This window comes from Cohnella sp. AR92 (assembly GCF_003990975.1).
GTDB lineage: Bacteria > Bacillota > Bacilli > Paenibacillales > Paenibacillaceae > Cohnella.
In genome coordinates, this window is record NZ_RZJR01000013.1 from 1 (window position 1) to 187,486 (window position 187,486).

General features: G+C 57.0%; 161 protein-coding genes, 10 tRNA genes, 2 rRNA genes and 1 pseudogene. 54 read left to right on the plus strand and 120 right to left on the minus strand.

From position 1 onward, the window contains the following. Together ELR57_RS20925 and ELR57_RS20930 are read right to left on the minus strand one after the other, a co-directional pair. On the minus strand, positions 1–416 hold a 416-nt coding region (locus tag ELR57_RS20925), incomplete at its 3' end, for a transposase (protein WP_148125557.1). 752 nt (positions 417–1,168) lie between these two features. Continuing rightward, a complete protein-coding gene (locus tag ELR57_RS20930; RefSeq protein ID WP_126961048.1) occupies positions 1,169–1,351 on the minus strand; it encodes a hypothetical protein in 183 nt (60 codons plus the stop codon). Positions 1,352–1,570: 219 nt separating this feature from the next. Here ELR57_RS20930 and ELR57_RS20935 point away from each other — a divergent pair, with 219 nt between their 5' ends. Further along, a complete protein-coding gene (locus tag ELR57_RS20935; protein ID WP_305038239.1) occupies positions 1,571–5,953 on the plus strand; it encodes an AAA family ATPase in 4,383 nt (1,460 codons plus the stop codon). 30 nt (positions 5,954–5,983) lie between these two features. On the opposite strand, the gene ELR57_RS20940 is transcribed toward ELR57_RS20935, so the two are convergent. The 5 genes from ELR57_RS20940 to rocF form a co-directional block, all read right to left on the minus strand. After that, positions 5,984–6,907: a S66 peptidase family protein gene (locus tag ELR57_RS20940; protein ID WP_126961050.1), complete on the minus strand. Its 924-nt coding sequence runs from the start codon at positions 6,905–6,907 to the stop codon at positions 5,984–5,986. Between the two features lie 71 nt (positions 6,908–6,978). Next, positions 6,979–7,338, minus strand: a complete 360-nt coding sequence (locus tag ELR57_RS20945) for a lipid-A-disaccharide synthase N-terminal domain-containing protein (protein WP_202866422.1) — start codon at positions 7,336–7,338, stop codon at positions 6,979–6,981. A 1-nt stretch (position 7,339) separates the two neighbouring features. After that, entirely contained in the window at positions 7,340–8,047 is a 708-nt protein-coding gene (locus ELR57_RS20950; RefSeq protein WP_126961051.1) for a glycosyltransferase family 2 protein, read from the minus strand. Positions 8,048–8,165: 118 nt separating this feature from the next. Then, positions 8,166–8,948, minus strand: coding sequence for a hypothetical protein (locus ELR57_RS20955; RefSeq protein ID WP_126961052.1), 783 nt, complete (start codon positions 8,946–8,948; stop codon positions 8,166–8,168). 87 nt (positions 8,949–9,035) lie between these two features. Beyond that, complete coding sequence (gene rocF / locus ELR57_RS20960; protein ID WP_126961053.1) at positions 9,036–9,935, minus strand: arginase; 900 nt, start codon at positions 9,933–9,935, stop codon at positions 9,036–9,038. A gap of 141 nt (positions 9,936–10,076) precedes the next feature. On the opposite strand from rocF, the gene ELR57_RS20965 reads away from it, so the two are divergent. Next, positions 10,077–10,250, plus strand: coding sequence for a DUF4023 family protein (locus ELR57_RS20965; protein WP_126961191.1), 174 nt, complete (start codon positions 10,077–10,079; stop codon positions 10,248–10,250). A gap of 126 nt (positions 10,251–10,376) precedes the next feature. Then, positions 10,377–10,592, plus strand: coding sequence for a hypothetical protein (locus ELR57_RS20970; protein WP_126961054.1), 216 nt, complete (start codon positions 10,377–10,379; stop codon positions 10,590–10,592). On the opposite strand, the gene ELR57_RS20975 is transcribed toward ELR57_RS20970, so the two are convergent. From ELR57_RS20975 to ELR57_RS21000, 6 genes are all read right to left on the minus strand, one after another. Then, positions 10,589–11,404 carry a phosphodiester glycosidase family protein gene (locus tag ELR57_RS20975; RefSeq protein WP_238162633.1) on the minus strand — a complete coding sequence of 272 codons (816 nt, stop codon included), beginning with the start codon at positions 11,402–11,404 and terminating at the stop codon, positions 10,589–10,591. The genes ELR57_RS20970 and ELR57_RS20975 overlap by 4 nt on opposite strands. A gap of 756 nt (positions 11,405–12,160) precedes the next feature. After that, positions 12,161–13,036: a carbohydrate ABC transporter permease gene (locus ELR57_RS20980; protein WP_126961056.1), complete on the minus strand. Its 876-nt coding sequence runs from the start codon at positions 13,034–13,036 to the stop codon at positions 12,161–12,163. Positions 13,037–13,061: 25 nt separating this feature from the next. Continuing rightward, positions 13,062–14,009 carry an ABC transporter permease gene (locus tag ELR57_RS20985; RefSeq protein ID WP_126961057.1) on the minus strand — a complete coding sequence of 316 codons (948 nt, stop codon included), beginning with the start codon at positions 14,007–14,009 and terminating at the stop codon, positions 13,062–13,064. Positions 14,010–14,101: 92 nt separating this feature from the next. Further along, on the minus strand, positions 14,102–15,667 hold the full coding sequence (locus ELR57_RS20990; RefSeq protein WP_126961058.1) for an extracellular solute-binding protein: 1,566 nt from the start codon (positions 15,665–15,667) through the stop codon (positions 14,102–14,104). 257 nt (positions 15,668–15,924) lie between these two features. Continuing rightward, a complete protein-coding gene (locus tag ELR57_RS20995; RefSeq protein ID WP_126961059.1) occupies positions 15,925–17,004 on the minus strand; it encodes a VanZ family protein in 1,080 nt (359 codons plus the stop codon). A 173-nt stretch (positions 17,005–17,177) separates the two neighbouring features. Next, entirely contained in the window at positions 17,178–18,680 is a 1,503-nt protein-coding gene (locus ELR57_RS21000; protein ID WP_126961060.1) for an extracellular solute-binding protein, read from the minus strand. Positions 18,681–18,797: 117 nt separating this feature from the next. On the opposite strand from ELR57_RS21000, the gene ELR57_RS21005 reads away from it, so the two are divergent. From ELR57_RS21005 to ELR57_RS21015, 4 genes are all read left to right on the plus strand, one after another. Beyond that, entirely contained in the window at positions 18,798–21,098 is a 2,301-nt protein-coding gene (locus ELR57_RS21005; protein WP_126961061.1) for a helix-turn-helix domain-containing protein, read from the plus strand. A 130-nt stretch (positions 21,099–21,228) separates the two neighbouring features. Beyond that, a complete protein-coding gene (gene pepT, locus ELR57_RS21010) occupies positions 21,229–22,458 on the plus strand; it encodes a peptidase T (RefSeq protein ID WP_126961062.1) in 1,230 nt (409 codons plus the stop codon). Positions 22,459–22,607: 149 nt separating this feature from the next. After that, on the plus strand, positions 22,608–22,781 hold the full coding sequence (locus ELR57_RS27935; protein ID WP_158630115.1) for a hypothetical protein: 174 nt from the start codon (positions 22,608–22,610) through the stop codon (positions 22,779–22,781). Between the two features lie 159 nt (positions 22,782–22,940). Continuing rightward, the gene (locus ELR57_RS21015) at positions 22,941–23,876 is read left to right on the plus strand and encodes a LysM peptidoglycan-binding domain-containing protein (protein ID WP_126961063.1); all 936 of its coding nucleotides are present in this window, start codon (positions 22,941–22,943) and stop codon (positions 23,874–23,876) included. 699 nt (positions 23,877–24,575) lie between these two features. On the opposite strand, the gene ELR57_RS21020 is transcribed toward ELR57_RS21015, so the two are convergent. Beyond that, positions 24,576–25,106, minus strand: a complete 531-nt coding sequence (locus ELR57_RS21020) for a DUF5412 family protein (RefSeq protein WP_126961064.1) — start codon at positions 25,104–25,106, stop codon at positions 24,576–24,578. Positions 25,107–25,411: 305 nt separating this feature from the next. Continuing rightward, complete coding sequence (locus ELR57_RS21025; RefSeq protein WP_370452324.1) at positions 25,412–26,638, minus strand: Zn-dependent hydrolase; 1,227 nt, start codon at positions 26,636–26,638, stop codon at positions 25,412–25,414. A gap of 194 nt (positions 26,639–26,832) precedes the next feature. Between ELR57_RS21025 and ELR57_RS21030 the strand changes: the two genes are divergently transcribed. Next, on the plus strand, positions 26,833–27,735 hold the full coding sequence (locus tag ELR57_RS21030) for a helix-turn-helix domain-containing protein (protein WP_238162634.1): 903 nt from the start codon (positions 26,833–26,835) through the stop codon (positions 27,733–27,735). Here the strand turns inward: ELR57_RS21030 and ELR57_RS21035 are convergent. Beyond that, the gene (locus ELR57_RS21035; protein ID WP_126961065.1) at positions 27,711–28,064 is read right to left on the minus strand and encodes a winged helix-turn-helix transcriptional regulator; all 354 of its coding nucleotides are present in this window, start codon (positions 28,062–28,064) and stop codon (positions 27,711–27,713) included. The genes ELR57_RS21030 and ELR57_RS21035 overlap by 25 nt on opposite strands. A 155-nt stretch (positions 28,065–28,219) precedes the next feature. Here ELR57_RS21035 and ELR57_RS21040 point away from each other — a divergent pair, with 155 nt between their 5' ends. From ELR57_RS21040 to udk, 3 genes are all read left to right on the plus strand, one after another. Then, on the plus strand, positions 28,220–28,570 hold the full coding sequence (locus ELR57_RS21040) for a DoxX family protein (RefSeq protein ID WP_126961066.1): 351 nt from the start codon (positions 28,220–28,222) through the stop codon (positions 28,568–28,570). Positions 28,571–28,706: 136 nt separating this feature from the next. Continuing rightward, positions 28,707–29,993 carry a glycoside hydrolase family 27 protein gene (locus ELR57_RS21045; RefSeq protein ID WP_126961067.1) on the plus strand — a complete coding sequence of 429 codons (1,287 nt, stop codon included), beginning with the start codon at positions 28,707–28,709 and terminating at the stop codon, positions 29,991–29,993. 500 nt (positions 29,994–30,493) lie between these two features. Continuing rightward, complete coding sequence (gene udk, locus ELR57_RS21050; RefSeq protein ID WP_126961068.1) at positions 30,494–31,117, plus strand: uridine kinase; 624 nt, start codon at positions 30,494–30,496, stop codon at positions 31,115–31,117. A gap of 114 nt (positions 31,118–31,231) precedes the next feature. Here udk and ELR57_RS21055 read toward each other — a convergent pair whose 3' ends face one another. From ELR57_RS21055 to ELR57_RS21065, 3 genes are all read right to left on the minus strand, one after another. After that, on the minus strand, positions 31,232–33,616 hold the full coding sequence (locus ELR57_RS21055) for an ATP-dependent helicase (RefSeq protein ID WP_126961069.1): 2,385 nt from the start codon (positions 33,614–33,616) through the stop codon (positions 31,232–31,234). Between the two features lie 131 nt (positions 33,617–33,747). Further along, complete coding sequence (locus ELR57_RS21060) at positions 33,748–33,981, minus strand: hypothetical protein (RefSeq protein ID WP_126961070.1); 234 nt, start codon at positions 33,979–33,981, stop codon at positions 33,748–33,750. An 86-nt stretch (positions 33,982–34,067) separates the two neighbouring features. Continuing rightward, positions 34,068–34,652, minus strand: coding sequence for a hypothetical protein (locus ELR57_RS21065; RefSeq protein WP_126961071.1), 585 nt, complete (start codon positions 34,650–34,652; stop codon positions 34,068–34,070). Positions 34,653–35,143: 491 nt separating this feature from the next. On the opposite strand from ELR57_RS21065, the gene ELR57_RS21070 reads away from it, so the two are divergent. Next, positions 35,144–36,241: a bifunctional 3-deoxy-7-phosphoheptulonate synthase/chorismate mutase gene (locus tag ELR57_RS21070; protein ID WP_126961072.1), complete on the plus strand. Its 1,098-nt coding sequence runs from the start codon at positions 35,144–35,146 to the stop codon at positions 36,239–36,241. Between the two features lie 169 nt (positions 36,242–36,410). On the opposite strand, the gene ELR57_RS21075 is transcribed toward ELR57_RS21070, so the two are convergent. The 10 genes from ELR57_RS21075 to ELR57_RS21120 all read right to left on the minus strand — a co-directional run bounded on the left by ELR57_RS21075 (position 36,411) and on the right by ELR57_RS21120 (position 48,498). After that, entirely contained in the window at positions 36,411–37,217 is an 807-nt protein-coding gene (locus tag ELR57_RS21075; protein ID WP_126961073.1) for a Nif3-like dinuclear metal center hexameric protein, read from the minus strand. A gap of 31 nt (positions 37,218–37,248) precedes the next feature. Then, entirely contained in the window at positions 37,249–38,142 is an 894-nt protein-coding gene (locus ELR57_RS21080; protein ID WP_126961074.1) for a carbohydrate ABC transporter permease, read from the minus strand. 11 nt (positions 38,143–38,153) lie between these two features. Continuing rightward, positions 38,154–39,080, minus strand: a complete 927-nt coding sequence (locus ELR57_RS21085) for an ABC transporter permease (protein ID WP_126961075.1) — start codon at positions 39,078–39,080, stop codon at positions 38,154–38,156. Positions 39,081–39,149: 69 nt separating this feature from the next. After that, entirely contained in the window at positions 39,150–40,682 is a 1,533-nt protein-coding gene (locus tag ELR57_RS21090; RefSeq protein ID WP_126961076.1) for an ABC transporter substrate-binding protein, read from the minus strand. A 158-nt stretch (positions 40,683–40,840) separates the two neighbouring features. After that, positions 40,841–42,436, minus strand: coding sequence for a helix-turn-helix domain-containing protein (locus tag ELR57_RS21095; protein ID WP_126961077.1), 1,596 nt, complete (start codon positions 42,434–42,436; stop codon positions 40,841–40,843). Positions 42,437–42,447: 11 nt separating this feature from the next. Next, positions 42,448–44,145, minus strand: a complete 1,698-nt coding sequence (locus tag ELR57_RS21100) for a sensor histidine kinase (protein WP_126961078.1) — start codon at positions 44,143–44,145, stop codon at positions 42,448–42,450. Positions 44,146–44,224: 79 nt separating this feature from the next. Further along, entirely contained in the window at positions 44,225–45,043 is an 819-nt protein-coding gene (locus ELR57_RS21105) for an alpha/beta hydrolase (protein ID WP_126961079.1), read from the minus strand. Between the two features lie 19 nt (positions 45,044–45,062). Beyond that, positions 45,063–46,532: a sucrose phosphorylase gene (gtfA, locus tag ELR57_RS21110; protein ID WP_126961080.1), complete on the minus strand. Its 1,470-nt coding sequence runs from the start codon at positions 46,530–46,532 to the stop codon at positions 45,063–45,065. A 12-nt stretch (positions 46,533–46,544) separates the two neighbouring features. Continuing rightward, entirely contained in the window at positions 46,545–47,498 is a 954-nt protein-coding gene (locus tag ELR57_RS21115; RefSeq protein WP_126961081.1) for a carbohydrate kinase family protein, read from the minus strand. Between the two features lie 226 nt (positions 47,499–47,724). Further along, positions 47,725–48,498 (minus strand): Cof-type HAD-IIB family hydrolase, encoded by a 774-nt coding sequence (locus ELR57_RS21120; RefSeq protein ID WP_126961082.1) that lies wholly within the window; start codon positions 48,496–48,498, stop codon positions 47,725–47,727. Between the two features lie 159 nt (positions 48,499–48,657). On the opposite strand from ELR57_RS21120, the gene ELR57_RS21125 reads away from it, so the two are divergent. Genes ELR57_RS21125 through ELR57_RS21135 form a run of 3 tightly spaced genes read left to right on the plus strand, consistent with a single transcriptional unit; the run spans position 48,658 to position 51,785 of the window. After that, positions 48,658–49,182 carry a DUF4358 domain-containing protein gene (locus tag ELR57_RS21125; RefSeq protein WP_126961083.1) on the plus strand — a complete coding sequence of 175 codons (525 nt, stop codon included), beginning with the start codon at positions 48,658–48,660 and terminating at the stop codon, positions 49,180–49,182. Positions 49,183–49,188: 6 nt separating this feature from the next. Then, positions 49,189–50,595, plus strand: coding sequence for an MBOAT family O-acyltransferase (locus ELR57_RS21130; RefSeq protein ID WP_126961084.1), 1,407 nt, complete (start codon positions 49,189–49,191; stop codon positions 50,593–50,595). A gap of 17 nt (positions 50,596–50,612) precedes the next feature. Beyond that, positions 50,613–51,785 (plus strand): DHHW family protein, encoded by a 1,173-nt coding sequence (locus ELR57_RS21135; RefSeq protein WP_126961085.1) that lies wholly within the window; start codon positions 50,613–50,615, stop codon positions 51,783–51,785. 68 nt (positions 51,786–51,853) lie between these two features. Here the strand turns inward: ELR57_RS21135 and ELR57_RS21140 are convergent, their stop codons facing one another. Further along, positions 51,854–52,411, minus strand: a complete 558-nt coding sequence (locus ELR57_RS21140; protein WP_126961086.1) for an NUDIX hydrolase — start codon at positions 52,409–52,411, stop codon at positions 51,854–51,856. 370 nt (positions 52,412–52,781) lie between these two features. Between ELR57_RS21140 and pyrH the strand changes: the two genes are divergently transcribed. Beyond that, complete coding sequence (pyrH, locus tag ELR57_RS21145; protein WP_126961087.1) at positions 52,782–53,519, plus strand: UMP kinase; 738 nt, start codon at positions 52,782–52,784, stop codon at positions 53,517–53,519. 901 nt (positions 53,520–54,420) lie between these two features. After that, positions 54,421–57,933 carry an S-layer homology domain-containing protein gene (locus ELR57_RS21150; RefSeq protein WP_158630116.1) on the plus strand — a complete coding sequence of 1,171 codons (3,513 nt, stop codon included), beginning with the start codon at positions 54,421–54,423 and terminating at the stop codon, positions 57,931–57,933. A gap of 131 nt (positions 57,934–58,064) precedes the next feature. Here the strand turns inward: ELR57_RS21150 and ELR57_RS21155 are convergent, their stop codons facing one another. Both ELR57_RS21155 and ELR57_RS21160 read right to left on the minus strand, forming a co-directional pair. Further along, entirely contained in the window at positions 58,065–58,649 is a 585-nt protein-coding gene (locus ELR57_RS21155; RefSeq protein ID WP_126961089.1) for a 5' nucleotidase, NT5C type, read from the minus strand. A gap of 90 nt (positions 58,650–58,739) precedes the next feature. Then, the gene (locus ELR57_RS21160) at positions 58,740–59,906 is read right to left on the minus strand and encodes an MFS transporter (RefSeq protein ID WP_126961090.1); all 1,167 of its coding nucleotides are present in this window, start codon (positions 59,904–59,906) and stop codon (positions 58,740–58,742) included. Positions 59,907–60,051: 145 nt separating this feature from the next. Between ELR57_RS21160 and ELR57_RS28365 the strand changes: the two genes are divergently transcribed. The 4 genes from ELR57_RS28365 to ELR57_RS21175 all read left to right on the plus strand — a co-directional run bounded on the left by ELR57_RS28365 (position 60,052) and on the right by ELR57_RS21175 (position 62,101). Continuing rightward, on the plus strand, positions 60,052–60,450 hold the full coding sequence (locus ELR57_RS28365; protein ID WP_126961091.1) for a winged helix-turn-helix transcriptional regulator: 399 nt from the start codon (positions 60,052–60,054) through the stop codon (positions 60,448–60,450). Between the two features lie 134 nt (positions 60,451–60,584). After that, positions 60,585–61,169: a superoxide dismutase family protein gene (locus ELR57_RS21170; protein ID WP_126961092.1), complete on the plus strand. Its 585-nt coding sequence runs from the start codon at positions 60,585–60,587 to the stop codon at positions 61,167–61,169. Positions 61,170–61,576: 407 nt separating this feature from the next. Continuing rightward, on the plus strand, positions 61,577–61,726 hold the full coding sequence (locus ELR57_RS27940; RefSeq protein WP_158630117.1) for a hypothetical protein: 150 nt from the start codon (positions 61,577–61,579) through the stop codon (positions 61,724–61,726). A 36-nt stretch (positions 61,727–61,762) separates the two neighbouring features. Beyond that, positions 61,763–62,101 carry an ArsR/SmtB family transcription factor gene (locus ELR57_RS21175; protein ID WP_126961093.1) on the plus strand — a complete coding sequence of 113 codons (339 nt, stop codon included), beginning with the start codon at positions 61,763–61,765 and terminating at the stop codon, positions 62,099–62,101. A 95-nt stretch (positions 62,102–62,196) separates the two neighbouring features. Here ELR57_RS21175 and ELR57_RS21180 read toward each other — a convergent pair whose 3' ends face one another. The 4 genes from ELR57_RS21180 to ELR57_RS21195 all read right to left on the minus strand — a co-directional run bounded on the left by ELR57_RS21180 (position 62,197) and on the right by ELR57_RS21195 (position 66,436). Then, positions 62,197–63,861: a class I adenylate-forming enzyme family protein gene (locus ELR57_RS21180; protein WP_126961094.1), complete on the minus strand. Its 1,665-nt coding sequence runs from the start codon at positions 63,859–63,861 to the stop codon at positions 62,197–62,199. Between the two features lie 115 nt (positions 63,862–63,976). Continuing rightward, positions 63,977–65,218: a beta-ketoacyl-ACP synthase II gene (gene fabF / locus ELR57_RS21185; protein WP_126961095.1), complete on the minus strand. Its 1,242-nt coding sequence runs from the start codon at positions 65,216–65,218 to the stop codon at positions 63,977–63,979. 33 nt (positions 65,219–65,251) lie between these two features. Continuing rightward, the gene (locus ELR57_RS21190) at positions 65,252–65,713 is read right to left on the minus strand and encodes an acyl-CoA thioesterase (protein WP_126961096.1); all 462 of its coding nucleotides are present in this window, start codon (positions 65,711–65,713) and stop codon (positions 65,252–65,254) included. A 186-nt stretch (positions 65,714–65,899) separates the two neighbouring features. Continuing rightward, positions 65,900–66,436: an NADPH-dependent FMN reductase gene (locus ELR57_RS21195; RefSeq protein WP_126961097.1), complete on the minus strand. Its 537-nt coding sequence runs from the start codon at positions 66,434–66,436 to the stop codon at positions 65,900–65,902. Between the two features lie 238 nt (positions 66,437–66,674). On the opposite strand from ELR57_RS21195, the gene ELR57_RS21200 reads away from it, so the two are divergent. The 3 genes from ELR57_RS21200 (at position 66,675) to gdhA (ending at position 70,923) form a co-directional block, all read left to right on the plus strand. Then, a complete protein-coding gene (locus ELR57_RS21200; RefSeq protein WP_126961098.1) occupies positions 66,675–68,042 on the plus strand; it encodes an MATE family efflux transporter in 1,368 nt (455 codons plus the stop codon). 288 nt (positions 68,043–68,330) lie between these two features. Beyond that, positions 68,331–69,314 (plus strand): diaminopimelate dehydrogenase, encoded by a 984-nt coding sequence (locus tag ELR57_RS21205; RefSeq protein ID WP_126961099.1) that lies wholly within the window; start codon positions 68,331–68,333, stop codon positions 69,312–69,314. A gap of 250 nt (positions 69,315–69,564) precedes the next feature. Beyond that, a complete protein-coding gene (gene gdhA / locus ELR57_RS21210; RefSeq protein ID WP_126961100.1) occupies positions 69,565–70,923 on the plus strand; it encodes an NADP-specific glutamate dehydrogenase in 1,359 nt (452 codons plus the stop codon). Positions 70,924–71,276: 353 nt separating this feature from the next. Here the strand turns inward: gdhA and ELR57_RS21215 are convergent, their stop codons facing one another. After that, entirely contained in the window at positions 71,277–72,110 is an 834-nt protein-coding gene (locus ELR57_RS21215) for a sugar phosphate isomerase/epimerase family protein (RefSeq protein ID WP_126961101.1), read from the minus strand. Positions 72,111–72,305: 195 nt separating this feature from the next. Between ELR57_RS21215 and ELR57_RS21220 the strand changes: the two genes are divergently transcribed. Next, positions 72,306–73,829, plus strand: coding sequence for a DHA2 family efflux MFS transporter permease subunit (locus ELR57_RS21220; RefSeq protein WP_126961102.1), 1,524 nt, complete (start codon positions 72,306–72,308; stop codon positions 73,827–73,829). Next, the gene (locus ELR57_RS21225; RefSeq protein ID WP_370452325.1) at positions 73,826–74,434 is read left to right on the plus strand and encodes an acyl-CoA-like ligand-binding transcription factor; all 609 of its coding nucleotides are present in this window, start codon (positions 73,826–73,828) and stop codon (positions 74,432–74,434) included. The genes ELR57_RS21220 and ELR57_RS21225 overlap by 4 nt, the downstream gene beginning before the upstream one ends. 597 nt (positions 74,435–75,031) lie before the next feature. Here ELR57_RS21225 and ELR57_RS21230 read toward each other — a convergent pair. From ELR57_RS21230 to ELR57_RS21240, 3 genes are read right to left on the minus strand one after another with little or no spacing between them, the layout of a single operon-like run. Continuing rightward, positions 75,032–76,171, minus strand: coding sequence for a toxic anion resistance protein (locus ELR57_RS21230; RefSeq protein WP_126961103.1), 1,140 nt, complete (start codon positions 76,169–76,171; stop codon positions 75,032–75,034). 32 nt (positions 76,172–76,203) lie between these two features. After that, complete coding sequence (locus ELR57_RS21235) at positions 76,204–77,889, minus strand: vWA domain-containing protein (RefSeq protein WP_126961104.1); 1,686 nt, start codon at positions 77,887–77,889, stop codon at positions 76,204–76,206. Positions 77,890–77,901: 12 nt separating this feature from the next. Continuing rightward, on the minus strand, positions 77,902–78,630 hold the full coding sequence (locus ELR57_RS21240; RefSeq protein WP_126961105.1) for a hypothetical protein: 729 nt from the start codon (positions 78,628–78,630) through the stop codon (positions 77,902–77,904). 365 nt (positions 78,631–78,995) lie between these two features. Here ELR57_RS21240 and chrB point away from each other — a divergent pair, with 365 nt between their 5' ends. Further along, positions 78,996–79,595, plus strand: a complete 600-nt coding sequence (gene chrB / locus ELR57_RS21245) for a chromate efflux transporter ChrB (protein WP_305038240.1) — start codon at positions 78,996–78,998, stop codon at positions 79,593–79,595. 5 nt (positions 79,596–79,600) lie between these two features. After that, entirely contained in the window at positions 79,601–80,140 is a 540-nt protein-coding gene (gene chrA / locus ELR57_RS21250) for a chromate efflux transporter ChrA (protein ID WP_126961106.1), read from the plus strand. Positions 80,141–80,160: 20 nt separating this feature from the next. Here the strand turns inward: chrA and ELR57_RS21255 are convergent, their stop codons facing one another. From ELR57_RS21255 to ELR57_RS21265, 3 genes are all read right to left on the minus strand, one after another. Beyond that, positions 80,161–80,718 carry a GNAT family N-acetyltransferase gene (locus ELR57_RS21255; protein WP_126961107.1) on the minus strand — a complete coding sequence of 186 codons (558 nt, stop codon included), beginning with the start codon at positions 80,716–80,718 and terminating at the stop codon, positions 80,161–80,163. Between the two features lie 293 nt (positions 80,719–81,011). Beyond that, positions 81,012–82,769 (minus strand): AAA family ATPase, encoded by a 1,758-nt coding sequence (locus ELR57_RS21260; protein ID WP_126961108.1) that lies wholly within the window; start codon positions 82,767–82,769, stop codon positions 81,012–81,014. Between the two features lie 253 nt (positions 82,770–83,022). Then, positions 83,023–84,036, minus strand: a complete 1,014-nt coding sequence (locus ELR57_RS21265; RefSeq protein ID WP_202866424.1) for a pectinesterase family protein — start codon at positions 84,034–84,036, stop codon at positions 83,023–83,025. A gap of 145 nt (positions 84,037–84,181) precedes the next feature. Between ELR57_RS21265 and guaD the strand changes: the two genes are divergently transcribed. Then, positions 84,182–85,549: a guanine deaminase gene (gene guaD, locus ELR57_RS21270; protein ID WP_126961109.1), complete on the plus strand. Its 1,368-nt coding sequence runs from the start codon at positions 84,182–84,184 to the stop codon at positions 85,547–85,549. Between the two features lie 82 nt (positions 85,550–85,631). Here the strand turns inward: guaD and ELR57_RS21275 are convergent, their stop codons facing one another. From ELR57_RS21275 to ELR57_RS21295, 5 genes are all read right to left on the minus strand, one after another. Beyond that, positions 85,632–86,015: a rhodanese-like domain-containing protein gene (locus ELR57_RS21275; RefSeq protein WP_126961110.1), complete on the minus strand. Its 384-nt coding sequence runs from the start codon at positions 86,013–86,015 to the stop codon at positions 85,632–85,634. A gap of 26 nt (positions 86,016–86,041) precedes the next feature. Continuing rightward, entirely contained in the window at positions 86,042–86,836 is a 795-nt protein-coding gene (locus ELR57_RS21280; RefSeq protein WP_126961111.1) for a sulfite exporter TauE/SafE family protein, read from the minus strand. 90 nt (positions 86,837–86,926) lie between these two features. Next, entirely contained in the window at positions 86,927–88,048 is a 1,122-nt protein-coding gene (locus ELR57_RS21285; RefSeq protein WP_126961197.1) for an MBL fold metallo-hydrolase, read from the minus strand. Between the two features lie 53 nt (positions 88,049–88,101). Further along, the gene (locus tag ELR57_RS21290; RefSeq protein WP_126961112.1) at positions 88,102–88,497 is read right to left on the minus strand and encodes a DsrE/DsrF/DrsH-like family protein; all 396 of its coding nucleotides are present in this window, start codon (positions 88,495–88,497) and stop codon (positions 88,102–88,104) included. A gap of 65 nt (positions 88,498–88,562) precedes the next feature. Next, a complete protein-coding gene (locus tag ELR57_RS21295; RefSeq protein ID WP_370452326.1) occupies positions 88,563–89,138 on the minus strand; it encodes a sulfurtransferase TusA family protein in 576 nt (191 codons plus the stop codon). Positions 89,139–89,415: 277 nt separating this feature from the next. Between ELR57_RS21295 and ELR57_RS21300 the strand changes: the two genes are divergently transcribed. Further along, the gene (locus tag ELR57_RS21300) at positions 89,416–90,300 is read left to right on the plus strand and encodes a hypothetical protein (protein WP_126961113.1); all 885 of its coding nucleotides are present in this window, start codon (positions 89,416–89,418) and stop codon (positions 90,298–90,300) included. A 472-nt stretch (positions 90,301–90,772) separates the two neighbouring features. Here the strand turns inward: ELR57_RS21300 and ELR57_RS21305 are convergent, their stop codons facing one another. Together ELR57_RS21305 and ELR57_RS21310 are read right to left on the minus strand one after the other, a co-directional pair. Then, entirely contained in the window at positions 90,773–91,114 is a 342-nt protein-coding gene (locus ELR57_RS21305; protein ID WP_126961114.1) for a cupin domain-containing protein, read from the minus strand. A gap of 99 nt (positions 91,115–91,213) precedes the next feature. After that, entirely contained in the window at positions 91,214–92,404 is a 1,191-nt protein-coding gene (locus ELR57_RS21310) for a MalY/PatB family protein (RefSeq protein WP_126961115.1), read from the minus strand. A gap of 177 nt (positions 92,405–92,581) precedes the next feature. On the opposite strand from ELR57_RS21310, the gene ELR57_RS21315 reads away from it, so the two are divergent. Next, entirely contained in the window at positions 92,582–93,892 is a 1,311-nt protein-coding gene (locus ELR57_RS21315) for a GHKL domain-containing protein (RefSeq protein WP_126961116.1), read from the plus strand. Positions 93,893–93,957: 65 nt separating this feature from the next. Here the strand turns inward: ELR57_RS21315 and ELR57_RS21320 are convergent, their stop codons facing one another. Beyond that, positions 93,958–94,572 carry a TetR/AcrR family transcriptional regulator gene (locus tag ELR57_RS21320; RefSeq protein ID WP_126961117.1) on the minus strand — a complete coding sequence of 205 codons (615 nt, stop codon included), beginning with the start codon at positions 94,570–94,572 and terminating at the stop codon, positions 93,958–93,960. Positions 94,573–94,726: 154 nt separating this feature from the next. Between ELR57_RS21320 and ELR57_RS21325 the strand changes: the two genes are divergently transcribed. Then, positions 94,727–95,992 (plus strand): MFS transporter, encoded by a 1,266-nt coding sequence (locus tag ELR57_RS21325; RefSeq protein ID WP_126961118.1) that lies wholly within the window; start codon positions 94,727–94,729, stop codon positions 95,990–95,992. Between the two features lie 93 nt (positions 95,993–96,085). On the opposite strand, the gene ELR57_RS21330 is transcribed toward ELR57_RS21325, so the two are convergent. From ELR57_RS21330 to ELR57_RS21360, 7 genes are all read right to left on the minus strand, one after another. Further along, positions 96,086–96,802, minus strand: a complete 717-nt coding sequence (locus tag ELR57_RS21330) for an ABC transporter ATP-binding protein (protein WP_126961119.1) — start codon at positions 96,800–96,802, stop codon at positions 96,086–96,088. Continuing rightward, positions 96,803–97,924: an ABC transporter permease gene (locus tag ELR57_RS21335; protein WP_126961120.1), complete on the minus strand. Its 1,122-nt coding sequence runs from the start codon at positions 97,922–97,924 to the stop codon at positions 96,803–96,805. It lies immediately after the preceding gene. A 125-nt stretch (positions 97,925–98,049) separates the two neighbouring features. Further along, on the minus strand, positions 98,050–98,619 hold the full coding sequence (locus ELR57_RS21340) for a TetR/AcrR family transcriptional regulator (RefSeq protein ID WP_126961121.1): 570 nt from the start codon (positions 98,617–98,619) through the stop codon (positions 98,050–98,052). A 97-nt stretch (positions 98,620–98,716) separates the two neighbouring features. After that, positions 98,717–99,100 (minus strand): DUF302 domain-containing protein, encoded by a 384-nt coding sequence (locus ELR57_RS21345; RefSeq protein WP_126961122.1) that lies wholly within the window; start codon positions 99,098–99,100, stop codon positions 98,717–98,719. A 99-nt stretch (positions 99,101–99,199) separates the two neighbouring features. Continuing rightward, entirely contained in the window at positions 99,200–99,961 is a 762-nt protein-coding gene (locus tag ELR57_RS21350) for an SDR family NAD(P)-dependent oxidoreductase (RefSeq protein WP_126961123.1), read from the minus strand. 36 nt (positions 99,962–99,997) lie between these two features. Continuing rightward, positions 99,998–100,453: an SRPBCC family protein gene (locus ELR57_RS21355; RefSeq protein ID WP_126961124.1), complete on the minus strand. Its 456-nt coding sequence runs from the start codon at positions 100,451–100,453 to the stop codon at positions 99,998–100,000. A gap of 37 nt (positions 100,454–100,490) precedes the next feature. Next, entirely contained in the window at positions 100,491–102,128 is a 1,638-nt protein-coding gene (locus tag ELR57_RS21360) for an FAD-binding protein (protein ID WP_158630118.1), read from the minus strand. Between the two features lie 243 nt (positions 102,129–102,371). Between ELR57_RS21360 and ELR57_RS21365 the strand changes: the two genes are divergently transcribed. Next, positions 102,372–103,019 (plus strand): TetR/AcrR family transcriptional regulator, encoded by a 648-nt coding sequence (locus ELR57_RS21365; RefSeq protein WP_126961126.1) that lies wholly within the window; start codon positions 102,372–102,374, stop codon positions 103,017–103,019. A gap of 51 nt (positions 103,020–103,070) precedes the next feature. On the opposite strand, the gene ELR57_RS21370 is transcribed toward ELR57_RS21365, so the two are convergent. Beyond that, positions 103,071–103,664, minus strand: a complete 594-nt coding sequence (locus tag ELR57_RS21370) for a TetR/AcrR family transcriptional regulator (RefSeq protein WP_126961127.1) — start codon at positions 103,662–103,664, stop codon at positions 103,071–103,073. A gap of 155 nt (positions 103,665–103,819) precedes the next feature. Between ELR57_RS21370 and ELR57_RS21375 the strand changes: the two genes are divergently transcribed. Further along, the gene (locus ELR57_RS21375; protein WP_126961128.1) at positions 103,820–104,584 is read left to right on the plus strand and encodes an SDR family NAD(P)-dependent oxidoreductase; all 765 of its coding nucleotides are present in this window, start codon (positions 103,820–103,822) and stop codon (positions 104,582–104,584) included. A gap of 50 nt (positions 104,585–104,634) precedes the next feature. On the opposite strand, the gene ELR57_RS21380 is transcribed toward ELR57_RS21375, so the two are convergent. The 4 genes from ELR57_RS21380 to ELR57_RS21395 all read right to left on the minus strand — a co-directional run bounded on the left by ELR57_RS21380 (position 104,635) and on the right by ELR57_RS21395 (position 108,607). Further along, positions 104,635–106,344 (minus strand): SulP family inorganic anion transporter, encoded by a 1,710-nt coding sequence (locus ELR57_RS21380; protein WP_126961129.1) that lies wholly within the window; start codon positions 106,342–106,344, stop codon positions 104,635–104,637. Between the two features lie 102 nt (positions 106,345–106,446). Then, the gene (locus ELR57_RS21385; protein WP_126961130.1) at positions 106,447–106,773 is read right to left on the minus strand and encodes an ArsR/SmtB family transcription factor; all 327 of its coding nucleotides are present in this window, start codon (positions 106,771–106,773) and stop codon (positions 106,447–106,449) included. Between the two features lie 102 nt (positions 106,774–106,875). Continuing rightward, positions 106,876–107,790 (minus strand): L-lactate dehydrogenase, encoded by a 915-nt coding sequence (locus tag ELR57_RS21390; protein ID WP_370452328.1) that lies wholly within the window; start codon positions 107,788–107,790, stop codon positions 106,876–106,878. Next, the gene (locus ELR57_RS21395) at positions 107,783–108,607 is read right to left on the minus strand and encodes a formate/nitrite transporter family protein (RefSeq protein WP_126961132.1); all 825 of its coding nucleotides are present in this window, start codon (positions 108,605–108,607) and stop codon (positions 107,783–107,785) included. Before ELR57_RS21395 ends, ELR57_RS21390 begins: the two co-directional genes overlap by 8 nt. Before the next feature lie 234 nt (positions 108,608–108,841). Here ELR57_RS21395 and ELR57_RS21400 point away from each other — a divergent pair, with 234 nt between their 5' ends. From ELR57_RS21400 to ELR57_RS21425, 6 genes are all read left to right on the plus strand, one after another. Continuing rightward, positions 108,842–109,297 (plus strand): MerR family transcriptional regulator, encoded by a 456-nt coding sequence (locus ELR57_RS21400; protein ID WP_192896607.1) that lies wholly within the window; start codon positions 108,842–108,844, stop codon positions 109,295–109,297. 9 nt (positions 109,298–109,306) lie between these two features. Then, positions 109,307–110,548 carry an MFS transporter gene (locus ELR57_RS21405; RefSeq protein ID WP_126961133.1) on the plus strand — a complete coding sequence of 414 codons (1,242 nt, stop codon included), beginning with the start codon at positions 109,307–109,309 and terminating at the stop codon, positions 110,546–110,548. Positions 110,549–110,730: 182 nt separating this feature from the next. Next, positions 110,731–111,219, plus strand: a complete 489-nt coding sequence (locus tag ELR57_RS21410) for a DedA family protein (RefSeq protein ID WP_126961134.1) — start codon at positions 110,731–110,733, stop codon at positions 111,217–111,219. Between the two features lie 10 nt (positions 111,220–111,229). Next, positions 111,230–111,796 carry a class I SAM-dependent methyltransferase gene (locus ELR57_RS21415; RefSeq protein WP_126961135.1) on the plus strand — a complete coding sequence of 189 codons (567 nt, stop codon included), beginning with the start codon at positions 111,230–111,232 and terminating at the stop codon, positions 111,794–111,796. A gap of 26 nt (positions 111,797–111,822) precedes the next feature. Continuing rightward, on the plus strand, positions 111,823–112,509 hold the full coding sequence (locus tag ELR57_RS21420) for a response regulator transcription factor (RefSeq protein WP_126961136.1): 687 nt from the start codon (positions 111,823–111,825) through the stop codon (positions 112,507–112,509). Positions 112,510–112,618: 109 nt separating this feature from the next. Then, a complete protein-coding gene (locus ELR57_RS21425) occupies positions 112,619–113,620 on the plus strand; it encodes a HAMP domain-containing sensor histidine kinase (RefSeq protein ID WP_126961200.1) in 1,002 nt (333 codons plus the stop codon). Positions 113,621–113,679: 59 nt separating this feature from the next. On the opposite strand, the gene ELR57_RS21430 is transcribed toward ELR57_RS21425, so the two are convergent. The 3 genes from ELR57_RS21430 to ELR57_RS21440 form a co-directional block, all read right to left on the minus strand. After that, complete coding sequence (locus ELR57_RS21430) at positions 113,680–114,471, minus strand: PadR family transcriptional regulator (protein WP_238162638.1); 792 nt, start codon at positions 114,469–114,471, stop codon at positions 113,680–113,682. 155 nt (positions 114,472–114,626) lie between these two features. Next, positions 114,627–115,151, minus strand: a complete 525-nt coding sequence (locus ELR57_RS21435) for a DUF3231 family protein (protein ID WP_126961137.1) — start codon at positions 115,149–115,151, stop codon at positions 114,627–114,629. Between the two features lie 16 nt (positions 115,152–115,167). Then, entirely contained in the window at positions 115,168–116,010 is an 843-nt protein-coding gene (locus tag ELR57_RS21440) for an MBL fold metallo-hydrolase (protein WP_126961138.1), read from the minus strand. Between the two features lie 144 nt (positions 116,011–116,154). Between ELR57_RS21440 and ELR57_RS21445 the strand changes: the two genes are divergently transcribed. Next, positions 116,155–116,526 carry a hypothetical protein gene (locus ELR57_RS21445; protein ID WP_126961139.1) on the plus strand — a complete coding sequence of 124 codons (372 nt, stop codon included), beginning with the start codon at positions 116,155–116,157 and terminating at the stop codon, positions 116,524–116,526. A 49-nt stretch (positions 116,527–116,575) separates the two neighbouring features. Here the strand turns inward: ELR57_RS21445 and ELR57_RS28675 are convergent. The 3 genes and pseudogenes from ELR57_RS28675 to ELR57_RS21460 form a co-directional block, all read right to left on the minus strand. Then, positions 116,576–116,767 (minus strand): annotated as a pseudogene (locus tag ELR57_RS28675) (MazG nucleotide pyrophosphohydrolase domain-containing protein); the annotation flags it as partial. Positions 116,768–116,780: 13 nt separating this feature from the next. Then, a complete protein-coding gene (locus tag ELR57_RS21455; RefSeq protein WP_126961140.1) occupies positions 116,781–117,296 on the minus strand; it encodes an SRPBCC domain-containing protein in 516 nt (171 codons plus the stop codon). Between the two features lie 103 nt (positions 117,297–117,399). Beyond that, a complete protein-coding gene (locus tag ELR57_RS21460; RefSeq protein WP_126961141.1) occupies positions 117,400–117,903 on the minus strand; it encodes a P-loop nucleotide/nucleoside kinase family protein in 504 nt (167 codons plus the stop codon). 153 nt (positions 117,904–118,056) lie between these two features. Between ELR57_RS21460 and ELR57_RS21465 the strand changes: the two genes are divergently transcribed. Beyond that, positions 118,057–118,272: a hypothetical protein gene (locus ELR57_RS21465; RefSeq protein WP_126961142.1), complete on the plus strand. Its 216-nt coding sequence runs from the start codon at positions 118,057–118,059 to the stop codon at positions 118,270–118,272. Here the strand turns inward: ELR57_RS21465 and ELR57_RS21470 are convergent. Together ELR57_RS21470 and ELR57_RS21475 are read right to left on the minus strand one after the other, a co-directional pair. After that, on the minus strand, positions 118,258–119,397 hold the full coding sequence (locus tag ELR57_RS21470) for an NAD(P)/FAD-dependent oxidoreductase (RefSeq protein ID WP_126961143.1): 1,140 nt from the start codon (positions 119,395–119,397) through the stop codon (positions 118,258–118,260). The two genes, ELR57_RS21465 and ELR57_RS21470, sit on opposite strands and share 15 nt — an antisense overlap. A 57-nt stretch (positions 119,398–119,454) precedes the next feature. After that, complete coding sequence (locus ELR57_RS21475) at positions 119,455–120,369, minus strand: WD40/YVTN/BNR-like repeat-containing protein (RefSeq protein WP_126961144.1); 915 nt, start codon at positions 120,367–120,369, stop codon at positions 119,455–119,457. 218 nt (positions 120,370–120,587) lie between these two features. Here ELR57_RS21475 and ELR57_RS21480 point away from each other — a divergent pair, with 218 nt between their 5' ends. Next, positions 120,588–120,806: a hypothetical protein gene (locus ELR57_RS21480; RefSeq protein ID WP_126961145.1), complete on the plus strand. Its 219-nt coding sequence runs from the start codon at positions 120,588–120,590 to the stop codon at positions 120,804–120,806. A 643-nt stretch (positions 120,807–121,449) separates the two neighbouring features. On the opposite strand, the gene ELR57_RS21485 is transcribed toward ELR57_RS21480, so the two are convergent. The 4 genes from ELR57_RS21485 to ELR57_RS21500 form a co-directional block, all read right to left on the minus strand. After that, complete coding sequence (locus tag ELR57_RS21485; protein WP_126961146.1) at positions 121,450–123,582, minus strand: GMC family oxidoreductase; 2,133 nt, start codon at positions 123,580–123,582, stop codon at positions 121,450–121,452. Positions 123,583–123,727: 145 nt separating this feature from the next. Continuing rightward, on the minus strand, positions 123,728–124,438 hold the full coding sequence (locus ELR57_RS21490; RefSeq protein ID WP_126961147.1) for a metal-dependent hydrolase: 711 nt from the start codon (positions 124,436–124,438) through the stop codon (positions 123,728–123,730). Between the two features lie 68 nt (positions 124,439–124,506). Next, a complete protein-coding gene (gene panB / locus ELR57_RS21495; RefSeq protein ID WP_126961148.1) occupies positions 124,507–125,379 on the minus strand; it encodes a 3-methyl-2-oxobutanoate hydroxymethyltransferase in 873 nt (290 codons plus the stop codon). 263 nt (positions 125,380–125,642) lie between these two features. After that, positions 125,643–126,809, minus strand: a complete 1,167-nt coding sequence (locus tag ELR57_RS21500; protein ID WP_126961149.1) for a DUF6688 domain-containing protein — start codon at positions 126,807–126,809, stop codon at positions 125,643–125,645. Positions 126,810–126,999: 190 nt separating this feature from the next. On the opposite strand from ELR57_RS21500, the gene ELR57_RS21505 reads away from it, so the two are divergent. Together ELR57_RS21505 and ELR57_RS21510 are read left to right on the plus strand one after the other, a co-directional pair. Then, on the plus strand, positions 127,000–128,463 hold the full coding sequence (locus ELR57_RS21505; RefSeq protein WP_238162640.1) for an FAD-dependent oxidoreductase: 1,464 nt from the start codon (positions 127,000–127,002) through the stop codon (positions 128,461–128,463). 171 nt (positions 128,464–128,634) lie between these two features. Then, positions 128,635–129,102, plus strand: a complete 468-nt coding sequence (locus ELR57_RS21510; RefSeq protein WP_126961150.1) for a CcdC family protein — start codon at positions 128,635–128,637, stop codon at positions 129,100–129,102. Positions 129,103–129,135: 33 nt separating this feature from the next. Here ELR57_RS21510 and ELR57_RS21515 read toward each other — a convergent pair whose 3' ends face one another. After that, on the minus strand, positions 129,136–129,696 hold the full coding sequence (locus ELR57_RS21515; RefSeq protein ID WP_126961151.1) for a flavodoxin family protein: 561 nt from the start codon (positions 129,694–129,696) through the stop codon (positions 129,136–129,138). A 174-nt stretch (positions 129,697–129,870) separates the two neighbouring features. On the opposite strand from ELR57_RS21515, the gene ELR57_RS21520 reads away from it, so the two are divergent. Both ELR57_RS21520 and ELR57_RS21525 read left to right on the plus strand, forming a co-directional pair. Further along, positions 129,871–130,590 (plus strand): SDR family oxidoreductase, encoded by a 720-nt coding sequence (locus ELR57_RS21520; protein ID WP_126961152.1) that lies wholly within the window; start codon positions 129,871–129,873, stop codon positions 130,588–130,590. Between the two features lie 41 nt (positions 130,591–130,631). Then, the gene (locus tag ELR57_RS21525; RefSeq protein WP_126961153.1) at positions 130,632–131,141 is read left to right on the plus strand and encodes a tetratricopeptide repeat protein; all 510 of its coding nucleotides are present in this window, start codon (positions 130,632–130,634) and stop codon (positions 131,139–131,141) included. A 42-nt stretch (positions 131,142–131,183) separates the two neighbouring features. On the opposite strand, the gene ELR57_RS21530 is transcribed toward ELR57_RS21525, so the two are convergent. The 8 genes from ELR57_RS21530 to ELR57_RS21565 all read right to left on the minus strand — a co-directional run bounded on the left by ELR57_RS21530 (position 131,184) and on the right by ELR57_RS21565 (position 143,391). Then, complete coding sequence (locus tag ELR57_RS21530) at positions 131,184–132,383, minus strand: MFS transporter (protein WP_126961154.1); 1,200 nt, start codon at positions 132,381–132,383, stop codon at positions 131,184–131,186. 62 nt (positions 132,384–132,445) lie between these two features. After that, complete coding sequence (locus ELR57_RS21535; protein WP_126961155.1) at positions 132,446–133,045, minus strand: TetR/AcrR family transcriptional regulator; 600 nt, start codon at positions 133,043–133,045, stop codon at positions 132,446–132,448. 150 nt (positions 133,046–133,195) lie between these two features. Beyond that, positions 133,196–134,395, minus strand: a complete 1,200-nt coding sequence (locus ELR57_RS21540) for an MFS transporter (protein ID WP_126961156.1) — start codon at positions 134,393–134,395, stop codon at positions 133,196–133,198. Positions 134,396–134,512: 117 nt separating this feature from the next. Next, the gene (locus tag ELR57_RS21545) at positions 134,513–135,055 is read right to left on the minus strand and encodes a TetR/AcrR family transcriptional regulator (RefSeq protein ID WP_238162641.1); all 543 of its coding nucleotides are present in this window, start codon (positions 135,053–135,055) and stop codon (positions 134,513–134,515) included. A 188-nt stretch (positions 135,056–135,243) separates the two neighbouring features. Next, a complete protein-coding gene (locus ELR57_RS21550) occupies positions 135,244–139,998 on the minus strand; it encodes a glycosyl hydrolase (protein ID WP_126961158.1) in 4,755 nt (1,584 codons plus the stop codon). An 859-nt stretch (positions 139,999–140,857) separates the two neighbouring features. Then, positions 140,858–141,511 (minus strand): carbohydrate-binding family 9-like protein, encoded by a 654-nt coding sequence (locus tag ELR57_RS21555; RefSeq protein WP_126961159.1) that lies wholly within the window; start codon positions 141,509–141,511, stop codon positions 140,858–140,860. A 9-nt stretch (positions 141,512–141,520) separates the two neighbouring features. Next, complete coding sequence (locus ELR57_RS21560) at positions 141,521–142,543, minus strand: Gfo/Idh/MocA family protein (protein WP_126961160.1); 1,023 nt, start codon at positions 142,541–142,543, stop codon at positions 141,521–141,523. Next, positions 142,543–143,391 (minus strand): sugar phosphate isomerase/epimerase family protein, encoded by an 849-nt coding sequence (locus tag ELR57_RS21565; protein ID WP_126961161.1) that lies wholly within the window; start codon positions 143,389–143,391, stop codon positions 142,543–142,545. The genes ELR57_RS21560 and ELR57_RS21565 overlap by 1 nt, the downstream gene beginning before the upstream one ends. Positions 143,392–143,557: 166 nt before the next feature. Between ELR57_RS21565 and ELR57_RS21570 the strand changes: the two genes are divergently transcribed. After that, entirely contained in the window at positions 143,558–144,466 is a 909-nt protein-coding gene (locus ELR57_RS21570; RefSeq protein ID WP_126961162.1) for an AraC family transcriptional regulator, read from the plus strand. A 99-nt stretch (positions 144,467–144,565) separates the two neighbouring features. Here ELR57_RS21570 and ELR57_RS21575 read toward each other — a convergent pair whose 3' ends face one another. From ELR57_RS21575 to ELR57_RS21630, 12 genes are all read right to left on the minus strand, one after another. After that, positions 144,566–145,183, minus strand: coding sequence for a diadenylate cyclase (locus ELR57_RS21575; RefSeq protein WP_126961163.1), 618 nt, complete (start codon positions 145,181–145,183; stop codon positions 144,566–144,568). A gap of 27 nt (positions 145,184–145,210) precedes the next feature. Next, entirely contained in the window at positions 145,211–145,831 is a 621-nt protein-coding gene (gene cdaS, locus ELR57_RS21580) for a sporulation-specific diadenylate cyclase CdaS (RefSeq protein ID WP_238162642.1), read from the minus strand. A 264-nt stretch (positions 145,832–146,095) separates the two neighbouring features. Beyond that, complete coding sequence (locus ELR57_RS21585) at positions 146,096–147,013, minus strand: carbohydrate ABC transporter permease (RefSeq protein ID WP_126961164.1); 918 nt, start codon at positions 147,011–147,013, stop codon at positions 146,096–146,098. 11 nt (positions 147,014–147,024) lie between these two features. After that, a complete protein-coding gene (locus ELR57_RS21590; RefSeq protein ID WP_126961204.1) occupies positions 147,025–147,969 on the minus strand; it encodes an ABC transporter permease in 945 nt (314 codons plus the stop codon). Between the two features lie 152 nt (positions 147,970–148,121). Then, positions 148,122–149,861: an ABC transporter substrate-binding protein gene (locus tag ELR57_RS21595; protein ID WP_126961165.1), complete on the minus strand. Its 1,740-nt coding sequence runs from the start codon at positions 149,859–149,861 to the stop codon at positions 148,122–148,124. 122 nt (positions 149,862–149,983) lie between these two features. Next, entirely contained in the window at positions 149,984–151,033 is a 1,050-nt protein-coding gene (locus tag ELR57_RS21600; RefSeq protein ID WP_126961166.1) for a response regulator, read from the minus strand. Continuing rightward, a complete protein-coding gene (locus ELR57_RS21605; protein ID WP_126961167.1) occupies positions 151,008–152,822 on the minus strand; it encodes a sensor histidine kinase in 1,815 nt (604 codons plus the stop codon). The genes ELR57_RS21600 and ELR57_RS21605 overlap by 26 nt, the downstream gene beginning before the upstream one ends. Continuing rightward, positions 152,809–154,245: a response regulator gene (locus ELR57_RS21610; protein WP_158630119.1), complete on the minus strand. Its 1,437-nt coding sequence runs from the start codon at positions 154,243–154,245 to the stop codon at positions 152,809–152,811. The genes ELR57_RS21605 and ELR57_RS21610 overlap by 14 nt, the downstream gene beginning before the upstream one ends. A 45-nt stretch (positions 154,246–154,290) precedes the next feature. After that, positions 154,291–155,031: an alpha/beta hydrolase gene (locus tag ELR57_RS21615; RefSeq protein WP_126961169.1), complete on the minus strand. Its 741-nt coding sequence runs from the start codon at positions 155,029–155,031 to the stop codon at positions 154,291–154,293. Between the two features lie 96 nt (positions 155,032–155,127). Next, positions 155,128–156,096, minus strand: coding sequence for a quinone oxidoreductase family protein (locus ELR57_RS21620; protein WP_126961170.1), 969 nt, complete (start codon positions 156,094–156,096; stop codon positions 155,128–155,130). A gap of 32 nt (positions 156,097–156,128) precedes the next feature. Further along, positions 156,129–156,785: a polysaccharide deacetylase family protein gene (locus ELR57_RS21625; RefSeq protein ID WP_126961171.1), complete on the minus strand. Its 657-nt coding sequence runs from the start codon at positions 156,783–156,785 to the stop codon at positions 156,129–156,131. 52 nt (positions 156,786–156,837) lie between these two features. Then, positions 156,838–157,497 (minus strand): phosphatase PAP2 family protein, encoded by a 660-nt coding sequence (locus ELR57_RS21630; RefSeq protein ID WP_158630120.1) that lies wholly within the window; start codon positions 157,495–157,497, stop codon positions 156,838–156,840. Positions 157,498–157,762: 265 nt separating this feature from the next. Here ELR57_RS21630 and ELR57_RS21635 point away from each other — a divergent pair, with 265 nt between their 5' ends. Then, positions 157,763–160,036: an S-layer homology domain-containing protein gene (locus ELR57_RS21635; protein WP_126961173.1), complete on the plus strand. Its 2,274-nt coding sequence runs from the start codon at positions 157,763–157,765 to the stop codon at positions 160,034–160,036. A gap of 500 nt (positions 160,037–160,536) precedes the next feature. On the opposite strand, the gene ELR57_RS21640 is transcribed toward ELR57_RS21635, so the two are convergent. From ELR57_RS21640 to ELR57_RS21650, 3 genes are all read right to left on the minus strand, one after another. Beyond that, positions 160,537–161,655: a GNAT family N-acetyltransferase gene (locus ELR57_RS21640; RefSeq protein WP_126961174.1), complete on the minus strand. Its 1,119-nt coding sequence runs from the start codon at positions 161,653–161,655 to the stop codon at positions 160,537–160,539. A 104-nt stretch (positions 161,656–161,759) separates the two neighbouring features. Continuing rightward, on the minus strand, positions 161,760–164,096 hold the full coding sequence (locus ELR57_RS21645; protein ID WP_126961175.1) for a glycoside hydrolase family 95 protein: 2,337 nt from the start codon (positions 164,094–164,096) through the stop codon (positions 161,760–161,762). Positions 164,097–164,220: 124 nt separating this feature from the next. Next, a complete protein-coding gene (locus ELR57_RS21650) occupies positions 164,221–165,387 on the minus strand; it encodes a serine hydrolase domain-containing protein (RefSeq protein ID WP_126961176.1) in 1,167 nt (388 codons plus the stop codon). 230 nt (positions 165,388–165,617) lie between these two features. Between ELR57_RS21650 and ELR57_RS21655 the strand changes: the two genes are divergently transcribed. From ELR57_RS21655 to ELR57_RS21665, 3 genes are all read left to right on the plus strand, one after another. After that, positions 165,618–167,762 carry an ABC transporter transmembrane domain-containing protein gene (locus tag ELR57_RS21655; protein WP_126961177.1) on the plus strand — a complete coding sequence of 715 codons (2,145 nt, stop codon included), beginning with the start codon at positions 165,618–165,620 and terminating at the stop codon, positions 167,760–167,762. A gap of 50 nt (positions 167,763–167,812) precedes the next feature. Further along, positions 167,813–168,328 carry a hypothetical protein gene (locus ELR57_RS21660; protein WP_126961178.1) on the plus strand — a complete coding sequence of 172 codons (516 nt, stop codon included), beginning with the start codon at positions 167,813–167,815 and terminating at the stop codon, positions 168,326–168,328. Positions 168,329–168,467: 139 nt separating this feature from the next. Next, the gene (locus ELR57_RS21665) at positions 168,468–168,992 is read left to right on the plus strand and encodes a hypothetical protein (RefSeq protein ID WP_126961179.1); all 525 of its coding nucleotides are present in this window, start codon (positions 168,468–168,470) and stop codon (positions 168,990–168,992) included. Positions 168,993–169,055: 63 nt separating this feature from the next. On the opposite strand, the gene ELR57_RS21670 is transcribed toward ELR57_RS21665, so the two are convergent. Next, a complete protein-coding gene (locus ELR57_RS21670; protein ID WP_126961180.1) occupies positions 169,056–169,649 on the minus strand; it encodes a TetR/AcrR family transcriptional regulator in 594 nt (197 codons plus the stop codon). A gap of 135 nt (positions 169,650–169,784) precedes the next feature. Here ELR57_RS21670 and ELR57_RS21675 point away from each other — a divergent pair, with 135 nt between their 5' ends. Next, positions 169,785–170,594, plus strand: a complete 810-nt coding sequence (locus ELR57_RS21675) for an SDR family NAD(P)-dependent oxidoreductase (RefSeq protein ID WP_126961181.1) — start codon at positions 169,785–169,787, stop codon at positions 170,592–170,594. A 658-nt stretch (positions 170,595–171,252) separates the two neighbouring features. On the opposite strand, the gene glmS is transcribed toward ELR57_RS21675, so the two are convergent. From glmS to ELR57_RS21715, 8 genes are all read right to left on the minus strand, one after another. After that, positions 171,253–173,085, minus strand: a complete 1,833-nt coding sequence (gene glmS, locus ELR57_RS21680; protein WP_126961182.1) for a glutamine--fructose-6-phosphate transaminase (isomerizing) — start codon at positions 173,083–173,085, stop codon at positions 171,253–171,255. 555 nt (positions 173,086–173,640) lie between these two features. After that, positions 173,641–174,981 carry a phosphoglucosamine mutase gene (gene glmM / locus ELR57_RS21685; RefSeq protein WP_126961183.1) on the minus strand — a complete coding sequence of 447 codons (1,341 nt, stop codon included), beginning with the start codon at positions 174,979–174,981 and terminating at the stop codon, positions 173,641–173,643. A gap of 43 nt (positions 174,982–175,024) precedes the next feature. Then, positions 175,025–176,482: a CdaR family protein gene (locus ELR57_RS21690; protein WP_126961184.1), complete on the minus strand. Its 1,458-nt coding sequence runs from the start codon at positions 176,480–176,482 to the stop codon at positions 175,025–175,027. Next, entirely contained in the window at positions 176,475–177,314 is an 840-nt protein-coding gene (cdaA, locus tag ELR57_RS21695) for a diadenylate cyclase CdaA (RefSeq protein ID WP_126961185.1), read from the minus strand. The genes ELR57_RS21690 and cdaA overlap by 8 nt, the downstream gene beginning before the upstream one ends. Positions 177,315–177,500: 186 nt before the next feature. Then, positions 177,501–178,112 (minus strand): zf-HC2 domain-containing protein, encoded by a 612-nt coding sequence (locus ELR57_RS21700; protein ID WP_126961186.1) that lies wholly within the window; start codon positions 178,110–178,112, stop codon positions 177,501–177,503. Positions 178,113–178,217: 105 nt separating this feature from the next. Further along, on the minus strand, positions 178,218–178,775 hold the full coding sequence (gene sigW / locus ELR57_RS21705) for an RNA polymerase sigma factor SigW (protein ID WP_370452330.1): 558 nt from the start codon (positions 178,773–178,775) through the stop codon (positions 178,218–178,220). 331 nt (positions 178,776–179,106) lie between these two features. Further along, on the minus strand, positions 179,107–181,905 hold the full coding sequence (gene ppc / locus ELR57_RS21710; protein ID WP_126961188.1) for a phosphoenolpyruvate carboxylase: 2,799 nt from the start codon (positions 181,903–181,905) through the stop codon (positions 179,107–179,109). A 52-nt stretch (positions 181,906–181,957) separates the two neighbouring features. Then, positions 181,958–183,316 (minus strand): glycosyltransferase family protein, encoded by a 1,359-nt coding sequence (locus ELR57_RS21715; RefSeq protein WP_202866425.1) that lies wholly within the window; start codon positions 183,314–183,316, stop codon positions 181,958–181,960. 129 nt (positions 183,317–183,445) lie between these two features. On the opposite strand from ELR57_RS21715, the gene ELR57_RS21720 reads away from it, so the two are divergent. Beyond that, positions 183,446–185,986, plus strand: a complete 2,541-nt coding sequence (locus tag ELR57_RS21720) for a choice-of-anchor A family protein (RefSeq protein ID WP_158630121.1) — start codon at positions 183,446–183,448, stop codon at positions 185,984–185,986. 66 nt (positions 185,987–186,052) lie between these two features. Here ELR57_RS21720 and ELR57_RS21725 read toward each other — a convergent pair. The 12 genes from ELR57_RS21725 to ELR57_RS21780 all read right to left on the minus strand — a co-directional run. Next, positions 186,053–186,126, minus strand: a tRNA-Gly gene (locus ELR57_RS21725). A gap of 19 nt (positions 186,127–186,145) precedes the next feature. Then, a tRNA-Pro gene (locus ELR57_RS21730) sits at positions 186,146–186,222 on the minus strand. A gap of 16 nt (positions 186,223–186,238) precedes the next feature. Continuing rightward, positions 186,239–186,315, minus strand: a tRNA-Arg gene (locus ELR57_RS21735). Positions 186,316–186,321: 6 nt separating this feature from the next. Next, a tRNA-Gly gene (locus ELR57_RS21740) sits at positions 186,322–186,396 on the minus strand. A gap of 7 nt (positions 186,397–186,403) precedes the next feature. After that, positions 186,404–186,486 (minus strand) — tRNA-Leu (locus ELR57_RS21745). Positions 186,487–186,502: 16 nt separating this feature from the next. Continuing rightward, a tRNA-Lys gene (locus ELR57_RS21750) sits at positions 186,503–186,578 on the minus strand. Positions 186,579–186,586: 8 nt separating this feature from the next. Then, positions 186,587–186,661: transfer RNA gene (locus ELR57_RS21755), tRNA-Gln, on the minus strand. Positions 186,662–186,673: 12 nt separating this feature from the next. Beyond that, positions 186,674–186,749, minus strand: a tRNA-Val gene (locus tag ELR57_RS21760). A gap of 37 nt (positions 186,750–186,786) precedes the next feature. Then, a tRNA-Glu gene (locus tag ELR57_RS21765) sits at positions 186,787–186,861 on the minus strand. Positions 186,862–186,873: 12 nt separating this feature from the next. Further along, a tRNA-Thr gene (locus ELR57_RS21770) sits at positions 186,874–186,949 on the minus strand. 15 nt (positions 186,950–186,964) lie between these two features. Continuing rightward, positions 186,965–187,081: ribosomal RNA gene (gene rrf / locus ELR57_RS21775) — 5S ribosomal RNA — on the minus strand. 148 nt (positions 187,082–187,229) lie between these two features. Further along, positions 187,230–187,486 (minus strand): 23S ribosomal RNA (locus ELR57_RS21780); the annotation flags it as partial.

The following is a 187,486-nucleotide window of genomic DNA, read 5'->3' on the forward strand; positions in this document are numbered from 1 at the left end:
AGTATGCCGATGGCACCGAACAGATGACCGAAGATGTATTCGCCCTTGGCGTCATTTTCGGATTCCTGGTGCAGCTTCTTCACGCCCGGCATATGCCGTCCTTCCTTGGCCTGCTTCACGCCGTCGCCGACGAACACCACTCGTCCGCGCACACGCAGAAGCGGAGCGAAACGGTGAACGACCCTCTGCCAGGCCAGGCGCAGCGATTCAAGCGGCCATGCGGAAGAACTGAAGAAATGAAGCATCGATTCGGAATGACGCAGAGTCAGCGCCAAATCCCGGACAATGGAAGTGACGCCGAGATGATCGGCACGGACCATCAAACCGACAACGATGACAACGAACCACTCGAAGGCGGCGGCGCGTGAGAAACAAGCACGAAAGGCAGATAAAATTTCATTGATAAATTTCAACATAGTATGGTCGGTCGCGACGAAATCGGGTAAACTAACAGAGTAACCCGATCTAGCGATCTGCTCTCCTTTCTGGCCTGAGAACCTTAAGGATACCACAGAATCGCTGATTGGGTTATTTTGCTATGCGACCATTTTTAGCGAGAACTTTTCACTGTCCAGTTCTTATAAAAAAAATAATTAAAGAAATAACTCCGATAAAAATAAATAAAATTGATATGGCAATCAATAGGGTATATATTTTTTTCGACATTTTTACTCCCTCCATATCCCTTAAATGGTTTGCTGAAAAGTACCAACGTAACGTCCAAATTATCCCCGCCTAAACACAAAACGGAAGCTGCCCCTTTACGCCTTTCGCTGTAATGATTTAATTTTACATCAAACAAGGTACTGTTCCCCAGAATTATGGGGGAACAGTACCTTGTTTGATGTAAAGAACTTTTTCAGTGGCCTCATCTATCAAGGGGTTGTTTTTTATATAGAGTGACAACGTATAATCTTCTATTTTTACTGATAAAAAAATAACATCCGAAAAGCAATTGAAGGTGCTTCAATCTTTGTCTTATAACCCGATCAAAGCGATTAAGGATGAGCTAGTTAAGATCGGTGGGATCTACTACAACGCGAAGATTCATGAATTTCGGATCCGCTAACGCGACCGTTTTGGAAGCTGCCTTATTCCAATTGTCGGATAGATCAGGAAACCCCAATTATTTCATTTTATTCCCCCTGTCCCATCCATGTGGGCTCAATCAAGCAGTCGTAACGTACGTGTATATTCCTACGCCGAGCGCGATGACGAAGAAGATTCCGAAATACCACCTCATAAACTTCCAGCTCACGTTGGCTCCTTGCCACCAAGCCGTGGCCAGAATCACAACGCCTAACAGAAAAGTTCCGAGAAACGCTCCAAGTGTTGTATAAAATGTATCCATCTTATCCCCGCCTAGCTATCCTAGTTTTTTTAAACTTATCAAAGAATAACGCAATTGCAGAATAGACTTGAATACCCCCAAAGGCATATTTTTTGCCGGTTGGCGCCGTTTAGCCCTTCTGTCGCATGTTCCTTTGTGATTTCCGGTATATATTAGGGAAGCAGCTTTATGATAAAATCTAGAAATTAGCAAATCGTGCAAGAGGAGCGCCGGAACGACGTGAACCTACATCCACCATCTTGTTCTCTAAGAGAATATCTGAACGGACAGCCCCTGCCGCTTGAAGCTTTTGTGCCCATCGCCAGAACGCTTGCCGCTAGCTTGGGGCAGCTCCACCGCCACAGTCTTCTTCACCTCGATTTGAGGCCGGAGCGGATTGCCGTCTTGGCGAACGGAGAGGAGGCCTGGTTGACCGATAACGGCCTCTCGGCGCCTCGGCCAACGGGAGAAGGAGAACCGGCAGCTTCGATAGGTGCGACCGTAGAGGGATTGCCTTATTGCTCGCCGGAGAATACGGGCCGGATGATGCGTTCGGTAGACGAGAGAAGCGACCTGTACTCCTTGGGGGTTGTTTTCTACGAGATGCTTGCCGGCAGACTGCCGTTCATGGCCCATACTCCCTCTGAATGGATATACGTGCATCTGGCGCAGAGCCCCCCGCCGTTCGCCGAGCTGCCCCTGCCCCTGCCGCTGCCAGCGGGTCTTGAGGCGATCGTTCTTAAGCTGCTGGAGAAGAATCCGGACAAGCGGTATCCGAACGCCGACTTGCTGCTCGCGGATCTGGACAAGCTGGAGCGTTCCCCGGAACAGCTCATCGCGGAATCCGGCTTCCATGGGCGCGAATACGAGATTTCTGTCCTGACTCAAGCTCTTATCTCCGCCAGCTTCGGCTCGACGGAGCTCGTCTATATCGCGGGGGACGCCGGCATCGGCAAAACAAGCCTGATGAACGAGCTGTTCCGCAAGCAAGCCAAATTGCAGGATTATTTCTATATCGCGGGCAAGTTCGACCAGCTCGCCAAGGAAAGCCCCTATCATCCGATCATAGAAGCCTTTCGCGGATTGGTGAGACACCTGCTGGGAGAGAAAAAGGAACTGGCCGAACGTTGGAAAAGCAAGCTTCAGGAAGCCCTCGGCCCCAATGCCGGAGTCATGACCGCCATCCTGCCCGAGCTTGGGCTGCTGCTGGAGGAGATCCCAACCGTTGAGGAGCTTCCCGCGAACGAGTCGCAAAAGCGGTTCTTCTACGCGTTTCGCCGGTTCGTACAGGCACTGGCCTCCAGGGAGCACCCGATCGTCCTCTTCATCGACGACCTTCAATGGGCGAATGCCTCGTCTCTTCAATTGCTGCAGGCTCTTCTCACCGATCCCGAGAGCCAGCATATGCTGTTTGTCTTCACCTATCGTCCCGCCGAGACGGACCAGAGCAAGCTGCCCGGCTTCGAGGCGGACGAGAGCATCGCCAAGCAAGCGGTCATGCGCCAGTTGGAGCTCTCTCCGCTCGGCTTGGAGCAGATGAAGCGAATCGTCATGGAGCTTCTGAACTGCGGCGAAGCTACGACGATCGAGCTTACCGAGCTGCTCTATCCTCAATCGCTCGGGAACCCGTATCATTTGAAGGAAATTCTGCTAAGCCTGCTGAATGACGGTATCCTGACCTACGAGCATGAGGCTCGCCGCTGGCATTGGGACATGGGGAGATTCCTCGACCGCGACCCGAGCTATGCCGTTCACGAGCTGATCGAGCACCGGCTGTCGCGCTTGCCGGACGAAGCCCGAGCTCTGCTTACGCTCGCGTCATGCGTGGGAAGCACGTTCGATTCGGAGCTGGTCGAGCGGGTTGCCATGGGAACTTCAGGCAAGGCAAGCGCCGCGTGGAAGGCGCTGGAGAACGAAGGCATGATCACCGAAGCCGAGGACGGCTCCTACCGGTTCGCGCACGATAACATTCAGAAGACGATCTACGGCCAACTGGAGGAAGAAGCCAAGCGGGCGAACCATATCCGGATCGGCAGACGGCTGATAGAGGCGGGCGACAGCAAGCGGGACGGCCTGTTCGAAGCCGTCAACCAACTGAATCTCGGTTCGTCGCCTATCGCGGACGAACAGGAGAGATTACGGCTGGCTCGCTGGAATCTGGAGGCGGGACTCCTCGCCAAAGCCTCGTCCGCGCATGATGTCGCGCTTGGCTACTTCAGCAAGGGGGTTGAGCTGCTGACGCCGCAGGACTGGAGGCTTGATTTCGAGCTTAGCTTCGAGCTGCGCGCCCAGAAGGCAGAGTGCGACTACCTTTGCGGCCACGCGGCGGAATCCGAGCAAGCGATCGACAGCCTGCTTGACCATGCCCGCACGCCGGCGGAGCGAAGCCGCGTCCAACTGATTCGCATCATGCAGCATGTCAACCAAGGGAAATACCTGGAGGGCACCGCCCTGGGCCTGAAGTGTTTAAGAGACCATGGCGTCTACATCTCCGCGAATCCCGGGAGGGCCATGCTTCTGCTCGAATCGCTGCGAATCGGGTCCATGCTGCGCAATCGCTATGATCGGCTGGACAGCCTGGAGGAGATGTCGGATCCTGATCGGATCGCCACGATGAACCTGATTCTGGCCATCATCCCTTCCACGTTCTTCACCGACAAGAAGGTGTTCTTCCTGCTCACCTGCCGAGCCATTCAATTGTCTCTGAAGCACGGCAACTCTCCGGTGTCCGCCGCCGTCTATGCATCCTACGGCATGATTCTCGGAATATCGTTGGGCAACTACAAGAAAGCCTTAGCGATCGGCAAGATAGGCGTCGATCTGTCAGAGCGTTATAACGTCGCAGCGGTCAAGAGCAAATCGTTCACCATGTACGGCGGCGTGTTCTGCCAGTTCGGAGGCAGCGCGCGCGAAGGGGAGACCTACTTGTTCAAAGCCCTGCAAGCCGGTATGGATTCGGGAGACTATGTGTTCGCCAGCTACGCCATGGGCGCGCATATCAATTCCTACTATACGAGAGCCTCGCTGAGCGACCTGGCCCGACAAATCGCCGACTACCTGGCCGTGCTCGACACGACCAAGGATGAATTCGTTCGCCAGAACTTTTTCCTCTACCAGCAATGGATCTTGGCCCTCCAGGGACGTACGGACGCACCGGATTCGTTCAACAGCGCCGGCTTCGACGAGCAAAGGTTCCTGGAACGGATCGGGAAGGAAGATACCTCGGCGACGACGATGTACCAATATTGCGCCTACAAGACGCAGCTTTGCTTCATGTCCGGACGGTTCGAGGATGCCATTCGTTGGGCGGATTGCGCTTCTACTTATCAGGAATACGCCTCGCATCTGCCGCACTGGCCGGAATGCGTGTATTACGGGACCTTGGCCGAGCTGGCGATTGTTCGAGAATCCGGCGACCGACGCGTATCGCGGAGAAGGTTGGAGAAGAATCTGCGGCTCTTCAAGAGATGGGCGGAATGGAGCCCGGTTAATTACCAGTCGCGGTGGCTTCTGCTGCAAGCCGAGCGCGCAGCTCACTTGGGCGATGATGGCGCAGCGGAGGAGCTGTACGACCGAGCGCTGCGCGAAGCTTGGGAACGGGGAGACTTCCAGGTAGCCGCCGTCGCCGGGGAACTGGCCACGAATCACTACAGGAGTGGAAACCGGACCAAGACCGCCTTGCATTATCTGCGAATCGCGATTGATGGCTATAAACAATGGCAGATTCCTGGGAAAATAAAAGAGCTTGAGGAGAGCCAGGCGGTCCTGCGGAGAGGAGCCGGCGAACCGTTGGACACGGATGCGGACAGCCTGGTCGCCGCCTCGGCCGAGACTTTCGCGGAGACGGAAGGCGACGCCCGCTTCGACGACGGCGTCGACCTGGCAGCCATCCTGCGCGCAACCCAAGGCGTCTTCGGGAAGATCGACATCGACACCGTTCTCGCGGAGATCATGAGCGCGATCCTGAGGCATGCGGGCGCCAGCAAAGGCGCTCTGGTCACGAGCAGCAACGACGAGCTGTTCCTTCAGACGTACCTGGATTCGGAAGCGCACGCCGCCCCGTCGCCGATCGGCTGGAACGACAATTCCCTGCTTCCGGAGAGCCTCATCCGGTACGTCTTCCGCACTCAGGAGGAGATTCATTACACCGGGGAGACCGAGAGCTGGCTGGTCCACAACCCTTATATCGCGCAGCAACAGCCGCAATCGGCGCTCTGCATTCCGATCGCCCGCCACGGAACGACGCTGGGCGTGCTTTATCTGGAGAACAAGCTTGCCGGAGGCGTCTTCGCACCGGAGCGATTGGATTCGCTGCGCACGCTGGCTTCCTACGGAGTTCTGTTGTGCGTGCTGCAAGGCCAGCCCGATCCGGTTCAGCCCGACGAAGACGAGGTCGACGATCTCCCCTCGCTCCCTTCCGCCATGGAAGAGCCGCTAACGGAACGGGAGCTGGAGGTGCTCTCCCTGCTGGCTGCCGGCCTCTCCAACAAGGAGATCGCCGACCGTCTTATCATCGCCATCGGCACGGTTAAGGTGCATGTGAAGAACATCTTCGCCAAGCTGAAGGTCAACCGCCGAACGAAGGCCGTCGCCCAAGCCAAGGAGCTTAAGCTGCTGGAGTAACATCGAAAGAGACCGATCAAGATTGAAGTCTTACCGCACCGCCGGCTCCAGCAGCGCCAGCTTGCCCTGATTCGCATCCAGATGGACGAACGCGCCGATGGGCAGCGCTGCCTTGTAGGTTCCGTGCCCGGAGGCGATTCCCGAGACGAGGGGCTTGCGGAGCGGCACCAGAAATTCCCGGATCAGGTCTTCATAAGACTTCCCGTAGGCGTCCGTACAGTTCGTGCATCCTCCCATGAGAATGCCGACAGCTGCATGGAGCTTGCCCGCGAGCTTAAGCTGCTCCAGGTAACGGTACACCGTATTGACGGGCTCGTGCGTCTCTTCGAGAAACAGCACCTTGCCGCGCGTATCAATCTCGAAGGGGGTTCCGAGCGAGCCGACCAGCGAGGTCAGGTTGCCGCCGACAAGCGGGCCGAATACGCTCCCCGGCACCAGGCCCTTCATCGGAGGAAGCTCCGGCGGATTGAGGATAAGCCTGGGAACGGAGGCGGAGGAAGCCGCCGCGAGGAATTGATTGAAGTTGTAGGCCGGAGTATCCGGCTTGAAGTCGATCAGCATCAAGCTGTGCAGTGCGATCACGCCGGAGAACTGATAGATCGCGTTCAGCAGCACCGTAATGTCGCTGTAGCCGCTGAGCAGCTTCGGGCACTGCCGAATGAGGTTGAAGTCCAGGTAGGGCAGAATCCCCTCGACGCCGACTCCACCGCGCGAAGGCAGAATAAGTCGCACTTTCGGATCCGCGAACATTGCCATCAGATCGGATGCCCGCTCCGTCTCGGTGCCGGACAGAAACCCGTTCTGATCGAATACATGGCGCCCGACAGCAACCTGGAAGCCCATCCCTTCCAGATAGGCGATTCTCGCGCGAATGACCTCCGCATCCAGCGGGCTTCCTAACGTTACAATCCCGACGGTATCTCCCTGCCGCAGGGCAGGCGATTGGATCGCCATCCCATTCGCCTCCCTTCATGAGGTCGTGAACCTACCTGAATATATGAAGGAAGCCGCCTGCTTAGGCATGGCTATTCGCGAGTCGAAGAATCCGCCGTGCCCGAGGAAGCTTCAAGAGGGACGGGAGGCGGTTGCGATTCCGACTTTTCTTGATTCTTCATGATGACCAGATTGCGGAAGTAAATGAAGATTCCCGGCACTTGGCCGAGAATAAAGACGGGGTCCTTGCGATAAATGGCGTATATGGACAGGATACTGCTGCCCAGAATGCTGAACGTCCAGAAGGATCGCGTCACGACGCTCTTCTTGGCCCGTTCGCTGGCGATCCATTGAATGACGAACCGCCCGGTGAACATGATCTGGCCGATCAAGCCGAAGACGATCCAGAGCAGCTCTTCCATCGTTAAGTGCGAGGTCAGCTTCTCCCACATGTTATTCGCCTCGGATCTTGTAACGAATGCTCCGCTTGTGAAGCCAACCGATGACGATGGCATCCATCAAGCCGACGAAGGCCCTGTCCAGCACGCCGTACTTGGACGCTCCGTATTCCCTCGGACGATGCGTCACCGCTACCTCTACCACCGAGAATCCGTTCATGCGGGCGAGGGTAGGCAGAAACCGATGGAAGCCTTCATAGAGAACATAGCTCTCTCCGACTTCCCGTTTAAACAGCTTCATCGGGCATCCCGTATCTTGAACGCGGTCCTTCGTGATCCAATTCCGCACGCCGTTCCCGATCCTGGAGGATACCTTCTTGACCAAGCTGTCCTGCCGGCGCACGCGGGTGCCGTTCGCGAAATCATAGTCCTTCATATAAGGCATCAGGGTAAAAATATCGTTAGGGTCCGTCTGCAGATCCGCATCGATCGTCGCAATATACCGGCCGTTCGCGTGCTTGATTCCGGCATAAATCGCCGCCGTCTGTCCGCAGTTCTTCTCGAAGTGCATCACCTTCACCCGGGAGTCCAGGCCGGCAAGCTCCTCCAGCTTCTCATAGCTTCCATCGCTGCTCCCATCATTGACCAGGAGAATCTCATAGCTCTCTGCATGAGGCTGCACCGCATCCGTAACGGCCCGGTACAGCCTCTCCAGGTTCTCAACCTCGTTGTAAATAGGTACGACTATGGTCAGCTCTACCATGACGATCTCCTTTTTAAACGATTAGTTGGGCGCTGCTCCATTCCTTGTTAGTCATTGTATGTGCCTCTCAGCAGCCTATTGCCTGATTCATAAGAACTTGTCCCATTGGACGGTGCAATCAAGCGGATTTGCCGTGCTTGCCGCGGCGGTAGCGAACGATCAGCCAGGCGGCCCCGCCGGCTGCCGCCAACAGAGCGGGAATGCCGACAAGCAGAAGATTCTTCACGTTCGGCGCGTTAAAATCAATCTCGTAACGGTTCGGCTCCGTGAAGGAGAACGGCCAGACCAGCGTACGTCCGCCATCCTCCGTCTGCGGCGCATTGTTCGCGCCCGGCTTAAGCGGGAACGTCACCTTCACGTCGAAGTTCAGTTGGCTCAATACAAGCTTCTTTACGATCGGGGAGAGCGAAGAGAGCATGTCCGACAGATTCTCCGAAGCAGACTCTTTGCCGATCAGCTTGTCCGTGTCGACCGTGATCCGGATGTGATACTTCGTATAGAAAAAGTGCTTCTCTGCGTCGTGAACCTCCTCAATTCCATCCGGCAGCTCCACCTGATGGGGCTCGATCTCCTTCAGGCTGAAATGCCGAGTGCCCTCCAATACCTGTTGGCCATCCTTCTCGTAGGTTCTGACCTTCATCTGGTCGTTCGTGAGCCGTTCGGCCGTCTCCTGCAGCAGCTCCGGCTTCCCGATCAGATCCATTGCCTTATCGGGTAAGGAGATGTTCAGGGCGAAGTCGGCGGTCGCATTCTTGTGGATCGTCAAGTGCGCCTCCCCTTGCGCGCAGGAAGTCAGCAAGAACACGCACGCCAGCAGCATAACGGCAGCGCTGGCCCAGCCGCGCCCCCTTGCCGGCAGGCGATTCGCCCCGGACGAGCCCAGCTTCCGCTTCGTCCTCATGCGTCCGCCTCCAATTCTATCCAAATTACCTTCTTCGATGACGATAGTCTTCTTCCTTTGTACTTCAACGCGCGTAGTAAAGTCAATCTATAGAATGGTCTTGCCTAGAATCGAAGCGCACAATTCGACCGCGAGCCGCGCGGTCTTGCCCCCTTTGTCCAGCGTCGGGTTAACCTCCACGATATCGAGCGAGGTGACCTTGGACGACTCCGCCAGCAGCTCCATCGCCAGGTGCGCTTCCCGGTAGCTCAGTCCTCCCGGAACGGGAGTGCCGACACCCGGCGCTGCCGCCGGATCCAGCGAGTCCATATCCAGGCTGACATGCAGCCCGTCCGTCCCGTCTCCCGCGATCGCAAGCGCCCTCTCCATCACCGTCTTCATGCCCAGCTTATCGATATCGGACATGGTGAAGCACGCAATTCCTTCGGAGCGAATAAGCTCTTTCTCGCCGGGATCGAGATCCCTTGCGCCGATCAGCACCAGCTTATCCTTGCGAATGATCGCCCCGCTCCGGCCCGGGAGCTTGAAGTCCGCTTTGTCCAAGGCGATCGCCAGGGGCATGCCGTGCGAATTGCCGGACGGGCTCGTCGCTTCGGTGTTCAGGTCGCTGTGGGCGTCAATCCAGATGACGCCTGGATTCGACCGGCTCCCCGCGATCCCTCGGAGCGATCCGATCGCCACGCTATGGTCGCCGCCAAGCACGATAGGCAGGCAGCCCTTGGCCGTCATCTGCGCGACCTGCTCGCTGACCTGGCCGCTCATGCGGAGAACCGCCTGCTCATATCTCATCCGTCCCTTGACTCGCGGTTCGTGCGGCTGCTGCGGACAGGCGACTTCGCTGACGTGCGTCTCCGCGATTCCCAAGCTCTGCAATTGCCCGAGAAGGCCGGCGTTCAGAATGCTCTGAGGACCGAGCTCGGCGCCCGCCTTCTCAGCTCCGTACCCGAATGGAACGCAAATTAGCCCGACTTTTGACCAGTGGCTCATGCGCTCGCCCCCTCCCCTTCGCTGGAGTTTCTACATTCTATGCTTACGACCTGCCCTGCGTTGCCTTTCTTCTCCTGTTCGGGGCAGCATCAAGCCGACGGCCAAAAAGATTTGCATCTTTACCCTTAATCTGGAGATGCTATACAGAACACGGCCTTAGGGAGGAAGGAGGCGAGTCTTACGTCCCCAGAAAGCACCGGCGAGTTCGTAAAGAAGCTTCACGACAACCAGAAGAAAGCGGAGAAGAACCGCAATCGAGCCGAAGGCAACGAAGGCAATAAACTGCCAGGCAAGCAGCACAGCACCAATAAATGAGCGAAGGAACGCCGCGTCCCCTCAAGTAGAGGGCGCGGTGTTCCTTCGCTCATATCGGACAACCGGTGAAGCATACACTACGTCGTTCGTACCGTCGGTATCGTCCGGTCTCGAAGGAGGCGCTCCATGTCTCTTCTGCCATTGCCCTGGGTGAAGCATCGCCATCGCATCCTAATCGTCGTCATTACCCGCGAGGACGTCTTGCGTTTCGTAGCCTGCGATATTCTCTTCAGCTGGCTCGTGCTTGCGGGGCTTAAGAAGCTAGAGCTGCCGGCATACATCCCCTTCGCCGCGAGCTTCGTCGCCCCTGTCCTGCTTAAGAAGGCGGTGGATCGCCTCTAGCTGACCAGCCGCAGCATCTGCACGACCGGACGCCCGTCCCCCTTCAGGCTTTTCTCCCGGCTCCTCATCTGCGAAGAACCGTCCCCATCGAGGAAAATCCCGTTCGCCAGCTCTCCGCCTCCGACCTTCTCCAGAATCGCCTCTCGGAACTCCGTCAGCGTCCCCAAGCCTTCGCTGACAATCAGATATACATTCCCCGATCGGTCATACACGATCGCCGAGCGCAGACGAGGCTCGTCCCAATAAGGCGCGTTCTCCGCCGTCATCTCCGCCAACCAGGCATCTCCGAGGTCAAGCCCCATGCTGATGCCTCCCTGGGCCCAATAGTTGGCGCGGTCCGTCACCGCAAGCTCCGTTTGACGCCGAACGACCTGCACGCTCAGAGAGCCGGTTGCCCCGTCCCAGACAAGCGTCCCTCGGGCGTACTTCATATTTTCCTCGCCGGATCCGTACTCGCCTGGGGCTCCGTTCACGGGAAGATCGTTGACCACCGCAATGCTGACCAGAGCCTGCTGATAGAAGAAGCCTCCGTTGATTCCGTAGAACGGGGCCACCGACACGTTGCCTTTGACGGCCTGCAAGGTAATATTGGAAGGCAGCGTCTTCAGCGTATGAAGCACCATCCCGTTCGACGCTACCGTTTCTTCATAGGTATATTGGCGCGGCTCGGGAGATGGCAGCGGAACTTCATGATCGTTCAGCCTCTGCCATAGAAATAAGGCTCCCCCGATCACCAGCAACGCGATAATAACGTAAATCGTCGTCGACACCCAATGGGCTCGAAGACGCTTGATGGCAACTATCCTATTCAAGACAGGAATCCTATTCATAGCCGTAATCCCTTCATGACGAGCATTATCCTCTAATGATAAGGGACGGCCTCGCCGCTCGTAAAGCACAATAGGACGCCCGGTTAACTGCTGATAACCGAGCGCCCTAGCTTGCTGGACACGAACTATTCAATTGTCTCGTTACACTCCTGTCTTAAGAAATAATAAGAGATGGTCCGGCAGACATCCTGGAATCCCGCATATCCGTCGCCGCTTCCGTCTTCCCAGCGGCAGCCTTCTATCCGTTGGCCATTGCCCATTCACGCTTACGCTTGCCGTTTCGCTTGATCTTGCCGTTATGCTTGCCATTGCGCTTGCTCTTGCTATTTCGCTTGCGCTTGCCCCGGATATGCTTCGCTTACCTAACCCATTGGACTATCCCCTTTCCTTTTGATGTCTTGATTATAACCGACTCGTCCTATTTGTTCAAATATTCTGATAACTCATATTCCGGGAATAATCGACGCCATTCGTCATGTTGATCGCCCAACCTCCCCGCCTCTTGTTCTTTCTCTTCCGGGCTCCGTTTTGCAAGCGCATCCATGTATAAAAATCAATCTCTCAGCCTATGCCATTCCAAGCGGTAAGCCGGAAGGCATGGGAGCGACGCTAGAAGAAGCGGCCGGTCGTGAGATATCCGGGTTTCTCCTCGCCATAAAAAGAACCATTATCCCCTCGGCTCATGTTACGCGCCGTATCGCACGCCAACTGAACGAAGGGGATAATGGTTCTGAATCCTTATCCTTTAACCGACCCCAGCATCGCTCCCTTGGCGAAGTGCTTCTGAAGGAACGGGTACACCAGAAGGATCGGAAGGGTCGCCACGACGATAACCGCCATCTTGACCGCCTGGTCGGGAGGAGGCACCGCCGAATCGAGATCCGAGCTGTAGTCCAACCCGCTGGCGAGAACGACGATCTGGCGGAGCAGTACCTGGATCGGCCACATTTTGCTCTCGTTCAAGTACATGATCGCGTTCAGGTACGTGTTCCAATACGTGACCGCATAGAACAGGGAGATCGTCGCGATAACCGGCATCGAGAGCGGCAGCACGATCCGGAACAGGATTCCGAAGTCGTTGCAGCCGTCGATCTTCGCCGATTCCTCCAGCCCCTCGGGGATGTTCTGGAAGAAATTTTTCAAGATGATCAGGTTAAACGCATTGATCGCGATCGGCAGCACGAGCGCGGAATAATGATCGATCAGCCCGAGATTCTTGACGACCAAGAACGTCGGGATGAGGCCGCCGTTGAACAGCATCGTGAACACGACGAGGAACATCAGCGTCCTGCGGCCGTCCAGGTCCCGCCGCGACAGCCCGTACGCCATCATCGACGAGATCAGCATGCTGAACAGCGTTCCGAGCAGCGTGACTCCGATGGATACGGCCATCGAGCGGAAGATCGTATTCGTCGAGAAAATAAACCGGTAAGCCTCTAGGCTCCAATCCGTCGGAATAAGCACGAACCGCTTAACGGCCAGCTCCGCGCTTGTCGTGAAGGAGCCCGCCACCACGTGGATGAACGGCAGCACCGTGATCAGCGCGATCAGCGTCAGCAGCGCGAAATTCACGATGCCGAACGCGCGGCCCGCGAACGAGCGATCCTCTACCATTCTCATCTGCCTCCTCTAATGCGCCTTAGTAGACGCCCTCTTCGCCCATTTTTTTCGCCAGACGATTCGCCAGCATGACCAGCACCAGACCCACGATCGACTTGAAGAAGCCGACCGCCGTGCTGTAGCTGAACTGCCCCTGCCGGAGACCCGCCGTGTAGACGTACGTATCGATGATCTCGGCCACGTCCCGGTTCATCGAGTTGAGCAGCAGGTACACATGCTCGAAGCCGAGCTCCAGCACGTCGCCGATCTTCAGGATCAGCAGCACGACGATAACGCTCCGAATCGCCGGAAGCGTGATATGCCAAATTTGGCGCAGCCTTCCCGCTCCGTCCATACGCGCCGCTTCGTATAGCTGCGGGTCGATGGCCGCGATGGCCGCCAAATAAATAATCGTACCCCAGCCTGCTTCCCGCCAGATAACCTGGATGATATACGTCGGTCGGAACCATTCGGGACTAAGCAGGAAATTGACTTTCTCGAAGCCAAGGCTTGTCAGGAGCTCGTTGACGATGCCCCCGTCCATCGTCAGCATGACGTAGCTAATCGAGACGATAATGACCCAGGACATGAAGTGCGGCAGGTAAATCAACGTTTGGAAAATCCTTCTGAAGAAAGAGATTCTTAACTCGTTCAGCATCAAGGAGAGAATAATCGGAATCGGGAAGAAGAACACCAGGTTCATCCCGAACAGGACAAGCGTATTCCTCAGAATGGCCCCGAAGTCGGATTCGGCGAACAGGCGGTGGAAGTGCTTGAAGCCGACCCACTCGCTGCCGTTGATTCCGTCGAACGGCTTGTAGTCCTTGAAGGAGATAATCAGGCCGTACATCGGAACGTATTTGAAAATAATGAAATAGAGCAGGCCCGGCAGGATCATCAGATACAGCCACTTGTTGCGAATGAGTCTCCGGGACAACCGGCTCTCGCTTCGCAGCGCCGGCTCCGGCTTCGCGATCGCTTGCTGCATGGTTTTTTCTCTCCTTCTCCGCGCTCGCGCGGCCGGAGAAGCCGCCGCCTCCCAAGGCTCTTGCGGTTGTGGCGGCTCCCCGGGCGAACGCATTATTTCGTTCTCGCTGCGTTGATCTCTTCGATGATCTTGTCTCCGCCGCGGCTCTTCCAGGTGTTGATCTCCTTCTGGAAGCCGGCGGCGTCAAGCTTGCCGTAGATGTACTTATAGGTCGCGTCGGTGATGATGCTCTGAAGTTCCGCGCCCTTCTCCGTGTACGTAGCCGAATCTAGCGCCGCGGCCGGATCGGCGATCGCGATCTTCTCATTCTCGGCAGCGAACTGCTCGGCATGAATGCGCGCTTCGAGAGTGTAATAGCCGTCGTAGCTGCCGTTCGTCGCGGATTCGCCGATGACGCTGTCCTTAAAGCCTTTCACTTCGCGCTCCGTCAACTCCTTGTTCTCTTCGGAAGCCTTGGCTTTGCCGTCGACGACGGTATAGTGGGTGCCTTCGATGCCCCAGAACATCAGGTTCGAGACTTCCGGCGTCATCATCTTGTCGAAGAACGCCAGCACCTTCTTCAGCTCGGCTTCGTCCTTGATCGCGCCCTTCGGGAACATAACGACGTTGTTGTAGCCCGGGATGGACCAAGTCGTCAGCTCGCCGTTAGGTCCCTTAATCAGCGCTTGAGTGTCGACGACGGCGGTCGGAACGTTCTTGACCAGGTCCTTGTTCAGCGTGTCGACGTCGGACATGGCGCCGATGTACATGCCGGCCTGGCCGCTGGTGAACAGGGCGACTTGGTCGGTCTTGCTCGTCGCCGCGAAGTCCTGGTTCATCGCCTTGGCGTCGCGGATCTCCTTCATGACGTCCATCGAAGCGATGTATTGCGGGAACATGAAATCGGGCAGCAGCTTCCCGTCCTTCTCGCCCCAGTTGTTCGGCGTGCTCAGCCACGAAGCGACCGTCTTGAACGCTCCGTAGACGAGATCGTTGCGGTCCGCGAGGCCGATCGTGTTCGGCTTGCCGTCTCCATCCGGATCCTGCTCGGTGAACGCCTTCGCCATAGCCACGACATCGGCCACCGTCTCGGGAGCCTTCAGCTGCAGCTTGTCCGCCCAGTCCTTCCGATAGATGAGTCCCTGGCGGGCCAGCGGCCTGCCGATGTAGAGCGAGTATAGCTTGCCGTCGACCTTCGTGTTGTCCAAGATTTGCGTCTTCAGCTTGCTCAGGTTCGGGAAATCGTTCAAGTATGGCCCGATCTCCCAGAACTGGCCGTCGCGAATCGCTCCCTTAAGGTTGATGAAAGTGGATTGGTTCTTAAGATACGTTACGTCCGGCAGAGACCCGGTCGCGAGCGACGCGTTCAGCTTCTCCTCGTACGTGTCCGCGGGGAAGAACTGGTAGGTCAGCTTCGTGTTGGTCAGCTTCTCGACTTCGTTCTTGATCGTGTCGGGCGGAGTCTCCGAAGTGTTAAGCGGAAGCATGATCGTGATCTCGGTCGGCTTCTCGTCCTTGGGAGCCTCCGACGCGGGCGTCTGGCTCGCCCCGCTCGATCCGGAGGGCGACTGGCTCCCCGATGGAGCGGCGTTCTCCTTCTCGTTATTCCCTCCGCAGCCGGCGAGCGCCCCGGCGACCAATGCCATGCTAAGCACAATCGATGGTACCTTACCGTTCATACCGCTTGACCTCCATCTTTTCGTGGATTGGATTGGTTCGTGCAAGTCAAACGATACGCCGCGCGCGTCGTTACCGATACAATCATTGCGACAGATCGAGGCCTCGGGAGCGTGGATGTGAGGAGATGATTATCGCCTCGGCAAATGATAGGCGGAGGGGGCGAGAGAAAGCCAGAGAATAAGAAGTGACGCATTTCCTAAGCCAAAAGAAAAGCCCCGAACGCTCGCAGGAGGCGTCCAAGGCTTTACTCGTTATTTTATGTGATAACATGTCCCGTGTTGCTTCGCTTCTCATAGAACAGCTTTCGCTTGCGGTTGAAGAAGCAGCGAATCAGGTGAACGGCGAACCAGAGATCCATCGCGAACAACCCGACTGCGTACGGAACGTTAACCCACGGCGAGGTGGATCGCACGGCAATGATCGGATAAGCCATGTTCACTCCTCCGACGATCACATACAACAGCCCGTAACGGACCGCCAGCTCCCGCAGCCGTATTCTCTCCCCAAGGCCCTTGACTCGAATGCGCACGACCCACTTGCCTGCCGTGAGGCCGTTCGTCGCATAAGGAATGGCGATGAAGTACACGATGACAAGAGGCAAATACGCGAACCGCAGGTGAAGGACGGCAAGCACCGCGCCCACAGGCAGCAGGATCGCCCAATCGATCAGGAACGCGATTCCTCTCCGGGTGTAAGTGACTCTCTTAGTGGATAGATCGACGGTCTCGTCCAGTCGGTCGATGCGAGGAAGGAGCGACGCGAGCCAATCGGCCGCCACATAGCCGATCATGCCGCCTAGCGTGTTCGTCATCAAATCGTCCACGTCGAACAGACGGTACGGATAGTCGAAGATGCCGTAGATTCCCGTCACCTGCGTCACCTCGAAGAAGAGAGACAGTCCTAACGAGAAGAAAAGGCAAAGCGTCCACTTCGCCCGGAAGTAATAGCGCAGGAACAGGCCGAAAGGGATCGTCAACGCCACGTTAAACGCCACCTGCAGGAATGCTCTTTCCTTCAAGAGGTGCAAATAAGTCGACGGTTGATCGATCCTAAACTCCGTCTCCTTACCGATATCGGCCAAGAAGTGGAACGGAATCAACTGGAAGTAAGAATGCTCCGGCGGTTGATTATGAACCGTAGAGGGAAACGGCAGCACGATCAGGTAAACGGCGTTCAACAGGTACAGCAGCAACAGATACAGAAGGATAGCTCGATATTTATGAATATAGCCGTGGCGCCGGTATTGCACGATCAGAAACGGCAATGTGAACACGGCCGCGGCAATCGGGAACGTATAGAAAGCGTACGAGATCGGAAAAAGATAAGAATGGAACACGGGAAACGAGATCACCTGCCAATCGGGAAAGGTCGTTTTTCGGCTCTATTACTATACAGGATTCCGCTACCGAGAGCGACCGATGCAAGACCGGTTTCATCCTTGGTCCTTTTACCAAGATCACCTCGACTGCAGCCGAGTGCTAAATCCCCAATGCCGTCCTCGCTCAAAACCTACTGAAAGTAGGCTCGCTCGTATTCCTTGATAATACGGTCGCCGCCGTTCGCTCTCCACTTGGCGATCTCCTTGCGGAAGCCGTCCTCGTCCAGCTGGCCGAGGATGTAGCGGTAGGTCGCGTCCGAGACGATCTTGTACAGCTCGGCGCCATACTCGTCATAGGATGGGGATTCGAGCCCGACGGCGGGGCTGCGCACGATGAACTTCTCGTTGTCCTCGATGAGCCGATCCGCCAGCTCGGACAGCGGCTCTTGGCTCGCCGCCTTCATGACGTTCGGGTTGCTAAGATCCGCGATCATCAGCGTATAGAGCGAGGCTACCTCGTCGACGCGGAGCTGCGACGTCTCTTCCGGAAGGTAAACCTCCTTGCCCTCCAGCTCGTAATGCCGCCCTTCGATTCCGTACTTCATCAGGTTGGCGACGTCGGGGTCCATCGTGCGGTCGAAGAAAGCAAGGACCTCGCGCAGCTCCTCCTCCGTTCGAATCGCCGCCTTGGAGAACAGGTACAAGCCGTTGAAGTTCGGAATGGACCATACCTTGTATCCTTCCGGACCTTCTATCCGGTTCACTAGAGTAAATCGGGCGTCCGGGTTGACCTGCTTCGCTTCCGCCGACAGCCTCTGCACATCGGACATGCTGCCGATATACACCCCGGCCTTGCCCTGAATCAGAAGATTGCGTTGGACGTCCTTGCTCGTAATGACGAAGTCCGGATTGAGCAGCCTCTCGTCGTACAGCTTCTTCATGAAGTTCATCGTGGCTAAGTAGCCGGCCGTCTCGAAATCCGGCACGAAGCTTTTCCCTTGAACCTCCCAATCGTTAGGCGTGCCGAAGTAGGAGCTCAGCGTCTTGAACGCTCCGAACACCAGATCGTTGCGGTCCGTCAGCCCGAACGTGTCGTCCTTGCCGTTGCGGTCCGGATCTCCGTACGTGAACTGCTTCAGGGCCTCATAGAGCTGCTCGATCGTCTGAGGCGGTTCCAGGTTCAGACGGTCCAGCCAATCCTCCCGGATAATGATGCCTTGTCTCGAAGAAGGACGCTCCGTATAAAGACCGTAGATTTTCCCATCGACCGCCGTCTGGTTCAGAATGTCCTCATCCAGCCGTCTCAGGTTCGGATAATCGTCCAGATAAGGCCCGATCTCCCAGAACGCGCCGGATCGGATCGAATTTTTCATCAACAGATAATCCGTGTACTTCGCGAATGTCGCCTTCTTCAACGAATTCGTCGTTAGCGCCGTGCTCATCTTGTCCGTGTAAATCTCGTCTCTCACCCATTCGATCGACAGCTTGGTGCCCGTAAGCTCCTCCATCCGGTCGATGATGCCCGCATCCGGCGTGTTGGGAAAATGAAGAGGGGCCATTATCGTCAGAACCGGCCTGCCCGATGTCTCGGTTCCCGCCGTGGAAGTCGAGTAGACGGAGCAGGAGACGAGCGATAGAGAGACTGCCGCCAATAGGATGAGAGCCGCCGCCAAGCCCGCCGTTCTCCTGATCATCCTTATCCCCCCTAGAATCTGTTAAAATGATTATCGAATTGCCGGATGATTATTGTCCTCCAACAGCCTCTGGCCTACAATAATAGAATCCTCTAACGAGTAGGTGATGAACGGACGATGCGCTCGATTAGCTACCTGACGAAAATGACGGTTTTCGGCTGTCTGCTCGCCATGCTGCCGGTTCTGTTCATCGGCTGGTTCTCCTATGCGACCTCCACGAAGGAAGTCCAAAAACATGTAAACGAAGGTAAAATGCAGCTCCTGTACCAGATAAATGCCAATGTAGAGCAAATCCTGACGACTGTCAATCACACCCTGAATCAAGTCGTCAACTCGACGGTTCTCAAGAGCGCGCTCAACAGCCCCTTAACTGTAAGCGATTTCAATCTGTATGACAACCTGCGTAACGAGATGCTTCACATGCAGACCTTCGATACGAGGCTGGAGGACGTTCTGCTCGTCAACGAGAAGCAGGACTGGCTCGTGAAGAATTCCGGCTTGTACCGGCTCTCCGAATACAAATACGCCGAACCGATCTCGTCGGCGATTCACGGTCCGGTCTCGGCCGCCTGGACCCTGAACCCGTCCGAATGGTTCTACAGCGAGGAGAGCGCGAACGGCGCGATCTGCCCGTACAGCATCAGCCTGGTCAAGAAACTGCCGGTCGGCGGACTGGAGCCGTATGGGCTCGTCATGGCGAATATTCCGTCCTGCAGCCTTCAGGCGCAGCTTCAATCCGACTCGGGCTCCGCCGATACGATCATGGTGCTCGACGAGAACAACCGGATCCTTCTGCATCCGGACCGTTCTCTGATCGGGCAGCCGGCCGCCGCCGTCGGTTTTACGGACACCGATCTGCTCTCCCTCTCCTCCGGCCAGTTCAAGACCAGCCTGGATAAGCGAGAATATGCCGTCAGCTATTATCGATCCCCCTACAACGGTTGGATCTATCTGTCGTTCACGCCGCTCTCCAGCCTGACCCATGAATCGAGCAAAATCGGCCTCTATACGCTTCTCGTCTGCCTATTCATTCTGCTTCTCATGGCGCTGATCGCGTGGATAGGTTCCAAGCGAATGTATTCGCCGATCCGGAAGCTGCTGAAGATGGTAGAGGATCGGCTGCCCGGGACGGAGCGGAGGAAGACGAACGAGTTCCAGGTGATCGGCGAGCAGATCCACCGCCTGTTCCAATCGAACTCCAAGCTGGAGGAGCAGGCACATCAGCACCTGAAGCAGGCTCGCACGTTCTATCTCGTCCGCGCGTACCAGGGACAGACCCGGCTCGGCGAGCTGCCCGGCCGACTCGAGGGCTTCGGCTACGGCGACCGCCTGGCCGGGTGGTCGCAGATGGCGGTCATGACGCTGCAGCTCGACTCCCTCGACCAGACCCGTTACGAACGGCGGGACATCGACCTGCTTCTGTTCGCCGTGCACAACATGATCGAAGAACTCGTTCCGCCGGAGCAGCGCTTCGATCCCGTCGCGATCGACCAGACGGTCGTGCTGCTCTGCGGCAGCCCCGACTCCGATCGCGGCATTTTCAACTCTATGCTGTATGGAATTACCGAGGATATGCAGAGCAACATCCGCAGCTATCTCGGCCTGTCCGTCAGCATCGGGCTCAGCCTTCCGTTCGAATCGATCAAGCAGCTTCCGATCGCTTACCGGGAAGGCCTCGATGCTCTCAAGCATCGCCTGAAGCTTGGCGAAGGCATCGTTGTCCAATACGAGCATCTCAACTCGGGCAAGCATTATCTCAAGACCAACTACCCGGCCCATTCGGAGAGCGAGCTGATCGACGCCATCAAGCTGGCGGACGCCGACAAAGCCCGCGAGGGCCTGAGCATCTTCATGCGCAAGGTGTTCGCCGACGAGATGACGCATCAGGAGTATCAGATCCCCCTTGCCCGTCTGCTGAACAGCTTGATCGTGGTCATGCAGGAGTCGGGGATCAGCCTGAACAAGATTCGCCATTCCCAGGGCACTCTCTACGAGGAGATGATCGAGCTCGGCACCGTGCCGGAGATCGAAGAATGGTTCTGGGCGAACGTCATCGAGCCGATGCTCCGCATCTTCGCGGATCGGCAGTCCTCTCAATACCAGAACATCTCGGAGAAGATCATCGATCTCGTGCAGAAGCTTTACGATACCGACCTGTCGCTGGAGGAGTGCGCTTCCCGGCTGAATTACAACGCCAATTACTTGAGCAGCGTATTCCGCAAGGAGACGAACGTCTCGTTCAGCGAATATTTGGCCGCCTACCGTTTCGGCATGGCGAAGAAGTGGCTGAAGGAGACCGATATGCCGATCAAGGATATCGCCGCCCGGCTGAGATACAACAATCCGCAGAACTTCATCCGTTCGTTCCGCAAGCAGGAAGGCATGACGCCCGGCCAATATCGGGAGAAGATCTCGTAGCCCGTGGGCTTTGTTTTGGGCGGAAGGAAGCCTTACAATAGAAGAAGGATGTACAAAAATGCCATCGGCGCCCCGCAGGGCGCCGATGAGTTCGTACGCGAATTACGCGGCATAGAGGAGTAGAACGACTATGAAGAACGATCTGATTCGCAGACTGACCGCCTATGCGATGATCGATACGCAATCGGACGAGAACAGCGAGACCTGCCCGTCCACTCCGGGGCAGTGGGATCTGCTGCGCTTGCTCGTCGATGAATTGAAGCAGCTTGGCATGACAGAGGTCACGCTGGACGACAACGGGTACGTCATGGCGACCCTTCCCTCGAATACGGATAAAGAGGTTCCCGTCATCGGCTTCCTCGCCCACGTCGATACGGCCACCGACTTCACCGGCAAGAACGTCAAGCCGCAGATCGTCGAGAATTACGACGGCGGGGATATCGTCCTGAACGCCGAACAAGGCATCATCCTGTCGCCGAAGGACTTCCCGGAGCTGGCCGGATACAAAGGCCACACCATGATCACGACCGACGGCACGACGCTGCTCGGCGCGGACGATAAGGCGGGCATCGCCGAGATCATGACGGCGATGGAGTACCTGATCAACCATCCGGAGATCAAGCACGGCAAGATTCGCGTCGCTTTCAATCCGGATGAAGAGATCGGCCGCGGAGCGCAGCGCTTCGACGTCGCCGCCTTCGGCGCGAAGTTCGCCTATACGATGGACGGCGGCCCGCTCGGCGAGCTGCAATACGAGAGCTTCAACGCCTGCGGCGCCACGGTGACGGTCAAGGGCAAGAACGTCCACCCCGGCTCCGCCAAGAACAAGATGGTGAACGCGCTCAAGATCGCGATGGAGTTCCAGAGCCGAATGCCGGCGAACGAAGCTCCCGAGCATACCGAGGGCCACGAAGGCTTCTATCACCTCAACTCCTGCAACGGCGACGTAGAGGAAGCCACCCTCACCTACTTGATTCGCGACCATGACCGCGCGAAGTTCGAAGCCCGCAAGGCGTACATGACGAACCTCGCGACGGAGCTTAACAAGATCTACGACGGCCGCATCGCTCTGGACCTGAAGGATCGCTACTTCAACATGAGAGAGAAGATCGAGCCGGTCCGCGAGATCGTCGACATCGTCCATGACGCCATGACGAGCCTTGGCATCGAGCCGAAGCTGGAACCGATCCGCGGCGGCACGGACGGCTCGCAGCTGAGCTTCATGGGACTGCCGACGCCGAACATCTTCGCCGGCGGCGAGAACTTCCACGGCCGCTACGAATACGTGTCGGCCGACGTCATGGTGCAGGCCGTCAACGTCATCGTCGAGACGGTCAAGCTGTTCGAGGCCCGCGCTTAAGCGTCGGCTTCCGGCCTAGTCAATAGGAATCAATTTACGGGGAACCCTCGGAGATTTTAGCCTTCTTTAAGCTGCCTTTCATCTTCGGGTAAGAAGATAGTGGAAGAATGCGAAATGAAGCAAAAATTATCCAAGAGGTGATTGTCCGCATGAAGAAGTTTCCGAACAGTAAGCTGTTAAAACCGAAGCTGGCGGCAGTAAGCGCCATGGCGCTGGCCCTGACGATCGGCGGCGGAACGCTGCTGAGCTCCGACGCGTTCGCCGCTTCTAGCACGGATTCGTCGACTAGCCTTAGCCAATCGCAAGCGCAGGCCAAGGGGTAGGCGGGCTTCGGTCACTTTAAAATTGGCGAAGCCAATCTCTTAGTATCGGATAAAGTCGCGACCCTGCTTGGCCTAACGACGGACGAGCTTAAGAGCAAGCTCCAAGCCGGAGACTCCCTCGCGACGATCGCGACAGCCCAGAACGTCAGCGTCGATTCGGTGGTCGCTTCCGTTGAGGCCGCGCTGAAGGAACAGCTCGGCACCCAATTGAGCGACGGTAAGATCACGCAAGCTCAATATGACAAGCAGGTTGCGAAGCTAAGCGACATCGCGACCAAGCTTGTGAACGGCAAAGTCGGCGGCAAGCTTGGCTTCGGCCTCGGATTCATCGGCGGAGCGAATCTTCTGGCGTCGGATGGGCTCGCGACGCTTCTCGGCCTGACGGCCGATGAGCTTAAGACCAAGCTGAAGGCCGGCGATTCCCTTGCGACGATCGCGGCGGCTCAGAACGTCAGCGTCGACTCGGTTATCGCTTCCGTTACGGCGACGCTGAAGGAACAGCTCAGCGCACAATTGAGCGACGGCAAGATCACCCAGGCGCAATATGACGAGCAGGCTGCGAAGCTGAGCGACATCGCGGCCAAGCTCGTGAACGGCGAGTTCAAGGGCGGCAATCGCGGAGGCAAAGGATTCGGATTCGGCGGTTTGAATCTTCTGGCGTCGGATAAGCTTGCAACGCTGCTCGGCTTGACGGCCGACGAGCTCAAGGAGAAGCTGCAAGCCGGCGATTCTCTCGCGACGATAGCGGCAGCTCAGAATGTCAGCGTCGACTCGGTGGTTGCTTCCGTTACGGCGACGCTGAAGGAACAGCTCAGCACTCAATTGAGCAACGGCAAGATCACGCAGGCGCAATACGACGAGCAGGTTGCGAAGCTGAGCGACATCGCGACCAAGCTCGTGAACGCGGCGAGACCTGAGCACGCTGCCGCCAAAGACGGGCAATCGTCCGATGACGCCAAATCCGGCGCGGAATTCAAGGGAAGCAACGGCGGCCGCGGAGGTCACGGCGGCCACGGCGGCGGCTTTGGACGCGGCAACGGCGGTCAATCGTCCGGCAGCGGCAGCTCTAGTTCTAGCTCCTCTTCCAACGCATAAAAATAAGGCTCGCCTGAGATCACAGGCGAGCCTTATCTCTATTCATAGTCCCATCCACGATCCGCTTCGTTATGCTGCTTCCACTCCCCCTCGCTCGCTATCCCGCCTCTCCCCTTCGCTCAGTCGCCAGCTAATGGAAAGGTAACGGCGCCATCGCTCCTCTATCGTCCCTCTATCGTCCCTCTATCGCCTCTCTATCGCCCCTCTTCACCTGTAACGGAACTGAGAGCCCTTATAAGGCTCCAAAAAGCGTTTTTCCATTTTTAACGGAACTGAGAGCCCTTATTACCGGGAATCGACGCCAAAAACCAGGGATTGGACCGAAATAACGTCTCCTGGTTCCGTTAGATTTGAAAAGGGCCTTTTTACGGCCAAATAAGGTCTCTCTGTTCCGTTAGAGATTCGGGCGGAGGGGCAGTGCCGGTGTGTTAGGTGCCGATGTGTCGATGTGTCGATGTGTCGATGTGTCGGTGGGTCGATGTGCCGGTGGGTCAGTGGGTCAGTGGGTCGGTGGGTCGGTGTGCCGGTGGGTTGGTGTGCCGGTGTGCCGGTGTGCCGGTGTGTCGGTGTGTCGGTGGGCCGGTGTGTCGGGTGTTGGTGTGCTGGTGTGACAATGTGTCGGTGTCAGGTGTCGGGTGTCTCCGCGCGTCGGTGTCTCGATGATTCAATATGTCGGCACTCCATCATTTATACGCACTCCTAGTACCCGTAAGTCTCGCCCCTATCCAAGTCCAACGGATGACCGTTAATAGAAACGGTTTGATCCGACGTCCACTCCGCCTCAACCTTCTCAACTCTGGGCTCGACGTAGATTCTTTTCTTAAACCACAGCGGACCGTCCAATTCTCCTCGAATCCCGAACGTTCCCGCGGCGCCCTCGTCCCAGCGATAGAAGTGAATCGTGTAGCTGCGGTCCGGGGAATGGACGGTCTGAAGCGGATCCTCGGATCCGCCGGTAAATATCTTCACGATCTGGATGAGAACAAGAGCAGCAGCCAGCAGAAAGAACAAACTCACCGTCAGCCAGCCTCTGGCGATTCTCCACCCGTTCCTCTTATCTCTCAACCCGATTATTCCGAGAACGAGAGCCGCAACGGTAAAAACCAGCATGTAATCGCTCGAAGGCGCAATCAGCCAAACGTTGCGATAGCTGGAATACAGGGAATAGCCCGATACTCCGGCGCAGAAAACCATCAGACAGAACGACCACAGGTTGGACTTGGCTGCCATGTCGGCACCTCCGGGACTTTTCTCTCTACCATTCTCCATAATTATACATGAAAAGAAGAAAAAGCGGCCGCATCGGCCGCCTCCAATCATTCCATGTGACTCCGCTCGTGACCACTCCAATCTGACGCCTGTTAAAATGCTTCACTCGAGCACTCTCCCGCGCCCGGCCGTTTGCCTCTGCTCGCGTACTCTCTTTCCCGTCCGTTTGCCTCTGCTCGCGTACTCTCGCGCCCGTCCGTTTGCCTCTACTCGCGTACTCTCTTTCCCGTCCGCATGCCTCAATTCTCGTCGGCTCCGACTCTCTCTCACGCCTGCTCAAGAAGAGAGAGCACCGTGCCGAGCAGCACGTTCACGCCCTTCTCGCAATCCTCGTACGGCGTGAATTCCTCCTCGCAGTGGCTCTGCCCCTTGACGCTCGGGACAAAAATCATCGCCGCGGGAAGGTACGACGCCACGAACTGAGCGTCATGCCCGGCTCCGCTCGCCATGCGGCGGCGCGAGTAGCCGTAGTCCGCGGCCGCGCTCTCAACCTTGTCGACCACCGCCCCGTCGAACCACACCGTGTCGCGCCCCCACAGCTTCGTCTGCTTCACCGCGCAGCCGCCCTGTTCCGTCGGCAGCCCGTGGATGATGTCCACCACCTGCGCGATGATGCCTTCATCCTTGTGCCGCGCTTCGATCGTGAACACGACCTTGTTCGGGATGACCGTGTGAATGTTCGGCAGCACGTTCAATCGCCCCATCGTGTAGACCAGCTCGCCGTCCAGCGCTCCCAGACTCTCGCGGAACCGAGCGATCAGCTCAGTCGCCGCGAACAGCGCGTCCTTGCGCATGCCCATCGGCGTCGTGCCGGCATGGTTGGATTCCCCGGTAACCTCGATCTCGTAGCACACCATCCCGACCACGCAGTCGACGACCCCGATCGTTTGCTCCATTTTCTCCAGGACCGGTCCCTGTTCGATGTGCAGCTCCAAGTACGCCGTCGCTTCCCTCAGCCGATTCGCCTCGTCCCCTTCGTACCCGCTTGCCGCCAGCGCCTCGCCGAAGGTGATGCCGTCCGCGTCCTTCTTCGCCAGCATCGCCGCCTTGTCGAACTTGCCGGACAGCACGCCGGAAGCCATCATGGAAGGCTCGAAGCGCGCCCCCTCCTCGTTCGTGAAGTTCATCACCGTCACCGGAACCTTCGGAGTGATGCCGTGATCCACCAGCGTTCGCACGACCTCCAAGCCGGACAGCACGCCTAGCACCCCGTCGAAACGCCCGCCTTTCTTGACCGAATCCAGATGGGAGCCGATCACGATCGGAGGCTTCTCATTCTGTTCGCCGGCAAGCGTTCCGTACATATTGCCCATGTCGTCGACGGCGACCGTCAGCCCGAGCTCCTCGCAGCACGAGCGAAAATAATCCCGAACCCTCACGTCCTCCGCCGACAGGCTGAGCCTCGTCACTCCATTGTTCGGCGTTCTCCCGTAATCCGCGAAAGCTTCGATCGTCTCCTTCAACCTTGCTCCGTTCACGAACAGCTTTGGCATCCCGATCTCCCCTATCTCGATTATGTTAGGTAAACTAACAGAACACTCCCTATATAAGTAATAGTAGCGGAACCCCCCGAGCATTCAACTGACAAACTGTATAACGAGAACGGCCGTTTTTTTGCGCTGGCGTCGGAGGCTTGATCGAATTAACATGGTAGAGAGAGCTATTGTGCGGAAAAGGAGTGCGGTCGATGAAAATGGGACAGTCGGCGGAGAGACGCAGCTTGGGAACATACGGCTTCCGGTTCGGGGAATCGGCGGAGCTTCCGCTATGCGGCTTGTTCGCCGTCGGCCATGAACGGGAAGCAAGCCCTGACTATAGCTGGGACGGAATGACGAGAAACGACGGTCCCTTGCTGCTGTTCCAATACACGCTCTCCGGCGGCGGGGCTGCCGAGATCGAGGGCCGGTTCCGCCGAATCGAGGAGGGACAGGCTTTGCTTATCGAGATCCCGGGACGGCACCGCTACTACCTTCCGGAGGATCGGGACCATTGGGAATTCCTCTTCATTCTGATGAATCCCCGGCTCATCCTTCCCGTCTGGGAGGAAGCCAAGGGGAAGCTGGGAGAGGTCGTTTTGCTTCCGCCGGAGAGCGAACCGATCGAGCTGCTGCGGCAGATGGTCGACGATGCTCGGAACGGACGAATCGCGGATCCGTTCGCCGCTTCTTCGTATGTCTATCAATTCAACATGGCGCTGGGACGATTCGCGTCTTCTCCAGCCGCCGGCCATTCCGAATGGCCGGACAGCGTGACGCGGGCGGTTGCCTTCATGAGAAGCAACTTTGCCGACATGGTGGATCAAGAGCAGCTTGCCCGGCAGCTCGGCGTCTCCAAATATCACTTCCTGCGAACGTTCGCCCGCTATACCGGAATGACGCCGAACGATTACCTGGTGCGCGTGAGAATCGAAAGGTCGATGGAGCTGCTTCAGGCCACCGACTGGCCGATCGACCGCATCGCCTCCAGCGTCGGATACTCGACCGGAAGCTACTATATCAAGATATTCCGCAAGCTGACCGGACAGACGCCCGGTTCGTTCCGCTCCGCCGGAGGCAGCCGCTTGAACTATCGCAGGTTGTTCTTCGATTGAGCGTTTCCATGCAGCTCATCCATATGGGCGACATGGGACTCTCCCCAATCGTTAAGCGTCTGCAGGACGTTCGCCATTCCCTGGCCATACGGCGTGATCGAATATTCGACCTTCGGCGGGACTTCCCGATAAACTTCGCGATGAATGATGTCATGATGCTCCAACTCTCTTAATTGTTGGGTCAGCATTTTTTTCGTAATGTCCGGTATCGCCTTCTGAAGCTCGTTGAACCTCATCGTACCATTCGCGAAAAGCCGGAGTAGGATGACCGGCTTCCACTTCCCCATGAAGATCTCCAGCGCTTTCTCGAACTTGCAATAGTTGGCCATGTCTCCCTCTCCGATCGCTGCATGCTCAAAGGTTTCTTTTTCGTGCCTATGTTTAGTTAAAGTGGCTACTTCCTCGTCGAACGTCTATCGATTATTATGCACCTATCGGGCCGGCCGCGACAAGAATAAGACGATCAATCGGAGGGAGCTGCCGCATGAATATCGCATTATGGGTCGTTCAAGGGTTATTGACGATCGGGTTCATATACTCGGGATGGATGAAGGTTCAGATCGAGAAGGCTAAGGCGTCTTGGCCATGGGCGGGCGAGGTTCCGAAGGGACTCGTTCTCTTCATCGGGGCGGTCGAGCTATTGGGAGCGATCGGGTTGATCCTGCCTCAAGCGACGGGGGTCGTATCGTCATTAACGCCAATCGCCGCATTCGGGCTTGCCGCCGTCGTGCTGCTGGGCGCGTTGTTCCATATTCGGCGCAAGGAATACAAGGAGATCGGCGTGAACATGGTGTTCCTGGCATTGGCGGTCTTCGTGGCATTCGGTCGGCTTTAGAGGCTGTAAGAGCAATTTTGTGCTATTGGACGAACGATTTTACGGTAGAGGAACGGCGGGGAAGGGTTTACGATAGGTGGGACATCGCAATTTACTTTTATTACAATTCTAACTTGCGAATAAGGAGAGATCCCGCATGAACCATCGCCTTGCCGCTCCTACTCCGCCTCTTGGCTGGAACAGCTGGGACTGCTACGGAGCTGCCGTTACCGAGGCCGAGATTCGCGGCAACGCCGAATACATGGCTGCCCACCTTAAGGATTACGGCTGGGAATACGTCGTCGTCGATATTCAGTGGTACGAGCCCGGAGCCGTGTCGAGCCAATACCGTCCGTTCGTCCCGCTGGAGATGGACGAGTTCTCGCGCCTCATGCCCGCCGTCAATCGCTTCCCTTCCGCCGCGGGAGGAGCCGGATTCCGGCCGCTCGCGGATTACGTTCACGGCCTGGGGCTGAAGTTCGGCATCCACATCATGCGCGGCATCCCAAGGCAGGCTGCCCACGCCGCCACTGCCGTCAAGGGAAGCTACGCCACCGCCCGGGACATCGCGCATCCGAACTCTATCTGTCCATGGAACACGGACATGTACGGAGTCGATGCGGCGAAGGAAGGCGCTCAGGCTTATTACGATTCCCTGTTCGAACTGTACGCCGAATGGGGAGTCGACTTCGTGAAGGTGGACGACATCGCGGCGTCCCGCCTGTATGACACCCATCTGCCCGAGATCGGGATGATCCGCAAGGCGATCGACCGCTGCGGCCGACCGATGGTGCTGAGCCTGTCGCCGGGTCCCGCTCCGGTCCCTTATGCCGAGGAATTCGCGAATCTCGCCAACATGTGGCGGATGACCGACGACTTCTGGGACCGCTGGGAGCTCCTTCTCGATATGTTCGATCGCTGCGAGAACTGGCAGGGACGCGCCCAGCCGGGCAATTGGCCGGATTGCGACATGCTGCCGCTCGGCCACATCGGCATCCGCTCCGTCGACGGAGGCGGAGCCGACCGCTGGACCCGCTTCACCAAGGACGAGCAGCTGACGATGATGACGCTGTGGTGCTTGTTCCGCTCGCCGCTCATGTTCGGCGGAGAGCTTCGGGATAACGACGAATGGACGTTATCGCTGCTCACCAACCGCGAGGTCATGGCGATGCACCGGGACAGCGACGGCGCGAAGCTCGTATCCCGAGCGGGCGACCGCGTCGTCTGGACGACCTCGGTCGCGGGCGTTGCGCGCTATGCGGCGCTGTTCAACACCGGCGAGGCGGAGCTCGAAGTATCCGTCAGCGCCTCCGCTCTCGGGCTGAACGCCGCTGCGACGGCGACCGAGCTGTGGAGCGGAGAGGCTTGGGGCACGGTGGAGGCATCCGGCAGCCTTGCCGCCTCCATCCCGCCTCACGGAGCCAAGCTGTTTAAGCTGAGCTAGGGAAGACAGGGAGAATAAAAGAAAAGAGGTATCGAATTCTAGGCCAATATTAGCCATGGAATCTCGATACCTCTTTTAGCATGCGATTCCGCGCGGCCTTGATAAGGCATGATGCCCTTGCTCTCGCTCTCCCTCTGCGGAACCTGCGCGCCTGGGATATTGAAGTTTGTTCAACAACTCCGCCGCTTCCTACGCTATCTCGATCTGGTTATTGAACTTTGTTCAATAACTCCGCCGCTTCCCACGCTTTCTCGATCTGGTTATTGAACATTGTTCAATAACTCCGCTATTTCCCCCGCATCCGAAGCCGTGTTCTTGAACTTTATTCAATAACTCTGCCCGCTCTCCCGATCCCGAAGCAGAGTTATTGAACTTTATTCCATAACGGCCATTAACTCCTCCTTCGGGAGCCGAAACAGGGCAGTTTCTCCCTGGTCCCAACTATGCTATACTACTGGAATTGTTAGATCGGCAACTAACTCCAGGAGGAGAAACGAGTCATGCTTATTATCGGAATTGCCGGCGGGACAGGCTCCGGCAAGACGTCCGTCGCCCGCTCCGTCATCGAGCGGCTGGGAAGCGACAAGGTCACCTTTATCTCCCAGGACAACTATTACAAAGACTATCCGGATCTGAGCATGGAAGAGAAGCACGCGATTAATTACGATCATCCCTTCGCTTTCGACAACGAGCTTCTGGTCGAGCATCTGAAGCTGCTCAAGGAAGGACAGCCGGCGTTCATCCCGGTGTACGACTTCTCGGTCTATGCCCGCTCCACGACGGAGACCGTGCGCCTGGAACCGAACCCGATCGCCATTGTCGAAGGGCTGCACGTTCTTTACGACGAGAAAGTTCGCGCGATGCTCGACATCAAGGTATTCGTCGATACGGACCCGGACGTGCGAATCCTTCGCCGCATCATTCGCGACGTCGAAGAGCGCGGACGAACGATCCAATCCGTCCATCAGCAATACCTAAAGACCGTGAAGCCGATGCACGACGCGTTCATCGAGCCTTCCAAGAAATACGCCGACCTCATCATACCCGAGGGCGGGCACAATGAGGTCGGCGTGCAATTGCTGGCCGTATTGACCGAGAAGTATTTAAACGGCGAGAAAGAATAGTGTTTCTCTAGCATTGAACTGGCATTGATCCGACAAACCACTCGCAATCTGAGGCTGGGTTGGTAGGATCGCGGGGTGAGGCGGGACCGGGCGATAAGGCGACGATCTGCCGACCTACCCTTTCAGCTCCAGAAGACCCATCTCGAGGCAGGTCGCGACCGACAGCGTCTTCTCGCCGGACTCGAAGCGGATGTCCGCCTGGTCGCCGCTCAGCCGGACGATTCGGCCGACGCCGAAGGCGCGGTGCTCGACCGAGCTGCCCGCCTTTAGAACCGTTGCCTCGCGGACCGCGTTCGGGTTGCGGGCGGACGAGACCTTCGCCTTCGGGTTGTCGATGCGGACGACGGTCGCTTGGCCCGAGGATCGCTTGGCCAGCTTGCCCCCGGCTCGAACGCCCGCCCCTGTTGCTCCCGCTCTAGCTCTCGCAGCCGCTTCCATCTCGCCCCGGCCTGCACCCGCTCCCGCTGCGCTTAACGGACCGATATACACCTTGCCGGAGGGCTCCGTCCTTTTCTTTTCCAACTCATATTGCTCGGGGTTCTGAATGCGCCGCACCGCGTTCACGAACCGGGACGTCTTCGCCTTCGCCCCGTCCCTCCGCTCATAGGAGAGCAGCTCCAGCCGCCGCTTCGCTCTCGTCATCCCGACGTAGAACAGCCTGACGGCTTCTTCCATGTCCGCCGTCTCTTCGTCCTCGAACTTCTTGATATCCTCGTTCGAAGGCAGGATGCCGTCCACCAGATCGACGATCAGCACCCGCTCGAATTCCAGCCCCTTGGCGCTGTGCAGAGTCGAGAACGTCACCACGTTCTCGTTCTTGCGCTTCCGGGACGTCTTCATCGCCGTCTCGAGATACTTCAAGCGATGGGCGAACGACTCCATCGACTCCAGCCCCTCGGAGATGTCCTCCAGCGTGTTCAGGATGCCGATCAGGTACTCCTTGCGGAAGCCCAGCCTCTCGCACATCTTATCGATCGCCTTCTCGTACCCTAAGTCGTACCGGATCGTCTGGATCGCGTCGCGCGGAGCCATTCCTCTCATCCGCTCGAACGTATCCTTGTTTTCCTGCAGCAGCTTGAACTGGTAATCGCGAAGGGCGACGTAGTTCATCAGGTTATCGAACACCGAATCCGCGTTAGAGACCGCCTTGAGCGCCGCCATCTGCTGCTTCGTGATGTAGCCGTTCATCTTCGTGTGGATTTTCTCCAGGATGTCCGGCCTGCGGTCCGTGTAGCTCATCCTCATGAAGTTGAGCACGTCCTCTACGACCCAATGGGAGAAGAACCGATTGTCCCCGTCCTTCATGTAGAAAGGAATCCCCGCCCGGTCGAACGCGTTCATCAGCGTGATCGAGGACGAGTTGTTCCGATACAGCACCGCGATCTCGCGAAGATTCTCCTCCTCCGCTACCCGGTCCGCCACGAACTTCGCCTGCTGCTGGTAGTCGCCCAGCCGATGCGCGACGATCGGCTCGTCCTCGGGGTTGTTCGTGAACATGTTCTTGTCGTAGCGGTTCTTGTTCCGCTTGATGAAGCGGTTCGCCACTTGGACGATATTCCGCGAGGAGCGGTAATTCTGCTCCATCTTCAGGAGCTTCGCCCGCGGGTACACCTTCTTGAAGTCCAACAGGTATTGGGGCTCCGCCGCCCGCCACGTATAGATGCTCTGATCGTCGTCCGCGACGACGCACAGGTTGCCATGCGTTCGCACCAGCTTCTCCACGATCGCGTGCTGTACGAGGGACGTATCCTGGCTCTCGTCGGTCATCACGTAATCGTAACGGCGCTGATACTTACGAAGCAGCTCCCGGTCGTTCTCCATCGCCTCGTTCGCCAGAACGAGCATGTCGTCGTAGTCGACGAGCAGCTTGTCCGCTCCGTTACGCTTAAACCGCTCGTACTCGGTCAATAGCCGATCCGCATCCTTCACGCCGCACTTCACGTTCTTCCATTCCTCCGGCGGAAGAAGCTTATTCTTCACGAAGCTGATATAGGTCGTCAGCTCGTCCATCTGGTCGTCGGTCATGTTGTCGCCCGCGACGCGCCGGTACAGCTCCCGAAGAATAAGCTTCTTGTGCAGCGGAGGCCGCTCTCCCTCGAAGTCGATCTCCTCCTCCAGCTCGGCGGCGTCGCCTTCGATGATCTGGTACTCGATACGCTGCTTGCGAAGGGAATCCCGCATCATCTCGAACGCCAGGCTGTGGATGGTGGAGAAAGCGACGCGATCCCCCGCAATCTCGGGGAAAAACCTCCGGAACCGCTCCTTCATGTCCCTTGCGGAAGCTCGGCTGAACGTCACCGCCTTGATCCGCTCCGGCTTTACGCCCTTCTCTTCGACTAGATAACCGATCCTCATAATGAGCGTCGTCGTCTTGCCCGAGCCCGGCGATGCGAGCAGCAGCAGAGCGCCTTCCGTGTGGAGAACCGCCCGCTTCTGCACCTCATTCAGCTCGACGCCGAGCTCTTCCTTTTTCCTCGATAGAAACTCGCTGCCTTGCATTGCCGCAATCCTTCCATTCTGTTCCGATCTCGTTGCTTGTCCGCAACACGCTTAAAGTCTAATGATATCGGTTATTCGGCCTCGGGGCAATGCAGAGGTGTTTCCAATCTCGTTTACATTCTCGTCTCCTATCAAGCCTCCGTATCGATAACGCGGCCGCTTGCTTCCTCCTTCTCCCTGCGATCGCGTTCGTCCCTGTCCTTCAGCTCCTGCCGAAGCATCCGTACCTCGTCCGCCAGCTCTCTTACCTGTCTCGAAGTCTTCGAAGAGTCCAGCGCGTACCGAATGATAAAAATAATGACGAACAAAACGATAAACCAAATCACCAGCGGGACGATAATGCCTACCGCGTTGAATCCTCCCATGCTTATCCTCCTCTAAGTTGTTGCTGCGATTAGGCTCCGATTATTGTCGCTGCCGCCGTTCCGTTCCATCCGCCGTCCTTCCGGCCCTACTCTCGCCACTCCGTCTGCTGTTCGCCCTTCGCTCCCAGCTCCCGGATTCTGCGAACAAGTCCCGCGATGCCGTCCGCTCGGAAGATCAGGACGAGGGCGATCGCCAGCTTCAAGACGTCTGCCACGATCTGGATCCAAGTTTGGCGGCGGGCTGACGCGAAGGCGGATGGGACCTCATCCGCGGCGTATTGAATCAGCTGCACGATGTGGCCGATCAGGCTCGGAATATTCCATGCTGCAAGGACGATGCCGACCAGCGTCAGCCCGAGCGTATACCATTCCTTCAGAGCAACCGAATTCGAGTTGTCCTCTTGAGGCGAATCGGCGGCGTCCATCCCTCTAGTCATATAACGAACAAGCTTTCCGCTTTGGCTCCAGAGCAGCCAGCCTGCCAGGAAGTAGACGAGAGCGCACGCCACGAAAGTCAAAATAAAAAGCCCTGCCGAAAGCGACGTAAAGATGCCTGCTATATTTTGAAAGTAAAGAAGCTGGAACAAATTCGCGAGCTGCCCGACTCCCTGCACGATGGCGTACAACGCCAGAATCCGAACCAGAACGAACGCCAAATCCTTGATTTTCAACCGATCTCCTCCTCATCTCCGCCTAACCATATACCCAATTATACCTCATTATGGAAGTAATGTTTCGGCTCCACGGCCATTTTGCCGCAATAAAGCAACGAAGAGCCACAGCGTACAAGCGGCAGTCCGCACTCTTGCGAGGAACATTCCATACGCTTAGAATACGAATTACGATCCATACGAGGCCATGATGGAGAGAGTAAGCGAAGGCAGGTTGTTGACAGGGACGGCGCGCCGATAGACTGAGAGCAGCCGAACGAACCGATTCGCCGAAGTTCACTCCGGAGCCGATTCCTTGAAGGTTGCCTGTCGCGTCAGCGGCGGCATCTGTGTAGAGAAATCCGTCCCCCGCGTTAAGGGCTCAAGACAGAGACGTCTCTTCCGCGTGAAGAGCGCCTCTAAATTAGGGTGGTACCACGACTCCTCGTCCCTTGCGACGGGGGTCTTTTTTTTATATTCATATGCTGGGTCTAAAAAAGGAGCGAGGACAGATGAGTAGCGAGAATAAGCAGCAAGCGAACTTGGAGGAGCTTCGGAGCAAGCTGAGCGGCATTAACCGGCAACTGCTGGAGCTGCTGTCGGCAAGAGCGGAGACCGTTCAAGAGATCGGCCGCATCAAGGAGAAGCAAGGCGGTCCGGAATTCGATCCGGTGCGCGAGCAGGAGATGCTGAAGGAGCTGGTCGAAGCCAATCCGGGGCCTTTCGACGATAAGACGATTCGCCACTTGTTCAAGCAGATTTTCCAAGCGTCGCTGGACCTGCAGGTCCAGGAGCGCAAGAAGGAGCTGCTCGTCAGCCGCAAGATCCGCAAGGAGAACACGACCATCGCTCTCGGTTCTACCGTCATCGGCGGCGGGCAACCGGTCATGGTCGCCGGCCCTTGCTCCGTCGAGAGCTACGAACAGACCCGCGCCGTGGCGGCCGCGCTGAAGGCGGCAGGCGTGACGGTCATGCGCGGCGGCGCGTTCAAGCCTCGCACCTCGCCGTATGACTTCCAGGGCCTCGGCATCGAGGGACTCAAGATCCTCAAGGAAGTGTCGACGGAATTCGGCCTGAAGACGATCAGCGAGATCGTCGATCCCGCGCACATCGAACTGGCGGTCGAGTACATCGACGTCATCCAGATCGGCGCGCGCAACATGCAGAACTTCGAGCTGCTGAAGGCCGCCGGCCGCGTGAGGACGCCGATTCTGCTCAAGCGCGGACTGGCTGCGACGATCGACGAATTCCTGAACGCCGCGGAATACATCCTTGCCGGCGGGAATTCCCAAGTCATGCTGATCGAGCGCGGAATCCGCACGTACGAGAAGGCTACGCGCAACACGTTGGACATCTCCGCCGTGCCGATCCTCAAGCAGGAGAGCCATCTTCCGGTGCTCGTGGACGTCACCCACTCGACCGGACGCAAGGACATCATGGCGCCGTGCGCGAAAGCCGCGCTGGCGGCAGGCGCCGACGGCATCATGGTCGAGGTGCACCCGAACCCGGCGGTCGCCCTCTCCGACGCCGCCCAGCAGCTCGACTTCCCGCAGTTCGAGCGCTTCATGGCGGAGGTTCGCTCGTCGGGCTTGCTTCGCGACGGGGTATAGGCGTCAAGCAAGCCCGTCATCGCATAAGGCAGATGGGCTTGCCGAATGGCGAATATTCTGTATGCAGGCGCATAAAGGGTGTTTCCCAAGTCCATGGCGACTTGGAGAAACACCCTTCTTTGCGAAACAGGCAGCCTTTCACTCTGCAAAGGCCGTTCTATGCAACTATTTACAAGTATAGGAACGGTTCCTTGGCATCGACGAACGTCACCGGAACTCCTTCGGCGATCGGAAGAAGCCATTCGGCTAAATGCTTCATTCCCCATTCCTCGGTGCGCTCATGCCCGACCACGATCATCGCCTTGTTCATCCCGAGCATGGAAGCGTCGTTAACGTACGCGCACAGCGTCCATTCCGTGATGTCTCCGCATACCATAACGTCTAACTCCTTGTCGCGCATCAGCTCCATCGGCATCTCCTCTCGTCCGAGGCCTAGGCTGCCTCCCCCAACCAGAATACCTATTCTGGAGCAAGGCGACTCCGGTTTGCCCACGATGCGCAAGTCGTTCATGCCTAGCTTCATCTTGAAGAATTCCGTCAGCTCTCCGACAGTCGTCGGCTCGATGACATACGACCATGGAGACGATGGATCGAGCTTATTCTTCTCCCAGCCAAGCTCGCGAATGAGCCCGTCGTAGATCAGATCGCTCTCAGCCATGTGCATATGATCGTGGAATCGCCAGATGGCGATCCCGTTATCGTCTAGAAGCTTCTTTTTAGCCGCATAAACGGGATCGTTCTCAAGCCATTCCAACTTGTCGGCCCCGGTGAAATAGGTTGGTTCGTGCGTAATGATCAGGTTCGCCCCGATAGCGATCGCCTTCCGGATGACATCCACGGTCGCCGTGAACGTCGTAACGATTCCCGTTACCTCCATGTCCGGACTTCCGCTCGCCAGAACGTCGCAAGTCTGCTCCAGTTTGCGCCCTCCGCAGCTTTTCTCCAACACTCGATCGATAACCTCTTGAACGTTCATTATTTCGCAGCTCCCTTCTTTGGTAAATCGCTTAGCCTTTGACGGCTCCGATAACGACGCCGCGGGTCAAATATTTCTGCAGCGGAGGCAGAACGAACAGAATCGGCACGATTCCGAGCACGGCCATCGCCATGCGCACGGCGGTACTCGGCAATTCGACGGCACCCGCTCCGATAGCGCTGCCCGCCTGACCCGAGTTCAAGTATTGAATGTTGTTCATCAGTTGAACGAGCAGGTTCTGGATCCCGTAATACTGCGGCTTGCTCACGTAATACAGGGCGTTGATCCAATCGTTCCAATACGCGAGCCCCATGAACAGGCCGACGGTCGCCAATACGGGAACCGAGAGCGGCAGCATGATCCGGAAGAACGTCTTCGTCTCGGTCGCCCCGTCGATCTGGGCGGATTCGATCAGGTCAATCGGCACGTTGTTCTTGAAGTAGTTCCGGACGAGAAGGACGTTAAATCCGTTCGCCAGCAAATTCGGAACGATCAGAGCCGCGATCGTATCCTTGATGTGGAAGTATTGCGTCCACATGATGTAGGAAGGAACGACGCCCCCGCTGAACAGCATCGTGAAGAAGACGGCGAAGGCCAACGCGTTGTGATACTTAAAGTCCCTTCTGGACATCGGGTAGGCGAGCATGCTCGTGATGAGCAAGCCGACGGCCGTACCTGCAACCGTCACGAAGAACGAGACGCCATACGCTCTTAAGAACGTGTGCGCCGAGGCTTCGAGGTAGATATAGGCATCCAAGCTGAATTCCTTCGGGAAGAAGCTATAACCGTCGTTGATCAGGCTGGACTCCTTGGTTATGGAAGCGATGACGATAAGAATAAACGGCAAGAATGCGGCCAGCGCGATAAGCCCCATCATGATGGCGGAGAACAGGCCGAATGCGCGCTCCCCTCTCGTTTGAATCATAAACTTACCTCCTAGAACAAAGCATTCTCCGAATTGACGCGTTTGACGATCGAGTTGACGACCAGGACGAGCACTAATCCGACTAGAGATTGGTACAGCCCCGCCGCCGCCGACATGCCGATGTCGTTAAGCTGCATCAGCGCCCGGTAAACGTACGTGTCGATCGTCTGGGTCGTGCTGTACAACGCTCCTGCGTTGAGCGGAACCTGGTAGAAGAGACCGAAGTCGGAGTTGAAGATGCGTCCGATCGACATAAGTCCAAGCACGATGACCGTTGGCTTAAGGAGCGGCAGCGTAATGGTCCGGATCTGTCTTAGCTTTCCGGCTCCGTCGATCTTGGCCGCTTCGTAGATACTCTTGTCGATTCCGGCAATGGAAGAGAAGTACACGATAGAACCGTAACCGGCCGTCTTCCACATCTGAATGATGACGAGAAGATACGGCCAATATTTCGCTTCCGAATACCAATTGATTTCGGGAAGTCCGAGCGGCTTTAGGATCGAGTTGTTAACGAAACCGCTGTCCGAGTTCAGGAAGGCGAATACAAGCATGGACAGCACGACCATCGAGATAAGGCTCGGCAGCACGAGGCCGGATAGATAAAGCTTCGCATACAGCTTCTTAAGCAGCTCCGACATCAGAATGGCAATGAAGATCGAGCAGATCGTTCCGATCACGATAAAGGCAAGATTATAGAGCAACGTATTCCTCGTCATGATCCAGGCATCCGTCGTCTTGAATAGGAATTGGAAGTTGTCGAATCCGAGCCAGTCGCTTCCGAAGATGCCTTTGGCGTAATTGATGTCCTTGAACGCGATAAACACGCCGAACATGGGAATATAGCTGTTGATCAGAAAATAGAGCAAGCCCGGAGCGGCTAGCATCAGGAGCGGCCCTGTTTTCCGAAGAGCGTTCGATGTTCCGTTAGCGTTTCTCATTCCATAACCTCCTTCATTAAGGAAAATGGAACCTTTATCAGGCCCCATTCCCCTTAATGCCCTTCCGTATTAATTGCCCTGAGAGGCGATCCATTGATCGAGCTGATCCTGCTTGCTCTTGATGACATCCGCGGCGCCCGCATCGTTAAGCGCTTTGACGAACTTCGGAATCGTCGTTTCCGGGTCGAGAGAGCCGGTAACAAGGCCGGGCAAGTACTGATTGACGACATTGTTCACGGCGCTGATCTGCGTCTTCACCTTGCTCTGGTCGAAAATGAAGCCGAAGTAAGGCGAACGCTCCGTCTCCTTGTTCTCCTTAAGCTTCAACTCGACGTCGGACCAGTTGACGCCTTCGAACTGGTATTGAAGAGATTCGGAACCGACGATGCCCGTGCTGAACATCGCGGTATAAGCGACGGTGTTGGCGTCCTTCCCTTCCGGGAACTTGACGTGATGCTCGTCGACCTTCACGTAATCCTCGCCTTCGATTCCGTACAGAAGCGTGTTGATCAGGTCTACGTCCGTGTAGAGCAGGTTCAGGAACTTGACGGCGGCAGCCGGAGCCTTGGAAGTGCTGGATACCATCCAACTGACGCCGTTGGCCGCAATCGTGTCGAAGTAGAAGGGCGCGATCCGCTTCGACTCGACATTCTTGCCTGATTGTGCGCTGATCGTCTTCCCGATCTCCATCCCGCTATAGCCTCCGAGGAAGGAAAACTCGCGTCCCGAGGAGAGCATCTCCATCGAGGTGATCGTCGTCGTCGCCGCATCCTTCTGCAGATAGCCTTTGCTGTACCAGTCTCTCATCATCTTCACGCCGTTCTTGAAGATGTCCGACTCGTAGAAGTTGACGACCTTGCCGTCGCCGCCGATCACGACGCCGACTCCGCTCGTATCGGTCAGGAAATCGATCTTGTTCGTTCCCTTCAACAAGTTGACCAGGTTCGTATCGCTCGGATTCACGTTGATCGGTCCGAACGGAACGACATCCGAATTCGATTTTTTGACCGCTTCGAAGATGGCCGAAAGGTCGTCCACCGTTTTGATGTTATCGGAACTAAGGCCCGCTGCCTTCAACATGTCCGCATTGTAGACGAAGCTCGTAGGCAAAGCCATTCCTTTGTTTACCGGGATTCCGTAAATATGGCCGTTGATCGTCGTCGCCTTCAGCAGATCAGGCCCGAAATCCTTCTCCAGAATCGCGGTCATCTCCTTGCCGTCCTTCGCGATCAGATCGTCCAGCGGGGCGACTTGATTCTTCGATACGTAATTGGAGAATTGGCCGAGCGTAGTGAAGATATCCATCTTCTCCCCGCTCTGGAGGGCCAGATTGACCTTCTGCGTATAGTCGGCCGGTCCGTATACGCGGAAATCGACTTTGACCCCGATCTTGTCGACCGTAATCGCATTGATCGCGTCGGTCACCTTGCTCAGGTCGTCCGGGATCCGGTTGAAGGACGGCATTGCGAAGACGATCTCCTCCACCTTGCCGCCCTCTTCGGACGAAGACGCCGAATCCGAATTGCTGCTGCATGCCGTCAATACCGACCCGCTGAGCGCCACCGACATCAGTAACGCGGCCATCCCTTTTTTTCTATTCATTTTCGATGCCTCCTATTGTTGTTATCGTTTTCAGTTTACCTGCTCGCCGGTTACCCCGGCTTTCAAAAAGACGGCATGTATTTTAGAAAACAAGCACTTCGCCATGTCGCTACGCATGCAAACTCAAAACTCCGCTCCCCAATCGGAGCGGAGTTCAATTATGGAATCGACTTGTGCTTGTTACGGTACGCGTTCGGGGTTTCCCCCGTCATCTTCTTAAAAACGGTGGAGAAATAAGACAGTGAATCGAAGCCGGTCTCCAGCGCGATCTCGCTAATGCTTGCCTTGCTCTCTAGAAGAAGCTGCTTGGCCGCATTTATCCGGCATTCATTGAGGTATTCCTTGATGGCGAGACCCGTCTCCGACTTAAACGCCTTGGCTACATAATCTGCCGTCAGATAGACATGGGCAGCAACGTCTTCCCGGCTCAGCTCCTGCTTGTAATTCTCATGAATGAACCGCTTGGCCTTTTCTACGACCCCTTCGGACTTCAAAGCTTCCCGTACGGAATCAATCGTCTTGTCGGTAATCGCCTGAGCCCACTTCATGAAGTCGAACACGCTGCTCTCGGCTTGCTGAGCCAGACGCACGATGGCTTCGTCGGCGAACAGCCGGTGAGCCTGGATATGGTTCCTCAAGAGCAGAGCATACACGACCTGAAGGAAATCTTCTCGAATCGAATGCAGGGTTGCCGGATCGAGCTTGTTCTGCTCGGCCAGTCTCTCAAGTTCCTTCTTAAGCTTGTTAACAATTTGAACCTTCTCTTTCTGAACGAAAAGAAGAGCGAAGCCGTCCATGTCCAAGGCATAGCTATCGGTCCTATCGTACAGAAACGGAGATCCCTGCAGATGTACTCTCCCTCTGAAGATGATATTGGAGGCATCCAACTGCTCCAATTGCGCTCTGGTCCGGGAGAGATCGGAGATGGCGACCGGCTCGCCGATGTAACAGGTCAAGGTGCAATTCAAATATTGTCTGCACAGCCCGATCAGCCGTTCCCCGATCTCCTTCAATGGCTCCTCGCCGCAGGTCCTTTCCATAATCATCGCATTGTAGAAGGTGGACTCTGTCTGATAAGGAATGACTCGATCATGATTGACTTGTTCAAAAAGCACCTCGGAGCCTAGATTGGATAAGGCGTACAGAAAGATGCTGCTATCCCACCGCCCCTCCACTTGAGATCTCGGAACTCCAGCGAGAAACAAAACGTATGGTCCGTCAACGGTTAACGACAGCTCTCTTTTGTAGATCTCGTTCAGAATAATATCCTGCCTAGGCGAGATCGCTTCCATAAGAACGTCCCTCCAGAAATTACGCTCCATCCATTCCTTGTTCTTGATCCAGGTCAATCCGTACTTGCTGTATTGGTCCAGAATTCGGCTCTGCTTCAGAGCTTCGACAGCACTGTGCAGAGCGGCCTCCAGCTTCAACTTATCGATCGGCTTGACGAGATAGGCGTCCGCTTTGTAGGAAATGGCCGTCGATGCGAACTCAAAGCTCTCATGACAGGTGAAGAAAATAAAGCCGCCATCGTACCCTCGTTCCCGGACCCACTTAATCATGTCGAGCCCCGAGCCGCGCGGCATCTCGATGTCGCAGATGATAATATCCGGTCGGTTCGCTTCGAACAGCCTTTTAGCCTCCTGGATGTTGGTCGCGGACATCGTCTCTTCAATTCCGTAATCATTCCAATTCAAGATGCGGAGCAGCGCCTCGACCGTAGGAATATCGTCATCAATCAACAAGCAACGCATTTCTATTCCTCCTATGTCATGCTCTCGCCGTTTATCGCGACCGGTATCCTCAGTTCCACCCGAGCACCGGAAGGTTCGCCGTTGGAAAGACTCATCAAATCGTCTCGTTTGTACAGGAGCTGGAGCGTTCGCCGGACGTTGGCGATTCCGATGTGAGCCCCAATCTCCGGCTCTTCGCCGGATGAGAAGCTTCCCAGCCATTCGGAGGAGAAGCCTCCCCCGTTATCCTCGATGACGATCTTGACATAGACAACCCCCTCTCTTGACTCCATGCTTGCGCGGATATAAATGGAGAGCATCTCTCCGTAGAACATAGCATGCTTGAAGATATTCTCGACGAACGTTTGAACCATGAATTGGGGCACGGGCATCTGGCCCGCTTCTTCTTGAATTTCGATCATATGGAAGATCTGGTCGGGATAACGGATTTCCTGCATGCGTATATAATTAACCGAATGCTTGATTTCTTCTTCGAGCGGTACGACGGTAAGCCGGACTTTGAACATGTAACGCAGATGCTCGGACAGGTGATGGATCAGACGGCGAATCTCTTCGTTCTTGTTCTGATAGGTCAGGCTGGTTACTGTCGAGATGGCATTCAGGAAGAAATGCGGGCGTATTTGCATCTGCAGATATTTAATCTCTGCTCGGCTTCGCTCGATCTGCTCCTCGTAGGATTGGATCTTCAGTTCCGTAATCTCTCTCACCATAGACTGCAAGGAGTGGAACAGCTTCGTAAATTCCATCGAATAATGCGCGCCTGCGGGTATTTGCAGCTCCAGTTGGCCTTTCTCTACCTCCTTGGCCGCTTTGACCAGCTGCAGAACCGGTTTCAATACATCCCTAGCAAGCCTGCGAAGGACAAGCGGCACGACCAATAACGATACTAGCGCCAGAAGGACGATCAGCCATTGGATCACCTTCAGTTTGGAGAACACGCTCTGCTTGGCGACGAGGTAAGTGATCTGGCCGAATTCTGCAATTGGCTCGGAGATCATGAGATACCGGCCGCGAAGTTCGTTCTGCAGCTCGTTCATGGACCCGATAGCTGCCAAGCTTGCTTGGTTCGAGGTTAGAAGGAGCCCCTCTTTATCGCTAAGCACGTATTGATTCCGATCGTTACCTCCCCGATTCACCAGATCAAGAAGCGAATCTGCGTTTACGAGAGTTCCAAAGCTAATGTCGGAGTACGTCATGTATTTAAACAAATAATGCACGCCATGAATGGAGAGAGTCGTCCACTCATCTACTTGTCCGTTCGGATCGGGAACCCACTCCTTCGTCCCGATAAAGTCGATCAGAGCCAGCTTTCCATTGGAATCGATGCGAGAACTGATCTGAACGAGCAGCGTTCCTTCGGGCAGCCGTATAAAGAGTCCGTCGCTTGCATCGTTGCCGGACATCTTCGCCGTAAGTGCCTTCTTGAGCTGCATTGCCGCGAAGTAGCGTCCGTTCTCGCTCAATTGTTCGTACTCGCTTGCCGCATCGGCATTGCTCTCGAAGATCTCGGTCAAATCCTTCGAGAAATTATTTAAGTAATTCCGAATATTAGCTTGATACAAAGAGAGCGTATTGTGTGCGCTGTCCAAGGTGTTCTTCCTAACGACCTCCAGCGAGTATACGTTGCTCAGGACGAGAATAGCGAACAGAATCGCCACGATGATGGTTAATTGCAAGGCAAACTTGAACACGATGCCATTCGTACGCATCCCGTGCTCTCCTTTCTCCCTAAATCCAGCAAGCCCCTGGCCTCGATCTTACGATCGAGAACCAGGGGCGTCCTTCATGCTAGTCCGGCATCGGAGATGCGGGAGGCTCTCCTAATGCCCACTTCAAACCGTCCGCGATCGCCTCGTTGCAGAAATCCCACGTGTGAGCTCCTGCGCTTTCGCGATAAGTATGCTCAACCTTATTTTCTTCGAGAAAGTCATGGAAGCGGCGATTCACATCCAATAGGAAGTCCTCGGTACCGCAAGCCATGTAGAGTCTAGGAAGCTCTTCGCCCGTCTCGATTAACCGCCGGACGATCGCTTCCGGATCCTTATCGCTGCCAAGCAGCTCCGTCAAATCCCCGAATACGCTGCGATAGTAGCCGTAATCGGCGATTTCATCTTTGAAGCCTGGCTCCTTATTAGCGATTTTATACGGGATAAGGGCCGAAGACAATCCGATTATATGACCGTATCGATCCGCATACTTATAGCCGTTCCGAATCGCTCCGTACCCGCCCATGGATACACCGGCTATGAACGTATCCTCCCGGGAAGAGGAGAGAGGGAATAGCATGCGGGTAAAGTCAATCAGATCTTTGCCAATATATTCCCCAAACATGGAGCCTTTATTCTCATCATCCACGTAGAAGTGGTTTTCGCCGGAAGGCATGAACACGGCGATCCGGTAGCGGTCCGACAATTCTCGAATTCGTGAGAAGTGGCTCCAGTCCGTATGGGTTCCGGAATATCCATGAAGGAGATACAAGGACTTTAACGGTTGAATCTCTGAATTTTTCTGGGGAGGCAAGAAGGGCGAATCCAGCGGAATGAGAGCGGTCAACGGGACTGCGCGTTTAAGGCTGTGCGAGAAAAAGTGCATGTTTATGGTTGCCATTTAAATCCTCCTCTATTATCTAAATTTCATAAGTGATCATTTGACCTTTCATTTCGGCATATCGAATAATCGAGCGGTAGTTGTTCAGATCGATATGGAGCTCGCAGGCGAGTTCTCCATTGCTCCAACGAAGGCGAACCTCGTCCTCGGCCGAATTCAGCACGCTGAACTCCCCGTCGAACGCTTCGTATTCGTTACGGAAGCGAATGAGTTGCATGAGCCTCCGTACGACCGGCTTCTCGAGGGCAAGCTCGACTTCTTCCACCGAGTAATTGTGCCGATTGATCTCGCGTCCTTCTCCGGTCCGCTCAACGCCATCAAAGTCATTCTCCCCAGCAAGCAAGCCTACGTAATAGACTTGCGGGATTCCCGGAACGAACAACTGAATCGCCCTTGCCGCCAGATAAGCGTCATCATCCTCGTTAAGCGCGCTGTAATAGGTGCAGCGTATCTGATGGACGTCGAAGCCATCTTCCCCTTTGTGTTCGTCCGACAGGATCAAGCTAAGGTTGGCTCCCCTGTTCAAGCATAAATCAACCAGCTTTCTCGCTTCGGAGGTATCGATCAGTTCGTCCATATCCGGCTTGACAGGGATTCCATCGTGGCAATCCAGCATCGTGAATTGCTTGTGCGGACGTGTCTTTAAGTAGCTGTTCAATTCTTTGTTGGACTTCCATGCGATTGCCTCCAACACGCGGTATGGAAGGATAAAATCATAAATCCAGAAACCTCGCTCGGCCAGCTTATACTGCGTCCCGTAATGCGCGTGCACTTCCGGAAGCAGCTCAATCCCCAGCGAGTCGGCAAGTTCTTTGATCTCGTCGAGAAAATCGTAAATGTCCGGCTCGACGAAGAAGCAGCTCGTTCCGAGCTTCTTGATCACGTAGCCGACGGCATCGAGACGAACGGTCTTCACGTTCTGCCGCTTGAAATTCTCGAAGAACGCTCTCAACAAGCGCTTTGTCAGCTCGGATCGAATATCCAGGTCGATCTGCTCCGAAGGATCCGTCTTGCCGAAGGTTGTCCACACCTGCGCTTCCTCTCCATTCTCGCCTATTCGGTAGGTCGAGTATGGCAGCGGACGCCTCAAGAACATCTTGTCGATGTCCTCCTGAACGGGAATGCCATTCTCCCATATTTTCTCAAGCGGAATGAACAGATCGGCATATTCGGAATCGCGCCCTTTGGCAAGGAAATCTTGGAAGTACGGCGACTGTCTGGAGAGGTGATTCACCATCAGGTCGACCAGCACGTCAAACTTCTCGCCAATCTCGCGAATGTCATCCCACGTTCCGAAGCTCGGCTCGATCTCAAGGTACGTAAGCGGAGCGAAGCCCCGGTCTCCCGAGGAGGGAAACGGCGGAAGAATATGCACCCCGCCGGCGAAGATATCGGCAAAATGCTTGTTCAGAAGCTCATTTAGCGTGCGAAGATCTCCTCCCAAGGAGTCCGGGTAAGTAATTAATTGAACTTTATTCTTAATGGGCACGCTCGACGCCTCCTATAAGCGATATTGAATCTTGATCTCTTCGAGTTTCGGCAGATCGACTACGGCACCCGTGTACTTCAGCTTATAGGCGCTAACGGCAAAACCGAGCCTTAGGGCTTCCTCCAACGGATAACCTTTGATCGCGGCCGCATAGAAACCAGACCAGAAGGCGTCGCCCGCCCCCGTCGTATCCACGATCTCGGAAGCCATTGTCGCGAATTCCTTCGTTTCCTTCCCGTTCGAGACGATTGCGCCGTCTTTGCCAAGCGTAAGGATGACCAGCTTAGCCCCTAGCTCCAAGAACTTCTCCAATTGATTAAACGGCGTATCTTTGCCGAACAATCGCTCCGCGTCGTCCTCCGAGGGCTTGACGAAATCCGCTTTGGACAGAATGGATTTCACATAAGAGACGCCATCCTCCCCCTTCTGCCAGATCATTCGATGGTAGTTGGGGTCGAAACCTATCTTAGCCCCGTGAGCCTTGGAGATATCGATCGCGCGTTCAATCGTTCGGCGGGACGGAGCTCTGGAGATCGGCCAGCAGGAGAAGTGCATCGCCTTCGAATTCAACAGCGCTCCTTCCAGCAACGGAGAATAAGAGAGTTGGTAATCGGCGCCCCGATAGAAGATCGGAACAGGGGTCGACCGGCTTCGATTCACGACAACCAGGCTCGTCGACTCATTCGCCCGTTGGACGAAGTGCGTGCTCATTCCATCCCGGTTCAGCCATTCCACTAGGAAATCCCCGAATCCGTCATCCCCTACGCAGGCTGCAATCTGGGAACGAATGCCCAACTTCCTGGCGTTGATCGCAATATTGGAAGGCGAGCCGCCCGGATATTTCGTATACCCATTCGACAGGAAGGATTCGTCGTATTCATTCGATATCATGTCGACGAGCAACTCTCCAATCGTCATCAGATCGTTAGGCTTCTCTTCGAAATAGAGCCTTTCTAGAAAATCCATCTTAGTCCTTCCCCCGGTTCTACATACATTTGCGCTGTTCCTATGCCATCAGTTTAGCTACGCTATTCATAAATAGCTTTTAATAATCCGTTATGTTTTTTCAAAAAAACGGCTTCATGATTTAAGGGTTTGAGAGATTAATCTTGTTGCACTTGCCTAAAAGGCAATAAAAAAGAACAGACGAATGAATTCGCTGTTCTAATCTAATATTCACATGAGCGCGTCCTCACAGAACGCCCGCGTACTCCAGGCCTTTCTTGACGCCGCCATCGTCCACGTTAGCCGTCACATAGTCTGCGTACGGCAGAAGCTCCTCGTGCGAGTTGCCCATCGCGATGCCGAGGCCGACGAGCTGCAGCATCTCCTTGTCGTTCAGCCCGTCGCCGAACGCGATCGCTTCCTCCGGCTTGATGCCGAGCTGGTCGAGCAGCGACTGGATGCCCGCCGCCTTCGAGCCGTCGTTCGGCAGCACGTCCATCGCCTTCGCATGCCAGCGTACGAAGCGCAGCTCCGGCAGCTCTTGCGGATACAGATGCTCCTCGCCGCTCTCGCAGTGCAGGAACACCTGATAAATGCCTTCCTTCTTCCAGAAGTCCGCATCCGCGCCCGGATGCTCGACCTTCAGCGAAGCGATGGCTTCATAGACGGAAGGATGCTCGGGAGACGTCGAGAAGTACGCGTCCTTGCCTTCGAACACGAGCTCATGCTTGTTCTTCTTAGCCAGCGCGACCAGCTTCTCCAGGACCTCCGGCGGGATCAGCTGCTGGTGCATCTCCCGTCCTTTATATTTCACGTATGCGCCATTAAGGCTAACGTAGGATTCGATGCCGATCTGCTCCGCCAGATTGCGGAAGAAGTACGGCGCTCTCCCTGTTGCGATAACGGGCTCGATCCCCTTCTCCTTCAAGCGCCGAATCGCTTCGATGGCATCCGCGGGAATCTGCTTCTCTTCGTCCACCAACGTCCCGTCAATATCGAAAAAAGCGATTTTATAAGACAATTTTTCCTCTCCCCTATCTCTATTTTCGCCGATTATAGCACTGTTCTTCCCCCATTGTAAGACGAATTGCCAGATTTATCACTGCAACATATTTGGAATCCGGCGCGTTTGTAGTGTCTGAAACGTTTCAATCCACGAACATTCAAAGGAGAACTCACCATGAATCGAACGCTCAGAAAACCTTTCGCCTTGCCCCTTATGCTCATCGTCCTCGCCATGGGATTGCTGCTGACCGCTTGCGGCGGCAACAATAACGGCAACAATAGCGCAGCCGGCGCCGACCCCGGCAAAACCGCCAAAGAGATGGTCGACGCCATGGTCCAGCAAGTCGAGCAGCCCGCCCAGATGGAATTGACCGCGGACGACGTCTCCAAGATGTATCACCTTGATCCGTCCCTGCTCGAAGACTACTCGATCCGCATGCCTCTCATGAACGTGAAGACGAACGAAGTCGCCGTTCTGAAGGTGAAGGATTCGAAGGATATCGCAGCTGTCGAGGATGCCGTTAAGCAGCGTGCGGCGGACGTGCAGAAATCGTTCGAGTCGTACCTGCCCGACCAATACGAGAACGCGAAGAACTACAAGCTCGAGACCAAGGGCAACTACGTCCTCTTCGTCATCTCCGAGCCCGAGAACGTTGACCAGCTGATCGCCGCCTTCGAATCCCAGTTCTCCGCCAAGTAACCCGCAATGGTTTTTAGCAGCCTGCTGTTCCTGTTCGTCTTCCTGCCCGCCGTCCTTCTTCTGTACTTCGCTTCTCCCCGCCGCTTGAAGAACCTGGTTCTGTTCCTGACGAGCCTCGTCTTCTACGCCTGGGGAGAACCCGTCTACATCGCCATCATGCTGCTGTCGACCGTTACGGATTACGGCTTCGGCCTGCTGCTCGACAACCCGAAGCGGCCCCGGCTAACCCGCAAGTGGATCGTCGCCTCCTCGGTCGTCGTCAACCTCTCGCTGCTGTCTTTTTTCAAATACGCGGACTTCCTGATCGGCAACGTCAATTCCCTGCTTGGGACCGACATTCCGCCGACTGACCTGCCGCTTCCGATCGGCATCTCGTTCTATACGTTCCAATCGATGTCCTACATCGTGGACGTGTACCGGGGCACCGCCCGAGCGCAGCGCAATTGGATCGACTTCGGCGCGTTCGTCGCGCTGTTCCCGCAATTGGTCGCCGGTCCGATCGTGCAGTATGGATCTGTCGCCGAGCAGCTTAAGGACCGCAAGGTGACGGTGGAACTGTTCGCGGAGGGCGTTAGGAGATTCACGGTCGGCTTAGCCAAGAAAGTGCTGCTGGCGAACAACATCGGGCTGCTGTGGGACGGCATCTCCGGCTCGAGCCTGGACACGCTGCCCGCGCTCACCGCATGGCTTGGGATCGTCGCTTTCGCGTTCCAGATCTACTTCGACTTCAGCGGCTATTCCGACATGGCGATCGGGCTCGGGCATATGTTCGGCTTCCGGTTTAACGAGAACTTCAACAAGCCTTATGGCGCGCAGAGCATCACCGACTTCTGGCGCCGCTGGCACATCTCTCTAGGAACCTGGTTCCGCGACTACGTGTACATTCCGCTTGGCGGGAATCGCCGCGGGCTGAAGCGCCAGCTCCTCAACATCCTGATCGTGTGGCTGCTGACCGGCTTCTGGCACGGGGCGAGCTGGAACTTCGTTCTATGGGGACTGTACTTCGGAATCGTGCTGATGCTGGAGAAAATGTGGCTGCTGAGTTGGCTGAGGAACGTTCCCGGAACGGTTCGGCATCTGTATGCGTTGGCGGCTATCTTGATCGGATGGGTTTTCTTCGCGTTTGATCGGATGCCAGAGATGGGGACGTTCTTCCGCGCGCTGTTCGGCATGAACGGCCATGGGCTGTGGAATGACGAGACGCTGTATCTCGCCTATACGAACGCGATCCTGCTCGCCGTGCTGGCCGTCGCTTCCGTTCCGATCGCGGGACGGATCGCAGGCTCGGGACTTGCGCGGCTGTGGAGGCGCAGCGGAGCCATGCAGCTGGTCTGGCACGGCGTCCTGTTCCTGCTGTCCATCGCTTACCTGGTCGACGCGACGTTCAATCCGTTCCTGTATTTCCGATTCTAAGAGGAGGCATCCGTCGTATGAGCGCTAGAACGAACCGGCTCTATGTCATCGGCTTCGTCGCCCTCCTGTTCGGCATGTCCGTCCTGCTTCTCCTCCTTCCGAAGAAGAGCTTCTCGGAGACGGAGAATCGGTTATTGCAGGGATTGCCTGAGCTAAGCTGGGAGGCCATCAAAGACAAGGAGTTCTCTAAGGACGCCGAGAGCTATGTCACCGATCATTTTCCTTGGCGGGACAAGTGGGTGGCGTTGAAGTCGGAGGCGGAGCAGCTTCGGCTGCAGCAGGAGAACAACGGCATCTACAAGGACAAGGACGGCTACCTGTTCGAGAAGTTCGAGGAGCCCGCTTGGGAGAAGGTCGCCTCGTATGCGGAAGCGGTGCGTAAGTTTGCCGAGTCGCATTCGGATGCGAAGATATCCTTCCTGCTCGCCCCCACCTCCGTCGGCTTGTATCCGGAACGGCTGCCATGGCTGGCTTCTTCGTATTCGGAGGAGAAGGTCAACGACTTCATCGGCTCGATCGTATCGGAATCGGGAACGGACTCGGGGACGGGATCGAGAAGCGTCTCGTTCTTAAACGGCTTCGACTTCCTTAAGCCCGCGGCCGGCGAGGATCTCTATTATCGAACCGACCACCATTGGACGACGCGCGGCGCTTATCTTGCGTATGCCGCCTTCGCCCGCAGCATGGGCTGGAGCGTTAAGCCGGAATCGGACTTCGACATCCGTACCGTAACCGACTCCTTCCTGGGAAGCTTCCATACCAAGAGCCAGTTCAGCGGCGCGAAGCCGGATACGATTGAGCAGTATGTTCCGAAGAAGCCGGCCGCGAGCGAGATGACCGTCGCGGACGACGGCACGAAGATGGAAGGGCTGTACGCTGAATCCTATCTGAGCAAGAAGGACAAGTATTCTTACTTCCTCGGGGGCGTTCACGCGCTGTCGGAGATTCGGACCGAGCTGGCGCCGGAAGACGTCTCCCTGGACAAGCTGCTCGTCGTCAAGGACTCGTACGCCCACAGCGTCCTGCCTTTCCTCGCGCTGCACGTTCCGGACATCCATGTCATCGACATCCGTTACTACAATGGAAGCATCGCCGACTACATGGCCGAGAACGACATCGAGAACGTGCTGCTGCTGTTTAACACGGCGACCTTCGTCAGCACTCCGGAGCTGCTGAAGCTGAATAACTAAAAAAGGCTGACTCCTGTTCCCAGATTCGCTGGTGCCAGAAGTCAGCCTTTTCTTTTGTCTTCGCGCCGTTAGCGGCGGAACAGCCCATGCCCTTCCAGCTGAACGACCGGATCGGAATCGAGTACGAGCCCGTCTGATCTTCCGTTCAGCGCAACGTCGACGAGCCACCACGTGAATGGGGCTACGTTCATGGCCTTCATCTCTTCGAGGCTGAAGAATCCTGCCGCATCCACCTCGACTCCGTCCGGCACCGGTTCGCCTCCGGCGTACTCCATCGAGAAAGCGACATAGAGATTATGAATGCCGCGCGGAAGATCCCGAATCGCAACCACGTTGCGTACGTCCGCTTCCACTCCGCACTCCTCCAGAACCTCCCGGCGCACCGTCTCATGCAGCTGTTCCAGTTGCTCCGCATACCCTCCGGGATTCGTCCATCTTCCTTTTCCCGGTTCTTGGGCGCGGCGCACGAGCAGCACCTTGCCCTCTCTGATCACAATCGCCCCGACGCCGATGCTGTAGTTGCCCCAGTGAACGAAGCTGCAGGCCGGACAAGCCCTTCGCGGCGTGCCGCCGATGTCGCGGGTCTCGAGCTCATGACCGCAAGACATGCAGAATTTGACTTCCATGGTGTTCCCCTCCCCCTGTTGCCCAGGCTTCCAATCGCTTAACCGATTATACTCCCGAACCTCTCGCATGCCTAGATAATTAGAACCCACAAGTAAACCGCCACGCGGCTCAATCATTGACGAATCGTGCTGGCGCTCCCTGTCGAAGATAGTTTGTTTACCCGCCAAACTTTCTTTAGACGAGAGATAATTAGGTTGCATTTTCCAGTTGTTAACGATAGAATATGGTGAAAAATCAAGCGGAAAGAGGTGGGAGTATGGAGAGAAGAAGGCACCGAGCGGCGGCGTTCCCAACTTCATATTCCCATTCTTCGGAACACTAAAGCATTCGTTGCTTTAGTGTTTTTTTATTTGACGGAGGTGGCGCTAGATGGCGAGGTACAACAGAGTTCTCATCAAGCTGAGCGGGGGAGCGGTCGCGGGCGAAAGCGAGTTCGGCTTCGGACCGGAGAGATTGGATCATATCGCGAACGAGATCATGTCCGTCGTCGACCTCGGCGTGCAGGTGTCTCTTGTGATCGGCGGCGGCAATATTTTTCGAGGCAGCATGGCGGAGAGTTGGGGAATCGAGAGGGCGGAGGCCGACAACATCGGAACGCTCGCCACGGTCATCAACAGCTTGATGCTGCGGGGAGTGCTCAAAGCCAAGACTTCCAAAGAAGTCCGCGTGATGACCGCCATCCCGATTACATCCGTCGCGGAGCCTTATATCAGGCTGAGGGCCGTACACAATCTGGAGAAGGGCTACATCGTTATTTTCGCAGGGGGGAACGGCCAGCCTTATGTCACCACCGATTACCCTTCCGTCCAGCGGGCGATCGAAGTGAATTGCGACGCCCTGCTCGTCGCGAAACAAGGAGTAGACGGAGTGCTGGAGGCCGATCCCAAGATCGACAAGTCGGCAAGGAAGTTCCGCTCCCTCCACTATAACGACGTCTTGAAGCATAACCTCAAGGTCATGGACCAGTCGGCCTTTATCTTGGCGAGAGATTACCACCTTCCGATGCATGTGTTCAACTTCGACAAGCCGGGCTCGATGAAGGAGATTTGCATGGGGGAAAACAACGGGACGATCATTAGCGGACAGTCGGTATTGGAGTTGGAGTAAGGACGCGCGGAACGAGGAGCTTCCGGCGGCGGGGGTATATTGGATATCCTCGCTTCCGGGAACCGGGTCTAGTCTAGTTATTGTACAAAGTTCAACAACTCCGCTCTCCAGTAACCAGTTCGAGCCGAGTTATTGTACAAAGTTCAATAACTCCGCTCCCCAGTAACCAGTTCGGACCGAGTTATTGTACAAAGTTCAATAACTCCGCTCTCTAGTAACCGTTTCAGGCCGAGTTATTGTACAAAGTTCAATAACTCCGCTCTCCAGTAACCAGTTCGGGCCGAGTTATTGTACAAAGTTCAATAATTCCGCTCCCCAGTAACCAGTTCAGCCCGAGTTATTGTTCAAAGTTCAATATCGACATGCTCGGGAGACCAGCGGCGAAGAGAGAAGGGATCCCGCTCCAATTCGCCGCCTTACCGCCTTACCGCCTTACCGCCCCCCGCTCCCGCTCAATCCGCCGTCTTTTCCCGATTAACCGCGTCGACCGTGATTGCTATTTTTCGCTAATCATTTGTTTTCATAGGATTACCAACATGGATAACAAGAGCTATACTTAGAACAGCTAAATTATTTTACATAGAATAGGAAAGATGCTGTCATGGACAACCTATTTCGAAAATCCATATTCATGCTAGTTTTAGCTTTAGTCTTCCAAATGGCGCCGGGGACCAACTTTACGCCAAGATCCTTCGCGGCACAAGGCCCTGTTCTGAACGCGACTTTAGGGTCGTCTTCATTCGTAGCCGGAGATAACACGACATCGTCTCCGGTTACTATCGACCCCGGTCTGACGGTAACCGATCCGGACAGTGCAACGTTGGCTTCTGCAACGGTAGCCATCTCAGGCAACTTTCAGAGCGGCGAAGATGCGCTTTTATTCGTAAATGACGGTTCTACTATGGGCAATATATCGGCCGTATATGTTGTGTCCACAGGCGAGATGACGCTGACTTCCGCAGGCGCATCCGCCTCCCTAGCGCAATGGCAAAGCGCCCTGCGGTCGATTGCTTATACCAATTCCGCCATAACGCCGAATACGGCAACGCGCGTAATCAGCTTTACCGTAAGAGACGGGGCGGATACTATCAGCAACGCGGCGACGAGAACCGTTACCGTGACCGCCACGGATCAGACGCCAATCGTGATGACGGCTGGCGGGACAACCTCTTATAAACCCAACACGACAGCGGTCGCCATTGATTCCGGCGTGACGGTATCCGATCGCGACAACTCCACGCTGGCCAGCGCCTTCGTCTCCATTGGGTCCGGTTTCCAGCCAGGGGATACGCTTGATTTTAATCCTAGTTCGACCTATGGCAACATTGCTGCAAGCTATAATACAACTACTGGCGTCTTGACGCTGGTTTCTCCAGGCGCGATGGCTACCTTGACCCAATGGGCAGATGCCTTGCGCTCGGTTACGTTCTCGACATCGAGTGTCACGACAGGGAACCGCACGATTGGCTTCGCCGTAAGTGACGGCGTGAAGACCAGCAGTATTGCTACAAGAACTGTAGTAGTAACTGGATTGCCCGTATTGACCGGAAGCAACGGGTCGGCTTCTTTCGTGGCTGGAGATAACACGCCCTCGACTCCGGTCGTGATCGACCCCGGTCTTACGGTAACCGTACCAAGCAGCACTCCCCTTGCAACCTCATCAGTGGCCATTATTGGCAACCTTCACAGCGGCGAAGATGTGCTGGCTTTTGTGAACAACGATGCGGCCGCTTACGGAGATATCTCAGCTAGTTACAATGGTTCCACCGGCACATTGACGCTGACTTCGGCAGGTTCATCGGCCACCCCGGAACAATGGCAAAGCGCCCTGCGATCGATTGTTTATACCAATACCGCCATAACGCCGAATACGGCAACGCGCACGATCGGCTTTACTGTAAAAGACGGTGCGGGTACTTACAGCAACACGTCGACGAGAACCGTTACCGTGACCGCGACGGATCAGACGCCAATCGTGATGACGACAGGCGGGACAATCTCTTACAAACCCAATGGAACAGCGGTAGCCATTGATCCCGGAGTGACGGTTGCCGATCTTGACAACTCTACGCTGGCCAGCGCCTTCGTCTCCATTGGGTCCGGTTTCCAGCCAGGGGATACGCTTGATTTTAATCCTAGTTCGACCTATGGCAACATTGCTGCAAGCTATAATACAACTACTGGCGTCTTGACGCTGGTTTCTCCAGGCGCGACGGCCACCTTGACCCAATGGGCAGATGCCTTGCGCTCGGTTACGTTCTCGACAGGGAGTGTCACGACAGGAGGGAACCGCTCGATTGGCTTCGCCGTAAACGACGGCGCGAAGACCAGCAGTATTGCTGCGAGAACAGTAGCGGTAACTGGATCTCCGATCTTGACCGGAAGCAGCGGGTCGGCTTCTTTCGTGGCTGGAGATAACACGCCCTCGACTCCGGTCGTGATCGACCCCGGTCTTACGGTAACCGTACCAAGCAGCACTCCCCTTGCAACCGCAAGAGCGGCCGTCACAGGCAACCTTCACGTCGGCGAAGATGTGCTGGCTTTTGTGAACAACGATGCGGCCGCTTACGGAAATATCTCTTCTAGTTACCTTAGCGCCACTGGCGAATTAACGCTGACTTCCGCAGGCGCATCGGCTACCCCGGCGCAATGGCAGAACGTCCTAAGATCGATCGTTTATACCAATACGGCCATAACGCCGAATACGGCAACGCGCACGATCAGCTTCAGCGTCAAAGACGATGAGGGAACTGTCAGCAACACGACGACGAGAACCGTTACCGTGGCCGCTACGGATCAGACGCCTGTCGTGTCGGCCAGCAGCGGTTCGACTGCCTATGCCGCCGGCGCGCCGGCTGTCGCCATCGACCCGGGTATTACGATATCCGACCGGGACAGCGCAACGCTGGCTAGCGCGACGGTATCCATTATCGGCGGCTTCCTCCCCGGAGATACGCTGTCTTTCCCCGACGCAGGCCCTATCCGAGGCGCTTATGATAATGCCAATGGCGTATTATCGCTAGCTGCTTCGGGAGGAGCCAGCCTGGCTCAGTGGCAAAGCGCCTTAAGATCGGTAACCTTTTCCTCACCGAGAGGCGCGACAGGAGACCGTACGATTAGCTTTGCCGTAAGCGACGGCACGAAGACGAGCAGCCGTTCGACGAAGAACGTGGCGGTAACAGGGAGTCCAAGCGGCGGAAGCCCCGAGCCAACGCCTATTAAGCCGGTGATCAACCAGAACGGCTCTGCGCTAGATCCCGATACCATCGACACTTCTAAGCCGTCCGTCTCGCTGGAAGTGACACCTGCCGGTGGAACGGCTTTCGTTGATATACCGTCTAGCATTCTACTCGATCTTGGGAATCGAAACGCTAACTTCCTTTTGGAGATTAATGCTCCATACGGCGCCTATCGAGTACCGGTCAATCTGGCGTCACTCATTCCGGGGTTAAAGGATTTGCTTGCGAAGAACAATGTCAAAGCGGAGGATATCAGCTTTAAGATCACCCTGACCGATAAGTCCGACGACAAAGAGATAAAGACGGCATTGCGAGACGAATTGTCTACGGGCAAGGCGATGGGAGCGATTGTGGATTACAGCATTACGATTATGAATACGAAGACAGGGCAATCCATCGGAGAGGCGGATCAATTCAGTAAAGCTCTCACAAGGGTAATTCCAATGCCGAAGAACATGGAGAGCATGCCGGAGCGATGGGGCGCATTCCGCTATAACGAAACGAGCAAGAAGTTCGAATTTGTTGCCGCCAAGAAAGAGCAAATAGAAGGCGTCTGGTACGTCATGATCCCGTCTTATTCGAACAGCGTCTACCTTGTGGCGGACAATAGAATCGATTACTCCGACGTTCAGAAGCATTGGGGCAAACCGTTTATCGAGCTTGCTGCCGCGAAAGGACTTGTTCAAGGCGTTGGCGGCGGCAAGTTCGCGCCGAACCAAGCCGTGACGAGGGCGGAATTTACAGCCATGCTCGTTAGAGCGCTTGGAAGCCGTAGAACGGCTAGCGATGACATGCCGATCTATACCGACGTAAAGTCCGGCTCCTGGTATTATGGCGCCGTAGCGGAGGCCAAGAGGATTGGCTTGCTCGACTTTGCCGGCGATACAAGCTTCCGCCCGGATCAACCGCTGACGCGCGATGAGATGGCAAGCATGCTCGCCGCCGTTATTGACCGGGAGAATCCGTCGTTCGACCGGGAACTAGTCAGCTTGGAAGGTTACAAGGATGTCGGAAGTATCGACACTGCATATCTAGAGGATATTCGATCGGTGGTTGCTCTTCGAATCATGACAGGCGCAGGGGATGGAACGTTCAACCCGAAGGGCGAATCGACGCGGGCACAAGCGGCGGCCGTGTTGATCAGAACGCTGCAAGCGCTCGGTATGATAGACTGACTTCTATGAAGAATTAACTTAATAACGTATAACATTCGCTTAACTAAACAGCGACAGCCCGGGACTCCGCTTCTTGTCCTAAGCTGTCGCTGTTACCGTTTCCGGGAACACTAAACCCCATCTCTTGTTCATTATTGAGAGGCTTCTTCTCCGGCTTCCTTCACGATGTCCAGAAGCTCGTTCCACGTCGTGATGCGGGGAATGTCCAGATGGCGATTGTACGAGTTGTCCCGCACGTAGACTTTCAGCGGCAGCTCCGACAGCGTGTCGAGCACGGCAGGCTTGTCGTCGAAGTAATAATCGAGCTCCAGCTTGCGGATGATGTCCACCTTCTCGTGGTCCGCCATTCCGCAATAGAAGCGCCCGTCTTCGACCGGGAACCCCGCCTGCTTGATCCATTCCTTCGTTCTCTCGCAATATTCCGCCACGCGAGCCGTAATATAGTACACCTCGTGCCCTTGGCGCACGAGCTCCTGAAGCACTTCCACCGCATTCGGGAAAGGCGGGCAGTCCGTGTAATAAATCTCTTCGCGCAAGCTGTTCCACATCTTCGCGCCCTCTTCGCCGCTCATCCCGAACAGCTCATGGATCGGCACGCCGGTCAGCGCATGGAACTTCTCCGGTTCCACGCTCGTATTCAGCTTCTTCTGGTACAGGTTGAAGGCATGTTCACGCAGATTGATCAAAGTATCGTCGATGTCAAAGCCGAATCTCATGCACGTTCTCCTTATCCGCATATCGGGTGATGCTATTCATTCTAACAGAACCGCGGGGAAAAGGCATCGTTCGCATCGGCCCATTCGACATTAAGCGGGTTGGAGCGAAGCCTTGTTCCTCAAACGGAAGGAGTACCAAGCGACCCCCATGCCGATCAATCCCAACGAGCTGGCGAGCCATGGATTATAGAGAGGCGTCGCGCTAAGGTCGATCATCAGTCCGCCGGCTCCGGCCCCGGCCGCCAGTCCCAGGTGGGTGAACGATAGATTCAGCCCGAGGACGATCTGCGCTTTGCGGGGATCCAATTGAATAAAATAGGTGTTGATCGCCGGAGCCGACATGAACATGGAGAGCGCCCATAAGGTGATAACGATCAGCGCGAGCACGGTCGACCCTTGCAAGAGAGGAAGCAGAGCCAAAGCGGCAATATGAAGCGCCAAGCTTAGTACGAGCATCCGGGTCGTGCCCAGCCGATCGACTCCGGTACCTCCCAAGCGAGAACCCAGCATGCCGAATATTCCCAACGCCAGCAGCATCGCTCCGACTTCCCCCGTGTTCAGACTCAGAACGGACTGCAGAAAGGGAGCCATATACGAATAGATGATGGAATTGCCGGTGCTCCATAGGAACGACAGCACAAATGCCGTCAAGAGGATCGGATGGCCGAGCGCCGCGAGCTGCCTCTTGAAAGGAATAGGTTCATCCCCCGCGATCTCGGGCAGCAAACGGCGAAGCAGATAAGCGACCGGTATCGCCGCGGCTCCGAGCAGAACGAATACGGCCTGCCAATCCCACCAGCCGGAGATCGAGATCCCCAGCGGGACGCCGAGAACCATCGACAGGCTGAAGGCGAGGGCGATCGTCCCGATCGCTCGCCCCGTCCGTTCCGGAGGAACAAGCTTCGCCAACGAAGCGATCGCGACGACGGCATACACGCCGGAGCTGGTCCCGAGAACGACCCTGGAGGCGATCAGCATTCCGAAGGTGTGGCTGAACAAAGCGACGACGTTCCCGAGCGCGAAAACCAGAAGCGAGCCGACCAGAACGTTCTTGCGCGACAATCGCGAGGTCAGCGCGACGACGATCGGCGTTCCGATCGCGAAGGCAAGCGAGAAGGTAGAGATGAGCTGGCCGGCTAAGGACACGGAAACGTCCAAATCCTCGGCGATGATAGTCAGAATCCCGCCGACGACAATCTCCGAGGTGGCCGTAAAGAAGGCCCCGAAGGCTAATAAATAAACGGAAAATCGGTTCATGGCAATCGTCCTTCCTCTTGCGAATTGGATTTGATTGCCATTATAATTAATTCACTAACAAAAGGTAAGAAGGCAATTCATCTGGACATTATCCAGTTATTCAGACTAACTAACTAATTGTAAGCGAACAGGAGGATGGAAAAGAATGACGATTTCTCCCGGTACCCAGGATTCCGATACCCAGCATGTGAAGCTGGATCACCTCCTAGCCGTACCATCGGCGACGAATGAGGGCGAGAAAGAGGATCTTCAGCCGAACATCTGCGAGGTCCTTCAGATCCTCGGAGCGAAATGGTCCTTCATGGTCATCGCCCAGCTCTTCAAAGGACCTCAACGCTTCAAGCAATTGCTTCGCAACGTCGCCATCATCCGCACCCAGTCGCTCACGGATACTCTCCGCCATCTGGAGAAGACAGGCGTTGTGCACAGGGAAGTGTTCCCGACCGTCCCCGTCACCGTCGAGTACTCTCTAACGGAGAAGGGGAGAGACTTCCACTCCGTTCTCGAAGAGATGGATCGTTGGGCGGGCAAATGGAAATCCTGAATGACAGAAGGGCATCCCTCTGCCGGTAAACGACCGGAGGGATGCCCTTCTGCCACTGCTCCCGTATGTCCATCCACAATAAGGAAATACTAGCAGGGCAACCACCAACGTTTGTAGGAGGACATCGAAGAGAAATGACTTTCGCAACGAAATCCGCTAGAGCGCTGGCGCTTCTCGCGTTGACTGCCGTCCTGGTCGCGCCGGTCGCTCAAGCCAAGCCCAAGCATGACCATGCGCCGTCGCCAGCCCCGGCTCCGGCTCCGGAGACCCTGTCCGTCACGTCCAAGATCGTCAACGCCGAAGGCAAGCAGATCGGAACGGCCGTGCTGACGCAGATGGCCGACACGGTCCGCATCGAACTGGAAGCCCAAGGCCTCCCCCCCGGAACGCATGGCATCCACTTCCACGAAGCCGGCAAGTGCGAACCGCCTGCCTTCGAGAGCGCCAAGGCGCACTTCAACCCTGCCTCCAAGCAGCACGGCTTCCATAATCCGAAGGGCTTTCATGCCGGGGATCTGCCGAACATCACCGTCGGAGACAGCGGTTCGATCAAAGCGATCATCAACAGCCGCAACGTGACGCTGAAGCCCGGCCAGCCAAACTCCCTTCTCAAGGACGGCGGCACGGCTCTCGTCATTCACGAGAAAGCCGACGACTACGTGACCGATCCGTCCGGCAATTCCGGCAGCCGAATCGCCTGCGGGGTTATCGCGAAGTAAGGGCCGCGGAGCGCTCGGTCCGCCCATGCCGGCAGACCGGCGCTCCCGCCTATTCGTACGCATCCGCAACTTCAAGCCTCGCGTCGGCTTTCTGCCTCTTCGCTCGACCCTTTCTCATTCCGCCCATTACCGCCGATCCCCGACCGTCAAGCGATTTTCTCGACTATCGACGCTCACCTTGCCCTTATTCTCCCTGAGAATGGCTCCCCGTCCATTTAATATTCCTTTACAGGAATATTTAAATTATTATATATTGTAAGTAGAGATACCGTACCTGCAAGCCACGCTGAAGATGGGAATGGCCGAAGGGCTGACGATGACGCTGAACCATCTGGATGAACTGTTCCAAGAAGGAGCGATCCGATGAATCCGGAAGTGACCGCCCTTCCAAGGCTGCGTTAAGCTTCATGATCTTCAACGCGGCGGAGCTTGAAGCCCCGGAAGGCTTGTTCGAAGCCGGTCCGCCGGACCGCAAGACCATTAAGTTCAAGAACGGGCAAACGCTTGACGAAGTGCTTCTTCTCCGGCTGATCCGTCAAGCTTCGGAGACGTTGTAAGCCCGTTCCGCAACATGATTCTGGAGTGATGCCTACATGAATATAAGCGTGTTCGGCGCTCTTGCCGAGTCCAACCGCTTCGAGATGGTTGAGCTGCTGCTAAAGGGCCCCATGTCCGTGAACGAGATTGCCGACCGTCTGCATCTGAATCAGCCGCAGACCTCCAAGCACTTGAAGGTGCTGAGCGATGTCGGTCTCGTCGAGGTGCACAAGGTAGCGAATCGGCGTATCTATAAGCTTCGGGCCAGGCCGCTCGCCGAGATGGACGAGTGGCTCAGCTCCTTCCGCCGCCTGTGGGAGGAGAGGTTCGATCGCTTGGACGACTACTTAGCCGAGCTTCAGCGTTCCGCCGCTCCCGACAACGACAGCGATTAGGTCGCCAGACACCAACAGGACTGCATGAAGAAACCCGCAATAGCCGTGGATAACGGCTTTGCGGGTTTTTCTGCCTACCCATATAAAAGAAACGATTAGTGCTTCTCGAGAAGTCCGTTCTTCTGGTCCTCGAGCGCCATCGCGCGAACGATAAAGTGGCGCTTCTTCCCGGTTGCCGTGTACGGCAGCTCGTCGATGAAGCGGTAATACCTCGGTTTCTTGTAAGTCGCCAGCATGTTGTGCTCGCTGCAGTATTTGTTAAGCTCCTTGGCCGTAAGCGAAGGATCTTCCTTGACGACGTAAGCGACGACCGCTTCGCCGCGCAGCTCGTCCGGCACCCCCACGACAACAGATTGCTGCACCTTCGGATGCCGGTTCAGAATCTCTTCGATCTGCACCGGATGGATGTTCTCGCCGGAAGAGACGATCATGTCGTTCTTGCGTCCGACAATGGTGACGAATTCGTTCTCGTCCCACACCCCCATGTCCCCGATATAGATCCAGCCTTTGTAGAAGACTCTCTCCGATTCCTTCTCGTTGTTGACGTAGGTGTACGTCGTCTTGCCGGGAGCTCGAACGATGACCTCGCCCACTTCGGATCCGTCGCGGGCGACCACTTCGTGCGGCTCCGCCCGGCGATCCGGGAACACCTTGACCACGGCGACGTCGTCGTCCGTGCAGGCGCGTCCGGCCGAGCCGGCCATATCCGGCAGATCGTAAGGACGCAGGAACGTGTTCCAGAACGCTTCGGTCGTGCCGTAGCCGTTGAAGATGTTCGGCGTCAGCACCTTCTGGAACTTGATGCACGCTTCTCTCTCCAGCGGCGCCCCCATCGTGACGATTCCCTTGAGCCTGGACAGATCGACCGTGTGCTTCAACTGCTGGTCATGCAGCATCTTCAGCATCGGCGGAGCTCCGATCAGGAAGGTGACCCCCATTCTCTCGGCCAGCTCCAGACAGGTCTTCGGATGGAAGGAACGGAGAATGACGACTTCCGCGCCGATATAAAGCGTCGGTCCGGGACCGCCCGAGTGAATGCCCCCGCGGTGGAACCAAGGACTCATGTTCATCGTCTTGTCCATCGGGGTTAGCGGAAAATGCATCGCGACGTCATGGGCGGACAGGACGTCGTTGATGTTGTTCAGAGGAACTCCCTTCGGCCTGCCCGTCGTGCCGGAGGTGTACAGCCGGGTATTCTCGTCGTAGATGTGCATCGGCCTATCGATCTTCGGGTTCTCCTCGGACTGCCCGCCCGTGTAATCGGCGTAGGTGACATGCCCGGCCGGAAGCTCGGCGGAGCCCGACAGGTCGACCATGACGATACGGGCCGGCTTGTGGGCCGCCAACTCGAGCGCTTCCAGCGCCGTGTCCTTGATCTCCGCGTCGTAGAGATAGACGGAAGGGCGGCTGTCGTCGAGAATATAAGCCGTCTCTCCCGCGGACAATCGGAAGTTGATCGGGCTGTTGATCGCTCCGATCTTCTGCGGCGCGAGATAACTGAAGATAAATTCGGCGGAATTGGGCAATTGGTAAACGACGAGCTCGTTCTTGCCGATTCCGTCCGCCAGCATGGCGTTCGCCAGGCGATTGGCCTCTCGGTTCAATTCAGCATAGGTCAAGCTGAGTTCTCTCACCGGATCGCTTATGGCCGTACGTTTGGCGAAGCGGTGCACATTGCGCATGAATCCGCTCAGGTAAGTAAATTCGTATTCGAACGTGTCCTTGAACATCCGAACGTCGTACGTAAAATGATTTTCCATCTATATCATCCCTTCTAAGCGCTAAGTGAACGATATGTCTGAAACGCGGCTCGCAAAACTCGATAAATCCCTTCAACGGTCCGTTCCTATCGGCATATCTAAATTCAACAAAAGATTACTTCGAATAACGTCCTACGATGACGGAGGTATTCTGTCCGCCGAAGCCGAAGGAGTTCGACATCGCATAGTCGACCTTCGCTTCCCTGGCGGCGTTCGGCACATAATCCAAGTCGCATTCCGGATCGGGCTCCTCGTAATTCAACGTCGGCGGAACGACGCCTTCCCGAATCGCTTGGATGCAGGCGATGAGCTCCGTCACTCCGCCCGCTCCCATCAAGTGGCCCGTCGCGCCCTTGGTCGAGCTGACAGGGATTCGCGAAGCGGCTTCCCCGAACACTTCCTTCAACGCTTGGCTCTCCACCTTGTCCCCGAGAGGAGTCGACGTTCCGTGGGCATTGACATAGCCGATGTCGGCCGGAGCCAGCCCAGCCTCCTCAAGCGCCTGGCGCATGCACCAGATCTCCCCGCTTCCGTCCGGATCGGGGGATGTGACGTGGTACGCGTCGGTGCAATTCGCATAGCCGAGCAGCTCGGCTTTGATCTCCGCGCCGCGGGCCAGAGCCGAACTCAGCGTCTCCAGAATCAGCGCGCCGGCCCCTTCGCCCATGACGAATCCGTCGCGGTTCTTCTCGAACGGGCGGCTGGCCTGCTGCGGCTCCTCGTTGCGCGTCGACATGGCGCGGGCCGAAGACAGGCCCGCATCCATAAGGGCGCAGAGAATCGATTCCGCGCCGACCGCGACGACGGCGTCCGCTTGTCCGGCTCTAAGCAGAATGGCCGCCATTCCGACCGCGTCCGCTCCGGAGGAGCACGCCGTGCTCACCGTATAGCTCGGACCCTTGAAGCCGTTCGCGATCGCGATATGGGCCGCCGCGATGTTCGACAGCATCTTGGGAACCAGGTGCGGCGTCACCCGATAGCTTCCGCTTCGCGCGATCTGCTCTTGGGTGCCCGCGGCCGTGGAGATGCCTCCGAGCGCCGTGCCCAGCACGATTCCGATCCGGCTTCGCTGCAGGCCGTCGACGATCCCGCTTTGGCCAATCGCTTCCTCGGCCGCCGCGTACGCGAATTGCATGAAGATATCGGTCTGACCGACCAGCTTCTTCGGAAGATAGCGTGCGGGATCGAAATCCTTCACCTCGCCCGCGATCCGAACCGGAAGCCCTTCCGCATCGAATCGGGTGATCGGCCCGATGCCCGTCTGCCCGGCCAGAAGGTGGTTCCAATAGTCGGAGACCCCGATTCCGACCGGCGTAACGGCTCCCATGCCGGTAATGACGATTCGTTCTTTGACCATAAACTCAACCCACTCCCGTATGCCTCTTAACGGCTAGCGCTTCTCCGCAACCAATCCAGCCTCTTTCAAGCTTGCCCACAATTCGGGATGCCTGCGTTCCAGATTAAACGGCGACCCCGAGGGGTCAACGTAAGCATGCTTGGTCGTTCCTTCCGCCGCCAGGATTCCTCCTTCCTTGTAGATCCGATAATCGAAAGCCATGCGAGTCCGCGAGAGCTCCGCAAGCTCGGTTCGAACGACGATTCGATCCTCGGGGCGCAGCATCTTGCGATACTGGCAGTCCGCGTGAAGACAGACGAGAAAGATCCCTTGATGATGCCAAGCCGCCATATAGGGGAATCCATAATTCGCGAGAAGGCCCATCCGGGCATTGGTGAACCAGTCGAAGCTCCTCGCGTAATAATGAATGCCCGCGGCATCGCAATCTCCCCAAGTGACCGTCATCTCGAAGTCGAAGGCCGGATGCGGCGGGAGCGCCGGATGCGCTGCGTCCATTGAAATTCCCCCTTCCTGAAGTCCTATTCACAACTTAGTATACTCTTACTAGTAAGATATTTTAAGTATGGATTTTATGTAAGCCGCTTCGAACGCGTGCCATTAACGGGTTAGCCGAATAGAAAAAGGATTGCTCCTCAGTCTCAGACTGCGAAGCAACCCTTCTTATAGCCGGCTCTGCCGCTCTTAACGAAGCGTCTTCAGAGCGCCGCTCCAAGCGAGCACTTGATCGAGCATGCCGTTCAGGTTGGTCAGATGCAGATCGGCCGGCTTGAACGTGCCGTTCTCGAAGTCGGTGAACAGCGAGAGCGCCGGATGAACGCGAACGTCCGCAACGGACAGCTCGCCGAGAATGCCGCGGAGATGCTCCGCTGCGCGAGCTCCGCCGACGGAGCCGTAGCTGACGATGCCGGCAGCCTTGTTGTTCCAAGCTTCGCGAGCGAAGTCAAGGGCGTTCTTCAGCGCGCCGGTGATGCTGTGGTTGTATTCTTGAACGATAAAGACGAAGCCGTCCAAGCTAGCGAGCTTCGTGTTCCAAGCCGTCGCTTGTTCCGTTGCGTCCTCTTCGCCCAGCAATGGAAGCTTATAGTCCTTGATATCGACGATCTCATAGTTCGCGTCTCCGCGGCCGTCCGCGATGCGCTTGACCCATTCGCCTACCTGCGGGCTTACGCGCCCGTCGCGAGTGCTTCCCAGAATGATACCGATATTCAACTTCGACATCTTAATTCCCTCCTGCGGCTGTTTTCTTTAGAGTAAGGTTTACATCGAACCTGATCGTCATTCTTGATGTCGGATTAATCATAAATAAATCAATTTATATTGTCAAGGTACTTACTTAAAGTTTATACCGTTAATCCATAAATCATTCGTTGTCCAAGGCAAGGGTTGATGGTAACATAGGCTAGTCTTACTTGGCATATTCCAACTAGACGTATGCTCACACGATCGAGGTGTTAAGATGAATGCCGGACGCGAGCTTCGCGTAGCCAGCCTGACTTGGCCGATTCTTCTGGAGAATCTGCTGTTTTTCCTAATGAGCACCGCTGACACCTTAATGTTAAGCGGGGTGTCCGACGAAGCCGTATCGGCCGTCGGGGTCGCAACCCAATTTATTTTTATCGCCATCCTGATCATCGGGGTCATCAACAACGGAGCCGACGTGGTGGTTTCCCAATATCTCGGTTCCGGCAAACGTTTCGAAGCGTCGAAGATCGCCGCGTTGACGATCACGATGAACCTGCTGACGGGACTGGTCATGAGCCTTCTCTTCCTCCTGCTGTCCGAACCGCTGATGCGGATGATGAACCTTGAGGAGAACACGCTGGAGATGGCGACGACTTACCTTCCTATTATCGGGGGCTTTATTTTCCTCCAGTCGGTCATTAACGCATTATCCGGGATCATTCGAACGTACGGATATCCGAAGGAAGCGATGTACGTCTCCCTGGGCATGAACGTCCTTCATATCGCGATCAACTACCTGCTGATCTTCGGTCACGGGGGCTTGCCCGCGCTCGGCGTGGAAGGCGCCGCCTGGTCGACGGTCATCAGCCGGGGAGCCGCGGTCGTCGTCTTCTTCTGGATGGCTTATCGGATCATGGATTACAAGATTCGGTGGAGGGACTATCTGACGTTCAGCAAGGAGTTTCTGGGGAAAATCCTGAAGATCGGCATTCCGGTCGCGTTGGAATCGGTGTTGTATCATGCGTGCCAATCGGTGTTTCTCTATTATGTGGCGATGATCGGAGAGGCCGCTCTCGCTTCCCGCCAATATGCGATGAATATCTCCACCTACGTCTTCCTGTTCAGTACCGCTTGCGGCACGGCAACCGCGATTATCGTCGGCCGGTTCGTCGGCGGCTCGAAGCCCGATGACGCCTACAAACGGGTATGGATCAGCGCCCGTTGGATCTTCGCCATCACGGTCGCGATCGACCTGGCCATCATTCTGATCCGCCATCCGCTGATCGAGCTGTTCACGGACGACCGCGAGATCGTTCGGCTGGCGACCCAGATGATCGTGCTCAGTCTGGCTCTCGAGACCGGACGCTCCCTCAACCTGCTGTTCGTTCCCGTGCTTCGGGCGGCGGGGGACGCGAAATACACGGTCTACTGGGGCATCGTCTCCATGGTGTTCATGAGCCTGCCGCTCGGCTACTTCCTGACGTTCACGTTGGACATGGGACTCGCGGGAGTGTGGCTTGCCATCGCCGCCGACGAGTGGGCCCGCGGGATCATCATGCTGTTCCGCTGGCGCAGCGGGAAGTGGCGCGGCAAGGCTCTGGTGACCGCAAGCGAGCCTTCGGGAGCGGCGTCGGAGGCCTAAATACGGGTTAGACGAAAAAAGCGGATTAGATAAAATAGAGCGGATAAAGAACCTGACCTCTCTTCGATTACCGGAGAAGGCACGGGTTCTTTTCATTTTCTCGGCCGTTTTTCGGATCCGGGAGGGGAGGAAGACGTGCCTCTCTCCGGGAAGAAATGCCGTATTAATGGCCGGGGCAGGGCATAATAAGGCGATCTTCGGAGGGATTCGTGAAATACTCACAATTGTGAGACCTTACATTCAATGTTATAATGTCGAGAAATCACAACATTCATTTGGAGGATCTACATGAGCGCAAAGATTAGAGTAGGCATCGTAGGATACGGCAACTTGGGCAGAGGCGTGGTGTCCGCTATCGGGCAGAATCCGGACATGGAGCTGGTCGGCATCTTCACCCGCCGCGATCCTTCCTCGTTCGCATCCGAGAACGGCCTTCGTTTCTATCAAATCTCCGAGGCGGAGAGCTTTAAGGACAAAGTAGATGTCATGATCCTGTGCGGCGGCTCGGCGACGGACCTTCCGGAGCAAGGACCGGTGTTCTCCAAGCTGTTCAATACCGTCGACAGCTTCGATACTCACGCGAAGATTCCGGAGTACTTCGAGCAAGTGAACGACTCGGCCCTGACGTCGGGCAAGGTAGCCGTAATCTCTACCGGATGGGACCCGGGCCTGTTCTCGATCAACCGCTTGATGGCGGAATCCATCCTTAGCCAAGGCACGGATTACACGTTCTGGGGCAAGGGCGTAAGCCAAGGCCATTCCGACGCGATCCGCCGAGTGAAGGGCGTCAAGGGCGGCGTTCAGTACACCGTTCCTTCCGAATCCGTCATCGACCGCATTCGCAACGGCGAGACTCCGGAGCTGACGACCAGGGACAAGCATACCCGCGAGTGCTTCGTGGTCGCCGAGGAAGGCGCCGATCTGGAGCAAATCCGCCAAGAGATCGTCAGCATGCCGAACTACTTCTCCGATTACGACACGACCGTGAACTTCATTAGCGAAGAGGAACTGCGGAGAGACCACTCCGAGATGCCGCACGGCGGCTTCGTCATCCGCAGCGGCGTGACCGGCAAGAGCACCCGCCAGATTATCGAATATTCCCTCAAGCTCGAGAGCAACCCGGAATTCACCGCCAGCGTACTCGTGGCGTATGCCCGCGCGGCTTACCGTCTCCACGGCGAAGGCGTCTCGGGAGCGAAGACGGTATTCGACATCGCGCCGGGCTACCTGTCGCCGAAGTCTCCGGCGCAGCTCCGCAAGGAACTTCTCTAAGTTCCCATAAGCTCGTACAAGCTCATTTATTAAGCCAAGTCCGCTCGCCGGGCTTGGCTTTTTTGCATACGGGGCGGGCTTTTTTTGCATAGCAAATGAATATTGTGAATATTTCATAAAACATTTATTAACACTCGAAAAAATATTTCTATAGGCCTATAGGTTCACGCAGAGCGAATTTTCAGTTAAAATAGTGCAAATAAAAAGTGCATAAGTGCAAAAATCCTACCCATATGAAGGAGCACGCCCAATGACCACGCAAGTATCCGCCGATCATTACATCGACCAACTGTTTAGCAAGGTTCAACAAAAGAATCCGGGAGAGAGCGAATTCCACCAAGCCGTTTACGAGATTCTGATCTCTCTGAAGCCCGTGCTCGAGAAGCACCCCGAATTCATCGAACGCGGCATCGTGGAGGCTATCGTCGAGCCGGAGCGCTTGGTTTCGTTCCGGGTCCCGTGGGTGGACGACCAAGGCCGGGTGCAGGTGAACCGCGGCTTCCGCGTGCAATTCAACAGTGCCATCGGACCTTATAAGGGCGGTCTTCGCTTCCATCCTTCCGTTAACGCCAGCATTATCAAGTTCCTCGGATTCGAACAAATCTTCAAGAATTCGCTGACCGGATTGCCGATCGGCGGAGGCAAGGGCGGTTCGGACTTCGACCCGAAGGGCAAGTCGGATCTGGAGATCATGAGGTTCTGTCAGAGCTTCATGACGGAGCTGTATCGGTACCTTGGCCAAGATACCGACGTACCGGCGGGGGATATCGGCGTAGGAGCCAGAGAGATCGGCTTCCTGTACGGGCAATACAAGCGGATTCGCGGGGTGAATGAAGCCGGCGTCCTGACGGGCAAGGGACTCGAATACGGCGGAAGCCTCGCCCGCAAGGAAGCGACGGGTTACGGCTGCGTGTACTTCGTGGACGAGATGCTGAAGACGGTCGGACAGAGCTTCCAAGGCAAGACGGTCGTCGTGTCCGGCTCCGGCAACGTCTCGATCTACGCGATCGAGAAAGCGCTCGAGCTCGGCGCGAAGGTCGTGGCCTGCAGCGATTCCGGCGGCTACGTGTATGACCCGAACGGCATTAACCTCGATACGCTTAAGCAGCTCAAAGAGGTGGAGCGCAAGCGGATCAGCGAATACGTACGCATTCATTCCGGCGCGGAGTTCCATCCCGGATGCACGGACATCTGGTCGATTCCGTGCGATATCGCGCTTCCTTGCGCCACGCAGAACGAGATCGACGAAGAAGCGGCCAGGACGCTCGTTCGCAACGGGGTAATCGCGGTCGGAGAAGGCGCCAACATGCCTTCGACTCTGGAAGCGATCGACGTCTTCCTGCAGAACGGCGTCCTGTTCGGACCGGCCAAGGCGGCCAATGCGGGCGGCGTAGCGGTATCCGCGCTGGAGATGTCGCAGAACAGCATGCGCTACTCGTGGACCTTCGAGGAAGTCGACGCGAAGCTGAAGAACATCATGAAGACGATCCACAAGAACAGCGCCGACGCGGCCGCCCAATACGGCGTTCCCGGCAATCTGGTCGCCGGCTCGAACATCGCGGGCTTCCTTAAGGTCGCCAAGATTATGATGGCTCACGGCGTGGTTTAAAAGAAGCAAAAGAGGGGGCTATCGCGCGGCGATGGCCCCCTCTTTGCATATGGATGCTCCTGTTACGCTTTAGCATTGGGCAATTTCGCCAATGTCAGCAGTCTGGTTACTCTCTTCCCCCCGCTGCCGCGCAATTCCGCTTATGTGAGCAGTCTGGTTACCCTCTTCCCCCTGCTGCCGCGCAATTCTGCTTGTGTAAGCAGTCTGGTTACCCTCTTCAGCCGCTTGGTGCCCCGTCCCGACGATGTGCGTAGTCTAACTGCCTTCTAGCGCTCATTCGCCGCCGGATCTCGCGCCAGTGCATAGTCTGGTTACCTCGCTTTTACGGATCGGCAACGGTCTGCCCTTTTTTCCTACAACGATATAGACAAGCTCTCCGCCGTCTGGCGAATGTAGCCTGCGGCCTGCATGTACTCTTCTTCCTTGGAGAGGTGCTCGATGATAAGCGGGATGTCGGGATCGAGCTTATTCAGCTCGATCAGGAAGGTGCGGTAATCCAACGCCCCCCGACCTGGGATTACCTCATCGAGATGGACGGTGAGACGTCCGGCTAGCGCGATGTCCTTGGCATGGCAGTTCTTGATATAAGGGCCGAGCTTGGCGAAAAAGTCGCGGATCATCTCGCCGTTGCGATAGAACACGCGAGGGCTGCTGATCATGTTCACCGGATCGAGATGGACGGCGAAAGCCTTGCGATCGATTGCCCGGATCAGCTTCAGGTAAGAGTCCGCCGAATCGGGGAACACCCACGGCATCGTCTCGAGCGTGTAGAACGTATTCTTCGGCTTGACCGCGTCGATGATCTCCCGCACGGTGTCCACGATGAGCGCGAACGTGGCGTCCGAGAAGTTGTCCGGATGCGGCCCGTCCCACTGCGCGCCTCGCGAGCCCGCGATGTTGACGCAGCAGAGCGCGCCGACCCGCTCCGCGAGCGCAAGCTGCCCTATGCAATGTTCGATGGCAGCCTTGCGGACGGAGTCGTCCGGGCTGATCGGGTTGCTCCAGGCTCCCACCTCGCCGATCCTTACGTCATGTCGTTCGGCTTCCTTGCGGTATGCCGCAACGGTCTCGTCATCCGCATCTCCCTTAATGGGGCACACAGATGCCCGAAAACCAAGCCTTCTCATATCTTGAGCCCAGCTCGACGGATCTTCATAGGATCGAAACAGCGATGTGCCCAACCTCATAGCTTTTCTCCTCTCCATTCCGTCCCCCTTAGGGCGACGAATTCCTTATGCGCCATTCCTTTCTAAAATAACGTTTTTCTTTGCGGGCTGCCACCTTTTTTGGTAGGGCCTATTTTGCTCAAACTCATATTGACAGTGACTATCATTTTATATAGACTGTCATTAAATATTAAGTATCAAAAAGGAGAATGAATCATGAATGTGATGAGCCGCCGCAAATGGTGGGTACTCGGCGCTTTGGCCGTAAGTTTGCTTGCCGTAGGCCTTGATCTAACGGTACTGAACCTCGCGCTTCCGACCCTGGCCACGGAATTGCACGCTACCAACGGTCAGCTTCAATGGTTCGCCGACGCTTACAACCTGACTTTCGCCGCCGCCCTGCTGCCGGCCGGACTGCTCGGAGACCGATTCGGACGCAGAAAATTTTTGCTCGGGGCGCTTGTCTTGTTCGGCGCAGCATCGGTCGCATGCGCATACGCGGGCTCGACGGAGGCTTTGATCGCCGGCCGGGCCGCTCTCGGTCTGGGAGCCGCCTTCCTGATGCCGCTGTCCATCTCGATTATCCCGGTCCTGTTCGAAGAATCGGAACGTCCCAAAGCAATCGGACTGTGGACGATGGCGAACGCGATCGGCATTCCGCTCGGCCCCATCGTCGGGGGATGGCTGCTGCAGCATTATTGGTGGGGCTCCGTATTCTTAATAAACATTCCGATTATTCTCGCAGGAATTATAGCGGTCTTCTTCCTTCTTCCGGAATCGAAGGGCGAAAATAAGCAGAAGCTCGACCTCTTGGGCATCCTGGCCTCCAGCGCAGGACTCATAGGCTTGACCTACGGCATCATCGAAGCTGGGGAACGGGGTTGGGGAGATGCCGTCGCCCTAGGAACGATCGCGATCGGCGCCGCTGCGATCGCCGGTTTCTTCTGGTGGGAGAGGCGATCCCGCCATCCTATGATCGATTTGTCGCTGTTTCGTTCTCGCGGCTTTGCGGGCGCTTCCATCGCCGCGACGCTCGTGTCCTTCCTAATGTACGGGCTGCTCTTCGTGACTCCGCAATATGTTCAAGCCGTGGAAGGGGCGGATTCCTTCGGCACGGGGCTAAGATTGCTGCCGATCATGGGGGGATTGCTAATTGGCGCAAAGACAGCCGAGAAGCTTCATGTCCGATTCGGCAATAGAGGGCTTATTGCGTTAGGGTTCGTCTTTCTCGCCGCAGCTATGGCCATGGGCGCCTCTACCGCTGCAGGCAGCGGTTATGGCTGGACAGCCGCTTGGCTCTCCATGGCGGGACTCGGAATCGGCTTTGCGCTGCCTACGGCGATGGAAGTGGCATTGGGCGCATTGACGCCGGAAAGAAGCGGGGTCGGCTCCGCGCTGATCATGGCACTGCGTCAAGTCGGAGGTACGGTCGGCGTCGCGTTGCTGGGCACTGTTCTTAGCGATATCTATCGTGCTAAACTGGAAGGAGTAAACATCCCGGCCGATACCGCCGAGATGGCTCGCCGGAGCGTATCCGCGGGCGTAGAGGCAGCGCATCGGAGCGATTCGCATGGGCTGCTCGAATCGGTACGGTCTGCCTTCGTGAACGGCATGGATGCCACGCTCTGGGTATGCGGGGGCGTTGCTGTCCTTGGAATCTTGCTCGCTCTGGGATTCTTGCCTCGTGCCATCTCATCGAAGGAGGGCTCCGTCCGAAGAACGATCGACCTCAAGGAGTGAGCAAGTTGTCATTGGATGATCGGCGAGGCATGGGCTTGCGGGAATGGAAAAAAGCGAAAACGATGGCTGCCATCCAGACGCAAGCCATGAAGCTATTCCGCGAGAAAGGCTTTAACGCGACGACTGTCGAACAGATCGCGGAAGCCGCGGAAGTGTCGCCTAGTACGTTTTTTCGCTATTTCGCCACTAAGGAAGAGGTGGTCGTTAAGGACAACTTCGATCCCTATCTGATCGATGCGTTCCGCGACCAACCTAAGGATTTTAGCCCTCTGCAAGCGATTTGTCGCGCTATTCCGGAAGCGCTCGATCGAATTTCCAAGGAAGAGTTGGACACTCTTCGCGAACGTAACCGGCTCATCATGACGGTGCCGGAACTGCGATCGGCCGTTATGGCCAATATGTTGGAGACGACCCAGCTCATTGTCGAGCTGGTAGCCGAGCGGGTCGGCCGGAAGAGCGACGATCTGGCGGTAAGAACGTTCGCGGGCGCTTTGTCCGGAACGGTCCTCTCCGTTGCCCTCTTGCATGCGGAGAAGGAAGATTCCAACTTCGAAGAGATGATGGCCGAAGCGTTAATCCTGCTTGAACAAGGGCTTCCTCTTTAAGCAATCGAATATGGTTCAAGCCCGGAGGCGCCAAACGGCGCCTCTTTTGGCGTTGCGCGAATAGGTTCCCGTTGGAATGATCGAACCAGTCTCATCCCGAGACTCGGCCAACCGCGGACCCGCCCGTATGGGGTATGCGAAAACCGGCGAAGGAGTGAAGGCACAAAGAAACCGTTCCTTTACGTAAGTGGTCGGCTGGCGCCTCCATTTACCAAAGAACGGTTACTATGCGTACTAAGCTCTAAGGGAAATAACGGCCCTTATTCTCCCGAAAATCGGCGTTATAAAAAGCTAACGGAAGCAGAGGCCCTTATTTTATAGAATACAGGCTATTTCGGCCATTGCTCCCTGGCTAAGCGTCTCTAATATCCGTTAAATCTCGAAGTCGGGCTTTTGAAGCCGCTAAGGGTCTCCCACTTCCGTTAACGTGTATCCTGCCCGAGCTCCCCCTGGATTAAGTTGGGCTTTGGGCTTTGGGCTTTGGGCTTTGGGCTTTGGGCTTTGGGCTTTGGGCTTTGGGCTTTGGGCTTTGGGCTTTGGGCTTTGGGCTTTGGGCTTTTCAGACAGTGGGGCAGCCCTACCGCCGCCGTTCGCGCCTTATAAGCTTAGCTGATGCCCCTTCTCGAGGCGTTGGATTTGCTTCTCTCCGGTGTCCGCCAGCTCGCGGAACTGGTCGATCGTCTCGCGCATCTTCGGCAGCGCCTCTTGCTTGTAGGTGCTGATCGATTCCAGCGCGTCGATCACGTCGGTGAACGCCTGCTTCAGCGTCTCGACCGAGATGCTGGCCTCGAGCGCCTGCTTGTGGATCGCGGCGCCTTGATCCTTCAGCATCCGCGACGTTCCGGCGATCAGCTCGTTCGTCGTCTGGTTCAGCATCTCGATCTTCTTCAGGACGATCCGCTGATTGTAGAGCGCGCTCGCTACCGTGACGGAGATCTTGAGCGCGGAGACCGTGACCGTCTTGGCGCGGTCCACGCCTCGGATGAGCTCCTTGTTGTTGCGCATGACGACTTCGATCGCCATGATCCCCTGCTGGTTCACGACCAGCATCTGCTGCAGGTCCATGACCCGCTGGCGCAGCGGGAACAGCACCTCCTCGGTGATGAACCGGATTTTGTCCGGGTCTTCGCCGCGCGTGCGCGCGCTGTCCACCTGGGACTCGATCGATTCGTCCATCATCGTGCCGAGCTGGATTTCCTTCTGCAGCCTCTTGGTCAGATCACGAAGCGTCTGCTGCTCCAGCTCCAGCGTGGTGTTGTCGTTCTTCAGCGTCGTCTTGCCCTTCTCCAGAGAGACGACGATGTCGGCAATGACGCTGTCGGCCTTCTCGAACTTGAGGAAGTAAGCGCGGAGCGGATTAAACAGCTTGCCGAGGAACCCCCTCTTCGCGAAGTCGATCGCGCTCGGATCCAGATCCTTGAGCTGCATATGCAGCTCCGTCAGCCCCTTGGCCACCGTGCCGCCTTCGTCCCCCGTCTTGGACAGGTTGCCGACCGAAACTTGCAGCAGGGCGTTCTTGTTCGAAGAAGCCTTCATCGTGTTCAAGCCGAACGAATCGATCGACTGAAGGATGTCCTTCTTCGTGTCCAGCGACTCCAGGTCGATCGCCATGATCGCGGCGACGTTGGCATCCGCCGTCTCCTTCAGCTTCGCGATCTCTTCCGGTACCGGCTTCACCTCTTGCTCGATTACCGCCTTGATCTCTTCCGGGCTCGATACTTCCATCGTGAATGACATCGCCTTCTCCTCCTTCGAATTCCTTGCATCGTTTATACTTGAACGTTGAACAGGTTGCCGATCTTGTACACGACATCGTCCGTGTCCGCATTGATGCTCGCCGCTTCGTTGATGCTGGAGATGCTCTGGAGCGCTTTGATGTTCGCGTTGTAGCCGATCGTGTAGATCGGGATCTTATACGTCTCGATCAAGCCTTTGATGTCGTCGAGCGAATAGCCTTGGTTCGTCTCCCCGTCGCTCAGGACGAAGATGATCGGCTTGACGTCCGGATGGGCGGCCAGCTCATCCTGGAGCATCTTGATCGCCACCACGATTCCGTCGAAGGTCGCGGTTCCTCCCCCGGCTTGCAGGCTGTTCACCGCGCCGACGAACATCGACTGCTGGTTCGTATCGAATGGGGCGATCGGAAGATCGATGTCCACCTCGTCGGAGTACGAGACGAGTCCGATGCTGTTGTCCTTGCCCAGATACTTCTGCCCCTTGATCAACGATTCTTTCAACCGATTGAGCGGCTCTCCCGCCATGCTTCCGGATACGTCCGTGACGAACACCGCGGAGATCGTCTTGTTGCCGTTCTTCTTCTCCTTCCAGATCTGCTGGGCGGAAGCGAGCAAGCCGCCCTCCACGGGAGCCAGCTCAGACTGGTAATCCTCCAGCCCGTTGAACCCTTTCTCCTTGGCGAGCTTCTGGTACTTCTCCTGCGCCACGAAGTCCGCGAACTTCTTGATGATGTCCAGCTTCTCCTGCGGCAGATCGCCAAGCGCGTAGAGCGGGCTGTCGTGCCGGACTCCGAAGGGAGTGAACACGTAGCCGTTCTTCAGATCCGCCGCGTTGACATAGGTTTGGTATTCGAGCACGAAGCCGTCCAGCCTGCCGGACTTGGCGGCATCGCGCATCTGGATCGTCGTCGAAGCGATGAAAGGCACGTTAGCCTGGAACTTCTCGAACCCTTGCACCGCTTTGTCGCTCAGGATGTTGGAGCTGTCGAACGTATTGAGTGCGGTAATCAGAAAATTAAGCCCCGTGGAGCTGGCGAACGGATCGGTGTACCCCATCGAGAATTCATTGTTCGCGATCGCGTCGGTGACCGTCTTGACGTTCACGGCCCCGTACTTCTCGATCAGCGCGTCATACTTCGCCTTCGAGATGACGATGCCGGGAACGTTGCCCGCGAGGCGCTTCGAGATCATCTCCGTCTTCACCCCGCTTGCGGCAACCATCTCTCCCCATAGCTCGTTGGAAGGGGTGAACGCGTCGGGAATGTACTTGCCGGACTTGATATAATCCGCCGCCGTGCCGGAAGCGATATTCCGGATCCTCACGGATACCTTGCTCCCGTTCACCTCCGGCTGTTCCTTGTTGAACGCTTCCGCCACCTCGGTCAACCAGCCGTCAACCCCGGCGCCTCCCTTCTCCGTCGAGGAGAAGATCTCCACGTAATGGTCCGTCGTATTGTTCACCGTAATCGGGAACTTGGAGATATCCGGGAGAGACTCGCCGATATCCGCCGGATCCAGATCGATCTGTCCTTTGACCGGCGGCACGGTCTTCACGTCGAGCTTCGAATAAAGCCTGTTCAGCTTCTTGGAAGCGTCCTCCGCCGTAACCTGCTTCTCGCTCTTGCCCAGATTGGAGGTTAAATTCACTCCCGCGTACACGAGACCGAACACGACAACCAGCAGAACGATGATAATTAGATAGAACTTTCCTTTATTCACTCCGCAGCCCCCTTACTGTTTGTAGAATTTCGTCTGTTTGATGAGCGTGTCGAGCTCCTGCATGCCCGGCATGTTCTCGATGTCTCCCGCTTCGAAGCTATCCAGCCTCGTGATCTCAAGCAGCAGCTTGTCGAGCTTCAGCAGAATCTCCTCGTTCGCATCCAGCGAGCTCTTCACGAACGTCAGGTAGTCGTTGTAGACGTTCGTCTTCTCCTGCAGGAGCTTCTGCGAGAAGCGCGCGTTCTTCGGGTTCTGAAGGCTCCTGAACTCCGATTCGTCGAATACGTTAAGCCGATTCAGGATGCTTCGGATGTTCAGGTAGAACACGTTCTCGACCTCGGCCGTGACGGAAGCGAACTTTCTGTAGCTCAGCTCCCCCGGCTCGAACCTCTGGCCAAGCACGTCCCCCAGCGTTTGTTTCTTTTTCCGCATGCGGTCGATCTGCTCCAGGGCCAGCCGGATGTCGTCCTCCAGAGCCTTCACCCGCCTGTACCGCGACAGCGCCTCTTCGTAATCCTCGGGAGTGCTGAGCTGCTTGGGAGGAATGACGGCCCGCGGCCTTACCAGCAAGGCGTAGCCCCCGGAGACTAGCGCCACCGCGCTCGCCAGGAGAAGCGTGACGCCGAACGCCGCCGATAAGGCGCCTCCGCTAATGCTCACTCCCAGGAATCCGGGAGAGAAGACAACGATATTGAGAACAGCCACGCCGATCACGAGCCCGGCCAGCTTGACGATTTGCATAAGCTTCTTCCCTCCGAATGATCAAGTGCCTCTCGTATGTATTCGACTTTTTCGCCCATAATCCTATCAAAATCCCCATATATTTGATCCTGTATTATTTTATAGAATCGATGGTTTGTTTATGTTTGAAAAGGATATTGTTGCCTGTATGAGATTGATACGAGAGGGACCGGCCGGCGGTTGCAAATTCGGATGCCCTTAAGGCTCGTTGGGAGGAAGCACAGGTCGAGGCCCGCCATCGTTGCACGCAAGCGAAATTCCGCCTCCCCCCTATAAATTGAATGGAAGGAACGCTATTATCAAACATAAAGCAAGGTTAACGGAGCTTACGCATTCGATTCGTCATAAGGAATGAGGTAGTGGGAATGGGGATGAAAATAAACGGGGATTACGGGCAGCTGTTCTGGGCCATGTTCAAAACAGGCGTGCTGGGCTTCGGCGGAGGTCCGTCGGTGATCCCTTTGATCCGTCATGAGGCGGTCAAGAATTACAATTGGATCGACAACGACGAGTTCGGCGAGATTCTCGCCTTGGCGAACGCCCTTCCCGGGCCGATCGCCACGAAGATGGCCGCCTATCTCGGCTATCGCAAGAAGGGAACGCTCGGCGCGACGGTCGCGGTGCTGTCGCACGTCCTGCCGTCGGCGCTCGCGATGATCGCGCTCATGTCCGTCGTGCAAACCTTAAGCAGCTCTCAGATCGTGCAAGGGATGATCGCGGGGGTGATTCCGGTCGTCGCCGTCATGCTCGGGGTCATGGCCTACGAGTTCGGCGAGAAGACGGTCAAGGGCCTTGGCGCCAAGCTGGGCATCGGCCTGTTCGCCGTCGCATTCGTCCTGCTGCAGCTGCTGAGCGTTCACGATGCGATCGTCATCGCCCTGTTCCTCGCTTACGGCGCCGTTCATTTCAAGCTCCTCCGCAAGCTTCGGGAGCGCAAACAACCTAAGGAAGCGAACGGGGGCTGAACGTCATGGATTGGTTGAACTTGATCATCGGTTTCTTCATCGCCAACGTTCTTGGCTACGGGGGAGGACCCGCCTCGATCCCGCTTATGTACAACGAGGTCGTCACCCATTATGAGTGGGTAAGCAACGAGGACTTCTCCAACATCCTGGCGCTCGGCAACTCGCTGCCGGGACCGATCGCCACCAAGATCGCGGCGTTCGTCGGCTTCGACGTCTGGAGCTGGCCGGGCATGCTCCTGGCGCTAGCCGCGACGATCGTTCCGTCGGCGGTCGCTCTCATCCTCCTCCTGAAGCTGCTGCAGAAGCATCGGCAATCCCCGGTGGTCAAGGGAATGTCCCTGCTCGTGCAGCCGGTGATCGCGATCATGATGCTGCTGTTGACCTGGAAGATGGCCGACTCCTCGATCGAATCCGCTGGCGTCTGGCACACCCTCGGCATCGCGGCCGTCGCTTATTGGGCGATGGAGCGCAAGAAGATCCATCCGGCGTTCGTCGTCTGCGCGGCGTTCGTCTACGGCGGGCTCGTTCTGTCGCACGTGGTGTAAGCGGAGGAGCCAAACGCAGGTCAGCGCTCCAGCGCCTCGTTGCGCAGCACCATGTGGATATGGTCCTCCCACACGCCGTTGATGTACAGGTACTTCTTCGCCAGGCCTTCGTTGTAGAAGCCCAGCTTCCGGGCGACGCCGAGGGAGGCGTCGTTTCTCGGCATGATGTTCGCCTCGATCCGATGCAGCCTCAATTCTTCGAACGCATAGCGAATGACCTCCCGCAGCGCTTCCGTCATGTAGCCCTTCTTGATCTCCATGTAATCCAGCCGGTACCCGAGATGGCAGGACAGGAAGGCGCCGCGCACGATATTGCTTAAGGCGATCGACCCGATCACGCGATTCGGCTCGTCGGCCTTGAAGATCCATACTTTGAACAAAGATCCCAGCTCCTCGTTCTCCCTGTCGGCGGCGAGGAGTTTCTTGTGCGTCTTGACGGTATAATACTCGTCGTCCCTGCGAACCTCCCAAGGCTCCAGAAACTCCCGGTTCCGGGCGAAATAATCGCGTACCTGCTCCGCATGCGGTTTATCCAACGTTCGAAGCCTTAGTCTCGCCGTTCTTAGCTCGAATGCCATCATTTCTCTCCTCTCTTACCTTCACAAAGGATGAACACCTTACCATACATCGATAGGATACATCAATAGCTTCGCGTATGCTTGGCCGCCCAAACCATTATTCGCTGGCTCGAGGCGCTTATTCAGCTCCGTAACCCGATATGATCGGGTTACAGCTGGCTCGAGGCGCTTATTCGGCTCCGTAACCCGATATGATCGGGTTACGCTGGCCTGAGGCGCTCTTCGGGTTCGAAACTCCCATCGCAAAAAAGACCGTGCCCTCGGGCACGATCTGTGTATTCGCGAAGAGGCTGTCAATCTCCTTCCTCCTCCGGCGCTTTCTTCGCTAGCGGCGGAGCGGCGTTCGCGGAAGCGACCGGTTCTTCCTCTTCCGCAAGCGGAGGTTGATCGAAAATGTCCGTCGTGATCGCGGGAGGCTCCGGACGGCTTCGCCCGTATAGGTTGATATAGATCTCCTCGATCTCTTCGCCCGTCAGGTCCTCCCGCTTGAGCAGTTCCGCCGCGATCAGATGCACGAATTCCGAGTGGTCCCGGACGAGCTTCTTCACCTGCTCCATCTGATCCTTCAGCAGCCGGTTGATCTTGGGCCTCAGCGCGCGAAGCCCTTCCGCCCGGCCCCCGGTCGCGAGCCAACTGAACAGCTCGTCGCCCATCCCGACCAGCCCGAGATAGGTTCCCGCCATCTCGGTCGCCTGCCGGAGATCGGACGTTACCCCGTTGAACTTCTTGCCCAGGAACTCTTCCTCCGTCGCCCGGGCGGCCAGGGCGACCTGTATGCCGGCCAGAATCTCGCTGTCGCTGCGGTTGTAGCGCTCGGACATCGGCTTCGTCGCGGCCAGCCCGAGCGCGCTCCCTCGCCGGATGATCGTCACCTTCCAGATCCGGTCGTGCGGCTTCAGCAGGTATTGGGCGACGGCGTGCCCGGACTCGTGGTAAGCGATGTTCCGCTTCTCGTCTTCGTTCATGGAGCGAAGCGGCTGCTTGAGCCCCCATTCGTACGTCTCCATGGCGGCCCGGAAGTCCTCGTAGCTGGCCGCCCTCGCGCCCCGCTGGTGAGCCATGATGATCGATTCGTTAACGATATGCTTGATCTGCGCGGGGCTATAGCCGACCGTATCGAGCGCGGCCTTCTCGGGCGACAGCGAGCGCTCCCTTCGGATCTTCTTCAGATAGTAGTCGAACACGTCCACGCGGCCGTCGTAGTCGGGAGAGTCCACCCACAGTTGACGGTCGAAGCGGCCCGGCCGAAGCAGCGCGTCGTCCAGCACGTCGGGAAGATTCGTCGCCCCGATCGTCAGCACGGCCTGGCGTTCGGCCTTCTTGCGACGCAGGCCCAGATAGCGCAGCAGCTTGGCGCGCTTCGAGTCGATGTTCGGAGGGTCCATCTGGATGAGCAGCTCGTTCAGCAAGCCGGAGCCCGCGCCCATGCCGAACATCCCCATACCGCCTGCCGCGCCGCCCGCCTGGCGTTTCATGCCGATCGCGTCGATCTCGTCGATGAAGATGATGCAGGCCCCGTAGATCCCGGCCAGCTTGCGGGCCTTGCGGTAGATCCGCATGACCCGAAGATTGCCGATGCCGATGAACATGTTCTGGAAGCTTGGCGCCGATGCGTAAGCGAACGGAACCTGCGCTTCGTTGGCGATGACCTGGGCCAGATAGGATTTGCCCGTTCCGGGAGGCCCGCACAGCAGCAAGCCTCGTATCGCTTCCCCTCCCATATCTTTGAAGCTCTTGACCCCTTTGAGCAGGGTGACGATCCGCTTGGCATTGCCGACGATCTCGGGGTTCCCTCGATAGTCGTCCCAGGTCGCTCCCGTCTCGCCGGGCAAGATCCAATAGGTTCGCCCGCGCGCCAAGAACCAGAAGATCGCGACGAATTGAATGATCATGAACACCATGGCGTACAAGAAGCTGAGAAGAAGGCTGAGGATGTACAGGCTGATGCTGAGCGCCTGCTTCCCGCCGAGCCAGATGGCCGCTCCGATCGCGAGAGCGATGCCGACCCAGATGAGGAACCTTCGCCATTGGATCCATTGATATCTCCGCATGAGCCCACTTCCTTTGCGAACTCTTTGGATTATCCTATGATCTCTCAGGCTCCGAATGCTATATCCGGTCAAAAACAATTGCGGCGCCGCCGGCGCAGATCCCTTCTCTTCTATAAAGATTTTATATTAGTTGAAGACGATCGATGGAGAAAATTCCACAACAGAGTGCACATGCAGGCTAGATCAAACAAATTGCTTAGAAAATCGAAGTAACGGAGGCTCCCGAGAGGCCCCGAGGAAAATCGTGTCAGCTTTATCTCGCTAGAGGATCCCAGCCGTCCGTTCCTGCCAGCACGCGCGCGGGCGTGAGAGAGTCGGCTTCCTCCATCGTCAGCTCGCGGCTCCAATTGACGCGCGCTCCGGCCGCCGCCGCTCCCGTTCCGCCGCTTCCGAATTCCGCGAAGACGACGGAGCCGGCAGCTCCGCGCCCGTTCCATTCGTCCCAGCCGGACGAACGGATATGCCCGCCCAGCTCGCAGCGGACGAAGGCCGCCTTGGCATGCTCGCGCCAAGGGCGACCCAGGTAGACGGACGCCGGCGATGCGTTCCCGGTCAGCCGGCAGGACAGGAAGACGTACCCGCATTCGGATTCGGCCGGCGTCGAAGGCGCGACGATCCAACCGCTGCCCGAATGCTCCGATGCCTCATTCAAGCGCTCTCCCCGCTTCGAGAAAATCTCGCAGCGGTTGAAGACGGCCGTCGCCGAGCCGAAGATAAAGTCGACATCCCCTTCGATATAGCAGTCTTCATAATACTGCCTGGATTGCCGTCTCGGACGGCCTTCCCTCGGCCCTCCGAACGTCGCGCGGTCCAGCGGATTCGGCGGCAGCGGCCCCGTGAACAGCGTATCCTGCCAGCCGATAAACCGGCAGCGGCGGAACGCCGCACGGTCGCCGTCCACATAGGCGGCCACGGCTTGCCCGACGAGCTCTCCCGGACCCGCATCGTTCGCGTAGGTAATCCCTTCGCCGACGAAGCCGTCCCCGCCGATCAGCGCCGTATAGGAATGAAACGTATGATACGGCTCCCCGTCCGGGAACGTCATCTTCGCATGATCGCCCCAGCGAATGACCGTCCTGTCCGCCCCAGCCCCGATCAAACTGACGATCCGACGGTCGATAACGACCTTCTCGCGGTATTCGCCGCTTCGCACCTCGATCGCGATCCGCTCCGGATGATTCTCCGGGATCGAATCGACCGCCGCTTGAATCGTCCCGTAATCTCCGCTTCCGTCCTGCGCCACGACCAGCCTTGTTTTTCCAACCATGATGCTCTTCTCCCCTTGCCTTTGGGCGAATGCCCGAATGTTCGCGCTTACAATTGTGTCTCAGTCTAGCAAGGCTTCCGGCAGAATGCAATAATGGCTATAATGGCGATACGGCTGAAAATCTGACTAGCACGAGGCGGTACGAATGAGAGAATACGCGAAAGTGTTTCAAGGAACGGCCTTCACGAGCGCCACACCGAAGGAAGTAACGGCGCTAAAGGACCGTCTGTTCTGTATCCGCGAGGACGGCGTGATCGGAAGGGTCGTCGCTCCGGAAGAAGACGACTATCAAGCGATCGTCGACGCCTACCGGGACGGCCCCGGCTTCCGTCGATTGGACGAGGGACAATACCTGCTGCCCGGGTTCGTCGATCTGCACGTTCACGCGCCGCAATGGGCGCAGTCCGGCACCGCGCTGGACATTCCGCTCTACGATTGGCTGAACACGTACACCTTTCCTCTCGAAGCGAAGTTCTCGGACCTGAGCTTCGCGAAGAACGTATACGAGGATATGGTAAGCACGCTGCTCGCGAACGGAACGACGACGGTGCTCTACTTCGCTACCATTCACAAGGAAGCAAGCATTCTGCTGGCTCGCATCTGCGCCGACAAAGGCCAGCGCGGCCTCGTCGGCAAGGTCGTCATGGACGACCCCGAGCAGAACCCGGACTATTACCGGGACGCGGACACCGCGACAGCGCTTAAGGATACGGAAGAGTTTATCCTGGCCGTCAAGGAGCTCGGAGCCTCGGCCAAGCAAGGGGTGTATCCCGTCGTGACGCCGCGGTTCATTCCGAGCTGCACGGACGAGGCTCTCCAAGGACTCGGCGAGCTCGCCGCCAAGCACGATACGCACATCCAATCGCACTGCAGCGAGAGCGATTGGGCGCACGGTTACGTGCAGGAACGCTGCGGCAAGCACGATGCTTTCGCGTTGCACGGTTTCGGCCTGCTGACCGAGAAATCGGTCATGGCGCATTGCAACTTCCTTGACGAGGACGATGCCGCGCTCTTCGCCGAGACGGGAACGGCCGTCGGCCATTGCCCGATCTCCAACGCCTACTTCGCCAACAGCGTCATCCCGATCGCCCGCTGGCTGGACATAGGCGTCGAGATCGGGCTCGGCACCGACATCTCCGGCGGCTTCTCGCCGAGCCTGTTCGACAACGCGAGACAAGCCGTCATCTCCTCCCGAATGCTGGAGGACGGCGTGAATGGAGAGCTGCCCGCTTCGAAACGCGGCGTGCCGAACTCGCGGATAACGATCAACGAGGCGTTCTATCTGGCGACGGCCGGAGGCGGCGAGAGCTTAAGCCTGCCGGTCGGCCGCCTGGAGGAAGGATACGCCTGGGACGTCCAGATCATCGATACCGCCCTCAGGACGTCCCGGTTGCCCCTTTATGACGCGAACGAGCCTCTCGAGGACATTTTCCAGAAGATCATGTACCTCGTCCGCCCGGAGAACATCCGCGAGGTATGGGTGCAGGGGGAACAGGTTCATAAGCGGGAATAGCATCGAATCCCATCGCAATCGCAAAAAGAGAAGAGAGCAAGGACCGGAGCGAACGCCCCGGTTTCCTTCTCTCTTCTCTTCTTTAACGGCGGGTAAGCTCGCCGTTCCAACCGCCAAGCCCGCCTTGCAGGTGGGCCAGCTCGGAGTATCCGCTGCGCAGCAGAAGCCGCGCCGCCGTCTTGCTCCGCATCCCGCTGCGGCAGTAGAGCAGAACCGGCTGCCCCTTCGGAATATCGCCTAGCCGCCCTTGAAGCTGGGACAACGGAACATTGCGAGCCCCTGGGATATGGCCGGACTTGAATTCGCCCGGTTCTCTCACGTCGATAAGCACCCGCTTCTTGGCCAACTCTTCTTTGAATTCCGAAGCTCGCAAATTTCTAAGGCCTTTGGCGGGCTTCATCCGCGAATAGAGAAAGACGATTAATAAGACCGCGGCGACAATCGTCACGATGTTGCTTGTACTCATGCGTTGACTCCTCCCTCTCTAAGAAATTATAAGATCGACGACCAGACTTTGACGGCGGTAAAGGCAATCAGAATCAGAAGCAGGTAGCGAAGCGCCTTTACATTGATCTTGGAACCGACTCTAGCGCCGATCGGCGCGCCGATCAAGCTGCCGATAACCGTGAACAGAGCGGCCCAGAGCGGAATGTCGCCGCCGCCGAGCTTGCCGATCACCCCGCCGACGGCCGAGATAAAGACGATAGCCATGGACGATGCGATCGCGGTTCTCGTCGGGATTCTAAGAACCGTCAGCATGACGGGAATGAGGATGAAAGAACCGCCCGCCCCCACGATGCCGGAGACGATGCCCACGATGAAGGCGGCTCCGACGGCAATGGCTTTGGAGTAGTGAAGCTCCTCTCCGCTCCCCCCGTCCCGGCCTTTGGCCGGAATCAGCATCAGGATGACCGCGGCGACGGCCAGAATGCCGTAAATTAAGTTGATGACATTGCCATGCATCGAACCGGAGACAAAGCTGCCGATAAGGCTGCCTGCTAGAATGCTAATTCCCATGTTCAGAACGAGCCCTTTGTGAATGACTCCGGCCGCCCCCTTATTCCCCTTGCCGCGATAAGCGAGAATTCCGGAAAGCGAAGAGAAGAACACCTGAAGCATGCTAATCGAAGCAACCTCGTGTGCGGTGAATTCCTCCAACCCGAACAAAGGCGGGATATAGAGAAGAAGAGGAAAATTGATAATGGCTCCGCCGATTCCTAGCAACCCGGAGAAGAAGGAACCTATTATTCCCAAGCCCGTCATGACGACGACAAGTAAAATGCTCACGGGCGGCGATCCCCTTTCCGGACGGACTGTTTCCATGGTTGAATGCCGCGGCGCCTCCCGCATTCGCGGGAAGACGCCGCAGGCTTGCTCTTAATGATCATGCACGGCGCAGCGGTTCGGACCGATCTCCATCTCCCGCTGCTCTTCTTCGTTCGGCGATATTTTCCCCATATTGGTCTGGCGAATCTCCTGGTAAGCATTCGGTTGCGGCGGAAGATTCTCCGTTACCGTGCGGCGGAAAGCTTCCTCATCCCCGATGTTCAGGCCCGGATTGTTCCGGTACAGGTCCGACAAGCGAGCTTGGACTCTCCCGCCCTCTCCCAACTCGGATACTTTGCCGAAGTGGGCGGGTAGCACGACCAGATCCTGGTTCAAGCCTTTGTAACGGTCATAGAGCGTCTCCCGAAGATCGCCGACCCAGTCTTCCGCCAAGCCCGCCAGGTCAGGACGTCCGATCGAAGCCACGAATAGAATGTCACCCGTCAGCAGGTATTGGTCATCGACGACGAACGAAGTGCTGCCGATCGTGTGACCCGGCGAGTAGACCGGATGAATCCGAATGGTCGTGCCGCCTACCGCAATGTCGCGGCCTTCCTCCAGCTTCTCGTAGGAGAAGGCGACCTCCGTCGCATCCTTAGGAGGAAGCCAGTAGGTTGCGCCCGTCTTCTCGGCCAGCTTGCGTCCGCCCGAGATGTGGTCGGCATGAAGATGCGTATCGAGCGCATGCTTGATCACCGCACCCTGCGAAGCGGCGAATTGTTCGAACACTTCCGTCATCCGAACGGCATCGATAACCGCTGCTTCCCCATCGGCGATAACCATGTAGGACAAACAGCCCTTGCCGATCCGGACGAACTGATACAGCGAACCGCCGTTGCGGAGGTCGCCGATCTTCACCGGCTCCAGGTATTCGCTCCAGGACTTCATGCCGCCCTCCAGGTAAGAGACGTTCGTCCGCCCGGCTTCGATCAATTGTTCCGCGACGAACTTCGAGGAGCCTTCTTTGGCGCATACCACGAGAACCTTCTTGCCTTCGGGAATCCGTTCCAGCGCCGAATCGACGCCTTCCAACAAGTCGAAGTACGGAATATTGACGATGTCGATGCTCTCGCCTTCGACTTTCCAATCGTTAAAGTCGGTCTCGTTGCGAACGTCGAGAATAAACAATTCTTGTTTATCCAGAACGTGTCGGGTCACTTCCGCCGCCGTCATCGCCTTCAAGGCCGTTGCGTTGCTCACTGTCCCTCTCCTCCTCTTGACCGTTATTAGAACGTCAGCGACACGTTCGCATCCTTGGCGAAGTCCAGGAAGGTAACGGCGCCGCCGACTTCAATGCCGTCGATGAATTCTTCCTTCTTCAGGTTCATGACGTCCATCGTCATCTGGCAGCCGATCATCTTCACGCCCAGCTCACGAGCCATCTCCACCAATTGCGGAATGCCCGGAATGTTCGCGTTCTTGAAGCCTTCGGCGATCGGCTCGCGTCCCGCAGGAAGCGGAAGCTCGTGATGGGCTTGCTTATGAATGAGATTCAACCCTTCGAAGGTGAAGAAGATGGCAACCTCCGCTTCGGTCGCGGCCGCGGCCGTCGCAATGTTAAACACCTTATAGGCATCGAAAAGACCGCCGTTGCTTGCAATGATCGCTACTTTTGTACTCATGATAAATTCCTCCTAGTTGGGTTTGGTTTAATGGGTAAAAGATTTGAACTCTTCGAATGATTCGTTCATTGGTTCTGTTCGGTTGCTCCCGTCCATCCGGACATGCCGGGCTCGACGTTCTTGACGTTCTTGAAGCCTTTGTCGGCAAGCAATTGGCAAGCCAGATCGCTGCGGGTGCCCGTTCTGCAGACGACATAAAGCTCGTCGTCCTTGTTCCATTCGCCCAGCCGGTTCTCCAGTTCTCCGAACGGTACCGAGACGGCGCCCGGAATGCGGCTGAAGGCATATTCGGCAGGCTCGCGAACATCCAGGATGTTCAGCTTGCTCCCGCCTTCCATCTTGCTCTTCAGCTCGTCGTTGGTAACGGTATGAGGATATTTCTTGGGCTCCCTCGTCTCCCCGGGTTCCGACTTGCGCAGATAATGCTTCAGAACTTCGTTCTCCTCCAGCGTTCCTAAATAATGGTGGCCCGTATTTTTGGCCCAGCCTTGAATATCCGCCAAAGAGCCTTTGTCCGTCGCTTGAACTTCGATGACTTGGCCCGGCTCCAATTGATCCATCGCCTTCTTCGTTCGGACAATAGGCATCGGACAGGCCAAGCCTTTGCAATCGAGAGTCTGGTCTACCTTGATATTGGACACTTGCCGTCCCTCCTCGTTGTCTTGCCAGCAACCGACCGAGAGTCGCCGGGCATTTCCACTATTTTGCCCCGGGGGATCGAATCCTAATGGAATCGGATTTCGCCGTTACTCATCGTTATTACTCATACCCCCATGGGTATTATTATAGGCGGATTGATCCGATTCGTCAACTGCCCCCGTTGCGCGTTATCGTTCTAAGAAAACCATAGCGGGAACGAAACTTAACTTAAGCGGATTCCGTCTAATTACAAAGCAAGAATGACAAGGAGTGGACCGCGTGCATTCCGATAACGCCGTTAAACAAAGAAGATACATAAGGAGGTTCGCGTGCGGTCTGTCTCTCGTCCTGAGCTTCGGACTCTTGGCGGCCGCTTGCGGCAACGGCGGCAATGCCGACCCGGAGAACGCCGCTCCTGGGTTCGCCGCATCCGGAACGGAAGCGAACGATTCCGGAAGCTCGCCTTCTTCGTCGGAGGACACGGTCAACGCGCCTACTAGGAATAAGTCATCGGAGTCGGCTGCACTGAATCAGGCACCACTAGCACCGGAGATCGCTTCTTTTCAAGTGCCTATAGCCGACGAGGGCAGCGCCAAGAAAGACAACTCCATTCGCGCCATTGGGGCGAGCAAGGACGGACGCCTGCTCGTTCAACCGTTATCCGATGCCTACGCTGGCGCTTTAGGAGCGCCAAGCTGCTACGGAACGGAGACCGACGTGGAATGGTCCGGAACGTACCAAGCCGTCTGGGAGCCGAAGGCCGCCGGGAAGACGACGGAGGTCATCGCTTTCCCTGCGGGGTTCACGATCATTCAGCCGGGCGATGCTCCCGTCCAGATGCAGCGTGAATCGGCCGGCGACACCGAGCTTTTCTTCTATGCTCCAAGGTACGCGGATTGCCATGGCCTCGAGGCGTATGTCTTCGGTGTCCGCGACGGCAAAGCCTTCCCCGTCTCGGTCCGGATGGGCGGAGATGAGGTTCTTGGCTATTTTACTTACGATCCCGGCCGGCCTTACGAATATCGGGACGGAGAGCTCACCGTGTGGGGGAGCCCGGGAGCCGGCTCGGACAGCATCGATGTTTATCGTTACCGGTACAGCGATAAGGACCGGTCGTTAATACTAACGAGTACCGGGCAGACGGCCCCGTCGGCGAGCTCTTGAGGGTGCGTGCGAGCGAATCTATTCGATTTTTCGAATATAAATTCCGGATTGAGGTCGTAATCGCAAGATATATATGAAATATCATATATAATTTGGCGTACCACCCCGTTCCAAGTATATTGTGTATGAATTTTAGAATAAATTCGCCGGAAATGCCGAGTCCGTAGAAAATAAGTTCGAAATTTCATATACAATCACACGCACAGAGCATTATGGACTCTATACGCAGCTCCATGAGCGAGGGGAGAAGGTCGGCTTAGCGGAACGACGTCTGCGGGCTGGCGGCTGTGCGGGCTTACGGCGTGTTTGCGCGACGGGCTCGCTACGTGACGGCGCGGCGGCTTGGCGGTCTGGCGACGTAGGGGCGTGACTGAGGATAGGCCCGACGGCCGCCAACCTCATCGCCGCCAGCAGCATAGCAGAAAGGGCCGTCTCTTCGTCATAAAGACTTGGAGACAGCCCCTTCTCTTTGCTATTCCGCGGCAACCCGGTCCCCGTGGCTGTTCGGCTGGGAGACGACGAGGAACTCGATCTCCTCATCCGACTTATTGAACATCTGGTGGGGAACTAACGGCGCGATCTCGATTCCCTCCCGCGGGCTCAGAACCACCTCTTCCCCGTTGATCTCCATCACGGCGGTACCCGACAGGACGAAGAAAAATTGCTTCGCCCTCCGATGGTAATGCTTAACCTCCGCGGTATGAGGCGGCATGCGTTCGTGAATGACGCTTAGATCCGCCCCTTTGACGAGATGCCAGCCGTCGCACCGGTCTCCCCAGATATAATGTTCGGCGATGTTCTTGCTGATCTTCATAGCAAAACAGCTCCTGTATTTCAGAATTGAATTAATATACATAATAATGCATAATAATTCAACCCATTAACAGGAGCTGTCTATAGCGAGCGTCAAGCGTTAAGCCAAATCCGCGAACTCGCGGGCGATTCTCTCCAACGCCTCCCGAATGAGCGGGCGCGGGGACGGAATGCAAATTCTCTGGAATTCGCGTCCTTCTTCTCCGAACCTTTTGCCGTCCTCGAGGATGACGTTCGCGCGGTTATAGATCCGGTCGTGAACCTCCTCCGGAGAAATTCCGTAGCCGCTGAAGTCCATCCACAGGATGTAGGTGCCCTCCGGCATGACCGCTTTGACCTTCGGCATTCTCTCGCTCAAGAAATTCAAGACGTACTCAAGCGTGCCGTCGATGTATTCCTTCAGCTGCTCCAGCCATTCTTCGCCTTCGTTGTAGGCCGCGATAAGGGCAGCGTACGTGAACGGGGTCGCCGGCGCCGAGCCTTGCTCTTCCGTGAACCGGCGTCTCAGCTCCGGATCCGGGATCACGAGGTTCGTGCAGTGGAACCCGGCGACGTTGAAAGTCTTGTTGATCGCGGTACAGGTGACGATCTTCGTATCGCTGTCCGCCACTTTCGCGATCGGCACGAACGTCTGGTCGCGGCGGACAAGGTCCCCATGGATCTCATCCGCGACGATCAGCACGCCGTTCCGGCCGCAGATGTCCGCTAGACGCTTGAGCTCGTCTTCCTTGAAGATGCGCCCCGTCGGGTTATGAGGATTGCACAGAATGAACATTGTTGTCTTCTCGTCCTGCGCCTTCGCTTCGAAGTCGTCGAAATCGATCTCGTAGCGGCCGTCTTCTCCCCGCGCCAGAGCGTTGTTGACGACCGTCCGTCCGTTCTTCTCGACCGCCATCGTGAACGGGGGATACACGGGCCGCTGGATGATCACGCCGTCTCCCGGCTGCGTGTAGGCGCGTACCGCCACGTTGATCGCGTGCACCGTACCCGCGCTGTACACGATCTCCTCCCGGCGAATGTCCCAATCGTGGCGCCGCTTGAACCAACCCCGGATTGCTTCGTAATATTCGTCAGGCGCCAGCGAATAGCCGAAGATGCGGTGATCGACCGTCCGGCGAAGCGCGTCGACGACAGGCTGCGGCACCGGCAGGTCCATGTCCGCCGTAAACAACGGAATCGTTTCTTCGTCGTAACGTTCCGTTAAGCCGTACTTCTTCAGCATATCCCCGCCGTCCCACTTGATCGAATAAGTTCCTCTTCTATTGACAGACTCGTCGAAGTTATATTTCATAAATCCCCGCTCCCTTGCTCGCTGATCGTCGTCTCTCGACTAATAGAGTTCTTCTATAAGGATATCAGGTATCCGATTGCCGGAACAAGAGGGCTCCGCTATTCCCTATATTCTATTCCCTTGTTAGAATAAGGAATGTTGTTTGTTACCTTTATCATCCCAAGAGGAAAATGCATAATGACATGGCTAAACCCGAAGCATAGGAGAAAATTGGGCATTTTCTTCGTGGTCTCCGTCTTCATCTTAAGCATCCTTATTACCCTTAAAGTGCTGATGTCCTACTATGCCACGAACAAGGCCTCCCAAATCTCCCTTGCCAAGCAATACATCGCCATTGCCGAGAATATCGCGCGAGGGATCGATACGGAAACGTACGGCAAGGTACTGGCGGAGAAGAAGCAAGACAGCAACAGCCAGGCGATCCGGCAGTACTTGAGCGAGTATCGAAGCCGAATCAACGCTCTCTATGTCTATACGCTGCTGTTGGACGAGACGGACGTGGCCAAAGCCATTGTCGCGTCGGTCCCTGCCGGTGTCGACGAGCTGCCTATGCTGGCCCCGTGTACCGTCCCTTCCGAGCAGGTTCGCCAAGCCAAGAACGGGAACGTTTATTATACCGATGTCATCCACGACCGTACGCACGGAGCTTATTTCTCTGTAGGCGCTCCGTTCTACGATGATTCCGGAACGCTGCTGGGAGTAATCGGCATCGATATCGACGCCAGCGAATTCAACTCGATCGGACAAGAAGTCGTCAATAGCATCTGGGGCGTCTTCGGACTGGATATCCTTTATGCCGTCTTGATTCTGACCGCTATTCTTTTCCTGCATAAGTGGTACCGGAGAAAGCTGACGAACGACTTGCGCGAATCCGAGATCGTATACATCTCCGAGATGGGCAAGGTCATGAACTCCATCAAGTCAAGCCGCCATGATCTGCTAAACCACTTCCAGGTGTTGAACGGCCTGCTGCACATGCAGAGATACGACAAGGCGAACGAATACATCAAGCAGCTGTCGGTGGAATCCCGAACCTTGGATTTGTCCATGCGAATCAAGAACCCGGTCCTCATGGTCCTGCTGCAGAGCAAGTGGGAGCTCGCGTATTCCAAGAATATCGAGCTTGAACTGGAGACGGATCCGGACGAGTTCGATCGGGTGCGCTCGATGGACCTGGTCAAGATCTTCACCAATCTGCTGGACAACGCCATCGAAGCTGTCGAGTCCTATAAAGGCGAACAGCCGAAGCGTATCCGCGTCATCTGCCGAGCGATCGGCGATTCCTATCGGTTCGCGGTCGAGAACCCGGCCGTCTTAACCTCCAAGGCGCAGCGGAATCTGTTCCAGCTCGGCTATACGACCAAGCCGAACGAAGACGAGACGAGAGGCAACGGACTTCCGATCGTCCAGAGCACGGTCGATAAATACGAGGGCGAGATTCGTCTCGAGTACGAGAACGAGAGGGTCCGGATCGAAATTCGAATTTGAGCGCCAATCCCCTAGCAAACGGCAAAAAGAGGCTGTCGACGACAGCCTCTTTTCCTCGTTTCTCTCTATTTATCTCGCTTTCCCGCTTCGCTTAAGCACACGGATTCCAGGTATGCCTTCAAGCTCTCGATATTCATCCGCACGTGCCGGTTGTCGCCGTCCAGCTTGCTGATCATGATTCCGCCTTCCATGACGGATAAAGTGAACGTCGCCAAGGCATCCGCATCAAGATCGGCCTTGAATTCCCCCGACTGAATGCCCTCCAGGATAATGCTCTTCATGGAGCCCAAGGTGGATTCAAGCCCGCTATGGGCTCTCTCCCGCAGGACCGGATGACCGTCGTCGCTCTCGGTCGCGAGATTAAGCAGTGGGCAGCCCCCGACAAAGGGAGGAGCCTCCACGACGTTCTCGTACACGCGGAGAAAAACCAGCAGCTTGCCCATCGCCGTCGTTTCCCGGTCATGAGCCTCCCGGATGGCATGGCCGACGACGCTGCCCGCATGCTGGTAAGCTTCGAGCGCAATCTCGTCCTTGCTGCCGAAATAGCGGTAGATGCCGCCTTTCTTGATCCCCGTTGCCTCCGTTATATCCGACAAGGAGGAAGCCGCGTAACCTTTCTGGTTAAACAGCTCGGCGGATTTCGCGATAATATGCTTGCGGGTGTTCTCCCCCTTGGACATGGCCGTTCCTCCTTGGTTCGCTCGATTGGTCTCCACTCGATTATACCAGATAAAAAATACCTTTTCGTATCCCGATTCCTGTGCTACATTAAAAAATACCGATCGGTATCTTATTTTGAAGCGAATTGAATCTTTCGTCTTAAGGGGGCGGAACATGAAAAGAACTTGGCTGCGGGAGCCCGGCTATGCTTGGCTGGGACTGGGCTCTCTCTGGTTAGTCGGATTTATCGGTGCGTTGATGCGCTTCAGCATGGCTTTTTTTCAAGTTCAGATCTCGGAAGATTTGGGGGTCAGCCGCGGGTTCATCTCCGCCGCTTGGTCCACGCAATTATTCATTGCGGCTCTGTGCGCCCCCCTTGGAGGGTGGCTAGCGGATCGGTACGGCCCGAAGAAGGTCATGCTCCTCGGGGCGATCTTAGGAACGGTAGGAACAGGCATAGTCACCTTCGGCGGGCATCAGGATCTCTTCTTCTTCGTCGGATACGGCGTCATCTCGGGATTCGCCGGCATCGGATCGTCCGCCACGTACCTGCTCCTCTTCGCTTGGTTCCGGCATCACCGGGCCAAAGCGACCGGTCTGCTCGCCAGCGCCTCCTCGCTGGGACTGGCCATAACGACGCCGGTCTTCGTCTCCGCGAGCTCCTTGACCTGGAGGGACGCGTTCCTTGCCTCCTTCGTGCTCGGCATCCTCGTCACCATTCCCGTTATTTTGTTCGGCATCAAGGAAGCCGGCTCGGCGGGCGGGAAGTCGGCATCCTCCAGCTCAACGGCGGTTCAACCGTCGCTCGCTGCCGCGTCAACCGGAACAACCGTCAAGCTGCTGCCCGTGTTTATCGTCGTGGCGTTCGCGTTGTTCGCCTGCGGGTTCAATATGGGGACGGTCGAGATGAATCTCGTCGCCATTCATCAAGCGGCGAAGGTTTCCCCGGAGCGGATCGCGTTATCCATGAGCGTCCTTGGCGCGATGGAGATCGTAGGCTCGCTCGTCATGGGGTACTGGCTCGACCGATCCGACAAGCTGGCGCTCATGTCTCTCCTGTACGGGGTAAGGATCGCAGGCTTCATCCTTCTTTTCATGCACCTGTCGTGGTCCCCCGTCTCCTTCGCCGTCCTGTTCGGCCTGACTTATTTGAGCGCCATCCCCGGAGGCCTGCTGGTCATCAAGGAAATGTTGCAAGGCAAGGGCCAGCAGACCGGATGGCTGCTTCTCTTCCATCAAGGGGGCGGCATCCTCGGCTCCCTCGTCGGCGGACTCGCCTTCGACCGCTTCGGCGATTACCAAGCCCTGATCGGCCTGGACATTCTCATCAGCGGCCTTGCCGCGCTCGGTTACCTCGCTTTGTTTCTCTCTCGCAAGCGAGACTTCCATCGCAAGGCTAAGAATCGCTATGCGGTCGATTCGCATGCCGCGCAAGGCTGAACGGCAGGGCAGGAACAAAAAGAAGAGGCTGTCGGGTGACAGCCTCTTCGACCGTTCGGACCGTTCGGATCGCCGAGCAGCCGTGACTTCCGTTTAAACCGAGGAGGCAGCAGCAGCTGAGGCTGCGGAAGCCGCGGCCGGATACAGCTTGCCGTCCTCCATCCGGTACACTTTATCGACGTAGGCCAGCATCCGTTCGTCATGCGTTACCATGATCGCCGCCTTGTTGCGGGACTTGACTTCCTTCGCGATCAGGCCTACCACCTCGTGAGCGCGCTTCGTATCGAGGCTAGCCGTCGGTTCGTCCGCCAGAATGAGCTTGGGGTCGTTCATGAAGGCGCGGGCGATGGCGACGCGCTGCTTCTCTCCCCCGGACAGCTCCTCGGGATAGCTCTTGCGCTTCGCCCCAAGTCCGAGCTCTTCCAGTAGCTGCAAGGCATAGACCTTGTCTTCCTTCGCGACTCGGCCGCCCATTCGCTTGATGATGAGAAGCTGCTCGACGACGTTCAGATACGGAACGAGGTTCGACGATTGCATCATGAAGCCGACTTCGCGCAGCCGGATGCGGGACAGCTCCTTCTCGGAGGCCTTCGAGAGCTTCTGTCCGCTGATCCGGACTTCCCCTTCGGAAGCTTGCAGCAGCGCTCCCGCGATGGAGAGGAAGGTGCTCTTGCCGGAGCCGGAGGGGCCGATAACGGCGACGAATTCGCCGGGCCTCACCTCGAGCGAGACCCGATCCAGGGCGACGGTGCGGTTGCTTCCTTCGTTATAGGTCTTGGAGACGTCGATCAATTGAAGTCCTTGTTCCATTTATTCCACCCTCCCAAGCGCATGAAGCGGATCGATCTTCGTGATTCTCCGAACGGAGACGAGCGAGCTAAGCAAAGCGATCGCCAGCAGGACGAACGAATAGATAATGACCAGCTTCGTATCCAGCAGGAACGGCATCGCCTTCGGCAGCACCGTTGCTACCAAGTAGGTCAGGCCGGCCCCGATGAGGATGCTCACGACGGAGATGACGAGGACTTGCGAGACGACAGCTCGTCCCAGGAAGGCATTCCCGGACCCGATCGCTTTCATGACGCCGAATTGATGGCTCTTCTGCATGGTGAACACGTAGAAGAACACGCCCAGCATGAAGGCGGAGATGACGAGCAGGAACGCCTGCATCATCGTGATCGACGCGCTCTCTTCCTTGAAGCCCGGCATGCCCTGGACCGCCGCGGCGCGGGTAACGGTCTCCGCGTTCCCGAGCTTGGCGTCGATCGCTTTGACGGACGCGCCCTTGCCTTGAATCATCAGAGCGTTGACCGGATCGTGAAGTCCCTTGTCGGCGCCCGGCGCGGCGAAGGCGATTCGTCTCCACTCTTCGATCGGAACGAACACCGAAGCGACGTGGTTATAGGTCTCGTTCTCGACGAAGCCCACGATCGTCAGCGACTCGGTCGTGCCGTCCAGCCGGAACGTATCGCCCAGCTTGAAGCCCTCTTCCTTCATCGACTTGTTGACGATCGCCCCGGTAAGAAGGTCCTTCGACAGCCCCTTTCCCTCGATGACCGACGGCTCGAGGAAGCTTCCCGCCTCGATGCCCATGATCGCGATATCCAGCTTGTCTTCGCTGGAGCTGCCATCCCCTTGAAGGGCGGTCCCCATCGAATTGCCAAGCGGCGAGACGGCCCGAACGCCCTCCTGCTCGGAGACGGCTTTCATGGCATCCGCGGACAACAGCGACTTGCTCATGGACGACTTGGAGCCTTGCTCGAAGACGACGTAATCGGCGCGCATGTTCTTAAGCGTCGACGCCGCAAGCGTCTGCAGCCCGTTGCCGAGTCCGGACAAGATAAAGACGAGCCAAGCGATAAGGACAAAAATAATGCCGATCATGAGGAACCTGGAGCGATTCCTGAGAATCTCCTTGATGGCCAGATACATGCTGCTTCTCTCCCCTTCTTTTCTGACAGATGTGTCAATTATGACGCGTTCCTGTTCGGTTCCAGAAACAACTCTATTATAACCCGATTCCCGACACTTGTGTCAATTAAAATGAGCGACTCGCCTTATTTCTGCCCCGCTCCGTTAAGCCACATATCGAACAGCACCTTGCTCCACTCGTCGGAGGGCAGCTTCATCGCATTCGGCACGTTGATCAAGCCGAAGAACACGCCGATCAGCGCCGGAAGCGGAACGTCCCGCCTCAGCTTTCCTTCCGCGCACGCTCGGTCGAACAAGCCCATCAGCTGCCGCTTCAGCGTGACGTGCCCCTGCTCGACGTAATCCAGATCCCGTGCCGCCGCCGCGGAATTCGCCGTGTTGATCTTGTGCAGGTCGCCCAGCAGCCGATGGAAATCCGATTCTTCCGCGTAGATGAGCAGAATATGACGAAGAGCCTCCATCGCGTCGGTCTCATCGACCTCGGACGACCGGAGGATCATCTGAGCCATCACCCGCTTCATGCAGGCGGCGACGATCTCTTCTTTGTTCGAGTAATATTGATAGATGGTGCTTCGCGCTCCCGGCACGTGCTCCGACAGCAGCTTCAGATGGAAACCGTCGTACCCGTGATCCAGAAGCAGCTTTTTCGTCGCGTCGAGCAATTCCGATTCCGTGAAGTTTTTTCGGCGTCCCATGTCGTCCTCCCGCTCTGCTAACCCTCTCCCTAGTGTAACAAATTTAGGCCATGGGGGTAAGACGCAAGGGAGAACGCCGGGAACGACGCGAATTCCATCAGACGCTCTTGTCCAAGCACGCGATTAGACGCTGCTCGATGTCGGAGGCGACGGACGCCAGATCGCCATCGTCGGCCAATCCGATCAGGGCCGTCGGCTTCGCCATTCCGACCTTGGTCTTGCCCGCTTCCTCGTAGACGGCGATCTTGCAGGGAAGGAAATAGCCGACAAGCGGACTTGCGGATAGAACCCTCTTCGCTTCGACCGGGTTGCACACTTCGAGGATGTAGTAAGGCATATCGAAATCCACGCCTTTCTCGCGCAGTTTCCCTCTCATGTCCAATTGCCACAGGACGCCGAACTTCTCCGCCATGAGATACCCCGTGACCGCGTCTATCGCCTGCTCGGGCGTCTTGTTAGTCTCCACCGTATAATGAAACATTCGTTTCTCCTCCTTCTCGTGAAGTAGCCTTGCCCTGCCGAAGAATAAAAATACGACCCGCCGATAAATCGGCGGGCCTAGATCGATTAAGCTATTGCGTTAATAAGCGCTCCAACCGGAGTCGGCCGCGACCGTCACGCCGTTCATGTAGGAGGATTCGTCGGACGCCAGGAACAGCGCGATGTTGGCGATCTCCTGGGTTGTCCCCGGACGCGGCATCAGGCCGACGCCGCGCGTCGCGATCTCCGTGCCGAACGCATCCGCATTGGACATGTTCAACGTGAGAGGCGTCGGAATAAAAGCGGGCCCGATCGCATTGCAGCGAATGTTCTGCGGCCCGTATTGCGATGCCACGTTCTTCGTCATGCCGACGACGGCATGCTTGGAAGCCGTATAGGCCAAGCCGCCGCGCCCGCCGGTCAAGCCGGAGATGGAAGCCATGTTGACGATCGTTCCGTGCCCTTTCTCCAGGAAGATCGGCAGCGCCTTCCGGATCCCGCGCATGACGCTCGTCACGTTGATATCCATGACGCGGTTCCAGACCTCGTCCTCGACATTCGCCGCCGCTTGCATGCGGTCAACCGTTCCCGCGTTGTTGACGAGAATATCGACCGTGCCGAAAGCAGCCAGCGCCTGCTCGAACATTCGGGAGATGTCCTCTTCCTTCGTAACGTCCACTTGAACGCCCAAGACTTCGACTCCGCGTTCCTTCAGTTCCGCTACCGTCTGGTCCATGCCCTTCTTATCGAAGTCGGCGACGACGATCTTCGCGCCTTCCCTGCCGTAAGTGAGCGCAATGTCCTTGCCGATTCCCGAGCCGCTTCCCGTAATGACGGCTACTTTATCCTGCAATCTTCCCATTCTCTTGCCTCCTTAACGCCGATCGGCTTCCGATTGTTAGGCTTGTACTCCCTCGATCTCCGCGATCTTGCCGCCGACTGCTTCCGTCAGCTCCTGAGCCGTCTTCGGTACGAAGTTCTTCAGGATCGCGTTGACCATCGGTCCCATGGCGCCTTTGGCGGTGATGTCGAGATGGCCTGTCATGCGCGTGCGGTCGTCGCCGATCGCTTCCGCCTCGAAGTATCCGCCGCCCGCGAAGTTGTCGGACAGGCCGGTCAGGTTAAAGGAAACCTTCGTCGGCTCGATCCATTCCGTGATGTCGATCTTCAGCTTGACGGTCTTCTTCATGAAGCCAAGATCGCCCTTGAACGACCAGGTCGATTGGCGGTCATTGATGATTTCATGTTCGATGTAGCCTGGAACAAGCGGAGCCCACTTATCCATGTCGCTGACAAAATTCCAGATGCGCCCGATAGGTACGGGCAGTTCCATGATATGAGATCCGTTTGGCATTGCTGCGCACTTCCTTTTCTTGTTGTTTGAGGATCGATTAGATGTTTTTCGCTTCGGATTTAGCCGCAGCGAGACCTGCCAGGTAGCCGAACGTCATAGCCGGGCCGATCGTTCCGCCCGCGCTTACGTAGGTTTGCCCGAGGACGCCCATGGCCGCGTTGCCGGCAGCGTACAGGCCGTCGATCGGCTTGCCGCGCAGGCTGATGACTTGGCCGTCCGCATTGATGCGCGGACCGCCGTTCGTGCCGAGCGCTCCGAAGTAGATCGGCAGCGCGTAGAACGGCGCCTGGGTGATCGGGCCGATGTTCGCCGCCGGGCTGCCGCCTCCGCCCGGGAGGTTCTCGAAGAACGTCGTGCCGCGGTTGAAGTCGGGATCGATGCCCTTGGCCGAGTTCTCGTTCCAGCGTTGAACGGTTGCCTCCAGGCCGTCCGGATCGACGCCGATCTTCTCCGCCAGCTCGCGAATGCTGTCCGCGCGATCAACCCAATCCGGGGTGTCTTCGCCCGGCATCATCGTGATGATCATCTGGCTGTCTTTGAGCTGCTGGTCGAAGATCATCCATACCGGAGGCTCGTTCGGCCATTCCAGCGCGACCGGATCGTACTGGTAGAACGCCTTCGGCATATCGTTGTAAGTGGTGCCTTCATGCACGAAGCGCTTGCCGTGACGGTTGACGACGATGCTGTTCGGGCCCATGCGGCCGCCGCCCAGCTGATTCATGACGCGGTCTTCGTATTCGAAGGTCGGGTCCTGCATCGTCGGGTACCACCAAGCTTCGCTCATGTTGCCGAGAGCGGCTCCCGCTTCCATCGCCATGATCAGGCCGTCGCCGTCGTTGCCGGCCGGGGAAAGCGGGTGAGTGATCTGGCCCTTCAGGAACGTCTTCACGAGCTCTTGGTTCCACTCGAAGCCGCCGGATGCCAGAATGACTCCTTTTCTCGCGCCGATGTAGATCTTCTTGTCCCCCTGCTCCGCAACGACGCCGATGACCGAGCCTTCGTCGTCCAAGACGAGCTCCTTGCCCGGAGTTTCGATCAACGTCTCCACTCCGCGATCCAGCAGTGTCTTGAACATTGGCGCGATAAGCGCGCGGCCCATCGTGACGATGTTGTTCTCCATGCGCTCGGCGATCTTGCCGAAGTCGACTCCGCCGACGGCTCCTCCTTCTTCCAGCGTCAGCGGCGGGAAGATCGGGTTCTGGCGAATCTTGCTGCCCCATTCTCCAAGCTCGTTAAGATTGTATGGGACCGGATCCAGGGATCGGCCGCTCTTCGCTCCGTCCAGGTAACCGTAGTAGGATGGATAACCTAGCGGCGGCGAGAACCGAAGCGGCGTATTCTCATGAAGGAAATCGATCATCCGGTGGCCTTGGTCCACGAACACTTCAACGAGCGCCGGGTCCGGTTCCTTGCCGCCGGTCAGCCTGCGGATATACGTCAAGGCTTCCTCGCGGGAATCCTCGATTCCCCCTTCTAGCATGTAGCGGTTCATGGCAATCCACGGGATTCCCCCCGAGAACGCCGTCGTTCCGCCGATCTGAGCGGTCTTCTCCAACACGAGCACTTCCGCGCCTTGAACGCTGGCCGTAACGGCCGCCGCAAGCGCCGCGCCGCCGGTTCCTAGGACGACCACGTCGACTTCGCGATCCCACTGGGCTGGCTTCTTAGCTGGCATCTTGGAACATCTCCATTCCGATGAGAGTATGTCGGCGATCGCCACACCCATCATGAAAGCGCTATCTTGAGCAGTCAAAAAAATTGCGAAACTTCGTCAAGATGGATTATGATAGTGTGACTATCACTGCGATAAACATCATATCAGAAGTTTATCATTCTTGCAATTTGGTTGTTACATCAAGTAGCGAAAGGCTATAATACGAATAATAGAAATCTCGCATGAAATGAGAGGCATTGCCGAATGGATCCAAAGACGAGGTACGAGAACGAGCGCCTGGCGGGCAAAGAGAGCCGGGAACGGACGATTCTCGACGCAGCCGAGCAGGTGTTCACGAACAAGGGAATCGAGAAAACGACGATGCAGGATATCGCGACCGCAGCGAACGTCGGCATCGCCACGGTATTCCGTTTCTTCTCGAAGAAGGACAAGCTTATCCTGGCCGTCGCCACGCGCAAAATGGAGCAAGTGCTGCACGGCTTCCGCGAGATCGCCGAGAAACCCGTCTCCTGCTTGAGCAAGATGGAGCTTCTATTCGATAATTTCGCCTATCTGGAGCATCCTGAGCAGGTCAAGCTCCTCGAGAACTTCGAGAGCTATGTCGCGCATCTGCCGGAGCCGTTCGAAGACATCGAAGCGTATGATACCGTATACCAGGAGATCTCGCGCGTGTTCGCCTCCATTGTCGAAGAGGGTGTGCGGGATGGCAGCGTGAGGTCGGATCTCCCGATCCCGGAGACGCTGACGACGATCATGAACGTATACGGCATTTTCTCCAGGAAGCTCACCCTGCTCAGCCATATCCCCGTAGCCCGGCAGGACTTCCCGCCCGAGCGGCAGATTGACGTGCTTAAGGAGATCTTCCTCTCGTATATGCGCGGGGGGAAATGAATAAAAAACGGCACGGCAAGGATTCCCTGTCCCTTGCGGTGCCGTTTCTCGTTATTTGACGAATATCCGAGGCGTATTGAATTTCAAGATCTCGACAAGCTGCTGCCCCATATAAGCGGCGCTATGCTCGAAGCCGCTGTCGATCCATTCCAGAATCAAGCCGATAATGCCGTGAATCCGGTAAGTGCTGAACAGCCTCGTATCGATATGCGCGTCCCGCTCCGTCACGATGAAGTCGAATTCTTCCCGAAACAGCTTTTCCATTCTTCTTGTCAGCGTCTCCCTGAAGTTGTAGTTCGTTCGCGGGTCGAGCAAGGTCGTATAGAAGATCCGATTCTCGATAAAATGATCGAACAGAACGATGGAGCTGCCCGGCAGCTCGTTAAAGTCGACGACCGACAGGCCGACGTAAGGCTTCCGATAAGCCTCCGTCATCCGCTCGAACATCTCCTCGATCATCTCGTCCAGCAAATCTTCCCGTTGCTCGTAATGCGCGTAGAACGTTCCCCTGGTGCAATCCGCATGGTTCACGAGCTCAGTTATGCTGATCTGATGGAAGCTCTTCTCCCGCATCAACGCCAACAAGGAGCTCTTGAGAATCTCTTTGGTTTTTCTCACGCGCCGATCCGGGTATGGAACCGCCATGCCAACTCTCCTTCGCCGAACTTTTATTGCACAATTCCCTCTGAATTGTAAAGTAACGTACGTTTCTCTCATTATTGCATATTCAAAGCATGTCCGTTAAGTGCCTATAATAGAACCGCTTGCGAGACCATCATAGAAGAAAGCAGGGATATCTCATGGCAAGATTGAAAGGAAAAGTAGCCGTCGTCACGGGCGCGGGATCCGGCATGGGACGCGCAACGGCCATCCTGTTCGCTAAGGAAGGCGCTAAGGTCGTCCTCGCGGAATTCAACGAAGCGTCGATGAACGATACGCTCGAACAAATCAAGGCGGCAGGAGGCACGGCCGTTGCCATCGAGACGGACGTCTCCAAGGAAGCCGACGTTGACGCTATGATTAAGAAGGCGCTTGACGAGTACGGTCAACTGGACGTGCTGGCGAACATCGCGGGCATCTTCGACGCGATGTCTTCCGTCGAGAACACGTCGACCGAGCTGTTCAACCGCGTCATGGGCGTCAACCTGAACGGCCAATTCTTCGCTTGCCGCACGGCAATCAAGGTATTCAACGAGCAAGAAACCGGCGGCACGATCGTGAACGTCGCTTCCATCGCCGGCTACCTGGGCGCTCGCGGCGGCGCGGCATACACGATGTCGAAGCATGCCTCCATCGGCCTGACCAAGAACATCGCCGCCTTCTACGGCCGCGAGAACGGCAAGATCCGCGCGAACGTCATCGCTCCGGGCTCCATCGCGACCGGCATGACCGCGAATCTAGGCACGCTGGATCCGCTAGGCGCGGTCACCTTCGGCGACCTTGGCCCATTCAACGGAGGAGAAGCGGAAGACATCGCGAACGCCGCGCTGTTCCTGGCCTCCGATGAATCCAAGTTCATCAACGGCGACGTGATCACGGTCGACGGCGCATGGACGGCTCGCTAAGATATTAGGAACATACAGAAGGCGCAGGATTCGATCCTGCGCCTTCTGTATTACTCTCCGCTTGCGAGGCCTTCGGACAGCGCTCCGCATTCGCGGAAAGCGAAGTGCCTGCAGCCCAGGCATCGCGTCGGGTTCAGCTTGGTAAGAGCGAACCCGATGGCGTCGCCCGTCCGGTCGAAGAAGTGTTCCCGTCCGATCAGCTCCGCCAACGCTTGACGCGGCCCTTCCTTCAGCTCGGAGACGAGAACGATGCCACCATGACTTCGGAAATGTTTAACGATGCTGGCCAGGTAAGCTTCGGCCGTGGAATCGATATACGGAACGTAGCTCATCCGAAGAATGAGCACCCTAGGCTCGTAATGGATCTCCTTCATGATGGACTTCTCGAACAGGTCCGCCACCCCGAAGAATAACGCCCCTTCTACCGTATAGATGCTGATCTGAGGGCAATTGCGCCGCTCTCCGACAGCTTGGGCGGACACCTTCTCCCCCTTGTCGGCCGGGTCCGGCAGCACCTTCTCGGTCACAAGCTGTCCGCTCATCTTCTTGATGAAGATCGCCGCCGACAGCAGAAGGCCGACTTCGACCGCCGTCGTGAGATTGACGAAGACCGTCAGCAGGAAGGTGACGACCATAACGAACGACTCCGCGCTCCGCGCTTTAAGGATATGAAGGAACTCTCTCCGCTCGCTCATGTTCCAGGCGACGACCATCAGAATCGGCGCCATAGCCGCCAACGGAATTCTCGAGGCATAGGGAGCGAAAAGAAACAGAACGAGCAGAACGACGATCCCGTGGATTACCCCGGACAGAGGAGAAGCCGCTCCGTTCTTGATATTCGTCGCCGTGCGGGCGATCGCTCCGGTCGCCGGGATGCCGCCGAACAACGGCGTGACCATGTTCGCGATGCCTTGGCCGATCAGCTCCCTATTGCTGTTATGGCGCGTTCCGGTCATGCCGTCGGCGACGACCGCCGAGAGAAGCGACTCGATCCCTCCCAGAAGGGCGATAATCAGGGCAGGCTTAAGGAGCGGAATCATGGCGTCGATAGACAAGTCGGGAAGACGGAGCCCGGGAAGACGGTTGGCAATGTCTCCGTACGTCGAGCCGATTGTCGCGACTTGATCCGGATAGAAAAGGGAAGCCGAGGCGGTCGCGAGCAGCAAGCCGACCAGCGAGGCGGGGATCTTGGGAAGATAGCGGGTGCATAGAAGGAGCGAGGACAATCCGATGACCGCAGTCGCGAAGCTGTAACCGCTAATCGCGTTCAAATGGGTCGCAATCTCTCGCATGTTAGCCAAGAAAGCCTTATGCTTCGGAAGATCGCGCAGACCGAGGAAGTTAGTGATCTGGCCGGCGAATATCGTCACTGCAATGCCCGCCGTGAATCCTATCGTAATCGGTCGGGGAATGTATTTGATCACTCCGCCCAGCCGGAATATCCCCATCAGAACGAGAATGACGCCCGCCAGGAAACCGGCGATAAGCAGCTTCTCGTAGCCGTATTGAAGGACAATTGCGAGCAGAATCGGCACGAACGCTCCTGTCGGTCCTCCGATCTGGAACTTGGAGCCCCCGAACAAGGAGACCAGTATCCCCGCGACGATAACCGTGTACAGACCGTACTCGGGCTTAACGCCCGAAGCGATAGCAAACGCCATTCCAAGAGGAATGGCGACGATGCCCACGACCAGGCCGGACAGGAGATCCCTTCGCAAGGATCGGCCATCGTATCCTTCGAATCTGCCTCTGAATCCCATGGTGAGTATACACCTTCAAATCTCTGATTATTTGAATATTTATATCATCATATATCCAAATATAAAGAGCGTCAATGTCCCCTTCCAGAGAACATGCCGAAACTATTGCTTTTTCATGTTCTCCAGCAGGGAAATGGCGTTGACCAGGTGATTGTCGAAGATCTGCCTGGCTACCTTCAGAAGCTCCTTGATCAACGGGTCTCTTAACGAGTATATGACAGAGGTTCCTTCCTTGGTTCCATAAACAACGTTCTTGCCGCGAAGAATGGCCAACTGCTGGGACACCGCCGAGCCTTCGCTTCCGAGCAGCGTCTGAATCTCGTTCACCGTCTTGTCGCCTTCCGATAGAAGCTCGAGGATACGAATCCGGAGAGGATGCGCCAACGCTTTGAAGAAATCGGCTTTGAATTGTTGGACCTCCTGAATCATAAGTGCCCTCCCCAACCTTGGTTGTCATCTCTAACAAGAATAACACAATCGGGAAGGAGAAGGCACGGAAGTCCAGCTCGAACGTCAATGAAGCAAGAACTCCTACACTTCGATCGAATTGATAAGGCCCTTCAACTTCTCGGCCGACTGATGAAGCAGCGTCTTCTCGTCTTCCGAGATCTGCAGCTTCAGCACCTCGCGGACGCCGGTGCGGTCGACGACGCAAGGGACGCCCAGGTAAACGTCCGAGACGCCGTGATAGTCCTGCAGGAGGGTCGATACGTTCAGCACCGCTCCTTCATCGCGAAGAATCGCGGTGCAGATCCGATCGAGCGCAAGCGCGATCGCGTAGTACGTGGCTCCCTTAGCCGTGATGATCTCATAGGCGGCGTCCCTCGTGCTGCGGAAGATGCGGTCCTTCTGCTCTTCGTCGAACGGAATGCGCGTCCCGGCTATGTTGGCGAGGCTCCACACCGGCAGCTCGGAGTCTCCGTGCTCGCCGATAATGTGGGCGTGAACGCTGCGCGGGTCGATGCCGAGCTCCTCTCCGATCAAGTACCGGAACCGCGCGCTGTCGAGCAGAGTCCCCGAGCCGATAATGCGGTGAACGGGCCACTGCGACTTTTTCCACGTGAAGTAACTCATAATGTCGACCGGATTCGAAGCGATCAGCAGAATGCCGTCTTGATTGTACTTGAACACCTCCGTCGTAATGCTCTCGAAGATGGAGATGTTTCTCTTCAGCAGGTCGATTCTCGATTCGCCCGGTTTCTGGGCCGCCCCCGCCGTAATGATGATCAGGTTGGCGCCGCGGCAATCCTCGTAGCTCCCCGCCCACACCTTCGTCTTGCCGAGAAAAGGCAGGCCGTGGTTCATGTCGATCGCGTCGCCTCGCGCCTTGCCCTGATTGGCGTCGATCAGCACGATCTCGTCCGCGCGCTCTCTCAGCAGCAGCGTATAGGCGGTCGTCGCTCCGACGGCCCCCACTCCGATTATCACGATCTTCGTCTTATTCATTCGCATCGACCTCCGCAGGATAGGGGTTGGAAGCATCCAGTTCGTCCAGATAAGGTTTGTTCACGTAATAATACATAAAGCCCATCAGCAGCGCGCCCCCGATGATATTCCCCAGGGTGACCGGAATGAGATTGTGCAGCACGCCGCCCATCGAGATCGTCCCCGGATGATGCAGCACCAGCGCGATCGCGAACGTGCACATGTTGGCGATGCTATGCTCGTAACCCGAGATAAAGAAGCAGAAGACGAACAGGATCATCGCGAACATCTTGGCCCCGTCGCCTTTGAGGGACATCGGGACAAAGAAAGCCAGGCAGACGAGCCAATTACAGAGAATGGCGCGGAAAAACAGCTCGAGCATCGGAAGGTTCATCTTCTTGTCCACCACGCTGAGCAGGAACCCGTTGACCGACGATTCCGCGAACAAGCCCGTCGTGTAGATCATGAAGGCGAAGAAGGCGGCCCCGATTATGTTGCCTATGTACGTATAAAGCCAAAGCTTCAGAACGGTCGGCCACTCGATCTTGCGCCGGAGGGCCGCATAGGTGTAGTAGAAGGTGTTGCCGGTGAACAGGTCTCCTCCCCCGTACGTGATCAGGATGATGGCCGCGCCGAACGTAATGGCCGCCATCGGATAGGTGAGCGGGGAGTGCTCCCCGTAGAAGAAGCTGCCCGTCTTGAAGGCGACGATAACCCCGAACCCGATGAACATGCTGGCCAGCGCGGAACGCGCGAGATACCGGAGACGGCTCCTCTTGTATACCTTGAGCTTCTTCAAGGCGAGCTGTTCGACTTTCTGCAGAGCGGCGACTTCCACGGCCTTCCCCCTTCTTTAAATAGAGAATTCATTCTCATTCGTACGTTCTCGCATGAAATATCATGATCATTTTACTATAAATGGACATTCGGCGATTGATCTGTGACAAAAATCATAGACTCGGCGGAAAAGTTAACGTTGACGTAAGCGATAGGAGGTGGTATTTTACTTATTGACTGATATCTTATTGATAAGCTATTTATCGATATCCTATTTGCGAAGCAATATCCTAGAATGAAAGAAGGGCTGGTCATCTATAAAATCGAGCAGGTTGCGAAGAAGGTCGGTTTAACCAAACGGACGCTGCGATATTACGAAGAGCTAGGGCTTATCCCCCCGCCTCATCGAAGCGAAGGCGGGTTTCGTTTGTACACGGACGATCACATCGAGCGCCTGAATAAGCTCATCAACGCACGCGACGTTCTCGGCTTCTCGCTCCAGGAATTGCAGCAGTATGTCGCGTTGCTGGAGGATTTCAGCAGCCATCGCGACTCGTTGAAGCAGCTCGACGATCAAGCGGAGAAGCTTCGGAGGCTGGAAAGCGTGGAGCGATTGGTCGCCAGCCAGATCGAGATGATCGATCAGAAGCTGGAGAGAATGAAGAAGGTCCGATCCGAAGCCCATCAGATGTTGGTCAGGATCGGCGAAATCAAACAACGAACCCAACATAATCTAGCCAATCAGGAGTGATCGAAACCCGTGGAACCGTCAACCAAACCCTCGCCGTCAAGCGCGGCAACGACCAAAAGCGCAAAGAGCAGTCTATTGAACCAGCCGCGGGCGGTATGGGCGGTATTCTTCGCCGGCATCATCGCCTTCATGGGGATCGGGCTTGTCGATCCGATCCTTAAGGAGATCGCGGCCAAGCTGGAGGCCACGCCAAGCCAGGTCAGCCTCTTGTTCACCAGCTACAATGCCGTCATGGCCGTCGCCATGCTCATTACCGGCACGGTAACGACTCGGATCGGCATCAAACGCACGCTGCTCCTCGGCGTCGTCATTATCGCGATCTTCTCGCTGCTCGGCGGCTTGTCGGATAACATCTGGACTCTCGTCGGCCTGCGCGCCGGCTGGGGACTCGGCAACGCGTTCTTCGTGGCTACCGCGCTGACGGCGATCGTCTCGCTCTCCAAAGGGGGCGTCGCCCGCTCCATTATCCTGTACGAAGCCGCGGTAGGCCTCGGCATCTCGGTAGGCCCGCTCGTTGGCGGAGAGCTCGGCTCGATCTCCTGGAGAGGTCCGTTCATCGGCGTCGCCTGCTTGATGGTCATCGCTTTCGCCGCGATTACTACGCTCTTGCCTAAGGCGGCCGGAACGCCGAGCAGCTCCGCTCCCGCGAAGAAAACGTCGCTGTTGGACCCGTTCCGGGCCCTGCGTTACCGCTCGCTTGTCGTGTTCGGACTTACCGCTTGCTTTTATAACTTCGGATTCTTTACCCTCATGGCTTATGCGCCTTTCGTCATGGGCTTGGGCATTCATCAGCTTGGCTACGTGTTCCTGTGCTGGGGCATTCTATTGGCGATCACCTCCGTTTTCATGGCCCCGTGGCTGCAGCGCCGTTTCGGCACCGTTAAATCCATGGCGACGATGCTGACGCTGTTCGGATTGACGCTGCTCGCGATGGCGATCTGGACCGATACCCAATGGGTCATTGTCGCCAGCGTTATCTTCGCGGGGGCCCTGCTCGGCAACAACAATACGCTCATTACGACCGGTGTCATGAACGCCGCTCCTGTCGAGCGTTCCACCGCCTCCGCCGCTTACAGCTTCCTCCGCTTTATCGGCGGCGCGATCGCGCCATACTTCGCCGGCAAGCTTGCCGAGTGGTATAACCCGCACGTTCCTTTCTATGTCGGGGCCGGATTCGTCATCGTATCCGTTATCTTTATCCTGATGAATCACCGTCACATCAAGCATGTCGACCATGCAGGCGGGCATTAATTGTTAAAGCAGCCAACCAAATGAGAAGAACTTGCCTTCAACAGGAGGCGAGTTCTTTTTTTCTTTTTTTTCGGAGCCGAATCTTCAGAATTTCTTCAGAAAGTTCTCGGGAAGGAACTAAGATCTTTTTCTTAAACTGATCTTGCTCTTAGAAGAGTAAATCGTGCGGAAGGAGAACAGGCATGGATCAAATGATGTCGCTGATAAGCCACTACGGCTACGTCGTGCTGTTTTTGGCTTTCTGTTTGGGGCCCTTCGGCATTCCCGTTCCGAGCGAGGTGACGCTGATCGCCGCCGGAATGATGACCGCCCAAGGGCTGCTGCACCCTTTCTATACGTTCTCTGTCATCCTGCTGGGCATGACGTCCGCGGTTACGGCAGGGTACTGGACCGGCAGATTAGCCGGAAAATACGGTTTGCTCCGAGGCATACGCCGTTTCGAAGGCTATCGGAAAGCGGAGCGATTCTACGCGAAACACAACGGGACGGCCTTGTCCCTCGGCTATTTACTCCCGCTCGTTCGCTACTTCGTTACTGTGCTAGCCGGACTGAACGGAGTTCCCTTTAAGCGAATGCTCCTCGTTTCTTACCCCAGCGCCGTCGTATGGATCGGAACTCTATACGGCGTCGGCTGCGCGTGCGGGCAGCCAATCATGAAACTATTCGAATGAGGTGGATCCGATGTCTCGCAACCATTCCCTGCTTTTCTTCCGCAAATTCATTCATAACCCCAAGTATGTCGGAAGCGTCATGCCCAGCTCGCGTTTCTTGGCTAACCGCATGGTTAGATCGGCGAATTGGGAGCAAGCTGAACAGATCGTGGAGATCGGAGCCGGAACGGGGGCGATCACGCGCGTCATCGCCGAACGAGCAAAGCCGGGAAGCAAGGTGATCCTTTTCGAGAAAGAGGAAGAGATGGGCGAGCGGCTTCAACGGGATTTTCCCCAGTTCATTCGGGAGAGCAATGCGTTGAGACTCGTTGCCGAGCTGAAGAAGCACAACGTACAAGAAGTCGATTATATTTTTAGCGGACTGCCCTTCTATAACTTCTCCCCGACCATGCGTCTTCAATTGATCGAGCAGTGCAAAGCGGCGCTGAAGCCGGGAGGCAAACTGATTGCCTTTCAATACTCTTTGCAAATGAGAAAGCTCCTGTCGGAGCACTTCGAGATGGAGAGAATCTCCGCGGTCCCCTTGAATTTCCCCCCTGCGTTTGTTTATGTTTGTAGGAAAAGAGGCAGCGATTAAATTCTTCATTCGAGGGGGGAAATGCATTGAGCGTAATTCTCGTTGTGGATGACGATCCGGAAATAAGAGATGTTATCCAAGTTTACCTGCGGAATGAAGGGCATTCCGTTCTGGAGGCCAGCGACGGCGTGGAAGCGCTCGGCGTGCTTGCCCAACGCGAAGTGGACCTGATCGTCTTGGATGTCATGATGCCGCGAATGGACGGCATTAAAGCCTGCATGCAGATCCGCCAGAGCTATTCCGTCCCCATTATCATGCTCTCCGCGAAAGAGGGGGATCTGGATAAGATCATGGGATTATCGACAGGCGCGGACGATTATATCACGAAGCCGTTCAACCCCATGGAGTTGATCGCTCGCGTAAAAGCGCAGTTAAGACGGCAAAAGATGCTCGCAGAGAAAGGCACCGCCCATCATCAGATAACGATCCGAGAGCTCTTTATCGATAGGGCTAAGCACTATGTATCGATCCGCGGGCAAGAGGCCACGCTGACCCCGCTCGAGTTCTCCATTCTATCCCTTCTTGCGGCTAGCCCCGGGCAAGTCTTCAGCGCCGATGCGATCTACGAATCGGTCTGGAAAGAGCGGGCCGGCTATACGGACAATACGGTCATGGTTCATATTCGGAATCTGCGGGAGAAGCTGGAGCTGAACCCGAGGAAGCCGGAGTATATCAAGACGGTCTGGGGGGTTGGCTATAAAATCGATAACTAAGCATCTCGGATTAAGACGCAGCGTTCGTTACTCTTTCCTCGGGGCTACGGTGTTGACCATTGTGGTCTCCTATATTCTTAGCGTATACATTATCTGGTTTATCGGAAAAATGCTCGATTCGACCACCTCCTTAGGAAAGCCCGAATACATTCCCTTGTTGGTTGTCGGCTCGCTAGTCGTTTTCATCCTCGTTTTTCTATTGTTCTTCTATCTCCTAACGAAGCGTATCATGACCTATTTTGCGGTTCTTATCGATGGGCTCGGCATGATCTCTCAAGGCGATCTCGAGCATAGGGTTCCCGTCCGCCGCGACGACGAACTAGGCACCTTGGCCAGGAATATGAACATAATGGCCGAACAGCTCGCAGCGCAGAAAAGGAAGGAAAAAGAGACGGAGGAATCCAAGATGAATCTCATTACGGGGGTTTCCCATGATCTTCGCACTCCGCTGACGAGCATGATCGGCTACTTGGATTTGCTCCGCAAACGTTCCTATTCGGATGAGAACGAATACGATCGCTTCGTCAACAATGCTTTCAGCAAAGCTCAGCAGTTAAAAAAGCTCATCGACGATCTGCTTACCTATACTCGATTAACTTCCGGAGATATGGTATTCGCGAAGCAGCGAGCCGACATGCGAGAACTATTGGAGCAAGTGCTATTCGAGTTCGTGCCCATTGCCGAAGAATATCATGCCGTTGTCCGATCGGAGATCGGGATTCAGAAGGCGGCCGTCCATATTGACCCTGAACAAATCGCTCGGATATTAGACAACCTGCTGATGAATTCCCTTAAATATTCAACCGATCCCAAAGTCATCGACATCCGGCTAACTTCCGACAAGACGTCCGTTTATTTGACCATAGGGAACGAAGGAGAACCGATTACCGAAGAGCAGGAAGCCAAGCTGTTCGATCGGTTCTATAAGACGGAAAAGATCGAGCTTCATTCCCATCTTCAATCGGGCGCCGGGTTAGGTCTTGCCATTGCGAGACAGCTTGCCGAACGTCAGGACGGGAGCCTAACGCTTGAATACGAGAATGGCCATTATGCTTTTACGTTAAAGCTTCCCTTGCTGCAGAACGACGGAAGCCCGGAACCTTTGCCCTAGTCCCGAGCTTCCGCCGATAGCGGTTAACGTTTCGATTCGTCCGATGTTATTGCCCTTCCTTATTCTTCGGTTGGCGCGGACTCTGTTCCGTCTCCCGAATGATCGGGCCGCAGCGCTTGCTTGAGATCTTCCCGCAGCTTCTCCACGATCTCTCGAAGCTTCGCGGAAGATTCGGCGTCCGGGCTCTCTTGCACGGCGCGGGCCGCGTGGCCCAGCAAGCCGACGGTTTCCGGCCACTGAACGACCAGCCGGCGCAGATCGCGCTTATCGACTTCCCCCGCCGGACCGGGACGATGCCCACGACGGTCCCAACGCTCATCGGGACGTGCGGGTGCAGCCTTCTCGCGTTCTTGCAGATGCGCTTTGCCCTCTTCCGTAATCTCGTACAGCTTCTTCCCGTCCGCCTCGGTAGAACGGATCAGCTGCATCTCTTCGAGCAGCTGCAGGTTCGGGTAGATCGAGCCCGCGCTCGGCGTGTACAAGCCGCCCGTCTTCTCTTCCATCGCCTTGATCATCTGATAACCGTGCATCGGCGCGGAAGCCAGAAGCTCCAGCAGCGCGAACTTGAATTCGCCACGCATGAAGAATCTCTTGCCCTCGCCGCGCCCTTCCATGCCGCCGAAGCCTCTTTCGAAACCGCGGCCTCCGCGGCCCCCGTGACCATACCCGCGTCCATGCCCGCGTCCATGCCCGGGTCCATGCCCGGGTCCATGTCCGCCGGAGCCTCCGCGCCCCTCGCCTCTTCCTCCGTCGAAATGCCGGAAGAATTGTTCGCGGCGGAAGCCTCCGCCCTCGCCGTATCGTTCCCAATCCGGATGCTGCGGCCTGCGGCCGTGTGGATGCATTCTCATGTGCCATCGCCCCTCAATACGATATATCGTTATCGTTCTGATTCCAATATAATACGATATATCGTATTGAGTCAAGATGGAAGAGAAAGGAAATATCCCCATGATGGGAAGCAATCATGGGGACATTGGCCGTAAGCCGGTGTTCCGGCGATTATTTACCTGTGCGCCTCGGCCAGCTCGGGCCTTTGAACCTGCAGCGGAGGCGGAATAAGCCAGCCTTTCTCCTTCGCAAGACGAAGAATCTTCAGCCCGATTGCGGCTTTGGTGGCATGGTATTTGGCGAACAGGGCGCCAACGTCTTCCCGTATGCACTTGCCCATGATCTGGCTGCAGATAACGAGCCCGGCTGACATACCTGCCGCCAGCATCGGCGCGATCTCCGGATCGGTGAATCGGGCGCCCGGGGGAATCTCCTCCAGCTTCGCTTCCGGCCTTGCCGGCAGGTTAGGCGAGGGAACGATTCCGTTATGAACGAGAATCTCGTCGCATTCGGACACCTCCAACTCCGCCTGATCGATAGCGTCCCCAATGATTTTCTTTAAGTCTTTATCCCCGGCATGGTAACTTAGCGCCCGGTAACCGGACACGCAGCCCTTGGCGGCCATGGAGAATTGCCATAAATCATAAGCTTCTCCATAATGCAAAGGCTCGTCTTTGGGATTTCCGCTCAGAATGCCCATTGTTTTTCCTCCCGTATTAAACATATTTTCCGTGCTCCGGCACGGCGATTCGATCGAACTCGTCGACTAGCAGCTTCAAGTTCTCGGCAAGCTCCGATCCGGACAGGGGAATCCCGTGTCCCGTGACGGCATGGTCCGGCTTTAAGGCTTCCAGGGCAGCCACCGACTCGCGGGCTTTCGGCCAATCCGTCGTAAAATATTGCGGCGGACCGCCGATCTCCATTGTCTGCGTAAACACCTTGTACAGAGACTCCTGGTTGACGGTAACGAACGCATCCCCGGCAATCAAGACCCGATCCGCGGAACGGAACAATGAGACGTGTCCAATCGTATGGCCGGGCGTCGGAAGCCATCTCCATTCGGGCATTCCCGGAACGGTGCCATCCGAGGGAAGCGGCCTCGCCCGATCCCCCAGATGAATCGGTTCATTCGGGAACCAGGGCGACATTCTGGCGACAAGTCCCGAGGAGACCCGAGGGTCGGCGGGAGGATAGGCGGCTTTGCCGGTTAGGAACGGAAGCTCCTTCTCATGGGCGTAGACCGGAACGTCCCAGGCTTCGACTAGCTCGATGACGGCTCCGACATGATCGAAATGTCCGTGAGTGAGAACGATCGCTTGAGGCCGGCTTCCGGCTCCGAATCGGCTTTCGCTCGCGGAGAGGATAGTATCGGCAGAACCCGGCATCCCGGCGTCGACAAGGACCCATTCTCGGCTGCCCGGCAGCCCTACGAAGATCACGTTTACGATCTGAACGGTAACCGCGTATACGTCGGGGACGATCTCCATGCCATCCCCGCTTCGTATCGAAGTAACCGGCAGCCCATGATAGTCCGAACCGTACGTTAATTCCGTTTCCATCCGCGCCGCCCCCCATCTATAGTCCAGAATGCCTTACAGTAAAATTCCTCATATCGTCCCCCTTCATCCACGAAATCAGCGGAATAAAGCCGACTTCAACCAGCCATCCTAATCCGCGTTGTTCAAACAAAAGGAGGAATCCGCGTGCAATTCAGTAATAATTCGGCCAGCTCTTCCCTGCAGCAGTGCGAACAAATCATTCAGCAGCTCGTTCATCAAACCCAGCAAGCCAGCCATAACTATCAGATGCTGCTGCAGCAAGAGCAACAGAATTCCCAACGCTTGGAGGATCTGGCCCGCCGCGAGCAGCAAGCGGCTCAGATGATCCAAACGGCGCTCCAAGGGCATCAAACCGCCATTCAGCAGCTCCAGCAAGTATCCAGCATCTGCAGGCAAGTGGAGCAGATGGTTCAAGTCCAATCCTTTGCCCCTTCTTTCGCTCAGAACAACCAGAACCAAGCGCAATCCCCGTATTCCTCGGCGAGCTTCAACTCGAACTTCAGATCCATGCAATAATGCGCCTCCGCGAAAAGAACAGGCCCCCTGCTAGGCAGGAGGCCTGTTCTTATTTCGCCGAATAGCGAGCTTCAAGCTTTTGTTTGTGGGATCTTAGAATATCCTCGAAGGAGATCTCATAACGATTCGCGATGACTAGGAGATTCCCCAATACATCCCCGAGCTCTTCGGTCAGCTCCGTTCTGTTCTCTTCGTAGGTGCCTTCGACTTCATCGGGACGGTCGCGGCCGATCTCAAGCGCGAATCGCGCGCCCTTATTTAAGCGACTCCAACAGCTCGCCTAGGCGATTCCAGGTCTCTGTGATGCCTTGCAGCATGCCCATGTCCATAACGGTCTTGAGAGCTTCGGCCGATTCGTATTCCGAACGGTTCACCAGCTTGGTTCTGCCGCCCTGGTCGACGAATTCTATCGTGACTAAGGTTGCCGGCAAAGAATCGTCGACGTTGCCTTCGGCATCCGAGAAGTAATCGTTGTAGGCGATCGTCTCCGGCTCGGCAATCTCCTTATAGATGCCCTTCCCCCATGATTCCATTCCGTAAAAATCGCCTTGGTTCGGGTCGACGCACTTCATGCAGTAATGCCACACGCCGCCCGGACGGAAATCGATGTTGCAGACGGGGAGCTCCCAGCCTTTCGGTCCCCACCAATGCTTGAGATGCTCGGGTTCCTTAAACATTCGGTAGACGAGCTCCCGCGGCGCATTGAATTCGCGTTCCAGCACCAGGACCCGGTCGTTCTCTACTCTCGATAGCATTACGTTGTTTGACATGGATACGTCCTCCTCTGTTTCATCTCATTGTGCGTTTTCTGCTGAGATAAATATAACTAGATCGGAATATTCTTGTCAAGGAATATTATGAACTTGACTTTCTTTACGTCGATCTCAGCCCCAACCGTTCGCGTAAGCTCTCCAAGCTTTGGTCCACGGTTTGATTCGCGGTGTCAATGACGATAGGATCGCGATCCCAAATCTCGTAATATCGGTTCTCTACCTGCTCCCAAGTAGGCAGAACGAAGCCGGGAATATCGGTTGACCGCGTCTCGACCCGGCGCCTATGTTCGCTTCGGTCGGAGCAGACCACCTCGATCTCGACAAACGGAAGCTGTTGAGACTCCGCCACATGACGCCAGGCTTGGCGAGTCGCTTGGATCGGATTGACGGTATCGGCGATCACGTCAAGGCCGAGACGCAGGTTCTGTTCCGCAATCGCGTAACAGACCATGTACCCCTCGGGTCCGTCTATCCTCATTCCGGCATCCTGCATGGCGTGCTCCACGATATCTACCCGAAGATAGACAGCCCTGAGCTCTCTAGCCAAAGCCGAAGATAACGTGGACTTACCGGTTCCCGGCAGCCCGCTGAATAGATAGAGCATTCTTTACACGGCTCCTTTATCATTTCCGATTCGCGCATCCCGACAGCTTCTTCATCGGACGAGTCCAACTTCGATCATCCCGTTCCTCCCCATCCCTAAACCTTTTGGCGAAAATGGCGTATTACCCTATATCGAGAGGAGGAAATCGCGCTTATGGCTGTCTTGTTGATTCTCTTGGGTATGGCGCTTGCCGCGACCGGCTTCTACGGTCATCGCCACCCCGATGTCTGGTTCTTCCGGGGTGACCGGGATAGCAACGAAGACCTGTCCGCAAACGAGCTCGCCGGGAACAAATTCAGAGCTATCGTCATGGTCATGGTCGGAATCATCTTGATTCTTGGCGGACTCCTGAACCTATTCGCCGGCTGACTCTAGGGTTATCGCCATGCCGACGTCGTAGTCCGCCGGATCGATCTCCAGCTCTTGCCCCAGAGCCAGCTTCGCGAGCTGGCTGCCGACAAACGGACCTACCGTCAGCCCGGATGCGCCGAGCCCGTTGGCCGCGAGAAGCCCCTCCCAACCGGGTACCGCTCCAAGCACCGGAAGGAACCCCGGAGTGAACGGGCGGAAGCCGACCCGCATCTCGGCGAACGTGCCGTCTGCCAGCCCGGGCGCCAAGCTCAGTCCCTTGTTCAGGACCTCCTGCATGCCCCCGGCGGTGACTCTTGTGTCATAGCCTTCGACGTCGTTCTCGTGGGTCGCTCCGATCACGATTCTCCCTTGCTCGAATGCAAGCAAATACTGATCGGTCGGCGGAATGACGACAGGCCACTCGCCGGTGTTCGGCTCGCCGTTCATCCGAAGATGCATGATCTGCGCCTTCTGATAGCCGACGTTAAACCGGATGCCGAGCGGCTGCATCAGTTCGCTCGCCCAAGCGCCGGCGCATACGATTGTCTTCTCCGCCGAATAGCGGTCTGTCCCCACCGTTGCCCCCGTGACCCGATTGGACTCGAAAGCTAGAGCCGCATCCCCGTTCACCAGAATCGCTCCGTTGCGAACCGCGGAACGAATGAGCGCATCCCGCAGAGCTCTTCCGTCCACTCTCGCGGCTCCGCTGATCTGCACGGCATGGTAGCCTTCCGCCAGCAAGGGGAACAGCTCGCGAGTCACTTGCTCGCTGCGCCTGACGATCTCGCCGATCTCCGGCGCGTCCGCCTTCCGCAGGCTGGCCCGCTCCTCCATCTTGGCGATCTTGTCCGGGTCCTCATGGATGCTAAGGGCGCCTACCCTGGCATAGCCGGTATCGGTCTCCCCCTCCCGTTGCAGTTGCTCGATCAGCTCCGGGTAGAACCTCGCTCCCGCCTTGGCCAGCCGATACCATGCCTGGTTGCGCCGCTGCGACAGCCAAGGGCAGATAATGCCGGCCGCGGCATCGGTCGCCTGCCCCCGGTCCTTGCGGTCGATCAGGACAACCTCCGCCCCCATTCGCGCTAACTGGTAAGCGGTCGAAGCTCCCAGAATACCGGCTCCGATCACGATCGTTTTGCTCATGCTCGCTATCCTTCCTTTGCCCAACCATCTGCTTTGTTTCTCTTCTGCTATCATAACTTATTTAGAAGAGACGCGCCTCCACGTTCCCCCAAGGTCGTCCGTCGCCCAATGCTCGTCCCCGATCTCGACGATTAGTTGAACGGCGTTCTCCATCGTCCAATTCATGTCCCCGACGGAGTAGGAGGCCGCCGGTTCCCCCGGATAAGCCAGCTTAACCGGATCCGACCAGGTTCGTCCGCCGTCTGACGTGACGTATGCATAGCGATTTTTCCGCTCTCCGCTCTCTACGCCGACGATCAGCAATCCATCCTCCCCATTAAAGAACCACGGCGGAAAAGAAGTATACTCCGGGTTATCGACTTTGTCGGGAATAGGCTTCAAGGGCTGAGCCTGCCACGTCCCTCCTCCGTCGCGAGAGGCATAAATCACTAGCTGCGACCGCATGGAGGAATCGGGAAAATGTCCGCTAAGCCACATCGAGTCTTCGTCGAGAACGCTAAGCCCGCTTACGGTGCTCATCTTCCCCACCTCTACTGCCGGAGCCGCTTCCGTCCAATCTTGTCCGTTAGTCGTTCGGTACAAAGAATACTCGAAGCCATCGCGGTCGCTCGTCTCGTTCCGATAAATCGACCACCCTCTATCGGAATCGATAAAGGAAGATCCCATGCGCTCCCCAAGCTGTTCCGTTCCAACGTAACGCTCCGCTTTCTCGATAAAATCCGGCCTTGGATACCAAATCTCTTCCGGGTCGACGCTTGGCGGGGAAGATTCGGTTGGCGTAAATTCGGCGGCCGCGGCGGGCAATGATTCGGCAGCGGCAGGGCCCTGGGTCGATGCCAGGGAAGGGCTAACCGATGCCGTCGAAACGGCCGGTTCGCCGGTATCGCTGCATCCGCCGAACAACAAGAACGCCGGAAGCAGAATAGCTATTCGATAGTTGCTTGGCGTTCGAATAGATGTCGAAGATCTCAAAGATAGAATAAGGGTCACCTTCTCTCTGTGAATAGGTTTTTTGTTCTATATTTTACCATATGAGGAAGAAAGACGACATTCGGCGACAGATTCCCGAGAAATTCTCCCTCCCTATGACGTCCGGTGCCCGTTAGTGATTCCCGTCACATCAATCCGATTCGAAGAGTTCTAGAATAGCAATAGGATTGAATCTCTGACAAGTATTGGAGGAACATTCAATGAGGACGGAACTGGCATCGAACCTGCTCTCGGTCGGCAATAGCGTCGCCAAGGTCGCGGCGGAAGGCGGCCAATTGATCGCGGACAAGCTTAGCGTGTATGGCTTCTTCGCCTTCTGCCTGATCTTCGTCGGCGCCTGCCTGATTGCCCCGGCGCATCTCTACGAGAAGTACTATAAGGAGCACGACGACAACTCGTCGGCGGAGCGCCATGCTTAAGCGGTAACTCGTTCAGGGGGCTTGCGGGGGGCTTGCGGGAGTGCCTGCGGAGTGCTTGCGGAGGGCTTGCGGGATGCTTGCGGGAGTTGCTCGGGGCTTGCGGAAGCTCTTACGGAGTGCTTGCTGGGGGCTCGCGGGAGTGCTTGCGGGAGTGCTTGGGGTGGCTCGCAGGGCAGCTTGAGCAGAGGAACTCGCGAGGAGGCTGGAGCATAAGCTCGTGCGGTATCATAAAAACGGCAAAAGACACCTCGCGAGGTGTCTTTTGCCGTTCTGGCAGCCGCACCGAAGAATAGCGGACGCCGCAAGCTCTAACGGAAATGAGAGACGCTTAGAGGGCTCGAAATCCGGATTCTGCCAGCTAACGGAAGCGGGAGACGCTTATTCTAGCGAATCAAGCCAAATTGGCTGAAATTACGAGAATAAGGGTCTCTAAATTCCGTTAGATTTCAAAAAGGCCGATTATCAACGTCTAAGCGGCTGCAATTTCCATTAGCGCGGGGTTCGGGCTCGGGCTCGGTCCCGGTCCGGGTTCCGGTTCGGGTTCGGATTCCGGGTTCGGATTCCGGGTTCCGGTTCGAGTTCGGGATCCGGGTTCGGGTTCGGGTTCGGGTTCGGGTTCCGGGTTCCGGTCCGGGTTCGAGAGCTATCCCTGCTTCGCGATATTCTCCGCCGTGCGGAAGGCCAGCGCCAGAATCGTGAGCACCGGGTTCACGCCGCCGTTCGTCACGTGCACGGAGCCGTCGCTGACCCATAGGTTGTCGTAGCCGTGGATCCGGCCGGAAGGATCCGTGACGGAGGTCGCGGGATCATGGCCCATGCGCAGCGTTCCCGCCTGATGCTGACCGCCGCTCAACCCGCCCCACGGGCCGGTCCGCCACACCTGGCGCGCGCCGGAAGCCCGCAGCCAAGTCTCCGCCTTCTCGCCCAGCATGACCGCGGCCCGGTAAGACTCGGGATGGATGCTTCCCGACAGCATAGCCACGGGCAGTCCGAAGCGATCCTTGACCGTCGGCGAGACCCGTACCCGGGATTCCGGATTCGGGATCTCCTGAATCGGACCCTGGATCTGGCTCGTTCGCAAGTAGCTCGAACGCATCATCTCCTTGCCCGCCGCTCCCCATCTTGGCGCATCCGGCGCAACGGCACGGTACCAGTGAATGAGCGGCAGCCGGGTGAATTCGTTGGCCAGCAGCCCGCCGCCGATGACGCCGTCCCCGTTCCCGTGGGAGAAGCGCAAGGTGGCGATGCTCACGCCCGGCCCGAGGCCGTCCTGCACGGGCTCGTCGAACAGCCCGCAGGCGCCCGCATAGACATGGCCCTGAAGGTTCCTTCCGACCTGCCCGTTCCGATTGCCGATCCCCTCCGGCTCCGATTCGGAAGCCGAGTTGAGGAGGAGGCGAGCGCTCTCGATCGCGCCGGCGGCGATCACGACATGCCCGGCCCGGATCTCCCGCCGCCGGATGGATCCCGATGCTTCCCGGGCGATTCGGATGCCGGTCGCGCGCTTGCCGCCTTCCGTCAGGACCCGCTCCGCGATCGTATCGCAGATCAGATCGCAGTTGCCGGTCGCGATCGCCCGCACCAGCATCGTGTTGTGCCCGCCGTTCTTGCTGTTCGTCGGGCAGGCGAAGCCGACGCACTCTCCGCAGCGCCCGCAGGCCGGCCGGCCGTCCCGCTCCACCGAATTGATCAGGAGCGGAACGGGACCCGTCCGCCAGCCGAGCTTGGCGGCGCCCTTCGCCAGAATCTCGGTCTCCAGCGTGCGAGACAACGGCGGCATCGGATACGGACGCTGTCTCCTTCCGCATTCGGAGTGGGCTTCCCCTTGGCCGGCCACGCCGACCTCCCACTCCGCACGATCGTAATAGGGCTCCAGCTCCTCGTAGCTTATCGGCCAATCGCTAAGCGAGCTGCCGCCGGGAACGCCGTAACGGCTCGCCATCCGGAAGTCGTCCGGATGGAATCGCCACGCTTGCGCCCCGTATACCCGGGTGCCTCCTCCCGCCGTCATGGCATTATTGTGGTAATCCCCTTGGAAGGGAAGCGTGATCCGCTCGGACCCGTCCGCCCCGGCCATGGTGCGCGGATTCCCTTCCAATGAGGGTCCCGTGTTGTGGCCGTAGTGGCTCAGGCGATGGTTGCGCAGATGGTCGCAGCCGACTTCGGAGTACCGAAGCCAGCTCCCCCGTTCGACGACGAGCACGCTCATGCCCGCCTCGGCCAGCAAAGCCGCAGCGACCGATCCCCCGGCGCCGGCTCCGACGATGACCGCATCGTAGCGGTCGCGAAGCTCGTCGAAAGACCGCAGCGGCAGATCCGTTTCCTCGACAGGCGCCACGCTTGCCCCGATGACGCCCGGACGGAACCCGATCATCTCCCAAGACTTCTGCTCCGGATTGCCGCCTGCCTCCGGGCTTCCGTAATACCCTTCCGCGACCAGGTTCAGCAGCGTATCGAAGAACCGCCCCGGATCGACCGGCCAATCCCGGACCTCCTGCCGCTCCACCTCGCGAAGCGCGTCGTCTTGTTGTTCCGCCGTTAGCTCCGCGAACGAACGCCCGTGCCGAGCGACCGCCCCCGCCTCCAGCTCGCGCAGCCCAGGCTCGATCCATTCCGTCCAAGTGCCGGGATCCTCGACGGACCGGCGCTCCAGGTAGCCCAGAACGCCCCCCTCCGTCGCCGACGGCCATGCATCTCCCGGAATGAGCCGGTTCGCCGCCGCCTCTAGAATTCCAAGAATATCGTTAGCTAGATGATTGCTATTGTTAGGATTCATTTTCCCACCATCCAATAACTTTTGACTTCCCCTCTATCCTATCAGAGTCGGAAGCGTTAAGGGGAACAATCTTGCCATTGGCAAAAGGGCCCCTCTCCGAGGCCGAAACGACCGGGAGATGAGCCCCTCTAGAGACGCTAGCGTATTAGAATTCATTCACATCTTCGATTTGAGGATCGACCTTCAGAACCGAAGAATGCCCCGTAATGAAAGCGTCCTTGGTTCGAACCATGAACTCCCATCCTCTTCGCATTTCGCCCGGGTAGGTTAACACGAATTCGACCCCGTCCTCCTCATACCGGCTTGCCAGCTCGTGCTCGAGTGCGAGCTTGGAATACGATAAGCTTGCCAGATAGACGCCGACAAGAAGGGCCCCCGCCGCAACGATTCTTTTTCCCCTTCTCGTCAGCAAGCCGCCTATCATGGACAGAAGAAGAATAGCTAGAGAAAAATCATCTGCCTTCCGAAGGATTGCGAACTCGTACTCGCGTTCGATGAAGGGATAGAAGAGCGCGTTGCCGTTCCCGACCGTATCGATAAACAGGTGACTGAGAACCGCGGCGGAGAACAGAAGCCACGCTATTGGGAACGGGATATCCTTCCGAATCCTCCGGTACGCCCATGCGAATAGAAGCCCGAAGACGGGAACCAGCCCCAGCGAATGCCCGTACAAATCCCCGAACGCCTTCGTAAAATCAGGCGACAAGCCCGCAATCCCGCCGAATAGAAGCAGCAGCCCTCGAACCGCTAACGAATCCGATTTTTTATTCCCGATCAAATAAGCCAGGCAAGCGCCAACCGCTATATGCAAGAGCGAATGAAGAAGCATGTCTTTCATATGATAAATCAGGTCCATTTGGTCTCCGTTTCCCGCCGTTGTTTGTCCGCTATCCTCCTATTCGACTTTTTCCATCAAATTCCTCCCTATCCAACTACAGTCTTCGCTTTGCCGCCGCCATAGAGCTGCTCGAGAACGTCGTCCTTGGCATGGAAAACATGCTCTTCGCCCGGGAAGGACCGCTCCCTGACTTCCTTCACGTACTGCGCGATGCTGGAGCGAATCTGAGTCCCGAGGTCGGCGTATTCCTTGACGAACCTCTTCTCCTTCTTGGGAGAGGAGTAGCCCAGAAGGTCGTGATAGACCAGTACCTGGCCGTCGCAGGTTCTCCCCGCGCCGATGCCGATGACGGGAACCGACAGCTCGCGCGCGATCGCGTCCGCCGCCTCTTCCGTCACCATCTCCACGAGTACGGCGAAAGCTCCCGCTTGCTCCAACGCCTTGGCGTCGTCAAGCAGCCGCTTCGCCCCTTGCGAGTCTTTGCCCTGGATTTTGTAGCCGCCGATCTGGTGAATCGACTGAGGGGTCAGCCCGATATGCCCCATCACCGGAACGCCGGCTTCCACGATTCTTCTCACCGTATCGCCGATCTCCGCTCCGCCTTCTAATTTGACCGAATGGGCGAAGCCTTCCTGCATGATTCTCCGAACGTTCTTAAGAGTCTCGTCGATGCTTCCGTGGTACGTCATAAAAGGCATATCCGCCACGATGAAGGTATGCTCCGTCGCCCGCGTGACCGCCCGGGTATGGTAGACGATATCGTCCATGGTGACGGGGAGCGTGGAATCGTAATTGATGATGACGTTGCCCAGAGAGTCGCCGACCAGAATGAGATCGACCCCCGCTTCCTCGGCCAGTCGGGCGGAAGGATAGTCGTACGCGGTGATCATGCTGATGGGCAAGCCTTTGGCTTTCATTTCCTTCATTTCGTGAATATTGAGGGGTTTCGGTGCTGCCATGGTCTCCATCAAATCCTTTCTATTTGTTTGATAGGCAAAACAAAAAAACCTTCCAGCGCGCAGCTAGAAAGGTCCGAAAGGCAAAAAAAGAGTCAAAAGCTCGTGACCGTTTTTTTGTCTCGGTCCTCTCGGATCAGAGCAAAACCCAACGCGTTCACCTCCATGGCGTATTCAATTGTAAGATGAAACCCGGAATCCCAAGCTGAGTGCCATTCGACGAATGCGATACGGCCTCATCATGAAAGTATGCCAAACAATGTGCGTTATTGCAATTTTTTCTTTCGCCATTTGTTCTTCCCCCATGCGCTGTATTGCACGTGGATGCGGTTCTCCGGGCGGGCGTCGACGGTGTAGAGGACCAATAGGAAAAGCCACTCCAGAGGCTTCATCATCACATAGACGGCATCCGCGGCCGCCTTCGAGCGAATGTGCCGGCTGACCGGATAGCCGTATCGGTCGTACAGGCGGCGCACGACCCGATGGAACGACGGCATGTACTGCTCGAGCACGTTCTCGAACGCGTTGGCGATCATCAGCTGGCGGTTGATCGGAATCGCTTCCCCATGCCGGATCCCCGCGCGAAGCGGCTTGACGACGCGGCGATGTCCTCGTGCGGCGACCGTACACAGGTAATGGCCGTTTCCCGGAACCATCTCCGGCGGCGGCGCAGGTATGCGGGATAGATGATAGCCGCTCGTATCCAAGAATTCCCGGATGAAGCTGTCCGGGCGCTGGCCGAACAGGACCAGAATGAATTGAATGACGATCTGAATGGGGAAAAGCAGGATGATCCACGGCAGCGGATGCATCCATCGTTTGTCCAACACGCGGCGCAGAGCCCGCTGCCAGGCGGGCAAATTCTCCGTGTCTTCCCCGCTTCGAACGGCCGCCCATACATCGAGCGAACGCTTGAGCTGGGCCAGGTACAGCAAGCCGATCGTCAGGCAGCCGGTTTGCAGAATTTGAACGGGATCGATCGGATCAAACTCTCGGCGAGAGAAGCCGGTGTGGACGAGATAGAGGGCGGCCAGCGCTACGCATAAGATCAGGACGGCGTTGAACAGGCAATAAATAATCGGGGACAGGCGCCGATGATAGACCCGAAGCAGCCAATAGGAGACAAATCCGAGCAGCCAAACGACGATGAGCGCGGCGCCATGCCGATGAGCCAGGGACATGTACTCGCTCAGCGGCTTGCCTAACTGCGCGTACACCTTCAAAGGTTCCCCTGCCGGCACCCCGTCGCCGTCGAAGACGTAAGCGATCATCATGAGCAACAAGGCAATCGAGAGAAGGATGCCATCGAAGACCCGCCACGGCGACGCTTCTTCAAGCAGTTCCCCCTTGCTCGACGAACGCGCGAACGTAAATATCATGCTGCAGAAGGCGGCTAGGATGAGGGCAAGGAACGGAGAGGAAAGCAATAGCATGGCTGAAAGACTCCCTTCGACCGGTACGATCGTTTGCCGATAGGCTACCGATTAGACGATGGATGGGATTGCCAGGTTGCCGTTTTGCTTGGCGCAGCCTAGATGCTTAACGCTCATCTTTCCTAAACATCCCACATATGGTAACGTGGAATCCATCCACACTCTTCCGGGAAAGAGAGCTGCTTATCGCATGCGAACAAGCCCATTGCGCCCCGTCTATGCCGTCTTCATGGTCATCGCGCTTCTTGCCGTCCTTCTCCCCCCTCCCCCGAACGCGACGGCGAGATTTACAGTCTCCGACGAGACTGTTGACGAAGCCTGCCCGACCGCTTGCTCCTCCTACGACGTCGTCGTCATCGGAAGCGAGATCGAGGGAGTCCTGCTGGCCCGCGCCGCGCACGACCTCGGGAAGAACGTCCTGATCCTGGATCCCCGGCCGAAGCCCGGAGGAGAGCTGATCCAGGGCCAGATGATGGTGCTCGACGAGCCTCACGACGCGATGAATAGAAGCCTTGTGCAGGGCGAGCTGAAGAAGCTCTACGATGGCTACAAGCAGAGGAGAATCCGCACGGTCGGCGAGTTCGAGAGCTACTTCGATCAGCTCCTCAAGCCCGTTCCGATCCGAAGCGGAATTCAGATCGAAGACGTCCAGACTGCCGAACGGGCGGATGGCCGCACTCTCCGTTCTCTGACTTACCGCATGCCGGATGGGGAGAAGCAGACCGTAACGGCCGACTACTGGGTGGAAAATACGGACTTCGCCGCTCTGACGGGAAGGCTGGGAGTAAAGAGGATCCCCGGAACGGAGTCGCTGTTCCTGGGGGGCGGCAGCAAGCCGGAATACATGGCGGCCACGTACATGCTGCGGTTTAAGAACGTGAATTGGAGGGAGCTGCAGCGGGCAACGGTCAAAGACTATCCTATATCCAAGCTCGATAAGGACGAAGGTCCGAACACTTACGTGGACAAGGACTTCGGTACCGGCTTCAGCACCATCACGGCGAAGTATCGCCCGTCGGATCCTCAGCTCAGGCTCCGGGGGATCAATTCGACCTACCAGAAGAAGGGCAAGGTCATCATGAACGCCCTGCTGATCTTCGATGTCGATCCTTCCGACCCGGCCTCGGTCAGCTCCGCCGTGGAGAAAGGAAGAAACGAGGCTCCCCGCATTCTCGAGTTTCTGCGGAATCACCTTCCCGGCTACGAGAACGCCCAGCTCGATAATCTGCCGGATTACTTGTACATTCGGGAGTTCGACCGGTACGAACCGGCCTATCTTCTGAAGCGCGACGATCTGCTCGGCAAGCGCATGTTCTGGGACAACGTCGGCATTGGCGGCTATCCGATCGACGTTCAAGGAACGCGCCGCTTCCCGGAAGGCGATTCGCTCGGAATGACCGACCGGTACGGCTTGCCTCTGCGTTCCTTCGAGCTCAAGGACATCGACAATGTCCTGATCGTCGGCAAGAACGCCGGAGCGGCCGCCGACGCCTACGGCAGCGTGCGCATCATGCCCAACACGGGGCTGGCCGCGCAGGTCATCGGCATTCTTCTCGGCCGGGAGAAGAAGCCGCTTCGCGAATTGAACGCGGCCGACTTCAAGCGAATCCATGAATATTTGGCGAAGGATTACGATATCCAGGTCGCCGAATAATCGAATCGGCCGAAGAAGGTCGGAGGTCGGTTAGAAAGCTCCGTTAGACCTGTCAGATAGTAAAAAGACGCCTCTACGGGCGTCTTTTTATCTTTCCTATTTCTACTAGATATGGTACCCTGAATCTCGCGAGTCTTACCCCCTATTCCTTCGATGAGGTGAACCCCACGCATGAACGAAGCTAATTTCTATGTCATCCTCTTGGCCATCGCCGCATTGGTGTTATGGAGAAGAACAAGAAGCATGTATCGCCCGATCCGCAGCGGCGCCCGGTTATTATGGCCTCTGCTGTTCACCCTGCCCGGTATATCCTTGATCGCCCAATCCGGCTCGACGGAACCGATCTGGGCCTTCTGCGCGGCCTTCGCGCTCGGAGCCGCGCTTTCTCTCCCTCTTATCTGGACGACCGATTTCGAGGTGAGGGAAGATAAGCAGATCTATGCCAAGAAAAACTGGGGATTCATCGCCGCTTTCGTCGGCCTGCTGATCCTTCGAATCGCCCTCCGCGAAGAACTGTCGGGACTGGACGCCCAAGACAAAACGGCCTTGTTCATGACGCTGGCGTTCGGCTACCTCATTCCTTGGAGAGTCGTCTCGTTCATGAAATTCCAACGCGTGACGAAGCTCAAAGCCCAATAAATAGGCGCAAAGCGCAAACCCGATCCGCACGACTCACGGAGTCGTCGCGGCTTGCTCCTTAAGCTCTTCATTCCACAGCTCTGCCTTGCGCAGGGCTTCTTCGTCGTCCAGAATCTCTCCCGGACGATTCCCCTCTCCGAGTAGATAACCCGCATAGCGCGCGCCGAAGAAATCGAAGATATGCTGAAACTGAAGCGCGAGGGGCAATCCCTTCAGGCGGGGCCGATCTCCCCCGACCGCCACGACATAGGCCGTCATCTCGCTCATCCGTTCCCGGAACCGAGGACGATCCGCATCCCTCAACGTTTGCGACCAGCGGTCGACGAAATTTTTCATTGAGCCCGACATTCCGTACCAGTAGATCGGCGTCGCGAACACCAGAATATCGTTCTGCAGGACCCGGTCGATCAACGCGCTATAATCGTCGCCAACCTCTTGGAATCCCCCTTCGGCATGGCGCAGATCCTCGATCGGATAAACCGTGTAATCCTTGAGATGGATACGGTCGGCTTGCAGACCCGCAACGACTCGTTCCGCCAGAAGCTCCGTATTGCCGTTCGCTCTCGTTCCTCCGTAGATAACGGCGATTCTCATCGTCCGATTCCCCCTTCTTATTCTCAGGTTCGTCTCCGTTTCGTACGGTAGAGTTGAACTTATTATACACGATAGAGGGAGATAGAGAGGGGTCAAACCATCGCCCGCCTTCCAGGAGGGAGTGTATAATGGACCTGAACCTGAATCTTCCATAACAAGAGAGGAGCACGAGCGATGACCCGATTCGCCTGCGTCACCGGAGCCGACCATGGGCTCGGTCTCGCCTTCGCGGAAGGGCTGCTGGAACGCGGCTACTCCGTCGTCGCCGGCCGATACGCCGCCGGCGAAGGAGCTCTCGGCCGATTGGCGGAGAAGCATCCCGATCGATTGACGCTTGTTCCGCTGGACATCGCGAGCGACGGCAGCGTCGCGGCGGCGGCCGCCCATATTCGCGGGTTAACGGACCGCCTCGATCTTCTGATCAACAACGCGTCGATCTTGGGGGATATCCACGCCAAGGCAACCGATCCGCTGAACTTCGAGGAGATGCAGAAGGTCTACAACGTCAACGCCCTTGGAGCGCTTCGAGTGACGAATGCGCTCGTTCCCCTGGTGCTTCGAAGCGAGGATAAGCTGGTGGTCAACATCTCCTCGGAGGCCGGGAGCATCGGCAGCTGCTGGCGCGACAGCTGGTTCGCCTACTGCATGTCCAAGGCCGCTCTCAACATGCAATCGGCCCTCGTCCATAACGAGCTGAAGCCATCCGGAGGCCAAGTGATGGTGTTCCACCCCGGCCATGTCCGCACCTATATGCGAGGGACGCTGGACGAGACCGGCAGCCTGACGCCAGCCGAATCGGCCGGCAGCATTCTAGGCTGGGTTGCGAGACACAAGGAGTTCATGGGGGAAAAGCCGGTTTTCCTCGACTATCGAGGGGAAGCGTTGGATTGGTAGGTTAAGCGGGATACTGCGACTAATAGAAGGAGAGATTCGAGATGACGGACGATCGATTGTGGCCCTTGATTGAACTTCGCGAGCAAGGCAGGGCTTCTCAGGATCAAGCCATGCTTGCCGAAGCTCGGGTTAAGCTGTTGGAACTGCTCGCCGAAGACCCGGATAACGCCCGGGTTCAGTACCAGACCGGTATCGCCCACGACAATTCGGGCTTGGGCAAGGAAGCGATCCCCTACTACGAACGAGCGCTGCAATTGGGGCTGTCCGGCGAGGAGCTGGAGCGCTGCTTGCTGGGCTTAGGCAGCACTTACCGCTACTGGGGGCAATACGAGAAGTCGATCGCGACGCTGCGAAGAGGCGTGACGGAATTCCCGGAGAACCGGGCGCTCAAGGTATTCCTTGTGATGGCCCTATATAACGGCAGGCGTTACAAAGAAAGCGTCGAGCTGCTTATCGCCAATCTTATGGACTCCACCGCGGACGAGAAGCTGCTTTATTTTAAACGAGGCATAATGGCATATACGGAAGACCTGGACGAGACGGCCGAGTAAGATCGGCAAGAACATGGGGCTTCGTCTCGTCCGACAACGGCATTACGCCGCGATGCTCTTCCTTTTCTCCCCCTTCAGGGAAACAAAGAAGCATAGGATAAGCACAAGGCAAGCCATCGCATACGGAAAATTGATATTCCAATCGAACAGCACTCCGGCAACGATCGGCCCGACGATGTTGCCCAGGCTTGTGAAGGCCGAATTCAGCCCCGCCACATAGCCCTGCTGCTCCTTGGCGAGCATCGACATCTGGGTTCCGATCGCCGGCCGAAGAATATCCGTGGCCAGGAAGACGATGAAGGTGACGGCGAAGATCAGCCAGTACTTATGGACGAACAACGTCATCAGGATGAAAGCTCCGGCGAACAGCAGGCAGACCGAGATGACGCGCTTCTCGCCGAACCGATTCAGGATCCAGCTGAACACCGTCAATTGGACGACCGCGCCGGCGATCGAGCCGAAGGTGATGATAAAGGCGATATCCGTGGAGTCGAAGCCGAATTTATGGTCGACGAACAGGCCGAATACCGTCTCGAAGTTCGCCAGCCCGAAGGACATGACGAACACGATGATCAGGCTCAGGAAGTAAGGCTCCTTGTACGAATGCTTCAATTGCGTAAGCAGGCTGTTCCGTTCTTCCGGTGCATGGGGAGCCGATGCCGAATCGGCCGCTTGAGCGGGTAGAGACTCCTTCAGGAACAACAAGGAGATCATCGCCGCGATAATGCCCGCCACGCCGGCGGCATAGAACGGCGCCCGGATCCCGAACTCCGCGACGTATCCGCCGATGCCCGGGCCGATGATGAACCCCGTGGTGATCGACGCATTAACGTATCCCATGCCGGTCGCGCGTTCTTCGTCCGTCGTAATGTCCGCCGCGTAAGCCATGACGGCCGGCATGATCATGGCGGCGCTGATGCCGCCGAGCGCCCGGGCCGCGAACAACAGGACCGAGGATTCGGCTACCCCGAACAATCCTTCCGAGACGGCGAAGATCACCATGCCGATGACGATCATCCGCTTTCTTCCGAAGGAATCGGCCATGCGGCCGGCCCAAGGCGAGAAGAGGAATTGCGCGAGCGAGAAGACGGCGACGAGCAGCCCCATCAGGCTGCCGCTGATGCCCAGTTCGTTCATAAAGGACGGCATGATCGGAATAATAAGGCCGATGCCGGTAAAGACCATAAACAAATTCAGCATAAGAATCGGCAAGGCGCCATGATGTTTAGCAAAGAGAGCCATTATGATATCCTCCAAACGATCTTGCATCCTGAATATCCATTCTAGATGTTGATAAAAAAAAGCTAGCGGGACGATTTGGCGATTCCGCGCAGGAACACATCGATCGCCAGCCGGTAAGCATCAAGCGCTTGGGCACGCTCCATTCTCCGGGAGTGCAGGCTGAGGCCGTACAACAAGCTGTCGAGAATGATAGCGAGTCCGGTTACGTTCGCATGGCTGATCTCGCCGCTATCGATCCCTCTCTGCAAGAGCTGTTTGTTGAAGTTAACGTAACCCTGCGTCATTTGTTCGATACGCGCTTCCACTTCCGGATTTTTCTCCGCGTTGTTGTAGAATTCGTCCACCGCTTTGGTCAGCGGATGGTTGATCTGCTCCAGCGCCATATGCTCCGCCATCCCGTACAGCTTGTCGACCGTGGTCGCGTAGAGCGATTCCTTCGCCAGCCACGTCTCCTCCCACTCGCGGTCCCACTCTTCGATCAGATGCAGGAATAAGCCTTCCTTGCTCTTGAAGTGATAATAGATGTTGCCCGCGCTGCAACCCGTCGCCTTGACGATATCCTCGATCGAAGTGGCTTTGTAGCCTTTCTTTATGAATAAAGGCCGGGAAGCGTCGGCGATTCGCTTCTTGGTCTGTTCGGTTTGAAGCTGCTTCTTGTTCAACGCGTTCACCCCCTGCCTCGCAATAATACTGAACGTTAATTCAGTATTATAGGCGATCCTCGCCGAACTGGCAATGGCGCCATTAAAAGAAACCGATTCTCATAAAAACAGGCCACCCCCGTCTTCGGGAATGACCTGGATAACTTCCTTCTAAGCTCTCTTCTCCGCCGAATAGAAGATCAAGGCTGCCGCCGGCAGCGCGATTCCGATCCACAGCGCCGCTTCCCAGCCGCCGGCCGCGAATGCCCAGCCGCCAAGCGCGGAGCCAACGGCTCCTCCAGCGAAGAAGATCGCCATAAACAACCCGTTAAGCCGGCTGCGAACCTCGTCGCCGAGCGAGAAGATCGCCCGCTGGCTGAGAACCAGATTCGCCGAGACCCCCATGTCGAGAACGATGGCGGCAACGACCAGAAGGATCAGCGCGAGCGTCGAGCCGCTCCGGTCGGCCAGAGGCAAAGCGATCGAGATCAGGACGAGAGCAAGCGCGATCCCGGTTGCGGGACGGATCCACCCCCGATCCGCCAGTCGTCCGGCGACAGGAGCGGCCAGCGCGCCGGCTACCCCGACCAAGGCGAACAAAGCGACTTCCTTCTGGGAGAAGCGGAAGGCCGGGCCGGTCAGGTATAACGGAACGGTCGTCCAGAACAAGCTGAACGTTCCGAATACGGAGGCGTGGTATAAGGCTCTGCGCTGCAGGATCGGGGTCGTCTTCAGCAAACGGTACATCGAGCTCAGCAGCTCGGAATAGCGGGTCGAAGCCGAGGGTTTCCTGGCCGGAAGCGCCCGAAGCAGCACCAGAGCCAGGACCAGCATCGCGACCGCGGACAAGTAATAAACGGCTCTCCAGCCCATGTATTCCGCCCCCAGGCTCGATACCGGGCGAGCCAGCATAATCCCGAGGAGCAGGCCGCTCATGACATTGCCGACGTTGCGGCCTCGCGTCGCTTCCGGCGACAGGTGAGCCGCGTACGGAACGAGCACCTGGGCGGCGACAGAGCCCATGCCGATCAACATCGAAGCGATCAGGAACAACGACGCTTGATGCATGCCTCCCCCGACCGCCAGCACGATGGACGCGAGGAACAGCAGGATAACGACGAGCTTGCGGTTCTCCACGATATCGCCCAAGGGAACAAGGAACAAGAGGCCGAGGCCGTAGCCGATCTGGCCGAGCGTGACGATCAGGCCCGACGCTCCGGACGACAGCCCGAGATCCAAGCTGATCGGTCCGACCAAGGGCTGCGTATAATAGAGATTCGCGACGATCAGGCCGCAGGCGGCGGCAAGAATGAGGATGATTCCCGGGGAGAAGGCTTTCTCGAACGGTTGATGCTTCTCGATTGTGCTCATATTCGCTAGTCTCCTTTGCTTGACGCTTGCGCTGAAGTTGAAGGTATCGTATGCCGCGCAAGCCGCCGTTTACCGGAACGATCGTTCCGGTAATGGGATAAAATCGGCCGCTCCCGTTTACAGCATGCGGAGAACGGCCTCCATCATGTCGTCATACGCCTTCCTGTCCGGCTTCATCTTGGTGACGACGTTGATTCCGTGATTCAAGTTCAACAGCAGGGTCGCCAGCGTCTTCAGATCCTTGTCCGGGCCGATCTCGCCGGACTGCCGGCCTCTCTCGAGCGCGTCCATGAAGCATTTCTCCAGTCCGTCGTAGCTGTCCCGAATCGCGGCGCGCACCTGTTCGTCGGGCGAATCCATGCCCGTTGTCGCGTTCGTGATCAGGCAGCCATGGGGCGAAGCTTCGTCGAGCGCGTTCGTGATTTGGCGGTCGAAGTATCGCCGGATGCTCATCTTCGCGGATGGCGAGCTCTCCAGGAGGCTTCTCTTGCCGAGGCTTAGGGTCTTGTAATGTTGGATGGCTTCCAGATAGAGCGTTTCTTTGTCCGTGAAGGTCTCGTACAAGCTGGAGCGGCTTAACCCCATGGCCTGCAGCAGATCGGGAATGCTGGCCCCTTCGAAGCCCTTCTCCCAGAACACCAGCATGGCCTTGTGGAGCACTTGCTCCCGGTCGAATTCCTTGTTGCGTCCGATGGCGGCTCCCCCCCTCTCGTTACCCTAGTATATTCTTTTCGGAACGAATATTCCAGTATTTTTTTGAAAATAATTCCTCCCCAAAAGAAAAAGCCTCTGAAGCCGCCTTGTTGAGGCTGTCTTCAGAGGCCGATCTGGCTAGGCGTCAACGCCGCTTAGCTCTGCTTCACGTCATCCAGGTAGATCGCTGCCGTGCCCGTAGAATCAGCCGGGGTAAGCACTTGAATGCCGATCGCCTTGGTCAGGTTCCGGGTGGCGATGCCGGAGATATCGAACGTGATCTGGGCGAAGCCGTCTCCGGTATAGGCAATCTCTCCCGAATCGGCCCAAGTCCACCCGCTTCCGGATTGAAGGAAGAGCTTCACCTTCACTCCGCTGCCCAGGCTTCCTCCTTCGTCGGCCGCGATCTTCACCTTCGCGACGATGGAGGAGGCGGAGCTCAAATCCCTCGCGACCATGTTCCGGATCTGGAACTGTCCGCCTCCCAGCTCGAATGCAGCCCGAAGCGAATGCTCGCCCTCGGCCGCCGCATCCGACGATACCTGAGCGACTCCGGCGTTAGCGGTATTATAAGCGCCGCTGTCGTCCAGGTTGATCGCCCAATCCTCCGTCGACGTCTCGAAGCCGAAGGCCATGCCCGCAGGCTCCGCTCCGCTTAGATGGATGTCGTCCACGTATACGGTCGAACTGCCCGTTTGCCCCGCGGCCGGCTCGATCTTGATTCCGATCGACTGGACGGCGTCCAGATTCTCGATTCCCGCGAGCGGAATCGTCAAGGTCGCGAAGCCGGCGGAATCGACGACCGTCACTCCGCTGTCGTGCCACGTCCAGGCGGAGCCGGTCTTGATATACAGCCTTGCGTTCGCCGTTCCGGCCGACAGCTTCACCTTCACGCTGATCGCGTCCACGGCGGAGAGGTCAAGCGCGCTCGCCTTCGTCAGCTCGAAGCCGGTTCCTTCCAGCGAGAAGGTCGACTTCAGCGAATGCGTTCCTTCGGCCGCTTCTTCCGTCGTGATCTCCGGCGCGGTCGCGCTCGCCTGATTCACTTCCACCGCGAAGCCGGAGGCATCCGTCTCGAAGCCATAGAGCGTGCCCGGCTGCGACTGGGAACCTCCCGGTCCGTCGCCGCCGTTCGGCACTCCTCCCGTGCCGTCGTCGATCGCTTTGATGTCGTCGAGGTACAAGGCGCTGCCGAGCGTCGCGCCGGAGACGGCATTGACGTAGAACGAGATCTCCTGAACGTTCTTCAGGGAGACTTTGTTCAGCTTCTTGCCCGCATTGGCAGTATCCCACGGCGCGACGTTGAAGTCGTTGAAGTGCAGGCTGACCCAGTCCGCGTTCGTCGTCGCCAAGGAAGGATACGCCTCGTAATAGATGCCGTCCACCTTCAACTGGACGACCATCTTCTGGTTCTTGCCGTCCGGCACGAGCCAGAACTTCAGGCGGTTGAAGCCGGACCAATCGACTCCTCCGAGCGCCTTCGAGATGCCCGCGTAACCCGAGCCCGCAAGCGAATAACCGAACTTCATGCCGTAGGTTCCGCCGCTCTTATGCGCGCCGTCGAGAGTGACGGTCGTGGCGTCGCCGCCCGCGTGCACGAACTTCGCCGCTAGCGCGGCGTCGCTGCCCTGATACGACTCGAAGTCGTCGACGAGCGCCGGATCCTGCGGCACTTCGGCATAGGTGCTGTACAGACGGATGTTGTCGACGTAGACCGCTCCCGAGAGCTCCAAGTATCGGCCGACGAGGGAGAGAGCCAGAGTCGTCGCTTCCGCGGACTTCGCCGGGTCGTTCAGATCGATCGTCGCCGAATACTTCGCGTACTCGACGCCGTCGATCGTCTCCTTCGGCAGGTCCGCCAGCTTCAGCTCGGAGGTGGACCCGTACTTCGTATTCCAGTCCGGAGCCAGCATGGCGACGCCCATCAGGCTCGCGTTCGCGTCCTCGCTTCCGGCGGAGCTAGGAATCCAGGCGTCGAAGCGTATCCTCTTCACGTCCGAGATTTTGATATCGTCCCAATCCGGGAACGCCAGCTTCAGCTCCTGCCAGGATTCCGCGTGGTCGGCTCCTTGAACATTCAGCTTCAGCGCGCCGTTATTCCCCAGAGCTCCATGCTCGATCGTCAGGGATAGGGTATCCGGGTAACTTCCGTTGTTCCTCATGCCCTCCGTATCCGAATCGAACGTATACTGCTTCATCAGAATCTCGCCGATCTTCACGAAGACCGTTTGTTGCTGAACTAGACTTTTACCGCCCGGCAGATAAGCCTTAACGGTAATCTTCGCCGTCTTGCCGTTGAACGAGGCATCCGGCGCCCAGTCCGCCAGGTAATAGAAGCCTTCGGAGTCCAGGCTCATCGGGATCTCCGCGTTCGAGCCTTCGACGGAATAGACGACCTTGGTCGGAGCCGAATTCAGAATTCGCGCCCGAATCGTCGTTACCGCGTCGCTCACCGTTCCGTTGTCCGTCGGGGAGACGATATGCAGGAACGGCTTCTCCGCCGCCGCTTGGACGGGGTTCTTGTATACGTCCTCTACGTCCCGCAGGAAGGCCGTATACGGATCGTTGTAATAGTCGATGAAGTCCGGAAGTAGCTCATGGTCGCCCAGTCCGTCCGGAGCATCCTTGTAAGGAACGAACAGATTGTTGGAATTGACGCCGAAGTTCGCCCATGTGAGCATATACGAGATTCTTTTCGCATTCTTATCCGCTTTGATCGCGTCCAGCACATGGGTGAACCAGTTCAGATCCCCGTTGCCCGAAGCGAGCATCCCCTGCGGGCTGTAACCGAACTCGGAGAACGTCGCGATCTTGCCTTTCCTGTCTGCCAGCTTGGAGATCATGGCCAGGTCCGCGACCAGGCCGTTAAGGAAGCTCTCCGTCCCCGGCGAGCTCTGGCTGTCGTATTGGTCCATGCCGAGAACGTCCACGTAATCGTCGCCCGGATACGTCGTCAAGTAGCTGCTCTCGCTTCCGCCGAATGTCCCGTTGGGGGAGAACACGTACAGGAAGTTGTGCACGCCCTTGATATCCCGCAGGTACTCGACCGTGTAGCGATAGATCTCGACGTACTCGCTCGTCGTCGTCGTCTTCGCTCCCCACCAGAACCAGCCGCCGTTCTGTTCATGGAACGGACGGAACAGGATCGGAATCGGCTTGCCGTCCTCGTCCTTCGCCTGGCTTGCGAATTCCGCGATATTGTCGAGGAAAGCGTTGTAGGCCTCGTTCTTGTCTCCGCCAGGCAGAACATGCTGCACGACGGAGCCCGCCGTGTCGTTGAAGCTTCCTCCCGTCACGAAGTTCGGCATATGGGAGCTGAGGGTGACGATGCCGCCCATGTCGTGAGCCGTCTGGACCGAATGCACCAGATTCGCGATGCTCTGCTGCGGATCGTTGGCAACGCCCGGCTTCTCTTTGCCTTCGAGGCTAAGCGTATCCCAGCCGAACACGGCAGGGAAGTCGCCGACGGAATTGTTCACGTCGGATTCGACGCCGGACCCCGTCAGCGTCATTCCTTCGTCGGTCGCATGCTGATGCCCGAACAGCACTTCCTTGCCGCGGACTCCGTTCAGATAAGCGAACAAAGCCCGAGTCTCCTCTGTCGCGTTCGAGTCGACGAAGTCGACTTTGCCGCTTCCTCCTCCCGAGCCGCCGCCGATCCCGGATCCCGAACCCGGAGACTCCTCGGGGTTACCTCCCGTCGCAAGGACGCCTTTGGCCACCTGATAGGTTCCCGGCTTCAACGGTTGGCCGTTCAGCGTGACTCCATCCGCCAGGATCGTAAGCTTCGCAACGTCGCCGCGGATCGTCAAGCTCGCGCCTGCCGCCCCGCTGCCGACGGACAGCTCCCCTACGGCTGCCCCATCCTCGATAATGAGGGTCGCTTTCGCCCCAACCTCGACCTTCTCAATCTTCGTCCCCGTTCCAAGCTGAAACTTGCCGTCGCCCGCCACGCGGATGCGGCCCGCTTGCGTTCCGTCCTCGACCAGAACGCGAACCTTGCCGTCCTTGCGATCGATCGAGACCGACGACAAGCTGGAATTCTTAAGGTGTACCGTATTCTCGCCTCCGCCGGCGACATACGTGCGGCCCTTGACCGAGACATGATCGAGAGCGGCGTCGCCGTCTCCGATTCCCGGGGCCAAGTAGAGATTGCCCGCAATCGTCAGATCCTTCAGTTCGACGTCGGGACGATTCACCACGACATGGCCGTTCGCCGTTCCCGACGGGAACTCGCCCGCCGCCGGATTGTAGCCGGCGACCAGCTTGTCCAGAAGGCCTGCCAGCTCCGCTCGGGCAATCGGATCCTTCGGGCGGAACGTTCCGTCCGGATAGCCTTTAACGACATCCGTTAAAGCGCTTACGGATGTTCGCGCGTAGGGAGCGATGCCGTCGGAATCTTTGAAAGCCGTTGCCTTGGCGCTCCCCTCCGCTCCCTCCGGCTCGATCAGGTCGAAGACGCGAGCCAGCAGCGTCGCGGCATCCTGGCGGCTGATTGTCTCCTCGCCCTTCGCCAGATTGCCCGGCGCGCCCTGATAGTATCCTGCCGCCCTGGCGGCAGCCATCTCCCCGGAATACCAAGACGAAGCCGGCACGTCGGCGAAAGCCGGTCCCGACGCTGCCTTGAACCCGAATACCCGGTTCAACACCTTGACGAACTCCGCCCTCGTCAGCTTCTCGTTCGGCCGGAACGTTCCGTCCGGGAACCCGCTCACGATGCCGTTCTTCTGCCATCTCTCGATGGCGGACTGCGCCCAGTTCCCTTGGATATCCTTAAAGACTGCACTGCCTCCGCTCGATGAAACCGCCGCTGTCTCATCCGTTGTCTGAGCGGACGCGGAAGCCGCGAACGACGAGACGATCAGCAAGCCCGCCATAACCGCCGAAGACCATTTGCGTAACTTTCTCATGCGAATCCTCCCCTGTTTGTTTGATTCGACCTTCCCTGCATTTTTCGACATTTTGTTAGCTTATTCATATTAATTTTTAGTGCTAACCTATATTTCGTACTCACCTCGCTAAACCTCTTATTTTGATATTTGTTTGGTTTATTCTGGATTGTAAACGCTTTATAAGATTATATCGAACTGGATTCGGTTGTTAACGCTTTAATTTGTTTTTTATTGTCTTTATTTTGTTATTATTTGTTATGTTTATCAATTCGTTAGCAACCCGCGAAACTCTCTGATTTGTCACCCGGGTAAACGCCGGTCACCGCCGCCTCGCCGACCATAGCCGGGGCGGCATTTAGGCGTATAAGAGTTTGCTCGCCTTAGCCCTATACGGCTTGACGTGCTGCAAAAAATACGCCTCAAAGGAGCACTGAATGTCTGCCAATCGCGTGCTAATCCCGGGCTGCCCCTTCTTCACCGGCTCTTCCGTAAACGGGTCGATTAGCTATTCTTCAACACTCGCGTCTCTCATTAACTAATCCACCCGCTGCCGGCTTTCGCCTTACGGAACTGACAGCCGTTATTTGCTCGGAAAAGAGCCTCTTTAAAATCTTACGGAGCTGAGAGACGTTATTTTTGAATTCTAGCCTCGACGAGAGTCGTTGTTATCAAAATAAGGGCTCCCATTTCCGTTAAAATCCAGAAGGTGTAAATCTGCGCCTGTAAGGGTCTCTGATTTCCGTTACAATTCGGATTGGACTTAGCGATGAGAGGAGTAGTCCTAGCTATAAGCTTGAACCCAGTCGAATTGGGGTCTCGCATACAAAAAAAGCCCTGAAGAAGCGTCGCTTCTTCAGGGCCGAAGGCCGTCTTGCTCTTATTCGCCAATCGTAGGCTTTCGACTTCCGAACGCCAGCTCCCCGAAGCAATCGCTTCGATGGAAGTCGGGCCGTTCGGAGGAGACGGCCTGCCAGCTCAAGTAATGCGGCTGCGGCGTACGATCGCCGCACTTATAGAAGTTCCCTCTCATTCGAACGCCCGGCTCCGTCCGGAATCCCGGGAACCATTGGCGCAAGAACGCGAACGGGATGCGGAAGGCCAGCTCCCAATAGGCGCGTCCGCTTGCCGGGTCGGATAAGCCGGCTTGCGCACGGACGCCGAACAGGCTTCCGCCGCTCCCGACCGGTTGCCGCGCTTCCCTGCCCTCTCCGATCTGAAGCAGCAGCGCTCCTGCCGCGTTCCACTCGAAGTTCAAATATCGCGCGTCCTCTCCCGGGAGAGGCTGGAGGAAAAATTCGACGCAGCTGTCTTCGTAGACGGGGGAGGCGTCCTGCGCGTACCGGACCGTCGGGTTCTCTTCGAATACTCGGAAGCGAACATCCAGCGCCTCTTCATCATAGCTGACGCGAACATGAGTCTCCGGCGGATTGTCCGCGTCCAGCCACTGCAGGCGATCGACCGCAAGCGGCGGCAGATCGCCCCCCTCCTTCCGTATCGCGCCGGAACGATAAGGAATCTCGTAACGGTCCATCGTTCCGCGTTAAGGAACCAGAACCCAAGCGCCGCGTTGATCCGCCGACTCCCGCTCCGCCGTGACGATCTCGATGCTCGCCTTCGTGCTGGCCGGAGTCGCCGCTTCGATCGGGCGATCCCCCGCCACCGCTTCGACGAATGCCTTAATCTGATAGTAATAGCCTTGGTCCTCCGCCAGTTCGGCGAAGAAGCCTGCTCCATCGTTCGGATTCACCTTGACTCTGCTGCCGTCGAATTGCAGGTTCCCGCGTTCGAAGTTGATCTTGTAGCCCATCTCGAAGCCGAAATCCCCGTTTAGCGTCCAATCGACGTGGGAGGATACGACCTTGCCGTCGGCATAGCGGTATTGAGTCGAGACGATATCGTACCCGCTGCCCGGAATGACGTTGCGGCCGATGCTCGATACCGCCTCCGGCTTGCCGAACAGCCAGTTGACCGTATCGGTGTCATGAACGTGCATGTCGAGCAGGGCGCCGCCGCCCTTCTCCTTAACAAGCACCCAAGGGCCCCAGGAAGGAGTGCCTCCGCCGCGATAGAAGTGTGCGCTCGTAGCCGAGCCGAACCGTCCGCTCTCGACGAGCTCCTGCAGATAGACATAGGCCGGCCAGAAGCGCAGGCATTGCCCGATCAGGAGCTGCTTCCCGTTCGCCTCCGCCGCCGCGACCATGTCGTCGCATTCCGCGGCGTTCATCGCCATCGGCTTCTCGCAGAGCACGTGAACGCCGCTATTCAAGCACTGGATCGTCACGTCGCGATGAAGGAAAGTCGGCAGGGTGATGTCGACGATATCCAACTTCTCGTTGTTCAGCATTTCTTCGACGGACGTATACTTGCTGAAGCGGCCGTAGTCTATCGCATGCTCGGACGACGTCTCGATATTGCCGCCTCCGCCTTCCCCATTGAGCTTCGCCGCGTCGACGTCGCACAGAGCGACTACCCGCACGGGCGCCCCTTCGCGCTCCAGCCGAAGATAGTTCTCCAGATGCGTCTTGCCCATGAAGCCGAGTCCGATCAATCCGATGTTCAACATTAGCGTACCGTCCTTCCCAGAATCGCGTCCATCGACGCGGATGTATTGTAAACGATCTGCTTCGTATGGTGAGCATACGGCGGGATCATCTCGGCCGAGACATAATCGTCATAACCGATCGCCTCCAGAGCGCGAATGACCGCCGGGTAGTCCACGTCGCCGGCCAGCAGATCGACGAAGCCGTGCAGCCCGCCCGCTTGGCGGCGATAGTCCTTGAAGTGCACTTTCTTGATCCGCTTGTTCAGGATCGAGATCCAGTGCTCGGGATAGCCGGCATAGACCACGTTGCCGACGTCGAAGTAGGAGCCCACGAACTCGGAACCGATCTGGTCGATGAAGCCCCTCATCTCCAGCGGAGACAACAGGAACTTGTTCCACACGTTCTCGATGCCGATCGAGACTTTATGCGCCTCCGCTTCCTTCGCGAGGTCCGCGAAGAAGGACAAAGCGTTGTCATAGGCTCTATCGTACGGAACGACAGGAGCGTTCGGGATGAAGTCGACCCCCACGGCACCCGGGACGATCAATACGGTATCGACGCCAAGCTCGGCGGCGAATTCCAGCTGCTTCTTCGCGATATCGAACGCCTTGCCGCGAATTTGACCGTTCTCGCTGGTCGGAGGATAGTCCCAATACAGTCCGCTTGCCAAGCTGGATAGCTCGATACCGGTATCGCCCGCGAATTGTCGCAAAGCGCGGACCTCTTGCGCCGAGCTCTCCATGCTGAGCGCCCCCGTCTCGTTCAGCGACAGCTCGATCCCGTCGAATCCGGCGTCCTTGGCGAGCGCGATGCACTCCTCTATGCTCATTCCTGCCGGGAAAGACCAAATATTGATTCCTTTTTTCATCGTCTCGACAGCCTCCTTTGTCCATTACCGCTTATATGCCTCTCATTATAGAGATTGCCGTGTCCCGCGCCTTTAGCAAATCAGCCGGACCTTTTGCACTGCGCAAGATCAAACTATAATAGATGACATAGGAAAAGCAGCTTGTACGGAAAGGAAGAGTTGACCGATGGAATTCGCTCGCTACACGTTGAGAGAGATGATTGCGGTGCGCAAGCTGATCTCGTTCCATTACTTCGAGTTCGCCAAGGGCTACGTATTCGAAGGGGAACAGCACGACTTCTGGGAGCTTCTGTACGTGGACAAGGGCTCCGTCGAAGTCAGGGCGGACGAGCGGATCCATCAGTTGGAACAGGGGTCGATCATCTTCCACAAGCCGGGCGAGTTCCATACCGTGCAGGTTAGCCAGCAGCATAAGCCGCCGAATCTGTTCGTGCTCTCCTTCGAATGCGCCTCTCCCTACATGGATAGATTCGAGAATCAAGTTCTTAAACTCGGCACAAGGGAACGGAATTTGCTTTCGCTGCTGCTGCAGGAGGGCATTCATTCCTTCGAGCCCCCCTACGACAATTCGCACGGGCATGAGCTCGTCAGCCGCGAGGACGCTCCGTTCGCGAGCGAGCAGGCGATGCGCAATCATCTGGAGACGCTGCTTATCGGCCTGATCCGCGAGCTGGACGATGCCAATCGGCGAGAGCTTCCTCCTCATCGCAAGCCCGCTTCCTTCCAGACCGAGAAGGCCGAACAGCAGACGGCGGAACGAATTCTCTCGTATATGCGATCGCACCTCGCCGAGCCGCTTACGCTGGACGCGCTGTGCAGGGAGCTTCATATCGGCAAGAGCCGGCTGAAGGAGATCTTCCTCGCGCAAGCCGGCACCGGTCCGATGGAATGCTTCAAGCAGTTGAAGATCGAAGAGGCCAAGTCGCTGATCCGCGAGCGGCAATACAACTTCACGGAGATCGCCTCCATGCTCGGATACGGCAGCATTCATTATTTCTCGCGCGCCTTCAAGAAAGCGACGGGCATGTCGCCGTCCGAATATGCGCGAACCGCCAAGGCCCGCGTGAAGCCGTAGGCGGGAACGAACGAGAAGAGGGGTTGATTTTCCGTCATCCCTGACGGAAGATCAACCCCTTCGCGACGCTCTTGATTGGCTATTCGATTCGATATGGGATCAAGAAGAGAGGGAGACGGAAATCAGCTTCCCGTCCAGCACGACCGAGGTCGCTCCGCTATTGGAGATCAGCAGGAGGAGGGCGTCGCATCGCTCCGACAGCCCGACGGCGGACAGCTCGCGAACGTCGTACATCCGGTCCCAGAAGATGGCCTTCGTTAGCGGCAGGATATTGGCCGCGGAGACGATCGTATCCCCCTGAATCAGAACGGCTCCCTCCTGCAGTCCGCTTGCGGGATGGAACAGCGTCTCCAGCAGCTGGCTGGAGATCCGGGCATGGATCGGCGTTCCTCCGCTTATGTGAGGAAGCACGGAATCGTTCCGCTCGATCGCGATTAGGGCGGAATAGCCCTTGGAGCCCAGCCGATGAATGGCCCGGGAGATCTCCTTGCTCTTCCCCGTATGCTCGGATAAGAGCCCGTCCAGCAGATAAGTGGACGTCAACGTCTCCATCGCGGCGAATTTTCTGGAGATGTCCTCTATCGCATTCAGGAAGCGAATATTGTTCTGCTCGAATTGCGTCAGCTCGAGCTCCAATGTCTCCGATATACCGGCGAGTTTCTTGGCAAGCTCCTTCCTTAGCAAGGGCAGGTTGCCGCTAACGTCGCTAAACTCCATCCCGTCCCCCTCCTTGCGGCCCGTTCGTTATTCCCGCTCCATAAAATAAAAAGGATACAGGAATCCGTCGTAGGCGAACGATTCCTTGCCCGTCTCCTCCGAGACGACGAAGACCAGAGAATCCGTATGCTCGGACAATCCGATAGCCGCTCGATGCCGGGTTCCCATTTTCCGATGGCTGTAGGCCTTCTTCGTTAACGGGAGCACGTTGGCGGCCGATACGATCCGGTCGTTGCGAATAATGACGGCGCCGTCGTGAAGGGGCGTTCCGACATTGAAGATGGATTCCAGCAGCGCAGCCGAGAGCTCCGCGTCCAATGGGATACCGGCCGTTATCCGTTCCTCCAACGGAGTGTAGCGCTCAATGACGATAAGCGCGCCCGTCCGCTTGGCGCTCAACTGCCGTACCGCCCGGAAGATCTCGCTGCACTTATTCGTATAGGGATCCAATAAGCGGGTTAGATGATACGTCGACGCGATCTGGGCGATATCCGTGAAGCTCTTGGAGAGCTGCCGAAGATCCCTTAAGAGATCCTCGCCGTCCTCTCCGAGAGAGGACAGGATGTCCTTGACTTTAACGGAGAGATCGCTGAATTGGCTTCTCAGGTCGACGGATTCCAGGGACACGCCTTCGCTCGAACACTCCACGCGCCTCTCCTCCTCTGTCTGCTTATATTCTCCAGTTGCGGAAAGAGTATGAACGGCGCCGGGTTCATTGCTAAGAAACGTCATCCAATAAGAAGTATGCCGCCTCGCTGCCTTAGTTCGCTCTCCCATTCGCTCAGGAGACTTCAAGGCTCAGAATGGCCGAGCATTAAGAGCGATGGGGATACGGGGAGCCTCTCACAACCAACAACCAACAACCAACAACCAAAAAAGCACCCCGATGGGGTGCTTTTTGAGCACGATTTCCTACTCCTTGACGCCGCCGACCTGCAGCCCGGTAACGAAGTGCCTCTGCAGGAAAGGATATACGACGAGGATCGGAGCCGCTGCGACGATCGTGATCGCCGCGCGGATCGACAACGGCGTGACCATGTTAGAGATCTGGCCGGCCGCCGACGTGGAGGTCTGCGTCGTATTGGAATTCATTGTCGATTGAAGCAGCTTCATCAGCTCGAATTGCAGCGTGCTTAGATTCTGCCTCGAAGAGGTGTACAGGAACGTATCGAACCAGGAGTTCCATTGTCCGACGGCGATGAACAGCGAGATCGTCGCAAGGACCGGCGCGCAGAGCGGAAGAATGATGCTCATGAACACCCGGAAGTCGCCGGCTCCGTCAAGCCTTCCCGATTCGATCAGGCTCTCGGGCAGCGTCTTGATGTACGTCCGTACGACAAGCACGTTGAAGGCGCTGATCAATCCGGCCGTTCCGCTCGGAACGAGAATGTAGACGAGGAACGTATTCAGCAGATGCAGGTCCTTGACGATGAAGTAGGTCGGAATGACGCCGGCGCTGAAGTACATCGTCAAGATGAAAATAATGGTGATCGAGCGGCGGAACATGAATTCCTTGCGGCTTAGCGCGTAAGCCAGCATAGCGGTCAGAAAGACCCCGACGAAGGTAGCGACGACCGTCCGCGCGATCGATACCCAGAAGGCGTGGCCGACGTCCCCGGTCGCGAACACCGCCTTGTAGTTGCTGAATGTCCAGATTCTCGGGAGCACGTAGATGCCCCCGCGGGTGGTGTCCACCCCGCTGTTGAAGGAGACCGCGAGCGTATTCAGAAAAGGGTACAGCGTGACGACGGCGATGGCGATCATGAAGATCGTATTCAGGGTGTGGAAGACGAAAGGCTCCACCCGTACTCGTTTGGTTGCGGTTCGCATGTGGGCCTCCTTCAAATCAGTCGTTCTTCGCCAAGGCGCTTGGCGATCGAGTTAGCCATGAATAACAGGACGATGCTGACAACGGTCTTGAAGATGCCCGCCGCGGTGCCGAGCGAATAGTTGCCGATCCTAAGCCCGTACTTCAGCACGAAGATGTCAATCGTCTCCGACCAATCGACAACTTGGCCGTTGCCGAGGAAGTACTGCACTTCGAAGCCGCCGCCATTGAGAATCCAGCCCAGGTTCATAATGAGCAGAATGATAATGACCGGCTTGATGCCCGGGAGGGTGATGTGCCATATTTTCCGATATCGGCTCGCTCCGTCCATCTCCGCCGCTTCGTAAAGCGAGGGGTCGATGGCCGAGATCGCCGCAAGGTAAATGATGGCGTTCCAACCGACTTCTTTCCATACGTTCGAGGCTCCGACGATTCCCCAGAAATACTTCCCTTCGCCTAGCCAGAGAATTGGACTATCGATCAAATGTAGCTTCATCAGCACGATATTGACGATCCCGTCCTCGGTGGACAATGACGTCGCGACGATTCCCGTTACGATTACCCAGGACAGAAAGTGCGGCAGGTAAGATATCGTCTGGATCCATCGCTTGAAGAAGCTGCGTTTGATCTCCTGGAGCAGAATCGCGAATCCGATAGCGGTTATGAAGCTTAGTACCAGACTGATTACGCTCATGGCGATCGTGTTGCGCAGCACCCTCGTGAAGCCTTCGTCCATGAACAGGAACTTGAATTGGTCGAGCCCGACCCATTGCTGAGAGAAAATGCTTCCGCCCCTCGGTTTATATTGCTGGAAGGCCATCAACCAGCCCCACAAGGGCACATAGGCAAAGATGATTACGTAAATCAGCATCGGCACTGACATTAGAATAAGCTGACCCTGGCTCACGAACCGCTGCCAGAACGTCTGGTTGCGCCGTTGCGGTTTAGTCTTCGGCATCGCCTCGATTTTGTTATCCTGGACCGTACTCTTCACCGGCTCCGCCTCCTCGCGCTTAAAGTCTCATAACGGATTCCTTATTCCGCTTCAAGGAAACGGGAAGGCAAGAAGTCTTTCTTCCTGCCTTCCGCTCCTATTCCTGCGGGAATGACTTATTTGCTGCTCCAGTTATCCTGGCGCCACTTCAACTGCGAGTTGACGCGGTCGAGGTACGCCTTCGTATCAACCTTGCCCATCGCGTTCGAGTATTCGTTCCAGACGCTGTCGAAGTTCTCAGGCTTGGTCAGGATCGCCTTCGGCAAATACTTGAGCGCCAGATCCTTCATCTTCTGATCGGCGATCTTAGCCGGCGAACCGTCGACGAGGTCGATGTTCCATGCCGGATACGAGATGCGGTTCTCCGGAGGAGGCGAGAAGAAGTCGGACCAAAGCTTGTGGCCGTAAGCGGCGAGAAGCTCCTGATCGATCGGCTTCAGAGTCGCGAAGAATTCGTCCGGTTGGTTGCCCGGCGTGTCCGCATTGCCGTCCGGGTAGTTGCCTTCAAGCTTCGGAATGGCGTTCAGCAGCGCTTCCGCCTTATTCGCTTTCTTCCAAGCGACGTCGTCCTGCTGCTTGCGTTGCTCCGGCGTCCGGTAGTAGAGGCCGTTGTCGCCGACTTGATAGTCTTGGCCTTCGATGCCCCAGTTGATAATCTTGGAGTATTTCTCGGTAACCATCGCGTCGAGGAACTTCAGAATCCGTACCGGATCCGCGGCTTTCGTCGTGATGCCGACGCCGTTCACCAGGTTGACGGTCGGACGGTCCAGGTAATAATCCTTGATGGAAGGATCATATACGAGCGGGAGGCCGACGTACATACGATCGAACTTCTCCTGCGACTTCAGCGTATCTTCGCCCTGCTGGAAGTTCCAGTGCTGGTCGAACATGCCGAGCACGCGTCCGCTTGCGATCTTGGCGAGATACTGGTCGTAGTTCTGGGCGAACGCTTCCTTGTCGACGATGCCCTTCGCGTTCTCGTCGTTGAGCTTCTTGTAATATGGCTTGGAGATGTCATTGCCTTCGAAGAGAGACGCGACATTCGTATTCGGATCGACGACGACTTGGCCGTCGTTCGGATATCCGGCGAGATGCTCCGGCGCGTTGCGAAGGCCGAATACCCGCCAGTCGAACGCAAGCGTCGTATAGCCGATCGTCGGCTGGCCGTCGATCTCCGGATACTTAGCCTTGTACTTCTCGATCAAGTCGAAGTACTCGTCCAGCGACGTAATCTTCGGATAGCCGAATTCCTTCAGAATCGCTTTCTGGATATAGAACGCCGGTCCTTGGTAGATCGTCGGCTTGAAGTCGCCTTGGTAGACTCCGAAGTTCGGCAGCCAGTAAATATGTCCATCGTCCGGATCCTTCAGCATGTTCCATACTTTCTCGTAATGCTTCTTCAGATTCGGCGCGTTCTTCTCGATCAGATCTTCCAGAGGAATCATCGCACCGGCAGCCGTCAGTTTCGCGTTGGCCGTGATCATGTCCGGATAGTCGCCGCCCGCGATCATAACGCCGAGCTTCTGCTCCAAGTCGCCGACGAGGTATTCTTCCTTCAGAGTAACGCCTAACTCATCTTTAAAGACTTTGTAGATCTTGTTGTCGTCCGTGGGCACAACGCCGCCGTAGCCGTTGAAGAAGCTGATCGTGACCGGATCCAGTTTCTCCTCGCCTCCAGCGCTTGGCGAAGCGGAAGCCGATGCCGATGCGGACGGAGAATTGCCTGCTTGATTGGCCGCCTCGGAAGGACTTGCGTTACCGTTGTTGCTATTGTTGGAACAACCCGCCAGCACAAGACTAGCTGCGAATGTGGATGCCATAACGGACATCCAGGTTTTTCTTGCCATAACCCCCATGTCTGACCCTCCTTCAAGATTTGCGGGATTTCGCCGTATTTTGCTTGAAGCGTCCCGTCTCTTTTAATTATGATTTTTATGAATGCGTTTACAATTAACGGATTATAGGTTCATACCCCCGATTATTGGAATGCCCCTCCAGTCGGCTTGGCATGATGCCTCTTCTCGTATTGCTTTAAAAAGTGATGGTAATGGGAGTAGCCGACCGTCTCGGCGATCTCGGACAGTCTGCGCTCGGGAGCCTCCGACATGAGTCTCCTCGCCTCTTCGATCCGCAGATCGTGAACGTATTCGATCACTCCCTTGCCGACTTTGGCCTGGAAAGCCTGCCCGAGATAGGCGGCGTTCATATAGAATCGCTCGGCCAGCTCCCCGACGGTAATCGGCTGCCTAAAGTTCGCGCGAATGTACCGCTCGGCCTCGTCCACCGGATGGAAGCTCCTTGCTTTGCGAACGTCGCCCATCGCTCTCATGGCTTCGTCCGCAAAGCGAAGAAACAGCTCCCAGCGTTGATTCAGCCCCGCTTGCCCCGCTCCCGAATATCGTTGCGACCATCTCCGATGCAGAGGCTCGGGATCGGCCCCCATCTCCTGCAGGACGAGCATGCACCGATAAGCGAGATGATCGAGCAGCGCCCCCACCGTTGCGGAATCGGCGCCAAGCTCTTTCATCTCCGAGCTTAATCGGTCGACCTCCAATCGGACGCGGGGCTCGTCTCCCCGTTCGATCGCCTCGAGCAAGGCCGCTTCCGCCTCCCGCGGGAACGAGATCGGCGCTTCCTTGCTCTCCGTCGCCTCCATGCGCCGTACGACATCCTGCATGACGGAGTCGGCCTCTTCGGGCATGATCGGCTTCAGCAAGTAATGCCGGACTCCGAGCCGAAGCGCGCTCTGCGCGTATTCGAATTCCCCGTAGCCGCTCAAGATCACGAATTGAACAAGCTTGCCGTCGGGAGAAGCGGACACGGACTCGATCAGCTGCAGGCCGTCCATGACCGGCATGCGAATATCGGTGAAGACGACGTCCGGCTTCTCGCGTTCGATCGCGGCCAGCGCTTCTTCCCCGTTCTCGCACACGCCGCAGATTTGGAAACCGTAACCCTCCCAATCCACGAACAATTGCAAGGCTTCGATGGCGAACGGTTCGTCATCGACCAACAGCGCTTTGCGCATGCTCTTTCCGCTCCTTCTCCGTCAAGCTTGATTTGATTGGTATGAGACAGTTGATCTTCGTCCCCTCGTCCGGCTCGCTCTGGATTCGAAAATCCGCTAGCTCGCCGTAATAAAGCTGGAGACGCTGATACACGTTGCGCAGTCCGACGTTCGTCCCGTCGCTGCGGGGTTCCCGCATCTTCGCATGGATCTCTTTGAGCTGTCCGCCATCCATCCCGATGCCGTTATCCTCTACCTCGATAATCAGGTAAGAGGCTGCCATTCCCGCTCGAATCCATATTCTCCGTTGTCCCTTCACCGCCTGAAGGCCGTGCTTGCACGCATTCTCGACCAGGGGCTGGACGCACATCTTGGGAACGAGCATGCCCTTCGCCTCCTCCTCGACTTCGATCGTATAACCGAACCGGTCGGAGAACCGGAATTTCTCGATCTCCAGATACATCTTGGTGAAGCGAATCTCATCCTCCAGCGGAACGAGATCTTCCGACCAATTGATCATCCGTCTGAGCAGCTGGGAGAGGTTCCTTATAATCTCGGAGACTTCTCCGTATTGGTTCTTAACGCTGACGACTAGAAGCGCGTTGAGGGTATTGAAAAGAAAGTGCGGATTCATCTGGCTCTGCAGCAGGTTCATCTCCGCCCTCACTTGCTCCAGCTCGAGATCCTTCTTCTGTATCTCCAGCTTATAGACATCGTTGATAAGCGAATGAATCTTGGCGGCCATCAGGTTGAAGCTCCGAATCAGCCCGCCGATCTCGTCCTTCCCTTCCGGGATGCGGATCAGATCGAACTTCCCGTGATGGATCTTCTCCATGTGGCGCCAGAGCCGCTTAATTCGATAATTGTAGGAGCGGAATAAAACAAAGATGAGAGCGGTAGGCACGATCGTGCAGAAAATGCCGAGCATCCAGATGAACTCCCGCGACTCCCGCAGCGCGGCGGCGATGCGTCCCGAATCGGCTACTCCTTGCAGGGTAATGCCGGCCAGGTAGCTCTCGTTGCCGATCGGACTCTCGAACGTGATCGGTATGGAGGTATCCCCTTCGCCTTCCGACTGCTTGGAGTCGGAAGCGGAGAAGGAAGAGACGATCGTCGCGCCGCTGCCGTCCACGAGGCGAAGGTTCAACTCCGGCTTGTTCTGGCCGACGATCTCCGCAAGCTTGCTGACGTTGAGGTCGATCTTCAACCATTTCTGGTGTTTGCCGTATATCGGGTACTCGTTCATTTTGCGGATGATGGAGAAAGGCGCAATCTCCTTGAGCGTATTCATCGGATCCTTATCTTTGTATTGGAATACGCTGATCTTATCGGGATTTTTGTTGACGGTCCGGTACCATTGCTTGCCTCGGACCCGCGCATCGATATAGATGTAGTTGCCACCGCTCTCGATCGAATCGTTATCGGTATAGATCTCGATCTTATCGACATACGAGTAGGCGGAGAGAAAAGGGGTCATCTTGTTATGCAAGCTTCCGGCGAATTGCTCGTAGTAGTCGACGGCATCCTCGTAATCCCGGTCTAGCAGCTCGTAGAAGCTCCGGTCCGTCGATATCGACTTGCTTAGCGTAACGCCCCCGATCAGAATGTCCCGCAGCTCCCTCACCGCGCGATCCATCGAGAGCTGAAGGTTGCGCTGCTCGCGAACCTCGATGTTGCGGGACACTTGTCCGAGGAATAGGCTGTTAATGACGATGATCGGCATCAGCACGCAGAACAAATAGATAAGGACGAACTTATAATTGAGCGATATGTCGTTGACGAACCGAAGCGGACCGTTACGGAAGCGCATGCTCCGCCCCTCCTCTTCCGATCGTATTCTTGTATTCGGAAGGCGTCATGCCCGCAAACTCCTTGAACCGGCAGGCGAAGTCGTCCGCGTCCCGGTACCCCGTGCGCCTGGCGATCTCCACGATCTTAAGGTCGGTCCGGCGCAGCAGCTTCTTCGCTTCCTGGATGCGTATCCGATGGAGATAGCTCTGGAACGATACTCCCATCGTCTTCTTGAATAAGGCGCTCAAATAAGCCGGATCCAGATAAACCTCCCTGGCGATATCGCTTAGCTTGAGCGATTCCCGGAACCTTTCCTGCGCGATTCGGGCCGCTTCGGCGACCGCCGGTTCGCCGCCGCCCAGGCGCGGCTGCCGATTGCGCTCCGCCGCGGCCTTCATGCTCAGTTCGACAAGCGCTTCCCGCCAAGCGGTAATCTGCCTGGCAATCTCGGGAGACTCCGCGCCAAGGCTAGGCCGTTTGCGTTCCGCATCCTTAGGGAACGGAATGCCGTAACGGCTGGACAGCTGGCATAAGAGATCCAAAGCGTATGTCCGGATGGCTTCAGGAGAGGCGTTCATCTGGTTCAGCCGCACGAAGGAAGCGTCGACGGCCCCGCGGATCGAGGTCGGATCCCCCGCTTCGATAAGACGGCACAGCTCCTCCTCGGATTGAAACACCGGGTAACGGTACGCTGCGTCCCGATCCTCCTTAGCCTGCCCATAAAGCGCTTCCAATTGTTCGACGTTATCGCCCCATTCGCTGAGGAACAGCTGGACCTGCCTGCCTGCCGTCCGCCGCAGCTTCTCCCTGAATGCGGGCAGCAGGGAATCGAGGAGCTGCGGCGCCCCCCAAACGACCGCGCCGAATCGATTCTCCCCGTCTTGGATCGACCGGAAGCGAAGCTTGCCGGATCCGTCCTCGTCGTTCCCCGCGAGTTCTTCCAACAGACCGCGGCAGCTATTCTCGTCTCCGCCGTCCGTCAGGATGACCCGAAGCTTCGAATGGGGCGAGAGCTCGACCGCCCGAACGTCCGGCAGCCTTGGGGCCGTAAGGGGCAAGCCTTCATGCTCCAGCTCCCCGCGCAGCTTGCCCAGCAGAGTCTCCATTCGTTCCGGCTCGATCGGCTTCAGAAGATAATCCATCGCTTCGTATTGCATGGCTTTGCGCGCATATTCGAAATCGCTGTAGCCGCTCAATACGACGAATCGCGGCGAGTCGTCCATGGCCGCTCTGGCTTCCCGTATGAGCTCCAGACCGTTCATGACCGGCATCCGGATATCCGTAACGACGAGATCCGGCTTAGCGGAGCGTATCAAGGCTAGGGCGTCTTCGCCGTCCCTCGCTTCCCCGACGACCTCGAACCCGTTCGCCCGCCAATCGATCATCAGCCGCAGGCCCTCCAGAACGAGCGGCTCATCATCCACTAAGACAGCTTTGAACAATGGTATTTCCCCCATCCAATTGTGCGTATCGAATAGCCTTCGCGGTCACCACTCCAACGAGTTCAAAAAGCGGCACGCATCCTCGTAGACCTGATCGCGCTCTTGATCCACGGTGATGATATGGCCCGAATGCTCATAATACTGTAGCTGCTTATGCTCCGCGCCGATATGGTCGTAAATGATCTGCGCGCTGGCTTGGTACAACGGATCGTCCAAGCGTCCTTGCATAACGAAGGTCGGCGCGGCAATGCCGTTCAGCTTCCCCCGCACGTCCGCGATCGTCCGGCGAAGGCCGTCCAGGGCGGGGATCTCCGTCTGATCCAATCGCTTCAGCTCGGAATCGATCTGTTCCGAGTTCTTCCCCTCAAGCCGCTTGTACATCGACGCATAATTCCGTACGCGCTGGTACAGGTCGTCTACGGTCTTCTCCTGGATCGGCGCGCACATCGACACGATGCCCTTCACCGGAAGCTCGCTTCCCAGCTTCAGAGAGAGAACCCCTCCCAAGGAAACGCCCGCGACGGCGATATCCGAGAATCCCTCGGCATTTAGGAATCGATAACCATCTAGAGCATCCTGCCACCAATCCTCCGGCCCCGATCGAATCAGGACATCCGGCTCTTCCCCGTGTCCTTTATACAGCGGGGCATGGCAAGTGTACCCGCGCAGGTTCAAGTATCTTCCCAATTGCTTGACATCCGCCGTGCCTCCGGTGAATCCGTGCAGCAGCAGAACGGCTCTTTTTCCACCCTTCATCGTAAACGGCTTAGGGGCAACGATCCTCATGCGATCCTCCTTGATGCGATAAGAAGATAACTCAAGCCATTATACAACGCAACCGATTAGCCATCAGCAAGAATCCGGGCGAAACTCAAGGATATTTTATGGAATCAGAATGATTTTGCCCGCGTGGGCCCGGCTCTCCAGAAGCCCGTGAGCGGCGGAGCCGTCCGCCAGAGAGAACCTTCTCGGCTCTCCAAGCCGGAGATCGCCCTGCCGAATGGCCGCGAAGAGCGCATTCGAGCGTTCGATCCGGCTCTCCCTCGTCGTCACATGGTTCCACAAGTCTCCGCCCGTCAACGTCTTCGACGTATCCATCAGCATGCGGGGATCGACCGGAGGGGGATCTCCGCCGGCCATGCCATAGAAGACGACGGCTCCTCTGCTCCGCACGGCCGCGAAGCTCTCCATCAGAGTCGAACCGACGGAGTCATAGGCGACATGCGCACCTTGCCCGTCCGCCGACCACCGAATCGCTTGGCTCACCCAATCTTCCCGGTAGAGCAGCACTTCGTCCGCTCCGGCCTGAAGCGCCGCCTCCCGTTTGGCGGCGGACGAAGTCAGGCCAAGCACCCTTGCGCCGCGGCTCTTGCACAATTGGGTCAGCAATTGCCCGACTCCGCCCGCGGCGGCATGGATGAGCACATCCTCGCCCGCCCGAACCGGATAGCTGTCGTTCATGAGATAATGAGCCGTCAATCCCTGCAGGAGCAGCGCCGCCGCCTGCTCGAAGGAGATATCGTCCGACAGCGGGATCGCCCGTTCGGCCGGAACGGATACGAGCTCGGCATTCGCGAACGGCACGTCCGCGAAGGAGACTCGATCGCCGACCCGAATATGGGGAACGTCCGGCGCCGCCCATTCGACAACCCCGGCTCCTTCGTAGCCGGCGATATAAGGGGGACTACCCGCAAGATGGTAATGACCGCGCCTTCGGTACACGTCCGCGAAGTTCAGACCGATGGCCTTCATTCGCACAAGCACGGAGCCCGGCCTTCTCTCGGGATCGGGCACCTCCACGTAACGAAGCACGTCCGGCCCTCCGAATCGTTCGAATACCAACGCTTTCACGATGACCCGCCGTCCTTTCCTTTTCTAAACTCTCACGAAAGAGAACCCCGTCCGAACGACTCCGTCTCGCCCCTCGCCATAGCCATTAGCTCGCTTACGGTCACGAGGCGATAACCCGCTTCCGAGAGCTCGCGAACCAAAGCGCGCACGGCCTCCATCGTTTGCGACCGGTCGCCGTATCCGTCATGGAAGAGCAAGATGGCGCCTTCCCGAATCGTCGGTCTCGTCTTCTCGAGAATGAAGCCGACGCCCGGCTGCTCCCAATCCCGCGCCTCCGGGTTGGCGGCCCCGATGCTGTCGTATTGGAACTCCTCGGCCGCAAGCGACAGGATCCGTTCGTCGACGGCTAGATACGGAGGCCGGAACGTACGAACCGGTTGGCCCGTCACCTTGCGAATGCTCATCTCCATCCGTCGCAGCTCCTCGCGAGCCTCTTCCAACGTCAGCTTCGTCATATCGGGATGGGTATAGGTGTGATTCCCGATCTCGTGTCCGGCGGCATGGACGGCCTCGGCGGTCTCCGCGCCCTCCTCCAGACTCGTGCCGACCATAAAGAAGGTTGCCCTTCCCCCGGCTTCCCGGAAAATATCCAGAAGCTCGGCGGTATAAACGGCATTCGGCCCGTCGTCGAACGTGAAGGCCACCGCTTTCTCTTTAACCGGAACCGTGTTCCATAGCCTCGGCTTCATGGGCTCAACTTCCTCTCTTCATGTTCCGAATAGGCGAACGGGATCGGCGTTATTAAGCCTCGATCGTGCCTTGCTGGCGGCTGCGGGAGATTCGGCGCTTCCGCTCGATCCAAACGAGGCAGGCATGAACGGCTTCTACGAGCAGAATGGCCGAGAATACGTCCAGAATGACATGCTGCTTCACGAATAGGGTAGATAGAATAATAAGGCTCGACATCCCGGTTATCAGCGTCGCGTTAAGCTTGTTGCGGAAAGAGCTGGTCCATATCGTCCTCATCACCATATAGCTCGAGAAGCAATGAATGCTAGGGAAGCAGTTAAACGGCTGGTCCCGATGATAAATATACCTCAGGATCATCGAGAACGGATCGTCGCCCGTAACGGAAGGACGGGGAACCGTCGTCTGAAAGACGGAATAAATGACGTAGCAGCTCAGAGCGCAAACGACGTAAGTCAGGAGCGCGCGGTAGTATACGTGAACGTCTTTCTTGAAAAAATAAACCAAGCATACGTAGATGTAGAAGATCCAGATCGAATAGGGCAGCGCGAATGCCTTCACCACGGGGATCGCTTTGTCTATGGGGGTTACCAGACTGTGCACCGCTTGGTTATCGATATTGTTCGTCCAAGCATACATGGAACCGAGGATCGGGAAAACGAGCATCAACAGCAACGGAGCGTACTTTTTCCACTCTACCTTTTTAAAGATCACGATCTCGCTGAACCTCCAATGTCCTTCGAAAATACTATAATTAACAATTAGTTTACCATAACAAATATTCCTTTTAATACTTGGAGATGATTTCCGCCATAAAAACCCTTCCAAGCGGAATGTCCGAAGACGGCCCCGCCGCTGCTCTCTGCTATTCCCAACCCGACTCCCCATAAATACCCCGAAGTAGGTATAGTCTTATTCGACTGCGCGGTTTACCCTGAACATCGGCGAATCCCGTATTCTACGATGAAGGGAATAGAAAATGATGAGAAAACGAGGTCTATCTACTCTGCTTGCGGCCGTCCTGCTTCTGCTGCCGGTTCTCGGGGCTATATCGACTATGGTTGACGTTGGGCCGGTCGGCGCCGCGGGCGCGCCGCCTTCGATCACATTGACGCCTTACCCGGATGATCCGACGAACGATGAGGTATGGATCGAGATCGATGCCGTCGCCGACGACGAAGCGGGCGGCAACCGGATTGACGCGCTTCGCTGGGCTGACGGCGTTCGGAATGCCTCCTACTTCGCGACCGGCGGCACGGACGTGCTGGACGACGGAGAATTCGAAGTAACGCGGAACGGCACCTATACGGTTTATGCCCGAGATACGGCAGACAATGAGGCGATAGAGACCATCACGGTCTCCAACATCGATAAGGATGGCCCGACGTTGACGCTGAGGCCGAGCACGACCGAGCCGACGAGCGGCAGCGTCACCGTGGAGGTCGATGCCTCGGACAGCAGCGGCATCGACGAAGTTCGTTGGTCGGACGAAGCTCCCCAGATGGATTCTCCTTGGCCGTCCCACGAGGTGATCGACGGCGAGTTCGTCGTCACGGAGAACGGAACGTACACGGTTATTGCTTTCGACAAGGCCAACAACCAAACGATGCGGCAGATCGCGATCGACAACATTCTGCCGGAGCTGTCGCTGACGCTGAGATCCTCGTCGTCCGGGGGCAAAGCGACCGTAACGGCAGAGCCGATCGTCCTGGGCAACGGCAATTCGCTCGAAGCGCTTCTCTGGGCCGCGGGCGATCTTCCGCTCCCTTATTTCCGAGAAGGAGCCAGCGAGGATATCACGGCGGCGAATCGATTCGACGTCGCTTCCCTCGGAACGTATACCGTCTATGCTCGGGATACGAACGGCAACGAGGTCATCAAGACGATCCGGATCACGACGCTTGGGAGCTCAAGCTCCTCTTCCGCTTCCGCTTCTTCGTCATCGAGCTTGTTTATCGCGACCATGAACGGCAAGCAGGCAGCTGTTTCGCTGCGCGAGTCGGCCGCCTCCGGATCGGGCACACAGCTTGTATACGAACTTAACCTGGACGATCCCGCGGAGCTGGCTGCCCTGGCGTCCCCGGACGGCAAGAACGAGCTTCGCGTTGCCTTGAAGGATCCGGCCTCCCATCCGATCGACGGAGTCTCCCTCCGTCTGTCGCAGAGGACGCTGTCTCGACTGGCAGGGCTTAACGCCAAGCTGACGCTGGACATCGGCGCAGCCGCTTACGAGTGGCCGATCAAGACGTTGGCTTCGGCTAGCGAAGACCCGGTCCTGCGGCTCACGGCGCTTCGCCAGTCGGCGGATGCCGACCAGGCGCTGGCAGACGCGAACGCGGCCGGCGCGGACGACTGGCGGGCGGAGCTGGCGGGGATTCCCGCCGAGATCGAGGCCGGCGGAGCAAGCGCGTCTGCCGAAGACTCTTGGCTCGTGCTCCCGCTGCCGAGCGGTCTTGCTTCCGCCGATCTCGGCAAGCTGGCCGTCTTCCTGAAGAACCGCGACGGAACGGGTACGATCGTGCCGGGCACGATCCGCTACGACTCGCAAGGACAAGCGGCGGGCATCGCGGTGCGCCCCGGCGCTTTCGCCCGCGCAGCCGTTCTCAAGGCCGAGCCGATCAAGACCCGGTTTGACCGCTATGCGAACGGCTACGCCGACGGCAGCTTCGGCACTGGCAAGCCAATCACGCGCGCCGAGCTGGCGTCTATGCTCGCCAAGCTGAGCGCGGCGAGCGGAAGCTCCGCCTCCGGAGACAACAGCGGCAGCGGCGCAGCGGCGTTCCAAGACGTGCCGGCCTCCTTCTGGGCGGCGAAGGCCATCGCTCAAGCGGCTGCGGCGGGTTGGATGAGCGGCGATTCGGAAGGCCGATTCCGTCCGAACGATTCGCTGACCCGCGCCGAGCTGGCTTCCGTGCTCGTGCGCTGGCGCAAGGAGCAAGCACCGGTTGGCGGCGGAACCCGCTTCCCGGACGCGGCTGCTTCCCATTGGGCTTTCTCGGCAATCGCCGCGGCAGCCGGCAAGGGATGGATGACCGGTTATACCGACGGCAGCTTCAAGCCTGACCAGGACGTGACGCGCGCCGAAGCCGTTACCGTGCTGAATCGGGCGCTCGGCCGCCCGAGCCCGTCGGACGGTCCATCTTGGTCGGACGTGGCAGACACCTATTGGGCTGCGGCTGCCATCCGCTCCGCCTCCCAATCGTTCGATGAGCTTCGTTATCTGAACGGCAAGGTTGAATTACTCGTCCGATAAATTAAGCTCTCGATTTAGGAAAATAGCGGCAGCAGGATCTCCCCTGTGCCGCTATTTCCTATTTAGGATCCATTGCCGCTTTCTTGAGCGGAATGCTATGGGCACGCGTAAGCCGCTTCCGGATGTTGATGCGGATGCTTATAAAGAGGCCGCTCAGGCTGCTCAACCTCTTTGCACTCTAAGGGAAATAACAGCCCTTATTTTCCCGAGAATCGGCCGTTTGAGAATCTAACGGAACCAGGGGCCCTTATTTTATAGAGAACAGCGAAATTTGGCCATCTCCACCTGTTTAAGCGTCTCTAATTTCCGTTACATCTCGAAGACTGGCTTTTGAGGCCGCTAAGGGTCTCTGACTTCCGTTACCGGTTGTTCCGCTCCATATCCCCCGGCTTCGAACTCGAATATCCGCAGAACCTCCTGTATCCTCAGTGCCTATGTCCTCAGAGCCTATATCCTCAGAGTCTATATTCTCAGAGCTTACATCCTCCGAACTTGCCTCCTCAGAACTTATCGACTTTGTACCAGAAGATAGGCAGCGGGAACCAGCCCGCGGGCGCCGGAACGGACATGTATCGGCCGTGCTGCGTAAGCAGAAGCTTCTGCGCCTCCTCCTTGTCTAGGACAACCGCTCCCGGCTTGGCCGACCGCTCGACCGTCACGCCGTTCGCGTCCGCGCGCGCGGTGACGGGCTGCCCGTCCATGACGGCGGAGAACTCCCCCGGAGCAAGTCCGATCGTCGTATGTTTAAGCGTCAGATAGGCCTTCAGCACATTAGCGAAGTCGATGATATGGTACATATCCGATGTCTCGATCGCGAAATCCTCGGCAATGGCGCCAAGGGCGGCATTCAGGGAAGCATCGTATTCCGGAGCGTGAATCGCGACCCGATCCGTCCCTTTATGCGCCAGATAAGCCTTGAGAGCACGCGGAATATCTTCGGCATGGTCCATCGCGAGCTCGGAGATTTCATCGCCGGCTTGGCTCGCGAGAAGATAGCCTATCAGTCTTCCGTTGTCCAGAACGCCTAGCGGCTGCTGGTGAAGAGTGGTTAGAATCGCAGGAAGTTGCTGAAGTTCGCGCTCAACAAAAGCAGGCCGAGCGGCGTTGATTCGATGCGCGAAGGCCTCTGCCCCTTCGATCTCGAACAGCGGACGGAAGGACAATCCCTGGTCGTCGACCTGCTTCAACGCGTGACGGACATTGGCTTCTCCCACTGTGTATTTGAACTTGACGCCGCCGAGAGTGAAGCCGAAATATTCGTATCTCTGGCGCTGGCCGTAAAGGACGATCATATCGTACGATTGGCGCAGTTCCTCGAGCCATCGGTTCATCAGCTCCTTCATATGCCCTTCGCCGCGCGCCCGGGGATGCACGGACACCGTACCCAAGTATCCGACGCGCAGGGTATCGCCGCATACCGTCAGCGTCTCGGGGAGAATGGCCACCTGCGCGCGCAGCCTGCCTTGCTCGTCCGCAGCGACCCAATGCATGGCGGGAGAGCCGGCGTTCTTGCCGTATGCCTTCGGCATCAGGGTCTCAAAGTCAAAGCGGAAAGCGTAGTTCGCTAGATCAATGCATTCCTCGCGTTCATCCGGTCTTGCCATCCTGTATTCAACCATCGCGTCTCACTCCGTCAGTCAAGTTGTTAGACATTCCTTCATCATCATGGCTTTCCTCATGATTTCATCATCATGACTCCTTAACCCTTCACCCATCAAATCCTTCATGCTTCTACTTGGCTGCCCTCTTCGACCGCGATCCGGTAAACGCCTCCCGCTTCCGCTTGGAACCGGACGCCGCCTTCCTGGATCGCCCGGACTTCAACCACCTCTCCGCCATTCGAGACCACGACTCGTTCACGGGTCCGAACGGTGCATGAACCTCCGGCCGCCGCTCGTATAACCGCCTCCGACAGCCGGCCGTTCTTCCAGGCGATATCGACCGTGTAGCCGCCTCTCGCGCGCAGTCCCGCGACGGTCCCGGCTGCCCAGGACGCCGGCAGCGCCGGGAGCAATCGCAGCTCCCCCGTGTGACTCTGTAGCAGCATCTCGGCAATCGCCGCGGTGCCCCCGAAGTTGCCGTCAATCTGGAAGGGCGGGTGATTGTCCAGAAAATTAGGCAGCGTCGAGTGGGTCAGAAGCGCCTCCAGGTTGCCGGCAGCCTCTTCCCCGTCCTCAAGGCGAGCCCAGAAGTTGACGATCCAGGCCCGGCTCCATCCCGTATGCCCGCCCCCGTTCGCAAGCCTCCGTTCCAACGTCCGGCGCGCGGCGGCCGCCAGCTCCGGCGTGCCTTCCGTCGTAATCTGGCTGCCGGGGTGCAGGCCGAACAGATGCGAGATATGGCGGTGGCCCGGTTCGGCCTCCTCGTAATCCTCATACCATTCCTGAAGCTGGCCGTGCCGCCCGATTCTCGGTAGAGGCAGCTTGTTCAGCACCCGTTGAAGCTCCGGCCCCAGCGCCTCGCTCTCCGGAATGCCGAGCAGCTCTTCCGTCTGCAGCACCGCCCCGAACAGCTCGCGAATGATCTGCGTGTCCATCGTCGGCCCCGCGCACAAGACGCCCGATTCGCCGTTCGGCAGAATATAGACGTTCTCCGGCGACACCGAAGGGCAGGTAACCAGCTCGCCGCTCTTCGCCTCCACGACGTAATCCGCCAGGAACAATGCCGCCTCTCTTACTGTCGGATAAGCCGCAAGCAGGAACTCGCCGTCCAAGGTGAACCGATAATGCTCCCACAGGTGGAGGGAGAGCCATGCGGCGCCCATCGGCCAGTAGGTAGAGGGCAGCCATGTATCCTGAGGAGCCGTATCGGCCCAGATGTCGGTGTTGTGGTGGGCGGCAAAGCCGCGGCATCCGTACATGACGGCCGCCGTATGCCGGCCCGGCTCGCGCATCCGCTCCAGCAGCTCGAACAGCGGCTCGTGGCACTCGGACAGCGCGCACGATTCCGCCGGCCAGTAATTCATCTGCGCATTGATGTTGATCGTATACTTGCTGTCCCACGGAGGCAGGAAATGCTCGTTCCAGATGCCCTGAAGGTTCGCGGGCAGCGAGCCGGGACGGCTGGAGGCGATCAGCAGATAGCGGCCGAATTGAAAATAGAGCGCGAACAGCCCCGGATCGGCTTCGCCGCCGGCCAACCGTTCCATCCGTCGTCCGAGAGTCATCTGTTCGAGCTCCGGATTCGCCTCGCCGAGCGACAACGATACGCGTCCGAAGAGAGCGCGGTAATCGTCGACATGGCGCCTGCGCAGCTCGTCATAGCCGAGCCTTGCCGCCGCCTGCGTCACGTTCAGCGCTCTCCCCGTCGGGTCCGCCTCGCGGAACGTCGTTGCGGCGGCCAGCACCAGGGTAACGCTGTCCGCGTTCTCCACGAGGAGATATTCGCCGATCGCCTTCACGATGCCGCCTTCCGCGGTCGCCCGCAGCGCGGCTCCGAACAGGCTGCCGCCTTCGCCGCCGCAGCTGCCGCCCATCCAGATGGCATCCTCGCCCGAACGGCCGATCCGGTCGGCATAACGCCAGCCTCCCCGTTCCAGTCGCGCGGAGAAGCTCACCGCGCCCGGCCGGTCGGCCGTCAGCCGGAGCACGATCGCCTGGTCGGGATAGCTGGCGAACAGCTCGCGCCGGTACGAGACGCCGGCTTGGCGGAAGGAGACCGTTACGGTGCCGGAGTCCAAATCCAGCACCCTCTCGTATCCCTCTATCTCGCCTTCCGGAAGCTCGAAGTCGAGCAGCAGATGGCCGAGCGGCAAGTAATGCCGCTGCGATTCCGGAAGTCCGGACAGCGCCATTCGAGCCAAGCACTCCGCTTCCTTCAGCTTCCCTTCGAAGATCAATCTCCGGATCTCCGGCAGGTTGGCCTTCGCATCCGGATTATTGCGGTCCCGCGGACCGCCGTACCAGACGCTGTCTTCGTTCAATTGCAGCCGTTCCTGTCCGGGCTGCCCGTATACCATCGCTCCCAGCCTGCCGTTGCCGACGGGGATCGCTTCCTCCCATTTCGACGCCGGACCGTCGAACAGCAGCCTCGAACGCGCCGTTCCCGATTGTCGCTCCATCAAAGATCGCTCCTTTTTCACCCTGGAAGAATCCATCGCATGAAGCCGGTACTCTGCAATAGTCAAAAAGGCCAACCGAATAGACAGGATGGCCCGTTACTAGATAGCAAAACGGAAGGGATGTTCAGTCCAACGCGCCGTAAACGACGTGGCGGAGCCGCGGATGCGTCTCCTGCTCCAGGTTCGGCATCATCTGCTGCATGTAGACGATCGATAGCTCTTCCGCGGGATCGACGAGCATATAAGTGCCTGCCAGCCCGGGCCAGCCATAGTGACCGACCGTACCGTTGTTGCCGCCGGCCGCTCCCTTCATCATCACCTGTACGCCCAACCCGTAGCCGAAGCCGTTGGAATCGCCGCCGAAATCGCGCATCTGCTGCTCGTTCAAGTGGTTCGAGGCCATCAGGGCGAGCGTGCGGCTTCCGATAATTCGTTCGCCGTCCAACTCGCCTCCTCTTGCAAGCGCTTGCGCGAATCGGCTGTAATCGCCGATCGTGGAGATCAAGCCGATGCCTCCGCTCTCCATCCGGGAGTTGGGGTCGTACCAGGCGTCCATCTGGGGATTCGAGCCGTTAGGAGTCAGCTTGCCCGCGTCGTAATCGTACAGCGTGCACATCCGATGCCGGTTCTCCTCCGTAATGCGGAACGACGTGTCGTTCATCCCCAACGGCTCGAGAATCTCCTTCTTCAAGTACTGTCCGTACGTCTGCCCCGACACCGCCTCGACGAAGGCGGCCAATACGTCGTGACTCAAGCCGTAGCGCCAGCGCGTGCCGGGATCGAACGCAAGCGGAACGTCCGCGAGCGCCTGCGCGAAGCTTCGCGCATCCGACTCTGCTGCCGATTTGACCCAGATCTCCGACGTTCGCCGTTCGGCATCGGTTGCCGCACCGCCGTACGTAATTCCGGACGACATCGTGAACAGATGCTTGATGCGAATCGGCCCGGCCGCGGCGCGGAGCGTCTCGTTCCCGTCCTCGCCGATAACGGCAACCTGAGGATTCGCGAACGCCGGCAAGTATTCTTCAAGCGGATCGTCCAGCAAGAAGTACCCCTGCTCGTACAGCTTGAGCGCGGCCACGCAGGTGACGACCTTGGTCATGGAATAAATCCGGTACAGCGTATCCGGCGCGATCGCCCGGTTCGACTCCCTATCGGCGAGACCGTAGCCGCCATCGTACAACACCTTCCCTCGACGCACGACCTTGCATGCAACGCCGGCCGGCCCGCGTTCGACGACTCTCTTGAGCAGCGCCGTCATTCGTTCGGACAATAGATCCTTCTCGCTCATAAGCCCTCTCCTCTCTTACCGCAACCCTATCTCCCATTTTATTAACCACATCAGTAGTTAATTCGATAAGAGGATCGTTCCAACCTTCTAGGAGCACGGAGGAATTTTTATTTAGTGCGATGGCCCGTTCTCTCTCTTTATAGGTATTGCTTAGTTGGAAGATTATTAATATGGTAAAAGGAATAGGAAAAACAAAGCGAGTTTAGAGTCCGGATACGGGGGCGCGGATTTTGTCATTCATACGTGAGATGTTTAGGCTGGCGGCGCCCTACAAGCTTCTATGCGGCGTCTTCCTGGCAGGCGTTCTGATCGAGGCGGGCTATATCGTCGCGGCTCCTCTCAGCTTGAAATACTTGGTGGACGATGCTTTCCTGGAGAGGAACGCGCATTTCTTCGTCCTTATCCTCGCGGCCTTGTTCGGGGCGGGGATCCTCAACGTTTGCGGCAACCTGGCGGGAGACTACGCGATCGGCCGGTTGAGCGCCGGTATCGTCCGGAAGCTCCGGACGGACTTGTACGCGCATCTTCAGCGGCTCCCGTTCTCCTTCTACCAGCGGTACCGAGTCGGCGATCTGATGGCGCGGTTCGCGGACGATATGCATTCGGTAGAACGCTCCGTTCGAACGCTTAGCCCCTTCTTCCTCCGCGAGCTGTTTAGCGTATGCATCGGACTGGCGCTGCTCTTCTCACTGGAGTGGAAGCTGACTTTCGCCGTTCTGGCCGCTTCGACGTTGATGTTCCTAAGTCCGCGATTGCTTCAGAAGCGCGCCGAGAACGCCAATCGGGCGAACAAGGAAGCCCAGGAGCGGTTCGCGAACCTGATCGACGAGACGCTGAAGGGGCACAAGACGATCAAGGGCTTGCATCAGGAGCGCCGCTTCCAGGACAAGGCCCGCGAACAGATTCACGACCTCTTCCTGAAGGGAGTACGACTGCAGGGCGTGAACGTGCTCATGGAGCGAGTTCCGCTAATCGTCCTGCTGCTATTGAACGGGATCATGCTCGGATACGGCGGGTATCTCATCTTCCAGGATGAGCTGAGCGTCGGCGGGTTTATGGCCTTCTTCACCCTGTTTCTCAGCGTCGGCCAATCGGCGACCAATCTGTCGACGATTCTCCCGGCGATCATCGATTCGGGCATTAGCTATCGAAGAATTCGGGAGCTGTTCGACGAGCCGGCGCCGGAGTCGATCGATTCGCCGAAGCCGATGCCGGAGATCGTGGAGCGGATCGGCCTGAACGGCGTGTCCTTCGGATACGAGACGAGCTCGCTTCAGCTTCGCGGCGTTACCGTCGCGATCCCCGGAGGGACGTACGCGGCGTTCGTCGGGCCGAGCGGCTCCGGGAAGAGCACGGCCTTGCAGCTGCTTGCCCGTTTCTACCGCCCGCATGAAGGCTCCGTCTCGCTGAACGAGCTCGATCTGCTCCGGATCGATGAGGCTTCGTTCCGCAAGGCGACGGCCCTCGTGTCGCAGGATTCGTTCTTCTTCCACGGAACGGTCCGGGACAATCTGGCTCTCGATCGAACCGACCTCTCCGAGGAGGAGATGGAAGAAGCCGCGAAGCAGGCGAACATCCACGAGGTCATCGCGGGCTGGCCGGACGGTTACGATACGGCCATCCACGGGAACGGAGCGTCCCTGTCGGGCGGGGAGCGGCAGCGTTTGTCGATTGCCAGAGCCCTCCTCCGGAGACCGAAGCTGCTGCTGCTCGACGAGATCACGGCCGCGCTCGACCCCGCTTCCGAAGCGGAGATCAACGGCTTGGTTCAGCGGCTGCGGCCGGGACGCACGATCGTGTCCGTCACCCATCGTCTCGATTCCGTCGTCCTCGCCGATTCCATTCATGTCTTCGACAAGGGCCGCATCGTCGAGTCGGGAACGCATGAAGAACTCCTGATGCTTGGCGGTCTGTACGGCAAGCTATGGGAGAAGCAACACGGCTTCCGCCTGTCGGAGGACGGGCTTCATGCGGAGGTGGAGGCTGAACGGCTGTCCCGCTTCTCGTTCTTCGAAGGAATCGATACGGCATTGTTGAATCACCTGGCGGGATTGTTCGCGACGGAGGTATTCGAGCCGGGCGACATCGTCGTCCGGGAGGGAGACGAAGGGAACAAGTTCTATATTATCGTGCGCGGACAGGTCGAGGTCCTTAAACGCTCGGCCGACGGCGAGAACGCACGCGTTGCCGTCCTGCAGGACGGGGATCACTTCGGCGAGATCGCCTTGCTGAGAGGAATTCCCCGAACCGCGACCGTGCGGGCGATGGGACGCTCGGTTCTCCTGTCCGCCAGGCGGGAGGCGTTCCGCGAATTGGTCGACGGGTATCCGCAAGTGCTGGCCAGCTTGGAAAGAACCCTTGAGCAGAGAATGTGACTCGCGAGACTAGGAGTACGAAGCGAAGGACACGAGAGGAGTGCCGCAAGATGAACGTTACGTTTAAACCGTGCGCCAGCGAGGATGAATATGCCAAAGTCAGTCTGTTCCTCCTCAATCGGAAATTCGATCTCCACCCCGCCTTTTCCACCCTGCAGATGGTTGAGCTTCTATACGCCTACATAACCCAGGGCACGATCTATTACGGTTCCATGCCGGACGGTACGATCATCGCGGCCGCCGCCTATTATCACGGCACTCCCGAGCGGGATTTCGAAGATAAGGATGTCGCTCTCATCGACATTACGGTCATGGATCGGGCGTATCGGGGAACGCGGTATTTTCTTAAGGGGTTCGAAGCGTTGGTCGGCTATATCGAGCGGACGCACCCGGAAGTGAGACGGTTGAAGCTAGCGGCCCTCTCGGAAAATAAATATTTGTGCAGGCTTTACTCGAAGTTTGCCGTCATTTCTACCAAGCGGGAAGGGGAAAAGGGCGAAGAAACGGTATTCTCGGAAGAAATATCCCTAATTAGGTATTCGCTTAGAAGATTCCATCGCCTATAATGGATAGACATTCCAATAAGAAAGGAGGGTCCTCCATGTACCCAGCTACGCCTTCCCTTAAGGAAGTTAAGAAAGGCTCCGGCTTCGGCAAGATCGTCGTCGTCAACGATTCCCTTCGGACGCAGGTCGCATTGAAGTAATGGACGTTCTTTTCCGGAATTGCTTCTATGAGATGGACCACAAGGCTTACATGAATTACTTGATCGAACGTCACGACGATCTCGGACTGCCGTATTCCTTCGCGATGAAGCTGAGCTTCATCAGCAGTCCCCTGATTTACGGCAAGGCGATTCTTGCCGTGGAGCAGGAAAACAACGAGTTCGTCGGCGCGATCGGGTACGTATTCGGGACAGGCGAGGACGAGTACCGGGACCGTCAGGTCGCGCAGCTCGAAATCGCCTACCTGGAGAAGCCGTATCGAGGCGGCGCTTTGTTCGCCCGGTTGCTTGGCGCGACGGTCGATTCCATCCGGCAAGCCGAGCCGAACGTGAGCCGCTTGCAGTTCTGGGCGGCTCCGCGGGAAGCGTCATTTAAGCGGCTCATTGCTCGATTGATGACTCTTCCGGGTTCGGCGTCGGTTACGGCGGAGAACGGCTTGACGTTGTTTCAAGTCGACTTCCGGGAATTGGAAGCGTATTGCGATCGATGGCGGCACGCGGCATAAACGAATGAATCCCCAGAACCGAGTTGACTCGGGTCTGGGGATTTCTTGTTGTATTTGAGTGGATTAGACCGAAGGTTGTTCCACATAAGGCCCATACAATGATATTTCAATTAATGTGCTCGCCATTTCCTTGGGACTCGTCTCGTATCGCTCTTTAATCCAATAGACGATGCTCTCAATATAAGCGCCCGTAACATAGGCGATAATCAAGTCGATCTTTACGCGCAACATTCGATCCTGCGACTGAGAATAATAGATCCCGTCCGTTACATATTGCTTCATAACCTCTTTCACGCCATTTATAAAGATCGCATCGGGCTGATGAACAAAAAAGGCCTCATAGGCAGTATGCTCTGCCAGGATATGCTCAAACAGCAGCGTTAAGTTTTCCGGCATCTCCGTTTTAGGCATTTCAGATAAAGGCTTCGGATTTTTAATGGTTAACGCTGCTTTTAATTTAGCCAGAACACTTTCATGGATATCAAAGCGAAGTACTTGAGTATCTTTATACAATTTATAGAAGGTGGGTCTTGTTACTTCGGCTGTATCGCAAAGCTCCTGAATCGTAAACTGCTCTTGTCCTTTTAATTGCATGGTTAAATAGGCTTCATGCAATTTTTGTTTGGATATTAATTGTCTTGGATCGATCCGTTTCATCTATTGTCCACCTAATTATATTAATCGCCTAATCCAATTGTATCACGAATTTTACCACTTCAGACACTCGGGCATTTCGTTTACAAAATGTAAATGAGTTATTATAATTGAATTATTAACTTGGAGGTGTTTTAAATGAGGCGTTTGGAAAATAAAGTCGCAATCGTAACGGGAGCTGCTTCCGGAATGGGAGAGGCAACCGTAAAGCTATTCGCTGCGGAAGGAGCAAAAGTCGTTGCAGCGGATATTAATGTTCCTGCGTTAGAGAAAGTCGTTGCAGAGGTGAAAGCGGCCGGCGGAGAAATTATCGCTAAGCAAGTGGATATCGGCAATGAAGAAATGATCAAAGACATGATTAATGCCGCAGTGGAAACTTACGGTCGATTAGATATTTTACACAACAATGCTGCTCGATTGGATTTTCAGAACGACTTGAATGTTAAAGATCTTGATGTGTTGGAGTGGGACGAAACGATTCGTTATAACTTGAAATCCGTTATGCTCGGGACGAAGTATGCCCTTCCTGTCATGTTGGCCAACGGCGGCGGCTCGATTATTAATACGGCATCGATGGGCGGACAAGTCGGCGAGATGACTAAATCCGCTTATGCGGCAGCAAAGGCAGGGGTTATCTCCCTTACAAGATCAACAGCTGTTCAATTCGGGAAGCAAGGTATTCGTTGCAATGCAATCGCGCCGGGCATGGTTCTGTCCAGAGATAAAATCGACAATGCTCCGCAGTTCTTGACCGATCTGATCGAGGTGTACAAAGATACGAAATTGGTAGACTACATCGGAGACCCTATGGATATCGCGAATTTAGCCTTGTTCTTGGGCAGTGATGAATCTCGTTTCATTACAGGGCAAGTCATCAATGCGGACGGCGGCATTCTAGCGCAGAATCCTACTGTTCCAGGATTGAAGAAAGCTAATATCAACTGGTAGAACTAACTGCTGCCGATGGCGGCGAGAGGCATGAACGAACGAAACCCCAGACCCGAGTCGACTCGGGTCTGGGGTTTCGTTTGCTTAGACAAGGAGAAAAAATAGAACAATCAAAATCAATACGAATAACGGAATCGCTAGTCCCAGAACCGCCAATCCGATTTGATAATCTCTCCCCGAATGCTTAACGACAGATCTTAGGATAAGAACGTTAATGATTAATGTCCCGAAGAAAAAGGCTATCGAAATATACTCCCATGCCGAATTGCCGTCCAAGTCGAACGAGAACATATTGCCGAGCAGCGCCATTACGGAAAGAATGCCTAAAACAATAGATAACCCACTTATATCCGATTTAGTCCGATGCTGAGCCAGACAAATATCGCAATACGGAGATTCGCTTTGTATGCTTTTGCCGCAAGTCAGGCAGAGTTTCTATTCTTGGCTCATGGCTTGACCCTTCTCTCCTGGGTGATACCTATTAGGATACATTCGCAAACCATTAAATTGAATACAAATCGCTCTAAAAATTAGCTTAATTATATTAAATACCCAGGTTAGGTGAGAAGCAGGCTTAACAAAAAACCTTAGCCAAGGGGCTAAGGTTTTTGTTTTGTTTGCTAAATATCAATTGCATTAATAACTACCCTTGCTCTCCTCACTCCACCGTAACGCTCTTAGCCAGGTTTCTTGGCTTATCCACGTCATGGCCCAGAGCCAGGGAAGCGTAGTAGGACAGCAGCTGCAGAGGAACGACGGACAGGGCCGGCGTCAGCAGCGGAAGCGTGCGCGGGATGGCGAAGAGCGAGTCGACGGACTTCGCGATCTCGGCTTCGTTGCCCTCGTTCACGACGGCGAACACGTCGGCGCCGCGAGCCTTGACTTCCTTGATGTTGCTGAGCGTCTTCTCCTGCAGGTCCTCTTGCGTGATCAGCGAGATGACCGGGATGCCTTCCTCGATCAGCGCCAGCGTTCCGTGCTTCAGCTCGCCTGCCGCATAGGCTTCCGAGTGAATGTAGGAAATCTCCTTCAGCTTCAGCGAGCCTTCCAGAGCGACGGCATAATCGAGACCGCGGCCGATGAAGAACAGGTTCGCATGGCGGGAGATCGACTCGGCGATCTTCTTGATGACTTCCGCTTGGGAGAGAATCTTCTCCACTTGCTCCGGAAGCGACTGCATGGCCGCAAGCACATGGGAGACGAACGCTTCGTCCTGCGTGCCGAGAACTTGGGCGTAGTGCAGGCCGAACAGGTAGAACGCGATCAGCTGCGACGTGTACGCCTTGGTCGATGCGACGGCGATCTCCGGACCGGCGAGCGTGATGATGACGTCATCCGCTTCGCGGGCGACGGAGCTGCCCACTACGTTCGTGATAGCCAGAACGCGGGCGCCGTTGCGCTTCGCTTCGCGCAGAGCCGCGAGCGTATCGGCGGTCTCGCCGGATTGGCTCACGACGATGACGAGCGTCTCCGGCGTGATGATCGGCGAACGATAGCGGTATTCCGACGCGACGTCGGTCTCGACCGGCACTCGCGCCAACTGCTCGATGATCGTCTTGCCGACCAGGCCGGCATGCATCGCCGTGCCGCAAGCCACGATGTGCACGCGATTGATCGCGCGAAGCTGCTCCGGCGTGATGGAGAGCTCCGTCAGCGAGACGGACTTGCCGTCATCGCTCAAGCGGCCGCGCATCGTGTCGCGGTATGCCTTCGGCTGCTCGTGGATCTCCTTCAGCATGAAGTGATCGAAGCCGGCCTTCTCCGCAGTCATCAGATCCCAATCGACGTGGAAAACATCCTTGGCGATAGGGTTGCCCTCGACCGTCATCAGCTCGACGCCGTCGCGGGTCAGCACCGCCATCTCTCCGTCGTTCAGGATGTAGATGTCGCGCGTATGCTCCAGAATCGCCGGGATGTCCGAGGCGATATACTTCTCGCCTTCGCCGATGCCGATGATCAGCGGGCTGGCGTAGCGAACCGCTACCAGGCGATCCGGCTCGTATTCGGTCAGAACGCCGAGAGCGAACGCTCCGCGCATCTTGCGAACGGCCTTCTGAACCGCTTTGACGATGTCGCCTTCGTATTCTACCGCGATCAGGTGGGAGATGATCTCCGTATCCGTCTCCGACAGGAAGCGATGGCCTTGATGCATGAGCTCTTCCTTCAGCTCCAGGTAATTCTCGATAATGCCGTTATGGACGACGGAGAACTTCAACGTGTTGTCCATATGGGGATGGGAGTTCACATCGGACGGCTTGCCGTGAGTCGCCCAACGCGTGTGGCCGATGCCGACCGTTCCGCGCAGAGGATCGCCCTGCAGACGTCCTTCCAGGTTCGCCAAGCGGCCGACGGTCTTCGTGACCTCGAGTCCTTGCTCGGTGAACACCGCGATGCCAGCCGAGTCGTATCCCCGATACTCCAACTTCTTGAGCCCTTCCAACAGGATAGGCTGAGATTCCCGATTGCCGATATAACCAACGATTCCGCACATAATTAAACAGACCTCCGATTCGGATGATGGTCGCCCTGAACGATCCGAGTCGCAGCCGCATGCAGGTTATGCAGTTGTATGAAGTTGCAAGAGTCTTGATAACCGTCATTCAACAGGTCCGCAAGCGGCCTTGCTCGGCCCACCGGACTTCCTTGTTTCTCCGCCAATGCCTCGCCTCGGCTTCACGTCTTCGACGACGAAGGCTACTTGGCTTAGTTTGCTCTCATCTTCTTCGGAATATTGTCCGCCCGGTTGCCCTGAGCGATTTGTCTTCCGTCTTACGGCCCCGATGCGGGCCGGGAGGTCCCCGCCGAACGTTCCGAACACCTCCACCTCGTCAACTTGCCGCCGCCATCCGGCCGGCCGACAAGTTCTGGCGCTTTTCGTGCTTATTCTCCTCTACCCTGCCTTTCCATTACGGAATATCTTTTTATCATATTCGTTTTCATCCCCGCTTGCAACCACAATCCGCGATGGTTCTTATTTCCCTGGAAATGACAAGTCCCTCGGCATCAACCGACGCCAAGGGACTCCCATCCGTGTAATCGTATTCTTCTAGACAAGCTCTTGTCGAATGACGCTCGCGATGTTCTCCGCGTGCTCGACGATCTCGTCGCGGTCAGGGCCTTCCGCCATGACGCGAATCAGCGCCTCGGTTCCGGAAGGACGCACGAGAACGCGGCCGTTGTCGCCGAGCGCCTCTTCCGCGGTCGCAACCGCTTCAAGGATCGCCGCATTGCCCGGGTAACGCGATTTGTCCTGCACCCGGACATTCACAAGCACTTGGGGATACTTGCGCATGACGGACTTCAGCTCGCTCAGCTTGCTGCCGGACGCCTTCAGCGTATCCGCCAGCTGCAAGCCGGTCAGGATGCCGTCTCCTGTCGTGTTGTAATCGAGGAAAATCACATGCCCGGACTGTTCGCCGCCGAGGTTGTACCCCTCCCGGACCATCTCTTCCATCACGTAGCGGTCCCCGACGGCGGTGCGAGCGGTCTTCAGACCGATCTTCTCCGCAGCCTTGAAGAAGCCGATGTTGCTCATGACCGTCGTGACGACCGTATCCTTCTTCAGGCGTCCGTCCCGCTTCATCGCATCTCCGCAGATGCAGAGCACGTAGTCGCCGTCCACCTCTTCGCCGTTCTCGTCGATGGCGATCAAGCGATCGGCGTCGCCGTCGAACGCAAGCCCGAGATCGGCTTCGTGTTCCTGCACCTTCTTGGCCAGCATCTCGGGATGGGTCGAGCCTACCCCGTCATTGATGTTCAGCCCGTTCGGCTTCGCGCCGTAGACGATCACTTCGGCTCCCAGCTCGCGGAATATCTCGGGAGCAAGCTCGTAAGCCGCTCCGTGCGCGCAGTCCAGCACGATCTTAAGGCCGGAGAGGGAGTGGCGCACCGTCGTCTTCAGGAATTCGACATAACGCTCCTTCAGCTCCAGATCGGTCGTTACCGTGCCGATCCCCCCGCCGATCGGTCTCGGAAGAGTATCCTCTTCCGAATCCATCAAACGTTCGATCTCCGCCTCGGTCTCGTCCAACAGCTTGAAGCCGTCGCTGCCGAAGAATTTGATTCCGTTATCTTGAACCGGGTTATGGGACGCCGAGATCATGACTCCGGCGTCCGCGTTCATCGTTCTGGTCAGATAAGCGACGACCGGCGTGCTGACCACGCCGAGACGGATGACGTCCGCCCCGATCGAGAGCAGCCCCGCGATGAGCGCGCTCTCCAGAAGCGGTCCGGATACCCGGGTATCCATTCCGATCAATACCCGCGGACGCTCCACGCGTCCGGCCAGAACCACTCCTCCGCATCTGCCGATTTTATAGGCCAGCTCCGGCGTCAGTTCCTTGTTCGCGACTCCTCTAACGCCGTCCGTACCGAAATATTTGCCCATAGGTCTGAATTTCTCCTTCATTGTCTGTCTTCCCGCCTGCCGGCTAACCGCTTGCCGGAGCTTGGGATTCCTCGTTCGCGGCCGCTTGGTCGGTCCCTGCTCCCGCCCCCGCATTCGGGGAAGGCGAAGCCTCGCTTCCCGCGCTGCCGGAGCCGCTTGACCCGGCAGAGCCGCCGGCCCCGGATGTCCCGGTACCGCCCGAACCGCCGGTGCCGCCGCCCGCCGTTCCGTCCGTCGTCGCCGCCGTGTCCGGCGGGTTCGTCTCGGTCGTTCCATCCTGCGTGATCTCGACGGTGATCGTGATATTGCCTCCCGCTTGGTCGACGAATCGCGGCGAATTGACGGTGAGCGGAACCGTGTAGCTTCCCAACCCTCGCCCGCTCAGGTCCGCCACCACTTCGACGTCTCCCGGCTGCAGCTTATCCAGGATGGCCGGGGCGCCTTTGACGGTGATGTCGACCACCTCCGTCGCCGGCTCCACGATCTTGGCCTTCAAGCCCGCTCCAAGCCCTTCTATCGTTACCGGCAAGCCTTGGAGCGAACGGATCTGCGAGAGCACGATCTCGACGTTCACGTTCACTTCCGAAGGCGAGAACTCGGTGATGGATGCCGCTCCCTTGACCGGAATCGTGAACTTGCCGCTCTGCGTCAGCTCGCTCAGGTTCACGTCGGCCTCCACGAACTCGATCGTGTCCAGCACATCCTGCGGACCGTAGATCGTCACTTGCTCCGTCTCCGGCTTGAAGGACGCAATGCTTAAGCCTGACGGCAGCTGACCGAGCAGCTTGAACTGCAGCGGCACCGACTTGTACGGATTCGTAATCGGCACCTCCACCTCGAGAACGGCCGGATCCAGCACCGCTCCCGCGATGACGTTGCCGCTGCCGTCATAGGCGGCCAGCTTGACGCTCTTGTTCTTGATCGTCTTGCTCTCGCCTTCGACGGACACCGTTCCTCCGACCCGCTCCACCTTCGCCAGGCTGCTGGAAGGCAGCGTGACGTGTACCCGGTTCGTCGGACTGAGGACCGGAATCCCCGCCTTATAGCCTTTCGCGGGGGTCCCCTTCGTGGCGACCTCCACTTCGAATTCCTTCGTCTGAAGCTCCTCTACCCCTACCGTCACGGTCTGAGGCGTCATGGAGACAAACTCGACGCCGCGAGGCAATTCGTATTGTAATCTCAGCGTATGCTGGCCTTCTGTCACGGTGCTTAAATCGACTCGGACCGTATAGTCGTCCGGATTCGCGCGGATCAGGTCCGACTTGCTCCCGCGAACGACCAGCTTGACCGTGTCCGTGTCCATGCTCTGGAGCACGTAATTCTGGCTGTTGAGCCCGGTCGCCTGGATCTTAAGCGAGTTGAACGTCTTGTATTCATAATTGGAGGGAACCGCCGTCGTCGTCGATTGATAATCGTCGAAGTGCACGACGGCCCACAGAATAATGCCCAGCGCCAGAGCGATGATCTTGCTGGCGGTCGGATGGTTAAGCCATTTATCCACGGCGTTCACCGTCCTTCCGCTTCCAGAACGTCACCCACGTCCATCCTTGCGCGCGAGGCTTCGTCTTCGGCCGCAGCTCCTCGAACAGCTTCGAGATAAGCGATTCTTCCTTGATATCCCGGACGATCTGGCCGTTCATCGCAAGGGAGACTTGTCCCGTCTCTTCCGATACGATGACCGAGATTGCGTCCGATACCTCGGTGATACCGATGGCCGCGCGATGGCGGGTTCCCAGCTCCTTGCTGATGAACGGATTCTCGGACAGCGGCAGATAGCAGCCGGCCGCCATGATCTGCGACTCCCGCACGATAACCGCCCCGTCATGCAGGGGCGTGTTCGGAATGAAGATGTTGATGAGCAGCTCCGAGCTGATCGTCGATTGCATCTTGATCCCGGACTCGATGTAGTCGGTCAGTCCCGTCTTGCGTTCGAAGACGATCAGCGCTCCGATTTTCCTCTGGGCCATATGATTAACCGACTTAATGACCTCGTTGATCTGCTGGCTGATATCCGAATCCGCATCGGTCCGACTGAACATCTTCCCGCGCCCGAGCTGTTCCAGGGCCCTGCGAAGCTCCGGTTGGAAAATAATCGCAATGGTTAACACGCCGAAGGTGAACATCTGGTTCATCAGCCACTTCAGCGTATAGAGATCAAGCCAAGTGCTGAGCGCCCAAGTGATGAAGAGAAGGAAGATCCCCTTTAACAGCTGAACCGCTCTCGTGCCTTTGACTAACTGAAACATTTTGTAAATCAAATAACTCACGATCAGGATGTCAACGGCATCCTTGATGGCTTTGCTAACCGTTAAGGTCTGAAAATAAGTTTCCAAGACGCACCCCCCGTTTGGCGTCTCGATCGGGTTCCCCGAATCTTGTCAATATACGCTTAGTTTATATCTTTATTCACTTCTCTACTCCTATACCGAATTCCTGTCTCGAACGCAAAAAAACCTCCCTAAGTCCTAGGGAGGCCTCCGCGCCCGACCGGACTTCCGCTAGAAGCGTTCGTTCGGGGATCAGGAACCGTACGCGATCGTGTCGAACCAGGAGGTAACCTTGTACCATGCCCAGTCCATCGCCCGATCGATGTGCTTGACCTTCCCTGCGATATGAGCGGTGGAAGCCAACGTGACGTTGCCGTCGATAATCGTCAGATTTCCTTCTACGTCTCCTTGAACGTCGGCGACGCCGTTCTCTATCGTCAGATCCCCCGCAACCTTCTGTCCCGCCGGAACAATGACGGTATTGCCTTCGATGACCACATGCTCCAGGTCGGCCCCGCGAACCGTTAGCTGCTCGCTTTGGTTCCACATGGCGAAGAAGCTGGACACCATAACGACAAGGAACATGGCAGCTGCCGACATGGCCGGATGACGACGCACCCAAGTGGTCCAAGCCTTCGGGCTTCGTTTCTTAGGCAGCGACTTCATCACGCGGTAAGCCATATAGTTAGGTGCGCTTTCAGCAGGAACCGAATGGAGCAGAGCATCCGTCTTCTCTAGCGCATCCAGGCGTCTGCGGCATTCCGGACATTGGTCCAGGTGCCGGCTCAGCTCGGCGGAGCGCTCCTTCGACAGCTCGCGATCCAGATAATCATGCATGAATGCGATGGCGACTTTACAATCCATAGGCTAAGCCATCCCTTTCTACTCCGGAGATAAACCCCGTAGTAATGCTTCTATACTTTACGCTGCAGAAGATTTTCGGTTTCATCGAATATGCGCCGTCGGAGCTCACAATTTATTCTCCAGCTTCTTGCGCATGAATTCCCGTCCCCGGTGGACCCGCGTCTTGATCGTCGTCACCGGCATGTCCAGTACCTCGGAGATCTCCTGAAGGGACATGTCTTGGAGATATCGAAGCACCATGACCGATTTGTACTTGGCCGGAAGCGTCTCGATGGCATCGCGAATAATCCGCTGGGTCTCCGACAGAATCAGCTCGCTCTCCGGCGTGCGATCGTCGCTGGGCAGCATCGCATAGCCGTCCAGCCCCTCGTGATCCGACGATTCCGCATCCAGGGAATAGATAGGGCGTCGTTTCCTCAGCCTGTCGATGCACAGATTCGTCGCGATCCGGTAGATCCAGGTGGAGAACTTCTGATCCTCGTCATAGCGATCCAGGTTCTTATATACTCGCAGGAAAGTCTCCTGAACGACATCTTCCGCTTCTTGGCGGTTGTTCATCATCCGGTAAGCGAGGTGATACAGCTTGTCCTTGTATAAATCCACAATCTCCGCGAAGGCACGCTGGTCTCCCTTGCGGGCTAACCGAGCCAGCCGCGTCTCAATTGGCTTCACCGTCAATCCTCCACTTACGAGCACTCTCAAGCAGCAAACGCCCAGGGACGTCCTACTGACGCTTAGGAGGCTATGCGTTGATGCTACAGGCAATGACAGGAACGAATCCTAACAAATTCTGTATCATCTATTAAAATGGTAAACGACCCCTTCGCAAAAAGCAAGGGTACCCGCTTCCGAATCCTCTTAAGAGGAGCCCGCATCATTCGATTACATGCAAGAAGCTGCCCGGTCGGACTTTGCCGGTCCTCGGACAGCTTCATAATTAGCCGGGGACGGCCTGGCTTGCGCCGTCCTTAGGCAATGCGAATCGGGCGCCGTATCAGCCCGTGTTGCGAAGGCCCGCCGCGATCCCGTTGATCGTAAGGAGCACTTCGCGAAGAAGAGTTGCGTCGTCTTCGTCGTTCGCGCGCTTCTCTCTCAGCTCGGTCAGCAGTTGAACCTGCATGTAGCTCAGGGGATCGACATACGGATTGCGAAGGCGAATCGACTCTTGGATGACCGGAGAATTGTCCAGAATCTCTTCCTGTCCGGTAATCGCCAGAATCATCTCTTTGGTCGTCTCGAATTCTTCCGTGATGAGCGTGAAGATTCGATTCTTGATCGTGCTGTCCTTGATCATCTCCGCATACTTGCTCGCGATCAGCAGGTCTGCCTTGGCCAGCGCCATCTGCAGATTGTCAATGAGCGTCGCGAAGAAGGAGAAGTTGCGGTACAGCCCGCGAAGGGTCTCCAGCTTGCTTGGATCCTCGCCGATGTAGGTCTTGAACGCGGTACCCGCCGCATACCAAGCCGGCAGCAAGTAGCGGCTCTGCGTCCAGGAGAACACCCACGGAATCGCGCGAAGGTCCTCGAAGCGCTCGCTGTTCTTCCGCTTCGAAGGACGGGAACCGATGTTCAGCTCGCCGACTTCAGCCAGCGGAGTCGATTCCTTGAAGAACGCCATGAAGCCGGGATCGCGGAAGATCAAGTCTTGATACTTCGTCCGCGCCGTCTCGGAGATCGTGAGGACGATCTCGTCCCAGGCCGCTTCCTCGGCGGAATTCTCTTGGGCTTCCGGCGTCATCGCGAGGTGAGCCGCTTTGACAAGGGAGCTCGTCGCTTGCTCAAGGCTGCGATAAGCGATCCCCTTCATCGAATAGCGGGAGGTCAGCACCTCGCCTTGCTCGGTGATCTTGATTCCTCCGCCGATCGTGTGAGGCGGCTGCGCGAGAATGCTGCGGTGCAGCGGCATGCCGCCGCGGCCCAGAGCGCCTCCGCGTCCATGGAAGAACTTCAGCTTCACGTCGTACTTGCCCGCCATAGCCGTCAGTTCGTTCATGGCGAGACGAAGCTCCCAGTTCGCCGTTACCATGCCGCCGTCCTTGTTGCTGTCGGAGTAGCCGAGCATGATCTCGTGCATGTTGCCCATCGACTCGACCGTCTGGCGATAGACCGGCAGGTTGAACAGGGTGCTCATGATTTGCGGAGCCGCATGCAGGTCGTCGATCGTCTCGAACAGAGGGACCGATTGGATCGTGCACGTGATCGAACCGTCGCTGTTACGGCGGAACAGGCCCGCTTCCTTCGCGAACACCATCACTTCCAGCATGTCGCTGGCGCCGCAGGTCATGCTGATCAGGTAGCTGTTGATGCAGTCGCGGCCGAATTCCTGCTGAGCGCGGTAGATCGTCCGGTAGACGTCCAGGCACTCCTTGGTCGAATCGGACAAGGTCGCGTTCTCGTGCAGCAGCGGACGGGAATCCGACAGCAAGCCGTTAAGAAGCTTAATCTTCTCTTCTTCGGACAGAGAGGCATAATCGTTCGTCACGCCGGCCTTCGCCAGCACTTCGACCATCGCGTTCTCGTGCTCCTTGCTGTGCTGGCGCACGTCGAGCGCGGCGAGATGGAAGCCGAAGAGCTCAACTTGGCGAATCAGCTTCTTGAGGTAGCTGTCCGCCACGAAGTCCGCATAGTGGTGACGCAGGCTTCGTTCGATCAACTGGAGATCGGCGATGAACTCTTCCGGGGAATGGTAGCGTTGGCTCGTTCCCTTGAATTGCTCATTCCGCATGTTCTGCAGCTTCTGCAGCATGTAAGTAATCTTGATTCGGTACGGTTCCTTATCGTTCGTCCACGCGTCGATCGTGCGCAGCTCGACCGCCGCGCGGTCCTGCTCGATCGACTGAAGCAGCTCGTCCGCTACCTCGACCAGGCTCGTGCTGAAGCTCATCTTGCGGATGAGGGACTTCAACACGGTCTCGTACTTGTGAATGACGAGGCCGCGCTGAATGTTCAGCGTCCGCCAAGTGACGCTGGCGGTTACGGAAGGGTTCCCGTCGCGGTCTCCGCCGATCCACGAACCGAAGCGGAGGTACGTCGGCACGTGCCAAGCCTGCTCGGGATAATACTTGCCGAGACAGCGTTCCAGCTCGTCATAGACGTCCGGCAGCGCGTCGAACAGCGTCTCGTTGAAGAAGTACATGCCGTTGCGGACTTCGTCGATAACCGTAGGCTTGCGGTCGCGAAGCTCGTCGGTCTGCCACAGGGTCACAACCTCGTTCAGCAGTTGGTCGCGCAGCTTCTCGCGTTCCCGGAAGGTCAGCGAAGGGTTGTCCAGCTCCATCATCTGGTCGGCGATTCTTTTGTGGATGTCGAGCACGGCCCGACGCATCGCTTCGGTTGGGTGAGCCGTCATGACCAGCTCGAGAGAGATGCTCTGCAGCAGCTTATGAACATCCTCGATCGGCAGGTTCTTCTCCTTCAGGTCTTGAATCGCGCTCTCGATCGAACCGGGCTGAACCGCTTCTCCGGCGGATCTCTCGTAATCGCGCTTGCGGCGAATCCGATGATTCTGTTCCGCGATATTCACAAGCTGGAAGTAGATCGCGAATGCCCGGATCACATTGTGCCGGATCTCGGGATTCAGCTTGTTGATGGTAGTCAAGAACTCTTCGTACAGCTCCGGCACGAAATCCGCCCGTAGAGCTTTGCTTGTCTCGCGAATCTTCTCAACATTGTCGAACAATTCACGACCGCCTTGGTGAACCAGAACTTCGCCTAGAATGTTCCCTAGAAAACGAACGTCGCGGCGAAGCAGATGGTTCGAGGAAGGTCGGCTAGCTGTTGCCAGTTCAGTCATCTCTCTCACCCCATGGAAAGCTTCTCTGTCACAAGTTCTTCAATTTATCATACTACAAAAAAGTCTGAAAATCTGCACCCGAGGGAAATTTGATGCTTTGATCCGGTAAAGAATTGTTGGAAAATAGGGAGGATTCGAGCAGGGGCTTCAGCTGGTTCTCCCATATCCATCCCGAATGGTAGCGCTGCCGGACCAGTCTCTTCGCTCGAAGCACCTCGTTGTTCTCCATTTTCCGAACGATCGCCTCCGCATGCTCAAGAAGGTAACTCTGTTCCGAAGGCTGGTAGGTTTCGCTCGTATCGTAGCCGAAGTTCCTTGCGTTCCATCTCACGAAGTAGGCGCCGAATCGCTCGCCGAGCTCCTCCAAGGCCGGAACCGCTTGATTCAGAACGAGGAAGTTCCCTCTGCTGGCCGCTTCGAGGACGATAAGCCCGAACGACTCGGAATACGAGGAGCATATGAAAAGATTGCTGAGAGCGAATAAATCCATTACCGCGCGATGGGGCAGCCCGTCCTTCCAGCCGAGATCCGAGGTGAAGACGATCTGTCCCTCGGCGAGGCCGAAGCGACCGCCTTCCTCGACGATGCGCTTCTTGTAGGCGTCGGGGTCGATGTCGAGCGATGGGAAGTCGCAATAGACCACCTTGACCGTAAGGCCCGACGCTTGGCCGACGGCGCCCGCCAGCGCCGCTATCTTCTCCAGCTGTTTGCCGGGCGTCAGCCTTCCGGGAGACACGACGAGAACGTCGGGAGAGACGAGATCCGTTCGCTCCGATAAACGAACGGCGTCCTCGCTTGCCTCCGCGAGCAGATTCAAGCTGTTATAAACGGCCCGGCATTGCTCAAGGGGAACGGAGTACTGCTTCGCCAAGGCGGGCAGACCGGACTCGGTCGGGTACAGGTAGATCGTGTTCGGAAGCGGAATAAACCTGGCGGCAAGCGGCCAGGTCATGCGGAACGGCCTGGCGGCCGGAATGGAATGGCTCATCGCCAGGAATCGGATATGAGGCAGCCTCGGCTGTACCAGGCGAAGCGCCACGTTATGGACCAGATGCCAGCCTTGGTAGAGGATATCGTGGAGAAAACAAACCTCGACGTCCTTCAGCGCTTCGTACATGCTGGCCGCAATCGCGTCGGCTTCCGCGAAGAAGGAGGAATGCACCCTGCCGGTCGCCTGGGTATAATCCCTCCAATGGATCTGCTCCCCGCGCAGCCGGTTGGCGATTCTCACCCACCGCACCCGCTCGTCCAGATAGATGCCGTATCCGTCCTCTTCCGGACAATCCTCGCTGACCAGAAGGCGCACGTTCATTCCTGCCGACACCAGCATATTCAGATGCTCCTCCACGACGCTGACCAGGGAGTAAGTCTTGGACAAGCCGTTAAACAGGGTCATGACGGCGATGTTCACGGGAGATCTCCTCCATCTTTTTTTTGGGAAGACATCCCGTTTTTATGATTGAAAATCCCGTTTTATTCATAAACATCATCCGATAAGCGCAAGAGCATCCATCATGCAAGCATGGGGGGCGAAGCTGGAATGGCGTGTGGCAATCTACTGGTCGCTAACGACTTTAATCTTTTTATCTTCGGGGATCATACCCAATCCAACGTAGACTCGGAAGGACGTGTCGCGGTCGGGGGGAATGCGACTTACAGCAATTACGGCATCGGCGACAAGCTGACCGTATCCACGACAAGGGCGGATTTGATCGTCCAAGGGAACATGAACATCTCCTCGGGAACCAACTTTAGCGGGAATTCGGTTATTTATCCGGCCGGCACGGTTCTCCAGTACACCATGACGAATAACAATAGGGTCCCGGATCAACCGCTTGTCCAGACGCCGATCGATTTTACCGCGGCCGAGCAAAGCCTTGCGTCGCTTTCTTTGAACCTGGCGGCCCTCGGTCCGAACGGGACGGTTGCCAGCAACTTCGGGCAGATTGTCCTGACGGGAGCGGACCCGGATCTGAACGTCTTCACCTTCAACGGCAACAATGTCGACGGAGAAGGGCTTGCTCTGGATACCGCCAACGGAATCAATATCATAGCTCCGTCGGGCTCCACCATTCTCGTTAACGTCGGCGGGGAAAATGTCGGCTTCGGGAGCTACACCATTTTCCGCAACGGCCTGACTCCTCCGGATTCCGAAGGAAGCCTGATCTTGTGGAATCTGTTCCAAGCGACGACCGCCTTCAATCAGAACCTGTCCATCCTCGGCTCCGTTCTCGCTCCTTATGCCGATTGGCAAGCCATCGGCTTCGGCAACATCAACGGCACGCTGGTTGCGAACTCCCTGACCAATACGACAGGCACGCTGGAGGCTCACAATCACCCCTTTACCGGCTGCTTGCCCTCCACGGATTTGCCCTTGACGACCACGACGACCATGACGCCGGCCGTCGTCCTGCCAATGACCTCGACCACTTCGTTCTCGCCTACAACGACCACTACGACAACGACTGCTTCTTCTTCAACGACGACGGCATCGACGACGACAGCCTCTACGACGACCACTACTGCTTCGACTTCCACCACGACGATGCTGCCTACCACAACGACGGCAACCTCCACGAACACGGCGTCGACGACGACTTCGGCGCCTCCCACCTCCTCGACTACGACGGCAGCGGTTATTACCGGACCTGTGATAACCGCAACCAAGACGGCCAATGTCGCAACCGCTAAAGTAGGGGACACCATCACCTATACGATCACGGTGGCCAATTCGGGAATTGCCGCTGCGGACGTGTTGATTACCGAGGTATTCCCCGAAGGCGTCGTCTTCATTCTCTCAAGCCTACGTATCAATGGCGGACGCTTCAGCGGCGTCGATATTACCGAGCAAGTCGCCCTTGGGACGATTCTGCCCGGCCAAACGATCTCGATTCAATTCGATGTCTTCATCGCTACGCGGCCCCCGGGCGGAATCGTGACCAACAGCGGATTCGTTCTAGTCGATCCTCCGGGCACGACCCCCGTAACCTGCAATCCCGGGCAACTGCCGATCATCACCGATCTCGGAGTTCCTCCAACGGGCCAAATGCTTCCGGTGCTCCCCGTCTTCAAGCCGGGCATTACGCCGGAGCCTGGTGAATTCACGAACTTCGGCCCGGTCCGGGATCGGAACGGAAATGTGCTGTTAAGGCAACCGATCACCGTGCCAGGCGTTATCATTACTCCTATACTCGGTTTGACGATACCCGTCACGGCGGGAACCCTGCAGCCCATCGTAACGGTGAATCCGGTGATCGTTGCGCCTGTCGCATCCACTCCGACCCAGAGCCTGCAAGTATTCAAATCGTTCATCGATATCAGCTTATTCGTCGGTCAACGCATTACCTATACCGTAGTCGTGACCAATGACGGCAGCACGGTATCGGGCGCAACGACCTTGGTCGACACGCTGTCTGCGAATGGCATCTTTATCCCGGGCACGGTACGAGTCAATAACGTGCTTCGCCTGGCCGCCGATCCGGCTGCCGGAATCAGCTTAGGCCCGATCGTTCCGAACAATAGCGTTATCGTTCGTTATGACGTTCTGGTGACGGGAGGAGGAACCCTCACGGACAGCGCTCGAGCGACCGCGGAGTTTCTGCTTCCAGGCAATCAAGTCTCCCTGCGGACGTTCCAATCCGCCGCGGTCTCCAATCCGATCAGCGGCATCATGGCATCTTCCTTCGCCAATTTCACCAAGAAAGCAAGCGTCCAGAACGCCAAGGTTGGGGATACGTTCGCTTATCAGTTCGTCATCTCGAATCTGTCCGCCGATATCGTGGCAAGCGACGTCATCTTATTCGATCGGCTGGCTAACGAATTGCACTTCGTATCAGGCAGCCTCCGAGTAGACGGCATTCCTCAATTGGATCCCCAAATCGGGATCTTTCTCGGCACGTTCAACCCCGGAGTTACCCGAACGGTCTCTTTCTCCGTTCAAGTGGCGATGGAACCCACCGGACGCGTCATCTCCAATCAAGGAGTGCTGTTCTTCGACTTCCGGTTCGGAACGGGATGCTTCCGCGCGGGGCTGCTCACGAACGTATCCCGGGTGACGATCGTGGAGGAAGAAGAGGAATAAGCCCCGGAATGAACGGAATAAAACAAAAAACCTCCTGTCTAAGACAGGAGGTTGTCGTTTACGCAATGGAGCGGGTGATGGGAATCGAACCCACGCTATTAGCTTGGAAGGCTAAAGTTCTACCATTGAACTACACCCGCAAAAAAAACGAAAGAAAAATGGTCGGGATGACACGATTCGAACATGCGACCCCCTGGTCCCAAACCAGGTGCTCTACCAAGCTGAGCTACATCCCGTCAATATAAAGTAAAGTGGCGCGCCCTGAGAGATTCGAACTCCCGGCCTTCAGATTCGTAGTCTGACGCTCTATCCAGCTGAGCTAAGGGCGCATATGATGGAGCGGAAAACGGGATTCGAACCCGCGACCTTCTCGTTGGCAACGAGATGCTCTACCACTGAGCTATTTCCGCGTATAAGTGGTGCGCGTGGAGGGACTTGAACCCCCACGGTTGCCCGCCAGATCCTAAGTCTGGTGCGTCTGCCAATTCCGCCACACGCGCATGTCATGTCTTACGATGGTGAGCCATGAAGGACTCGAACCTTCGACACCCTGATTAAAAGTCAGGTGCTCTACCAACTGAGCTAATGGCTCTTGAAAGTTGGCTGGGGATCAAGGATTCGAACCTTGGAGTGACGGAGTCAAAGTCCGTTGCCTTACCGCTTGGCTAATCCCCAGCGATAAGATCATGGTGGAGGCTGAGGGGATCGAACCCCCGACCCTCTGCTTGTAAGGCAGATGCTCTCCCAGCTGAGCTAAGCCTCCATGTCACGCTAGCGATATTTTCACTTATGAAGGTGAATGGTGACCCGTAGGGGAATCGAACCCCTGTTACCTCCGTGAAAGGGAGGTGTCTTAACCGCTTGACCAACGGGCCTTGTGAAAATTCTGGAGCTCTCAACCGGGATCGAACCGGTGACCTCATCCTTACCATGGATGCACTCTACCTACTGAGCTATGAGAGCAAGCTTATTCATCCGGCCCGGCAACTTCCTACTCTCCCAGGACCCTGCGGTCCAAGTACCATCGGCGTTAGAGGGCTTAACGGTCGTGTTCGAGATGGGTACGCGTGGAACCCCTCTGCCATCATCACCGGACCGAATTTTCAACAACGGAAGATATCATACCATATCGCCGCGCTGTTGTAAAGCCTTTTTATGAACTTTTTCAAGGTTTTTTGTGCCTTGAAAACCGGATACGAAACGAGTTAGCGTTCATTAGAATCTTCTTGCCTGTGTGGCTTATTAGGATAAGCCCTCGACCGATTAGTACTCGTCAGCTACACACATTGCTGTGCTTACACCCCGAGCCTATCAACCTCGTGTTCTCCAAGGGGTCTTACGAATTGGGAAATCTCATCTTGAGGCGGGCTTCGCGCTTAGATGCTTTCAGCGCTTATCCCTCCCGCACTTGGCTACCCAGCGATGCTCCTGGCGGAACAACTGGTACACCAGCGGTGCGTCCATCCCGGTCCTCTCGTACTAAGGACAGCCCCTCTCAAA

Coding starts and splice junctions, on each gene's coding strand:
- ELR57_RS20930 (WP_126961048.1), bottom strand. CDS start 1,351: ATGGATACATTTTATACAACACTTGGAGCGTTTCTCGGAACTTTTCTG.
- ELR57_RS20940 (WP_126961050.1), bottom strand. CDS start 6,907: ATGGCGATCCAATCGCCTGCCCTGCGGCAGGGAGATACCGTCGGGATT.
- ELR57_RS20945 (WP_202866422.1), bottom strand. CDS start 7,338: ATGTGGGAGAAGCTGACCTCGCACTTAACGATGGAAGAGCTGCTCTGG.
- ELR57_RS20950 (WP_126961051.1), bottom strand. CDS start 8,047: ATGGTAGAGCTGACCATAGTCGTACCTATTTACAACGAGGTTGAGAAC.
- ELR57_RS20955 (WP_126961052.1), bottom strand. CDS start 8,948: ATGAGGACGAAGCGGAAGCTGGGCTCGTCCGGGGCGAATCGCCTGCCG.
- rocF (WP_126961053.1), bottom strand. CDS start 9,935: ATGAGCCACTGGTCAAAAGTCGGGCTAATTTGCGTTCCATTCGGGTAC.
- ELR57_RS20970 (WP_126961054.1), top strand. CDS start 10,377: ATGTCTCTTCTGCCATTGCCCTGGGTGAAGCATCGCCATCGCATCCTA.
- ELR57_RS20980 (WP_126961056.1), bottom strand. CDS start 13,036: ATGGTAGAGGATCGCTCGTTCGCGGGCCGCGCGTTCGGCATCGTGAAT.
- ELR57_RS20985 (WP_126961057.1), bottom strand. CDS start 14,009: ATGCAGCAAGCGATCGCGAAGCCGGAGCCGGCGCTGCGAAGCGAGAGC.
- ELR57_RS20990 (WP_126961058.1), bottom strand. CDS start 15,667: ATGAACGGTAAGGTACCATCGATTGTGCTTAGCATGGCATTGGTCGCC.
- ELR57_RS21000 (WP_126961060.1), bottom strand. CDS start 18,680: ATGATCAGGAGAACGGCGGGCTTGGCGGCGGCTCTCATCCTATTGGCG.
- ELR57_RS21005 (WP_126961061.1), top strand. CDS start 18,798: ATGCGCTCGATTAGCTACCTGACGAAAATGACGGTTTTCGGCTGTCTG.
- pepT (WP_126961062.1), top strand. CDS start 21,229: ATGAAGAACGATCTGATTCGCAGACTGACCGCCTATGCGATGATCGAT.
- ELR57_RS27935 (WP_158630115.1), top strand. CDS start 22,608: ATGAAGAAGTTTCCGAACAGTAAGCTGTTAAAACCGAAGCTGGCGGCA.
- ELR57_RS21020 (WP_126961064.1), bottom strand. CDS start 25,106: ATGGCAGCCAAGTCCAACCTGTGGTCGTTCTGTCTGATGGTTTTCTGC.
- ELR57_RS21025 (WP_370452324.1), bottom strand. CDS start 26,638: ATGCCAAAGCTGTTCGTGAACGGAGCAAGGTTGAAGGAGACGATCGAA.
- ELR57_RS21030 (WP_238162634.1), top strand. CDS start 26,833: ATGAAAATGGGACAGTCGGCGGAGAGACGCAGCTTGGGAACATACGGC.
- ELR57_RS21035 (WP_126961065.1), bottom strand. CDS start 28,064: ATGGCCAACTATTGCAAGTTCGAGAAAGCGCTGGAGATCTTCATGGGG.
- ELR57_RS21040 (WP_126961066.1), top strand. CDS start 28,220: ATGAATATCGCATTATGGGTCGTTCAAGGGTTATTGACGATCGGGTTC.
- ELR57_RS21045 (WP_126961067.1), top strand. CDS start 28,707: ATGAACCATCGCCTTGCCGCTCCTACTCCGCCTCTTGGCTGGAACAGC.
- udk (WP_126961068.1), top strand. CDS start 30,494: ATGCTTATTATCGGAATTGCCGGCGGGACAGGCTCCGGCAAGACGTCC.
- ELR57_RS21055 (WP_126961069.1), bottom strand. CDS start 33,616: ATGCAAGGCAGCGAGTTTCTATCGAGGAAAAAGGAAGAGCTCGGCGTC.
- ELR57_RS21060 (WP_126961070.1), bottom strand. CDS start 33,981: ATGGGAGGATTCAACGCGGTAGGCATTATCGTCCCGCTGGTGATTTGG.
- ELR57_RS21070 (WP_126961072.1), top strand. CDS start 35,144: ATGAGTAGCGAGAATAAGCAGCAAGCGAACTTGGAGGAGCTTCGGAGC.
- ELR57_RS21075 (WP_126961073.1), bottom strand. CDS start 37,217: ATGAACGTTCAAGAGGTTATCGATCGAGTGTTGGAGAAAAGCTGCGGA.
- ELR57_RS21080 (WP_126961074.1), bottom strand. CDS start 38,142: ATGATTCAAACGAGAGGGGAGCGCGCATTCGGCCTGTTCTCCGCCATC.
- ELR57_RS21085 (WP_126961075.1), bottom strand. CDS start 39,080: ATGAGAAACGCTAACGGAACATCGAACGCTCTTCGGAAAACAGGGCCG.
- ELR57_RS21090 (WP_126961076.1), bottom strand. CDS start 40,682: ATGAATAGAAAAAAAGGGATGGCCGCGTTACTGATGTCGGTGGCGCTC.
- ELR57_RS21095 (WP_126961077.1), bottom strand. CDS start 42,436: ATGCGTTGCTTGTTGATTGATGACGATATTCCTACGGTCGAGGCGCTG.
- ELR57_RS21100 (WP_126961078.1), bottom strand. CDS start 44,145: ATGCGTACGAATGGCATCGTGTTCAAGTTTGCCTTGCAATTAACCATC.
- ELR57_RS21105 (WP_126961079.1), bottom strand. CDS start 45,043: ATGGCAACCATAAACATGCACTTTTTCTCGCACAGCCTTAAACGCGCA.
- ELR57_RS21115 (WP_126961081.1), bottom strand. CDS start 47,498: ATGGATTTTCTAGAAAGGCTCTATTTCGAAGAGAAGCCTAACGATCTG.
- ELR57_RS21125 (WP_126961083.1), top strand. CDS start 48,658: ATGAATCGAACGCTCAGAAAACCTTTCGCCTTGCCCCTTATGCTCATC.
- ELR57_RS21130 (WP_126961084.1), top strand. CDS start 49,189: ATGGTTTTTAGCAGCCTGCTGTTCCTGTTCGTCTTCCTGCCCGCCGTC.
- ELR57_RS21135 (WP_126961085.1), top strand. CDS start 50,613: ATGAGCGCTAGAACGAACCGGCTCTATGTCATCGGCTTCGTCGCCCTC.
- ELR57_RS21140 (WP_126961086.1), bottom strand. CDS start 52,411: ATGGAAGTCAAATTCTGCATGTCTTGCGGTCATGAGCTCGAGACCCGC.
- pyrH (WP_126961087.1), top strand. CDS start 52,782: ATGGCGAGGTACAACAGAGTTCTCATCAAGCTGAGCGGGGGAGCGGTC.
- ELR57_RS21150 (WP_158630116.1), top strand. CDS start 54,421: ATGGGCAATATATCGGCCGTATATGTTGTGTCCACAGGCGAGATGACG.
- ELR57_RS21155 (WP_126961089.1), bottom strand. CDS start 58,649: ATGAGATTCGGCTTTGACATCGACGATACTTTGATCAATCTGCGTGAA.
- ELR57_RS21160 (WP_126961090.1), bottom strand. CDS start 59,906: ATGAACCGATTTTCCGTTTATTTATTAGCCTTCGGGGCCTTCTTTACG.
- ELR57_RS28365 (WP_126961091.1), top strand. CDS start 60,052: ATGACGATTTCTCCCGGTACCCAGGATTCCGATACCCAGCATGTGAAG.
- ELR57_RS21170 (WP_126961092.1), top strand. CDS start 60,585: ATGACTTTCGCAACGAAATCCGCTAGAGCGCTGGCGCTTCTCGCGTTG.
- ELR57_RS27940 (WP_158630117.1), top strand. CDS start 61,577: ATGATCTTCAACGCGGCGGAGCTTGAAGCCCCGGAAGGCTTGTTCGAA.
- ELR57_RS21175 (WP_126961093.1), top strand. CDS start 61,763: ATGAATATAAGCGTGTTCGGCGCTCTTGCCGAGTCCAACCGCTTCGAG.
- ELR57_RS21180 (WP_126961094.1), bottom strand. CDS start 63,861: ATGGAAAATCATTTTACGTACGACGTTCGGATGTTCAAGGACACGTTC.
- fabF (WP_126961095.1), bottom strand. CDS start 65,218: ATGGTCAAAGAACGAATCGTCATTACCGGCATGGGAGCCGTTACGCCG.
- ELR57_RS21190 (WP_126961096.1), bottom strand. CDS start 65,713: ATGGACGCAGCGCATCCGGCGCTCCCGCCGCATCCGGCCTTCGACTTC.
- ELR57_RS21195 (WP_126961097.1), bottom strand. CDS start 66,436: ATGTCGAAGTTGAATATCGGTATCATTCTGGGAAGCACTCGCGACGGG.
- ELR57_RS21200 (WP_126961098.1), top strand. CDS start 66,675: ATGAATGCCGGACGCGAGCTTCGCGTAGCCAGCCTGACTTGGCCGATT.
- ELR57_RS21205 (WP_126961099.1), top strand. CDS start 68,331: ATGAGCGCAAAGATTAGAGTAGGCATCGTAGGATACGGCAACTTGGGC.
- gdhA (WP_126961100.1), top strand. CDS start 69,565: ATGACCACGCAAGTATCCGCCGATCATTACATCGACCAACTGTTTAGC.
- ELR57_RS21215 (WP_126961101.1), bottom strand. CDS start 72,110: ATGAGGTTGGGCACATCGCTGTTTCGATCCTATGAAGATCCGTCGAGC.
- ELR57_RS21220 (WP_126961102.1), top strand. CDS start 72,306: ATGAATGTGATGAGCCGCCGCAAATGGTGGGTACTCGGCGCTTTGGCC.
- ELR57_RS21230 (WP_126961103.1), bottom strand. CDS start 76,171: ATGTCATTCACGATGGAAGTATCGAGCCCGGAAGAGATCAAGGCGGTA.
- ELR57_RS21240 (WP_126961105.1), bottom strand. CDS start 78,630: ATGCAAATCGTCAAGCTGGCCGGGCTCGTGATCGGCGTGGCTGTTCTC.
- chrB (WP_305038240.1), top strand. CDS start 78,996: ATGGGGATGAAAATAAACGGGGATTACGGGCAGCTGTTCTGGGCCATG.
- chrA (WP_126961106.1), top strand. CDS start 79,601: ATGGATTGGTTGAACTTGATCATCGGTTTCTTCATCGCCAACGTTCTT.
- ELR57_RS21255 (WP_126961107.1), bottom strand. CDS start 80,718: ATGGCATTCGAGCTAAGAACGGCGAGACTAAGGCTTCGAACGTTGGAT.
- ELR57_RS21260 (WP_126961108.1), bottom strand. CDS start 82,769: ATGCGGAGATATCAATGGATCCAATGGCGAAGGTTCCTCATCTGGGTC.
- ELR57_RS21265 (WP_202866424.1), bottom strand. CDS start 84,036: ATGGTTGGAAAAACAAGGCTGGTCGTGGCGCAGGACGGAAGCGGAGAT.
- guaD (WP_126961109.1), top strand. CDS start 84,182: ATGAGAGAATACGCGAAAGTGTTTCAAGGAACGGCCTTCACGAGCGCC.
- ELR57_RS21275 (WP_126961110.1), bottom strand. CDS start 86,015: ATGAGTACAAGCAACATCGTGACGATTGTCGCCGCGGTCTTATTAATC.
- ELR57_RS21285 (WP_126961197.1), bottom strand. CDS start 88,048: ATGACGGCGGCGGAAGTGACCCGACACGTTCTGGATAAACAAGAATTG.
- ELR57_RS21290 (WP_126961112.1), bottom strand. CDS start 88,497: ATGAGTACAAAAGTAGCGATCATTGCAAGCAACGGCGGTCTTTTCGAT.
- ELR57_RS21305 (WP_126961114.1), bottom strand. CDS start 91,114: ATGAAGATCAGCAAGAACATCGCCGAACATTATATCTGGGGAGACCGG.
- ELR57_RS21310 (WP_126961115.1), bottom strand. CDS start 92,404: ATGAAATATAACTTCGACGAGTCTGTCAATAGAAGAGGAACTTATTCG.
- ELR57_RS21315 (WP_126961116.1), top strand. CDS start 92,582: ATGACATGGCTAAACCCGAAGCATAGGAGAAAATTGGGCATTTTCTTC.
- ELR57_RS21320 (WP_126961117.1), bottom strand. CDS start 94,572: ATGTCCAAGGGGGAGAACACCCGCAAGCATATTATCGCGAAATCCGCC.
- ELR57_RS21325 (WP_126961118.1), top strand. CDS start 94,727: ATGAAAAGAACTTGGCTGCGGGAGCCCGGCTATGCTTGGCTGGGACTG.
- ELR57_RS21330 (WP_126961119.1), bottom strand. CDS start 96,802: ATGGAACAAGGACTTCAATTGATCGACGTCTCCAAGACCTATAACGAA.
- ELR57_RS21335 (WP_126961120.1), bottom strand. CDS start 97,924: ATGTATCTGGCCATCAAGGAGATTCTCAGGAATCGCTCCAGGTTCCTC.
- ELR57_RS21340 (WP_126961121.1), bottom strand. CDS start 98,619: ATGGGACGCCGAAAAAACTTCACGGAATCGGAATTGCTCGACGCGACG.
- ELR57_RS21345 (WP_126961122.1), bottom strand. CDS start 99,100: ATGTTTCATTATACGGTGGAGACTAACAAGACGCCCGAGCAGGCGATA.
- ELR57_RS21350 (WP_126961123.1), bottom strand. CDS start 99,961: ATGGGAAGATTGCAGGATAAAGTAGCCGTCATTACGGGAAGCGGCTCG.
- ELR57_RS21355 (WP_126961124.1), bottom strand. CDS start 100,453: ATGCCAAACGGATCTCATATCATGGAACTGCCCGTACCTATCGGGCGC.
- ELR57_RS21360 (WP_158630118.1), bottom strand. CDS start 102,128: ATGCCAGCTAAGAAGCCAGCCCAGTGGGATCGCGAAGTCGACGTGGTC.
- ELR57_RS21365 (WP_126961126.1), top strand. CDS start 102,372: ATGGATCCAAAGACGAGGTACGAGAACGAGCGCCTGGCGGGCAAAGAG.
- ELR57_RS21370 (WP_126961127.1), bottom strand. CDS start 103,664: ATGGCGGTTCCATACCCGGATCGGCGCGTGAGAAAAACCAAAGAGATT.
- ELR57_RS21375 (WP_126961128.1), top strand. CDS start 103,820: ATGGCAAGATTGAAAGGAAAAGTAGCCGTCGTCACGGGCGCGGGATCC.
- ELR57_RS21380 (WP_126961129.1), bottom strand. CDS start 106,344: ATGGGATTCAGAGGCAGATTCGAAGGATACGATGGCCGATCCTTGCGA.
- ELR57_RS21385 (WP_126961130.1), bottom strand. CDS start 106,773: ATGATTCAGGAGGTCCAACAATTCAAAGCCGATTTCTTCAAAGCGTTG.
- ELR57_RS21390 (WP_370452328.1), bottom strand. CDS start 107,790: ATGAATAAGACGAAGATCGTGATAATCGGAGTGGGGGCCGTCGGAGCG.
- ELR57_RS21400 (WP_192896607.1), top strand. CDS start 108,842: ATGAAAGAAGGGCTGGTCATCTATAAAATCGAGCAGGTTGCGAAGAAG.
- ELR57_RS21410 (WP_126961134.1), top strand. CDS start 110,731: ATGGATCAAATGATGTCGCTGATAAGCCACTACGGCTACGTCGTGCTG.
- ELR57_RS21415 (WP_126961135.1), top strand. CDS start 111,230: ATGTCTCGCAACCATTCCCTGCTTTTCTTCCGCAAATTCATTCATAAC.
- ELR57_RS21425 (WP_126961200.1), top strand. CDS start 112,619: ATGCTCGATTCGACCACCTCCTTAGGAAAGCCCGAATACATTCCCTTG.
- ELR57_RS21430 (WP_238162638.1), bottom strand. CDS start 114,471: ATGAGAATGCATCCACACGGCCGCAGGCCGCAGCATCCGGATTGGGAA.
- ELR57_RS21435 (WP_126961137.1), bottom strand. CDS start 115,151: ATGGGCATTCTGAGCGGAAATCCCAAAGACGAGCCTTTGCATTATGGA.
- ELR57_RS21440 (WP_126961138.1), bottom strand. CDS start 116,010: ATGGAAACGGAATTAACGTACGGTTCGGACTATCATGGGCTGCCGGTT.
- ELR57_RS21455 (WP_126961140.1), bottom strand. CDS start 117,296: ATGTCAAACAACGTAATGCTATCGAGAGTAGAGAACGACCGGGTCCTG.
- ELR57_RS21460 (WP_126961141.1), bottom strand. CDS start 117,903: ATGCTCTATCTATTCAGCGGGCTGCCGGGAACCGGTAAGTCCACGTTA.
- ELR57_RS21465 (WP_126961142.1), top strand. CDS start 118,057: ATGGCTGTCTTGTTGATTCTCTTGGGTATGGCGCTTGCCGCGACCGGC.
- ELR57_RS21470 (WP_126961143.1), bottom strand. CDS start 119,397: ATGAGCAAAACGATCGTGATCGGAGCCGGTATTCTGGGAGCTTCGACC.
- ELR57_RS21480 (WP_126961145.1), top strand. CDS start 120,588: ATGAGGACGGAACTGGCATCGAACCTGCTCTCGGTCGGCAATAGCGTC.
- ELR57_RS21485 (WP_126961146.1), bottom strand. CDS start 123,582: ATGAATCCTAACAATAGCAATCATCTAGCTAACGATATTCTTGGAATT.
- ELR57_RS21490 (WP_126961147.1), bottom strand. CDS start 124,438: ATGGACCTGATTTATCATATGAAAGACATGCTTCTTCATTCGCTCTTG.
- panB (WP_126961148.1), bottom strand. CDS start 125,379: ATGGCAGCACCGAAACCCCTCAATATTCACGAAATGAAGGAAATGAAA.
- ELR57_RS21500 (WP_126961149.1), bottom strand. CDS start 126,809: ATGCTATTGCTTTCCTCTCCGTTCCTTGCCCTCATCCTAGCCGCCTTC.
- ELR57_RS21505 (WP_238162640.1), top strand. CDS start 127,000: ATGCGAACAAGCCCATTGCGCCCCGTCTATGCCGTCTTCATGGTCATC.
- ELR57_RS21510 (WP_126961150.1), top strand. CDS start 128,635: ATGAACGAAGCTAATTTCTATGTCATCCTCTTGGCCATCGCCGCATTG.
- ELR57_RS21515 (WP_126961151.1), bottom strand. CDS start 129,696: ATGAGAATCGCCGTTATCTACGGAGGAACGAGAGCGAACGGCAATACG.
- ELR57_RS21520 (WP_126961152.1), top strand. CDS start 129,871: ATGACCCGATTCGCCTGCGTCACCGGAGCCGACCATGGGCTCGGTCTC.
- ELR57_RS21525 (WP_126961153.1), top strand. CDS start 130,632: ATGACGGACGATCGATTGTGGCCCTTGATTGAACTTCGCGAGCAAGGC.
- ELR57_RS21530 (WP_126961154.1), bottom strand. CDS start 132,383: ATGGCTCTCTTTGCTAAACATCATGGCGCCTTGCCGATTCTTATGCTG.
- ELR57_RS21540 (WP_126961156.1), bottom strand. CDS start 134,395: ATGAGCACAATCGAGAAGCATCAACCGTTCGAGAAAGCCTTCTCCCCG.
- ELR57_RS21550 (WP_126961158.1), bottom strand. CDS start 139,998: ATGAGAAAGTTACGCAAATGGTCTTCGGCGGTTATGGCGGGCTTGCTG.
- ELR57_RS21555 (WP_126961159.1), bottom strand. CDS start 141,511: ATGGACCGTTACGAGATTCCTTATCGTTCCGGCGCGATACGGAAGGAG.
- ELR57_RS21560 (WP_126961160.1), bottom strand. CDS start 142,543: ATGTTGAACATCGGATTGATCGGACTCGGCTTCATGGGCAAGACGCAT.
- ELR57_RS21565 (WP_126961161.1), bottom strand. CDS start 143,391: ATGAAAAAAGGAATCAATATTTGGTCTTTCCCGGCAGGAATGAGCATA.
- ELR57_RS21570 (WP_126961162.1), top strand. CDS start 143,558: ATGGAATTCGCTCGCTACACGTTGAGAGAGATGATTGCGGTGCGCAAG.
- ELR57_RS21575 (WP_126961163.1), bottom strand. CDS start 145,183: ATGGAGTTTAGCGACGTTAGCGGCAACCTGCCCTTGCTAAGGAAGGAG.
- ELR57_RS21585 (WP_126961164.1), bottom strand. CDS start 147,013: ATGCGAACCGCAACCAAACGAGTACGGGTGGAGCCTTTCGTCTTCCAC.
- ELR57_RS21590 (WP_126961204.1), bottom strand. CDS start 147,969: ATGCCGAAGACTAAACCGCAACGGCGCAACCAGACGTTCTGGCAGCGG.
- ELR57_RS21595 (WP_126961165.1), bottom strand. CDS start 149,861: ATGGGGGTTATGGCAAGAAAAACCTGGATGTCCGTTATGGCATCCACA.
- ELR57_RS21600 (WP_126961166.1), bottom strand. CDS start 151,033: ATGCGCAAAGCGCTGTTGGTCGATGACGAACCGTTCGCCATCGAAGCC.
- ELR57_RS21605 (WP_126961167.1), bottom strand. CDS start 152,822: ATGCGCTTCCGTAACGGTCCGCTTCGGTTCGTCAACGACATATCGCTC.
- ELR57_RS21615 (WP_126961169.1), bottom strand. CDS start 155,031: ATGAGGATCGTTGCCCCTAAGCCGTTTACGATGAAGGGTGGAAAAAGA.
- ELR57_RS21625 (WP_126961171.1), bottom strand. CDS start 156,785: ATGAAGCCGAGGCTATGGAACACGGTTCCGGTTAAAGAGAAAGCGGTG.
- ELR57_RS21635 (WP_126961173.1), top strand. CDS start 157,763: ATGATGAGAAAACGAGGTCTATCTACTCTGCTTGCGGCCGTCCTGCTT.
- ELR57_RS21640 (WP_126961174.1), bottom strand. CDS start 161,655: ATGGTTGAATACAGGATGGCAAGACCGGATGAACGCGAGGAATGCATT.
- ELR57_RS21645 (WP_126961175.1), bottom strand. CDS start 164,096: ATGGAGCGACAATCGGGAACGGCGCGTTCGAGGCTGCTGTTCGACGGT.
- ELR57_RS21650 (WP_126961176.1), bottom strand. CDS start 165,387: ATGAGCGAGAAGGATCTATTGTCCGAACGAATGACGGCGCTGCTCAAG.
- ELR57_RS21660 (WP_126961178.1), top strand. CDS start 167,813: ATGAACGTTACGTTTAAACCGTGCGCCAGCGAGGATGAATATGCCAAA.
- ELR57_RS21665 (WP_126961179.1), top strand. CDS start 168,468: ATGGACGTTCTTTTCCGGAATTGCTTCTATGAGATGGACCACAAGGCT.
- ELR57_RS21670 (WP_126961180.1), bottom strand. CDS start 169,649: ATGAAACGGATCGATCCAAGACAATTAATATCCAAACAAAAATTGCAT.
- ELR57_RS21675 (WP_126961181.1), top strand. CDS start 169,785: ATGAGGCGTTTGGAAAATAAAGTCGCAATCGTAACGGGAGCTGCTTCC.
- glmS (WP_126961182.1), bottom strand. CDS start 173,085: ATGTGCGGAATCGTTGGTTATATCGGCAATCGGGAATCTCAGCCTATC.
- glmM (WP_126961183.1), bottom strand. CDS start 174,981: ATGGGCAAATATTTCGGTACGGACGGCGTTAGAGGAGTCGCGAACAAG.
- ELR57_RS21700 (WP_126961186.1), bottom strand. CDS start 178,112: ATGGATTGTAAAGTCGCCATCGCATTCATGCATGATTATCTGGATCGC.
- ppc (WP_126961188.1), bottom strand. CDS start 181,905: ATGACTGAACTGGCAACAGCTAGCCGACCTTCCTCGAACCATCTGCTT.
- ELR57_RS21720 (WP_158630121.1), top strand. CDS start 183,446: ATGGCGTGTGGCAATCTACTGGTCGCTAACGACTTTAATCTTTTTATC.